Origin of the sequence: Psychrobacillus lasiicapitis (assembly GCF_006861795.1) — a bacterium.
Classification (GTDB): Bacteria; Bacillota; Bacilli; order Bacillales_A; family Planococcaceae; genus Psychrobacillus; species Psychrobacillus lasiicapitis.
The window spans coordinates 128,117-358,802 of sequence record NZ_VDGH01000001.1 but is presented as its reverse complement, the minus strand read 5'-3'; the positions used below and the strand labels follow the sequence as shown (position 1 = coordinate 358,802).

The 230,686-nt window shown below is 36.3% G+C and carries 225 protein-coding genes, 3 pseudogenes, 2 riboswitches and 3 other annotated features (1 of these 233 only partly in view); of the genes and pseudogenes, 155 read left to right on the top strand and 73 right to left on the bottom strand.

The annotated features are described in order from the left end of the window. Window positions 1–125, top strand: the final stretch of a protein-coding gene (rlmN, locus tag FG382_RS01795) for a dual-specificity RNA methyltransferase RlmN (protein WP_142537157.1). 943 nt of this gene lie to the left of the window's left edge; the window shows 125 of its 1,068 coding nt (coding positions 944–1,068); its start codon lies off the left edge, out of view; it ends in the stop codon at window positions 123–125. A 15-nt stretch (window positions 126–140) separates the two neighbouring features. Here rlmN and ytzI read toward each other — a convergent pair whose 3' ends face one another. Further along, window positions 141–293, bottom strand: coding sequence for a YtzI protein (gene ytzI, locus FG382_RS01790; RefSeq protein WP_142537156.1), 153 nt, complete (start codon window positions 291–293; stop codon window positions 141–143). 59 nt (window positions 294–352) lie between these two features. Then, window positions 353–2,128, bottom strand: coding sequence for a GGDEF domain-containing protein (locus tag FG382_RS01785; RefSeq protein ID WP_142537155.1), 1,776 nt, complete (start codon window positions 2,126–2,128; stop codon window positions 353–355). 1,208 nt (window positions 2,129–3,336) lie between these two features. Between FG382_RS01785 and FG382_RS01780 the strand changes: the two genes are divergently transcribed. From FG382_RS01780 to FG382_RS01740, 9 genes are all read left to right on the top strand, one after another. After that, entirely contained in the window at window positions 3,337–4,317 is a 981-nt protein-coding gene (locus tag FG382_RS01780; RefSeq protein ID WP_142537154.1) for an ABC transporter substrate-binding protein, read from the top strand. 18 nt (window positions 4,318–4,335) lie between these two features. Then, complete coding sequence (locus tag FG382_RS01775; RefSeq protein ID WP_142537153.1) at window positions 4,336–5,370, top strand: ABC transporter permease; 1,035 nt, start codon at window positions 4,336–4,338, stop codon at window positions 5,368–5,370. Then, window positions 5,363–6,160: an ABC transporter ATP-binding protein gene (locus FG382_RS01770; RefSeq protein WP_142537152.1), complete on the top strand. Its 798-nt coding sequence runs from the start codon at window positions 5,363–5,365 to the stop codon at window positions 6,158–6,160. The genes FG382_RS01775 and FG382_RS01770 overlap by 8 nt, the downstream gene beginning before the upstream one ends. A gap of 526 nt (window positions 6,161–6,686) precedes the next feature. Further along, window positions 6,687–7,040, top strand: coding sequence for a hypothetical protein (locus FG382_RS01765; RefSeq protein WP_142537151.1), 354 nt, complete (start codon window positions 6,687–6,689; stop codon window positions 7,038–7,040). Window positions 7,041–7,162: 122 nt separating this feature from the next. Continuing rightward, window positions 7,163–7,428, top strand: a binding site (T-box leader). A 64-nt stretch (window positions 7,429–7,492) separates the two neighbouring features. Beyond that, a complete protein-coding gene (locus FG382_RS01760) occupies window positions 7,493–8,707 on the top strand; it encodes an MFS transporter (protein WP_142537150.1) in 1,215 nt (404 codons plus the stop codon). Between the two features lie 61 nt (window positions 8,708–8,768). Then, a complete protein-coding gene (locus tag FG382_RS01755) occupies window positions 8,769–9,152 on the top strand; it encodes a VOC family protein (protein ID WP_142537149.1) in 384 nt (127 codons plus the stop codon). A 207-nt stretch (window positions 9,153–9,359) separates the two neighbouring features. Then, the gene (locus tag FG382_RS01750) at window positions 9,360–9,881 is read left to right on the top strand and encodes a DNA topology modulation protein (RefSeq protein WP_142537148.1); all 522 of its coding nucleotides are present in this window, start codon (window positions 9,360–9,362) and stop codon (window positions 9,879–9,881) included. Further along, window positions 9,878–10,309 (top strand): hypothetical protein, encoded by a 432-nt coding sequence (locus FG382_RS01745; RefSeq protein WP_142537147.1) that lies wholly within the window; start codon window positions 9,878–9,880, stop codon window positions 10,307–10,309. Before FG382_RS01750 ends, FG382_RS01745 begins: the two co-directional genes overlap by 4 nt. A gap of 99 nt (window positions 10,310–10,408) precedes the next feature. Further along, window positions 10,409–10,753, top strand: coding sequence for a hypothetical protein (locus FG382_RS01740; RefSeq protein WP_211356357.1), 345 nt, complete (start codon window positions 10,409–10,411; stop codon window positions 10,751–10,753). A gap of 75 nt (window positions 10,754–10,828) precedes the next feature. Here the strand turns inward: FG382_RS01740 and FG382_RS01735 are convergent, their stop codons facing one another. Then, window positions 10,829–11,773, bottom strand: a complete 945-nt coding sequence (locus FG382_RS01735) for a DMT family transporter (protein WP_229677321.1) — start codon at window positions 11,771–11,773, stop codon at window positions 10,829–10,831. A 124-nt stretch (window positions 11,774–11,897) separates the two neighbouring features. Between FG382_RS01735 and FG382_RS01730 the strand changes: the two genes are divergently transcribed. Next, on the top strand, window positions 11,898–12,770 hold the full coding sequence (locus FG382_RS01730) for a LysR family transcriptional regulator (RefSeq protein ID WP_142537146.1): 873 nt from the start codon (window positions 11,898–11,900) through the stop codon (window positions 12,768–12,770). A 73-nt stretch (window positions 12,771–12,843) separates the two neighbouring features. Here FG382_RS01730 and FG382_RS01725 read toward each other — a convergent pair whose 3' ends face one another. Beyond that, window positions 12,844–13,704, bottom strand: a complete 861-nt coding sequence (locus tag FG382_RS01725) for a DMT family transporter (RefSeq protein WP_142537145.1) — start codon at window positions 13,702–13,704, stop codon at window positions 12,844–12,846. 127 nt (window positions 13,705–13,831) lie between these two features. Here FG382_RS01725 and FG382_RS01720 point away from each other — a divergent pair, with 127 nt between their 5' ends. From FG382_RS01720 to FG382_RS01675, 11 genes are all read left to right on the top strand, one after another. Next, window positions 13,832–14,701 (top strand): LysR family transcriptional regulator, encoded by an 870-nt coding sequence (locus tag FG382_RS01720; RefSeq protein WP_142537144.1) that lies wholly within the window; start codon window positions 13,832–13,834, stop codon window positions 14,699–14,701. 115 nt (window positions 14,702–14,816) lie between these two features. Then, window positions 14,817–15,245 (top strand): flavoprotein, encoded by a 429-nt coding sequence (locus FG382_RS01715; RefSeq protein ID WP_142537143.1) that lies wholly within the window; start codon window positions 14,817–14,819, stop codon window positions 15,243–15,245. Window positions 15,246–15,307: 62 nt separating this feature from the next. Then, window positions 15,308–15,652, top strand: a complete 345-nt coding sequence (locus FG382_RS01710) for a VOC family protein (protein WP_142537142.1) — start codon at window positions 15,308–15,310, stop codon at window positions 15,650–15,652. A gap of 312 nt (window positions 15,653–15,964) precedes the next feature. Next, window positions 15,965–16,957, top strand: coding sequence for a zinc-dependent alcohol dehydrogenase family protein (locus FG382_RS01705; protein WP_229677322.1), 993 nt, complete (start codon window positions 15,965–15,967; stop codon window positions 16,955–16,957). Between the two features lie 140 nt (window positions 16,958–17,097). Further along, on the top strand, window positions 17,098–17,550 hold the full coding sequence (locus FG382_RS01700) for a MarR family winged helix-turn-helix transcriptional regulator (RefSeq protein ID WP_142537141.1): 453 nt from the start codon (window positions 17,098–17,100) through the stop codon (window positions 17,548–17,550). A gap of 25 nt (window positions 17,551–17,575) precedes the next feature. Beyond that, window positions 17,576–18,094: a spermidine/spermine N(1)-acetyltransferase gene (gene paiA, locus FG382_RS01695; RefSeq protein ID WP_142537140.1), complete on the top strand. Its 519-nt coding sequence runs from the start codon at window positions 17,576–17,578 to the stop codon at window positions 18,092–18,094. Between the two features lie 56 nt (window positions 18,095–18,150). Next, window positions 18,151–18,318 (top strand): hypothetical protein, encoded by a 168-nt coding sequence (locus FG382_RS22880; protein WP_211356356.1) that lies wholly within the window; start codon window positions 18,151–18,153, stop codon window positions 18,316–18,318. Between the two features lie 269 nt (window positions 18,319–18,587). Then, entirely contained in the window at window positions 18,588–18,905 is a 318-nt protein-coding gene (locus FG382_RS01690) for a PadR family transcriptional regulator (RefSeq protein ID WP_142537139.1), read from the top strand. Then, window positions 18,892–19,458 carry a DUF2812 domain-containing protein gene (locus tag FG382_RS01685; RefSeq protein WP_142537138.1) on the top strand — a complete coding sequence of 189 codons (567 nt, stop codon included), beginning with the start codon at window positions 18,892–18,894 and terminating at the stop codon, window positions 19,456–19,458. Before FG382_RS01690 ends, FG382_RS01685 begins: the two co-directional genes overlap by 14 nt. A gap of 22 nt (window positions 19,459–19,480) precedes the next feature. Continuing rightward, window positions 19,481–20,749 carry an erythromycin esterase family protein gene (locus tag FG382_RS01680; protein ID WP_142537137.1) on the top strand — a complete coding sequence of 423 codons (1,269 nt, stop codon included), beginning with the start codon at window positions 19,481–19,483 and terminating at the stop codon, window positions 20,747–20,749. Window positions 20,750–20,778: 29 nt separating this feature from the next. Then, window positions 20,779–21,387 (top strand): DUF2441 domain-containing protein, encoded by a 609-nt coding sequence (locus FG382_RS01675; protein WP_142537136.1) that lies wholly within the window; start codon window positions 20,779–20,781, stop codon window positions 21,385–21,387. 55 nt (window positions 21,388–21,442) lie between these two features. On the opposite strand, the gene FG382_RS01670 is transcribed toward FG382_RS01675, so the two are convergent. Then, window positions 21,443–22,930, bottom strand: coding sequence for a catalase (locus FG382_RS01670; protein WP_142537135.1), 1,488 nt, complete (start codon window positions 22,928–22,930; stop codon window positions 21,443–21,445). 164 nt (window positions 22,931–23,094) lie between these two features. Next, window positions 23,095–24,357 carry a threonine ammonia-lyase IlvA gene (gene ilvA, locus FG382_RS01665; RefSeq protein ID WP_142537134.1) on the bottom strand — a complete coding sequence of 421 codons (1,263 nt, stop codon included), beginning with the start codon at window positions 24,355–24,357 and terminating at the stop codon, window positions 23,095–23,097. A 234-nt stretch (window positions 24,358–24,591) separates the two neighbouring features. Here ilvA and FG382_RS01660 point away from each other — a divergent pair, with 234 nt between their 5' ends. Next, window positions 24,592–25,512: a DMT family transporter gene (locus FG382_RS01660; RefSeq protein ID WP_142537133.1), complete on the top strand. Its 921-nt coding sequence runs from the start codon at window positions 24,592–24,594 to the stop codon at window positions 25,510–25,512. Beyond that, window positions 25,509–26,258: an IclR family transcriptional regulator gene (locus tag FG382_RS01655; RefSeq protein WP_142537132.1), complete on the top strand. Its 750-nt coding sequence runs from the start codon at window positions 25,509–25,511 to the stop codon at window positions 26,256–26,258. Before FG382_RS01660 ends, FG382_RS01655 begins: the two co-directional genes overlap by 4 nt. 38 nt (window positions 26,259–26,296) lie before the next feature. Here the strand turns inward: FG382_RS01655 and FG382_RS01650 are convergent, their stop codons facing one another. Then, entirely contained in the window at window positions 26,297–27,283 is a 987-nt protein-coding gene (locus FG382_RS01650) for a 5-oxoprolinase subunit C family protein (protein ID WP_142537131.1), read from the bottom strand. Further along, on the bottom strand, window positions 27,280–27,981 hold the full coding sequence (pxpB, locus tag FG382_RS01645; RefSeq protein ID WP_188713313.1) for a 5-oxoprolinase subunit PxpB: 702 nt from the start codon (window positions 27,979–27,981) through the stop codon (window positions 27,280–27,282). Before pxpB ends, FG382_RS01650 begins: the two co-directional genes overlap by 4 nt. 279 nt (window positions 27,982–28,260) lie before the next feature. Here pxpB and FG382_RS01640 point away from each other — a divergent pair, with 279 nt between their 5' ends. From FG382_RS01640 to FG382_RS01630, 3 genes are read left to right on the top strand one after another with little or no spacing between them, the layout of a single operon-like run. Beyond that, window positions 28,261–29,022: a LamB/YcsF family protein gene (locus tag FG382_RS01640; RefSeq protein ID WP_142537129.1), complete on the top strand. Its 762-nt coding sequence runs from the start codon at window positions 28,261–28,263 to the stop codon at window positions 29,020–29,022. A gap of 13 nt (window positions 29,023–29,035) precedes the next feature. Next, window positions 29,036–30,256, top strand: coding sequence for an NRAMP family divalent metal transporter (locus FG382_RS01635; RefSeq protein ID WP_142537128.1), 1,221 nt, complete (start codon window positions 29,036–29,038; stop codon window positions 30,254–30,256). Window positions 30,257–30,275: 19 nt separating this feature from the next. Continuing rightward, a complete protein-coding gene (locus FG382_RS01630) occupies window positions 30,276–31,067 on the top strand; it encodes a putative hydro-lyase (RefSeq protein ID WP_142537398.1) in 792 nt (263 codons plus the stop codon). Window positions 31,068–31,386: 319 nt separating this feature from the next. Here the strand turns inward: FG382_RS01630 and gltC are convergent, their stop codons facing one another. Beyond that, complete coding sequence (gene gltC / locus FG382_RS01625) at window positions 31,387–32,289, bottom strand: glutamate biosynthesis transcriptional regulator GltC (protein ID WP_142537127.1); 903 nt, start codon at window positions 32,287–32,289, stop codon at window positions 31,387–31,389. A 120-nt stretch (window positions 32,290–32,409) separates the two neighbouring features. Between gltC and gltB the strand changes: the two genes are divergently transcribed. From gltB to hisF, 4 genes and pseudogenes are all read left to right on the top strand, one after another. After that, entirely contained in the window at window positions 32,410–36,945 is a 4,536-nt protein-coding gene (gene gltB, locus FG382_RS01620; protein WP_142537126.1) for a glutamate synthase large subunit, read from the top strand. A 17-nt stretch (window positions 36,946–36,962) separates the two neighbouring features. Next, window positions 36,963–38,444 carry a glutamate synthase small subunit gene (gltD, locus tag FG382_RS01615; protein ID WP_142537125.1) on the top strand — a complete coding sequence of 494 codons (1,482 nt, stop codon included), beginning with the start codon at window positions 36,963–36,965 and terminating at the stop codon, window positions 38,442–38,444. A gap of 95 nt (window positions 38,445–38,539) precedes the next feature. Next, window positions 38,540–39,136: pseudogene (hisH, locus tag FG382_RS23140) on the top strand (imidazole glycerol phosphate synthase subunit HisH). A 14-nt stretch (window positions 39,137–39,150) separates the two neighbouring features. After that, window positions 39,151–39,927 (top strand): imidazole glycerol phosphate synthase subunit HisF, encoded by a 777-nt coding sequence (gene hisF, locus FG382_RS01605; RefSeq protein ID WP_142537124.1) that lies wholly within the window; start codon window positions 39,151–39,153, stop codon window positions 39,925–39,927. 86 nt (window positions 39,928–40,013) lie between these two features. Here hisF and FG382_RS01600 read toward each other — a convergent pair whose 3' ends face one another. From FG382_RS01600 to FG382_RS01545, 12 genes are all read right to left on the bottom strand, one after another. Next, complete coding sequence (locus tag FG382_RS01600; RefSeq protein WP_142537123.1) at window positions 40,014–40,160, bottom strand: YjcZ family sporulation protein; 147 nt, start codon at window positions 40,158–40,160, stop codon at window positions 40,014–40,016. A gap of 137 nt (window positions 40,161–40,297) precedes the next feature. After that, window positions 40,298–40,924 carry a sporulation-specific diadenylate cyclase CdaS gene (cdaS, locus tag FG382_RS01595; RefSeq protein WP_142537122.1) on the bottom strand — a complete coding sequence of 209 codons (627 nt, stop codon included), beginning with the start codon at window positions 40,922–40,924 and terminating at the stop codon, window positions 40,298–40,300. Between the two features lie 70 nt (window positions 40,925–40,994). After that, window positions 40,995–41,654 carry an HAD family hydrolase gene (locus tag FG382_RS01590; protein ID WP_142537121.1) on the bottom strand — a complete coding sequence of 220 codons (660 nt, stop codon included), beginning with the start codon at window positions 41,652–41,654 and terminating at the stop codon, window positions 40,995–40,997. Between the two features lie 108 nt (window positions 41,655–41,762). Further along, window positions 41,763–42,398, bottom strand: coding sequence for a spore coat protein (locus tag FG382_RS01585; RefSeq protein ID WP_142537120.1), 636 nt, complete (start codon window positions 42,396–42,398; stop codon window positions 41,763–41,765). A gap of 94 nt (window positions 42,399–42,492) precedes the next feature. Further along, the gene (locus FG382_RS01580; RefSeq protein WP_142537119.1) at window positions 42,493–42,939 is read right to left on the bottom strand and encodes a branched-chain amino acid aminotransferase; all 447 of its coding nucleotides are present in this window, start codon (window positions 42,937–42,939) and stop codon (window positions 42,493–42,495) included. Next, the gene (locus FG382_RS01575) at window positions 42,936–43,502 is read right to left on the bottom strand and encodes an SLOG family protein (protein ID WP_142537118.1); all 567 of its coding nucleotides are present in this window, start codon (window positions 43,500–43,502) and stop codon (window positions 42,936–42,938) included. The genes FG382_RS01580 and FG382_RS01575 overlap by 4 nt, the downstream gene beginning before the upstream one ends. An 878-nt stretch (window positions 43,503–44,380) precedes the next feature. After that, window positions 44,381–45,571: a CaiB/BaiF CoA transferase family protein gene (locus FG382_RS01570; protein WP_142537117.1), complete on the bottom strand. Its 1,191-nt coding sequence runs from the start codon at window positions 45,569–45,571 to the stop codon at window positions 44,381–44,383. Between the two features lie 64 nt (window positions 45,572–45,635). Then, window positions 45,636–46,769, bottom strand: a complete 1,134-nt coding sequence (locus tag FG382_RS01565; protein WP_142537116.1) for an alpha-hydroxy acid oxidase — start codon at window positions 46,767–46,769, stop codon at window positions 45,636–45,638. Window positions 46,770–46,781: 12 nt separating this feature from the next. After that, window positions 46,782–47,558: an enoyl-CoA hydratase/isomerase family protein gene (locus FG382_RS01560; RefSeq protein ID WP_142537115.1), complete on the bottom strand. Its 777-nt coding sequence runs from the start codon at window positions 47,556–47,558 to the stop codon at window positions 46,782–46,784. Window positions 47,559–47,572: 14 nt separating this feature from the next. Next, window positions 47,573–48,244 (bottom strand): methionine ABC transporter permease, encoded by a 672-nt coding sequence (locus FG382_RS01555; RefSeq protein WP_142537114.1) that lies wholly within the window; start codon window positions 48,242–48,244, stop codon window positions 47,573–47,575. After that, complete coding sequence (locus FG382_RS01550; RefSeq protein ID WP_142537113.1) at window positions 48,241–49,260, bottom strand: methionine ABC transporter ATP-binding protein; 1,020 nt, start codon at window positions 49,258–49,260, stop codon at window positions 48,241–48,243. Before FG382_RS01550 ends, FG382_RS01555 begins: the two co-directional genes overlap by 4 nt. Window positions 49,261–49,317: 57 nt before the next feature. Then, a complete protein-coding gene (locus tag FG382_RS01545) occupies window positions 49,318–50,139 on the bottom strand; it encodes a MetQ/NlpA family ABC transporter substrate-binding protein (protein ID WP_142537112.1) in 822 nt (273 codons plus the stop codon). A 96-nt stretch (window positions 50,140–50,235) separates the two neighbouring features. Then, window positions 50,236–50,350: riboswitch (SAM riboswitch) on the bottom strand. Window positions 50,351–50,499: 149 nt separating this feature from the next. Between FG382_RS01545 and FG382_RS01540 the strand changes: the two genes are divergently transcribed. Continuing rightward, on the top strand, window positions 50,500–51,006 hold the full coding sequence (locus FG382_RS01540; RefSeq protein ID WP_142537111.1) for a PPC domain-containing DNA-binding protein: 507 nt from the start codon (window positions 50,500–50,502) through the stop codon (window positions 51,004–51,006). 519 nt (window positions 51,007–51,525) lie between these two features. Here the strand turns inward: FG382_RS01540 and FG382_RS01535 are convergent. Next, window positions 51,526–52,689, bottom strand: a complete 1,164-nt coding sequence (locus FG382_RS01535) for a pyridoxal phosphate-dependent aminotransferase (protein ID WP_142537110.1) — start codon at window positions 52,687–52,689, stop codon at window positions 51,526–51,528. An 85-nt stretch (window positions 52,690–52,774) separates the two neighbouring features. Here FG382_RS01535 and FG382_RS01530 point away from each other — a divergent pair, with 85 nt between their 5' ends. Then, a complete protein-coding gene (locus FG382_RS01530; protein ID WP_142537109.1) occupies window positions 52,775–53,554 on the top strand; it encodes a carbon-nitrogen family hydrolase in 780 nt (259 codons plus the stop codon). A gap of 187 nt (window positions 53,555–53,741) precedes the next feature. Further along, entirely contained in the window at window positions 53,742–54,227 is a 486-nt protein-coding gene (locus tag FG382_RS01525; RefSeq protein WP_142537108.1) for a PaaI family thioesterase, read from the top strand. A gap of 93 nt (window positions 54,228–54,320) precedes the next feature. Here FG382_RS01525 and FG382_RS01520 read toward each other — a convergent pair whose 3' ends face one another. Next, the gene (locus FG382_RS01520) at window positions 54,321–54,998 is read right to left on the bottom strand and encodes a YczE/YyaS/YitT family protein (RefSeq protein WP_142537107.1); all 678 of its coding nucleotides are present in this window, start codon (window positions 54,996–54,998) and stop codon (window positions 54,321–54,323) included. 114 nt (window positions 54,999–55,112) lie between these two features. On the opposite strand from FG382_RS01520, the gene FG382_RS01515 reads away from it, so the two are divergent. Together FG382_RS01515 and FG382_RS01510 are read left to right on the top strand one after the other, a co-directional pair. Continuing rightward, complete coding sequence (locus FG382_RS01515) at window positions 55,113–55,985, top strand: LysR family transcriptional regulator (RefSeq protein ID WP_142537106.1); 873 nt, start codon at window positions 55,113–55,115, stop codon at window positions 55,983–55,985. A gap of 147 nt (window positions 55,986–56,132) precedes the next feature. Next, entirely contained in the window at window positions 56,133–56,714 is a 582-nt protein-coding gene (locus tag FG382_RS01510; RefSeq protein ID WP_142537105.1) for a YitT family protein, read from the top strand. A gap of 56 nt (window positions 56,715–56,770) precedes the next feature. Here the strand turns inward: FG382_RS01510 and FG382_RS01505 are convergent, their stop codons facing one another. Then, window positions 56,771–58,048 (bottom strand): MFS transporter, encoded by a 1,278-nt coding sequence (locus FG382_RS01505; protein WP_142537104.1) that lies wholly within the window; start codon window positions 58,046–58,048, stop codon window positions 56,771–56,773. A gap of 192 nt (window positions 58,049–58,240) precedes the next feature. Here FG382_RS01505 and FG382_RS01500 point away from each other — a divergent pair, with 192 nt between their 5' ends. Together FG382_RS01500 and FG382_RS01495 are read left to right on the top strand one after the other, a co-directional pair. After that, window positions 58,241–59,770, top strand: a complete 1,530-nt coding sequence (locus FG382_RS01500; protein WP_142537103.1) for a Ppx/GppA phosphatase family protein — start codon at window positions 58,241–58,243, stop codon at window positions 59,768–59,770. Between the two features lie 18 nt (window positions 59,771–59,788). Then, a complete protein-coding gene (locus FG382_RS01495; protein ID WP_142537102.1) occupies window positions 59,789–61,897 on the top strand; it encodes an RNA degradosome polyphosphate kinase in 2,109 nt (702 codons plus the stop codon). 220 nt (window positions 61,898–62,117) lie between these two features. On the opposite strand, the gene FG382_RS01490 is transcribed toward FG382_RS01495, so the two are convergent. Beyond that, window positions 62,118–62,396 (bottom strand): hypothetical protein, encoded by a 279-nt coding sequence (locus tag FG382_RS01490; RefSeq protein WP_229677323.1) that lies wholly within the window; start codon window positions 62,394–62,396, stop codon window positions 62,118–62,120. Continuing rightward, window positions 62,396–63,280, bottom strand: coding sequence for a TetR/AcrR family transcriptional regulator (locus FG382_RS01485; RefSeq protein WP_142537100.1), 885 nt, complete (start codon window positions 63,278–63,280; stop codon window positions 62,396–62,398). The genes FG382_RS01490 and FG382_RS01485 overlap by 1 nt, the downstream gene beginning before the upstream one ends. A gap of 177 nt (window positions 63,281–63,457) precedes the next feature. On the opposite strand from FG382_RS01485, the gene FG382_RS01480 reads away from it, so the two are divergent. Next, the gene (locus FG382_RS01480; RefSeq protein ID WP_373287582.1) at window positions 63,458–64,927 is read left to right on the top strand and encodes a DHA2 family efflux MFS transporter permease subunit; all 1,470 of its coding nucleotides are present in this window, start codon (window positions 63,458–63,460) and stop codon (window positions 64,925–64,927) included. Window positions 64,928–65,098: 171 nt separating this feature from the next. Here FG382_RS01480 and pepF read toward each other — a convergent pair whose 3' ends face one another. Beyond that, complete coding sequence (gene pepF / locus FG382_RS01475; RefSeq protein ID WP_142537098.1) at window positions 65,099–66,907, bottom strand: oligoendopeptidase F; 1,809 nt, start codon at window positions 66,905–66,907, stop codon at window positions 65,099–65,101. Window positions 66,908–67,509: 602 nt separating this feature from the next. Here pepF and FG382_RS01470 point away from each other — a divergent pair. The 11 genes from FG382_RS01470 (at window position 67,510) to FG382_RS01420 (ending at window position 79,204) form a co-directional block, all read left to right on the top strand. Continuing rightward, window positions 67,510–68,712: an ABC transporter substrate-binding protein gene (locus FG382_RS01470; protein WP_142537097.1), complete on the top strand. Its 1,203-nt coding sequence runs from the start codon at window positions 67,510–67,512 to the stop codon at window positions 68,710–68,712. Between the two features lie 84 nt (window positions 68,713–68,796). Next, complete coding sequence (locus tag FG382_RS01465) at window positions 68,797–69,672, top strand: branched-chain amino acid ABC transporter permease (protein WP_142537096.1); 876 nt, start codon at window positions 68,797–68,799, stop codon at window positions 69,670–69,672. 13 nt (window positions 69,673–69,685) lie between these two features. Beyond that, window positions 69,686–70,636 carry a branched-chain amino acid ABC transporter permease gene (locus FG382_RS01460; RefSeq protein WP_142537095.1) on the top strand — a complete coding sequence of 317 codons (951 nt, stop codon included), beginning with the start codon at window positions 69,686–69,688 and terminating at the stop codon, window positions 70,634–70,636. Then, window positions 70,626–71,414 (top strand): ABC transporter ATP-binding protein, encoded by a 789-nt coding sequence (locus FG382_RS01455; RefSeq protein WP_142537094.1) that lies wholly within the window; start codon window positions 70,626–70,628, stop codon window positions 71,412–71,414. The genes FG382_RS01460 and FG382_RS01455 overlap by 11 nt, the downstream gene beginning before the upstream one ends. Further along, complete coding sequence (locus FG382_RS01450) at window positions 71,407–72,114, top strand: ABC transporter ATP-binding protein (protein WP_142537397.1); 708 nt, start codon at window positions 71,407–71,409, stop codon at window positions 72,112–72,114. Before FG382_RS01455 ends, FG382_RS01450 begins: the two co-directional genes overlap by 8 nt. 615 nt (window positions 72,115–72,729) lie before the next feature. Further along, window positions 72,730–73,908 carry an ABC transporter substrate-binding protein gene (locus tag FG382_RS01445; protein WP_142537093.1) on the top strand — a complete coding sequence of 393 codons (1,179 nt, stop codon included), beginning with the start codon at window positions 72,730–72,732 and terminating at the stop codon, window positions 73,906–73,908. 84 nt (window positions 73,909–73,992) lie between these two features. Continuing rightward, window positions 73,993–74,868, top strand: a complete 876-nt coding sequence (locus tag FG382_RS01440) for a branched-chain amino acid ABC transporter permease (protein ID WP_142537092.1) — start codon at window positions 73,993–73,995, stop codon at window positions 74,866–74,868. A 13-nt stretch (window positions 74,869–74,881) separates the two neighbouring features. Beyond that, complete coding sequence (locus tag FG382_RS01435; RefSeq protein WP_142537091.1) at window positions 74,882–75,832, top strand: branched-chain amino acid ABC transporter permease; 951 nt, start codon at window positions 74,882–74,884, stop codon at window positions 75,830–75,832. Continuing rightward, complete coding sequence (locus tag FG382_RS01430; protein ID WP_142537090.1) at window positions 75,822–76,610, top strand: ABC transporter ATP-binding protein; 789 nt, start codon at window positions 75,822–75,824, stop codon at window positions 76,608–76,610. The genes FG382_RS01435 and FG382_RS01430 overlap by 11 nt, the downstream gene beginning before the upstream one ends. Next, on the top strand, window positions 76,603–77,310 hold the full coding sequence (locus FG382_RS01425; RefSeq protein WP_142537396.1) for an ABC transporter ATP-binding protein: 708 nt from the start codon (window positions 76,603–76,605) through the stop codon (window positions 77,308–77,310). The genes FG382_RS01430 and FG382_RS01425 overlap by 8 nt, the downstream gene beginning before the upstream one ends. A gap of 349 nt (window positions 77,311–77,659) precedes the next feature. Continuing rightward, window positions 77,660–79,204, top strand: a complete 1,545-nt coding sequence (locus FG382_RS01420; RefSeq protein WP_170206423.1) for a sensor domain-containing diguanylate cyclase — start codon at window positions 77,660–77,662, stop codon at window positions 79,202–79,204. Window positions 79,205–79,246: 42 nt separating this feature from the next. On the opposite strand, the gene FG382_RS01415 is transcribed toward FG382_RS01420, so the two are convergent. Continuing rightward, a complete protein-coding gene (locus tag FG382_RS01415) occupies window positions 79,247–79,615 on the bottom strand; it encodes a hypothetical protein (protein ID WP_142537088.1) in 369 nt (122 codons plus the stop codon). 88 nt (window positions 79,616–79,703) lie between these two features. Between FG382_RS01415 and FG382_RS01410 the strand changes: the two genes are divergently transcribed. Continuing rightward, window positions 79,704–80,150, top strand: coding sequence for an OsmC family protein (locus tag FG382_RS01410; protein WP_142537087.1), 447 nt, complete (start codon window positions 79,704–79,706; stop codon window positions 80,148–80,150). 42 nt (window positions 80,151–80,192) lie between these two features. On the opposite strand, the gene trhA is transcribed toward FG382_RS01410, so the two are convergent. Then, entirely contained in the window at window positions 80,193–80,840 is a 648-nt protein-coding gene (gene trhA, locus FG382_RS01405; RefSeq protein ID WP_142537086.1) for a PAQR family membrane homeostasis protein TrhA, read from the bottom strand. A 134-nt stretch (window positions 80,841–80,974) separates the two neighbouring features. Between trhA and FG382_RS01400 the strand changes: the two genes are divergently transcribed. The 6 genes from FG382_RS01400 (at window position 80,975) to FG382_RS01375 (ending at window position 85,351) form a co-directional block, all read left to right on the top strand. Continuing rightward, window positions 80,975–81,544, top strand: coding sequence for a DUF1836 domain-containing protein (locus tag FG382_RS01400; RefSeq protein ID WP_142537085.1), 570 nt, complete (start codon window positions 80,975–80,977; stop codon window positions 81,542–81,544). Then, window positions 81,541–83,052 carry an amidohydrolase gene (locus FG382_RS01395; RefSeq protein WP_142537084.1) on the top strand — a complete coding sequence of 504 codons (1,512 nt, stop codon included), beginning with the start codon at window positions 81,541–81,543 and terminating at the stop codon, window positions 83,050–83,052. The genes FG382_RS01400 and FG382_RS01395 overlap by 4 nt, the downstream gene beginning before the upstream one ends. A 63-nt stretch (window positions 83,053–83,115) precedes the next feature. Continuing rightward, window positions 83,116–83,424 carry a DUF4870 domain-containing protein gene (locus tag FG382_RS01390; protein ID WP_142537083.1) on the top strand — a complete coding sequence of 103 codons (309 nt, stop codon included), beginning with the start codon at window positions 83,116–83,118 and terminating at the stop codon, window positions 83,422–83,424. A gap of 27 nt (window positions 83,425–83,451) precedes the next feature. Continuing rightward, complete coding sequence (coaW, locus tag FG382_RS01385; protein ID WP_142537082.1) at window positions 83,452–84,273, top strand: type II pantothenate kinase; 822 nt, start codon at window positions 83,452–83,454, stop codon at window positions 84,271–84,273. A 165-nt stretch (window positions 84,274–84,438) separates the two neighbouring features. Further along, window positions 84,439–84,639: a cold-shock protein gene (locus FG382_RS01380; protein WP_142537081.1), complete on the top strand. Its 201-nt coding sequence runs from the start codon at window positions 84,439–84,441 to the stop codon at window positions 84,637–84,639. Between the two features lie 247 nt (window positions 84,640–84,886). Then, window positions 84,887–85,351, top strand: coding sequence for an SRPBCC family protein (locus FG382_RS01375; protein ID WP_142537080.1), 465 nt, complete (start codon window positions 84,887–84,889; stop codon window positions 85,349–85,351). Here FG382_RS01375 and FG382_RS01370 read toward each other — a convergent pair. Beyond that, window positions 85,348–85,746 (bottom strand): reverse transcriptase-like protein, encoded by a 399-nt coding sequence (locus FG382_RS01370; protein WP_142537079.1) that lies wholly within the window; start codon window positions 85,744–85,746, stop codon window positions 85,348–85,350. The genes FG382_RS01375 and FG382_RS01370 overlap by 4 nt on opposite strands. 109 nt (window positions 85,747–85,855) lie before the next feature. On the opposite strand from FG382_RS01370, the gene FG382_RS01365 reads away from it, so the two are divergent. Further along, the gene (locus FG382_RS01365; protein ID WP_142537078.1) at window positions 85,856–86,032 is read left to right on the top strand and encodes a zinc-finger domain-containing protein; all 177 of its coding nucleotides are present in this window, start codon (window positions 85,856–85,858) and stop codon (window positions 86,030–86,032) included. Between the two features lie 37 nt (window positions 86,033–86,069). On the opposite strand, the gene FG382_RS01360 is transcribed toward FG382_RS01365, so the two are convergent. Continuing rightward, the gene (locus FG382_RS01360) at window positions 86,070–86,273 is read right to left on the bottom strand and encodes a cold-shock protein (RefSeq protein ID WP_142537077.1); all 204 of its coding nucleotides are present in this window, start codon (window positions 86,271–86,273) and stop codon (window positions 86,070–86,072) included. 149 nt (window positions 86,274–86,422) lie between these two features. On the opposite strand from FG382_RS01360, the gene FG382_RS01355 reads away from it, so the two are divergent. From FG382_RS01355 to FG382_RS01340, 4 genes are all read left to right on the top strand, one after another. Further along, window positions 86,423–88,102 (top strand): formate--tetrahydrofolate ligase, encoded by a 1,680-nt coding sequence (locus tag FG382_RS01355; RefSeq protein WP_142537076.1) that lies wholly within the window; start codon window positions 86,423–86,425, stop codon window positions 88,100–88,102. Window positions 88,103–88,187: 85 nt separating this feature from the next. Then, entirely contained in the window at window positions 88,188–88,823 is a 636-nt protein-coding gene (locus FG382_RS01350; protein ID WP_142537075.1) for an HD domain-containing protein, read from the top strand. After that, entirely contained in the window at window positions 88,820–90,700 is a 1,881-nt protein-coding gene (locus FG382_RS01345; RefSeq protein ID WP_142537074.1) for an ABC-F family ATP-binding cassette domain-containing protein, read from the top strand. The genes FG382_RS01350 and FG382_RS01345 overlap by 4 nt, the downstream gene beginning before the upstream one ends. A 24-nt stretch (window positions 90,701–90,724) precedes the next feature. After that, on the top strand, window positions 90,725–91,837 hold the full coding sequence (locus tag FG382_RS01340) for a conserved virulence factor C family protein (RefSeq protein WP_142537073.1): 1,113 nt from the start codon (window positions 90,725–90,727) through the stop codon (window positions 91,835–91,837). Between the two features lie 502 nt (window positions 91,838–92,339). On the opposite strand, the gene FG382_RS01335 is transcribed toward FG382_RS01340, so the two are convergent. Next, window positions 92,340–93,227 (bottom strand): LysR family transcriptional regulator, encoded by an 888-nt coding sequence (locus FG382_RS01335; protein ID WP_142537072.1) that lies wholly within the window; start codon window positions 93,225–93,227, stop codon window positions 92,340–92,342. Window positions 93,228–93,355: 128 nt separating this feature from the next. Between FG382_RS01335 and FG382_RS01330 the strand changes: the two genes are divergently transcribed. The 4 genes from FG382_RS01330 to FG382_RS22510 all read left to right on the top strand — a co-directional run bounded on the left by FG382_RS01330 (window position 93,356) and on the right by FG382_RS22510 (window position 95,354). Further along, entirely contained in the window at window positions 93,356–94,120 is a 765-nt protein-coding gene (locus FG382_RS01330) for an alpha/beta hydrolase (RefSeq protein WP_142537071.1), read from the top strand. A gap of 192 nt (window positions 94,121–94,312) precedes the next feature. Then, window positions 94,313–94,564, top strand: coding sequence for a hypothetical protein (locus FG382_RS01325; RefSeq protein WP_142537070.1), 252 nt, complete (start codon window positions 94,313–94,315; stop codon window positions 94,562–94,564). Window positions 94,565–94,670: 106 nt separating this feature from the next. Further along, window positions 94,671–95,096, top strand: a complete 426-nt coding sequence (locus FG382_RS01320) for a hypothetical protein (protein WP_142537069.1) — start codon at window positions 94,671–94,673, stop codon at window positions 95,094–95,096. A gap of 117 nt (window positions 95,097–95,213) precedes the next feature. Continuing rightward, window positions 95,214–95,354 (top strand): hypothetical protein, encoded by a 141-nt coding sequence (locus tag FG382_RS22510; protein WP_170206422.1) that lies wholly within the window; start codon window positions 95,214–95,216, stop codon window positions 95,352–95,354. Window positions 95,355–95,483: 129 nt separating this feature from the next. Here the strand turns inward: FG382_RS22510 and FG382_RS01315 are convergent, their stop codons facing one another. From FG382_RS01315 to ku, 4 genes are all read right to left on the bottom strand, one after another. Further along, window positions 95,484–95,606 carry a YjcZ family sporulation protein gene (locus FG382_RS01315; protein ID WP_142537068.1) on the bottom strand — a complete coding sequence of 41 codons (123 nt, stop codon included), beginning with the start codon at window positions 95,604–95,606 and terminating at the stop codon, window positions 95,484–95,486. A 323-nt stretch (window positions 95,607–95,929) separates the two neighbouring features. After that, window positions 95,930–96,109 (bottom strand): hypothetical protein, encoded by a 180-nt coding sequence (locus FG382_RS01310; RefSeq protein ID WP_142537067.1) that lies wholly within the window; start codon window positions 96,107–96,109, stop codon window positions 95,930–95,932. A 902-nt stretch (window positions 96,110–97,011) separates the two neighbouring features. Beyond that, window positions 97,012–97,524, bottom strand: a complete 513-nt coding sequence (locus FG382_RS01305) for a DUF3231 family protein (RefSeq protein WP_142537066.1) — start codon at window positions 97,522–97,524, stop codon at window positions 97,012–97,014. 289 nt (window positions 97,525–97,813) lie between these two features. After that, complete coding sequence (gene ku, locus FG382_RS01300; protein ID WP_142537065.1) at window positions 97,814–98,638, bottom strand: non-homologous end joining protein Ku; 825 nt, start codon at window positions 98,636–98,638, stop codon at window positions 97,814–97,816. 111 nt (window positions 98,639–98,749) lie between these two features. On the opposite strand from ku, the gene FG382_RS01295 reads away from it, so the two are divergent. Continuing rightward, window positions 98,750–100,579, top strand: a complete 1,830-nt coding sequence (locus FG382_RS01295) for a DNA ligase D (protein WP_142537064.1) — start codon at window positions 98,750–98,752, stop codon at window positions 100,577–100,579. 94 nt (window positions 100,580–100,673) lie between these two features. Here FG382_RS01295 and FG382_RS01290 read toward each other — a convergent pair whose 3' ends face one another. Further along, a complete protein-coding gene (locus tag FG382_RS01290; protein WP_142537063.1) occupies window positions 100,674–102,170 on the bottom strand; it encodes a flavin monoamine oxidase family protein in 1,497 nt (498 codons plus the stop codon). A 420-nt stretch (window positions 102,171–102,590) separates the two neighbouring features. On the opposite strand from FG382_RS01290, the pseudogene FG382_RS01285 reads away from it, so the two are divergent. The 13 genes and pseudogenes from FG382_RS01285 to FG382_RS01225 all read left to right on the top strand — a co-directional run. Then, window positions 102,591–103,257 (top strand): annotated as a pseudogene (locus FG382_RS01285) (class I SAM-dependent methyltransferase); the annotation flags it as partial. A gap of 339 nt (window positions 103,258–103,596) precedes the next feature. Further along, complete coding sequence (locus tag FG382_RS01280; RefSeq protein ID WP_142537395.1) at window positions 103,597–104,034, top strand: BrxA/BrxB family bacilliredoxin; 438 nt, start codon at window positions 103,597–103,599, stop codon at window positions 104,032–104,034. Continuing rightward, window positions 104,031–104,810, top strand: a complete 780-nt coding sequence (locus tag FG382_RS01275) for a class I SAM-dependent methyltransferase (RefSeq protein ID WP_142537062.1) — start codon at window positions 104,031–104,033, stop codon at window positions 104,808–104,810. The genes FG382_RS01280 and FG382_RS01275 overlap by 4 nt, the downstream gene beginning before the upstream one ends. 256 nt (window positions 104,811–105,066) lie before the next feature. After that, window positions 105,067–105,651, top strand: a complete 585-nt coding sequence (locus FG382_RS01270; protein ID WP_142537061.1) for a YpjP family protein — start codon at window positions 105,067–105,069, stop codon at window positions 105,649–105,651. Window positions 105,652–106,068: 417 nt separating this feature from the next. After that, complete coding sequence (locus FG382_RS01265; protein ID WP_142537060.1) at window positions 106,069–106,308, top strand: hypothetical protein; 240 nt, start codon at window positions 106,069–106,071, stop codon at window positions 106,306–106,308. Window positions 106,309–106,440: 132 nt separating this feature from the next. Continuing rightward, complete coding sequence (locus tag FG382_RS01260) at window positions 106,441–107,385, top strand: thymidylate synthase (RefSeq protein WP_142537059.1); 945 nt, start codon at window positions 106,441–106,443, stop codon at window positions 107,383–107,385. Between the two features lie 26 nt (window positions 107,386–107,411). Next, window positions 107,412–107,900: a dihydrofolate reductase gene (locus FG382_RS01255; RefSeq protein WP_142537058.1), complete on the top strand. Its 489-nt coding sequence runs from the start codon at window positions 107,412–107,414 to the stop codon at window positions 107,898–107,900. A gap of 148 nt (window positions 107,901–108,048) precedes the next feature. Beyond that, complete coding sequence (locus tag FG382_RS01250; protein ID WP_142537057.1) at window positions 108,049–108,888, top strand: DegV family protein; 840 nt, start codon at window positions 108,049–108,051, stop codon at window positions 108,886–108,888. Between the two features lie 57 nt (window positions 108,889–108,945). Next, window positions 108,946–109,752 (top strand): GDSL-type esterase/lipase family protein, encoded by an 807-nt coding sequence (locus FG382_RS01245; RefSeq protein ID WP_142537056.1) that lies wholly within the window; start codon window positions 108,946–108,948, stop codon window positions 109,750–109,752. A 12-nt stretch (window positions 109,753–109,764) separates the two neighbouring features. Then, complete coding sequence (locus FG382_RS01240) at window positions 109,765–110,337, top strand: YpmS family protein (RefSeq protein WP_142537055.1); 573 nt, start codon at window positions 109,765–109,767, stop codon at window positions 110,335–110,337. 11 nt (window positions 110,338–110,348) lie between these two features. Continuing rightward, the gene (gene msrA / locus FG382_RS01235; RefSeq protein WP_142537054.1) at window positions 110,349–110,873 is read left to right on the top strand and encodes a peptide-methionine (S)-S-oxide reductase MsrA; all 525 of its coding nucleotides are present in this window, start codon (window positions 110,349–110,351) and stop codon (window positions 110,871–110,873) included. Beyond that, window positions 110,870–111,280 (top strand): peptide-methionine (R)-S-oxide reductase MsrB, encoded by a 411-nt coding sequence (gene msrB, locus FG382_RS01230; protein WP_142537053.1) that lies wholly within the window; start codon window positions 110,870–110,872, stop codon window positions 111,278–111,280. The genes msrA (FG382_RS01235) and msrB overlap by 4 nt, the downstream gene beginning before the upstream one ends. 1,000 nt (window positions 111,281–112,280) lie before the next feature. Continuing rightward, window positions 112,281–112,859 carry an AAA family ATPase gene (locus FG382_RS01225; RefSeq protein ID WP_142537052.1) on the top strand — a complete coding sequence of 193 codons (579 nt, stop codon included), beginning with the start codon at window positions 112,281–112,283 and terminating at the stop codon, window positions 112,857–112,859. Window positions 112,860–112,932: 73 nt separating this feature from the next. On the opposite strand, the gene FG382_RS01220 is transcribed toward FG382_RS01225, so the two are convergent. Further along, entirely contained in the window at window positions 112,933–114,792 is a 1,860-nt protein-coding gene (locus FG382_RS01220) for a methyl-accepting chemotaxis protein (protein ID WP_229677324.1), read from the bottom strand. 121 nt (window positions 114,793–114,913) lie between these two features. Between FG382_RS01220 and FG382_RS01215 the strand changes: the two genes are divergently transcribed. The 7 genes from FG382_RS01215 (at window position 114,914) to FG382_RS01185 (ending at window position 120,899) form a co-directional block, all read left to right on the top strand. After that, the gene (locus FG382_RS01215; RefSeq protein ID WP_142537051.1) at window positions 114,914–115,135 is read left to right on the top strand and encodes a YozE family protein; all 222 of its coding nucleotides are present in this window, start codon (window positions 114,914–114,916) and stop codon (window positions 115,133–115,135) included. Between the two features lie 72 nt (window positions 115,136–115,207). Further along, on the top strand, window positions 115,208–115,912 hold the full coding sequence (gene deoD / locus FG382_RS01210; protein ID WP_142537050.1) for a purine-nucleoside phosphorylase: 705 nt from the start codon (window positions 115,208–115,210) through the stop codon (window positions 115,910–115,912). 64 nt (window positions 115,913–115,976) lie between these two features. Further along, window positions 115,977–117,476 carry a lmo1851 family serine protease gene (locus FG382_RS01205; RefSeq protein ID WP_142537049.1) on the top strand — a complete coding sequence of 500 codons (1,500 nt, stop codon included), beginning with the start codon at window positions 115,977–115,979 and terminating at the stop codon, window positions 117,474–117,476. Between the two features lie 54 nt (window positions 117,477–117,530). Continuing rightward, on the top strand, window positions 117,531–118,436 hold the full coding sequence (locus tag FG382_RS01200; protein WP_142537048.1) for a CobW family GTP-binding protein: 906 nt from the start codon (window positions 117,531–117,533) through the stop codon (window positions 118,434–118,436). Continuing rightward, a complete protein-coding gene (locus tag FG382_RS01195) occupies window positions 118,429–118,689 on the top strand; it encodes a hypothetical protein (protein WP_142537047.1) in 261 nt (86 codons plus the stop codon). Before FG382_RS01200 ends, FG382_RS01195 begins: the two co-directional genes overlap by 8 nt. A gap of 159 nt (window positions 118,690–118,848) precedes the next feature. Further along, window positions 118,849–119,751: a CAP domain-containing protein gene (locus FG382_RS01190; protein WP_229677326.1), complete on the top strand. Its 903-nt coding sequence runs from the start codon at window positions 118,849–118,851 to the stop codon at window positions 119,749–119,751. A 341-nt stretch (window positions 119,752–120,092) separates the two neighbouring features. Further along, window positions 120,093–120,899, top strand: coding sequence for a CAP domain-containing protein (locus tag FG382_RS01185; RefSeq protein ID WP_142537046.1), 807 nt, complete (start codon window positions 120,093–120,095; stop codon window positions 120,897–120,899). A 182-nt stretch (window positions 120,900–121,081) separates the two neighbouring features. Here the strand turns inward: FG382_RS01185 and FG382_RS01180 are convergent, their stop codons facing one another. Further along, window positions 121,082–122,437: an MATE family efflux transporter gene (locus tag FG382_RS01180; protein ID WP_142537045.1), complete on the bottom strand. Its 1,356-nt coding sequence runs from the start codon at window positions 122,435–122,437 to the stop codon at window positions 121,082–121,084. 45 nt (window positions 122,438–122,482) lie between these two features. Between FG382_RS01180 and FG382_RS01175 the strand changes: the two genes are divergently transcribed. Together FG382_RS01175 and FG382_RS01170 are read left to right on the top strand one after the other, a co-directional pair. Continuing rightward, on the top strand, window positions 122,483–123,559 hold the full coding sequence (locus tag FG382_RS01175) for an undecaprenyldiphospho-muramoylpentapeptide beta-N-acetylglucosaminyltransferase (protein ID WP_142537044.1): 1,077 nt from the start codon (window positions 122,483–122,485) through the stop codon (window positions 123,557–123,559). 927 nt (window positions 123,560–124,486) lie between these two features. After that, window positions 124,487–124,630, top strand: coding sequence for a YfhE family protein (locus tag FG382_RS01170; protein WP_142537043.1), 144 nt, complete (start codon window positions 124,487–124,489; stop codon window positions 124,628–124,630). A 231-nt stretch (window positions 124,631–124,861) separates the two neighbouring features. Here the strand turns inward: FG382_RS01170 and FG382_RS01165 are convergent, their stop codons facing one another. After that, entirely contained in the window at window positions 124,862–125,407 is a 546-nt protein-coding gene (locus FG382_RS01165) for a GNAT family N-acetyltransferase (protein WP_142537042.1), read from the bottom strand. A 348-nt stretch (window positions 125,408–125,755) separates the two neighbouring features. Here FG382_RS01165 and FG382_RS01160 point away from each other — a divergent pair, with 348 nt between their 5' ends. The 8 genes from FG382_RS01160 to FG382_RS01125 all read left to right on the top strand — a co-directional run bounded on the left by FG382_RS01160 (window position 125,756) and on the right by FG382_RS01125 (window position 137,296). Next, window positions 125,756–127,417, top strand: a complete 1,662-nt coding sequence (locus tag FG382_RS01160; RefSeq protein WP_142537041.1) for a sensor domain-containing protein — start codon at window positions 125,756–125,758, stop codon at window positions 127,415–127,417. A gap of 33 nt (window positions 127,418–127,450) precedes the next feature. After that, window positions 127,451–128,125 (top strand): response regulator transcription factor, encoded by a 675-nt coding sequence (locus tag FG382_RS01155; RefSeq protein ID WP_142537040.1) that lies wholly within the window; start codon window positions 127,451–127,453, stop codon window positions 128,123–128,125. Then, entirely contained in the window at window positions 128,122–129,498 is a 1,377-nt protein-coding gene (locus FG382_RS01150; protein WP_142537039.1) for a sensor histidine kinase, read from the top strand. The genes FG382_RS01155 and FG382_RS01150 overlap by 4 nt, the downstream gene beginning before the upstream one ends. Before the next feature lie 574 nt (window positions 129,499–130,072). Next, window positions 130,073–132,874 carry a 2-oxoglutarate dehydrogenase E1 component gene (locus FG382_RS01145; RefSeq protein ID WP_142537038.1) on the top strand — a complete coding sequence of 934 codons (2,802 nt, stop codon included), beginning with the start codon at window positions 130,073–130,075 and terminating at the stop codon, window positions 132,872–132,874. Between the two features lie 33 nt (window positions 132,875–132,907). Continuing rightward, complete coding sequence (gene odhB, locus FG382_RS01140; RefSeq protein WP_142537037.1) at window positions 132,908–134,131, top strand: 2-oxoglutarate dehydrogenase complex dihydrolipoyllysine-residue succinyltransferase; 1,224 nt, start codon at window positions 132,908–132,910, stop codon at window positions 134,129–134,131. 107 nt (window positions 134,132–134,238) lie between these two features. After that, the gene (locus FG382_RS01135) at window positions 134,239–134,436 is read left to right on the top strand and encodes a DUF6501 family protein (RefSeq protein ID WP_142537036.1); all 198 of its coding nucleotides are present in this window, start codon (window positions 134,239–134,241) and stop codon (window positions 134,434–134,436) included. A 103-nt stretch (window positions 134,437–134,539) separates the two neighbouring features. Beyond that, window positions 134,540–135,403, top strand: coding sequence for an ATP-binding protein (locus FG382_RS01130; RefSeq protein WP_142537035.1), 864 nt, complete (start codon window positions 134,540–134,542; stop codon window positions 135,401–135,403). 9 nt (window positions 135,404–135,412) lie between these two features. Further along, window positions 135,413–137,296, top strand: a complete 1,884-nt coding sequence (locus tag FG382_RS01125) for a vWA domain-containing protein (protein ID WP_142537034.1) — start codon at window positions 135,413–135,415, stop codon at window positions 137,294–137,296. 14 nt (window positions 137,297–137,310) lie between these two features. On the opposite strand, the gene FG382_RS01120 is transcribed toward FG382_RS01125, so the two are convergent. The 3 genes from FG382_RS01120 to FG382_RS01110 all read right to left on the bottom strand — a co-directional run bounded on the left by FG382_RS01120 (window position 137,311) and on the right by FG382_RS01110 (window position 139,507). After that, window positions 137,311–138,504, bottom strand: coding sequence for a toxic anion resistance protein (locus FG382_RS01120; protein WP_142537033.1), 1,194 nt, complete (start codon window positions 138,502–138,504; stop codon window positions 137,311–137,313). Further along, window positions 138,479–139,153, bottom strand: coding sequence for a 5-bromo-4-chloroindolyl phosphate hydrolysis family protein (locus tag FG382_RS01115; RefSeq protein ID WP_142537032.1), 675 nt, complete (start codon window positions 139,151–139,153; stop codon window positions 138,479–138,481). Before FG382_RS01115 ends, FG382_RS01120 begins: the two co-directional genes overlap by 26 nt. Before the next feature lie 72 nt (window positions 139,154–139,225). Next, a complete protein-coding gene (locus FG382_RS01110; RefSeq protein ID WP_142537031.1) occupies window positions 139,226–139,507 on the bottom strand; it encodes an acylphosphatase in 282 nt (93 codons plus the stop codon). Window positions 139,508–139,664: 157 nt separating this feature from the next. On the opposite strand from FG382_RS01110, the gene FG382_RS01105 reads away from it, so the two are divergent. Both FG382_RS01105 and FG382_RS01100 read left to right on the top strand, forming a co-directional pair. Then, the gene (locus FG382_RS01105; protein ID WP_142537030.1) at window positions 139,665–139,943 is read left to right on the top strand and encodes a DUF1033 family protein; all 279 of its coding nucleotides are present in this window, start codon (window positions 139,665–139,667) and stop codon (window positions 139,941–139,943) included. A 193-nt stretch (window positions 139,944–140,136) separates the two neighbouring features. After that, window positions 140,137–140,337 (top strand): cold-shock protein, encoded by a 201-nt coding sequence (locus tag FG382_RS01100; protein WP_090561394.1) that lies wholly within the window; start codon window positions 140,137–140,139, stop codon window positions 140,335–140,337. 91 nt (window positions 140,338–140,428) lie between these two features. Here FG382_RS01100 and FG382_RS01095 read toward each other — a convergent pair whose 3' ends face one another. Next, window positions 140,429–141,067, bottom strand: coding sequence for a hypothetical protein (locus FG382_RS01095; RefSeq protein WP_142537029.1), 639 nt, complete (start codon window positions 141,065–141,067; stop codon window positions 140,429–140,431). Between the two features lie 104 nt (window positions 141,068–141,171). Between FG382_RS01095 and FG382_RS01090 the strand changes: the two genes are divergently transcribed. After that, window positions 141,172–141,654 carry a YkvA family protein gene (locus FG382_RS01090; RefSeq protein ID WP_142537028.1) on the top strand — a complete coding sequence of 161 codons (483 nt, stop codon included), beginning with the start codon at window positions 141,172–141,174 and terminating at the stop codon, window positions 141,652–141,654. Window positions 141,655–142,000: 346 nt separating this feature from the next. On the opposite strand, the gene FG382_RS01085 is transcribed toward FG382_RS01090, so the two are convergent. Continuing rightward, complete coding sequence (locus FG382_RS01085; RefSeq protein ID WP_142537027.1) at window positions 142,001–143,605, bottom strand: ABC-F family ATP-binding cassette domain-containing protein; 1,605 nt, start codon at window positions 143,603–143,605, stop codon at window positions 142,001–142,003. A gap of 85 nt (window positions 143,606–143,690) precedes the next feature. Further along, window positions 143,691–144,206 (bottom strand): peptide-methionine (S)-S-oxide reductase MsrA, encoded by a 516-nt coding sequence (gene msrA, locus FG382_RS01080; RefSeq protein WP_142537392.1) that lies wholly within the window; start codon window positions 144,204–144,206, stop codon window positions 143,691–143,693. A gap of 121 nt (window positions 144,207–144,327) precedes the next feature. On the opposite strand from msrA (FG382_RS01080), the gene FG382_RS01075 reads away from it, so the two are divergent. The 8 genes from FG382_RS01075 to metA all read left to right on the top strand — a co-directional run bounded on the left by FG382_RS01075 (window position 144,328) and on the right by metA (window position 153,154). Beyond that, the gene (locus tag FG382_RS01075) at window positions 144,328–145,269 is read left to right on the top strand and encodes an LCP family protein (protein WP_142537026.1); all 942 of its coding nucleotides are present in this window, start codon (window positions 144,328–144,330) and stop codon (window positions 145,267–145,269) included. A 73-nt stretch (window positions 145,270–145,342) separates the two neighbouring features. Next, entirely contained in the window at window positions 145,343–146,539 is a 1,197-nt protein-coding gene (locus FG382_RS01070) for an AI-2E family transporter (protein ID WP_142537025.1), read from the top strand. Between the two features lie 5 nt (window positions 146,540–146,544). Further along, window positions 146,545–146,940, top strand: a complete 396-nt coding sequence (locus tag FG382_RS01065) for a sporulation protein (RefSeq protein WP_142537024.1) — start codon at window positions 146,545–146,547, stop codon at window positions 146,938–146,940. Between the two features lie 167 nt (window positions 146,941–147,107). Further along, window positions 147,108–147,335, top strand: coding sequence for a hypothetical protein (locus FG382_RS01060; protein WP_142537023.1), 228 nt, complete (start codon window positions 147,108–147,110; stop codon window positions 147,333–147,335). Window positions 147,336–147,402: 67 nt separating this feature from the next. Continuing rightward, a complete protein-coding gene (locus tag FG382_RS23475; RefSeq protein ID WP_308421238.1) occupies window positions 147,403–147,534 on the top strand; it encodes an RAxF-45 family protein in 132 nt (43 codons plus the stop codon). 119 nt (window positions 147,535–147,653) lie between these two features. Further along, the gene (gene abc-f, locus FG382_RS01055; RefSeq protein ID WP_142537022.1) at window positions 147,654–149,525 is read left to right on the top strand and encodes a ribosomal protection-like ABC-F family protein; all 1,872 of its coding nucleotides are present in this window, start codon (window positions 147,654–147,656) and stop codon (window positions 149,523–149,525) included. Window positions 149,526–149,785: 260 nt separating this feature from the next. Beyond that, entirely contained in the window at window positions 149,786–151,792 is a 2,007-nt protein-coding gene (locus FG382_RS01050) for a methyl-accepting chemotaxis protein (protein WP_142537021.1), read from the top strand. 263 nt (window positions 151,793–152,055) lie between these two features. After that, a riboswitch (SAM riboswitch) is annotated at window positions 152,056–152,164 on the top strand. Between the two features lie 81 nt (window positions 152,165–152,245). Further along, window positions 152,246–153,154, top strand: coding sequence for a homoserine O-acetyltransferase MetA (metA, locus tag FG382_RS01045; protein WP_142537020.1), 909 nt, complete (start codon window positions 152,246–152,248; stop codon window positions 153,152–153,154). A gap of 30 nt (window positions 153,155–153,184) precedes the next feature. On the opposite strand, the gene FG382_RS01040 is transcribed toward metA, so the two are convergent. Further along, a complete protein-coding gene (locus tag FG382_RS01040; RefSeq protein WP_142537391.1) occupies window positions 153,185–154,117 on the bottom strand; it encodes an aldo/keto reductase in 933 nt (310 codons plus the stop codon). Window positions 154,118–154,367: 250 nt separating this feature from the next. Here FG382_RS01040 and FG382_RS01035 point away from each other — a divergent pair, with 250 nt between their 5' ends. The 3 genes from FG382_RS01035 (at window position 154,368) to FG382_RS01025 (ending at window position 156,398) form a co-directional block, all read left to right on the top strand. Beyond that, entirely contained in the window at window positions 154,368–154,958 is a 591-nt protein-coding gene (locus FG382_RS01035; protein ID WP_142537019.1) for a histidine phosphatase family protein, read from the top strand. A gap of 64 nt (window positions 154,959–155,022) precedes the next feature. Continuing rightward, the gene (locus FG382_RS01030) at window positions 155,023–155,634 is read left to right on the top strand and encodes a DUF4652 domain-containing protein (RefSeq protein WP_142537018.1); all 612 of its coding nucleotides are present in this window, start codon (window positions 155,023–155,025) and stop codon (window positions 155,632–155,634) included. An 80-nt stretch (window positions 155,635–155,714) separates the two neighbouring features. Then, window positions 155,715–156,398 (top strand): hypothetical protein, encoded by a 684-nt coding sequence (locus FG382_RS01025; RefSeq protein ID WP_142537017.1) that lies wholly within the window; start codon window positions 155,715–155,717, stop codon window positions 156,396–156,398. Between the two features lie 20 nt (window positions 156,399–156,418). Here FG382_RS01025 and FG382_RS01020 read toward each other — a convergent pair whose 3' ends face one another. Continuing rightward, window positions 156,419–156,787, bottom strand: coding sequence for a PepSY domain-containing protein (locus FG382_RS01020; protein WP_244950514.1), 369 nt, complete (start codon window positions 156,785–156,787; stop codon window positions 156,419–156,421). A gap of 81 nt (window positions 156,788–156,868) precedes the next feature. Then, window positions 156,869–157,828, bottom strand: coding sequence for a PLP-dependent cysteine synthase family protein (locus FG382_RS01015; protein ID WP_188713306.1), 960 nt, complete (start codon window positions 157,826–157,828; stop codon window positions 156,869–156,871). A gap of 119 nt (window positions 157,829–157,947) precedes the next feature. On the opposite strand from FG382_RS01015, the gene FG382_RS01010 reads away from it, so the two are divergent. Both FG382_RS01010 and FG382_RS01005 read left to right on the top strand, forming a co-directional pair. Continuing rightward, window positions 157,948–158,502, top strand: a complete 555-nt coding sequence (locus tag FG382_RS01010) for a helix-turn-helix domain-containing protein (protein ID WP_142537016.1) — start codon at window positions 157,948–157,950, stop codon at window positions 158,500–158,502. 122 nt (window positions 158,503–158,624) lie between these two features. Further along, window positions 158,625–159,284 carry an HAD family hydrolase gene (locus FG382_RS01005; protein WP_170206436.1) on the top strand — a complete coding sequence of 220 codons (660 nt, stop codon included), beginning with the start codon at window positions 158,625–158,627 and terminating at the stop codon, window positions 159,282–159,284. 265 nt (window positions 159,285–159,549) lie between these two features. Here FG382_RS01005 and FG382_RS01000 read toward each other — a convergent pair whose 3' ends face one another. The 3 genes from FG382_RS01000 to FG382_RS00990 are packed head-to-tail and all read right to left on the bottom strand — an operon-like array spanning window position 159,550 to window position 160,453. Further along, window positions 159,550–159,774 (bottom strand): hypothetical protein, encoded by a 225-nt coding sequence (locus FG382_RS01000; protein ID WP_142537014.1) that lies wholly within the window; start codon window positions 159,772–159,774, stop codon window positions 159,550–159,552. Continuing rightward, the gene (locus FG382_RS00995) at window positions 159,775–159,948 is read right to left on the bottom strand and encodes a YvrJ family protein (RefSeq protein ID WP_142537013.1); all 174 of its coding nucleotides are present in this window, start codon (window positions 159,946–159,948) and stop codon (window positions 159,775–159,777) included. It lies immediately after the preceding gene. Next, the gene (locus FG382_RS00990; RefSeq protein ID WP_142537012.1) at window positions 159,941–160,453 is read right to left on the bottom strand and encodes a sigma-70 family RNA polymerase sigma factor; all 513 of its coding nucleotides are present in this window, start codon (window positions 160,451–160,453) and stop codon (window positions 159,941–159,943) included. The genes FG382_RS00995 and FG382_RS00990 overlap by 8 nt, the downstream gene beginning before the upstream one ends. Before the next feature lie 504 nt (window positions 160,454–160,957). Here FG382_RS00990 and FG382_RS00985 point away from each other — a divergent pair. The 5 genes and pseudogenes from FG382_RS00985 to FG382_RS00965 all read left to right on the top strand — a co-directional run bounded on the left by FG382_RS00985 (window position 160,958) and on the right by FG382_RS00965 (window position 167,965). Further along, a complete protein-coding gene (locus tag FG382_RS00985; RefSeq protein WP_229677349.1) occupies window positions 160,958–162,265 on the top strand; it encodes a helix-turn-helix domain-containing protein in 1,308 nt (435 codons plus the stop codon). A gap of 755 nt (window positions 162,266–163,020) precedes the next feature. Next, window positions 163,021–163,563: an NADPH-dependent FMN reductase gene (locus FG382_RS00975; protein ID WP_142537010.1), complete on the top strand. Its 543-nt coding sequence runs from the start codon at window positions 163,021–163,023 to the stop codon at window positions 163,561–163,563. 259 nt (window positions 163,564–163,822) lie between these two features. Then, window positions 163,823–164,008 (top strand): annotated as a pseudogene (locus FG382_RS23410) (ArsR/SmtB family transcription factor); the annotation flags it as partial. Window positions 164,009–164,146: 138 nt separating this feature from the next. Then, window positions 164,147–164,563, top strand: a complete 417-nt coding sequence (locus FG382_RS23130; protein WP_229677350.1) for an SRPBCC family protein — start codon at window positions 164,147–164,149, stop codon at window positions 164,561–164,563. A gap of 231 nt (window positions 164,564–164,794) precedes the next feature. Then, window positions 164,795–167,965, top strand: a complete 3,171-nt coding sequence (locus FG382_RS00965) for an ATP-binding cassette domain-containing protein (RefSeq protein WP_142537008.1) — start codon at window positions 164,795–164,797, stop codon at window positions 167,963–167,965. 27 nt (window positions 167,966–167,992) lie between these two features. Here the strand turns inward: FG382_RS00965 and FG382_RS00960 are convergent, their stop codons facing one another. Further along, on the bottom strand, window positions 167,993–168,658 hold the full coding sequence (locus FG382_RS00960; RefSeq protein WP_142537007.1) for a VC0807 family protein: 666 nt from the start codon (window positions 168,656–168,658) through the stop codon (window positions 167,993–167,995). A 1-nt stretch (window position 168,659) separates the two neighbouring features. After that, window positions 168,660–169,412, bottom strand: coding sequence for a MerR family transcriptional regulator (locus tag FG382_RS00955; protein WP_170206421.1), 753 nt, complete (start codon window positions 169,410–169,412; stop codon window positions 168,660–168,662). Window positions 169,413–169,545: 133 nt separating this feature from the next. Between FG382_RS00955 and FG382_RS00950 the strand changes: the two genes are divergently transcribed. After that, on the top strand, window positions 169,546–170,100 hold the full coding sequence (locus FG382_RS00950; protein WP_142537005.1) for a GNAT family N-acetyltransferase: 555 nt from the start codon (window positions 169,546–169,548) through the stop codon (window positions 170,098–170,100). A gap of 61 nt (window positions 170,101–170,161) precedes the next feature. After that, window positions 170,162–170,406 (top strand) — a binding site (T-box leader). A gap of 265 nt (window positions 170,407–170,671) precedes the next feature. Next, on the top strand, window positions 170,672–173,752 hold the full coding sequence (gene ileS / locus FG382_RS00945; protein WP_142537004.1) for an isoleucine--tRNA ligase: 3,081 nt from the start codon (window positions 170,672–170,674) through the stop codon (window positions 173,750–173,752). Between the two features lie 104 nt (window positions 173,753–173,856). On the opposite strand, the gene FG382_RS00940 is transcribed toward ileS, so the two are convergent. Next, window positions 173,857–174,561 carry a metallophosphoesterase family protein gene (locus FG382_RS00940; RefSeq protein ID WP_142537003.1) on the bottom strand — a complete coding sequence of 235 codons (705 nt, stop codon included), beginning with the start codon at window positions 174,559–174,561 and terminating at the stop codon, window positions 173,857–173,859. A 312-nt stretch (window positions 174,562–174,873) separates the two neighbouring features. Further along, window positions 174,874–175,091: a binding site (T-box leader), on the top strand. An 87-nt stretch (window positions 175,092–175,178) separates the two neighbouring features. Between FG382_RS00940 and trpD the strand changes: the two genes are divergently transcribed. The 7 genes from trpD (at window position 175,179) to FG382_RS00905 (ending at window position 181,368) form a co-directional block, all read left to right on the top strand. Continuing rightward, window positions 175,179–176,207, top strand: a complete 1,029-nt coding sequence (gene trpD, locus FG382_RS00935; protein ID WP_142537002.1) for an anthranilate phosphoribosyltransferase — start codon at window positions 175,179–175,181, stop codon at window positions 176,205–176,207. Next, window positions 176,207–176,998: an indole-3-glycerol phosphate synthase TrpC gene (gene trpC, locus FG382_RS00930; RefSeq protein ID WP_142537001.1), complete on the top strand. Its 792-nt coding sequence runs from the start codon at window positions 176,207–176,209 to the stop codon at window positions 176,996–176,998. The genes trpD and trpC overlap by 1 nt, the downstream gene beginning before the upstream one ends. Beyond that, complete coding sequence (locus tag FG382_RS00925; RefSeq protein WP_142537000.1) at window positions 176,995–177,597, top strand: phosphoribosylanthranilate isomerase; 603 nt, start codon at window positions 176,995–176,997, stop codon at window positions 177,595–177,597. The genes trpC and FG382_RS00925 overlap by 4 nt, the downstream gene beginning before the upstream one ends. A gap of 4 nt (window positions 177,598–177,601) precedes the next feature. Then, on the top strand, window positions 177,602–178,795 hold the full coding sequence (gene trpB, locus FG382_RS00920) for a tryptophan synthase subunit beta (RefSeq protein WP_142536999.1): 1,194 nt from the start codon (window positions 177,602–177,604) through the stop codon (window positions 178,793–178,795). Next, window positions 178,788–179,567: a tryptophan synthase subunit alpha gene (trpA, locus tag FG382_RS00915; protein WP_142536998.1), complete on the top strand. Its 780-nt coding sequence runs from the start codon at window positions 178,788–178,790 to the stop codon at window positions 179,565–179,567. The genes trpB and trpA overlap by 8 nt, the downstream gene beginning before the upstream one ends. Window positions 179,568–179,758: 191 nt before the next feature. Beyond that, the gene (locus tag FG382_RS00910) at window positions 179,759–180,733 is read left to right on the top strand and encodes an NAD(P)H-dependent flavin oxidoreductase (RefSeq protein ID WP_142536997.1); all 975 of its coding nucleotides are present in this window, start codon (window positions 179,759–179,761) and stop codon (window positions 180,731–180,733) included. Window positions 180,734–180,882: 149 nt separating this feature from the next. Next, complete coding sequence (locus FG382_RS00905; RefSeq protein ID WP_142536996.1) at window positions 180,883–181,368, top strand: tetratricopeptide repeat protein; 486 nt, start codon at window positions 180,883–180,885, stop codon at window positions 181,366–181,368. A gap of 40 nt (window positions 181,369–181,408) precedes the next feature. Here the strand turns inward: FG382_RS00905 and FG382_RS00900 are convergent, their stop codons facing one another. Further along, entirely contained in the window at window positions 181,409–181,702 is a 294-nt protein-coding gene (locus tag FG382_RS00900; protein WP_142536995.1) for a DUF2277 domain-containing protein, read from the bottom strand. 244 nt (window positions 181,703–181,946) lie between these two features. Between FG382_RS00900 and FG382_RS00895 the strand changes: the two genes are divergently transcribed. Next, window positions 181,947–182,699, top strand: coding sequence for a GNAT family N-acetyltransferase (locus FG382_RS00895; RefSeq protein ID WP_170206420.1), 753 nt, complete (start codon window positions 181,947–181,949; stop codon window positions 182,697–182,699). A gap of 5 nt (window positions 182,700–182,704) precedes the next feature. On the opposite strand, the gene FG382_RS00890 is transcribed toward FG382_RS00895, so the two are convergent. Continuing rightward, complete coding sequence (locus FG382_RS00890; protein ID WP_229677328.1) at window positions 182,705–182,920, bottom strand: hypothetical protein; 216 nt, start codon at window positions 182,918–182,920, stop codon at window positions 182,705–182,707. A 396-nt stretch (window positions 182,921–183,316) separates the two neighbouring features. Between FG382_RS00890 and FG382_RS00885 the strand changes: the two genes are divergently transcribed. The 12 genes from FG382_RS00885 to FG382_RS00830 all read left to right on the top strand — a co-directional run bounded on the left by FG382_RS00885 (window position 183,317) and on the right by FG382_RS00830 (window position 195,168). Then, on the top strand, window positions 183,317–183,691 hold the full coding sequence (locus FG382_RS00885; RefSeq protein ID WP_142536993.1) for a cytochrome-c oxidase: 375 nt from the start codon (window positions 183,317–183,319) through the stop codon (window positions 183,689–183,691). Between the two features lie 157 nt (window positions 183,692–183,848). Then, window positions 183,849–184,733 (top strand): aminoglycoside phosphotransferase family protein, encoded by an 885-nt coding sequence (locus FG382_RS00880; RefSeq protein WP_170206419.1) that lies wholly within the window; start codon window positions 183,849–183,851, stop codon window positions 184,731–184,733. 70 nt (window positions 184,734–184,803) lie between these two features. Further along, window positions 184,804–185,373: a helix-turn-helix domain-containing protein gene (locus tag FG382_RS00875; RefSeq protein WP_142536991.1), complete on the top strand. Its 570-nt coding sequence runs from the start codon at window positions 184,804–184,806 to the stop codon at window positions 185,371–185,373. Window positions 185,374–185,647: 274 nt separating this feature from the next. Continuing rightward, on the top strand, window positions 185,648–186,889 hold the full coding sequence (locus FG382_RS00870; protein ID WP_142536990.1) for a CynX/NimT family MFS transporter: 1,242 nt from the start codon (window positions 185,648–185,650) through the stop codon (window positions 186,887–186,889). A gap of 112 nt (window positions 186,890–187,001) precedes the next feature. Next, window positions 187,002–187,580 carry a lysophospholipid acyltransferase family protein gene (locus FG382_RS00865; RefSeq protein WP_142536989.1) on the top strand — a complete coding sequence of 193 codons (579 nt, stop codon included), beginning with the start codon at window positions 187,002–187,004 and terminating at the stop codon, window positions 187,578–187,580. Window positions 187,581–187,898: 318 nt separating this feature from the next. After that, window positions 187,899–188,693, top strand: a complete 795-nt coding sequence (locus FG382_RS00860; protein ID WP_142536988.1) for a DUF4097 family beta strand repeat-containing protein — start codon at window positions 187,899–187,901, stop codon at window positions 188,691–188,693. A 159-nt stretch (window positions 188,694–188,852) separates the two neighbouring features. Beyond that, complete coding sequence (locus FG382_RS00855) at window positions 188,853–189,659, top strand: YitT family protein (RefSeq protein ID WP_142536987.1); 807 nt, start codon at window positions 188,853–188,855, stop codon at window positions 189,657–189,659. Window positions 189,660–189,809: 150 nt separating this feature from the next. Next, window positions 189,810–191,417 (top strand): spore germination protein, encoded by a 1,608-nt coding sequence (locus FG382_RS00850; protein ID WP_142536986.1) that lies wholly within the window; start codon window positions 189,810–189,812, stop codon window positions 191,415–191,417. Window positions 191,418–191,435: 18 nt separating this feature from the next. Further along, entirely contained in the window at window positions 191,436–192,623 is a 1,188-nt protein-coding gene (locus FG382_RS00845) for a Ger(x)C family spore germination protein (protein WP_142536985.1), read from the top strand. A 6-nt stretch (window positions 192,624–192,629) separates the two neighbouring features. Beyond that, window positions 192,630–192,854: a hypothetical protein gene (locus tag FG382_RS00840; protein WP_142536984.1), complete on the top strand. Its 225-nt coding sequence runs from the start codon at window positions 192,630–192,632 to the stop codon at window positions 192,852–192,854. 38 nt (window positions 192,855–192,892) lie between these two features. Further along, window positions 192,893–194,002 carry a GerAB/ArcD/ProY family transporter gene (locus FG382_RS00835; protein ID WP_142536983.1) on the top strand — a complete coding sequence of 370 codons (1,110 nt, stop codon included), beginning with the start codon at window positions 192,893–192,895 and terminating at the stop codon, window positions 194,000–194,002. Window positions 194,003–194,052: 50 nt separating this feature from the next. After that, on the top strand, window positions 194,053–195,168 hold the full coding sequence (locus FG382_RS00830) for a GerAB/ArcD/ProY family transporter (protein WP_142536982.1): 1,116 nt from the start codon (window positions 194,053–194,055) through the stop codon (window positions 195,166–195,168). 60 nt (window positions 195,169–195,228) lie between these two features. On the opposite strand, the gene FG382_RS00825 is transcribed toward FG382_RS00830, so the two are convergent. After that, window positions 195,229–195,648, bottom strand: a complete 420-nt coding sequence (locus tag FG382_RS00825; protein WP_142536981.1) for a universal stress protein — start codon at window positions 195,646–195,648, stop codon at window positions 195,229–195,231. Window positions 195,649–195,669: 21 nt separating this feature from the next. Then, window positions 195,670–197,127, bottom strand: coding sequence for a SulP family inorganic anion transporter (locus tag FG382_RS00820; RefSeq protein ID WP_142536980.1), 1,458 nt, complete (start codon window positions 197,125–197,127; stop codon window positions 195,670–195,672). Window positions 197,128–197,376: 249 nt separating this feature from the next. Here FG382_RS00820 and FG382_RS00815 point away from each other — a divergent pair, with 249 nt between their 5' ends. The 6 genes from FG382_RS00815 (at window position 197,377) to FG382_RS22865 (ending at window position 204,898) form a co-directional block, all read left to right on the top strand. Next, window positions 197,377–198,297, top strand: a complete 921-nt coding sequence (locus tag FG382_RS00815) for an aminoglycoside phosphotransferase family protein (protein ID WP_142536979.1) — start codon at window positions 197,377–197,379, stop codon at window positions 198,295–198,297. A 31-nt stretch (window positions 198,298–198,328) separates the two neighbouring features. Next, entirely contained in the window at window positions 198,329–199,693 is a 1,365-nt protein-coding gene (locus tag FG382_RS00810; RefSeq protein WP_142536978.1) for a sigma-54 interaction domain-containing protein, read from the top strand. Between the two features lie 177 nt (window positions 199,694–199,870). Next, window positions 199,871–201,190, top strand: a complete 1,320-nt coding sequence (gene brnQ, locus FG382_RS00805) for a branched-chain amino acid transport system II carrier protein (protein ID WP_142536977.1) — start codon at window positions 199,871–199,873, stop codon at window positions 201,188–201,190. Window positions 201,191–201,222: 32 nt separating this feature from the next. Next, window positions 201,223–202,824 (top strand): amidohydrolase, encoded by a 1,602-nt coding sequence (locus tag FG382_RS00800; protein WP_229677329.1) that lies wholly within the window; start codon window positions 201,223–201,225, stop codon window positions 202,822–202,824. 598 nt (window positions 202,825–203,422) lie between these two features. Further along, window positions 203,423–204,367: a tyrosine-type recombinase/integrase gene (locus tag FG382_RS00795; RefSeq protein WP_142536976.1), complete on the top strand. Its 945-nt coding sequence runs from the start codon at window positions 203,423–203,425 to the stop codon at window positions 204,365–204,367. Window positions 204,368–204,712: 345 nt separating this feature from the next. Then, the gene (locus FG382_RS22865) at window positions 204,713–204,898 is read left to right on the top strand and encodes a hypothetical protein (RefSeq protein ID WP_211356353.1); all 186 of its coding nucleotides are present in this window, start codon (window positions 204,713–204,715) and stop codon (window positions 204,896–204,898) included. Window positions 204,899–204,912: 14 nt separating this feature from the next. Here the strand turns inward: FG382_RS22865 and FG382_RS00790 are convergent, their stop codons facing one another. After that, window positions 204,913–205,104 carry a hypothetical protein gene (locus FG382_RS00790; protein ID WP_142536975.1) on the bottom strand — a complete coding sequence of 64 codons (192 nt, stop codon included), beginning with the start codon at window positions 205,102–205,104 and terminating at the stop codon, window positions 204,913–204,915. A gap of 56 nt (window positions 205,105–205,160) precedes the next feature. Continuing rightward, window positions 205,161–206,039 carry a hypothetical protein gene (locus FG382_RS00785; protein ID WP_211356352.1) on the bottom strand — a complete coding sequence of 293 codons (879 nt, stop codon included), beginning with the start codon at window positions 206,037–206,039 and terminating at the stop codon, window positions 205,161–205,163. A 255-nt stretch (window positions 206,040–206,294) separates the two neighbouring features. Between FG382_RS00785 and FG382_RS00780 the strand changes: the two genes are divergently transcribed. Next, complete coding sequence (locus FG382_RS00780; RefSeq protein ID WP_142536973.1) at window positions 206,295–206,843, top strand: GNAT family N-acetyltransferase; 549 nt, start codon at window positions 206,295–206,297, stop codon at window positions 206,841–206,843. Between the two features lie 66 nt (window positions 206,844–206,909). Here FG382_RS00780 and FG382_RS00775 read toward each other — a convergent pair whose 3' ends face one another. Next, complete coding sequence (locus FG382_RS00775) at window positions 206,910–207,728, bottom strand: GNAT family N-acetyltransferase (RefSeq protein WP_142536972.1); 819 nt, start codon at window positions 207,726–207,728, stop codon at window positions 206,910–206,912. Between the two features lie 273 nt (window positions 207,729–208,001). Between FG382_RS00775 and FG382_RS00770 the strand changes: the two genes are divergently transcribed. Continuing rightward, window positions 208,002–208,961, top strand: a complete 960-nt coding sequence (locus FG382_RS00770) for a nucleoside hydrolase (RefSeq protein ID WP_142536971.1) — start codon at window positions 208,002–208,004, stop codon at window positions 208,959–208,961. Between the two features lie 5 nt (window positions 208,962–208,966). Here the strand turns inward: FG382_RS00770 and FG382_RS00765 are convergent, their stop codons facing one another. Genes FG382_RS00765 through FG382_RS00755 form a run of 3 tightly spaced genes read right to left on the bottom strand, consistent with a single transcriptional unit; the run spans window position 208,967 to window position 212,745 of the window. Continuing rightward, a complete protein-coding gene (locus FG382_RS00765; RefSeq protein WP_142536970.1) occupies window positions 208,967–210,091 on the bottom strand; it encodes a Ger(x)C family spore germination protein in 1,125 nt (374 codons plus the stop codon). After that, a complete protein-coding gene (locus FG382_RS00760; RefSeq protein WP_142536969.1) occupies window positions 210,078–211,199 on the bottom strand; it encodes a GerAB/ArcD/ProY family transporter in 1,122 nt (373 codons plus the stop codon). Before FG382_RS00760 ends, FG382_RS00765 begins: the two co-directional genes overlap by 14 nt. Before the next feature lie 16 nt (window positions 211,200–211,215). Next, complete coding sequence (locus FG382_RS00755) at window positions 211,216–212,745, bottom strand: spore germination protein (RefSeq protein ID WP_142536968.1); 1,530 nt, start codon at window positions 212,743–212,745, stop codon at window positions 211,216–211,218. 236 nt (window positions 212,746–212,981) lie between these two features. Here FG382_RS00755 and FG382_RS00750 point away from each other — a divergent pair, with 236 nt between their 5' ends. Next, window positions 212,982–214,283, top strand: coding sequence for a CitMHS family transporter (locus tag FG382_RS00750; RefSeq protein ID WP_142536967.1), 1,302 nt, complete (start codon window positions 212,982–212,984; stop codon window positions 214,281–214,283). Window positions 214,284–214,909: 626 nt separating this feature from the next. Here the strand turns inward: FG382_RS00750 and FG382_RS00745 are convergent. Continuing rightward, window positions 214,910–215,167: a (4Fe-4S)-binding protein gene (locus tag FG382_RS00745; protein ID WP_142536966.1), complete on the bottom strand. Its 258-nt coding sequence runs from the start codon at window positions 215,165–215,167 to the stop codon at window positions 214,910–214,912. A 6-nt stretch (window positions 215,168–215,173) separates the two neighbouring features. Then, entirely contained in the window at window positions 215,174–216,871 is a 1,698-nt protein-coding gene (locus FG382_RS00740; RefSeq protein WP_142537385.1) for a ribonuclease J, read from the bottom strand. Window positions 216,872–217,094: 223 nt separating this feature from the next. On the opposite strand from FG382_RS00740, the gene FG382_RS00735 reads away from it, so the two are divergent. The 6 genes from FG382_RS00735 (at window position 217,095) to FG382_RS00710 (ending at window position 223,295) form a co-directional block, all read left to right on the top strand. Then, window positions 217,095–218,483 carry an amino acid permease gene (locus tag FG382_RS00735; RefSeq protein ID WP_142536965.1) on the top strand — a complete coding sequence of 463 codons (1,389 nt, stop codon included), beginning with the start codon at window positions 217,095–217,097 and terminating at the stop codon, window positions 218,481–218,483. Window positions 218,484–218,883: 400 nt separating this feature from the next. Continuing rightward, on the top strand, window positions 218,884–219,723 hold the full coding sequence (locus FG382_RS00730; RefSeq protein WP_142536964.1) for an ion transporter: 840 nt from the start codon (window positions 218,884–218,886) through the stop codon (window positions 219,721–219,723). 1,781 nt (window positions 219,724–221,504) lie between these two features. Continuing rightward, a complete protein-coding gene (locus FG382_RS00725) occupies window positions 221,505–221,972 on the top strand; it encodes a spore coat protein (RefSeq protein WP_142536963.1) in 468 nt (155 codons plus the stop codon). A 32-nt stretch (window positions 221,973–222,004) separates the two neighbouring features. Then, window positions 222,005–222,436 carry a spore coat protein gene (locus FG382_RS00720; protein ID WP_142536962.1) on the top strand — a complete coding sequence of 144 codons (432 nt, stop codon included), beginning with the start codon at window positions 222,005–222,007 and terminating at the stop codon, window positions 222,434–222,436. A 165-nt stretch (window positions 222,437–222,601) separates the two neighbouring features. Beyond that, window positions 222,602–222,820 (top strand): spore coat protein, encoded by a 219-nt coding sequence (locus tag FG382_RS00715; protein WP_142536961.1) that lies wholly within the window; start codon window positions 222,602–222,604, stop codon window positions 222,818–222,820. A 247-nt stretch (window positions 222,821–223,067) separates the two neighbouring features. After that, window positions 223,068–223,295 carry a hypothetical protein gene (locus FG382_RS00710; protein WP_142536960.1) on the top strand — a complete coding sequence of 76 codons (228 nt, stop codon included), beginning with the start codon at window positions 223,068–223,070 and terminating at the stop codon, window positions 223,293–223,295. On the opposite strand, the gene FG382_RS00705 is transcribed toward FG382_RS00710, so the two are convergent. The 6 genes from FG382_RS00705 to FG382_RS00680 form a co-directional block, all read right to left on the bottom strand. Beyond that, a complete protein-coding gene (locus FG382_RS00705) occupies window positions 223,275–224,381 on the bottom strand; it encodes a copper resistance D family protein (RefSeq protein WP_142536959.1) in 1,107 nt (368 codons plus the stop codon). The two genes, FG382_RS00710 and FG382_RS00705, sit on opposite strands and share 21 nt — an antisense overlap. Beyond that, a complete protein-coding gene (locus FG382_RS00700; protein ID WP_142536958.1) occupies window positions 224,378–224,941 on the bottom strand; it encodes a copper resistance CopC family protein in 564 nt (187 codons plus the stop codon). The genes FG382_RS00705 and FG382_RS00700 overlap by 4 nt, the downstream gene beginning before the upstream one ends. A 176-nt stretch (window positions 224,942–225,117) precedes the next feature. Then, window positions 225,118–225,615, bottom strand: a complete 498-nt coding sequence (locus tag FG382_RS00695; RefSeq protein ID WP_142536957.1) for a BclA C-terminal domain-containing protein — start codon at window positions 225,613–225,615, stop codon at window positions 225,118–225,120. Between the two features lie 245 nt (window positions 225,616–225,860). After that, window positions 225,861–226,484 (bottom strand): exosporium glycoprotein BclB-related protein, encoded by a 624-nt coding sequence (locus FG382_RS00690; RefSeq protein WP_142536956.1) that lies wholly within the window; start codon window positions 226,482–226,484, stop codon window positions 225,861–225,863. A gap of 287 nt (window positions 226,485–226,771) precedes the next feature. Continuing rightward, a complete protein-coding gene (gene parC / locus FG382_RS00685) occupies window positions 226,772–229,204 on the bottom strand; it encodes a DNA topoisomerase IV subunit A (RefSeq protein ID WP_142536955.1) in 2,433 nt (810 codons plus the stop codon). Beyond that, window positions 229,201–230,686 (bottom strand): DNA gyrase/topoisomerase IV subunit B (locus FG382_RS00680; protein ID WP_244950513.1); only part of this gene is annotated, 1,486 nt, incomplete at its 5' end. The genes parC and FG382_RS00680, both read right to left, overlap by 4 nt.

The window sequence follows — 230,686 nt, the reverse complement described above, 5'->3', positions numbered from 1 at the left end:
TTTTCCAAACGCTGAAAAATCACGGGATTAACTGTGGAGTTCGCATGGAACAAGGAACGGATATCGATGCAGCATGTGGTCAGTTACGTAGTAAACAAATCAAAAAAGAAAAAGTGAAGAACTAAAAAAACGCATTCGCCTTATGGGCGATGCGTTTTTTCTGTAGTTTCGTTCTGTTTAGCTGGACGTTCATCAATTGTATGCTTATATGCATAGCCTTTGTTAACAGTATAGATGCTAAGCGCAAGTATAATGATAAACGTAAGTGCCCCAATGATAAAAACGGTTGTCATACAATTCCCTCCGTACAAACTATGTATACAACTATCATAGCATGTTCAAAAGCTAAATGTTAACCTTTCATGGTAACAAAGGCATTCGGTTCCTGCAATAGATAGTTACTGCCAGGGATTTGTTTGCATTGTTTCTTGATTTGACTAGCAAGCTCGGAAAGTTCGTAAATAGATTGAGTATTTCTATTCGACACTCCAGAGATAGAAATAGTGAGAAGGGGAAATGATTCCTCAATTCCGTGTCTATTTTTGGATACGATATGTCCTTTTAGTAAATCCTGTGCATGATAAAATTTTTCCACAGATTTGTCGAATTTCTGAATAATTTTCTCGCAAAGCTGTTTACTTTTGGAAGTAGCAGTTATTAATAAGAAGTCATCCCCACCAATATGACCCACAAATCCATCCGAAGGGCAGCTATTCTGAATAATTTCTGCTAAATGCATAATTACTTTATCTCCTTTTTCAAATCCATACACATCATTATAAGGTTTAAAATTATCTATATCGACGTATAAAACAGTCATCGGAGAATCTGCGTCTATACAGCCTTGTAGCTGCTGCTCGATCATCAGATTACCCGGCAACTCAGAAAGTGGGTTCAAATGCTTGGCGTAGTCTATTTCTAGCTGCATACTTTTTTCGAGCAGATCTTTTACTGTCACGACACCAAAATACTGATCATCTTTTGTTACAGTTATGAAGTCATACAAATGAAGCGGATCCCTGTTCATTGCTATTTTTGCCACTACGTCGATTGGAGTTTCTGCATCTACTTTCATATAGTTACGGCTCATAATTGCAGCGACTGGTTTTTTGTTGTATAAACTATATCCATATGGACCGCTAAACTTTAAGTGCAGTTTATTTCTAGTAATAACGCCGATCAATTTATTGCCATCTTGAATACAAAATCCAGGGAGTGAATCGTTAGCTTCCATTAGATTGCTTACTTTGGAAATAGGCATTTGACTAGGAATGGTCTTTAACGGAGTCGCTATTTGTTCGATAGAAGTATCCGTTAATCGATTTCTGCTAACGCGATTCTTTCTGGAAACTTCCGCTTTAATAATCGTTTTGACTTCCTCACGAACTGGATATAATTGTGTCGTTGGTTTTTGTATAAAATAACCTTGTCCAAAATGCACACCGATATCGATTAATGTACGAAGCTCGTCCTTTGTTTCTATTCCTTCAGCGATAATGTTTATTTGAGAGTAATTTGCAAATTCACTTAAAGAACTCACTAGCAATTGTTTCGTTCGGTCCCGGTCAATATCTCGAATAAGTTTCATGTCCAGTTTCATATAATGCGGGCGCACATCCGTAATAACATTTAACCCCGAATAACCCGCTCCTACATCATCTACTGCAATTTGATAATATTGGTTTTTATAATGATCGATTGTACTGATAAAATCTTTTAAGTTGTTAATCGCTTCTCTTTCCGTAATTTCAAATACAATGCTATCGGTGTCCATGTGAAATTTAGATAAATACTCTTTAGTGAAGCCTTGCTTGAATTTAGAGTCGTTCATAATATTAGGATTAACGTTTAAAAACAATTTTCCTTCCGCTTTTAAATCATGCGCGCATTTCAAAGCATTGGCTCTACATAAGTTTTCAAGCTCCCAAAGTTGTCCATTTTTTAATGCATAATCAAACAACATTTCGGGATTATGTAATACTGTATTTGCAGGACCTCTTGATAAGGCTTCGTAACCATATATTTGTCCACTATGCAGTGAAATAATTGGTTGAAATACTGTTTGGATTGCTCGCTCTTTTAATATATAAGAAAATAATTCTCCGTAGTCATGATCTTCAATTGCCATTTTACTAATTCCCCCTAAAATGAACAGACACTGTTCAATCTATATTATAGTTTCGAAATATCTAGCTAGTGTAAAGGGCATGTAAATAATCAGTAACAGCAAAGTGTTCAAATGCGCTTTCTCATTACTTGGTTTAGGCTATTTAGTAATAACCAAACCAAGAGATCAAAAGAAGAGGTGATGCTAGCTTATTGTTATTCAATCCAATCTGAGTAATTGTTGTTAAACAAGTATGACGTAGTTTAGGGAAACTGCGACGTAAGGCTTTAATAGGTGTCCACCGTGATTTTCACTCCAGCCGGACGCTTTCCGTGGGGTGAGCGATGAGCCATCCCCGCCGCTTAGGCGTACGTTGGGATATCTCATTAGCCCATGTGGAACAAAGGCTAAGAACGCCACATCGTGTGGCAACGCCTTCGAAACCAACATCCTGTTGGCCTCCACAGGAGTCGCCGTCTGAAGCGAAAATCAATAGATATTTCTTACTTATTCAGTATCGACTTGTTAAAAACAAAATCATAAAGAGTTTTTGGACTGTATAAATCCAATAAATGGCTAAGGGCGACCAAACAGCTATCGAAAGCAACCAAACGACGGTGGAGAGCAACCAGTAGAAGTCTGAAAGCAACCAAATTATGCCTGAAAGCAACCATTTTTTCATAACATAAGTTTACTTGGAATGAGATGTCGACTTGTAGTGTTTAGAGGATAGTTTGGCGCGTTACATCATTTATCAGCATTTAATAGTTGGAAAATTCCTGAAGAAGTTTGATTTGTTAAACAGAGACGCAAATTAGATAGCGTTATTCTTAATGGATTGTAGCGGAAGGTGGCGACTCCGACGGGATTAAGCGGAACAGGTGAGACCCCGCAGGAGCGTTAGCGACGAGGAGGCTCACCGCCCGCCCCGCGGAAAGCGTCCACCTGCAGCGAAAATTCTAGCGGTCACTTAATAAAACATTCTACCGCACAATTCCCCTAAAATGTATTGCTCTTGTAGTCAGTGTCATAAATCTAAAGAGGCTTCTTTGTTCATAGGAAACAGATGAAATATAGCTGTATGCCTTACTCTTTATTAATTGGAAAATATTAAAAAATTCATAATGTTATTGACTATCAATCAATTGCAGTGTAACATATCCTTAAATCCATACTTTAACGAGTTGAATCGCTGATGTGGACTATTGATAGAGGGGGTAATAATAGAGATGAAGAAAATAGCATTTATTTTATTGGCGGCTATTTTATTTTTAGCGGCATGCGGGGAAGAGAGTGGGCAAAGCCCAGAAGCGAATGCGAAGGAAGGAACGAAAACATTTAAAATCGGTGTCACACAAATTGTCGAACACCCATCGTTAAATGCAGCATATGACGGTTTTCAAAAAGCTTTAGAAGATGCTGGCTTAGATGTTGAGTATGATGTTCAAAACGCACAAAATGATAATAGCCAAAATACAACTATAGCAAACAACTTAGTAAGCGAAGGAGTAGATCTTATTTTTGCAAACTCCACACCAAGTGCTCAAGCGGTTGCGAGTGTGACAAAAGATATTCCAATCGTTTTTACATCTGTAACAGATGCAGTTAGCGCAGAATTAGTGCAGTCAATGGAACAGCCAGGAGGAAACGTTACTGGAACTGTTGATACACAGCCAGATGCAATTCCAAGTACTATCAACTTCTTAAAAGATGAGCTAGGTGCAAAAAATGTAGGTATGGTGTTTAACGCAGGAGAACAAAACTCACGAGCACAAGTAGATGCAGTAAAAGAGCAAATGAGTGCAGTTGGATTAAATGTAGTAGAAGCGTCTGTATCTACTTCAGCTGAAGTAAAACAGGCTACTGAATCGTTAATTGGAAAAGTAGATTCTTTGTATATTATTACGGATAACACAGTTGTTTCTGCACTTGAATCCGTTATCTCTGTTGCAAATGACAATAAGCTTCCTATGATGGTAGGCGAATTTGACTCCGTTAAACGTGGAGGATTAGGGGCTTACGGTTTTGAATACTTTGATATCGGTTATGAAGCAGGAGAAATGGCGGTAAAGATTTTAAATGGGGAAAGTACACCAGCTGATTTACCAGTTCAATATCCACAAAATTTACGATTTGTTCTGAACAAAGACACTGTAGATGCCCTTGGATTGGAAGTAAAAGATGAGTGGAAAGCAGAATTTGCTGAATAGATAGGAGTTTGATTCTTTATGTTTACAGCTGTTTTTGGATCTGTAGAGCAAGGAATCATCTATGCAATCATGGCACTCGGGGTGTATCTAACATTCCGAGTGTTAGATTTTCCTGATTTAACCGTAGATGGAAGTTTCGTTACGGGTGCAGGAACAGCAGCGATGATGATTGTGTTAGGATATCATCCGGTCATTGCAACAATTGTTGCAATAATAGCTGGTTTTATAGCTGGATGTATTACTGGATTGTTACATACGAAAGGGAAGATTAATCCTTTATTGTCTGGGATTTTAATGATGATTGCTTTATATTCGATTAACTTGCGGATCATGGGGTTCACGGTGGAGAATTCCGTTGGTCGGCCGAATATACCTTTATTGAATTCAGAAACATTGTTTAGCCAATTCAACAATTGGTGGGGAAGTTTAGGGGTTAATGAAGCAATTAATAATGCTTTGAGCGGAATTGGCGTGAAGTCATTACCGCAGACTTGGGGAACAATTATCATCGTATTTATTTTAGTTGTACTGATTAAATTGATTTTCGATTGGTTCTTAAAAACAGAAGTAGGTCTAGCCATTCGTGCAACCGGCGACAACAAAAAGATGATTCGCAGTTTTTCAGCGAATACAGATAATCTAGTTATCGTTGGACTTGGGATTTCCAATGCGCTTGTCGCATTTTCTGGTGCATTACTCGCACAGTATTCGAAGTTTGCGGATATCGGAATGGGTATTGGAATGATTGTTATTGGTTTAGCGTCTGTTATTATTGGCGAAGCGATATTTGGCACAAAATCAATCGTACGTACAACACTTGCTGTAATTGCAGGTGCGATTATTTATCGAATCATACTTGCGTTCGCACTTCGTATCGATTTACTGGATACAGGAGATATGAAACTAATTACGGCTTTAATTGTAATTATTGCTTTAGTTCTACCAAACTACTTTGATAAACGTCGAGAGAAAAGTAGAAAAGCAAAACGACATGCCGAAAGAAGGGCTAGTTCCACTATTGTAACAGAGCAGGAGGGGAAAAACCTTGCTTAAATTACAAGCGATAAACAAAGTGTTTAATGAAGCGACTGCGGATGAAAAGATTGCATTAGACCATATAAATCTTAACCTAAAAGAAGGGGATTTTGTCACAGTTATTGGTAGTAATGGTGCAGGAAAATCCACGATGTTAAACATGATTTCAGGAGCACTTACTCCAGATTTTGGGGAAATAATAATTGATAACAAAGATGTAACAAGACTGCCAGAATATAAACGCTCTCAGCTAATAGGGCGAGTATTTCAAGATCCAATGGCAGGCACCGCTCCAACAATGACGATTGAAGAAAATTTAGCAATTGCTTTTTCTAGAAATAAAAAACGGAGCTTAAAAAGTGGTGTAGACAAACAGCGAAAAGAGTTTTTTCTGCAATCGCTCGAGACGCTGCATTTAAATCTAGAAAATCGATTAAATGCAAAAGTAGGGCTATTATCGGGTGGGGAAAGACAAGCACTTTCGCTATTGATGGCTACATTCACAAAGCCATCCATTTTATTACTAGATGAACATACTGCAGCACTAGATCCATCCAGAGCAGACTTGATCTCCAAACTAACGAAGCAGCTTGTAGAAAAAGATCAATTAACGACGCTTATGGTGACACATAATATGCAGCAGGCATTAGATCTTGGAAATCGATTGATCATGATGGATAAAGGGCAAATCATATTAGAAGTTGGGGAAGAAGAAAAGAAAGATTTAACCATCGCAAAACTCATGGATGAATTCCAACGGATTCGCGGTGAAAAATTAACGAGTGACCGGACCTTATTGTCTGTCTAAACAAAGAGCTGTTCATACTTACAGGAGTCTTTTCACTAGCTTTTAGCATCTAATATAAAACGGCTACTAAATTGCAGATGATTTAGTAGCCGTTTTTTTATACTTTGGTAAAATCCTTATACTTTCCATGCTTGCTGATTTGTAAAAAATTCGGGTCCTATTTGAGACGAGGAAATTCGAAAACTAGTAAATTTTTTGGTTGTTGGAGAAACCTTTGTTATATTCTGATACGGAATCTTACTGTTAATGGTTCGCCTTTAATCAATAGATTATCATCTTTACAAGAAAATGTTTATTAACATTGGAATATATTGTATAGCATAAATAATACACATGATAACAAACACAGAGAAGAATACCGTGATTGGGTTTGGAAGCTTGTTATTGAAAATTATGAATAAAATACCAATCAATATAAGAATCAAGACAAATAAAAATGTTGACATATTATAGCCTCCTTCTTTTCCTACATTAAACTTAACATGGAAAGGAAAATAGTTATAGACAGTATAATGAAATAAACGGAGTGAATATTATTAACATAGGAATAATTTTAATAATCACAGTTAGTTTACTAATGGCCGGTTGCTCAAGGGTAGAATATTTTGACACCAAAATTGAGAGAGTGGAAGATAATTATATTGAAGTTGACTGTTCCGATGAAGTGAAAAACACAGGCGATGAAGATATAGGCTACGTTTGTTTTGTCCAAATTACAAATAAAACAATATTTCGTAACGAAACTGGAGAGCAATTAAGTGCTCAAGATTATACTAGAAATTCAAATATAAGAGTTATTTTAGATAATCCGCAATATATTCAAAAAAGTAAAGAAAGCAGAGAAATTGTAGCTAAAGAAATTATTTTGATTAAACAATGACTAGGAATCAATGATAATTATTTCCTTTACAACAGACTCTCAAAATCTTATTTTAAACATTATTATTTGTCGTTCTCTATTGCGTTTTAGTTCAAAATAATATAGGATATACAAAATCTATATAAAAAGCGATGAAAAGAAGAGTAAACATACGTACTATCTACAGAGACCTCTGCTAGCTGAAAAAGAGGGGTAGGAAATGTGTTGAAACAAGGCTTGGAGCTGTGCAGTGGATTTGTTTGCTTGGAACAATGATGATGCAACGTATTCTCACGTTAACGAGATAGAGTATCGCTAGTGGATTTATTCACCAAGCCGTACTTGATAAGACTTCCGCAGCAATGTAGAAGTGAACTGGGGTGGCACCGCGATATGACTCGCCCCCAAGATGAAAATCTTGGGGGTGAGTTTTTTTATTTTTGTTTTACTAAAAATAAAATGGAGTGGTGCATATGTCTAATTGGAAGTATCCTTTAATGCTACTTGGAGGAATAGGAATTTCAAATGTGGGAGCTTGGGTTTACCTAATCGCACTAAACTTAATTATATTAAATAAAACAGGGTCCCCCCTTGCAATTGCTTTATTGTATATACTTGGCCCCATTGCAACGATATGTTCCAATATTTGGGCCGGAAGTTTAATTGATCGGGTAAATACACGGCGATTTATGATGGCATTGGACGTTTTCCGAGCACTATGTATTGCGTTCATTCCCTTTTTACCTTCCCTTTTCTATGTGTATATACTAGCGTTTATCATTAATATGGGAAGTGCTATTTTTCAGCCGACATCGATGGTTTATATGACTAAATTAATACCTGAAAAAGACCGGCAGCGCTTTAATGCTTTACGTGGTTTTATCAACTCTTGTGGATCACTAATAGGCCCTGCCATTGCAGGAATTTTATTTTGGATGGGGACTCCTTATACAGCCATCCATGTGAATACAGGGGCTTTAGTTTTTTCAGCATTTATTATTAGGATGCTACCGGATGTCGATTCAAGACTTGAAGAGATAGAGGGACAAAGATTTAATTGGGATATAATAAAAAAAGACTTTCAAGTTGTTTTACATTTCAGTAAGGACCATGTCTATATCACGAAAATCTATATATTATTTTGCGGTGCTACTATATGCATGACTGCAATCGATTCTCTCGAGGCAGCATTTGCTAAAGGTGTACTTTCCATATCCGATACTAATTATGGGTTTTTATTAAGTGTTTTTGGAGCAGGGATTATAATAGGATCCATCATTAATTCCATCTTCACTAATCGGCTGGCAGTCAATCTTTTAATAGGTTATGGTACCATTTTTACCGCAATTGGGTATATAATGCTTTACAGTTCGAATGGCTTTTTTAGTGCTGCTCCTGGTGTGTTTTTAATTGGGTTTGCGGTAACCTTTGCAAATACAGGGTATTTAACTTTCTATCAAAATCATGTTCCTGTGAAAATAATGGGAAGGTTTGAAAGTATCTTCAGTGTTATGGAAGCAGGGTTTATTATTGTGTTAACGGTTTTGATAGGCTTAGCAGCTGAATTAACCTCCATTCGGCTCGTAGGATTGATAGGATCATTTGGCTTCTTCTTAGTAGGGTTAGTGGCATGGAAAGCCGTGGCAAGTGAAGGTCAGAAGAATTATTTTAATAGAGGTATGTTATAGTTAAAAGATTGTTAGCACTGTAATAATACGCGTCAGAAATAACAAGGGAGGCAACAACAGTATGAACATTATAGTTACGAGTATATTTGTACAAGATCAAGACAAGGCACTGGAGTTTTATACCGAAAAGCTAGGATTTGTAAAAAAACATGACATTCCTATGGGTAAATTTAGATGGATTGCACTTGTTTCACCCAATAATCCGGAAGGTACCGAGCTTTTACTCGAACCGAATGACCATCCAGCTGCCAAAGAGTATCAGGAGAAAATATTTGACGATGGTATACCAGCAACCATGTTTGGTGTAGAAGATATTCATAAGGAATATAAACGACTGTTGGAAAACGGTGTAAAGTTTACGATGGAGCCGACGAAAGCGGGAGATGTCACTATAGCTGTTTTAGATGATACTACTGGTAACCTTATTCAGATAATGCAGAAGTAACTTAGCAGTTTTATTAAGAATTTATCAAAAAACAAACTATTTTAGGTCAACCTCATCTTATTTATAAGATGGGGTATTTTTAAGTTCTAAAACTTCTGAAACCAACCGTTTTATTAAACGTATATATATTTTAAATGTTTAGATTTAGATGGTTATACAAATTTCTAACCTTCTAATTATAAAAAGTACATAAAGAGGTTGCAGACTATGAAAAAGATTGCATTAATAGGTTCGGGAGGGTCAGGAAAGTCTACCCTGGCACGTAGGTTAGGGCGAAAGTTGAATATAAATGTTTATCACCTAGATGCATTGTTATGGAAGCCAAATTGGACACCATCATCTAAAGAGGAGCAAATAAAAATTCAAAACATGTTGGTAATCAAAGAAGAGTGGATTATTGACGGAAATTATAATGGTACGATGGATATAAGACTCAATGCCGCAGATACCGTTGTCTTTGTAGATATTAATAGAGTAATATGCGTATATAGAGTTTTGAAGCGGATGATTCAATATCGTGGAAAAACGAGACCAGATATGGCGGAGGGTGTCAATGAAAGGCTGGATTTTAATTTCTTAAAATGGGTTTGGGATTATCCAAAAACAAAGAAACCTAATGTATTAATGAAGCTTGAACAACTGCCTAATGATAAAAAAGTCATTATTTTAAAGTCTCCAAGAGAGGTACGACTTTTCTTAGATAAAGTTCAGAAGGGATATAATAAATGACACATGAAATAGTTAAACGAATTTTAATTGCTGTTATTTCGACAGTATTATTTTCTATTTCGCTTGCAATATTTGTGTACACACCCGCTTCTAATAGAGAACTAGATTCTTCCTATAATTCTCTGTTGGGACTTTTTACTATCTATGCTTTATTTTCGGGTCCAGTCCTCGTAATTGCTGGTGTTATTTGGTCATTTATCTTTGATAAAATAAGTGTGAAATATCTAACAAGAAGTAAAAGATATTTTACAAAATTTATTTTATATATAATAGCAGGTCTAGTTAGTACAGTGATTTTTTTATTTATTATTTCAAAAGGAAAAATTATATCAAATACAGAAACATTTAGTTTTTTATTATTGGGAATAATTGCTTCACTTCTTTATTATCATTTGCTAATCATTTGGCAGTTTTTGTTTAAAAAATGAAGTGATTATCATTGAAATGTTAATACTGAAAAATCTCTATAAATTACAGAAAGGCAATTTAGTAAGCATAATTGAATTTCGGCAAGGAGTGTATATATTTTGAATAGGATTTTAGAAGACGAACATTACTATAATAATAGATATGAAGTTGTTTACGATTTTATACAGTTTGAAAGAGTCTATATGGTGGATGAATACCAATTTAATGATAAAACGTATGAGGCTTTAGGGAAAGTGTATGAAATGTTGCCTTCTTACACAGGCAACCAAACCACGCTTCCTAGTTGGTTCGGTGATGAGGAAAAAGGAGATAAATACTTTATCACTGTTTCTTTTGAACCGTCTGGACTGCAGTTTTGGGGTAAATTACCTACAACGGATTTTTTACAATGGGAAAGTAAATTCCATGATCTCATAAAGGATTTTCCTTTTAAATATCAGTAAAGTACTTTAGTTGAACAAGGAAAGAGAGGTGATAATACAGCTCTCTTTTGGATCAACTAAAACAACCCGTACAAGCTAGGCTTTAGAGCCTTTCGCAGCTTTGTGAAATCTTTTTCTCATAAAAGGCTTCTTGAAATTCATTTCTGCAACTACGACGCCTATAAAAATGAGAATTGCCCCTATATAACCTTTAGCTGGAAGTGTTTCTCCAACGAAAATGAAAGCGAAACCTGCTGCAAAAACCGGTTCTAATGAAAATATAAGCCCTGTGTGCGTAGGTGTTGTATGTTTTTGTGCTACAGCTTGGCCGATAAACCCAATTGCACTGCATAGGATACTTAAAGCCATAATGGAAACCCATGATTCAGTTGTGCCAGGAAGATGTGGCTCTTCAAATACCAATGAAAATAGTAGTCCCCATGCCCCAGCAACCCCTAGTTGTATAATCCCGAGGGTGATCGAGTCCACGTTTTTCGTCAACTTATCCGTAACAATGATCTGTGTTGCATAAAATACTGCACCTAAGATAATTAAGTAGTCTCCTGAATTAATCATTAATCCATTATTTAATGTTAAAAGGGCAATCCCTATTATTGCGATACCAACGCCAAAAACAACTTTTTTCTCAGGTTTTATTTTGAAAAATATTGCTAATAACAAAGGGACAAATACTACAGAGAGGCTAAATAAAAATCCCGCATTTGAAATAGACGTAAATTTTAATCCAATAGTGACAGCAGAAATTACTAAAAACAAGATGGTTCCTAATATTAATCCATAAAAAAACGTTTTAAATTCAATCCGAATTAGACGCTTGTTAAATACTGCCCCGGCTAAAATAAAGGCTATGCCAAAACGTAAAGCTATTAAGTTAAACTCTTGTAGAGAATCGAGGCCCATCTTCATAAACAAGTAGGATGAACCCCATAACATTGTTACCATTAACATCATGAAGTCTGCTTTTAATTGAGTGTTTAATCCTCTTCCATTTATCATCCCGAATAATTTATTCCCATCCATTTTTAGCACACCTTCCTTCTCTAAAATTGATTATTGATAAGTATAAATGTAAACTGTAGATTAATAAAATGAATGTTTTTAAGCTTTTAGATGAAATAATTTAATGTAAATGGAGGGGTTAAACTTGTCTCTTGCTAAGTTTGAGATATTTAGTACGGTTGTAGAATTAGGGAGCCTCACAAAGGCCGGCGAGACACTTGGTTTAACGCAATCCGCAGTAAGTCACGCTATTGCAAGCTTGGAATCAGAATGTGGATTTACGATACTTAATCGGGGTCGTTCGGGTACCCAACTAACGAGTAATGGTGAACGGATCTTAAAGTACATACGTGAAATACTTAAGTGGAATGAAGAAATGGTTCAAGAAATAGCGAATATTAAAGGTTTGGAAGTCGGCACAGTACGGATTGGAACCATTTCGAGTGTGTCCATTCACTGGTTGCCTGAAATCATGAAAACGTTTAATGAACATCATCCTTCTATCGAAATTAAACTTATGGAAGGGGATTATGATGATGTCGAGCAATGGATTTCAACAGGTTCGGTTGATTTTGGCTTTGTGTCACTTCCGACCTTGCAACAATTTGAAGTGATGCCATTAAAAAAAGATAGAATGCTCTGTATCCTTTCAGAAGACCATCTCCTCGCTGAACAAGAGGAAATCAGTTTTGCAATGATCAAAGAGGAGTCTCTCATTAAATCGAAAAAGGGCAGTGACAACGATTTGATCCGAATACTAAAAGAAAACAATGTCACACCGCATATTAAATTTGAACTTTCAGATGACCAAGCTATAATTTCGATGGTGGAAAAGGGGATGGGGATCAGTATTCTTCCTGAAATGGTTTTACATCGAGTTCCAAACAATGTACGAATGCTTGCGTTGGAGGGAGAAAATTATCGTACACTTGGGATTGCGACTACTTCTTTTAAATCCCTTGCTCCAGCTACAAAAAAGTTCATTGATTTTCTAAAATCATGGCTAAGTGCTAACTGAAATTACAAGCTTCAATGTAAAAATGCCTAATTCCTCTTGGATCAGGAATTAGGCTTTAATTTTGTCCTATAATTTAAGTGAGTTTTGTTTTGAATGTAGTATTTGCTATAAGAACGCCAGCTATAATAAGCGTAGCCCCAAAATAACCTTGTAGACCCATAATTTCATGAAGGAAGATGTATGCAAGTATAGCTGAAAAAATAGGTTCAAGCGAGAAGAGAAACCCTGCACTTTCAGCGGTCGTGTACTTTTGTGCGATGGACTGTATGACAAAGCCAAAAGCAGAACAAAGAAGTGCTAGGCCAAGTATGGATAACCAATGAACAGTGCTTTTGGGCAAGACAGGAGTTTCGAACAAAAAAGTTCCGATCGTCGCAAAAAGGGTTGCGAACCCCAATTGAAATATCCCTAGCAGTAAGGCATCTACTTCACGCACAAAGCGGTTTGTCACAATTATATGTATTGCATATAGGAAGGCAGCTACTAAACATAGAAATGCACCAGTTGCGATATTGAAATCCTCCCGAACTAGTAGAAATACTAAACCGGTAGTTACAATAACAACACCCCATACAATTTTTTTACTAGGCAGCCTCCGTGTAATGAAAATTTGTAAAATGGGAACGAGAATTACTGTTGTACTCGTCAGAAATCCCGCAGTAGAAGCAGTCGTATTTTTCATGCCATACATGAGTGCAAAGAAAATGCTAAAGAGCAGTGCGCCAACTAATGCACTGTATTTCAACGTTTTAGCATTGACCAGGACAATTTTACGGAAGAATATCGCAATCATCACGATAAATGCAATGCCAAATCGTAAAGCGACAATGGTTAGTGGAGGGATATCATCTACAAGAACTTTCATAAAAATATATGATGCTCCCCAAGTCGCTGAAACCAACGCTAACAACCAGTTTGCTTGTCGTTGTGTCATTATTAGCATTCCTCGTTTCTTCAATTTCTTTAAATCTAACCTATATCGTATCATCCATATTTGCATTAATAAAACGAATAATTATAATAGAACTATTAGAAACTCTAATGTAAGGGGGGCGATTTGAATGAATTCATATTATGCTTTTATTAAAGCTATTGAAACAGGCAGTTTTACGAAAGCTGCTGAAGAGCTAGGTTATACTCAATCTGCCATTAGCCAAATGGTCCATTCATTGGAGCAAGAACTCTCCACAACGCTTATTTTACGCTCACGTACAGGTATTACATTGACACCTGATGGCGAGGAATTTTTTCCATATATTAAGAACGTTTATAACTCACATAGAAAATTGGCAGAAAAGCACCAGGAGATGGTGGGGTTACATAGAGGTCTTATACGAATCGGAACTTTTTCTAGTGTGTCATGTCATTGGCTACCTGTATTGATGAAGGATTTTAAGAAAAAGTATCCTGCAGTTCAATTTGAATTACATCAGGGTGAATACACAGATATCTCGAATTGGATCAAAGAGGGATCCGTAGATTTTGGCTTTGTGAATCCGAACTCTGTATCCAATTTGACTACCATTGCCTTGGAGGAAGATGATCTGCTTGCTGTGTTGTCGGCAAATCATCCTCTCGCTACAGCAGAAAAGGTTACATTAAAAGAATTAACGGAAGGGCCTTATATTCTTTTAGATGAAGGAGAGATTAATGAGCCATTAACTATTTTTAAACAAAATAACTTAGAACCGAATATACAATACCGCGTACATGATGATTATACGATTATGTCCATGATTGAGCAGGGGCTTGGCATATCAATTCTACCAAAGCTTGTGCTAAGTAGATGTCCGTATAATATTGTCATGAAAGAAATCTCGCCATCTGTCATTCGTACAATTAGCCTTGCATACCAGGATAAAAAGGTATTGCCAATAGCAAGTAAGTATTTTATTGACTTTATCATTGAGAGATATGAAAAAAAGCCATGACTTACCACTGTGATGAATAGCGCATATTAATAGTTTTTTGAACTTGCGTAATTTAATAAAGGAATTAGTCTTTTTATGTAGAATGGTAACTATAAACACATTTAAGGAGTTTTTTATGCAAAATTCATTTTCAAGTTTTTTAGATAATTATTTAGAAATATGGAGAAATTCTTCTTTAGCGGACTTGAAAAATATCTTATCAAAAGATTATAAAGCAAGAGAAATAACAGGTGAAGAGATAGTTGACTTTGGTTATGAAGAGTCAATAAAAGGATGGGAGCAAGGTTTTAAATTTGCTAAAGAAAATAATGCCGAGTGGAACATTAATGTAATTTCAATGCTTCCTTTAAGAGAAGGTGAAACCATGGTTATTATATCAGCTACTTTAGTTAATCAAGGTAAAAGTTTAGAGACAGCCAATTTGTTCTTTCAGACGTTCCAAAAAAATAGTAAGAACGAATGGAAGTTAGTTAGAAGCTATATAGAAGCTGGAATTCCTTATGTAAATATCAATGACTTGATATTCAACCAATGCAGCAGTTAAGTAAAAAAGTAAATTCCCATACTGATCAAGAACAAGTAGTATAAATGAAAGTAGTGACATAAATGATTGAAAGAATTGACACCGTATGTATAAAGGTAATGAATGTTGAAGAATCAAGTAAGTGGTATCAAAATATTATGGGGTTTAAAGAGACATATAAAGGTGAGGGTTATCGAATTTTGAGTATTGGAAACAGTGCGGTACCTTTCACGATTGAAGAAGCTGATGTAATGTCTACTAATAATGGAACATATCCTATATTTTTTTCAAAGGATATAAATGAAACATATAGAAAACTAAAAGACCTAGGCGTCAATATTAGTGAATTACATAATGATGGTGTAAACAACTTTTTTGATGTTTATGATCTAGACAACAATAAACTTCAAATTTGTTATTGGAAATAAAATAAAATCCGTAAAGGAGAATGACCGTCTTACTACGTAGGATATTAGGCAAGATATTTTTGAAACAATAACAAGTAAATTTGGTTTAATATTCTAGATTTTTCTTCAATTGACTTAGGCTATATGAATTTAAAGCGGAAAATAAAAACAGAACAAGGCCATTTCTTTGTGAAACAATATAATAAAACTCGTTATCCAATACAAATGATAGGGAGTAGAAAGAATCATAGAAGTAATAAATGGTTTCTTTTTACCTAGAAGTTAAGTTGAAGATAAATATTTAAATAAATTTAATGGAGGAGAAGTAAAGTTTTGGATGCAAAATGTATTAAGTTTCATGAATTTGGTAGACCTAAAGACGTCTTAAAAGTTGAAAATAAAATCATTGAATCACCAATGGAACAAGAAGTACTAGTTCGAATGTTAACAAGGCCTATAAATCCTTCTGACTTGATACCGATTAGAGGAGCATATGCTCATCGAATTACTCTACCGAATATCCCGGGATATGAAGGTGTGGGTATTGTAGAAGATATAGGACCATTAGTCTCTCGTCATCTAATTGGTAAACGTGTTTTGCCATTGCGTGGAGAAGGCACATGGCAGGAACATGTTAAAACATCTTCAGAATTTGCAGTTCCTATACCTGACTCTATTGATGATATTACCGCAGCACAGATGTATATTAATCCAATTACAGCAATGGTAGTTTGTAATGAAGAATTAAAGTTAAAACCAGCTGATGTTTTGTTGGTTAACGCTTGTGGATCTTCTATTGGTCGTATTTTTGCTCAATTATCAAAGATTTTAGGGTTTCGATTGATTGCTGTTACAAGAAATGATAAGCATACTGCGGAATTACTTAATCTAGGTGCTTCTTTTGTGATTGATACCTCTAAAAGTCCGCTATATGAAACGGTTATGGATTTGACAAATGGCAAAGGTGCATATGCTGCTATTGATTCAATTGGAGGTTCATCGGGCACCGACTTAGCTTTTTGTGTGCAACCAAATGGTCATTTTCTAACTATTGGTCTTCTATCAGGAGTACAAGTGAACTGGGGGGATATTGTAAAAAGAGCAAAGGTGAATGCTAATATATTTCATTTACGAAATTGGAATAAAAATGTCTGCGCAAATAAATGGCAAGAAACCTTTAACTATTTGATAAGACTACTAGAAGACAAAAGAATGCATTTGATGTCCCTTGATTCTCAATACGATCTAGACAATATTAAACAAGCGGTGGATGCTGTTGAATCTTCTAAAATATCTAGAGGGAAAGTCTTTTTAACATCCTATTGAAGAAGTAGAGGGGGCTCAGGTGATTCTTTAGAAATAGAATTGTATGCAATCATTTTTGTTGCAAATACAACAAAAATAGGGTAAATTTAATCCATAATAAATGTTGTATTTACAACAAAAAGCAAAGTAAGGAGTTTATTATGAAGGATATTCTTCGTGAAATTGGTATGATAGCAAGGGCATTGGATTCGGTAAGCAATATAGAATTTAAAGAATATGAGCTTACAAAAGGACAATATTTATATCTTGTGCGAATATGTGAATCTCCAGGAATCATTCAAGAAAAGTTAGCTGAGATGATAAAGGTAGATAGAACAACAGCAGCTCGATCGATAAAAAAACTAGAATTGAATGGTTTTATTGAAAAAAGAGAAGATCAACATAACAAAAAAATTAAAAAACTCTTTCCAACAGAAAAAGGGAAAAATGTTTACCCTTTTATAAAAAGTGAAAACGATTATTCGAATACCATTGCTTTAGAGGGATTTTCCGAGAGTGAAGCAGGAATTATTTTCAATCTCCTTCAAAGGGTGAGAAGAAATATAGAAAAAGACTGGGAATTTGTTAAAAAGGGAAATAAGAGAAACTATTGAATATATAAAGGGGCACTCGAGTTATATGACGATACATATTAAAAAATGTACAATTAAAGATTCTAGCAAATTACAAGAAGTTAGTTATGAAACATTTAATGAAACGTTTAAGCATCAGAATTCACCAGAAAATATGAACACCTATTTGCAAAAAGCATTTAATCTAAGTCGATTAGAAAAAGAATTATCTAATACTTCTTCCCAATTCTTCTTTGTTTATTTCAATAATGAAATCGCAGGATATTTAAAGGTCAATATGAATGATGCTCAGTCAGAAAAAATGGGTGACGATTCAATTGAAATCGAGAGGATTTATATAAAGAACAAATTTCAAAAACACGGGCTTGGTAAAAACCTGTTCAATAAAGCGTTGGAAATTGCGCAGGAAAGTACCAAAAAGAAGATCTGGCTAGGTGTATGGGAGAAAAATGACAATGCCATTGCTTTTTATAAAAAAATGGGCTTTGTTCAAACTGGAACCCATTCTTTTTTTATGGGGGATGAAGAACAAATTGACTTTATCATGACCAAAATGCTGTTATAACTTTTTAGAAATAGAATCGGCTGAAAGAAGCTTAAAATCAGAAGTAAGGTGAGAATATGAAGCCTATTTTACTATTTATTTTACTGGTGTATTGCCTTGGATTTATCATGGCAGGCCTTTATATGCGGAACAAGAAAAACAGAAAAGCAGCTGGTAACACATATATAATAACTGGATTACTAGGATTTATTGTAGGAATGATTTATCACTTTTTCTTCACTTAAAATTTTGTGACGCTGACCTTTTAATTAAAAACCTATCTGTCACACTTTTCAAAATGGGTTTCATTTTGAATTTAATTAAATAAGAATACCCAAAAAGTCGTTTTCCCTTACATAAGAGAAGCGGCTTTTTAGATTGTTCTTCCTTATTATTAAACTTTTTACGTATAGTTCTTTTACGAATTATGAAAATATTGTTGACTATTCAGTTGAACTGTATTATCTTTTTATTAAGTTGAACTATATAGTCGAACTGAATAGAGGGTGAGAAGATGAAACATAAATTATTGCCGTTGTCTGAAACGATGCATTATATTTTGCTGGCCTTGCGTGAGCCGCTTCATGGCTATGCCGTCATGCAGAAGATTGAGGAGATAAGTAACGGTACTGTTATTTTAGCAGCTGGCACATTATACGGGGCGATTGAAAACTTGAATAAGCATGGTTGGATTGAACCTGTCGGAGAGTCAGGTCGGAGAAAAGTTTATATGATAACTGAGGAAGGAAGTGCCATTTTAAAAATGGAACAAAACAGGTTATTGCATATTTTATCCTTGTACAAAGGAAGTGAATCAAATGAAGAAGCTTAAGATGTTTTTTGATATTGAAAAAGAAGAGCAATGGCTGAACGAGCAATTACAAAAGGGCTATCGTTGTACAAATATTAGTGGATTAGGTATATACACTTTTGAAAAAACCGACAAGAGATATGTGTTGCGACTGGATTATCAAGATTATTTATCAAAGCAAAAGTTTAAAGATTATAGAGGGATATACGAAGACTTCGGTTGGAGTTATATAAATGGCCCTTGGCTTGGTGGAATTCGTTATTGGCAAAAAGAAGAGGATAACCAAAATGAAATCTTCTCAGATCGAGAGTCAACGAGTAATTATTATAAAAGATGGATGGGTTATTCAGCTAGTTTAGCTATAGTGTTCTTGTTTTTTTCTTATACGCTTTACAAGGATTCAGGATTATATTTAGCGGAAGGTCTTTGGAACATGGGAGGTTCCTTATTTTGGAAAGCGTTTTTATTTGAAACTCCATTTGCTCTTTTGAGGTCACTTCCCGCTCTTATGGTTGTTTTCTTTGGTAGCAGTTTCTATAAAGCTTATCGAAAGTATTCCATGTTAAAAGAATAATAATAAACAAGGGGATTTGAAGATGTATTTTTCTAAAAAGAAAACTTTATTATTGGCTATTATTTGTCTCATGATTGTTTTATCGGCGTGCAGTAATAACGATAAAGTGTTTGATGAAGCCGAAAAATATATTTCATCTGTAAAAGAAATTAATATTCCAGATGATGTAACAATAATCGGCTTAGGAGAGGCAACACATGGGAATGTAGAACTACAAGAATTGAAAAAAGATGTATTTGAAACATTAATCAAAAATGAACATGTGCGTGTGTTTGTAATAGAAGGGGACTTTGGTGGCGGACAGGAAATTAATCAATACATTTTAGAGGGAAATGGTTCTGCAGAAGAAGCCGTGAACGCACTTGATTATAGCATTTATAAAACGGCGCAAATGATTGATCTTGTTCAATGGATGCATGATTATAACGCTATGGCTAGTAGCGATGAAAAACTATATTTTTATGGAAATGATATGCAGCGATATGATTACAGTAAAAAAGGTCTGCTTGATTATTATAAAGTTGTTAATGAGGATGAGGAACAAAACTATGCAGTTCAACTCGAATCTGCTTCCAATGATATGATGAGAACATTATCAACGAAGCAACTGAAAGAAATTGATGAAGTACTAGATCATATCATTTTAGATCTGCAATCAAATAAAGTTGCATATATCGAACATTCATCGCCGGATATGTTTGCCTTTGCTTTCCAATACGCCCAACTAATGAAACAAAGAACAGAGCTATTTTTAAATGAGGGGGATTACCAACAACTACGTGATCAGTTCTTAGCAGACAATTTGCAATGGATTGTTGAAATGGAAGCGGCTCGTGGTCATGAGAAGGTATTCTTCTCCGGACATAATGGGCATATCGAAAAAACGTCGGCTTCATTAGCTGGTTATAAATCGATGGGAAATTATTTAGATGAGTTATATGGGGCCAAGTATTTTGCAATCGGTACTGACTTAATGAATAGTAATTTTCAAGCCTTAAACCGCGGATCAGATAAACGAAAGAATTATAAGATAAAGAATCATAATGATTTGGTTGATGCATTTCGTGAAGTAGAGCCAAATATTTTTTACGTCGATTTTGAAAAAGCAAGTGAGTCAAAGGAATTGTTAGACATTATAAAAAGTAAACAAAAAATGGTGAACGTGGGGGACGATTTTCGTTCTTGGCAAAAGCTATTAAAAATGTTTTATACGATTGAAATGGTACCCAATAAGGCCTATGATGGCGTTATTATTTTAAAAGAAACAACATCAACAGAGGTAAGTGAGTGAACCAAGCGAAGACAGATAGGGGAATGGTCATGAAAGAGAATGAGTTGTATGTTTATCATCTTGTAACGAGGAAGAAAATGAGGCTAGGTCAAATAATTAGCTTTGATAAAAAACAAAAAAATACTCTATATCAATTCTTTTTTGAGAGAGAACAAATAAATGCTAAAGGAGAAGATTTTTTTCAGATTTTACAAGAGAATTATTCAAATGCTGGCTTAGCCCTGAATAAAGAAAATGCGGATGTAACAATTAACTATGCAAATCAAACAATAAGAGCGATAAGAGAAGTAATTGTTGAAATGGTCAGGCTTCAAGAATATCCACAATATCCTTCAAGACTGTCATGTTTATATGCGACAAAAACCTATGAAGATGTAATGAAATGGAAGGAATTATTTGAGAGTTATAATCGGAAGGTTTTGCAGATTGTTAAACTTCAAGTTAATGGTAATTCTTTTGAGGGAGACGGAAACCTTTTGCCAAAAGAGGATGGGGTTCCCTTTTCTCAAAAAATCGAACAAGCTAGAGAATACTGGCAAGGAAATGTAGAAAACGAGCTTTCTGAATTGTTAATTGATGGGAAAATAGAAGTAGTGGAAATTATGGATGATTTCACTACACCGGAAAAGTCAGTTTAGCAAGAAGGAAAATAATAAAAAGCACCGCAAATTGCGGTGCTTTTGTTACTTTATATTAGTCAGCGAAAGCTAAAGCAGCTTCTACTTCGCCCCATGGAATATCCAATGCCTCTGCTACACCTTTACCATAAGCAGGATCTGCTTTATAGCAATGAGTAATGTGACGCAACTGAATGTGTTTGTCAACACCTGCCATGTTTCTTCCCGTGTTATCAAATAATAATTGTTGTTGCTCAGGGCTCATTAATCTAAATAATTTACCTGGTTGCTCGAAATAGTTGTCATCATCTTCACGGAAGTCGTAAATATCCGCTGGACCATCAAGTGCTAGCGCAGGATCTTTGAATTCCGGTTGTGATTTCCATTGACCATAAGTGTTTGGCTCGTAATGAAGTGTTGCACCTAGGTTGCCATCCGTACGCATAGCTCCATCTCTATGGAAAGAGTGAACAGGGCATCTTGGTTGGTTAACTGGAATTTGGTGGTGGTTAACACCTAAACGGTAACGCTGTGCATCTCCATAAGAGAATAGACGGCCTTGTAACATTCTGTCTGGAGAGAAGCTAATACCAGGTACTACGTTTGCAGGTGTAAATGCTGCTTGTTCTACTTCTGCAAAGTAGTTTTCTGGGTTGCGATTTAGTTCCATTTCTCCAACTTCGATTAATGGATAATCTCCTTTGTACCAAACTTTTGTTAAATCGAATGGATTGTCAGGATGATTTCTTGCTTGTTCTTCTGTCATTACTTGAATGTACATTTTCCATTTAGGGAAGTTGCCTTGGTCGATATTTTCTAAAAGATCACGTTGGTGACTTTCACGGTCTTTACCAACTAGTTCTTCCGCTTCTTGGTCTGTTAAATTCTCAATTGGCTGTTGAGAACGCATGTGGAATTTCACCCAAACACGTTCATTGTCCGCGTTAATCATACTGAATGTATGGCTACCAAAACCGTGCATATTACGGTAAGTTGCTGGAATTCCGCGGTCACTCATAACAATTGTTACTTGGTGAAGTGCTTCCGGAAGGGAAGTCCAGAAATCCCAGTTATTATTTGCACTGCGCATATTCGTTCTTGGATCGCGTTTAACAGCATGGTTTAAATCCGGGAAGTTAAGAGGATCACGGAAGAAGAATACTGGTGTGTTGTTTCCAACTAAATCCCAGTTTCCTTGTTCTGTATAGAAACGCATAGAGAATCCGCGAATATCACGTTCTGCGTCAGCTGCTCCACGTTCACCAGCTACAGTTGAGAAACGCACGAACATGTCTGTTTCTTTTCCAACCTCTGAGAAGATTGCTGCTTTCGTATATTTTGTAATATCATTTGTTACGGTAAATTTACCGTATGCAGCAGATCCTTTTGCGTGCATACGACGTTCTGGAATTACTTCTCTATCAAAGTGAGCTAGTTTTTCTAATAACCAAACGTCTTGAAGTAAAAGTGGACCTCTTCTACCAGCAGACATGGAGTTTTGGTTGTCTACTACAGGAGCACCTGCAGCAGTCGTTAATTTGTTGTTTTTTGTATTTTCCGGCATTAATAATTCCTCCTAGATTAGAATCTTTATAATTCAATAATGATTATATCAAACTGGTGGAAATATTGCTAGAAATCAAACGTGACATTTTAATAGTTTTTATTTACTATTAATTTTGATCTATCTGACTAGATAGCTGATTCGTTAATATAACAAACTTAACGTTAAATTAGTAGGTCAAATAATGTACTGTCCTTATTTACTTCTTTGTACGAAAATCCATTCTCAGTTAATCGAGAAATAAGACCATTATAATCTTCTTTATGTTTTAATTCGATTCCTACTAGAGCTGGACCGCTTTCTTTGTTGTTTTTCTTCGTATATTCAAATGTTGTGATATCATCCTCTGGTCCAAGCACTTTATCTAAAAATTGGCGGAGTGCTCCTGCTCTTTGTGGGAAATTCACGATAAAGTAGTAGAGTAGTCCTTCATACATAAGCGATTTTTCTTTTATTTCTTGCATTCTACCAATATCGTTATTACCACCACTTATGACACATACAACTGATTTTCCTTTGATTTCTTCTTTATAAAAGTCGAGCGCGGCAATCGGTAGTGCACCGGCTGGTTCTGCGATAATGGCATGTTTATTGTACAAATCCAAAATAGTTGTACAAACTTTTCCTTCAGGTACGAGCACGATATCATCTACATATTTTTTACATGTTTCGTAAGTTAAACTTCCAGCGCATTGCACAGCAGCACCGTCTACAAATTTATCGATTGTCTCTAGAACAACTGGCCCCTCATTTCCAAAAGCAGCTTTCATACTTCCAGCTCCGGCCGGTTCTACACCGATTATTTTCGTAAAAGGCGAGAGGTTCTTTATATAAGTAGAAACTCCGGCTATTAGTCCGCCACCGCCAATACTGCCAAATACATAATCCATTGGCTCTTCGATATCATTCATGATTTCTACTGCGACGGTACCTTGACCTGCGATGATATCTAAGTCATCGAATGGATGGATGAAAATTCTGTTTTCTGTCTCTGCAAAAGCAGTTGCGCTCGCTGCGGAATCATCAAATGTATCACCTGCAAGGGTAATCTTCACATACTCGCGACCAAACATTTTCACTTGGTCAATTTTTTGTTTGGGTGTTGTTAACGGCATGAATATATTAGCCGAAATTCTCAATTGGGCGCATGCATAAGCTACGCCTTGTGCGTGATTTCCAGCGCTAGCACAAACGACTCCTTTTTCCCTTGCTTCTTGTTCTATTGTTTTAACTTTGTAATAAGCGCCTCTTAGTTTAAAAGAACGAACATGTTGTAAATCCTCTCTTTTAATGTAAATGGTCGCTCCGTATTTTTCTGATAAGTAATCATTTTTTTGCAAAGGGGTGTGTACAACCACATCCTTTAAAAATTGATGTGCAATAAGTACATTTTCTACGTGAATGGTTTTTGTGTTTGTTACTTGCATAATATTGATGCCAACCTCCAATTTAATTTAAACATTTATTCATTTTAACACACTAAATCGTGAAAATTCTAGATTTGTGGGATAATTCTTAATAATATATCGATAGTGTCATAATAGTTACTTGAAAACGGTATTCAGCATGTATAAAGCATGAAAAATTCTAGTAGGCTCTTTTATTTTTTGGGTGTATAGTGGAGTAATAGAGTGGGTACAAAGGGGAAAGGAAGTTGCTGCTTGAAAAAAATTTGGAACAATTCGACTGTGTTGCTTTTATTTCTAGTTTTTTTATGGGGTGCCAGTTGGCCGATTTATAAATTTACATTACCGTCAACTCCACCTTTATTGTTTGCGGGAATGCGAGCTGTGATCGGTGGGGCTTTACTAGGAATTATTTTGTTGAAACGATTAGATAGGATTAATTGGCGTGAAAATAGGCGTTTGTATTGTATTACGGCTTTATTTAATACAATCTTGTTTTTCGGTATACAAACGGTTGGGCTAAATTATTTACCTGGTGGATTGTTTTCTATTCTTGTTTATTTTCAACCGGTGCTTTTAGGATTGTTTGCTTGGATCTGGTTAGGGGAACAGATGAATGCAGTTAAAATAATCGGACTACTCATTGGTTTTCTAGGAATTGTCGTTGTAAGTCTGGATGGATTAACTTTTCATGTATCTGTAATAGGTGTTGCTTTAGGCTTGGTAACTGCGGTATGTTGGGCTTTCGGCGTAATTTATGTAAAAAAAGTAAACCATCGATTAGATGCTTATTGGATGGTTTCATTACAATCGATTATTGGTGGGGCATTTTTATTAGGGACCGGCACTGTTTTTGAAAGTTGGTCGGATATTATTTGGAATGGTAGATACTTATTTGGAGTCAGTTTTGGCGCTGTTTTTGGCATTCCAATAGCCTATATTATTTATTACAAGCTGATTAATGAAGGGGAGGCAAGTAAAGTTGGTGCTTTTACTTTCCTTGTTCCAATTATCGCTGTATTTTTAGGAGTTGTATTTTTGGGCGAACCAATTACTTATTTGCTTCTGATTGGATTAGTAATGGTGGGATTAAGTATTTTAATCGTTAATTATCGAGGGAACAAGGAGCTTCTTAGCTTTAGAAAAACAAATAACAAAATAAAGGAGAGCATATGAAAAATAAAACGGTTGTCCGTTCAATGGATATTTTAAACTTGTTTATGGAGCATGCTGCGTTGTCATTTCAAGACATCATTGAACTATCGAGTATTCCCAAAACATCGGTTTATCGAATGCTCTTAACTTTAGAAGAAATGGGTTTTATAGAGAAAGGAGATGATTCAAAATATCGTTTAGGACTACTATTTCTTACTTACGGAAATCTGGTTTCTTCGAGATTGGATCTTCGTCAAATTGCCTATCCTATTATGCAAGCATTACATAAAGAGTTAAAAGAAGCGATTAATCTAATCGTTAAACAAGGCGATGAAGCGATTTATATTGAAAAGGTTGATGTTTTTCAAAAAGTACGTTTGTATACTGCGATCGGTAGAAGAAGTCCGTTATATGCTGGGGCTTGCTCGAGAGTGATATTATCATTTTTGCAGGAGGAGGAAATAGAAAGTTATTTAGAAAATATCCAATTAGAACCTTTCGCAATAGGTACAATTATTAACAAAGAACAATTGATAGAGAGTATCCAAAGTGCAAGAACTAGTGGCTATACTATTAGTCATTCAGAGTTAGAAAATCATACATCAGCAATCGCAGCACCTATTTTCAATTATAAAGGGGAAGTTATTGCTGGAATTAGTATTGCTGGAATTGAAGCGAATTACCAGAATGAAAACGAAGCGATTTTCTCTCAAAAAATAATGGCAGCTGCAAATGAAATATCCGAAAAACTAGGATATGTTAGATAAGAAAAAGTCCTCTAAAATGATTGGAGGACTTTTTTTGTTTAATGAAATAATTTATATTGTATAGCCGTTTTTACGTTATTTATGAACTGTTCATTTTGTAATAAAGCAGTTTCAGCTTCTTTCAATGTAACCTCCTTAAATCGAATGGTCATTCCTGGCTGGAGTTGTGCCAAACTTGGTAAATCTGCAGTAATTACTTGTCCAAATTTAGGATAGCCTCCAGTAGTTTGTCTGTCTGCCATTAGGATAATAGGTTGACCACTAGGTGGGATTTGAATTGTACCAAATGTCACACCTTCTGATAATAGTTCGAATTTCTCCGAAAGTGAGAGAGGAGGACCTTCTATTCGATATCCCATGCGATCCGACTGAACTGTTAACGTATAAGGTTGTTGGAAAAATGTTTGCCGGCTTTCTTTGTCAAATCGGTCAAACTCTGTGCCTTTTAGTACACGAATGATCGGTTCTTGTCTAAAGTTTATTAGTTCATTGAAATTAACGGACCAAGGGACATTTTTATCATCTAATTGTTTGAGCAGTGCTTCACTAAGCGTGCTTTTGACACCGATGTTTAGTTTATCTCCTTTTTGCAGAGCTCTGCCTTCGAATCCACCAATATTCGCTCGGATATATGTACTTTTACTTCCCATCATTTGCGGGATATCTATGCCACCTGCGAAAGCGATATAGGCTCTACTTCCTTTAATGGCCGAATGGAACTTTAAGATAGCATTTTTCTTTACGAGCACAGGACGCCACAAAGGGACAATTTTTCCATCAATCGTCGCAAGAAAATCGCCTCCGGTAATGGCGATTAACGTATCTTCTTCCAATTGAAGCGTTGTTCCGTATATTGTAATCTCGAGCGCAGCCTCGTTCTCTTTATTGCCAACTAAAATATTGGAAAGGCGTAAAGAATAACTGTCCATTGCACCACTAACAATAACTCCGTACTTCTGAGAACCATATCTTCCGATGTCTTGAACTGTTGTTAGCAGTCCTGGATGCAATACTTTTATACTCATTGTTTCATCTCCTTATACTCTAAGTATTCACTAGGAGAAATCGGAACAAATTTAATCTTATCTCCTGGTTGGAGTAAAGTAGGGGGAGAGATTTTAGGTAAAAACAAATCTAGTGGCGTTCTTCCAATAATTTGCCATCCACCAGGAGTTTCCAGAGGATAAATTCCAGTCTGTTTACCAGCAATGCCTACAGATCCAGGCGGTATGAATAACCTAGGTGTTTCTTTTCGAGGTGTTGCAATGCGAGTATCCATTCCACCCATAAAAGGAAACCCAGGAGCAAAACCTAGCATATATACCAAACATTCTCCTTCAGCATGAATTTGAATAACTTCTTGTGGAGTCAGATTGTGATACTGGGCAACATCTTCTAGATCAGGTCCCAACTCTCCCCCATAACATACCGGTATGGACACAATTCTTGGACTTTCCTTTTTATTGATCTTCACTTGCTTCACTATATGGTTTATATGGTTACATACTTTTACAAAAGCAGTTGATGTCCCTATTTGGGATGTATGCACAATGTATGGATCGTAATAGACAGTTATATTATTGTAAGCAGGCACCAGTTCAATGAATCCTTCAAATGGTTGATTGGTTAATAGTCCTGAAAGATTCTTCACTTTTTCGTGAATAGTTGGATCCATACCTTCCCCAAGCTGTACGATTAGTGCGGAATCACCCAATGGTTTCATGGTGGCTTTTATCTGTTGGTTGGGCACAAAAACAGCTCCTTTAGTTTCGAAATATGGTACTTGAGTTCCTAAAAATGAATTATATTAATAATTATAATTCTCTAAAAACAAATTACAAGTTAAATAATATCTTAACGTTATATAGAGCTAAATCAAAATAGTATCTATTCAGAAAAATCTAACTGTGCTAAAATTGTTTTATGTTTCAAAACGTAAGTTCCGTATTTCGGAACAAAAGTATTTTCGCAGTACAATTATTTACTTCAGGAGGGGATAAGAATGTTTCGAGTAGATTTAAATTGTGATCTTGGGGAAAGTTTTGGGAGATATAAACTAGGAGAACAAAAGGAAATATTGAAATATGTAACTTCCGCTAATATTGCATGTGGATTTCATGCGGGAGATCCGAGTGTTATGCGGGAAACCGTCAAGTTAGCAATTGAAAATGGGGTAAAGATAGGTGCTCATCCTGGATTGCCCGATTTAAATGGATTTGGTAGAAGAGAAATGAATATAACTCCTCAAGAAGCCTATGACCTCGTTGTTTATCAAATTGGCGCTTTAAATGGGTTTTTAGCTACTGTTGGAGAGCGGATGCAACATGTGAAGCCTCATGGAGCTTTGTATAATATGGCTTCAAAAGACTCGGAGCTCGCCAAAGCAATAGCTCAAGCTGTATATGATGTTTCTCCTAAATTAGTATTATTCGGTTTAGCAGGTAGTAAACTAACGGATGCTGGAGAGAAAATTGGCTTACATACAGCCCATGAAGTATTCGCAGACCGTACTTATCAGTCAGATGGATCACTAACTTCTCGTCAACAAACGGATGCACTTATAACGGACAAGGATCATTCCGTTGCACAAGTAGTTAAAATGGTCACTGAAGGAAAAGTAATTTCTCAACAACATACAGAAGTATTGATAAACGCTGATACAGTTTGTATTCATGGGGATGGGGAACACGCTGTATCTTTTGCTAAATATATTAAAGAAACTTTGGAGAGTAACAGTATTGTAGTTTCCGCAGTGTTCGATTAAGGGGAGAATTGGTATGGGAAAGCAAAAAATAGAGACAACTAATACTAATAAGAAAGTCGGGAAAAGCGTCTTACTGGGTGCAGCATTCTTAATGGCCACATCATCTATAGGACCAGGATTTTTAACCCAAACAACGGTCTTCACTCAGCAGCTTGCAGCTAGTTTTGGATTCGTTATATTAATTTCTTTATTGCTCGATATTTTTGCACAAGTGAATGTGTGGAGGATCATCGCGGTTTCAGGTTTACGTGGACAGGAAATCGCAAACAAAGTAATACCTGGACTCGGGGTACTTTTAGCAATTCTCATCGTCATGGGTGGACTAGCATTCAATATTGGAAATGTAGCCGGAGCAGGACTAGGTTTAAATGCAATGCTTGGTTTGGATCCGATTAAAGGGGCTATAATCAGTGCGGCATTTGCAATCTTTATATTTGTTGTAAAAGAAGCAGGAAAAGCGATGGATAAAGTTGCTCAATTTGCCGGTTTTGTAATGATCATATTAATGGTATATGTGGCTTTCATTACATCACCTCCGGTTGGTGAAGCAGTTATCAATACATTTGCTCCAGCTGAAATAAGTATATTCGCTATAGTGACACTTGTTGGTGGTACAGTTGGAGGATATATTACTTTTGCAGGGGGGCACCGCCTATTAGATGCTGGTGTTAAAGGTGTGGAATCGTTGCCACAGGTGACAAAAAGTTCTGTAACTGGAATTGCTGTGACAGGCGTCATGCGAATTGCTCTATTTTTAGCGGTACTTGGTGTTGTGAGTCAAGGATTGGCAATTGATCCGGCAAATCCACCGGCATCCGTCTTTCAACTCGCAGCGGGTGAGATTGGTTTTAGGATGTTTGGAGTTATTATGTGGGCTGCTGCCATCACATCTGTGGTAGGAGCGGCTTATACATCTGTCTCATTTATTCGTTCATTCCATCCAATGATTGAAAAATACCATAACTGGATAATTATATTATTCATTTTAGTATCGACCATAACATTTGCTTTAGTTGGACGACCGGTCAATATTCTCCTTCTTGTTGGTGCGCTAAATGCACTAATTTTACCGTTAGCGCTTGGAACCATGTTGGTAGCTGCCCACAAGAAAAATATAGTAGGCGATTATAAGCATCCACTTTGGTTAACGATCACAGGGGGATTAGTAGTCGTTATAATGGGAGTGTTAGGTATTATCACGTTAATTGAACAAATTCCATTGCTATTTAAATAAAGAGGAGTGTGTGATGAAGATGTTAAATTTTGAAACTATGTCGCCAAATGACTTGCGCGCCAAAATTCGTGCTCGAGAAATCACTGGTCCTACTGCAGGAATGGCAAAAGGTTATACACAAGCGAATTTAGCTATCTTAAAGAAAGAGCATGCATTTGACTTTTTATTATTTTGTCAGAGAAATCCAAAATCCTGCCCTTTAGTGGATGTAACAGAGATAGGATCATATACGCCAAGTTTAATTGGAAATGAAGCAGATATTCGAACGGATATTCCTAAATACCGCATTTATAAAGACGGTGTTTTTACGGATGAGGTTACGGATATTAAAGGATACTGGGAAGAGGATATGGTCGCATTTTTGATCGGCTGTAGTTTCACATTCGAAACACCTTTACTTGAAGCTGGTATTCCAATCAGGCATATCGAAGAAGAATGTAATGTGCCGATGTATAAAACAAATATTGCGTGTGAAAAAGCAGGAGTTTTTGAAGGGCCTATGGTAGTAAGTATGCGTCCGATGTCTCATAAGGATGCAATTCGCGCCGTTCAAATCACTTCTCGATTCCCTGGTGTGCATGGGGCACCGATTCATATTGGAGACCCGGCACAGATTGGAATTTCGGATATTGAAAAACCAGATTTTGGAGATGCCGTAACGATAAAAGAAGGAGAAATCCCTGTATTCTGGGCTTGTGGAGTTACACCACAAGCGGTTGCAATGCAAAGTAAACCTTCGATTATGATTACGCATGCACCCGGTTGTATGTTCATCAGTGATTTAAAAGATGAAAAATTAAGTGTTCTATAATAGATTTTTTCCTAACAACTAATAAAAGACAGGGAATCGTGAAACACACGATTTCCTGTCTTTTTCAAAAGATAAGAAAGTATATACTTTTTACTCAGTGTCGATCTAGCTCCAGCGCTTTGCACCTCGGGGTCAAATGTGAAAAAGCTGCTCCTGCGCAAGCTCGTCGCAAACAAAATCGCTTGTGGTGGCTGGGGAACTGCCTCCTTGACCCGCACGATGCGGGTCATGTCTGCTTTGCCACAGGATGTGGCGCACTTTGCAGACTTACCACATCCCCAATTGCCTGTCGGAGCAGACATAGGCGCTTGCGCTTTTCTTATTGGTACTGTCCGAGTACAGCAAAAAAACGCACAACGAATTGATGAAACACTTTTTCAGAAGGAGACAACTCTCTGGTGGAGGGGCTAATGATGCCTACTGTTCTCCTAATAATCGGCGATTCAATGGGTAGCTTCACTGTAAAACGTGGGGTTGCATTATAGAAAGAACTTTCTGGTAGAAGGCTTACCCCCATACCGGCTGCAACTAATCCTTTTATAGCATCCATATCTTCCCCTTCGGAAGAGGTGTTAGGAGTGAACCCTACGGAATTACAAGCATCTAGTGCAATCTTACGTAATATATATCCTTCTGGAAATAAAATAAAATCATCCTCCAGCAAATCCTTTAAATGAATTTTCTCTCGTTTTGCCAATCGATGAGAAGTGGGCAACAGTGCCGAAAAATTTTCGGTGAATAAGATGGATGTGTTGATCGAATGATCCTTAGGCGGAAGAGGTCCTAGGAATGCCAGATTCAGCTCTCGATTTTTCACAGCGTCTATTAAATAATGATAAGACCCTTGTCTCAAATGAAAGGCGACATGCGGGTATTCTTTTTTAAATGCGGAAATAACAGTCGGCAAAAAATGGCCTGCTAAACTAGTAGGAAAGCCTATTTTAATCGTCCCTTTATCCGGATCCAAATATTCATCGATTTGCTTTTTTGCATAATCGATTGCCTGTAATGCGGAAATGCAATGCTCTAAAAAAATCTTCCCTATTGGTGTCAGTTTCACATTTCTCCCAACACGTTCAAATAATTCGACGCCAAGCTCGTCTTCTAAATTGGCGATTTGCCTACTAACTGCTGACTGAGCTACATGCAAATGAATGGCCGCATCCGAAATATGTTCCCGTTCGGCTACTTCGATAAAGTACCTCAACTGGCGTATTTCCATCGTTTCCTCCTAATCTATCTAAAATGTAGATGATTTATATCCAAATTATATATTGTTTGTATTAGTTTGAAAACATACAATATTCCTAAGTTAGTTTTTCTAGAAGATGGAGGGATTCACATGACATTTCATCAAATACCAAAAGCACAAGGCATGTACGATCCTGCGTTTGAACATGACGCATGTGGGATAGGTTTATATGCACATATAAAAGGTAAGCAAACACATGACATTGTCAAAAAAGGATTAGAAATGTTATGCAGACTAGATCACCGTGCAGGGCGAGGCAGCGATGGTCAAACTGGGGATGGTGCTGGTTTAATGGTACAAATTCCAGATGTCTATTTTCGTGTTGTTTGTAACAAATGGAATTTGCCGGAAAGCGGGGCATACGGCGTAGGAATGCTATTTTTTACAAATAACACGGAAGAACGCCAAGCGATTGAGCAAAAAATAAATGAGACAATCGTGGCAGAGGGGCAAGAGCTTATCGGCTGGCGAACGGTGCCTATAAACGCAGAATGCTTAAGTGAAAAAGCAAAAGAGACGGCACCAGTCGTTCGTCAAGTATTTATCAAAGCAGTAAATACAGCTGACTCACTTGCATTTGAACGGAAATTATACGTCATCAGAAAACAAGTGGAGCACTGGGCGCATCTACAAGAAAAGAAATTTTATTGCGCGAGTCTTTCTAGTCAAACAATTGTTTATAAAGGATTACTCACTCCCGAAGAAGTGGATCTTTTTTACGTAGATTTGCAAGATGAATTATTTATGTCTGCATTTTCGTTAGTACATTCTCGTTACAGTACCAATACGTTTCCTAGCTGGGAAAGAGCTCATCCAAACCGATATATCGTCCACAACGGGGAAATCAATACGTTACGGGGAAACATTAACTGGATGAAAGCACGAGAACAACAATTTGTATCGAAAGCATTTGGAGAAGATCTTCCAAAATTATTACCGATTATTGATACAAACGGAAGTGACTCTTCTATGCTTGATAACGCGTTTGAATTTTTTGTACTTGCGGGTAGAACACCTGCCCATACAGCGATGATGTTAATACCTGAGCCTTGGACAGAAAACCCACATATTAGTGAGGAGAAAAAAGCTTTCTATGCCTATCACAGCAGCTTAATGGAGCCTTGGGATGGACCGACAGCCATTTCATTTACAGATGGTAAGCAAATTGGAGCTATATTAGATCGAAATGGATTACGTCCGGCTCGCTATTATGTGACAAAAGATGATTATATTATTTTTTCTTCTGAAGTAGGCGTAGTAGATGTAGAGGAAGACAATATTTTGATCAAAGAACGTTTAAGTCCAGGAAAGATGTTACTTGTCGATTTGGAGCAAGGACGTATTATTTCAGACGAAGAAATTAAATCCGATATGGCAAATGCACTACCGTATGGTAAGTGGTTAAACGAAAATTTAGTATCGATTTCACCTGAAAATGAAAAAACCGAGCAAATAGAGGATCTCTTATTCAAACAAAAAGTATTTGGTTACACATATGAGGATATTCAAAAATATATCGTTCCGCTCGCTCTAGACGGGAAAGACCCAATTGGCTCAATGGGTAGTGATACACCACTTGCCGTGTTATCGGATCGACCGCAATCGCTATTTAATTATTTTAAACAACTGTTTGCACAAGTTACGAATCCTCCAATCGATTCAATCAGAGAGCATATTGTCACCTCGACGATGACACTGCTTGGAGCAGAAGGAGATTTACTGCAACCAGCAGAACAAAATAGTAAACGAATCTTTTTGGATACACCAATTTTAACCAATTGCCAACTTAAACAACTAAGAGGCATGAAGTCAAAACATTTTCAAAGTGCCACTATCTATCTTGATATGTCAGAAGACTTAGAAAATAATTTGAATACTATTACTAATATTGCGGATGAATATATAGCACAGGGAATAAGCTTGCTTATCCTATCTGACCGACAGTCAGATGTAAATCATACAACCATTCCCGTTTTACTCGCAGCAAGCAGTCTACACCAGCATTTACTACGTACAGGGAATCGAACGAAAGTAAGTATTATCGTGGAGTCTGGAGAGGCAAGAGAGGTACATCAATTCGCTACGCTAATCGGTTACGGCGTAGATGCGATCAACCCATATCTTGCTTTTGCAACGATCGCAGAAGCAATCGAAAATGGGCATATTACGATAAGCTACACAGAAGCCGTAGCAAAATATAGTAAAGGCATAGCTGATGGTGTCGTCAAAGTAATGTCGAAAATGGGAATATCCACTGTTCAAAGTTACCGTGGTGCACAAGTTTTTGAAGCGGTAGGCATTAGTAAAGAAGTGATCGATCGCTATTTCACAGGAACTGCTTCTCAAATAGGTGGAATCAATCTAGAAACAATTGCTGAAGAAGCAATTAAACGATATCAAGCAGCACACGAATCGAAGGAGGCTTCTTTAGAATCGGGTAGTGATTTTCAGTGGAGAAGCACAGGAGAACATCATGCATTCAATCCGAAAACGATTCATACGCTCCAGTGGGCCACTCGCAGAGGGGATTATGGATTATACCGACAATATGCTGAAATGGCGAACGAAGAACGGATCGGATTTTTACGTAATTTATTGACATTCAAAAAAGATGCTACACGTATCCCGTTAGATCAAGTGGAGTCAGTAGATTCGATTGTTAAACGATTTAAAACAGGAGCGATGTCATTTGGTTCACTAAGCAAAGAAGCCCATGAAACACTAGCAATTGCCATGAACCGAATTGGTGGGAAAAGTAATAGTGGGGAAGGTGGAGAGCATCCAAGCCGCTATGAACTAGATCTAAACGGAGATAATCGTCGCAGTGCTATCAAACAAATTGCATCTGGTCGATTCGGTGTAAAAAGCCATTATTTAGTGCAAGCAGATGAGCTGCAGATCAAAATGGCGCAAGGCGCAAAACCGGGAGAAGGAGGCCAGTTACCTGGCAATAAAGTCTATCCATGGGTAGCGGATGTTCGTGGTTCAACAACTGGAGTTGGATTAATATCTCCACCTCCACATCATGATATTTATTCGATTGAGGATATGGCGCAATTAATTCATGACTTAAAAAATGCAAATAGAGCTGCACGGATTAGTGTAAAATTAGTTGCTAAATCAGGTGTTGGAACAATCGCAGCAGGTGTCGCTAAAGGTGCGGCAGATGTCATTGTTATTAGTGGATATGACGGAGGAACGGGTGCTTCCCCTAAAACAAGTATTAAACATACGGGGCTGCCATGGGAACTCGGTCTTGCCGAAGCCCACCAAACGTTAATGTTAAACGGACTTCGTGATCGAGTCAGACTCGAAACGGATGGAAAATTGATGACTGGTAAAGACGTTGTAATGGCTGCTCTACTTGGTGCAGAGGAATATGGTTTTGCCACTGCTCCACTTATCGTCTTAGGGTGTGTCATGATGCGGGCTTGTCATTTAGATACTTGCCCGGTTGGTATTGCTACGCAAAATCCAGAGCTCCGTGATAAATTCACTGGAAGTGCAGATTACGTGGTTAACTTTATGAAATTTGTAGCAGAAGAAGTACGAGAATATATGGCGTTACTTGGTTTTAGAACAGTAGAAGAAATGGTAGGACGTACGGATGTGCTAGAAGTAAGCGATCGTGCAAAAAATCATTGGAAAGCGAAACAGCTGAATTTATCGGCCCTTCTTTATCAACCGGAAGGAACTCGAACGTTTAAAACAGTTCAAAATCATAAAATAGAACAAACTTTTGACTTAACACAATTGTTACCAAAAGTAGAGCATGCAATCTTAAGCGAATCGAAAGTGGACTTAAATTATCCAATCGCAAACACAGATCGTGTAGTAGGAACGATCATTGGAAGCGAAATTTCTAAATTATATGGAGCTAGAGGGTTAGCGGAGGATTCGATCACCCTTCGATTTACAGGGGCAGCTGGGCAAAGTTTCGGTGCATTTGTTCCAAAAGGGATGTCGATGTATGTAACAGGGGATGTTAATGATTATTTTGGAAAAGGTTTATCTGGAGGAAAACTAATAGTTTCAGCGCCGCTAAAAGGTACTGCAGAAGAAAATGTGATTGCTGGAAACGTTACGCTTTACGGTGCGACAAGTGGAACTGCATTTATAAATGGTCGTGCAGGGGAGCGCTTTGCAGTTCGTAATAGTGGAGTAGATGTTGTTGTAGAAGGAATTGGGGATCACGGATGTGAATATATGACGGGAGGTCGTGCTGTCATACTAGGGGATGTTGGAAAGAATTTCGGCGCAGGAATGTCAGGCGGGATTGCGTATGTACTTGTAGATGATGACTTGGACGGATTTAAACAAAAATGCAACATGGAAATGATCGGATTGGAACGAATAGTACTGTCAGAAGAACGGCATGAAATTCGCCAATTAATAATGGATCATTACTATTACACAAAGAGCACGAAAGCGATGAACATACTGGATCAGTGGGATGTATTTGTTCAAAAGTTCGTAAAAGTAGTACCGAATGATTACAAATTGATGCTTACTAAAATTGCCGATTTAAAACGCAATGGTTTGACAGATGATGCAGCGGCAATGCAGGCATTTTTAGCTACTTCTGCAAAGCAAGAAAAGAAGCAAACTGTACTTGCGAAAAAATAAGAGAGGGGGAATAACAAATGGGTAAGCCTACTGGATTTATGGACTATGAACGAGCAAAAGGAAAGGAAGTAGCCCCTCTCAAACGTATTAAAAATTGGAGGGAGTATGCTTCCAAGTTAACGGACGAAGCACTCCAAACACAGGGTGCAAGATGTATGGATTGCGGGACTCCTTTTTGTCATATGGGGATTGAAATTCGAGGGGCAACGGCTGGCTGTCCAATCAATAACTTAATCCCTGAGTGGAATGATTTAGTATATAAAGGGAAATGGCAAGAAGCACTTGAAAGGCTTTCCATGACGAATAATTTTCCGGAATTTACCGGCAGGGTTTGTCCAGCTCCTTGTGAAGGATCTTGTACATTGGCTATTTCGGATCCTGCGGTTTCTATCAAAAATATTGAACGGACGATTATTGATAAAGGATTTGAAAATGGGTGGGTCGTACCAAGAATTCCTTCTATGCGAACTGGTAAAAAAATTGCTATTGTAGGCTCGGGACCTGCTGGACTTGCAAGTGCCGATGAGCTGAACCAGGCGGGACATTCTGTCACTATATTCGAACGTGCGGATCGCGCTGGGGGTCTACTTACTTACGGTATACCTAATATGAAGCTCGAAAAAGATGTGGTGGAACGTCGCATTCAGTTATTGAAGCAAGAAGGTATCGATTTTGTATTAAATACAGAAATCGGTAAGGATATTCCTGCAGAACAATTAAAAGAACAATTTGACGCCATTATTTTATGTATCGGTGCACAAAAACAAAGGGAGCTTCATCTGGAAGGCAGCACATCAAACGGCGTACATCTGGCAATGGACTACCTAACTTCCACAACCAAAAGCTTGCTAGATTCAAACTTTAAAGACGGACTATTTATCGATACAAAAGGCAAGGACGTCATTGTGATCGGCGGAGGGGACACAGGCGCAGACTGTGTCGCAACTGCCATTCGACAAAATTGTAAATCGGTTGTCCAGTTCGGTAAGCATCCACAGTTACCAGCTACAAGAGGAGAAGATAACCTGTGGCCAACCGATCCAACTATTTATAAATTGGAATATGCTTATGAAGAAGCGGAAGCAAAATACGGCAAAGATCCACGTGAGTATTTAATTCAAACAACGAAAATGGTGTCGGATGAGAAAGGGAATCTGAAAGAGCTCCATACAATTCAAATGGAGAAAATACTTGGAGAGGATGGCTATCATTTTTTTCGAGAAGTTCCTGGTTCTGAAAAAATTTGGCCTGCACAATTTGTATTTGTCGCTATAGGCTTCGAAGGTCCTGAGCTAACGTTAGCCAACCAATTTGGGGTTAACATTGTAAATAAAAAAATTGCTGCTTCTAATAAGGATTACGCGACAAATGTGGAAGGAATATTTACTGCCGGAGATGCAAGGAAAGGGCAAAGCCTCATTGTTTGGGCTATAAAAGAAGGGCAAGATGTGGCCAAAAAAGTGGATGCATATGTGAGTAAAAAACCAGTCATTTTATAAATGACTGGTTTAGTCTATTAGCAGACTAAAGTTTTTCTGTTTTTTTCGTTTGATTGATGGCATAATAGAAGAATACTACTAATGGAGGCAAAACAATGATTGGTATAATCGATTATGGAGCAGGGAATTTACATAGTGTTTTAAAAGCAATCGACCGTCTAGATTATCAAACGAAGCTTATTACAAAACCGGATGATCACGATGAAGCAATCACAAAACTTATTTTACCTGGCGTTGGAAATGCAAAAGTTGCGATGAGCGTATTAAATGAATCAGGCTTGACTAGCTATATGAAAGAGGCAGTTGCACAAGGGATTCCTCTTTTAGGCATTTGTTTAGGGATGCAACTTCTTTTAGAAACAAGTGAAGAGGGAGATGTGGAATGTTAACTGATCAAAGGAAGCGTTCCAGTATTTAAAGAAATGGTCGAAAAGGTACCTCATATGGGATGGAACCAAGTGAAGGATGTACAGAATCATTTCTTATTTCAACACATTCCACAGAATACTGACTTCTATTTTGTACATTCTTTTTATGCAAATCCTACCGAACAAAAGGATGTGCTAGGCGTTACTAATTATGGTTTAGATTTTGCAAGTGTAATTGGGAATGAACAAGTAATGGGCGTTCAATTCCATCCAGAAAAAAGCGGGAAATATGGCATTCAATTATTAGACAACTACTGTAAATGAGGAGTTAAACATATATGCTTAGAAAAAGAATTGTTCCAGCAATCGATGTATTGAATGATAAGGCAGTAAAGTATGTACAGTTCCGTAATCCAACAATAATTGGAGATCCAGCTGAGCTAGGAAAAAAGTATTCAGAAGATGGAGCAGACGAATTAATATATCTGGATACAACCGCTTCCCTTAAAAACCAAGAGCTTAAGCTGGAGTGGATTCAAAAAGTCGCTGAGCAAGTATATATCCCTTTTTCTGTAATAGGGGGTGTGCGCACTTTAGATGACTTTAAGCGTTTACTTCGTGCTGGTGCAGATAAAGTTGGGGTAAACTCTGCAGCCGTTTTGAGACCTGAACTTCTACGTGAAGCTGCCGACATTTATGGAAAACAATGTGTTGTTTTAGGATTAGATGCTATGCCTATCTATAATGAAGAGGAAGAAATTATTAGATGGGAAGTATATACACATTCCGGTCATGAAAAAACAGGAATGGATGTTGTAGAGTGGGCGCAGCAAGCAACAGATCTTGGTGCTGGAGAAATCATTTGTACAAGCATCCATAAAGATGGTATGAAAAACGGCTATGACATCGAGTTGATTAAATTACTTTCTGAAAAAGTAAATGTTCCAATCATCGCTTCTGGAGGTGCGGGCAAAATTGAGCATATCGAGGAAGTTTTCACAGAAGGTCATGCGGATGCAGCACTTGTAGCTTCAATGATCCATTACGGTGATTATACGATTTCAGAAATTAAAGCCTATTTACAAGAAAAGCATATAAATGTACGAATGCAATAAAGCATAATAAAAGAAAACAGCACAAAGGGCAGATGTTTTAAATCTGCTCTTTGTGCGTATTTCACATGAATGTACAGTTGTGCTTTTTATGAAATAAAAGTTGCCCCTACGATAATTAGAAGAATAAATAACACGACGATCAATACAAAACTTGAACCATAGCCGCCACCATAGCCGCCACCTTCATAACCACCGCTATAGCCGCCGTAGCCACCACCATATCCAAAGCCCATATACTTTCACCTCCTACGTAAGGATAAAGGAATATAGAAATTCATCCCTCTTCTTATGTTATGTTAAAAGTAAAAATGGTTTTGGACTTCTGCGTCAATAATTTCGAAAACGATTGAACTTAATAGCATTACAGAAGTTAAAGGATAGCAGAGCTTGTTGTAATAATCGGATGGAGCTCTCCGTTTAGGGTAAAGGAAACCTTTCCTGTCTCTTCGGAAACAACGAGTACAAGCGCATCAGACCTTTCCGATAAGCCAATTGCTGCACGGTGACGTGTGCCTAGCTTTTTTTCACCAACAAATATGCCCGACAAGGGAAGTACATTTGCAGCAGAAAGAATTTCATTACTACGAATTAATACAGCACCATCATGGAGAGGATTTCCTGGGTAAAAGATGGATTCTAATAAAGAATGCGTTAACTTTGCGCCAATAGGAGTACCAGGACGAATAATCGTATCGACAGCATCCTCTCGCTCAATCACGATTAATGCACCATGCCTTTGGTTGGAAAGATGTTGAAGGGCAGTAGAGATATCTAAATAGCGATCAGTAAACGGAGACAGATAGCAGTTTAAATAGAAGGAAGCCGCCATCGCTTCTGCTTTTTCGAAATGTTCTTTAATAGTTGCTAATTTACTTAATAGACAGAAATTATCTTCCGCTAATGTTTGTAATCCTATATCAACTTCAAGTGAAACTTCTTTAAGCTCTTTGATCAATCGTTCTTTCAGTGGAGAAAAATCGCAATTACCGTTTCTCATGCATCTTTACCTCGTTTATGATAGTTGGTAGTATAAGTTTACCCCTATGTATTAGCTTCATTCCTAAACTTTAGATAATCTCCCAGCCACGCTCTTTCGCTACGTTCAGAAGTTTTTCTTCCGGTTTTACTGCAATAGGATTCCCTACAAGCTCTAGTACTGGCAGGTCCGAAAAGCTGTCTCCGTATGCGTAACTATTTTCCCAATCAATTGGCTGTCCTTCTAATGCTTGTAATATATGCTCCGTTTTACGTGTGCCATTTACATGGTCAATAAACGTTTTTGTATCCACTTTACTATCTTTATAGAAAATTTCTGTGCCTATAATTTGGTTGAAAGAAATTCCAGCTGTCACCTGATGCAAAAACTGCGTATAGGCTCCAGAAACAAGCAATATATGTATATTTTCAGCTTGATGCTTTTCGAGTCTTGCTAAAACCGTTTGATTGAAATCTTTTTGAACGGCTGTCGTTAGCTCATCAAAATACGTGACCATTTCTTTTTCTGCTATCCCATCAAAAGCTTCTATATATAATTGCATCGAACGGGCTTTCATTTTGGCATCTGGATAGAGCCTTATTTTATTCGCAATATAAGGGGGGACGATGGATCTGTAAAAGCGTTTATATTTTGTTTGATAAAGGGGGTGTTCTTTTAAATGATTCATCAACAGCTTGAATGTTTCTTCTGCATATAGTGTTCCGTCAAAGTCAAAAATTGCAACTCGCATTCCATTCACCTTTTCTTTGTATGTAGTTGCTATCTATTATAGCGTAAATGGAAAGAAAACAATGGATAATAAAAACTCATCCCTACTGCAAATAGGGATGAGTCTCTATTATTGTACTTGGTTGTTCATCGATTGATGACCAGGTGCGTAAGAATTAAGTATATCTTGCATATCTTGCTGCGTTAACTGCGGAACTTGGTAGTAATGATGCTTGTTTTGATAAATGGCAAGCTCATATGCCATTTCAATACAGTTAGGAATAGAATCTGCAAGCACACGTCTTACAACAGGATTCGTTGTTTCTAATGCTGCTGCAGTTTTAGCTGTCGCAGAAGCTTTTGCAGCACCAAGTAAATACCCGGAAATCATTTCGTCTGTAATTTCATTTGGTCCTTGTATCGGCTTTTTCGGCTGAGACGGCTTCATCCCATAAATGAAATCATTGCCACCTTGCATTTTATAGCTAGAAGTAGGGTGGGAAGGATCTTTACCTGTTTTGAAACATTCAACCGTAATATTATATTCATCCAAGGCAAATGCATATTGACGATTTAAAATATTAAGTAGTTCTTGGTCTTGCACATGTGGACGAAGTATTGTTTTCAAATTCAAGCCGGAAAGAGCTGTCGATAATACTTCATGCACATCGAACAATTCATGACCGCCATGATTCATTTGTGGTGGTACATTTCCAGTTTGCATATTTTGATGTGTTTGACCTTGACCAAATGAGTTTTGATTCATTCAGATATTTCCTCCTTGTAGAAAATGTGATGGGACATCCTCTATAGTTTGGTCAAATGAATGGCTGATATACAAAATCACTTGGATAAATATATTAAAGTTCGAGTGCTTCCACTAATGATGTGATGAAGGACTGAATAAATTGATACGCTTCTTCTATCGTAAAGTTTTCGCTGAATTGATTGATGTAATTTAATGGCAGATTAATTTCCCATAAGCCTTCATCTCCTGAGAACATCATGCTATAGTTCATTTTTTCTTTGTTATAATGTTTGTCTAAGTATGTCGCTATTTTGGATGCCAATTTCTTTTGTACAGCTAGTCCAAACATTGCTGTGTATACTTCAAATACTTCGTCGTATTCTAAGACAAGACCATCTACTTTTAAAGCATTTAAGTTTTCTGTTTGTAAATAAGCGTATTCGTTTTTCTTTTCCTTGAAATGGGAAAGGGGAGTTGCTAAGAATTCCATCGAATCCTTAGATACTAGTTCTTCTGTTTCTTTATCATATCTTTCACATACTACCTGTTGATTGCTCATATAAAATCATTCCTCGTTTCTTCTGCTATTTCTTCCGCAATCGTTTGAAGGTCATAAGCATCTATCGTAAAAAGTGTATAATTTTCCTTCTCCATGTATGCTTCCGCTAATTTTTTTATAAATTTTGGAGATCCTTCATTTTCTTCATCGTAAACAATAAGTATACCATCTGAATTACGAAGTAAAAATTTATTTTTTTCGATGAATTGCCAAGGTGCTTCATACGGTCTTTTCGTTAAACTTGTTTCATAATCGGCTTGAAATAATAAGCTTCTATATTTTTCTTGTTTCAGCTCATTCCAATTCTTTTCTTGCTCTAAAAAAGGGGTGATGATGGCGTACTTTAAGGATGGAAATTCCTCTTTTAATTCGAGCACGACTTCGGCCGTCCAAGTTTCGACACCTTGCTGTCCACTTAGTATTACCCATTCCAATCCCTCATCCATAAGAGTGATCAATTTGTTTTTTATCGCTTGCTTAATAACTGGAATACCTGGGTGCGAATCATTAAAGATTCCTAATTCATGTGCTTTATAACCCGTTACAACTAAACGCTTTACCATTTATATTACCTTCTTTTAATGATATCTCCATTTAATCTTACCACTTTATGGTCCCTTTATAAAACTTCTGCTCATAACAAAAGCGCTAGCGCCTATCGTCTGCCCAATTAAGCTTATGAGAACGATAAAATAGAATAACGCACATAATAGCGTCGTAAAGAGATACGGCAAAGGCACTTGATTTCCGCTCCAGGCGGACGCTTACCGCGGGGCGGAAGGTGAGCCTCCTCGTCGCACGCTCCTGCGGGGTCTCACCTGTCCCGCTGATCCCGCAGGTGTCGCCGCCTTACGCTTCAATCAATAGAACTTGCTAACTAATCCATAATTAAATGCAAAAAAGCTATTTAATTTATTTACAACTGTCCAGCAGTTTTTTATTTAGAATCATTTTATGTACAGTATAAATTATAGGAAAGGTTGCTATAAACCATTCAAGCAATGGCAGTTCCCAATAATGGATAACAATCGCTAGATAGTATATCTTATTCCACTAATGAAAGGTTTTCACCCATAGAAAATGCAGCATAGTACTAAATTTAGTGTCTTATTATGGAGTAAATATAAACTATATTGGATTGTAGCGAAGGGATGGCGACTCCGGCGGGAACAGTACGAGCTGAAAGCCCCGCAGGAACGAAAGCTCCGAGGAGATGGAAGCCGTGCCCGCGGAAAGCGTCCGCCCTGTAGCGGAAATCCCAGCGAATACTTCCTACAACTGACTACCACACAGTTTCCCTATAACACGATTAAAATAAAAACATGCCGTTCCTTATGCTACTTGAAAAAGCTATCCACCTATCTAAATCTTCTACAGTTTCTTAACCAATTAAAAAACGTTTACTCAATTCGAGTAAACGTTTTTAATTTAGTCACACTATCTAGGAAAGGACATGCTTCTTTTGGAAAGCATCAATTTCTTCGATCGAATAACCAAGCTCTGTTAACACTTCTTTATTGTGCTGACCAAGAAGGGGAGCGGGGCTTTTAAATTGACCTGGCGTCTCTGAGAATTTAGCAGGGAAGCCAAGTGTCTTCATCGCACCAGCAACAGGGTGCTCATATTCTAAAATCATTTCTCGTGAAAGAATATGCTCATCTGCAAGTGTTTGATCGTACGAGTAAATTGGTCCAGAAGGGATACCATTTTTGTCTAACAGATCCAGCCAGTAGGAGGAATCATGATCTTTCAATACATTCTCCAACTCAACTTCCAATTCATCTACATGCTGTGCTCGTATACTATTCGTTAAAAATCGTTTATCCTTGATCCATTCAGGTTTATTAATCACAGACAAGCAAAATTTTTCCCATAGTTTTTGATTTGCTGCACCTATAAGGATGAAACCATCTTTTGTTTTATAGCCCTGATATGGAGCAGATACACGATGTGCTGTACCATTCCTACGAGGGACTTCGCCTTTACCGAAATAGGCAGCCGCTTCCCACACTGTCCAAGCTAGACCCGAATCGACTAGTGAAACATCGATATATTGTCCGTTCCCAGTTTTTAGACGGTGAATATAGGCCGCTAAAATGGATTGAATAGCCGTTTGGGCAGCTGCGATATCATGAATGGCAATCCCAACTTTAACAGGTTTTCCAGTACGTTCACCGGTCATATCGATTAGACCAGACAAACCTTGCGCCATAATGTCAAATCCGCCTTTATTCTTGTATGGACCTGTTTGACCATAACCTGAAATGGAACAATAGATCAGCCCTGGATTGATCGATTTCAGCGTATCATAATCGATGCCAAGTTTTTTCGTAACGCCTGGACGATAGTTTTCTATAAAAACATCAGCTTCTTCTATTAACTTATATAAAACTTGCAAACCTTCATCTGTTTTTAAATTCAGGCAAACCCCGCGTTTGTTGCGGTTTACCATCATATACATATAACTTTCTTCCTTTATATATGGACCCATCGTACGAGTGTCATCCCCAAGTGGGAATTTCTCTACTTTAACAACGTCCGCTCCCATATCTCCCAGAACCATCGTGCAATAGGGACCGGCTAATACTTGAGATAAGTCGACCACTTTCATACCTTTCAATGCCTGTTCCATCTAAACTTACCACCTTTAATAAAGTGAAACTTCATCTTACTGCCCGTTAATGCGGGATAAACCCTCAGCTTTTAACTACTTTCAACTTGTGAAGATCATTGACATGACTTACACCACTTAAAGAAATGGAGACTTTAGTTTCTTGCAGGAAGCTTTCTAATACCCGTTCTACGCCTGCTTGACCACCAGCAGCTAATCCCCACACAAAAGGGCGACCGATACATACAGCAGTAGCGCCAAGTGCAAGAGCTTTCAATGCATCCGCGCCACGTCGGATACCACTATCAAATAACACCGGAATTCTACCATCGACTGCTTCCACTATTTCAGGAAGGGCATCAATGCTTGCGACTACACCATCTAACTGGCGTCCCCCGTGATTTGATACGATAATGCCATCGATTCCTTTTTCAATTGCAAGCTTTGCATCTTCTGGATGCAGAATGCCTTTAATCAGTATCGGTAAAGAAGTTTGTTCTTTCAGTTCGGCAATAGCGTCCCAATTTAATGAAGGATGATATAGATAATCTACGATCCCATTAATAATAGAATCCTCCGTTTTATCGGGAAGGGAAGCCATAAACACAGGATCTGTTATAAAATTCCCTTTTGCGATTCCTTTTTTCAGCGGAGAGAATTGGTTGCGCACGTCTTCTTCACGCCAACCGAGCATCACAGTATCAACTGTTACGACAATCGCTTTGTACCCAGCTTTTTCAGCTCTTTTTACGATATTATAGGAGATTTCTTTATTTTTGGACCAATACAATTGAAACCATTTGGTGCTTCCTTCTGTCGCTGCAGCAACTTCTTCTATTGAATAGCTAGAAACTGTGCTTTGGATATAAGGGAAGTTATACTTCGCCGCTGCTTTTGCTACTGCTATTTCTCCGTCTTCATGTGCGATTTTGTTCATTCCAACTGGAGCGACAAAAAGAGGGTGAGGGTATATTTGCCCGAACAATGTAATCTCAGTATTTAAGGAAGATACATCGTTTAGAAATCTAGGAACAATAGAATATTTAGCGAATGATTCCGTATTTTTTCGAAGTGTTTCTTCACCGCCAGCTGAAGAGCGTATGTAACCAAAAGGACCGACTTCTAATTTCTCTTTAGCCGCTTGTTCCAATTCTGCAAAATTTATTGGATATTTTTCATTGGAACTAATATTTTTAAGCAATAAATCTAAGTTTGACATGCGTACCACTCCTTATGAAAAATTAGGTTTTCTTTTTTCTAAAAACGCAGCAATGCCTTCTTTATAATCCTCTGAACTAAATGAATCCAAAATAAGTTGCTCAATTTCCTTTGTTTCTGCATTTTCTCCATCAATAATCGATTGGATAACTTGTTTAATGCCGTTGTTTGCAACAGAGGATTTACGAATAATTTGTCCCGCAAATTCTAAACACTTTTCTTCAATTTCATCCATTTCATAAACATAATCGATTAAGCCGATTTCTTTTCCTTCTTCGGCCCGAATCAATTTAGCCGTGTATAATAATTCCTTTGCTTTTGAAGGTCCGACTAAGTTCACCAAACGTTTGGTGCTCGTCAAATTATAAATAATGCCGATGTTAGCGGCCGTAATGCCAAGCTTACTGCCAGCTGTTGCAAATCTAAAATCACAGGAGTTAGCAAGCTCTAAGCCACCACCGATTGCCAAAGTTTTAATAAGGGCAATCGTAGGCTTTGTAAAACGATACAGTTTTTCAATCGATTCGAGCGTCGCATCATTATAATCTTTTGCTTTCCTGGCAGAAAAGCGATTTTCTAGAAACTCCGAAATGTCTGCACCTGCTGAGAAAGCTGTTTCGTCAACACCTTTTAAGATCAGTACTTTAACTTGGGAATCCATTTGCAATTCCTCTAATATTGTTCCTAACTGTTTAAACATAGCAAGGGAAAATGAATTTTTCTTCTCTGCACGATTAAAAATTAGAGTAGCAATAGCGCCATTCTTTTCTACATATAAATTGTTCGACATGTAAGAACCTCCAACTAATCTTTTTTCAGTTTTGCAGCAAGTCTATTCCCAATAGATTGAATGCTTTGAACAAGAATGATTAATATGAAGACAGTTGCATACATAACATCGACTTCATAACGCAAATGTCCGAAACGATAAGCTAAATCTCCAAGACCTCCAGCACCGACCATACCAGCCATTGCGGTTGCTCCTATTAAACTAACAGTAGAAATGGTTAAACCTAAAATAATAGAAGGGCGTGCTTCGCGTAATAATACATGCCATATTATCGATCTAGTTTTAATACCCATCGCTGTATAAGCTTCAATTACACCATTTTCCACTTCGAGTAGCGCAGACTCCATTAAACGTGCAATATACGGCGCAGTATAAATAACGAGAGGGACGATTACGCCTTTTACCCCAATAGTCGTACCAACGATAATTTTCGTAAACGGTAGAATAAAAAATAGTAAAATGATAAATGGAATTGAACGAAGTATATTGATCAATAGGTTGCTTGTTTGATATAAAAACTTATTTGCCAAAGCTTGTCCTGGTCTAGTTAATACGATTAAAATTCCTAGCGGTATTCCGATAAGTACGGAGAAAAACAAAGAAATTCCAACCATTTGAAATGTTTCAATGACCGATTTTCCGATGATCGGAAGCCATTGGTTGATAAATGTGTCTAGTCTGCTCATGATTGTCCCTCCAAGTTCTCAACACCCACGCCGCTTTCTTCTAAAAACTGTAATGCAGCGTTTACTTGGTCTTTTTCTCCTATTAAATGAATGACAATGTTTCCAACAATGCCATTTTTCAATTCGATAATATTGGCAGTTAGTATATTTGGTTTAACATTAAATCTTTGACTTACTTCTGCCAGTAATGGCTGCCCAGTGCTTTCACCAACGAATGTTAACCGAGTTACCGCTCCCGTCACATGTAACTGCGAAATTAAAGTAGGGGATAGATTGCGCTGACTAATCGTACTTAAAAACTTTTTCGTGGTCGGATGCGTAGGTTTTGTAAATAATTGAATTGCATTATTTTGTTCTACGACATGGCCATTTTCCATTACATATACATGATCACAAATTTTTTGGATGACGTTCATTTCATGGGTGATAAGCAAAATTGTTATTCCTAGATCTTTATTTATTTTTAATAGAAGATCTAAAATAGAGTCGGTTGTTTCCGGGTCCAGTGCGCTAGTTGCTTCATCACTTAATAGAATTTCTGGCTCTTGGGCAAGTGCTCTTGCAATAGCGACACGTTGCTTTTGACCACCAGATAACTGATTTGGATAACTTTTTTGTTTATCTGATAATCCAACAATCTCTAAATATTTTTCTGCTCTATTTTGAACTTCTGCTTTGTTATAACCAAGAAGTTTAAGAGGTATCGCAATATTATCATAAACTGTAGCTGTTTTTAGTAGGTTGAATCCTTGGAAGATCATGCCTATTTTATTGCGAGCTTCACGTAATTTGGGAAGGGGGAGGGAAGTGGTTTCTACTCCATTAATATAAACCTTGCCTTCTGTTGGTCTTTCAAGTAAATTCACACAGCGAATGAGTGTACTTTTACCAGCACCACTATATCCAATAACGCCATGAATTTCTCCTTTTTTTACATGGATATTAACATTGTTTACTGCCTTTACTTTGCCGTTTTTACTATTGAATTCTTTTGAAATATTTTCTAAAACAATCATTCTATGTCTTCCTTTCTAAAGAAAACGTTACCGAAGACGGTAACGTTCTCAAATTCTTTACTCATCCCAGCTAGGTAATACAGATCCTTGAAATTCTTCTTCGATGAATTGTTTTACTTCTTCTGATTGATAAGCCTTCACAAATTTTTGAATCGTTGGGTCTTCTTTATTTTCTGCACGAACAACAATGTAGTTTACATAAGGTGAGTTCGATGACTCTAGTAAAATAGAATCTTCTTTTGGATTAATACCAGCAGAAAGGGCAAAGTTTGTGTTGATCGCTGCAGCGTCTACTTCACTCAATTGTTTTGGAATTTGAGCAGCTTCTAACTCAATAAATTTTAAGTTTTTTGGATTTTCCTCAATGTCATAAATAGAAGCAGTTTCTCTTTTATCTTCTTTAATTTTGATAAGTCCATTTTCTTCTAAGATAAACAATGCACGTGCTCCATTGGTTGGATCATTCGGTAAGCCGAAAGTTGCGCCATCTGGAAGTTCATCCATTGACTTGTATTTATTAGAATACACGCCCATTGGGTTTAGTATCGTTTTTCCAACTGGTACCAGGTCTGTGCCATGATCTTCATTGAATGTGTTTAAGAATGGTTCGTGTTGGTAGCTGTTTGCATCTAAGTCACCTTCAGCTAAAGCTGTGTTTGGAAGGATGTAATCAGAGAATGGTTTGATCACGATTTCTAGCCCATCTTTGGCTGCTACCTCTTTAGCCACTTCTACGATTTGTTCATGCGGTCCAGCAGTAACACCTATAACTAGCTTGTTTTCGTCTAACGCTTTATCTTCACTATTAGAGTCATTGCTACATGCAGCAAGTGCTCCAGTTAATAGCACGCTTGATACTAGTAATCCAAATTTTTTCATTCTTGCTTCCTCCTAATAATTATTAGGAATGTTGAATAAATATAAAAGCCTCTCTTTCAAAAGAAAGAGAGGCACATAAAAATACATATTTGTCCTCTCTTATCTTCCAAAACACATTTGTTTTGCAGGATTTAGCACCTTTCAACATAACTAGTATGTAGATGGTTGCCGAGCTTCATCGGGCCAGTCCCTCAGCTACTCTTGATAAGAGATGTAAGCTATTTAATTTTTCATCAGTTCCATGAGAATTAATTTACTATATCAATTTACTAAAGTCAACTTATTTTTTCTAATTGAAATATTCTGTTCAAATAGTTTAAAGTAATTATCAATAAATAAATATACAAGGATGATGAAAAAATGTCAGCAGTTAGAGTAAATTATGCAACTGGTCAACTCGGCAAAACAATTGGTGCGAGATTAGTATATGGAACGGATCTGCTAGAAGGAATCGAACAATTATGTGCGGAAAATAAGATAGAATATGCAACGATTATCAGCTGTTTTGGTAGCTTTCAAAAAAGTGGGTTTGTGTATTTGGTACCGAATGAAGCCTCGATAATTGGCGTTGGATATAATGACCTTGTAGTAAAGGAAGGACCAATCGAATTTTTGCAAGGGACGGGAGTGATTTGTAAGAGAGAAGGAGAATACGAGACTCATTTTCACGGGACGATGTGTGACCAAAAAGGGAATATTTTTGGAGGCCATTTTATCAAGGGGGAAAACCCAGTTATAACAGTGGATCTTGTTCTTGCAGAAGTGACGGGGATGGAATTTCAACGAAAGTTTGATACAGAAACAGGGGCCAATCAATTTTATCCAGTAGAAAAAGATGCGATGGAACCAAAAAGAATAGAGAAGTGAGCAAATGGGGTGATTCCAAGATGATTTTTTGGAGGAACCCTTTTTACTTTTGATTGAAAAGTCGCTAAAAAAGAAATCTTATTTAGTTATATGATGACTTGAATCCAGTTAATGGCAAAGGGCAACGAACCAATCGCTGAAAGCACTCAGTTCTAGTCTAAAAGCAACCAAATTAGCTTGAGAACTAATTTGCCTTTGAAAGCAACTAATTCCAGAACAGTTAGTTTACTAGAAGTAGAGACGTCGATGATTGTTACTCCCATTCTAGAACGTTGCGCAAACGGTCAATAATGTTGCGCGTTTGAAAGGAAACGTTGCGCAAATGGTCTAAAATGTTACGTATATGAACTCGAACGTTGCGCATGCAAAGTAACACCTGAGAACGTGCGAAACTCCTCTCTGAAACTAATTACAAAAGCGCTAAATCGCCAGCATCTAATCCAAGCTCCCATTTGGTATAGTCTCCTAACTAACAAATAGGCTGTCTCAAAAGTAATACCTTCGAGACAGCCTCATTTTTTAAAATAACTCTAGTTTAGCAATACGTTCCACAGCTTCTACTAATCTTTCTTCATCGATTAACAAGCCCACGCGTACATAACCTTCGCCAAATGTGCCGAACCCATTACCAGCAGCAACAGCTACATCTGCTTTAGCAAGTAACAAATCTGCGAACTCTTCACTCGTATACCCATTTGCAACAGGTAACCATGCAAAGAAAGATCCTTTCGGTGCTTTTATATCCCAGCCAATTTTTAAACATGCTTCCACTAATGCATTTCTTCTACCTTCATACAATGAAACCAACTCATCTACACATTGCTGGCTCTCATTAAGTGCTGTTGCAGCCGCAGATTGAACTGCAGGGAAGAGGCTAACGAATAAATGATCTTGAATGATATTGATCGCTTCAATCATTTTAGCGTTTCCTACTGCAAATCCAACTCGCCAACCGGCCATATTGTATGTTTTGGACAGTGTGTACATTTCCACTCCGACTTCTTTGGCACCCTCTACTTGCATGAAGCTTAAAGGTTTTTTACCGTCGAATCCTACAGCACCATATGCGAAATCATGAACGATCGCAATATCCGACTCTTTTGCCAGTTTCACTGTCTCTTCAAAAAACTCTTTAGTTGCTATAGCACCTGTTGGGTTATTCGGGTAGTTTAAATACATCAGTTTAGCCTCTTGTTTTTGTTCTTCTGTTAATTGGCTGTAATCTGGCAAATAATCATTTTCCTCAAGTAAGGGCATCGTATCAAAACGAACATTTGCAAGTCCCGCACCTGATAAATAATCTGGATATCCTGGGTCTGGAAGAAGCATTAACTCTTGCTCATTCATTATTGCGAGTGGTAATTCTACTAATCCTATTTTTGTGCCGAACATAATGGCTACTTCTGTATTCGGATCAATATCGACATTGTATTCACGTTTATAAAAGTCAGCAGCAGCTTGTTTAAAATCATTTGTACCTCTAAAAGGGGAATATCGATGAGATCCAGGATTAGCAGCCGCATCTTGTAATGCTTTTACAATATGTTCAGGCGTTGGTTGATCCGGATTTCCTTGTCCGAGATTGATGACATCTCTTCCTTCTGCTACAGCGATTGTTACCTTTTGAACAAGTGTAGCAAAAAATTGTGGGGGTAGATTTTTTAATCGATTTGAAAAGTCCATGTACATAACCTCTTTTTTTTAATAGTTGCATATATTAGACAAATCTTATAATCTTTTTAGTATTATGTCTATAGGTGGTGTCGAGATGAAAGTTGCTTGTGTTCAATTAGATATTGTTTTTGGTGATCCAAAAGAAAATTTTCTCAAGGTAGAGGAAAAGATTAGAGAAGCCGCATCTTTAGGGGCAAACACAGTGGTATTACCTGAAATGTGGAATACGGGTTATGATCTAACTCGTCTAGAAGAAATCGCTGATGTGAACGGCGAAGAAACGAAAAAATTATTATCTCAACTCTCAAAAGAATTAAATATACATATTGTTGGAGGTTCTGTTTCGATCAAAAAAGGGGACAAATTTTATAACACTATGTATGTGACGAATGCTTTGGGTGAAGTAGTAGGGGAATATGACAAAGCTCATTTGATTAAATTAATGGATGAACATCTATACCTAGAAGCGGGTAGTGAGAAGAATGTATTTACGCTTGATGGAGTCAAAATGGGTGGAATCATTTGTTATGATTTGCGTTTTCCTGAATGGACAAGAGCGCATTCGTTAAACGGTGCTAAGGTGATGTTTATACCAGCGCAATGGCCGGCTAAACGAATCGATCATTGGAAAATACTTTTGCAAGCAAGGGCAATCGAAAACCAAAGCTTTATCATAGCGGTGAATCGTGTGGGAAGCGATCCTCATAATGAATTTGGTGGAAATTCCATGGTCATAAGTCCTTGGGGGGAAATTATATGGAATGGTGCAAATGAGGAGTGCGTTGAAATCCTCGATCTAAATCTAGAAGAAATTGAAGAAATACGTGCGCGCATTCCAGTCTTTTCGGATAGAAGAGAAGAACTATATAGATAAATGAAACTGTAGACAATCTCTGAAAAGAGTGTCTACAGTTTTTGTGGTGAGTTAGAGATGAATTTAGTAAATTTTTGTTATTATATGAACCTTAAAAAAATAAATTTTTATCCAAGTTAATCTATCTTCTTTTTGTAATTTTCAAATATATTAAAGTATAGTAGTATGGAATCATAAAGGGGGACTTATGATGAGAAATGAAGTTCATGCAATTCAAGATGATTACCCGGAGGATTTCGCTTGGTGTTTTGGTTGTGGGAGATTAAATGAGGAAGGGCATCATTTCCGAACAGCTTGGAACGGAAATCATACGGAAACAATTTATGATCCAAACGAAAAGCATACCGCGATTCCTGGCTTTGTATACGGCGGATTAATCGCTTCGCTGATCGATTGTCATGGGACGGGTTCTGCTTCACTTGCGTTACATCGTAAAAATGGCTTTGAACCTGGAAGCGGGGAGGCACCACCAAGATTTGTCACAGGTTCTTTGCATGTAGATTTCCTAAAGCCAACTCCACAAAATGTTACATTGAAAGCAGTGGGAACGATTGAGGAAATTCATCCGAAGAAATGGAAAGTTACAACAGAAGTTTTTGCTGGAGATACGCTATGTGCTAAAGGGGAAGTAGTAGCGGTCGTTATGCCGGCAACTTTTGCACTACAAAAGTAATTACGAAATTGATTGATCAATTGATAACTGAAGTTTACCTAAAAAGTGTTAAGCGGTTTGACTTAGTCATACCTCTTAATACTTTTTTGATATTTACATATTTATTTCTTCTTCATTATTTTTAGCAATCCATTGAACCAAGTATTTTTGGAAGTGGGTCATTAACCACCCTACAATTTTACCAATAAAATATGCAGCAACTAGTGTGCCTACACCAATGGATCCTAATGAGTGTATGAATATAATACATACTAAACCTGCTACACAAACGTTTAACAAATCACTAGAAATCTTCGCCTTACTGAATTTCATATTAAATTTTTCACTTATTTCATACGTTAACGCATCATACGGCATTAACGGAAATTTAGCATTGAAATATCCGAGTAAACCTATTGAAACAACAAATAAACTGATCATTAAAAAGACACAACGCATTAAAATTGATTCAGGTGTAGGTAGCAATTGCACGAGAAATAAAGTTGTATCCATAAAGAATCCAAATAAAAATGTAATAATTAATTGTACAATAGATTCTTTCAAATCGAATCGTTTACTCAAAACTACTTGGATAATAATAAATAAAACATTTGCAACTATTGTCATCATCCCGACCGATAAACCGAAAGATAGTGAAAATGCATATGCTAATGAAGAGACTGGTGATACACCCAAATCTGCTTGGATGGAGAAGCAGACACCAAGGGATAGAAAAAACAGGCCAATTACGTATAAACTAAGTCTTTTGATGGTTATATTTATATGATTCATCCTATTCTCCTCTCTAGAATTCATCTATTTTTCATAGTAGCACGTAATTTGTCATACGAAAAATATATATTTGGTATACTCATCATATGAAAAAACATATAACGGAGTGGGAAAATGGATATTCGTCAATTACATTATTATAGGGAAATCGTCAAACAAGGGAGCATTTCTAAAGCAGCAGAAATACTGCATATTGCACAGCCCCCATTAAGTCAGCTTTTAAAAAAGTTGGAAACAGAGCTAGGTACAACTTTAATCCATCGCTATCGTCAAAAATGGGAGTTATCCGAAACAGGGCAGTTGTTATATCAGTATGCCGAACAATTATTAAACCAAACAGAAGAAGTTAAAAGGCGTATACATGAATTAGAAGAAGGTACTGCTGGAATAGTACGAATTGGAGTTTCGTCAGCATGTTCTAATATGTTGACTGATTATATTGCAGAATTTAGATCAGAGTTTTCGCAAGTCAAAATCAACATTTTCTCCGGGGATTCGGAAGGACTATTAAAGAAGTTAACACAAAAAGAAATTGATATTGCTTTACTAATAAGACCAAATGACACGGAGCAATATGTGAAAAAATCCTTGAATAAACAGCCCGCCATTCTCATGGTTCCTAATAGTTGGACAGCCTCTCTCTCCGCTCAACCTACTTTAAAAGAAATTGCCCATCTACCGTTTATCATGCTAGGTGCAATGGAAGGACACTCTTTTCATGAAAATATAAAAAAAGCCTTTGATGAATTTGGGTTGAAACCAAATATTATTGTAGAATGTAGAGATCTTCCAATGGTCGTTGCGCTTGTGAATCGAGGACTTGGCATTTCCATTATTCCGAGAATGCACTACGAGTCATTTTTCTCCGAACACTTTAGAATATACGAGCTACAACAATTTGATTTTAGTGTGGAACCAGTTTTGATGAAATTAAAAGAAGAACCTATTTCAAAAGCATCAGCACAGTTTTGGGAGATGGTGAAATAACTCCTAACTATATGAAGAAGTAGCAATCTCCAAAACTTAACCCACGATTTATTTTTTATATGCAATGAACTTTTTCAAACGCCTTATATTTTCCTGTGTATTTTTGTGTGTCAAAACATATACATGAAATAGTGGAAGGTGGGGAAAATGTTTTTCATATACAAATCGCTCGTTATTATCATAGGAAGTATCTTGATAGCAATAGGTATTAACCTCTTTTTAGTTCCTTTTCATTTATTGGACGGTGGAGGAATTGGATTAGGTTTGATCATCCATTATTTACTGGATATGAAGGTTGGTCTCGCCATTTTATGTATAAGTACACCTATATTTCTTTTGGCATGGATATATTTTCGCGCGTTTTTTTACAATGGGATACATGGACTGTTAATTTCGTCTGTAATCATTGATTTTTTATATCCATTACATATCGTTGGTGAGAAATTTATTACTTCTGAAATAGTTGGTGCGCTAAGCGGCGGAATATTGATCGGGCTTGGAGTAGGCAGTATGCTCCGGTCTAAAATTACAGTTGGCGGAACTGATTTGCTTGCGCAAATGATGGCGAAGCGGTTGCATCTTAATCCTGGTTTGTGTATTTTGTCTATTGACATAATAGTCGTTTCGGCAGGTAGTCTATTAGTTGAATCAGTTTCTTTGTTATATTCTTGTATTACTGTACTTTCTGTAGGAATCACTACTTCATTTATCGTAAAAAAACATTATTAAAAAGTAGTAAAAAAAGAGGTAAGTAGAAATATTCTACTACCTCTCTTTTTTATCGATTAAGTTGCACTCACTTCATCTACACTAGGACTAGTCTTTGGCTCTGGTACTCTTGATAAAATGATGAGTCCAATAATAAACAAGATGACTAAACTAAATACACCATAGTTCGATTTCCCTGTTACTTGTGCAGTGAAAGCAACTAATAACGGTCCCATGATCGAAGCGAACTTACCGAAAATATTATAAAAGCCGAAAAACTCATTGGAATTTTCTTTCGGTACCAGTTTTCCGAAATAGGATCGACTAAGTGCCTGGATTCCACCTTGAGAAGTGGCAACTAACATGGCTAAAATCCAAAAATCCACAACGGTTTCTAAGAAGAATGCATACGTACAAACAATAATATAGACAACAATTCCTACATATAGCATTTTCTTTTCAGAAAACTTTCCTGCAAGCCACCCATATAAGAGAGCAAACGGGGCTGCGACAACCTGCGTTGCAAAAAGAATGATTAATAAACTCGTAGCACTAAGACCTAAATCTGTGCCATACGCGGTAGACATATTAATAACGGTACCAACTCCATCAATATAAAAAAAGTATGCTAGTAAAAATAAGAACAATGCTTTATATTGACGAATTTCTTTAAAAGTTTTACCTAAGCGTTTAAAACTTTGGATAACAGGCTTTCCTTCTCGTTCGATAAAATGAATCTGTTTGACGTTTTTGTAGAGTGGAATAGAAAATACAACCCACCAAATTGCTGTAATGAGAAATGCGATTCGGCTAGCATTAGTAGTAGATAACGCAATAATTCCCTGTTGAGATAACACGATGATGATTATACTTACTAAAAAGGGTATAGTACTTCCAATATAACCAAGACTGAACCCACGGGCCGATACTTTATGCATTCGTTCGTTTGTCGTCACGTCGACGATAAAACCATCATAAAACACATTTGCACCAGTTGCGCCAAGTGCAGCTAACGTATAGAAAATGAGTAATAGTAACCAATTATCAAACGGTACAAATGCAAGCATTGCTGTGAATGTCACACCGAGTATAAAGAAAAACGTAAAAAACTTCTTTTTCATGCCACGATAATCAGCGATTGTACCTAAAATAGGTCCAAGCATAGCTAATATAAAAGTGAATATAGCAATCGTATACCCTAAGTAAGCAGTAGAATCAGCAGCATCTACCCCCGCTGCTGTTGCTGAAGATTTATAAAATATTGGGAACACTGCGGTAGTAATAATGATTGAATATGCTGATGAACCCCAGTCGTAAAGTGACCAACTGTTCTCCTCTTTGGTGAACTTTTTCATCTTTCTGTTAATCCTCCTATCATCGATTTCTTTTATTGTACATGATACGAAAGGATCAAGGGAAAAAATCATAAAATATTACGTTAATTTAACAAACTATGAATAGTATAAAGCTTCAAATAAATTTACAAAACATTTACAAGTATATCGGGCAGGAGTGTTTTAAAATAAATAATAGAGGAGCAAAAGTTGATGGACACAATGACAAATCGAAGAGCAATAATTGATATAGGATCGAACTCAATTCGACTCGTAGTATATAGTTACGACTCATTACAAGGATTAGTAGAGCATCATAATATTAAAACGGTTGCAAGGCTCAGTATGTATATCGATTCAAAAGGTAATTTACATGAAGACGGTGTTCAATTATTGTTAGAAACATTAGCGAAATTCAAGGAGATACTGGAAGATATACAAGTTAAGCATGTTTTTGCAGCTGCAACTGCAGCGATTCGGCAAGCAGAAAATAGGGAAGAGATTTTAGTATACATAGAAGACAAATTAGGTTTTTCCCTATCCATTTTAACAACTGAACAAGAAGCGTATTTTGGCTATTTAGCAGTTATTCACTCAACAAATATACCAACAGCTGTAACCATTGATATGGGTGGGGGAAGTACGGAAATCACGTTCTTTAAGAACAAAGAGCTAGTCCATATGCATAGCTTACCATTCGGTACAGTGTCATTAAAAAGAAGATTTATGGAAAATGCAGAAATGACACAAGAAGAAAGAATCCTATTAAGTAACTATGTAATGGACCAGCTTCAACCGCTTACATGGCTACATAATTTACAAGTTCCGATTATCGCAATCGGAGGAAGTGCACGTAACATTGCGCAAGTGGATCAGCAGCGAAAAGATTTTCCTTTGAATGGTATTCATCAATATGAATTACAAGCAATAGACTTAGAAGACATTAGCTCACAATTTGCCGATTGCTCATTAGACGAACTAAAAAAAATAGATGGACTATCGAGTGACCGAGCAGATATTATTGTTCCCGCATTGGAAACTTTCCGATTGTTTATGGATACGGTAAAGGCACCCTCTTTTATCTATAGCAAACGAGGATTAAGGGAAGGCATTATTCTGTCCGAATTAGCAGAGAAATTTCCATTAGAGTTTCAAGTGAATGAAGTGGCGCAAGATGCCATTCGTCATATTTTGGGGAAATTCCATGTGAATGAAGAAAGTACATTGCACTTATATGATATTTTTACAACAATTTATGAGCAATTTATTGATTGGAATTATATAGAGTCGTTAGAAAATGAGCAATTATTGCGTTATGCATACATATTATTTTATATAGGTGAGCATATAGATCAAGATGCTGCAAGTCAGCATACTTTCTATTTATTAACTAACTTAAACGTAGATGGAATTTCCAATGAAGAAAGATTAATAATAGCGCTCCTCGCATCTTATAAAAATAAGGATACGTTTAAACAGTATGTATCTACTTACAAAAAGATTATTCCAGCAAACGAGGCTAAAAAACTACGGGATATTGGAGCTTTAATTCGTTTTACCAAAGGCATGGATGTGCTAGGGCGTTCCAATATTAAACAAGTTACATTGACGCAATCTTCAGATGAAATAGTTCTGACCTTTTCTGTTGTTGGTAATTATCTGTTAGAGAAATACCAGGCCGAAAAATTAAAAAAACATGTGGAGAAAATAGTAAATAATCAAGTCATATTAGTGTTTAACTGAAATGGAGGATAATATATTGTGAACGATAAAATAGTAGATGATCATCCATTTAACGATTATGCAAATTATAATAATAGGGAAATTAGTTGGTTAGCATTCAATGAACGGGTCTTACAAGAAGCCGAAGATGATACAAATCCACTGTTAGAACGTTTAAAGTTTTTAGCTATTTTCAGCTCAAATTTAGATGAATTTTTTATGGTGCGTGTGGCAGGGCTTCAAGACCAAGTGAGAGCTGGCTTTAACAAACCGGAAAACAAAGCAGGGCTTACCCCAAAAGAACAATTGGCCCAAATATCAGCGATTACTAAGAATCTTGTAGATAGGCAGATGGCTATCTATACAGAGTTAGTAGAAAATCAGCTACCACAGCATGGCATTTCCTTATGGAAGTATTCTCAGTTATCGATAGAACAAGTGAAAGAATTACAAGTCATTTTTGATGAAGAAATATTTCCGATACTAACTCCAGTCGCAGTAGATGCTTACCGACCTTTTCCAATATTATTAAGCAAAACAATGAATATATTGGTGATGGTAGAAGACGGAAGTGGAAGAGGCAAGCACCATGAACAAAGTAAAATTGCGATTGTACAAGTCCCTTCTGTATTAAGAAGATTTATCCAAGTAAAAACGAAGGATGGTACCTTTGCCGCAGTATTATTAGAAGATGTCATTATTGCGAATATAGCTAAGCTTTTTTATGGATACGAAGTAAAGCATGCCAATCCTTTTCGAATTACTCGAAATGCAGATTTAACAATTCATGAAGAAGGGGCACGAGATTTACTAATTGAAATAGAAAAAGAGCTTAAAAAAAGGAAGTGGGGAGCAGTAAGTAGGCTTGAAGTAAAAACGAGCGAAATCCAGCAAAAGGTACTTAACTATTTATTGGAGCAGCTAGAAATACATCGAGATGATGTATACAAAATACATGGACCGCTTGATCTTACTTTTTTATTTTCTTTTATCCCATTTTTTGAAGGGAACTATAACGAGCTCTTCTATGAACCTTTTATTCCACAGCCACCAAAGGATTTAGCAGGGGATGAAGATGTTTTTACGAAAGCATTAAAACAGGATCTGTTTTTTCATCATCCATATGAATCTTTTCAACCTATTATCGATTTCATAGATAAAGCAGCAGATGATCCAAAGGTATTAGCGATTAAACAAACATTGTACAGAGTGAGTGGTAATTCACCGATTATTTTGGCATTAAAAAGAGCTGCTGAAAATGGAAAACAGGTGACCGTGCTTGTTGAACTGAAAGCGCGATTCGATGAAGAAAACAACGTTCATTGGGCTCGTGAACTAGAAAAAGCTGGTTGTCTCGTTATTTATGGCATGCATAATCTGAAAACACATTCGAAGATTACTTTAGTTATTAGAAGTCAAAACAATCGTATTGAACAATTTGTTCATTTAGGAACTGGAAATTATAATGATAAAACGGCACGAATATATACAGATATGGGGATTATTACGACCAATAAGAAAATTGGGTCTGATGCAACACAGTTTTTTAACTATTTAAGCGGTTATACAAATAAACCAGGATACAATAAGCTGGTAGTATCTCCATATGATATTCGTGACAAGTTTTTATATTTGATAGATGAAGAAATAGAATATCATCGAGCTTATACCAATGGACATATTAAGCTTAAAATGAACTCACTGACGGATAAGGATTTAATCGTTAAGTTGTATGAAGCTTCAGCTGCTGGAGTAAAAATCGATTTGATTGTACGTGGTATATGTTGTTTACGCCCTGGAATCGCTGGAGTAAGTGAAAACATAACGGTTACGAGTATCGTAGGAAGATTTTTGGAGCATTCTAGAATATATTGGTTTCATAGAAATGGATCGAGTAGATTATATTTATCTTCTGCAGATATGATGACCCGCAATATGGTCAAGCGAGTGGAGATTTTGTTTCCTGTGCTGGCGCCAGCTATTAAAAAGCGAGTAATGGAAATTTTAGATATCGAACTACAGGATAATGTAAAAGCGCGGGTACAAGATTTACATGGGATTTATCATTATAAAGAAATAGATGGAAAGAGGATGAATAGTCAACGGATTTTTCTAGAGAAAGCATCTAGCCATATCCAGCATGTATAACTGTTTAATGCATAGGAATGCGATAAAGTCGCATTCCTATGCATTTTTTTGTCTTATGAAAACTTTTACTTGGTTAGTAAAAATAAATCATTTAGAAATGAAAGTGCAACAAAAGACCTAAGTCGAGTAGAATACCGAACTTAGATCATAGAAGCTGCTTAATGTAGTTTGGCGAGTTCATCCGTTTCTTTTGAATTTCCACCGTCCAATGTGAAAGAAACTAGTGCTTTTTAAGTTTGGACGCTTCTTCTGAAACAACGAAAGCAAGATCTTCATTGCCGAAAAGTTGGAGCACATTTAAAAGTGTTTCTGTATCTATTTTTATTGTATCTTGTTCCAATTCTTCAATCGCTTTCTCAAGAAGTAAATTCTTTTCCTGCTGGGGGTATGCTTGTGCATACAACGTTGATGCATCTAATTGATGGTTTGCACACCAGCTAGCAAACAACTGTATCATCACATTTTCATCCTCTTGATATTGGGAAATCACTTTGTCCATTATGCTTGACCTACTTTCCATCCATCTATAAGTGTCCATAGTTTATAAATAATAACTGTAGATTTGGTTTCAAGCTGACTTCCTTTAAAGCTTTCAGTCAAAGCAGGAATAATATTTTCTAGCAAAAAAATTCTTGGTGTTTCTGTAGACAATTCTTCCATTACAAATTTAACCGCTTGTATGATATTTGGTGAAAAAGATTCTTTTTCTTCCAAATAAAAGTTTTCTAGTAGTTCGATTACATGATCCTTTGTTACAGATGATGTTACAGTACTTAGTTTGATAAAGGAGCTACTAAGCATGAAATCGTTTGTATTTGCCATATCATTAATAATCGTTTTAATTCGTCTTAGGGTAAAATGAATTATTTGATCAAAGGATATATTAGCGGATTGTTTGATCCATGGGTGCTGCAATTGTTGAATCATACCAAGTGCAAGTACTGCGCAATCTACCGATACTTTTTTTGTGTGCTCACCGAAGACGTCAACTAATCGACTGGAAAGCCAGCTAATTTCTTCAAGGTAATTTAGTTTAATCAAGTCACGTAAATCTACATCTTGTGAGTTAATAATAGATGCAAAAAGAGGAATTAAATTATGCTGTTGAAAAACAATGAAGCGAATTGACATCTGTTTCGATAATACATTTATATCGGAACTATTTTGCTGTGCGTGAACTTCTCTTCTTTTTATCATCGTTTCATGTCTTGCATTTTCAAGAATGGCAATAATACATTCATTTTTAGAGGAAAAATAATTATAAAAAGTACCTTTAGAAATATTAGCTTCTTCTATAATATCGTTTACAGTAGTGGACCGAAAACCTTTTTCAATAAACAGTTTTTGAGCCGCTACTAATACATTTTGTTTTTTAGTGTTCATAAAATAATCACCTTTAGACTAGTAGTATAATTCCTATAATAACTGTTAAATCAACGTTTATCAAACTATTTTAGTTGATTAAAATATTTTATTTGCTTTTTTTGGACGATGAGTATAAAATATTCAAGTGTTATAAGACAGAAACGAAGCTTTAAAGAAATAGGAGGAATGAAAGTAATGGAAGAAACGCAACAAAAACCCCCATATGCAATGATTGCAATCCTCTTTGTAGGAGCATTCATTGCGTTTTTGAATAATACACTATTAAATGTAGCTTTACCAACGATAATGATCGAATTTGATGTAAAACCAGTTGTTGTACAATGGTTAACAACAGGCTATATGTTAATTAACGGTATTTTAATACCAGCCAGTGCCTTTTTTGTACAAAGATTTTCCAATCGAAAATTATTTATCACGGCGATGGTACTTTTCACAGTTGGTACATTACTAGCGGCTCTAGCTCCGGTGTTTGGAGTATTGATCGCAGCACGAATGATTCAAGCGGCAGGTTCAGCAATGATGATGCCACTTCTTATGAATGTTATGTTGTCTGCATTCCCAATTGAACGACGCGGAGCTGCGATGGGTATGTTTGGGCTAGTTATGATTTTAGCTCCGGCAATTGGACCTTCTTTATCAGGTTTTATATTAGAACATGCCGAGTGGCGAGCACTATTTGAAGTAATATTACCGTTCGCGGTAATTGTTTTATTGTTTGCTATTTTTAAACTTCGCAACATTACACCTAATAGTAAAGTGAAATTAGATGTATTTTCCCTTATTTTATCAAGTATAGGATTTGGATCATTATTATACGGTTTCAGTACTGCAGGGGATAAAGGTTGGGGAGCCCCAATCGTTTATGGAACAATCATCATCGGATTTATCGCACTTGTTCTTTTTGTATGGAGACAGTTAACACTAGAAGAACCAATGTTGGATGTTAGAATTTATAAATATCCAATGTTTACTTTGTCATCGATTATTTCGATTGTGGTATCGGCAGCGATGTTTTCTGGAATGATTTTAACTCCGCTTTATGTACAAACAATTCGTGGAATTTCACCGTTCCATTCAGGTTTATTGATGCTACCTGGAGCACTTGCGATGGCAGTTATGTCACCCATCACAGGGAAGATTTTTGATAAATATGGTGCTAGAATATTAGCAATCACTGGCCTAACGATTACGGCGGTTGCTACACATTTCATGAGTGAATTTACGCAAGATACTAGTTACTATTACATCATGGGAATTTATACACTTCGTATGTTTGGTATGTCGATGGTTATGATGCCTATTATGACTAATGGCTTAAATCAATTACCAATGAAGATGAATCCACATGGTACTGCGATGAATAATACATTGCAACAAGTATCCGGAGCAATTGGATCTGCGATTTTCTTAACGATTATGAATGCACGTATGGAGACTTCTGCGGAGAGACTTGCTGGTGAGGCGGCAGCAGCAGGTAATATGCCAACAACTCAAGAAGGACTTGCTCAGTTTAAAATAGATTTAGGTATGAAAGCGATGTTAGAAGGTATTAACCACACATTCTTTATCGCAACGCTCGTTACTTTAGTTGCATTAGTATTGTCTTTATTTGTGAAGAGAGTAAAAGTAGGGAAAGCAAGCTAAACCGGAGACGGTTTAGCTTTTTTTCTTGAGGAAATGAAGTTTAGTTGGAAAATACAGCTTGTTAGTTGGAATTTTGGAGCATTTAGTTGGAATTTTTCATTGTTTAGTTGGAAAACATAAAAAGGAGCCTGAAGTGGTCATTCACTTCAGGCTCCTTTTTTACTTTTAGTCTTACTGTTCGATTTCTTCTGTAAGACTGATTAACTCGTCGATAAGAGAACCGATATAAGCAATCGTATCGCGCAATGGCTCTTCTGTTGTGATATCTACGCCAGCCATTTTCGCAAGCTCTACAGGTGATTTAGTACCGCCTGCTTTTAATACACTTGTCCACTCATCTACAGCTACTTGTCCTTCGTTTAATATACGTTTTGCGACTTGTGTAGAAATTGTTAAACCAGCGCTATACGTATAAGGATACAGTCCCATATAGTAATGCGGTTGGCGCATCCACGTAAGTTCAGCACCGTCCGATATTTCTACTGCATCCCCCCAGAATTCTTCCAATACACTTCGTTTATAGTCATTCAATATTTGAGCGTTAACATTCAATCCTTGATCAACACGTTCATATACTTTGCGTTGATAAGCTGCCTCCAATAAATGCGTCACGAAATTATGGTAGTAAGTGCGCGCCACAATAGAAGCAATCACCCAGCGTTTAAATTTCGGATCATCGGAGCTTTTTAGTAAATGATTTGCTACAAGCATCTCATTCATTGTGGAAGGAGCTTCTATAAAATATAAAGAAGGTCTTGCATCGAAAATTGATTGTTCTTTATTTGCATGATAAAAATGACCGGCATGTCCGAGCTCGTGAGCAAGTACAAATACTTCATTCATTCTAGAAGACCATGAGATAAGGATATATGGATGGTTACCATATGGGCTAGAACAAAATGCGCCTGTTGACTTGCCAGTATTTTGTGCAAAATCAATCCAACGCTCTTTATAGGCGCGATCCACCATCTCCAAATATTCTTCGCCCATAATAGCCAATGCATCATCGATATACTTTTTCGACTCTTCTATCGAAATAGTAGGCTCATAGTTAGGATCCAGGGAAATTTTTAAATCTGCAAAAGTCATTTTTTCTAAGCCATGTACTTCTTGAAGCAATTTTGCATATTTGCGCATATGGGGTGCGAGTTCATTCATAATCAGGTCAATTTGACGATTGTAAAGAGTGCGATCTACTTCTTGGTTGAAAAGTAAGTAATCAAAAACGGTATTATATCCACGAATATCAGCGGTTGTTTTTTCCATTTGTACATGCATGTCATAGGTTATAGCTGTCGTATGTTGATATTCTTTTAACTTCGAAGAAAAAGACTCGAATGCAGCTCTTCTTAGAGCAGGATCTGGTTCGGCTTCCCAATCATTCTCAAAAGACACATAGCTTAATGGATAAGATTTTCCGTCTACTTCAAAATTGTCGAAAGAGATATCCTGCATTTTGGTCGTATTATATAATTTGTATGGCGCATTAAAGGAAGCAGAGTATGCTGCAAGCGTTTTCTCGACTTCGGGATGCAATTGGTATTTTTTCTTCTTTAATAACTTGTCTAGATAAAGTTGGAAGTTAGGTGCAAGCTTCGTCGCTTCTACCATGATTTCATCTGGTAACTCTACTAATTCACTCGTTACAAAAGAAAGTTCGCTACTAATCTTAGCGGAAAGGGAGCTAAATTTATTGGCTCTCATTTGTGCAGTCGTGTTTGTTTGATCTGTGCTAAGGGAGAGACTAGCGTATGTCCCTGCAGGAACAATTTTTTCATATATAGCGGAATAATCGGTTAATGCTTCTGCTACTAAAGAAGGACTATTTATGGAACCTTTGTATTTTTCTGAAAATATCTGAACATCTTTCTCAATTTCTTCTAAAAAATTTGTAAAGTCTTCTTCACTTGCAAATAAATCAGCTAAATTCCACGTTTCTTCCACTTTCACATCTTCACGATTAGGTAACTTTTGTACCATTTTTATCTCTCCTTTTTATTCCGGTTTAACAGACTGTAATAACCTCCATATAGCTTTTACATTAGTGAAAAAATGAAAATTAAATGAGGCTAAATATCTAGTAAACTCTCAATTGGTTCGGACCAACAGGTTGTTGGTCACTGAGGTATTGCTGCATGAAGGTGGTATTGAACCTTCCATTTATTGCGGATGTCGAACTAATTACTAGTATACAGGACAAAAAGTGAAAAGTAAAAATAATCATATATTTCTTTTATTAGAAAAAAGTAACAAATATATTAGTCATATTGATAAAAAAAGTCATATATTTTAAAGATAAATAGGATGATTTTTGGATAATATTTTAGAATAAAAATGCTAGAGAAATGCTTATTTCTAAAGCTTTTCTATGATTTTTATATTATTATATTAATAGAATATCTGAAATTTCCGAAGAAAAAGAAAAATATGTATAGACTGGATATAAACTTTGTTTTACAATGAAGTTGTTCACAACAATAACTTGATCAATTCTGAATAGTTTCTTACCAAAAAAAGAGAATGGTAAGTAGTATGACTTATATATTCAGAATTATCAAACTAAAACAAGGGGGTTTTATTTTATGAAGAAATCGAAATTTGCTTCATTATTTCTTGCTTCTTCTTTGCTAGTGGGGATGCTAGCGGGATGTGGAGCAGGGGAAGAAGGTAGTAGTTCAAAAGGTGGGGAAAGTAGTAGTGCTAATGGAGGGGAAACCATTAAAATAGGAGCCAATCTTGAGCTTTCTGGAGCAGTAGCTTCCTATGGTACATCTGAAGCGGATGCTATCGATCTAGCTGTAGAGGAAATCAATGCTGATGGTGGTATTGATGGAAAAAAAATCGAACTTATTAAAGTTGATAATAAATCGGACGCTGCGGAAGCAACTAGTGCTGCGATTAAGTTAACGAGTCAAGATAAAGTAGTCGCGATTATAGGAGCTGCTACAAGCGGTGCCTCAGTTGCTCAAGTACAAATTGCAACTGATACTAAAACACCTATGATTTCTCCTTCCGGTACAAGTACAACTGTAACTGTTGGAGATGATGGAAAAGTAAATCCATTTACATTCCGTACAGCATTTATCGACCCTTTCCAAGGTACAGTAGCTGCAAACTTTGCTTCTAATGAATTAAAAGTGAAAACAGCAGCAGTATATGCGGATAATGCTAGTGATTATGCGAAAGGTCTTGCGGCTTCTTTCATTAAAGATTTTGAAGCAGCTGGAGGTACTATTGTTGCGGAAGAGTCTTATGTTGCAAAAGATACGGATTTCCGTTCTACATTAACGCGCATCAAATCTTCTAATCCTGAATTTGTATTTATTCCTGGATATTATGAAGAAGTAGGATTGATTGTTAAACAAGCTCGTGAATTAGGTATTAATGTTCCATTGATGGGAGCAGATGGTTGGGATTCTCCAACAATCGTTGACTTGGCAGGAGCAGATGCATTAAATAATACGTTTATTATTACTGCCTATTCAGCGGATGATCCAGATGGAAAAGCGAAAGCATTTGCGGAGAGCTTTAATAAGAAATATGGAAAAGAGCCTAACTCATTCAACGCACTTGGCTACGATTCGGTTTATTTGTTAAAAGATGCAATTGAACGCGCTGGTTCTACAGATGGCACGAAGATTAAAGAAGCGATCGAAGCTACTGATCAACTAGAACTAGTAACAGGATTATATTCTGTTGATGAGAATCACCATCCGATAAAATCAGCTGTAATTATTGAATTTGTAGATGGAAAACAAGTATTTAACACAAAAGTTAATCCTTAAGATAAGCCTATTTATAGAGGGGGGATTATATCCCTCCTCTTTTTATTCTAAGTTGAAATCTAGAAATTTTAGGAGTGAAACTTTATGGAATGGTTACAGCAATTGATTAACGGTATTTCACTCGGCAGTATATATGCATTAATTGCCCTTGGCTACACGATGGTTTATGGAATTATTAAATTAATCAACTTTGCACATGGTGATGTGTTCATGGTTGGTTCCTTCATTGGATTCTATTCGATTACTGTCTTTGGGTTAGGTTTTTTCCCGGCGCTTATTTTATCGATGGCAGCCTGTGCATTATTTGGTGTAATTATTGAACGTATTGCGTATAAACGCTTACGAAATGCAACAAGAATTGCAGCACTTATTACGGCAATCGGTGTTTCATTATTGATTGAATATGGTGTGATTTATATTAGAGGGGCTCAACCAGAAGCATATCCTAATATTTTCTCCAATAAATCTTTTGAATTCTTAGGGGCACAAATTAGCATTCAATCTGTTCTTATTCTGTCGGTTTCTGTTGTACTGATGATCTTGCTACAGTTCATTGTACACAAAACGAAAACAGGAAAAGCGATGCGAGCTGTTTCACATGATGTTGAAGCTGCGAAGCTTATGGGGATTAATGTAGATAATACGATTTCTGCAACATTTGCTATTGGTTCTGCTTTAGCAGGTGCTGCTGGTGTAATTTTTGGAGTGTATTACACAAAGATTGATCCTTTGATGGGTGTTATTCCAGGATTGAAAGCATTCGTTGCCGCGGTTCTTGGAGGAATTGGGATAATTCCTGGAGCAATGGTTGGCGGTCTGGTACTTGGAGTTGTAGAAACGATTGTTAGTGCATTAGGCTTTTCTTTATGGAGAGATGCGGCGGCATTCATTATTTTAATATTAATTTTGATCTTTAGACCATCTGGAATCTTTGGAAAAAATACACGAGAGAAAGTGTAGGTGGTACATAATTATGAAAAAGTCAAAACAGTTTTGGCCATTTATTATAGTAGCAGTATTAGTATACGCAGTTGTGCAGATCTTGATTTCAACTGAAATCATCAATCAATTTTATTCTAATACGCTTATATTAATTGCCATCAACATAATTTTAGCGGTAAGCCTACATTTGGTAATCGGTATAACTGGACAATTTTCCATAGGTCATGCTGGATTTTTAGCTGTAGGTGCCTACCTTTCAGCTATTGTCACTATGAAATTACATCTCCCATTTGTAGTTGCTATTATTGTAGGGGGTATTGTAGCTGCTCTAGCGGGATTAATAGTTGGTATTCCAAGTTTAAGACTCAAAGGAGATTACTTGGCAATTGCAACACTTGGATTTGCAGAGATCATTCGAATTGTGTTCTTAAATATTGATGCAGTTGGTGGCGCTGCTGGGATGCAAGTTTCCCACTTGACTACTTGGACGTATGCGTTTGTTTGTCTCGTTATTACCCTTGTAGTTATCGTCAATTTTACCAACTCGAGACATGGTTTAGCGGCAATCTCTGTTCGAGAAAATGAAATCGCATCGGATGCGATGGGGATAAATACTACTTATTATAAAGTAATTGCATTTGCAATCGGATCTTTCTTTGCTGGTGTAGCGGGTGCTTTATTTTCCCATAACTTTTATATTATCCAACCGAGTCAATTCGGCTTTTTAAAGTCTTTTGATATTCTTATATTCGTTGTTCTAGGTGGTCTTGGTAGTCTATCAGGTGCTGTACTGTCAGCTATATTATTAACGGTAGTTTCTACCTATCTGCAAGGATATCCTGAAACCCGAATGATTATTTATAGTCTTGTGTTAATTTTAGTAATGTTGTATCGACCTAAGGGGCTGATGGGTACGATGGAAATTACAGATTATTTCAAGCTATGGAGAACGCCAAAAGGAGGCGGTCAACATGGAAAATAAGCCTTTATTAGAAGTGAAAAACACGGGTATTCAGTTTGGTGGTTTAAAAGCCGTTCAAAATTTAAATATGGTGTTAAATCAGGGAGAATTAGTTGGTCTGATTGGTCCGAATGGTGCCGGGAAAACAACCAGCTTTAACTTGTTAACGGGAGTTTATGAACCAACAGAGGGAGATATCATTTTTAAAGGTGAACGAGTAAACGGTTTACCTCCTTTTAAGGTTACTAGAAAAGGGATTAGCCGAACGTTTCAAAATATTCGTCTCTTTAATGAACTTTCAGTACTAGATAACGTAAAAGTAGCCTATCACTCACTTGCTAAGCATAATATACTCAGCTCCGTATTACGCTTGCCATCCCATTTTAAAGGGGAGCAAGAAATGGAAGAGAAATCTATTGAGTTTTTGAAAATTTTCAGTTTAGATAAGTACAAAGATGAGTTGGCAAAAAATCTACCGTACGGACAGCAACGGAGATTAGAGATAGCTCGTGCTTTGGCGGCTGGACCAAAACTTCTTTTATTGGATGAACCAGCAGCTGGTATGAATCCGCAAGAAACGAAAGATTTAATGGATTTAATCGCATTTATTCGAAACAAATTTGATTTGACCATTTTACTAATCGAACACGATATGAATTTAGTCATGGGTGTCTGTGAACGAATTTATGTACTTGACCATGGTCAGCTTCTTGCGGAAGGATCACCAGAAGAGATCCGTAACCATCCTAAGGTTATTGAGGCTTATTTAGGGGAGGAAGTTCACGATGTCAATGCTTAAAGTAGAAAATATAGATGTATTTTACGGGAACATTCAGGCCCTTAAAGGAGTTTCGATTGATGTAAATGAAGGAGAAATTGTAACACTAATCGGTGCAAATGGTGCTGGGAAAAGTACTTTATTGAAAACGCTATCAGGATTGTTAAAACCGAAAAAAGGAAAAATAGAATTTCTGCAAAAATCCATTGCTGGAAAACAAGCACAATCTATTGTGAAATCAGGTATATCCCATGTTCCAGAAGGACGCCGTGTATTTGCTAATCTTACAGTAGAGGAAAACCTAGAATTGGGGGCATTTTTACGTAAGGATAAGACTGGGATTCATAGCGATATGCAAAAAGTGTATGAGATTTTCCCGAGACTACTAGAACGGAAGAAACAGCATTCTGGTACACTTTCCGGTGGGGAGCAACAAATGCTCGCAATGGGTCGTGCTATTATGGCGAAGCCCAAATTAGTTTTACTAGATGAACCATCCATGGGGTTAGCTCCTTTAATGGTTAAAACAATCTTCCAAGTAATTGAAGATATTAATCGAGATGGCACAACTGTTTTATTAGTCGAACAAAACGCAAATATGGCGCTTTCTGTAGCAAGTCGTGGCTATGTAATCGAAACTGGTAGAGTTGTTCTGTCGGGTCCCGCAAAAGATTTACAAGCAAGTGAAGAAGTACGTCAAGCATATTTAGGCGGCCATTAAAAGAAATTGAAACAGGTATAGAAAAAGACTCTTTTTCTATACCTGTTTTTTTATTCGCTTTTTTTGGGAATGTTTTAATCAGTAGTTTGTACAGATCTTGCTGGAAAGTGGAATATATTTTTCTGCTTTCAGATACATATTCCCCTATTTAATTCATTTAAATCCAATTTCATTAGTAACGTATTATTCTTTTTTTATTGCGGGTGTCGAACTAATTTTAGGTATAAATAATGAAATGAAAAATAATTTCTCGACCTGTTTAATTTCTATAATTTAACAGTTATAGCGGACTTATTGATAAAAATGTCCTTTTAAGTCTTTGTTTAAAAATAAATTATTAACTAAAATTTTTGGTAATATATAGAATATACTATATTGAAAACCTAATATCTATAAGGGTTTATAAATACTTATAAAATATTATTCTAATGTAATTTCTGAAATTTTAGAACTGGGAGAAAAATTGTTGTAGACTGAATAAATACTTTGTTTTACAATGAGATTGTTCATACGAATAAATTGATAGATTCTGAGCGTTTACTTATTAAAAAATAAAAGTTAAGAAGTATGACTTATAAATTCAGAATTATCTAACAAAACAGGAGGTTAAATAAAATGAAGAAATCAAAGTTTGCTTCATTATTTCTTGCTTCTTCTCTACTAGTTGGAATACTAGCAGGATGTGGAGCGGGAGAAGAAGGTAGTAGTTCTAAGGGAGGAGACGAAATTAAAATTGGTGTCAACCTTGAACTATCTGGTCCAGTAGCATCATATGGATCATCTCAAAACGACGGGTTTAATTTAGCAGTAGAAGAAATCAATGCCGCTGGTGGTATTGATGGGAAACAAATTAAATTAGTAACGGTAGACAATAAGTCGGATGCTGCTGAATCAACAAGTGCCGCGATCAAATTAACAAGTCAGGATAAAGTAGCTGCGATTATTGGACCTGCAACAAGCGGTAACTCTGTAGCGCAAGTACAGATTGCTAATGACAGCAAAACTCCAATGATTACACCATCAGGAACTAGTCCAACTGTAACGGTTGCGGATAATGGTTCTGTTAATGAATATGCATTCCGTACATCATTCATTGATCCATTCCAAGGAACTGTAGCTGCAAACTTTGCTACGAATGAATTGAAAGTAAAAACTGCAGCAGTATATTCGGACAACGCGAGTGACTATGCAAAAGGTCTTGCTGCTTCCTTTATTAAAGACTTTGAAGCTGCTGGCGGTACAATCGTACAAAAAGAATCTTATGTAGCAAAAGATACAGATTTCAGATCTACGTTAACTCGTATTAAAGGAGCAAATCCAGAATTTATCTTTATTCCTGGTTATTATGAAGAAGTTGGATTGATCGTTAAACAAGCTCGTGAACTAGGAATTACAGTTCCTTTAATGGGTGCTGATGGATGGGATTCACCAACTATCGTTGATTTAGCCGGAGCAGAGGCATTAAACAACACATTTGTTATTAATCACTATTCTGCAGAAGATCCAGATGGAAAAGCAAAAGAATTTGCAGATAAGTTTAATGACAAATACGGAAAATCACCGAACTCATTTAATGCACTTGGATATGACACAGTTTACTTATTGAAAGATGCAATTGAGCGTGCAGGTTCTACAGATGGAACAAAAATTAAGGATGCTTTAAAAGCTACAGATAATCTAGATCTAGTAACAGGTTTATACTCGGTGGATGAAAACCATCATCCAGTTAAATCGGCTACAATCTTAGAATTCGTAGATGGAAAACAAGTATTTAATACAAAAGTTAATCCTTAAGATAAAGCCGTAAAATGGGAGGGATTGATATCCCTCCTTTTCTGTATTTAAAAAGAAAATAAATGCATAAGGGAGTGAAACTTCATGGAATGGATACAACAATTGATTAACGGTATTTCACTCGGAAGTATATACGCGTTAATCGCCCTCGGTTACACGATGGTGTATGGCATTATTAAATTAATCAACTTTGCACATGGTGACGTGTTTATGGTAGGCTCGTTTATCGGTTTTTACTCGATTACTGTTTTTGGACTAGGATTTTTCCCTGCGCTAATCATTTCTATGGTAGCTTGTGCCTTATTTGGAGTAATTATCGAACGTATTGCATATAAACGTTTACGTAGTGCTACACGGATTGCAGCTCTTATAACAGCGATTGGTGTATCTTTATTAATAGAATACGGCGTAATTTATATACGTGGAGCTCAACCAGAAGCATATCCAAATATTTTCTCCAACAAAACATTTAGTATTTTAGGAGCTCAAATCAGTATACAATCTGTATTAATTCTTTCTGTTTCTGTCGTTCTTATGATCTTGCTACAATTTATCGTACATAAAACGAAAACAGGAAAAGCGATGCGTGCTGTATCACATGATGTTGAAGCTGCGAAGCTTATGGGGATTAATGTAGATAATACGATTTCTGCAACATTTGCTATTGGTTCTGCTTTAGCAGGTGCTGCTGGTGTAATTTTTGGAGTGTATTACACAAAGATTGATCCTTTGATGGGTGTTATTCCAGGATTGAAAGCATTTGTTGCCGCGGTTCTTGGAGGAATTGGGATAATTCCTGGAGCAATGGTTGGCGGTCTGGTACTTGGAGTTGTAGAAACGATTGTTAGTGCTCTAGGCTTCTCTTTATGGAGAGACGCCGCGGCATTTATTATCCTTATCTTGATTCTGATTTTCAGACCTTCTGGCATCTTTGGCAAAAATACACGGGAGAAAGTGTAGGTGGTGAATAGAGATGAAAAAGTCTAAACAGTTTTGGCCATTTATCTTATTAGCTGTATTGGTGTATGTAGTCATCCAAGTCCTAATTTCAACTGAGATGATGAATCAATTTTATTCTAATACGCTCATACTTATCGCCATTAACATTATTTTAGCAGTTAGCCTACATTTGGTTATTGGGATTACAGGTCAATTTTCTATTGGTCATGCTGGATTTTTAGCTGTAGGTGCATACGTATCCGCAATCATAACGATGAAATTACAATTACCATTTGCCGTAGCGATAATTGTAGGTGGGGTTGTTGCAGCATTAGCTGGACTAATTGTAGGAATTCCAAGTTTAAGATTAAAAGGGGATTACTTGGCAATTGCAACACTTGGATTTGCAGAGATCATTCGAATTGTGTTCTTAAATATTGATGCTGTAGGCGGCGCTGCTGGGATGCAAGTTTCTCACTTAACTACTTGGACATATGCGTTTGTTTGTCTCGTTATTACCCTTGTAGTTATCGTCAATTTTACCAACTCGAGACATGGTTTAGCGGCTATCTCCGTAAGGGAAAATGAAATCGCTTCGGATGCGATGGGGATAAATACTACGTATTATAAAGTCATCGCATTTGCCATCGGTTCATTCTTTGCAGGAGTGGCAGGTGCCTTATTTTCCCATAACTTTTATATTATCCAACCAAGTCAATTCGGCTTTTTAAAGTCTTTTGATATTCTTATATTCGTTGTTCTAGGTGGTCTTGGAAGTCTATCTGGTGCTGTTCTTTCAGCAATTCTTTTGACGATAGTCTCTACCTATCTTCAAGGATATCCTGAAACTCGAATGATTATCTATAGTCTTGTATTAATTATCGTAATGTTATATAGACCTAAGGGATTAATGGGTACAATGGAAATTACAGATTACTTCAAACTTTGGAGAACGCCAAAAGGAGGCGGTCAACATGAAAAATAAGCCTTTACTAGAAGTAAAAAATACCGGTATTCAGTTTGGTGGTTTAAAGGCTGTCCAAAACTTAAACATGGTATTAAATCAGGGAGAATTAGTTGGTCTGATTGGTCCAAATGGTGCTGGGAAAACGACTAGTTTTAACTTGTTAACTGGAGTTTATGTTCCTACTGAAGGAGATATTCTTTTTAATGGTGAACGGATTAATGGGTTACCTCCTTTCAAGGTAACTAGAAAAGGGGTTAGCCGAACATTCCAAAATATCCGCCTTTTTAATGAACTTTCTGTTTTAGATAACGTAAAAGTTGCGTATCACTCCATTGCTAAGCATTCTATTATAAGTTCTATTTTAAGACTACCTTCCCATTTTTCTGGTGAAAAAGAAATGGAAGAAAAATCGATAGAATTCCTGAAGATTTTTAGTTTAGACAAGTATAAGGATGAGCTAGCAAAGAATTTACCGTATGGACAGCAAAGAAGATTAGAAATCGCTCGTGCATTAGCAGCCAATCCAAAACTTCTTTTATTAGATGAACCGGCAGCTGGGATGAACCCGCAAGAAACAAAAGATTTAATGGACTTAATCGCGTTTATTCGTAATAAGTTTGATTTGACCATTTTACTAATCGAACACGATATGAATTTAGTCATGGGTGTTTGTGAACGAATTTATGTACTCGACCATGGCCAGCTTCTTGCGGAAGGATCACCTGAAGTGATTCGAAACCATCCTAAGGTTATTGAGGCTTATTTAGGGGAGGAAGTTCACGATGTCAATGCTTAAAGTAGAAAATATAGATGTGTTTTATGGGAACATTCAAGCGCTTAAAGATGTATCAATTGAAGTAAATGAAGGAGAAATTGTAACTTTAATTGGTGCAAACGGTGCTGGGAAAAGTACATTGTTGAAAACTTTGTCGGGACTACTAAAACCGAAAAAAGGAAAAATAGAATTTCTTAATAAATCTATCTCGGGTAAACAAGCGCAAACGATTGTAAAGTCAGGAATTTCACATGTTCCAGAAGGACGTCGTGTATTCGCCAATCTTACAGTAGAAGAAAACTTAGAATTAGGTGCGTTTTTACGAAAGGATAAAGCGGGAATCCATAGTGATATGCAAAAAGTGTATGAGATTTTCCCAAGACTATTAGAACGTAAAAAACAACTTTCAGGTACACTTTCCGGTGGAGAGCAACAAATGCTCGCAATGGGTCGTGCTATTATGGCGAAGCCCAAACTAGTTTTACTAGATGAACCATCCATGGGGTTAGCTCCTTTAATGGTTAAAACAATCTTCCAAGTAATTGAAGATATTAATCGAGATGGCACAACCGTTTTATTGGTCGAACAAAACGCAAATATGGCGCTTTCTGTAGCAAGTCGTGGCTATGTAATCGAAACTGGTAGAGTTGTTCTGTCGGGGCCCGCAAAAGATTTACAAGCAAGTGAAGAAGTACGTCAAGCATATTTAGGTGGCCATTAGTCAACGAAACTTTCACTAAGTTCTAGTAACTTGGTGAAAGTTTTTTTATGGTTTAGGAGATTATAAGCTCTATGGCTTGTCTAATAGTATAGGGGAACTGCGCGGTAGTGAGTTGAATAAAGTGTCCGCTGGGATTACCGCTATAGGGTGGACGCTTTCCGCGGGCACGGCTTCAATCTCCTCGGAGCTCCCGCTCCTGCGGGGCTTTCAGCTCGTACTGTTCCCGCCGGAGTCGCCACCCCTTCGCTACAATCCAATAATTTTTTAATTGTAAAAGTATTAATTGTGAAGGGAAACGGTAGTTCAAATGCTATAATGATTTGGAATGCTTTTTGAAGGGGAAAATAAAATGAACAAAACACTTAAATTTTGGATACTTACACTGACTACTTTTACAATGATAGCCATTTTAAGTAGTTCCCTTTTTTCTAGTTATCTAGTAACGAAAAAAAGTTTGATTGAAAAATCATTAGAGCAAAATGAAATGTATGCACTGAAACTAGGGAAATTGTCTCAAGAAGTTTTTAAAGCAATGGAAGCGAATCTTGAAGCGAGAAAACCTGATGTAATTGGACATATCGATAACCCTGAAGAATTAACTAAAATTTTAAACCAATTATTAATAAGCGGTAAAAACTTTAATTCACTTTCTGTAATTGGAAGTGATAGTATCGCGATAGCAACCTCTCCGAACGTAGGTATTGCGGGTGAGAAAATAGACTCCCCGGGAGTGGAAGAAGCTCTGCGTAAAAAAGAAAAAATTATTACAAAGCCGTATAAAGCTGTAACAGGGCGGCTATTAATACTTGTGTCCACACCATTATTTGATGATTCGGGTACATACCTGGGGATGTTAAATGGTTCGATTTATTTGCAAGAAGATAATTTCATTCAAAGCATTTTAGCGGAACATTTTAGTCAAGATGGTTCCTATGTTTTCGTAGTTGATGAAGAGGGAACATTAATCTATCATCCTAACATAGTAAGAATTGGAGAAAGCGTTCGGGAGAATAAGGTGGTTCAAAGTTTATTGAACAGAAAAAATGGAGCACTAGAAATATATAATACACTAGGTGAACATGTATTGGCTGGCTATTCATATATACCTGAAAGTAAGTGGGGCGTTGTTTCACAAACTCCTTATAAGAGTAGTCTAGAGCCTATAAATGGAATTATTACAAAAATGTTTTTTTACTCATTACCATTTGTTATTCTATTTTTCTTGTTAGCCTATTTATTGTCAGAAAAACTTGCTTCACCTTTGAAAAACTTGGCGCTATCAACGATGAATTCGCGCTTTGAAGGTGTACCGGGGGTGAGTGGGAAGGTTTCTACATGGTATTTCGAAGCAAAACAACTGACTGAAACAATTGCTAATTACCGAAAGCTACAAGAGGAAGAGGTTGCGAACTTTAAGCATCAGTCATTAACAGATCCACTTACTGGTTTGAAAAACAGAAGATATTCAGCGTTATACTTTGCTGACTTATTGGAACAACACACCTCTTTTTCTATTATTAGTATTGATATCGATCATTTTAAATGCGTGAATGATGAATATGGCCATCAAACAGGGGATGAGACGTTACAATTTTTGGCGAACAAGATGATGTCTGTTGTTTCAGAAAAGGATGTTTGTGTCCGACTTGGTGGAGAAGAGTTTGTGATTATATCACCTAACGGCACTTTGGACGACACGTATAATCTAGCAGAAAAACTACGTAAGGAAATAGAAGCTAGCATCCTTTCGCAAAATAGAAAGATAACGATATCTGCAGGTGTTGGAGAGTATAAAGCAAATAGAGAGAGCGTGAATGAACTCTTTAATCGAGTTGATGAGGCATTGTATGTAGCAAAATCTGAAGGAAGAAATAGAATCATTATTTCTCCTTAAAAAAGAAGTTTTTCTCGCTAATATGGCGGAAAAACTTCTTTTTTACTTGTTCTTTTTTATTATATACAAAATACCTTCTACCATCAGTCCTATAACTAAACCAAAGGAAGTAAAGATAAATAGTGAAAGAATACCAACAAGATCACCAAATTCTTCTGTTCCAGCAAGAAATGAACGAAACAACTCAAAGAATCCAATGACAAGACCTATCGTGAAAATATAAAACCCTTTATGTAATTTATACATTAACAAGGCAGCTGCTATTACCCCGACAGCAACTGAAAATGCAGCAAAAGCGACGAAGTTCATAATAACTAAATCTTGACCTAGTATGTATCTTACACCTAAAATAAGTAAAAACATCGATGAAACAATCATAATACCAGCAATCTTATTGTGACTTTTTAGCAAGAGGGATCCCTTCTTTCTCTTTTCTAATCATACTGGAAATCGATTGTTTTTCCAACTACTGAATAAATACAAGAAAGGAATGATAGAATTGGCTGAACATTATTTCCATCTAAAAGCAAATTGGCCAGGCAACAGAAATGATGTCGGAGAAATTCAGGCAGAACATTTACATACAAAAGTGTCGATACCAGTAGAAATGGATGGACCCGGAATTGGAACAAATCCAGACGAAATGTTATTAGGAGCAGCTGCTACTTGTTATATTATTACGCTTGCGGCAATGCTGGAACGTAGTAAAATTGTTAAGCATGCACTAGATATGGAGTCAACTGCAGTCGTAGATGTCTCCAATGGCGTATTTACATATAAAAAAATTATTCATCGTCCAGTGATAGTTATTGAGCATGAAAAGGACCTGGCATTGACTGAGAAACTAGCAAAAAAAGCAGAAACTTCTTGCATGATTAGTCGTGCAATACAAGGAAATGTAGAAATAAAACTAGAGCCAACTATTACCGTTTATACAAAAAAATAATCAAAAACGCCCTTTTCTTGTGTGCAAAAGGGCGTTTTTATGTTAAATCACGTAGACAAATACGCAGATAAAGTGACTAATTGTCCCAAGTAAGATGAAAATATGAAAAATTTCATGGAATCCTAACTTTTTAATAAAAGGGATATTAGGCTTGATACCGTAAATAACCCCACCGATCGTATAAAAAATTCCACCTAGTATTAGAAAAAAGAGACCTTGTGTCCCGAGTACTCCCGCGAGTGGAGAAGCCAAAATAACAATAATCCATCCCATTCCAATATATAAAGCGGTAGAAATCCATCTTGGACAGTTGAACCATATCATCTTAAACAATATCCCACTAACCGCCATTATGGAGATAATACTGAATAACGTATAACCAGTAGTACCTTTTAAAGCGATTAAACAAAACGGGGCATAGGTCCCTGCTATCAATAAATAGATCATTGAATGATCCAATCGTCGTAACTGATGAATTACATGATCCTTAGCGATAACCATATGATAGGTGGCCGACGAAGCGTACAATAATATCATGCTCACTCCAAATAGAACAAGTGCGGTAATTGTTAAACCTGATGCTTCTAGTGCAATACCTTTCATAATCATGGCGATTAAAGCAAAAACACCAAGTATTGCCCCAAAAAGATGTGATAATCCGTTAAATGGTTCTCTTATATACTTCTCCATTAGAATACCCCCATGACATTATGTAGTTTCAATAACTACTTAATATAATATACTCATATCAATAAATAGTCAATGTTTACTGAAAACTATTTTTGAGATACGATAATAACAAGCTAGTATCGGAGGAATTTAACATGAACAAATCAGATGAACTCATCAATAGACTTGGACTTGAAGCTACTATTCATGCGGAAGAAATACCAGATATCGATCTTTATATGGATCAGGTTATTCAATTGTTTGATTCTAAATTTGGTCCAACTTTACGAAACGATGAGGAAAAGGTATTAACCAAAACGATGATCAATAACTATGCAAAAGGAAAATTATTTATCCCAATAAAAAACAAAAAATATTCCAAGCAGCACCTTATGTTAATAAGTTTAATCTATCAATTGAAGGGTGCCCTATCTATTAATGATATAAAGACCACAATGGATCCAATCAATGAAAAAATAATGAGTGAAAACTTCAATTTAGAGGATTTTTATTCGTATTCAGTCGCCTTGCAGCAAAGCAATGCGCAAAGTTTTTTAGAAGAAATAAAAGCTCATGAAAAGGAAATTGATCAATTTGATATGGATGAGGAATTGAAACACTTATTGTTTATCAATTCTCTTGCCAATATGAGCAATGCATATAGAAAAGCAGCAGAACTATTAGTGGATGACTTAATCACGAATAAAAAGGAGCCTAAAAAATGAAAACACTTTGGACAGATGGTCTTATTTTTACGATGGATGCAGAAGGGGAAACAGTAGAAGCGGTATTGGTGGAAAATGGGAAGATTATTCAAACAGGACAGAAAGATCAATTAGTACAACTAGCAGATCAAGTAAATTCATTACAGGGGGCTACTATGTACCCCGGTTTTGTGGATAGCCATATTCATTTAATTGGTCATGGAGAAAAACTAGCGTATTTAGATTTATCCACGTTTACTTCTATACAAACAATCGTGTCTGCAGTAACCGAACATGTGAAAAAAGGAGATTGGTATGTAGCGGAAGGTTGGAATGATAACAAATTAGTAGAAGGTCGTCCTATCACTTGCAACGATTTAGATGAAATGAAAGAAACTCCTGTCGTCTTAAAAAGAATCTGTAGACACGTGCTAGTTGCAAATTCGAAAGCGATGGAGTTAGCAGGAGTTACAAAGGACACACCGAACCCTATTGGCGGTATTATCGGAAAAGATGAGCACGGCAATTTAAACGGACTATTCTATGATGAAGCTCAACAATTAATTACTTCTCATATTCCTGCTGTTACTATAGAGTACTTAGAAGAAGTCATTAAAGCAAGTGTCGCCGACTTACAGTCAAAAGGACTAACAGGGGTACACACAGAGGATATGGCCTATTATGGTCCATACACTGTCCCACTTGAAGCGTATCGTCGTACAATAGAATCCAGTTTTCGAACGCATTTGCTTCGCCACCACGAAGTGTTTGAGCAAATGCAAGGAGAAGAACCAACAGAATTTATAGAATTTGGTGCGATGAAAATATTTATCGATGGGTCACTTGGAGGACATACAGCATTACTATCAGAAGATTATTCAGATTCTCCCGGGGTTAAAGGAGTTGCTGTCCACAATCAGGAAAAATTAGAGAATCTCGTAAAGCTAGCAAGAAAACATGATGAGAATATTGCAGTACATGTCATTGGTGATAAAGCTGTAGAAATAATATTAGATCTAATCGAAAAGTATCCTGTGCCAGTCGGTAAAAAAGACAGACTTATTCATGTAAATGTACTTACAGAAGAGTTAGTGAACAGAATGGCTAACTTACCAGTAGTCTTAGATATTCAACCAATGTTTGTGCCATCCGATTTCCCATGGGTCGTAGATCGTTTAGGAGAAGAACGTTTAACTTGGGCATATGCTTGGAAAACGTTAGTGGAAAAGGGCTTTGATTGCTCAGGAGGCTCCGACTCACCGATCGAGCTTGCTGATCCGTTACTTGGGATGGATGCAGCCACTAATAATATTTACTTACCACATCAAGAACTGACCGCTTTTGAAGCGATTTCGTTATTTACCTCTGGAAGTGCAAAGGCAATTGGTATGGAGCATATCCGTGGGAAAATTATGGGTGGCTATGATGCTGATTTTACAATTGTAGATCAAGCGTTAACAAAGCAGACATTTGCTACGTCCCAAGTGTTGCAAACAATTGTGAACGGTGAAATTGTTTTTAAAAGATAAAAATGAAACTTTTTGTCGCTTTCTGTCGTAAATAAGAAAAAGAAGAAAGGAGTTCGATTTTGCATGCAAAATACTGGTTTAAAAATTCTTCTACATGCGAGTACTTGGTTTGCTCCATTTCTAGTCCCGTTCATTTTGTACTTGGTTGTAGATGATGACGAGGTTAAAAAGCTTTCTATACAAGCGGTGCTATTTCAGCTTGTGATGTACTTTTTAATCACTGTCTCTGTATTCCTAATTATTTTTTTAATAGGTATCCCGATGCTCATTATTTTTGGTATAATGGCATTTGTTGTTCCAATAATCGGAATAATTAAAGCTATTAATGGAGATAAGTTTAACTATCCGATTGTAGGATCTTGGATTAAATGAGTCTCTCAATATAAAAGGGGAATTAGTATGGCTACTAGAATAGGTATTGATGCAGGTGGAACGTTAACGAAAATAGCTTATTGGGATGAAAAAAAAGAAATGTCCTTTCAGAGTTTTCCTTCATCCGACTTTAAAGCAGTAAAGGAATGGCTTGAGACAAACCACTCGTTAGCTTCTATCTGCCTCACTGGTGGTCGCGCGGCACAGCTAAAAGAATATCTTACTTCGATTAATGAAATCCCTTACATAGTGGAATTTGATGCTACGATGAATGGAGTTATGCATCAACTAAAAGAGGAAGTTATAAATAGTGAAGCCGCAATTATTGCGAATATAGGTACAGGTACCTCTATACATATTATGCAAGGAGAAACACATAGTCGCATCGGAGGAACCGGCATAGGAGGAGGAACCCTTCTAGGCTTAGGCTCCGCTTTAACAGGAATTCAAAATTACAAAGATATAATCGAACAATCGAAAATGGGAAATAGATCTTCTGTAGATATTTTAGTGAGTGACATATATCAAAACAATAAACTGCCTCTTAAAGGTTCTTTAACCGCAAGTAATTTTGGCGGGGTAGCTTTAAAGACACACGATACAAGAAACAGCACGGACATGTTAGCTGGAGTGCAGGGGATTATAGGAGAAGTAGTTGCTACACTATGTATTCAAGCAGCAGACGCACACCAAGTAGAAGATATTATTTATATTGGTTCCACATTAGAAGGAAATGAATTACTCCAAAAAATAATTGAATCTTATACCATCTTAAAAGAGAAAAAACCGATATTTCTGGAAAAACACGGCTATAGCGGAGCGATTGGTGCATTATTGGAAAATAATTAAAAAGAATTATGTATATCTGTTGCATTATTGGAAAGAGCGTGCTATATTTAAAGAGGATTATTTTTGTTCGGTTAGTTAGTAGGTGGCAACACTTTTACTTAACAGTGTTGAGCAAGGATAGTAACAAAATGTGTGCGTCAAATTGCACACGAGGAGGAAACAAACATGGAACAAGGTAAAGTAAAATGGTTTAACTCAGAAAAAGGATTCGGATTCATCGAGCGCGAAGGCGGAGACGACGTATTCGTACACTTCTCAGCTATCCAAAGCGAAGGTTTCAAATCTCTTGACGAAGGTCAAGAAGTAACTTTTGAAATCGAGCAAGGCCAACGTGGTCTTCAAACTACTAACGTAGTAAAAGCTTAATTTTAAACCTAAACTTTAACAGACTCTCTTCGGGGAGTCTGTTTTTTTATTTATAGAAAATTTCACTACTATGACAAGTGGGTAACCTTTTTAAAGTATATGATATGACAATGTATAAGGATAACGCTTACCAAGTAGATCATATCCTTCTAAAGCTTTTGCGAGCAGAATCCTAAAAGGTGTATATGATCGGCTTTTTTTCATGCTATAATTTAACAATACTATTTAAGTTTTAGGAGCAGAATAAATGAAAAAGTGGAAAAAAGAAGTTGAACTAAACGTTCCGATTGAATTTGCTTGGTCCTTTTTTTATGGCGATGTGGAAAAAAAGAAAATGATTTTTCCAAAAGTAGTAGAAGAGGCAATTTTAGAAAGTACGGAGCAAGTAGTGGGATCTGTTATTCATCAAACGTATCAAAACGGTTCGTTGACGGAACAATATGAAATAACCATTCAGAAGTTTGTGGACGAATTGGATAATAAAATGATTCAGGAAAGCTTTGTATTGAACGATCGTTTTCGGATGACTATTGACTATGAATTACAAAGAGTAGATAATAAAACGACGAAGTTTATCTACACATCACTAAATAAACCAAAAAATCCACTGCTCAGTCTCTTTCAGTTATTTGGAAGTGATGAAGTGATTGTGAACTTTATGAACCGCACAAAAGACACCATTGAAAATGCATACAAAACAACTGCCGATTAACTTTTCGGCAGTTGTTTTAATACGGCTTGTCTAGCTAGCGCGTGAGCAGCTTTGTTTTGGTCATCAGGAATCCATTTAATGAAAAATAAATCGAAGGTATCGCTAATTGCTAAAATTTTTTCTAATATAGCTGCAAACTCTGCATTTTTAGTATAGCGCTTTTCAACAGCAGCTAATACGATTTGAGAATCTGTTCGAACAGAGACGATCATAGGAGACAATTTTTGTGCTTCTTCTAACCCTCTGAGTAGCGCGATAAATTCGGTTGTATGATTCGAGTATTGCCCGATGAACTCGCTAAATTTTAAATGATGTCCTTCCCCTTTTATGAAAATGCCGATTCCACTTGGGCCTGGATTTCCAGTAGTTGAGCCATCGATATAAACTTCTAACATGTCAATCCCCTTTAAATATTGTTTTTTGTAGTCTGAATTACTTATAGCATACTTGCAAAAAAAAGAAACATAATAGTACAATTACGAAGGTAGCGAGGAGCGTAAACCAATGAAAAATACCCAAATTATAAATGAAATTGACCTTATTATGCAAAAGTATTGTGATGGTTGCTTTGTGCGTACGCAGCTTAGAAAGGATAAAGGAAAGTCCATCGCACACCAATTTTGCATTCATAGCTGTACGGTCGGAGAAGAGATCAAGCAAAAGGGAGAAAAACTTCAGTAAAAAAACCCACGACTATTTGTCGCGGGAAGAACCGTTTCTAACTATTTTTAATAACGTTTGCAGCTTGAGGTCCTCGATTTCCTTCCACAATTTCGAACGTAACGTCTTGTCCTTCTTCGAGTGCCCGAAATCCATCGCCTTGAATACCTGTAAAATGGACAAATACATCTTCTCCATCATTATACTCGATAAATCCATAGCCTTTTTCATTATTAAACCATTTCACTTTCCCTTGTTGCATAAACGTTCCTCCCTCGGTCCATTAAAAATTCTGATAATGGATAAATATACTATATAGTAAATGACAACTATCGTCAATAATATGTCGAATTTTAACTGTTTTGTCCCACTAATTCGACGTATAATAAAAGAAAAAAGGTTGGGATACAGATGAATATTAAAGTAGATCCGCTATCCGATTTGAGTATAGCCAAAAATGCCAAAATGCAACCAATTCGCCAAATTTCGGATAAAATAGGAATTCCAGAAGAAGCCTTAGAGCAATACGGTAACTATAAGGCTAAAATTGATCCCACAAAAATAGCAACCAAAACAAAATTAGGTAAAGTTGTACTTGTAACTGCGATAAGCCCGACAGCAGCAGGAGAAGGAAAATCTACTGTAACCGTTGGATTAGCTGATGCCATGAAGAAAATCGGTAAGTCTGTTGTAGTAGCCCTTCGTGAACCATCTTTAGGACCAGTAATGGGTGTAAAAGGCGGTGCAACTGGCGGCGGCTACGCACAAGTTTTACCTATGGAAGAAATAAACCTACATTTCAATGGTGATTTGCACGCGATTACGACGGCAAATAATGCCTTAGCAGCAATGATTGATAACCATATCCACCAAGGAAATGAATTGCAAATCGATCCAAGAAGAATTATTTGGAAACGAGTGCTTGATATGAATGATCGTGCGCTTCGCCATATTACGATTGGTCTAGGTGGACCCGCGCAAGGAATTCCTCGCGAGGATGGGTTTGATATTACGGTTGCATCTGAAATCATGGCGATTCTTTGTTTGGCTAAGGATTTAGGAGATTTAAAGGAACGATTAGCGCAAATCGTTATCGGTTATACATATGCAAAAGAACCAATTACTGTGCGTGTTTTAGGAGTAGAAGGTGCACTTACTTTATTATTAAAGGAAGCAGTTAAACCAAACTTAGTGCAAACAATTGAAGGGACGCCTGCGATTATACATGGCGGTCCATTTGCGAATATTGCACATGGATGTAACTCAATTATCGCTACAAAAACAGCGATGAACCTAGCGGATGTCGTTGTGACTGAAGCAGGATTTGGCGCAGATTTAGGCGCAGAAAAATTTATGCATATTAAATCACGACAAGGGAACATAGCACCTGACGCAGTTGTTATCGTTGCAACAATTCGAGCGCTTAAAATGCAAGGTGGAACACCGAAAGAATTGCTAAAGGAAGAGGATGTAAATGCACTACTGGAAGGAACAAAGAACTTAGAAAAGCATATAGAGACGATTCGAGCATTTGGTATTGAGCCTGTCGTTGCTTTGAATAAATTTTCTGCTGATACAGCAGCTGAAACAAAAGCATTATTAGCATGGTGTGAAGAAAGAAATATCTCCATTGCTTTAACCGAAGTTTGGGAAAGAGGAGGAGCAGGTGGAGTCGAACTTGCAAAATTAGTTTTAAGAGAACTAGAAAAGCCCAAAAGTTTTGCACCTTTGTATAGTCTTTCAGATACGATTGAACAAAAAGTACGAACAATTGTACAACAGGTGTATGGTGGGAAAGATGTTGTTTTTACAGATGCTGCTAAAAAACAAATCGATCAAATAACTGCATACGGCTGGGACGCTCTTCCAATTTGCATGGCGAAAACACAGTACTCACTGTCCGATCAACCAAAATTATTAGGACGCCCAACCGACTTTACTATTACTGTTCGAGAAGTTATTCCGAAGCTCGGTGCTGGATTTCTTGTTTGTCTAACCGGAGATATTATGACAATGCCAGGATTACCTAAAAAGCCAGCTGCTTTGAAAATGGACGTTTCGGAAGATGGACAAGCGGTAGGATTATTCTAACAAATTAAAAGACTGCACATTAGCAGTCTTTTTTTGTTTTATTCGTTATAATGTAAAAGAGAAGAACTCTTAAGGAGAATAAACAATGAATCCAATACATAAGTGCGAACAATTGGTGAAAGAAGTTTACAAGCATTTTGATGCGAGTCATGACTTTCAACATATAGAACGAGTACGCAAAAACGCGTTTGAAATAGCGGCATCTGAACCTACTGCTGATTTGGAAATAATCGAGTTAGCGGTACTATTACATGATGTTAGTGATCCAAAATATGCTACAGTGGAAGAAAAACAGGAAGAAGATAGAATTATAAAGCAACTTTCTTTACCGACGGAAAGAGTAATTCAACTTAAAACGTTGATAAAATCCATTTCTTTTAATGGAGGAAACGAAACAGCCGCGGATTCGATAGAAGCTCAAATCGTTCGAGATGCGGACCGTTTAGATGCAATCGGAGCAGTAGGAATTGCACGTACATTTGCATATGGCGGAGCAAAAGGTAGAAAGTTATACGATTCGGATGAAACGCCTAGAGATAATATGTCTATAGAAGAATATCGTTCAAAAGAAACAGCATCTGTTACGCATTTTTATGAAAAACTCTTAAAGCTTGCTGATGGAATGCTAACGGAAAAAGGAAAAGAACTTGCAAAAGAAAGACATGCATTCATGGAATTATTTTTGCAAAACTTAAGAAAAGAAACAGGGGAACAAATATGAGTCATTTAATCATTTCAAACTTAACAAAAACAGTCGGAGAAAAAACGCTGTTTGAAAATATTAGCTTTACGATAAACCATCATAATAGAGCTGGTTTGATAGGCATCAACGGTACTGGTAAGTCTACATTCCTATCAATAATTGCTGGCCAACTAGAAGCGGATTCCATCAATCGTGATCATCCAAACAAATATCGAATTGCGTATTTAGAGCAACAGCCAGTATTTGATAAAGATGAAACTGTCTTGCAAACCGTATTTAGTGGAGATTCTCCTATTCTTAAAATTAACCGAGAATATGAAGAAGCCTTACTTGCCTTAATGGAAGAACCTAATTCCACTGAACGTCAAAATAAATTAATGGATCTCCAGCAAAAAATGGATGATCTCCAAGCATGGGACGTCAATGCACTTGCAAAAACGGCGCTGACAAAATTAGGAATTACTCAATATGAGGAGTCCATTTTGCATTTATCTGGTGGACAACAAAAAAGAGTAGCACTTGCTAAAGTTTTAATAGAGCCAGCAGATTTACTTCTTCTAGACGAGCCTACGAACCATTTGGACAAAGAATCCACCGATTGGTTACAAGAAATGCTTCAACGAGTAGAAGGTTCTATTATTTTTGTTACACATGATCGCTATTTTTTAGATGCAGTAGCAACACATATATACGAATTGGCGGATAAAACACTTTACACACATACTGGAAATTATGCGGATTATTTAGAATCGAAAGCATTACGAGAAGAAATGAATGCTGCATCGCAACAAAAACTACAAAATCTATATCGCAATGAACTGAAATGGATTCGAAGAGGTGCAAAAGCAAGATCGACCAAACAAAAGGCTAGAAAAGATCGGTTTGAAGAAATAGATTCAAAAATTGATCGTAATAATTCTACTCAAAATTTAGATTTAGAAATTGCGACAACTAGACTTGGTAAACAAGTATTGGAAGGCGTAAATATTTCTAAAAAATTTGACTCTAAGATAATTGTAGAAGATTTTTCATTTTTACTACAAGCTGGGGATCGTATTGGAATTGTTGGACCTAATGGTGTGGGGAAGAGTACTTTACTTAAAATGCTAGCAAGAGAAATTCCGATGGATTCTGGGGAAATAATTGTAGGCTCCACCGTTAAACTTATGCACTTTTCTCAGCAGCTACCAAAGCTAGATGAACAGACAAGAATGATAGAATATGTACGAGAATCTTCGAATTTAATCGAGACGGGCTCTGGAGAAAAATTTTCGGCAGCGCAAATGCTAGAACGATTTTTATTCCCTTTAAATACGCATGGCACACAGATTGGTAAACTTTCTGGTGGAGAGAAAAAAAGATTAGTGTTGTTGAAAATGCTGATGGAACAGCCGAATGTTCTGTTTATGGATGAGCCGACCAATGACTTAGACATTCAAACATTATCTGTTTTGGAAGACTTTATGGAGACTTTCCCGGGAGTCATTGTGACGATTTCCCATGACCGATTTTTCCTAGATCGTATCGCGAAAAAGCTTTGGATATTAAATGGCGATGGTTCTGTCAATGAGTGGTTAGGCGTTTATTCCGATTATTTGGAAGTTGCCAAAGCAACTCCAATCGAAATAGTGGAAGAAAAAAAAGAAGAGCCTCCTGTCAAAGTGGTAAAAGAGAAAAAGAAAATGTCCTATAAAGAGCAGCGAGAGTGGGACACTATTGGCGAAGAAATAGAAAAAACGGAGCAGCTGATTGCAGAATTAGAAGAAAAGATAGTAAATACAGGCTCTGATTTTATGTTACTGCAGGAATTAACGGATAAATTAGAACAAGCCAACAGCACATATGAACAATTAATAGAGAGATGGTCTTATTTAGAAGATATCGCTTCTTCCTAATCATATTTATTGGAGGTATAAATGATGAAAATAGTTACAATTGAACCAACACCAAGTCCGAATACGATGAAGGTAGTTATCGATCAGGAGCTACCATTCGGTAAAAGCCATAATTATAAAAAAGACAATATCCAGGATGCGCCAAAAGAAATCAAAGACCTATTTGCAATTGAAGGTGTAAAAGGAGTCTATCATGTAGCAGACTTCCTAGCGATTGAGCGTATTGCTAAATTTAGCTGGGAATCTATTTTAGCTTCTGTAGAAAATGTGTTCGGAGCTGACAATCAAGAACAAACGAGTGAACAGCCACTGGATCATTACGGAGAGGTTTATGTACATGTACAACAATATAAAGGGATTCCACTTCAGGTTAAAGTGTTTGATAGCGAATCTGAATCCCGTTTTGGCTTATCCGACCGTTTTACCAAAGCTTTAGATGAAGCGATGGAGGGTGACAAAGAAAACTATATTATGCTTCGTAAATGGGTAGACTATGGCGTTCGATACGGCGATCAAAAAGAAATTGGAGAACAACTAGTAAAAGAATTAGAAGCGACTTTCCCGGAAAGCAAACTGCAGCAGCTAATCGAAGAAAAAGATAAAAATGAGGAAGAAAAGGCGGCAGTACGCGTTCCTTTTACGTTAGAACAATTTGAAGTAAGTGATTGGGAAAAACGATTTCAATTACTGAATAATTTGATCAACCCTGAATTAGAAGATCTGCCAATCTTAGCAAAAGCAGTGGAGGACGAACAAGTATCCATTCGTCGTCTAGCGACTGTATACCTTGGACTAATAGAAAATGAAGCAGTCATTCCTTATTTAGAAATAGCATTAAAGGATAAAAGTGGTGCTGTACGACGAACAGCTGGAGACGCAATGAGTGATTTAGGCTTTGAACAATTTGCAGATGCGATGAAGGTTGCCTTATTCGATAAAAACAAACTCGTTCGTTGGAGAGCAGCTATGTACTTCTATGAAGTAGGTGAAACAGATGCACTTCCTGCCTTGAAAGAAGCGATGGAGGATAAAGAATATGAAGTGAAGCTTCAAATTCGTATGGCAATCGCGCGTATTGAAGACGGAGAAGAAGCAAAAGGATCTGTTTGGAAGCAAATGAGTGAAGCACGAAAATAATAAGCTTCAAGTGGTTTTTCCTCTTCGTGCAAGTATTTCCACTCATGGTTAATACATGTTCTATATGCAACATTTAAGCATGGAACTTTCAAAAATCCATGTTATTCTAGAGACGTAAGAAAACAGGCCTGGTAACCTGTTAGAAGATCTCCCTTCGAATTTCTTACACAATCGCTAAATATATAAGCCTCACGTTGAAGAGTGAGGCTTTTTTTGTTGGTTAGAAAACTTTAGAAGATTTAGAGGTGTGAATACGTTTATTCAAGTTGTGAGAATCCGATAACTCTCATGCGCTATCTCCTATAACAGGAAGCATCTAGCTACATAATTATCCAGTTAATGGATAAGGGCAACCAATCAGTTACTGAAGGCAAACAATTCTGTCTGTAAAGCAACCAAACTACTAATAAGAGCAACCAATTTGCTGTTGAAAGCAACCATCCTTTAAAATAGCAAGTTTACTTGGAGTGAGAAGCCAATCACTTGACTCGATAATGTTATATTACTTCTTCTCTTTGAAAAAATAGTCGAAAATGAATTGTTGAAAATTAGTCGCGGCAGGCGATAAATAGCGATTCTCCACCCGAGCCATACCAATTACCCGTTCACATACCATGTCCTCAATTCGTAGTTTAGCAATTTTCCGCGGATTTATTTCCTCCCCATCTGGTAATATCGAAAAACCGAGACCTGCGGATACAAAACCTGCAACAGTAGCTACTTCGTCCCCTTCAAATGCAATATTCGGCAATAAGTTCGTATTAGAAAATATACTATCCGTTGTTTTACGTAGTGCATATCCTTTTTTCATGGAAATAAAAGACTCGTGAATTAGTTCATTTATTGAAATGCTTTTTCGATTTGCGAGAGGATGATGGATGGGAACAATAACAAATAACTCATCACGCCATAATTCTATCCAGTCAATTGGCTTTTCATAGTCAATAGATGCAACTAAGCAAAGATCCAATTCCCCTGATTTAAGCTGTTTTAATAAAGTGTGCGTATGGTTTTGTTTAAATTGAAATGTTATATGGGGATATTTGTAATGAAATGCACGAATAATATTTGGAACTGTACTCGTTCCAAGCGTATGTAAAAAGCCAAGGGTTATTTCTCCTTGCTCTGGATCAATTAACTGCTGAATATCATTTAATCCATCGCTCATTTCACTCATAATTCTGTTAACCCTTTCTAAAAACATTGTTCCATATCGATTTAGAATAATGGAGCGACCTTGACGATCAAAAAGAGGAACCCCAATTTCTTCTTCTAAACTTGCAATGGAGCGGCTTAATGCCGGTTGTGATATGGACAATAGTTCAGCGGCCCGTGTCATATGTTGAACATTTGCGAGCGTTTGAAAATATTCTAGTCGTTGCCATTCCATTCGAAACATCTCCTCATTCAATTGATACCTTTTGTGCATCTTATTTATAAAAATAATAAATTATACTTTATGGATAGTCAATGATAGGATAAGAATCAATAAGCTATCACACTAAAGGGGATATTAAAATGAAACTAGTCGCGCCTAAATCTTTTACATTTGTAGGGGGAAATCGAGCTGTCCTTTTACTGCATGGATTCACGGGAAGTACGAAAGATGTAAAACGATTAGGGGAGTATTTACACAAGAGAGGATTCACTTGTCATGCGCCGATGTACCGTGGACATGGCGAAGCACCTGAGGCATTATTACAAACAACGCCTGCACAGTGGTGGCAAGATGTTCTAGATGGATACAATTATTTAAAAAATCAAGGTTATAAAGAAATAGCAGTAGCAGGTATTTCTTTAGGGGGCGTTTTTTCGTTGAAAATAGCAGAAGAATTTCCTGTCAAAGCTATCGTCTCTATGTGTGCTCCGATTAAACGCAGCAATACAGATGGTTTGTTTGACCGTCTATACAATTATGCTAAAGTGTATAAATCCTTTGAAGGAAAATCTAGAGAAGTCATTATTCAAGAACTGGAAGCGTTAAAGGATAGTCCTTTGGATTCTTTAAGTGAAGTACAATCTTTCATCGAAGACGCTTGTACGGATTTACCAGCGATTTCTTCTCCGACTCTTGTTTTACAAGGCGCTTTAGATGGGGTTATTTATAAAGAAAGTGCATCATTTATCTTAGAACAAGTCGAAACGGATACGAAAGAAATTATTTGGTATGAAGAATCTGGGCATATTATTACAACAGGAAAAGAAAAAGATAAAGTATGCGAAGACGTCTATGCATTTTTAAACCAACTAGACTGGACAGAAGATGTTCGTGCTGTTGTGTAAACAATGCAGCTTATTAACCATTATGGAAGCCTATCATATATTAGAAACATCATTCCTTATATTTGAATGATGTTTTTTTCTTTCTATTTGATTTAATTTTCAAACTACTTTTTACGTTAAATGCGTTTAAATAATGAGTAATAAGTAAATAATAAGAAGGATAAGGGATGCTATGATGAACGGAGGAGTAATATGAGTGAGGAAATAATCGAAAAAAAAGCGAATATAAAAAATGAAATACATATCACCTACTACTTTTCCATTTTGTTCACCATATTAGGAACGCTCTCCGTTCTTTTATTATTGTTTTATAAGATGGACACTCTCAGTTTGTTTACTGTATTACTTTCTATATCTGCTGGTGGACTTCCTCTTGGAGTCATTGGAGCGTTTGTCGATTATAAAATATCTGAATACAAACTAAAAAGTAGTAAAACTATATAAAGGCGAATAATACGGAAATGACTAAAAGCATCTTGGAAGGTGCTTTTTCTATGTGTACAATAACTATAGTCCATCCTATAATAATTCAGTCGAAGGAGGAAAAAGGTTGAAGTTATTGAAAGTACTTTTTGGTTTCATTGTCATAATTGGAATTATTGGCATTGCCGCATACTATTTTGTACCTAAACTAATCGCAGATCAAGTAATGGAAAAAGTAACGGTTGAACTTGAAGATAGTGGTCAATTGGAAAATATAAAACAAGAAATAAAGAATGACCCACAATTACAGGCATTTATAGAAGAAGGCAAAAATGTAGATAGTAGTCAGCTACCATTCCAAACAAAAGAAGAAGCTACGAGGGTATTGCTTAAAAAATTTAATATAAGCGAATTGCAAGAGATCCAAGCAAAAGCCAAAAACGGGATGAACGCAGAAGAAAAGCAAGCACTTTATAATCAGTTTGAAAGTAAATTAACAGACGAAGAGATGCTTGCGCTAAAGGCTTTAGCTTATAAGGAATTGTTTAAGTAATGCTTGTCCTATCTCCATTACTTCTTAGCCGGAGTTGATAAATAAATATTTCATAAATATTTTGAAAGAAACAGGGCAAAGTAATAGGAACAAATACGGAGTGGAGGGATTAATAGGATGAAGCATAAAAGATATATTTTTGCTCTATTGACGGGTTTTTTATCGGTTGGTTTGTTGTTCGGCTGCGATGGTGTGGATGAAGATGAGCCAGATCCAAGCGAAGAACCTTCAGAGCAGCAAGAAGATAACAGTCAATAAGAAAAGATATATAATTATATGAACATCGTTCCAATAAGAACGGTGTTTTTATTTATGCTAAAAAACGAAAGACAGGTTAAAAACCTGTCTTAGATTATAATGAAAATTTTAGTGCAAAGCCCATTGTAATTAGTAATAACCGTTACCTAAGAAACTTGCACCAATAATAATCAAAAGAATAAATAGAACCACTAGTAAAGCGAATCCTGCACCATTTCCATAACCGCCGCCGCCGTTAACCGCTTCTCCCATTCCGAACACCCCCTATATTTGGGACAATACCTTTTATAACAACTCTAAAGGTAATCCGATTCATTTTTAGTTTTAAGTAGATCGTTTAAAACAACTGGAGACACAGCTAAAAGTGGTGTGACGTGCTCTTCAGTTATAAAGTAGCTTATTCATCGTTTGAAAAAGCACCGGGGCAGATGCCCCTGAGAAATGGATGAAATCCATTCGATAGGGATGCGAGTTCAAAGAAATAATATATGAAATGAAGTTATATCATAATAATACGTATTTCAATTATTAAGTGTCGTTTGAAGAACAAAAAAACGCAAAAAAATAGACCCTTTTCAAGGTCTTCTAATTATTGTTTCGTAATTGACATATTCTTTAATGATTAACAACTCAATAACATCTTGCACTGAATATGAATAAGAGGCATGTGCAGGGACTAGTTCATTGAATTGTTGTACTATTTCGTTAAGGGTTTCGGCATAAAAATCATTTATGGTTAACTCTAATTTTGTCATCTTTTTCTCCTTCTTTTTTCTAAGCATTAACTTATTATAATTTTTTTATTCAATTAACTATATGACATTTTGAGTGAGGTATATCCCAAATTTCGTCTGCTAAAGTGATAAAAATGGTGAATTCATATTAAAAGGGCAACTAACGTTAGCTTGCCCAAATAATTTTTATCCCGCATTACGGACAGTAAGAGTCCCAATTCAAGATTTAAGAAAGCAAAAAGATAAGTGGGAGATCATCTGCCCGTAAAAGCCCGATGAAATGATCCCAGACTAAGTACGCAACATCGTGTTGCAACGTCTGTGTGACCCACATCGTGTGGGACACAACTAACAAACAGTGGGGGATGAAGATAACCCCCACTGTTTGAAGTTTCACCTTATCCCGCATTAACGGGCAGTAAGACTCCCATTTCAAGATTTAAGAAAGCAAAAAGATAAGTGGGAGATCAACTGCCCGTAAAAGCCCGATGAAATGATCCCAGACTAAGTACGCAACATCGTGTTGCAACGTCTGTGTGACCCACATCGTGTGGGACACAACAAACAAACAGTGGGGGATGAAGATAACCCCCACTGTTTGAAGTTTCACCTTATCCCGCATTAACGGACAGTAAGACTCCCAATTCAAGATTTAAGAAAGCAAAAAGATAAGTGGGAGATCAACTGCCCGTAAAAGCCCGATTGGATGATCGCATACTAAGTACGCAACATCGTGTTGCTCCTGCGCAAAGCTCGTCGCAAAATAAAAGAGCGTTTGCCACGTCTGTGAGCCCCACATCGTGTGGGCCTCAACTAACAATCAGTGGGGGATGACGGGGACTAAAAGCGCGACGTTCATATCGCAACGTCCGCACTAGCACGTCCTGTGCGTCGGAAACCCCGACTGATTGAAGAGTTTCACTTTATTCTTTTTCTGGAGAGCTGTAGTGTAGTGGTGGAGGGACAAGCCATCCTTTATCCTTGTTTAAGCGCAATAATTTGGCACCTATTTGTGCTCTGCTCATATGAAACTGACTGTACATCAATGCAATATCTTCTCTAATAGACATACCCATAGCTTTGCTACATGCAACTAAACCGGCAGCGCTATCCATTGAAAGTGCAGCACTGATCTCAGGATCGTTAAATCGTGCTCCTGGAGGAATGTCCTCTATTCTTGCTTCTGGACGTTCAGGAGGCGCGGGTGGTAGTCCAATACCATTAATTTTAACAATAGTTTCAATTTGTTTATTTTCGTCTTTCATACATTGGATCGATTCTTCCAGAATCTTTTCTAAATCTTTATCGCCTGTATGATTAGCAAAGGTCTGATATGCAGCGATTAAACCATTATTTGTAGCTAAATTTGTCCATAAAGTAAACACTTCACCATAGTGTAAAGGTTCGTCTTTTGGATTCCCGCTTAGAATTCCCATTATTGCACTCCTTGTCATGATAATAAATTTATTCGATCAAAATTATTATGTGTGAAAAGCTGATATATATCCTTACACGGTTTGAAAATGGTAAGCAAAGCACTGTTCGGGGGAATGTTCTTTAAGTTCTTTAAGTAATGTTATTTACGATTATGAGTATAAATTCCGCATTAGAGGGAAATTTTATGTGTGTGAGATCCCTTCGCAGAATCTCATGAATTATAGCCCCACTGTTGAAGAAGTGGGGCTTTTTCATGTACATATAAAAATAAGGTGGTCGCTTTTTTAATTAGGATGTTTTTGCAACTTTTTTCTTTCTTGTAGCAGGTTTTTTCTTTTTACCTGTCTTATCAAGTGAAGCTTGAAGGGCCGACATCAGGTCAGTTACATTATCAGGGAGGGGTTGTTTATCACTTACGGAGACCGTATTGTTACCAGCTTTTTTCTCCTCAATTAGCTCCATCAACGCTGTACGATATTCGTCGGTATATTTTTCAGGTGTAAATGCAGTAGTCAATTGATCAACTAGTAAAAGAGCTGTATCGAGTTCTTTTTGAACAACTGTCTCCTCACTTGGAATGTTTGGAACATCTGCAGTACTTCTAACTTCATCTGGAAAATGGATTGTCTCCATTACAAGCGTATCTTTATAAACTCGTACAACCGCTAATTGTTCTTTTGATCGTATTATTATTTTGGCAACACCTATTTTGCCAGATTGCTCTAATGTTTTTCTTAAAAGGGAGTAGGCTTTTCCACCTGTTGTGTCCGGTGACAAAAAATATGAACGTTCGAAATATATAGGGTCTATCTCCTCAAGTTTAACAAAATCTATTATCTCAACGGCTTTATCTTCGTTTTCTTTCTTTAACGCTTCTAATTCCTCGTCATCGAGTACGACAAACTTATTTTTTGCATATTCATATGCTTTTACAATGTCCTCTTCTTTGACTTCTTTTTCGCATCCTTCACATACTTTTTTATAACTAATAGGTGTATGACACTCTTTATGAAGCTGTCGTAATTTAATATCTTTATTTTCTGTTGCTGAGTGCAGTTTAATGGGGATATTTACTAATCCAAAGCTAATGCTACCTTTCCAAACTGTATGCAATATTTTCACCTTCTCATTCTTTTTGTTCTTATTATGTAATTATTTATGTGTTCTATGTATTACTCTAAAGAATTCATCAAATGCTAAACAAAAAAGAAAGTAGGTTGTAATTTGAAACCCATGCTTTTAACGGCAACCGAAGATATACCAAAAGGTAGTGAGTGGCTATATGAAACAAAATATGATGGCTATCGCTGTATGTTAGAGTGGGAGGAAAAGACCCCCATTTTGAAAAGTAGAAATGGAAGATTGCTAAATCACTTATTTCCGGAAATCATTGATTATTGCCTTGGAATTTATAATCGTGTTCAAGCATTCTTACCATTAAAGCTAGATGGTGAACTTGTTTACTTAATTAATAATTTTCAAAGTGATTTTTCGATTGTGCAAGCAAGAGGGAGAATGAGAAGCTCAGATTCTATTGTAGAACATGCGAATGCTTTTCCTTGTCATTACGTTGCGTTCGATATCTTATTATATAAAAGTGAAGTACAAACGAATCGGCATTTAACAACGCGAAAACAAATACTTGCTAAACTTTTTAAATCATTAAAGCTTACAAGTCATGTCAATTATGAAGATACGAACAGAATTCAGGCGATAAATTTTTCAGAGAACAGCGAATTATTATGGAATAAAATTAAAATAAATAATGGAGAAGGAATTATTGCAAAGAAAAAGACGAGTAAATGGATAGGGGATACGCGTTCGCTTAGTTGGTTAAAAATAAAAAATTGGAGATACGTGGACGTTATCCTTACTAAATACAATAAAAGCAATAGCTATTTCAATGGGGCCATTTATAAAAATAATGTCCTTGTCGAAATTGTTTCTTTTAGTCATGGTCTGAAAGAAGAGGAATTTAAAACGCTGGTAGCATTCTTTGAAGAAAATGGTACGAAGGAAAAAGGAGAAGTATGGTCGATCGATCCATCGATTTGTGTCAATATTGCTTGTATTGACTTCCAAGGGGACAAGTTAAGAGAGCCAAGATTTAATGGATTTAAATGGATGATGACTGTTAAAGAGTGCAACTGGGAAAGCATGCGTCGTCAGCTCAATCCACTTCCTGAACTAGTAGCGTTCACCCATCCGGACAAACCGATTTGGCCTAATATTGACTATACGAAAGATGATTATCTTTATTATTTACAAAAGATATCTACTTATATGCTTCCTTTTTTAAAAGATAGATTACTGACAGTTATTCGTTATCCGCATGGTGTAACCGGCAAAGTGGAAAAGTTTTTTCAAAAACACGCTCCTGACTATACACCGAGCTTTATTCAGACAAAGCTTGTTGAAGATATAAATTATATATTGTGCAATGATATTGAATCATTGCTCTGGCTAGGAAATCAACTGGCATTAGAGTTCCATATTCCATTCCAAACCATTCAAACGAATAAACCAACCGAAATTGTATTTGATCTAGATCCGCCTTCTGTTAATGAGTTTTCTTTGGCTGTTGAAGCCGCCTTACGAATGAAAGCTATATTTGACCAATTTCAGTTGACGGCGTATATAAAAACATCCGGCGGAAAAGGTATGCAAGTGTATATACCATTACCTGCTGATACTTTTTCCTATGAAGATACCGGGATATTCACTAAATTTGTTTGCAACTTCTTAGTGGAACAGTATCCGAAATGGTTTACAATGGAGCGTCTTAAAAAGAATCGTGGAACTAAACTATATTTGGATTATATACAGCATAAAGAAGGGAAGACAATTATCGCTCCATATTCGCCAAGAGGTAATGAACTAGGGCTTATTGCAACTCCTCTAAATTGGGAGGAAGTTAATGATTCACTAAACCCTTCTTCGTTTATTATTCCTGCAGTGCTAGAGCGTATACAAAAACAAGCAGATCCCTTCCGTAATTTCCGACAGGATATTAATGTAAAAAAGTTTAAGGATGTACTTAAGCGACTGAAATAACCGTAAAGATTGGAGAAATCTACTTAATAATAAATAGTCTTGACGTTGCTCTTCATAAGAATCGGACAACAGCGTTAGGACTATTTAAATCCATTTAAATCTTCCTATCTTGAAAAAAAGTCCTCTGTAAGTCATTAACTTCAGCTGCAACCCGTATACCTGATTCAATCGCACCTTGAATCCAACCGTGAACGGATGAAGCATGTTCACCAGCAAAGTGAACGCGTCCTTCGGGAGAAGCGATATAGGGAGATAGCTCTGTGACTTGTTCCGGCTTAAACATCGTAAAAGCACCACCGGAATACGGATTTCGAACCCAACTATAGCCCGTGCCTGTTATAAACTCACGATACACCTGTTCACCATGAATAGTGGCCAAATTTTTCAATGCATATTCCAATCGATTTTCAGTACTCAAGCTATCCCAAGATAATGCATCATCTTCCCATGTATAACTAGCCAAAATGACACCTGGTCCCGATGTACCGATTCCTTGGCTCGGATATTGAGTGTATGTAATAGGCAAATCAGAGGCTGTGCTACCGCCAAACATACCTTCTCTTTCCCAAAACCTACTTTTAAACTGGATACCGGTCTTTGTGGATCCGGCATAGTGAAGCTCGCGAATCGCTTTCCATTTGTTGTTGGAAAAAGAATCCCGTGGTTCAACCTCGACAAATTGAAAAACGGAAAAGGGAATCGTCACGATGGCTAGATCACCGGTGATTTGAAAGGGTCTTAGAATTTTTGTGTGGATAGAGTCAATCGTGACCTGGTTGTTATGCTGCAATATCTTCGTCACTTTTAGTCCAAACATAATGTTATCCTTTAATTGTGGAAGAAATGCTTTAGGGAGTTGGTCGTTTCCACCAGTAATCTCATAAAACTGAATATCAGGGGTAAATAAAATCATCAGTTCACGCAATAACTCTAAAAAAGAAAGCTCCATTAATCCTCCCAGTGAAAGAACTACTTTAATCATTTCGATGGCACCCGGAGATAAAGTTATTCCAAAAGGATTATATCTCAAATAGGCGTCCATTGAGTATCTATCAAATTGTTTTATGACCAAAGGCCAATTTCTCTGCGGGTTTTGATTGATAAAATCAGTGAGCGGTTTTATTACTAATGTAAGTAATTCCGTAGCCGTTTTACCTCTTTCTTGTGGAGCTACGGGGAAACCAAGAATATCAGGGTTCTGTTTATAATACTTCAATCGAGTCTTAATTCCTCTAGCATAAATGATATCGTTAGGAGTACTATTAATAAACCGATTAACCGGTAATTGAAATTTTTTTAAGTATTCCATCGTTAAATAATGAGTATGAGGAACACGCATTGCACCTGCTTCAAGATATAATCCATTAATAAAATCAGATTTTAACGTGTAGATACGGCCGCCAACTCTTTCGGCTGCCTCAAGGATTGTAACATTGTGTCCAGCCTCTTTTAAAAGAGAGGCAGCGACAAGTCCTGCCATTCCTGCGCCGATAATGATAATCTTTTTGGGGTTTTGAGTTCTGTTAAGTCCATTTCTGATGAAGGAAATCATTTGATCGGATGGTAACTGAGGGAATACGTAATTTGCCATACTTTGTCTCCTTTGCAATGACTCCGCACATCCGGTGGATGATTGTAATAAACCTTCCTTTAAGAATGCTTACTTTCATCCTATTCAACTAATACATGACCATAATACATTAAAGTAGAAAAAATGGAGATAAAATTCAATATTCCTATTACTTAAAAGTAAATAGCAATTCATTCTCTTAACAGTGCTGTCCCTTAACAACACTTCAAACAGAGACCTTTAAAATGGGCTTATAAACAATCCCAAAGCGCGTTTGAGGATTGATTCTACATTTCAAAAGAAGTTGCAACAGAGAGCATGTAAAAGAAATTTGTAGGTACTTTGGAATAAAGTTTATAGAAAAAGAGGTGACAGGAGTGTCGAATCTACCTACATTAAATGCCGTACAAGAAAAAAATCTTAGAAAGCTATGAATTGGGTAAAGGACTTGAAGCTGCAGGAGAGTGGCACGTATTAAAAGAACTTTTACCCGAACTTCAAAATAAAAGTGTACTTGATTTAGGATGAGGTTTCGGTTGGCATTGCCGTTATGCTAGTTGAACAGCAAGCAAGGTCTGTTATTGGAGTAGATATATCTGAAAAAATGCTTGGACAAGCCCGTGAAATGACTGATGACCCTTTAATTTCATACATTAAAATGCCAATTGAGGACATTGATTTTTCAGACTCTCAATTTGATGTTGTGATCAGTTCTTTGGCTATTCGTTATATTAAGTCCTTTGAAACACTCTGCAAAAAGGTCTATGATTGTTTAAAACCTGGAGGTTCTTTTCTATTTTCGGTCGATCATCCAATTTTCACCTCGCGAAACGAACAAGATTGGTATTTTGATGATTAAGGAAATCGTCTGCATTGGGCACTTGATAATTACCAAATGGAAGGATTACGTGAAACATCATTCCTAACTGAAAATGTTATAAAATATCATCGTACATTTTCAACTTATATCAATGACTTTATCATTGCTGGATTTAATATAAGAACAGTCAAGGAACCAATACCTTCTAAGGAAATGTTAAAAAGTATTCCTGAAATGAAAGATGAACTCCGTAGACCTATGTTCTTAATAATTTCAGCACAAAAGTAAATGTTTTTATTAAGTTTCTACGTGATGTAGAGGTGTTTTTCTTATTTTATAGGAAGGAATATAAAGAAATAATCTTTTTATAAAAGCTATAAGTGATAAACTCAATAATTAAACAACTATCCAGTTGAAGTGGAAGGTAGTTTTGTGCTATTAATTCATAGATTTGTAAAACATGTTTTACAACATCACTATAGGATTTACAAAGAAATTACTAAAATCACAAAAAAGTCACAAAAATACTGAAACAAGCCGAAAATATACGAAAACAGTATAATAGCAAATGTAATAGAAGTCCTGTTATAATAGGATTTGTGAATATAAATGAAAGCAGGCGATATCATGAATGCGTACGATGAATATATGCAAGGTATAGTAAAACCAATGAGAAGTGAATTAACAAACGCAGGATTTAAAGAATTAGTAACTCCCGAAGAAGTACAAGAGCATATGGCAAACGCAGCAGGAGTTTCCTTGATCGTTATAAACTCAGTATGTGGTTGTGCAGCAGGGCTTGCTAGACCGGCAGTAATTTCAGCAGTAGAAGAATTAGAAGTGAAACCGGATAACTTAGTTACTGTATTTGCAGGACAGGATCAAGAAGCTACTGCAACGATGAGAGGTTATTTTGAAGAAGTTCCTCCAAGTTCACCGTCTATCGCAATTTGGAAAGATGACCAATTGGCTTATTTCATTCCTCGTGAACAAATTGAAAGCAATTCAATGGAAACGATTAAAGATCATCTTTCTGGTGTCCTTACACAAATCGTTTCGTCATGAAGACAATTTTAACTACTGCTGGTCGTACGAATGAGCAATTTATCCAAAAGGCGAAAGAAATTGCTAGTGAACTAGCTTTGTCTTATGTTCGCCGACAAAAGAAGTCTATGCAAAAGTTGCAAGAAGAACAGCAAGCGAATGTATTAGTCGTAAGTAAGGAGAGATTAGAACTGTATATATACGGTTCTACTACTCCTTTTTTCTTTCATCCAAATTCCGCAGCATTTCGGATGAAGCGAATATTGAATGGAGAAAAAGATTTGTTGTTAGAAGCGTTAGATTTACAACAAGGAGATCGCTTTTTGGATACAACTGCGGGGTTATGCTCGGATAGTATAATCGCTTCGTATGCAGTTGGTGAAGAAGGGCTAGTCGTTGCTTGTGAAAAAGATGCGATGATTGCTTATGTAGTGGAAAATGGGCTAAAAGTATACGAAACTGAAAGTATGGAATTGCAGGAAAGTATGAGACGTATCCATATTGTTCATCAAGATGCAGTAGACTATTTAAAACGGCTGGATGCTAATTCCTATGATGTAGTTTACATGGACCCGATGTTTGAAGAGGTTATTAAAGAGTCGTCCAATTTCCAAACACTAAGAGCAGCCGGAGTTCATGAATCTTTGTCTGATGAATGGATAGAGGAAGCAAAACGTGTTGCGAAGAGACGAGTAGTTCTAAAAGCTCATTTTCGTTCTCCATTATTTGAAAAATATCAGTTCGAACAGTTAACGAGATTAACTTCTAAGTTTCATTATGGCATAATCGATATATAAAAAAGCTGTCAGTTATGACAGCTTTTTTTAGTCCGTAAAGTTAAGAGAAGTTAAATATCCTAATAAAAATAAAAATCCGATACCAATAATTAAATCTGCATTCATAGTGACTTTCCTCCTTACTTTAAAAAAGCTACTGTATGTCTACATATTTTATTGTACAATGAATACATAGAAGAAGAAACCTTTTGTTCTTAAAATCGTTATTAATACAAATATGCTTTAGAAATTTGGTCAAAATTGAAGGTGATAACTGATGAAAAAGTGGTTACAAAAGACGATTATTATTACCGTCGCTTTCTTAACATTTGGTCTTATATCTCCTAACCATCTTATATGGGAGCAACTGTTAGACAACAAAAATCCAACGAAATCTATTGCTTCAGATGCGAATACGAGTGAATTTGATCAAGTATCGTTTATTGATTCCCTTGATTCACCAAATTTAAGTGAAACGATTTCATTAGCAGCTAGAGAACAGGCATACATAAAGTTTGGCAATCGAATTGGACCAGTTATACAAGATGAATTTGACGATGTCATTTTCCCAAGAATGCAAGAAGTAATAGATACAACTATCGCAAAAGTAGAAGGCGAAAAAGCTGCAAAGCTATCTATTACTGAACAGCCTTCAGGAGAATACCATGAAAAAATCTTTCATATTTACAATGAAGAAACCAGAAAAGATTTCATCCGTTTCCACGTAAGAACCGACAAAAAACCGCAGGACGGATATTACTTCAACTTTCATTATCACCTAGCGGAAGATAATTATTCGAAACATTATGCATTAGGCGAGATTTTCTGGTCGAAAAATACTCCACCTAAATGGTTATCCTGAAATACCACCCACGCTCATTTTATAAATGAGTGTTTTTTATTGGTTAGGAAACTAACTATATAAGATTTAAATTTAAATAGGTAAATATTTTTTTCAAGTAGTGTAAGGAACGATATTTTTGCATCAATGCCTCTAGAAAATGGAAAAGGGCAACCAACTCGTCATTGAAAGCAATCCAATCTATATGAAGAGCAACTAAAATTAGCATAAAAGCAACCAATTCTTAAAATAAAAGCTTACTTAGAGTAAGCCAAACCCAAAGCTCTACTCAAATAAATGGTTAGACTAGATTAATCATAATTAGGTAGAAATAATAAAGTACTAACATCGATAACTTTGGAATAATATAGGTAGTAAGCGAAAATAGAGAATTATTTCTTCAGGTGTTGTATATTGTTTTTAGAGGAGGGGTTATTCGTGAACGCAGAAATAAATAAACTTTCTGATATTTTGTTACAAAGCCTATATGATTATCATTTTGCTAATAATGGGGGAAGTTATACCATACCTAAAACAATGGTAAATACTGATCCAAATAGTAAACAAGCCATTGAATACCTTATCGAAAAGGAATATGCCAAAGATAGCGGACAAGGGTCAAATAACCTAGTTTTAGCAATTACAGAGCAAGGTATGGACTATCTTAAAAACAAATAAGATATTAACAAAGGAACGTCCACTAGGCGTTCTTTTTGTTTTTGGAGGAGCAGAAAGAACGAAACGCTCTTTTTTCAAGAGCATTTTTTGTTATACTAAAGGGAAGTATATAAAAGAAAATGAGGTACATAAATGGAACAATACTTAACGTTATGTAAACACATCATGGAAAACGGTACTGAAAAAGGAGATCGAACTGGAACTGGTACAAAGAGCGTCTTCGGTTATCAAATGCGATTTGATCTAGCCGCAGGATTTCCGCTACTTACGACGAAAAAGACTGCTTTTCGCTTAGTTGTTAGTGAATTATTATGGTTTATAAAAGGGGATACGAACGTAAAAACCTTGATTGAAGCAAATAATCATATTTGGGATGAATGGGCGTTTGAGAAATGGGTGGAAAGTGATAGCTACACGGGGCCGGATATGACGAATTTTGGGGTGCGTGCGGCAAAGGATCCAGATTTTAAAGCTATTGTGGACGAGCAAATGAAGATATTTTGTACTAAAATAGTAGAAGATGAACAATTTGCGGAGAAGTTTGGCGATCTAGGGCCAGTCTATGGCAGACAATGGAGATCATGGCCAGCTAAAAATGGAGAAACGATCGATCAATTGCAAACAGTAATTGAACAGATCAAAGTAAATCCGGATTCAAGAAGACATATTATCACTGCTTGGAACCCAGCAGAAGTAGAGGAGATGGCTTTACCTCCGTGTCATGCGTTTATGCAGTTTTATGTAGCGAATGGAAAATTGTCATGCCAATTGTATCAACGAAGTGCGGATGTTTTTTTAGGTGTTCCTTTTAATATTGCTTCTTATGCTCTACTAACGCACCTTATCGCTAAAGAATGTGGTTTAGAAGTAGGAGAATTTGTACATACACTTGGAGATGCCCATTTATATGCGAATCATATGGAGCAAGTGGAAACTCAGTTAGCAAGAACACCGAGATCGTTACCGCGACTTTCTTTATCGGATGAGAAAGAGTCGATTTATGATTATGAAATAGAAGATATTAAAATTGAAGGGTACGACCCGCATCCACGTATAAAAGCACCAATAGCAGTTTAACTTGAATGAACAAAGGGGAGATTAAGATGATTTCATTAATCGTAGCGCATGATCCTAATCGAGTAATTGGTTTTAATAATGAAATGCCTTGGCATATTCCGGGAGATCTTGCTTATTTTAAAGAAAAAACGATGGGTAAAGCAATCGTCATGGGAAGAAAAACGTTCGAATCGATTGGTCGCGTTTTACCAGGACGAAAAAATATAATTATTACGAGAAACCCTTCCTACAAAGCGGAAGGAGCAGAAGTAGTAACTAATTTGCCAGATGCCGTAGAATTAGCAAAATCCTATCATGAAGAAGTGATGATTATTGGTGGGGAACAAATTTTCCGAGCAATTTTGCCAAAAGCGGATCGCTTATATGTGACGTTTATAGAGCAATCATTTGAAGGGGACACATTTTTCCCGCCGTATGGTGAGGAGTGGGTCCTAGTTGACACATCGGAAAAAATGGAAACAGCCGAAGGGATTCATTATGTGTATTTGGTGTATGAAAAAAAGGAAAACCAATAATTAATCGTTGGGATATTTGAACAATTTCCATCAAATTGTTCAAATATCCTTCTTTTATTCATATAGTGAAGTATATCGCTACTAAATAAGTTTACAAGGGCCAGTACTTCTTCTTATAATAATACGTATAGAGGAAGGAAGAGATAGCGTGCCTAAAGTACATATCGTAACAGATTCAACAGCTGACTTAACAAACGAGCTGATCAAACAATATAATATTCACATTGTGCCACTTTCCATTCATATAGACGGAGACTCATATATAGATGGTGTTACGATTCATCCAGAAGAGTTTTTAGAAAAAATGGCTACTTCCAATGAATTACCTAAATCATCCCAGCCTCCAGTGGGTGTTTTTAAAGAGCTATATGATGAGCTGGGTGCCAATGGAGATCGAATTATTTCCATTCATATGACTGGAGCTATGAGCGGAACGGTGAAGTCTGCCCAAGCCGCAGCTGAAATGACTGCATCTGATGTTACGGTAATGGATTCCCAATTTATTTCGTTTGCATTAGGTTTTCAAGTGGAGGAAGCAGCTAAGATGGCGGCAGATGATCATTCAGTTGAAGATATTATAAAAAAATTGGAAGAAGCTCGTGTCAAAACAAAATTATTTGTTGTGGTTGATACGTTAGAAAATTTGGTTAAAGGTGGTCGCATCGGGAAAGGAAAAGCAATGCTAGGATCTTTACTTTCCATTAAACCGATTGCGAGTTTAACAGACGGTGAATATACACCTGTAGCGAAAGTACGGAGCCATAAACAAGTGGTCAATTATTTGTTTAATGAATTTGTAAAAGACACAAAAGGGAAAATTGTAAAGGCGGTAGGCATCTCCCATGCAAATGGATTTTCGATGGCTATTCCATTAAAGAACCTAATTGAGGAATCTGGTTTTAAGCAGATTCAAATGTCTTTTACCTCACCTGTAATTAGTACACATACAGGTCCTGGTGCTATTGGATTTATGTATATGACAGAATAGTGATCAGGCAGGGAAAAGAAGATTCCCTGCCTTTAATCATAAATAAAGGGGTTTAGAATGAAATATCTTGTTAGTTTTTTATGTATACTTATGCTAGCTGCTTGTACATCAAGTGAGTTAAAGGAAGTAAGCTTCTCCGAAAGGGAAGTGGTGCTGTTTGAGGAATATGTGATTCCTTTTTCTTTTTTTCCCAGAACGATTGAGCTAGTAGGACTAGGTGATTCACTTACGCAAGGCGTGGGAGACGAATTACAAGGAGCAGGCTATATTGGTCGACTGCAAAAAGAAATTTCACAGTATAAAGGAATAGAAGAGGTTGTTTTAACCAATACTGCGAAAAGAGGACGTCGTAGTGATCAATTATTAAAAATGCTAAAAGCCGGAGAAATCGATCATCAGCTTCGAAAAGCGAATATTATTACGCTAACTATCGGTGGTAATGATATGATGAAAGTAGTGAAGAAGGATTTATTTAATCTTCGTGTAGAAGCTTTTGATAAAGAACTTGTGAAGTTTGAAAAAAATTACGATCAAATATTAGAGGAAATTCGAGAGATTAATAGTAGCGCCCCAATTATTCTTCTTGGTCTTTACAATCCTATTACTGCTGTAACGGATGAAAAAAGTGAGTTGGATGAGATATTAGCAGATTGGAATAATAGCATTGAATCGATGGCCGAGAGTGATGTAAATGCTTGTTTTGTACCAATCGATCAACTTTTTGTGACGAATGCTAATTTAGTGTATCATACGGACTTTTTTCATCCCAATAGTAGAGGATATGAACTCATTGAAGAAGCTTTAGTCAATTCTTTAGGAGAATGTGGTTTAATTGATGAGCGAAATAGGGAAATGTTGTTTTGAGGAGTTGTTTAAATGAATAAATGGAAGATCGCATTCTTTTTGTTGCTGCTTGTTATTTTAGGAAGTATAGGAACTTTTCTATATTGGGTAACATCTCCAGCGGAAACAATGCCAATAGAAGAGCCAAAAGCTGCCCCAGGGGGAAATGTTTTAACGGTTCATGCAACAAAAGAAGATTTTGAAGGAATCGCTAATACTTATTTAAAAAAAGCTATGAAAGGCAAGCCACTACCTATACAACTAACGGTCGATGATCAAATAGTGTTATCTTCTGAGTTAACCATCTTCTCACTCAATTTTCCTATTAAAATGTATTTTGAGCCGCACGTGGAAGAGGGGGGGAATATTAGATTAGAGCAAACTTCCCTTGAAGTAGGTCAAGCGAAACTGCAGCCAGAAGCTGTGTTAAAATTGATGCGCGATTCAATTGACCTGCCCGAATGGATTGTAGTCATGCCTACAGAAAAGGAAGTACATATTCAGCTAGCGAATATTCCGATGTCCTCTGGTGTTCACGTGCGAGCAAAAGAGTTGAATTTAGAGGAAGATATAATAACATTAGAAATAGTCATACCATCGAAATGAGGTGCTAAACAATGGAAAAAGCTACTTTTGCAGGAGGCTGTTTTTGGTGTATGGTCAAGCCCTTTGACTCTTATGAGGGCATAGAAAAAGTGGAATCAGGCTATACAGGCGGTCACGTGGAGAATCCAACCTATGAACAAGTGTGCTCGAATGCAACAGGACATTATGAAGCAGTTCAAATTACATTCGATCCAGAAAAGTTTTCTTATGATCAGTTATTAGAAATCTTTTGGATGAATATCGATCCGACAGACGACAACGGTCAATTTTTTGATCGCGGTTCTTCCTATCAAACAGCAGTTTTCTATCACTCAGAGGAACAACGAGAAAAAGCGGAAAACACGAAGGCTGCACTAAATGCATCCGGTAAATTCACAGTGCCAATTGCCACGAAAATATTGCCAGCTTCCACATTTTATGCAGCAGAAGACTACCATCAAGACTATTATAAGAAAAATCCAGCACACTATAATCGATACTTTGTCGGTTCTGGAAGAGCAGCGTTTGTAGAGAAAATGCGGGAGGTATTCAAATGAAAGAAAAACTAACAGATATGCAATATTACGTAACACAACAAAATGGAACAGAGCCTCCATTTCAAAATGAGTATGACAAGCATTTTGAAGAAGGAATCTATGTAGATATTGTATCAGGTAAACCATTATTCCATTCAAAAGATAAATACGATGCAGGCTGCGGTTGGCCAAGCTTTACTAGACCGATTGAAGAGCAGGAAGTAGTCGAAAAGTTCGATGACAGTCACGGAATGAGACGAGTAGAGGTAAGAAGTAAAACAGCCAATTCTCATTTAGGACATGTTTTCCCAGATGGACCAAAAGAAGAGACCGGACTTCGTTACTGTATAAACTCTGCTTCGATGCGTTTCGTTCCTAAAGACAAATTAGTTGAAGAAGGTTATGAAGAATACTTGAAGTTATTTTAAAGAAACATGAGGTATTTCTCAAATATTTGCTAAGAAAGTACAAAAGAGCATTGCTTTTTTGTACTTTTTTGTTGGTTTGGAAACTATAGAAGACTTAGACATGTGGATAACTTTTTCCCAAGTAGCATAAGGAGTGGCATGTTTTAATTTTATCGTGATTGATAGTTATCAGCCTCTCACTTGAAGTAAATTTGTTATTTTAAGAAATGCTTGCTCTTATGCTCATTTAATTGCTTTACGAATAGAATTAGTTGCTTTTAATGAGTGATTATTGTCTTTGATCATTAATTGAATGATAGTGTTGCGAAATACTTCATATTATATGGAAACTGCTTGGTAGTGAGTTGAATGAAGTGGACGCTTGGATTTCCGCTACAGGGTGGACGCTTTCCGCGGGCACGGCTTCCATCTCCTCGGAGCTTTCGCTCCTGCGGGGCTTTCAGCTCGTACTGTTCCCGCCGGAGTCGCCACCCCTTCGCTACAATCCAATATAGTTTACTATTTACTCCATAATAAGACACTAAATTTAGTACTATGCTGCATTTTCTATGGGTGAAAACCTTTGATTAGTGGAATAAGATATACTATCTAGCGATTGTTATCCATTATTGGGAACTGCCATTGCTTGAATGGTTTATAGCAACCTTTCCTATAATTTATACTGTACATAAAATGATTCTAAGTAAAAAACTGCTGGACAGTTGTAAATAAATTAAATAGCTTTTTTGCATTTAATTATGATTAGTCAGCAAGTTCTATTGATTGAAGCGCAAGGCGGCGACACCTGCGGGAACAGCGGGACAGGTGAGACCCCGCGGTAAGCGTCCGCTTGGAGCGGAAATCAATTACCTTTGCCGTATCTCTTTACAACGCAGTTTCCCTATTATGTGAGTTATACCATTTGTCTTTCCCATGGGCTAAATTGGATCGGAGGCAGGAGCTTTAGCGCTTTTGTGCTAGGAAAATCAAAAAGAATTATTGAAAGAGGGGAGTTGCATAGATGAATAGGTTAGTTATATTAACAGTAGGCAAAACACATAGTGGTAAAACTACATTTGCTAAGGCATTAGAAAATGAGCTGATGAACTCACTGGTAATCGATCAAGATAATCACGCTGAATTTCTTCACACTTATTATGAAAAATTATTACCTGAAAATGGACCTAACGAGATCAAACATTCTATTACGCAAACTATTGTTGATTATGCGATTAACGAGACCGGTTGTCATCTCATTTTGAGTAATTCCAATCGCAATCAAAAAGGTAGACTGCAATTACTTGAACACTTTCATGCCAAAAAGTTTACTAGCATTATCGTAAATTTTAATATCTCTAATGAAATACTTAAAGAACGAGTTAAAAATAGCCAGCGTGGCACATCGGTATTAAGAACTGCGTTAACCTTTGAGGAAGTCCTCCGTCGGCAGCAAAGTGAGGATGTCATGGCCCCAATGGAAGGGGAAGCAGATCATTTGTTAACGATCAACCATGAAAATGAAGTGCAGTTGATAATCCAACAAATTATACATATTGCTAATAGTCGATTAATTAACAATAAAAACAAGAGCCTTCTTTAATGTTAGAAGGCTCTTTCATATATTCTTGATACTTTCCGAGAGAAAGAAGAACTCAAGGGAGTATCTCTTTTACTTATAACTTAAACTCATTAACAACTTTTCTTAACTCATCAGCTTGATGCGAAAGTTCAATAGCAGATGCATTGATTTCTTCCATTGCAGCGGAGCCTTGTTCTGCTGCTGCAGCCGAAGTTTCTGTATTAGATGCTGTATTTTCAGCAATTTGTGTAACCTCTACAAAAGAGGCTGCAACCTCCTGGCTAAAGTTAAGCGTGTCTCCAATTTGGTTCACCATTTTATCGATAATCGCAATCGTATCATTTGTCTGTTTCATAATTTGTTCTAAAGAAGCGTTTGTTTCATTTGCCACTTCCACGCCTTTAATGACATTCTCTACTCCTTCATGATTTTGCTTAACAATCGATATCACTTCGTTTTGAATAGATGTGACAATTCCAGTAACTTCTTTCGCAGCGTTTCGAGATTGTTCTGCTAGTTTTCGTACTTCATCTGCTACTACGGCAAATCCTCTACCATGTTCTCCTGCTCGAGCAGCCTCGATCGCGGCATTTAATGCGAGTAGATTTGTTTGTTCGGCAATTGCAGTGATTGTTTTAATGATGGACGTAATTTCGTACGATTTAGTCCCAAGCGCCTCTACTGTTTGAGAGGTATTGGCCATTGTTTCTTCAATATTCATCATTACTTGAGAAGAGTGCTGAACAGATTTGCTACCTTTTTGTGCAGCTTCAATCATTTGATCTGTCGCTTCTTTTACGGATTGGGCATCACTGTTCAAGTATCTTGTTGCTTCCTCTAAAGAATTCATTTTTTGAATAGCAACAGTCATACTGCGCATCGTGTGTTCACTACCTCTAGCAATTTCATTTGTCGTGTCCGCGATAGATTGAATCGTTACAGCTGTTTCATCAGATGAAGCCATTAACTCTTGTCCACTTGCGGACACGTTCTCTGTCAGCATACTAACTCGTTTGACTAAATCTGCAATGGAACCAATTAAAGTATTGGTGCTTTCTGCAATTTCTGAAAATTCATCTTTCGTACGAATCTTCACCCGTCTCGTTAAATCTCCACCAGCTTGTGCTATTTCTAATATGGAACGATTAATTGAGTATGTGCTTCTTTTAATTGAATAGAAAAGATAAATTCCAAATGATAAGGTTAGAAGAACGGAAAACACAGTTAAAGCAATAAATAAATAAAGTGCGTTATTATTTTCTTTCTTTAATAGAGCGATTTGTTCCGCATTATTTTTAGCTAGTAATTCGTTCATCGCGGCAATATGTACATCTACATAACTCATAGCCGTTTTACCATTACCGGCGTTAATAATTTTTTGCGCTGCTTCCATACCTTGTGAATCTCTTAGTTCAATTACTCTTTCCGAATATTGTAGATAAGTCATGAAAAATTGGTCGATAGATTGTATTTTTTGCAGTTCCTCCGGTCGGTTTTTGTAGGTTTGATGCAATTCTTTTAAGTGTGTAACAATCGCATCTTTATTTTGTCTGTAAGTTGTCTTATAATTTGTTTTACCTGTGATGACATAACTTTGCTCTGCATTTGCAAGCTGTGCTATTTCTGTTGCGATTTTATTGACCATCATTTGTTCTTTCATATCTACATTTGTAAAAACTTCAAACGCTTTTTGTGAGGAAGACATTTTAGTAGAAGTTAAAACTAACATGGAAACTAAAATAATGATTAATACTGAAAATATTAATAAGACCCGTCCACGGATGGACTGAAAGATATTTGAATTAGTTTTTGTGGTAGGTCTTTTAGTATTCCTTTTACCTTTCCTAAAGAGGGACAAAGCATTATCTTTGTTTGTTATTTGATCGTTCTTTTTCCTTCTTTTTAGTTTAAGCCATTGTATCGATACTTTCTTTTGTTTAACACCATTTGCCAATGAAACCAACCCCTTCTTGATGTGTTACATAGTCATACTTTTTAGTTTACTTGTTTTATGATATATTATCTACATTTTTATGAATATTCTATGTCCTTAGGGCTAAAGGAGGAAGATTTATTTGAACAAGTCTTTTTATTTATTTGCATTAAAATATCGTGGGGGTCATAAGGAGGATAAAAAATCTCGTTTCGCAGAAAGTATGTTCCAGCAACATGATTTTCCAAAAGCAGAAACATCTTTTCAAGCTCTATCAGAGTACATTGAAGAATTAGCTCACCCAGATCTAACGGCAAGCATGTTCGATGAGCTTTGGGAGTATTATATAGAAGGAAACAAGTAGCTTGTTCGTTGCAATTCTGCTAAAAAAACGGTATTATTAAGCCGATGCATATATAGAAATGAGGTTATTTAAATGAGTATTCATATTAGTGCAAAAAAAGGTGAGATTGCGGATACAATTTTACTACCAGGAGATCCGCTTCGTGCGAAATATATCGCGGAAACATTTTTTGAGGATGTAGTTCAGTATAACGAGGTTCGTAATATGTTTGGATATACTGGTACATATAAAGGAAAACGAATTTCAGTTCAAGGTACTGGAATGGGAGTTCCTTCTATTTCTATTTATGTTCATGAGTTGATGAATGACTATGATGTCCAAAAACTAATCCGTGTAGGCACATGTGGTGCAATTCAAAAAGACGTGAAAGTACGTGATGTAATTCTTGCGCAAAGTGCTTCAACAGATTCTACTTTGAACAAAGTATTGTTAAATGACGTAAGCTACGCTCCAACTGCAGACTTTGATTTGTTATATAAAGCATATAATGCTGGTAAAGAAGCAGGGTTAAACTTAAAAGTTGGTAATGTATTTACTGCGGACCTATTTTATAACGAAAACGCACAAAATGAAAAATGGGCGGACTATGGAGTTCTTGCAGTAGAGATGGAAAGCGCAGCTCTTTATACATTAGCAGCTAAATTTGGACGCAAAGCCCTTTCTGTTTTAACGGTTAGCGATCATATTATTACTGGTGAAGCAACTTCTTCTGAAGAGCGTCAAACAACATTCAACGACATGATCCTTGTGGCATTAGAGGCAGCAATCCAGGATTAATAGAAAAAGTGAGAATAGACTGTCAATCATGGCAGTCTTTTTTTAAAAAGATAATCAGTTTTTTATGAAAAGGGTGAAAAATTTGGATGAACAACAGCAAAACAACGAAGAACCAAAACGTATAGAAGAACCAAAACCATCGAGCTACATTAAGATGAAACCATTTGTTTTTCTGTTAACCATTTTATCCCTAGTTATCGTAACAGTTGCACTTACCATGCTTTACTTGACTTGGGGGAAAGAACAAGTGGTGGATCGTATAATACCACCTTCAGAACGCTCGGAGTTCTCTAAGTTATATATGGCTTATGACAAACTAGAAGCAGAATACTATAAGGATATAGATGAAGAAGCAATTATTAACGGTGCAATAAACGGAATGATTGATGCTCTAGAGGATCCTTATTCCGATTATATGAATGAAAATGAAGCTTCCCAGTTTAATGAAAGTATTTCTTCTAGCTTTCAAGGAATTGGAGCTGAAATACAAGAGCGTGATGGGATTATTACGGTAGTTTCTCCGATTAAAAATTCTCCTGCTGAAAAAGCAGGTGTTTTACCGAATGATAAGATTATGGCAGTAGATGGGAAAGATATTCAAGGATATAGTGCCTCTGAAGCTGTTTTATTAATTCGAGGGAATAAAGGAACAGAAGTAACACTATCCATTAAACGTGGGGAAAATGCCACGATGGATGTCAAAATTGTGCGGGATGAAATTCCTATTGAGACAGTTTACGCAGAAATGATAGATGATCAAGTTGCACATATTATTATTTCAAGCTTTTCTACCAATACGTATGATGAGCTGCTTACTGCCATTGATGAAATGAAAAAAGAAGGTATGAAAGCGTTAGTACTAGACGTTAGACAAAACCCAGGTGGGCGTCTAGACACTGCAATCGATATTTCCAACCTGTTTGTGGAAGATGGGAAACCAATTCTTCAAATTGAGGACAAAGGAGATAAGATGGTTACGCCAGCCACTCCGGGCATGCGAGTAGACGTTCCAGTAAGTGTTATTATCGATGAGGGAAGTGCTTCAGCATCGGAAATTTTAGCAGGTGCACTTAGTGAATCAGCGAATGTTCCTTTAGTAGGCTTAACCTCATTTGGTAAAGGTACAGTTCAAACTGTAAATGATTTACCAGATGGATCGAATATTAAAATTACTACTGCAAAATGGTTGACTCCTAAAGGTAATTGGATTCATGATAAAGGAATTGTGCCAGATTATGAGGTGCAATATCCAAGCTATGCCATGTTATCGCCTATCGATCCGTCTACTACACTAGAAGAAGACCAGTCTTCCGAAGCTGTTCAAAACGCGAAAGAAATGCTTCAAGCTATTGGCTATAAAGTAGGAAAAATAGATGGTAATTTTGATGCCGAAATGACAGCAGCAGTGAAAAAGTTTCAAGCAGACAACAAACTTGAAGTCACTGGTAAACTGGTTGGCGATTCAACTTATGTTTTAATGGATAAAATTCGTGAAAAAATCGTCAAGGACGATCCACAATTGCTAAAAGCAAAAGAAGTAGTTACAGAGCTATTAAACAAGTAAAAAAAGCTGGCCATTTTGGCCAGCTTTTTCAACACGTATAAAGGAGCAAAAAAGATGAAAGATGTATATTTATTAAGTGGTTTTCTAGGAAGCGGGAAAACTTCCCTTCTATCTCACTTAATCGAGCAATTTAAAACAGAAGGTCTAAAACCTGCTGTCATCATGAACGAACTAGGAAAGCTTGCTTTTGACAGCAGAGCTGTTGATGATGGGATTCCACTAAAAGAAATGTTAGAGGGATGTATTTGCTGTACAGGCTCTGAGAAGATGGAAGCACAGCTCCAAATGCTTCTAGAAGGTGAAGAGTTTGATGTGTTATTAATTGAAACAACCGGTGCTGCACATCCTGTTGAAGCGATGGATGCAGTTCTTTCCCCTTTGTTTGCAAGTAGACTTAACATGAAAGGGATTATTACGGTTGCAGACTGCAAAAGATGGTTAGACCGAGACAAAATGACCCCGCAAACAAGAATGCTCTTTTTCGAGCAAATAAAACACGCACATTTAATAGTAGCAAACAAAATAGATTTACTTACCGACGCAGAAATTTTAAACGTTACGATGCAAATACAAGCGTTAAATGATGAAGCACCTATCATACAAACTTCCAATAGTAAAATTCCTATAAAGCTGTTAAAAAACATGGAAGCAACCTTACATGAAAAAGAGGTTCAAGAAGCCGCGATTGGAAAACAACTCTCTCTTTCTTCTCGCTTGCATAAATTTGAAGAACCAGTAGATCAAGAAGCGTTTGAAGATTGGGTTCGAAAGCTTCCAGATACTATTTATCGGATGAAAGGATATGTTCCATTAAAGGGACATAAAAATCCATTTCTATTCCAATATGCTTATGGTATGGTACAGTGGCTTCCGGAATATATGAAAATGTCCCCTGAAATCGTAATTATAGGAGATCAAGTGGACAAATTAGAGATAATCGGGGATGTACCAAATGATTGAAGCATTCCGTACCTTATATAAGGATCGTAAATTTACTACTGAAATTCAATCCGAAGAACAAATACGTGAAGTGATAAAAGCGGAACTGTTAGATGAATTTACACATCCAAGAGCAAGGCTATCACCAGAAAAAAAGTTGAAGCATGCTTTGGACAGAATACGCATAAGCACGTTGTCAGAGGAAGAGAAGAACTTGTTAGAGGATGTCTATAAAGAAGAATATATAAATCTGTCAACAGAAGATAGAACGTAATATTTAAGTATTGTGGTTAAGTTATCCAATTTACGCATTTAAAACAGTCGTTTCTAATAACATTTTCTTTAAAAATGGTCTTACTGGAATATTTTATTCCATTTTTTCTACTAATTTTGTGTTTACAATAGGGGAGCACAAAAGAAGGAGGAAATGAAATTGAATAAAAAACATTCTATCATGGTTGGATTGCTTGCAGGCGGCTTATTACTTTCAACGAATACAGCTGATGCAGCAATGATAACTGGAAATTCAAAAACTACTTCCGAGGCAAATACATCCATTACGTATCAATGGCAGTCTCCGATTAACGTTATGTATAATTACAATTTAAATAACTTAGATATTCAAAATCTGGTCAATGAGCAACTAAACAATCTAGAGCCGGCTATTAAGAAGGAACTACTAGAGGCTCAGAAATCACTCAACACTAAAACAGTCCAAGAGGATAAAAAAACAGTCGCAAAAGAAAAAGCGCCAGTAGTTGAAAAACCCGCTGAAAAAGAAAAAACGCCAGTAGTTGAAAAACCAGCAGAAAAAGAGAAAGCACCTGTGGTTGAAAAGCCTGTTGAAAAAGAAACAACACCAGTAGCAGAAAAACCAGCTACTCCAGTAACTCCAACTACACCTGTAACAACACCAGAAGTGAAAGAACCAGTAAAAGAAAATACGGAAGCTGGACAAGTATCTTCTGTAATTCAACAAGTAGTAGATTTAACCAATCAAGAACGTGCAAAAGCTGGGTTGAAAGCATTGCAAATTGATACAAAGCTTACACAATCAGCTCAAGCAAAATCACAAGATATGAAAGATAAAAACTATTTTTCTCATACTAGTCCAACATACGGTTCACCATTTGATCAAATGAAATCTTTTGGTATTATGTATAATTCAGCAGCAGAAAATATTGCGATGGGTCAACGCAGTGCAGCCGAAGTTGTAAAAGCATGGATGGAATCACCAGGTCATAAAGCAAATATTATGAATCCATCTTATACACATATCGGAGTAGGATTATCAGATAGTGGTTACTACTGGACTCAACAATTCATCGGAAAATAATTTATTCGAAAACCTACTAAGTAGATAACTTGGTAGGTTTTTTTATGATTTTAAATCTACTGTTTGTCGATAATTTCTTCTAACAAATTTATTGCTAAATGATCATTAAGCCGTCTATCAGACTAGTTAGAGGAAACGATAATAGGGAGTTATATAAATCTGTCAACAGAGGATAAATCGTAATATTTGAGTATTGTGGTTATGTTATCCAATTAACTAACTAAAATCATTATATATATGAGCATTTCCTTTTAAATTGGTTTTACTGGAATATTTTATCCTAATTTTTCTACTAATTTTATGTTTAAAATAAAGAGGCACAAAAGAAGGAGGAAATGGAAATGAAGAAAAAGCATTCAATTATCGTTGGATTACTTGCAGGGGGATTGTTACTATCAACTAATAATGCAGAAGCAGCAATGACAACTGGAAATTCACAATCTACTTCAGAGGCAAATACATACGTTACGTATCAATGGCAGTCTCAGTATAATTACAATTTAAATAACGTCGAAATTCAGAATATTATAAATAAAGAATTAAAATCGCTTAATATTAAAGTGATAAATGGAGCTAAGCAACCAACTGTTATCAAGAAAGCAACAGTAGTTAAAAAACCAGTTGTGAAGAAGCCAGTTGTTACTGAAAAAGCACCAACAGTTAAGAAACCAGTAACACCTGTAAAACCACCGGTAGCAGAAAAACCAGCAACACCAACAACACCACCAGTAGTTAAAGAACCAGCTAAAGAAAACAATGCTTCAGTGCAAGTACCAGCTGCAATTCAACAAGTAGTAGACTTAACCAATCAAGAACGCGCTAAAGCGGGGTTAAAAGCATTACAAATTGATACAAAGCTAGCACAATCAGCTCAAGCTAAATCACAAGATATGAAAAACAAAAACTATTTTTCTCATACGAGTCCAACATATGGCTCTCCATTTGAACAAATGAAATCTTTTGGTGTTACGTATAAATCTGCAGGAGAAAATATCGCAAGAGGTCAACGTAGTGCAGCAGAAGTTGTGAAATCATGGATGGCATCACCAGGTCACAAAGCGAATATTTTAAATCCTTCGTACACACATATCGGAGTAGGCTTATCGGATAGTGGATACTACTGGACACAACAATTCATCGGAAAATAAATAACAAAACTACCAAGCTATTATAACTTGGTAGTTTTTTAATGCTCTAGGAAATCGTAAAACGCTAGATTAATGGACTTTTAAAACAAAATTATAAACAATTTTTTTTACTGTCTAAACCCAATAAATAACTAAGAGTAACCAACCGATCATCGGAAAATAATAAATTTAAAACGACGCATTTAAGCGTCGTTTTTTGCTACTCTTCTTTGTAAGTAAATAAGTCTTGAAACAAGGGTAATGGCTCCAACGGTAAGTCCTACTATCAATCCGATCCAGTAGCCAAAACGTTCAAAGGAGGTATAAGTCGCTAAATAATATCCGGTAGGCAGTCCGATAATCCAGTAAGAGATAATGGCCATGATAAACGTGACCGTTACATCTTTATATCCACGCAGTGCACCTTGTACGGGTGCTTGAATCGCATCTGATAATTGGAAAAGCGCTGCAAACAAGAAAAATTGGACGGTTAATGAGATTACATATTGATCATCGGTATATAGAGCTGCGATCGGTTCTCGGAATATTAATAGAATAGAAGATGAGATAAAACTGAAAAATACCGCTGTACCTACACTTAACCAACTATAGGTTTTCGCATCTTTGTATCGTTTTGCTCCTACTTCATGGCCTACTAAGATTGTTGCTCCCATAGCTATACTAAGGGGAATCATATAAAGTAGGGAAGTAAAATTCATGGCTATTTGATGCGCAGAAATGACCTCGGTCGAATACTTACTCATCAGAATGGTTACAGCTGAGAAGATAGTAGTTTCCGCGAATAGCGCCAAACCAATAGGTACACCAATTTTAGTTAGTGTGCCCATTTTTGCAAACGATGGTTTACGCCAAAATTTAAAGATCATTAACTCGGCGAAAGGTTTATTTTTATAAACAATGATGATTGCAATTATAAGGACAAGCCAATAAGTTACCGCGGAACCAAGACCTGCACCAACTCCCCCGAGTGCAGGGAAGCCAAACTTGCCATAAATAAAAACATAGTTTAGACCGATGTTAATCGGTGCAGATAATAAGGTGATAAACATGGAAACTCTCGTCTTCCCTAATGCATCGATAAAGGAACGAAGGACACTATATAAAAATAAGGGAATAAGACCAATACACATCATATATAAATATTTCTTCGCGACTAAGCGTACACTATCTTCAAGGGGTATTAAATTCAATACAGGATCGATCAAAAATAATATCCCAAGAAAAACGATAAATGCTAGAAATATAGCAATATAAAAACCTTGTTGTACAAAGGTTCGTACATCTTCTATCTTTTTTGCACCGATAAATTGTGCTACAATGGGCGTAATTCCTATTAATATACCAGTTAACCCGGTATAGACAGGAACCCAAATGGAGGATCCAATAGAAACACCTGCTAGATGATCAATACTATATTTACTTGTCATTAAAATATCAAAAAAGGTCATTAAATAAAGTGCGACTTGTGTGATTAAAATAGGTACTACAATTTTAATCATGTATTTACTTTTTTCGGGTAGTGATTTCGTTTCATACATTTTGGCATACATCCTTTAAGTTTTAAAATAGTTAGGAGATTATGAATGAATAATAACACAATCGTATTAACGGGTGGGGGAACTGCTGGCCATGTTTCGTTAAATGAAGCAATTATCCCCGAGTTAATAAAAAAAGGATATAAAATCCATTATATAGGCTCATATGATGGTATCGAAAAAACAATTATTCAAGAAAATTTTCCAACTTTACCTTATCATTCGATTTCAAATGGTAAACTACGAAGATATTTCTCAGTAAAAAACTTTTCCGATCCATTTAAAGTATTATACGGTACTTTACAAGCATTGAGTATACTAAGAAAAGTAAAGCCGTCAATTGTTTTCTCAAAAGGTGGATTTGTATCTGTTCCAGTTGCTATCGCCGCAAAGCTTGCAAATATTCCAGTAGTCATTCATGAATCCGATTTAACACCAGGACTTGCAAATAAGATTGCATCTTCCTTTGCAGAACATATTTTTACAGTTTTTGAAGAAACTTTAAACTATTTGCCAAAAGAAAAAGCATCTTCAATTGGAGCTATCATTCGTCCAGATTTATTTTTTGGCAATGAAGAGGTTGCCGAAAGACTAACTGGCTTTCAAGCAGAGAAAAATACATTAATCATAATGGGAGGAAGTCAGGGCTCCGCTAAGATTAATGAAGTGATTAAAGACAATATAGAGGCTTTAACAAGCAAGTTTCAAATTATTCATCTTTGTGGTAAAGGAAACTTGGATGCAACATTAACAGGTAAGCCTAATTATATCGCATTTGAATATGTAACCGATGAATTACCTCACTTATTGAAGATTTCGGATTATGTCATAAGTCGTGCAGGATCAAATTCTATATTTGAATTTCTGGAGCTAAAAAAACCGATGTTGTTAATCCCTTTATCGATTCATGCGAGTAGAGGAGATCAAGTTTTGAATGCTAACTTTTTTGAAAATAAAGGATATGCATTAAAGCTAGAAGAAGAGCACTTAACAACGAAGAGTTTTATGGATACACTTTCCGATTTAGTAAAATATAAAGAGGAAATAATCGATAAACAATTTACGGCAGATTCTTCCAAAACACCAGATCAATTTACAGAGTTATTACTTACGTATAAAAAATAAAATGGAGCAGGAGAAGGAAATGAGGATATTTTCTTCTTCTGCTTTTTTTATGGCTAAGAAAATTACAAGCTCCATGGTTGTCGATCAGTATAGGGAAACTGTGCGGTAAATTAAATGACTCTGTTAATGTCCGCTATGATTTTCACTGCAGTCGTACGCTTTCCGCCGGGTGAGCGATGAGCCATCCCCGCCGCTTTGGCGTACGTTGGGATGGCTCATTTTGCTCCCTCATCCGGCAGGAGTCGACGCCTACAGCGAAAATCAATAGAAAATACCCAATTATTAATACCATCCCATTAAAAAAAAATTTTAACCAGTTTTTTCATTACATTTATCCAATAAATGGCTTAGGGCAACCAACCGATTACTGGGAGCAACCAGTTCTACTATGAAAGCAACTAAATCAGCACGAGAGCAATCAAATTGCCGTAGAAAGCAACTAATTCTCAAAACACCAAGTTTACTTGCTGTAAGACAACTATAATTCCGACATATTAAGTATCTTAAAGCTTGTCGAACTCGCCAGGCTACATCTTCTAGACTAGTTTGTCGTGTTCGAGGTGTGTTTTGTTGCGTCCGCAGTGAATATTGTCTCGTTCAACCATTTATTGTTAGTACGTAGTTAGCAACTTCCTTTGATTTTCGCTTCAGGCGGCGACTCCAGTGGAATCAAGTGAGCAAAATGAGACTTCACAACGTACGCGCGCAGGCGCGGCAGTGAAGGCTCATCGCTCACCCCACGGAAAGCGTCCGTCCTGCAGCGAAAATCATAGTGGACACTTTATTTCATTTCACTACCGCACGGTTTCCCTATTATGTGCGGCATACTAAAAATACATGAAATCTTTTTTAAAAATTTTTAAAAATCGAATATCCATGGAAACAAAGGAAAAACTGATAAGGATTAAAACGAAAGGAGTGTTCCGAATGAAGAATCGTAAAGAACCACATGAACAGTTCACCATGAAAAATAATGGGTTGAGCTCTATGCAAGAAGTTATCTACCAAAAAGAATTCAATCGTGCGGATAAAGCGACAACCAAGAAAAATCAAAGTCATCATAAAAAATAAACATTTTAATGAACTCCGACCTAGGCAACTTTTTCGGAGTTCATTTTTTATTTAAAAAAAGCAAAACCATGATATCTACGCTATTCAATTGCTAAAGTAGAATTAATATATAATCGAACTTTCATGATTTGATAAGTAAAAAACTCATATAAAAGCAGCATCTCCAAAAGAGAGATGCTGCTTACATATTTATTTATCTTAAATCATAAACTATCTGGCAAAAGTTATACATTACATCGCTTGTTCTTCTTCGTTGTTTTGTTGCATCATCACTAAGTGGAACAAGTCTTTTGGAATATAGTACAAATCATAAACTTCCTGTTTTTTGTTAATCTCTGCATAAATAGAAGGATGTGATTCGTTTGCTTTAATCGTATATGGAAGTTTTTCCGCAGCGCGAATGCTCTTCGGATTCGTTTTACGAATACGTAAAAATACTGTATGAATGTCTAGCTCGAAGAATAATTCCTCTAAAAATTGTTCTTTTGCTTTCTTATTGTAGCCAAGCCCTTGGAATTGAGTGCCAATCCATGTACCCAAAAATCCAGCTCCATCTTCAATATCAAACAAATTAATCGTGCCAATTGGTTGACCGTAATCACTTACAATCGTACGAGTGATTACCGTTCCAGCTTCCTCTTCTTCCATCAATTGCTTCGTTAAAAACCAATATTCATCCGCAGAATATGCTTTATGACGTACATAAGGCAATACAGTAGGATCTGACATAAGTTCATATAGAGAAGTACATTCATGCAAATCTCGTTTTTTTATCAAAAAAAGCGCCCCCTAAAGAAACCAATAAATGAGCATAGTCATCCTAGGTCCCTGAAATTTTTCATTTCGAATTGCATAAAAAATTTCGGGGTAGGAATCGAACCTACTAGGACCAGCTCAAAACTGGTGGCGCACCATTTGCCTTCCCTCGGCAAAGCGAACTTTGCCTTATAAAATTATTTGCATTAATAATATACTTTGTTTTTGCGATTTTGCATAGTGTTAAATCGTGTCAATTTTATTAAATGTTCGTAAAGAATATAAACTAAAATACTTGTATGTTGAACACTAAATACATATGATTATAGGATATAAAGTACAGAAAGTGATAGGAGTTTGTTTAAGAAAATGTCTTACCCAATACTTACGCAAAAACAATTCCATTTATTATATGATTTAGTAGACGAATATGTGTTTTTCATGCGTAAAGAAAGAAATACTTTTGTTTATGAATATATCAATAAAAAAGCAGAGGAAATCTTTAATGAAAACCCACACGGCAGACTGTTAGAGCAATGTTTTGATGACTTTCACTGTAAAACGATTCTCTACCATTACAACCGAGCGTGTATGCTTAAACAATCTGTATCTTATCAAGATCACCACTGTATAAAAGGTGCAACATTTGTAAACGAAACTTCGGCAATTCCTATTTTTGATGGAAACAATGTATATATTCTAGCAACAACAAAAGAAGTGATTAAAACAAAAGAATTGCAAGAGTCTACTTATATATTAGAGAGTTATCGTAAAGGAGTAAATGATGCAGCCCTTGTCGCAATGACGAATGAAAAAGGGATCATTGAAATGGTAAATGAATTATTTGAGACAACCTCTAAGTTTACAAAAGAAGAGCTAATTGGAAAATCATTTTGGATGATAAATTCAAACTATCATGAAGATAGTTATTTTGAGCAGATTTGGGAAACCATCCAAAAAGGAGAGATTTGGAGAGGTCAAATTCGTAATCGAACAAAATATGGTTCCTTCTATTGGGTAGATGCCACAATTATACCTATCACCAATGAAAACGGAATTATCGAGAAATATTTAACGATTCAATTTGACAACACGGAAAAGAAACAAATGATGACGGAACTACGTAATATTGAACGATCTTTTAAATTGATAACAGAGCATTCCAATGATCTAATTGCTATTACAGATGAAGATGGGTATTTGCTTTATTCATCACCAAGTCATGAAACTATTTTAAATTATGAAAAGGAAGAATTGCTTGGAACTTATTATTTGAATATAATCGCAAAGGAATCTTCTAATCTAATAGAAAATTTGAAAACGAATCTGATGCAGAACAATAATAACAAAATACGGACGGAGCTTCTGATAAAAACAAAAGATGGATCTACCATATGGACTGATACAACTATTACAACCGTACAAAGTACAGTTTATGATGAAGAGCAAAAGTGGTATGTTTTTGTATCTAGAGAGATCACGGAAAAACGTGCGTTAGAGGAACAACTGAAATTTTTGGCATTCCACGATAGTTTGACAGGTTTACCAAATAGACGTATGTTCTATGAAAAAATACCCGAAGCTATTCAATTAGCATCTAATACAAATATAGCAATACTTTTTATAGACGGTGACAATTTTAAAGAGGTTAACGATCAGTTTGGGCATGATATGGGGGATCGTTTTTTAAACCATTTTGCAGAAAAGTTAAAGCAAAGTGTTCTAGAACAGTATAAAATCTACCGCTTTGGTGGAGATGAATTTGTCATTGTAGTAGATCAAATAAATGATTATATAAATGGGAAAAGTGATATGCTTGAAACAACCATACAATCTATACAATATACATTCAAAAAGGGGTGGACGATCGACACCATTCAATTTTCACCAACTATCTCAATTGGTGTTTCCATTTTTCCGCATGACGGCTCTACTGTAAATGAGCTTTTAATAAATGCAGACCTGGCATTGTATGAGGCAAAAAAACTTGGTAAAAATAATTTTGTATATTCTAATGCCGTTCATCCATAGCATGAACGGCATTTTTGAAAGGATTTGTCTAAATTGAAGCGGCATATTTTACTTATAGAAGACGAGATAAATATCGCTAAATTTGTAGAACTAGAACTAAAACATGAAAATTTTCTTGTTACAGTTTCTCATGATGGTAGAGAAGGGGCAGAGCTAGCTTTAGCTAATGATTATGACTTGATGCTAATAGATGTCATGCTTCCTAATTTAAATGGCTTAGAAATTTGTCGAAGGATTCGGAAGAAAAAAGAAACACCTATCATATTAATAACAGCAAGAGATGCCATAATTGACCGGGTATCAGGTTTAGAAGCCGGGGCTGATGATTATGTTGTGAAGCCCTTTGCGATCGAAGAATTATTAGCTAGGATACGCGCCATTTTAAGAAGAGTGGAAAGGCCGCAAGCAGCGATCGTTGACTTGACGATTAATCATTTAACAATTGATCAAAAAGCACATCAAGTATTCTACCGAGATAAAGAAATCTTGCTGACGAAGACGGAGTATGATTTACTTGTCTATTTTATGGAGAATAATAATATCGTATTAACTCGAGACATTATATTAGAAAAAGTTTGGGGCTATGAAACAGAAGTTGAAACGAATGTCGTTGATGTGTATATACGACATTTGAGAAGAAAATTGCCCGAAGAGATCGCCTCTCTTATTGAAACGGTCCGAGGGGTTGGATATGTGATGCGCACATGAAGCACTGGACGTTACAAAAAAAATGGACATATGCTTCTGGTCTTTCGATTTTTTTAAGTTTCTTCATGATGTGCGTTATACTATTTTTCTCTCTTTATAATTGGTTACTCCTTTCAGAAGAGAAGCTTGCACAAAACACATTGCAGGAAGTAGTACACTTTTTTGAGTCTAAAGGACCCATAATTTCCATCCAAGACATCCAGCGAAATAAAACATTGCTCAATCAACTCGTTAACCAAAAACAGTCCGTTCGTATATTAAATGCAGACGGAATAGAAGTGTTGCGTATAAATGATGCAAGCCCTTTTCCAAGCTTTTCACAGACATTAACTGCTGACTTTCAAAAAGAAAAGTTAAATGGACAACTGCTGCTTTATAAGGGGGCAGAAATTGATTTTGGCTTGTTTAAAGGCTATGTAGAGATTTCTCATAGTCTAGAAAATTTTTCGCAATTAATGCGCTATATACTGATAGCAATGGTGATTTTCACCATTATTGCACTTATACTTTCCGCATTAATCGGTTATTCCTTGTCATCGATTTTATTAAGACCTTTAAAAGAACTTCGCGATGAGATGCAAGAAGCGAAACGATTAAAATTTTCAAAAGAAGTTCATTTTCAATACGCGACAAATGATGAGATTGGTGAACTATTAACGATTTATAAGCAACTGATGAATGAAGTTTCAGAAACGATCACGAGGCAAGATGAATTTATTCATAATGTGTCGCATGAGCTACGTACACCTATTCAAGTTGTAGAGGGGCATTTGTCTTTATTAAACCGTTGGGGGAAAGAAGACAGAGAGGTGTTAGATGATTCATTGCAAATTTCCTTAACTGAAGTGCAAAAGATGAAATTACTAATTGAAGAAATGCTTAAGCTTGCGAAAAGAGAGCAATCCAATGATCGAGCAAAAACAACTATCTCTACAATCGTATATGAGTTGGAGCAGAAGTATCGGATTATAGCACCAGCTGTAACGATAAAATTTATAGGAGATAAAACGGAAGCCCTTACGATCCCTGCTACTGTTTTAGAACAGATCATAGGCAATCTAATCGACAATGCCATTAAATATAATATAAATCAGCCAGAAATTATTGTGACAGTGGCATCGGATGACACGCAAACGTTGTTATCCATTATAGATAATGGGATCGGTATTCCAATTGATATACTTCCTAAAATATTTGATCGTTTTTTTGTTGTCGATGAAGCGAGAACAAAAACAAAAGGAGGCTCTGGTTTAGGGCTAAGTATCGTAAAACGGTTAGTAACCGAATATAACGGGAAGGTTGATGTGGAAAGCAAAGTAAATGAAGGTACAAAATTTAACATTATTTTCTCTAATATGCCAAAAGAGGAATAATCCAATTATCCTGCATTAACTGGCAGTAAGACTCCCACTTCAACATTTAAGGAAGCGAAAAGGTAAATAGGAGATCAACTGCCCGTAAAATCCCGATGAAATGATCCCAGACTAAGTACGCAACATACTGTTGCTCCTGCGCAAAGCTCGTCGCAAAATAAAAGAGCGTTTGCAACGTCTGTGTGACCCACATCGTGTGGGCCCAACTAGCAATCGTGGGGGATGACGGGGACTAAGAGCGCGACGTCCATGTCGCAACGTCCCCACTAGCACATCCTGTGCGTCGGAAAACCTCCAATGATTGAAGTTTCACTTTATCTCTAATTCAAATATTATTTTAATTCTTATATAATTTGAAAAAAAGCATTGTATTTTTTTTCTAGAGTAGTAAGATGGATATGGAAAAATTGTTCTTTCAAACTATACTTTCAGTCCTTTTGAAAGAGTGGTAAAATATAAATGTGTACATTTTGTGTAGTTCACAAAATTTTTACATTCCAATTTATTCTACTTAATTAATTTATGTTTTTTTTCATCAATGCCTAAAGGCACAAAATGTTGGAGGTTTTTCTAAATGTCGAACAATCAAACACCTTGGTCAGCTTTTTCTGGTCCTAACCTTGGTTATGTGATGGAGCAGTATGATTTATTTTTACAGTCTCCAGACGAAGTGGATAGCGAACTAGTTAGCTTATTTCAACAGTATGGTGCACCTAAAATCGCACCAACTACTTCCATTACTAATGTTGACACATCTGCAGTAGAGCCAAATAATTTTGAAAAAATTATTCGTGCTATAGAACTTGCCGATGCTATTAGAGCAAATGGACATTTAACAGCGGATATCTATCCATTAAATGATGGTCCAAAAGAAGATCCGAAAATTGATCCGAAAACATATGGTTTAACGGATCAAGATTTACGTGAAGTTCCCGTTTCATTTTTAATAACGAATGCTCCAAATAGTATTACAAATGGTTTACAAGCAATTGAACATTTAAAAGCAGCCTACACAAATAAAATTGCTTTTGAAATTGCACATATCGTAAACAGAGAAGAAAAATTATGGTTGCAAGAAAAGATTGAAAAAGGTGCTGTATTAGAAAATCTTTCAGCAGATGACAAAAAAGCATTACTAAAACGTTTGACGCAAATAGAAGGTTTTGAAAAATTTATCCATCGCACTTTTGTCGGTGCGAAACGTTTTTCCATTGAAGGATTAGATACTTTAGTTGTACTAATGGATGAATTAGTACGCCAATCAAACAAAACAAATACAAAACAAGTAAATATCGGTATGGCGCACCGAGGTAGATTAAATGTATTAACACATGTGTTGCAAAAACCATATGAGATGATGTTCGCGGAATTTGCCCATGTTCCAAGCGAATCATTTTTACCGAAGGATGGATCACTAGAGATGTCTGAAGGTTGGTATGGGGATGTGAAGTACCACAAGGGTGCTGCATATCGTTCGCCGTCTGGTTTAACATTAAAATTAGCATATAATCCATCTCACTTAGAGGTTGTTAGTCCGGTTGTTACGGGCCAAACTCGTGCAGCGCAAGAAAAAACAGACGAAGCAGGATATCCAGTGCAAGATAAAAATGCAGCATTCGCTATATTAGTGCACGGGGATGCAGCTTTTCCAGGTCAAGGTGTTGTAACAGAAGTATTAAACTATAGCCGTATACGTGGATTCCAAACAGGAGGATCTATTCACATTATTGCAAATAATATGATTGGATTTACTACAGAACATTATGATTCACGTTCTACACATTATTCTTCGGATCCAGCAAAAGGATATGAAGTACCTGTAATACATGTAAATGCAGATGATCCAGAGGCAGTTCTTGCTGTGGCGAAAATTGCGCATGAGTATCGTCAAAAGTTTGGAAAAGACATTGTGATTGATCTATTAGGTTACCGTCGTTATGGACATAACGAAATGGATGAACCACTTGTAACGAACCCAACTATGTATCATAAAGTTCATAAGCATCCAACAGTTCGCGAACTTTATGGACAACAACTAGTAGAAGAAAAGTTAATCGAAACAGCTGATGTGAAAACTTTAGATGAATCGATTTTCAGTGGAATGCAAGCGGCTTATGACCGGGTAAAAGAGCTTCCACCAACTACTGCCCATGATATTGTCATTCCAGAAGTAGTATTAAATGGTATGCCGGAACTACAAACAGGTGTAGAAGAAAGCAAGCTTGCAAAAATAAATGAAGAGCTTCTTACTTGGCCAGCTGAATTTACAGCATTTAAAAAACTAGCAAAAATTTTAAAACGTCGTGAAGAACCATTTAAAGGAAAAGGGAAAATTGATTGGGGTCATGCAGAGACACTTGCCTTTGCTACGATTTTGCAAGATGGAAACTCCATTCGTTTAACTGGTCAAGATGCTCAGCGTGGTACTTTCTCACATAGACACCTAGTGCTACACGATGAAAAAACAGGTGCAGAATTAACGCCAATTCATGCCATTAGCGATGCAAAAGCTTCTTTTGTTGTTCATAACAGTCCATTAACAGAAGCTGCTATTCTAGGTTATGAATTCGGATATAATTTAGAGGATCCAAACTCCTTATCTATTTGGGAAGCTCAATATGGAGATTTCGCAAATATGGCGCAAGTTATGTTCGATAACTTTATAAGTGCTGCAAGATCTAAATGGGGATTAAAGTCAGGCCTTGTTATGTTATTACCTCATGCTGCTGAAGGTCAAGGGGCAGAGCATTCAAGCGCACGTCCAGAACGTTATTTACAGCTAGCTGCTGAAAATAACTGGACGGTAGCCAATCTTTCAAGTGCGGCAAACTATTTCCATATTTTACGCAGACAAGCTAAAATGTTAAAAGAGGATGCTATTCGTCCTTTAATCATTGTGTCTCCAAAGTCGCTGTTACGTCATCCATTAGTTGGGGCAGATGTTGTCGAACTAACTACTGGTCAATTTGAAACAGTATTGGAACAACCAGGTCTTGGTAAAGACGCTAATACGGTGGAGAAAATCATCTTTGCAAGTGGTAAATTGGCAATCGATTTAGCAGATAAAGTTAAAGATGGAGAAGGATACGATCATTTACACATTGTACGTGTAGAACAGCTTTACCCATTCCCTAAAGAAAAGATCCAAGCAATTGTCGAACGCTATCCAAATGTGAAACAGCTTGCTTGGGCACAAGAAGAGCCTGAAAACATGGGTTCATGGAATTTCGCTCTTCCATATTTACTGGAAATTGCTGATGGCAAAGAGATCACATATGTAGGTCGTGTACATCGTTCCAGTCCAGCTGAAGGTGACGGAGATACGTACAAGTTAGAACAAGCAAGAATCATTGATGAAGCATTAAAAAGTTTATAAGAGAAGCTAGGATATTCAGAGGAGGAAATTCAAGTGGCAGAAATTATTGTTCCAGAATTAGCAGAATCGATTACAGAAGGTACTATTGCACAATGGTTAAAACAACCGGGTGATACTGTAGAAAAAGGTGAGTTCATCGTTGAGCTTGAAACAGATAAAGTTAATGTAGAAGTAATTTCGGAGGAAGCTGGAGTTGTTAGTGAGTTACTTGCTGCTGAAGGTGATACAGTTCAAGTAGGTCAAGTAATTGCTGTAGTTGGAGCAGGTTCAGGAGCAGCAGCAGCACCTGCACCAAAAGCTCCAGAAGCAGAGGCTACACCAGCAGCACCTCAAGCGACAACAGCTCCTGTAGTAGAAGAAACTTCTTCTGAGCAGGATCGCACAATCGCAAGCCCGGCAGCTCGTAAACTAGCTCGTGAGAAAGGTATTAACTTAAGTGAAATTTCACCAGTTGATCCAATGGGACGCGTTCGTGTTCAAGACGTTGCAGCACATGGTTCTGCACCAGCACCTAAAGCAGCGTCAGTGCAAGCCACTACTGCACCAAAAGAAGACGATGGCCGTACAACTCGCGAGAAAATGTCTCGTCGTCGTCAAACAATCGCTTCTCGTTTACTAGAAGTGAAACAAAACACAGCAATGCTTACAACTTTCAATGAAATCGATATGACAAATGTTATGGCATTACGTTCACGCAAAAAAGACCAATTCTTTGAGCAAAACGATGTGCGCCTTGGATTTATGTCATTCTTTACAAAAGCTGTAGTTGCTGCACTTAAGAAATATCCTTATGTAAATTCACAAATTGATGGAACAGATATTGTGAAAAACAATTTCTACGATATCGGAATCGCTGTATCAACAGAAGGCGGTTTAGTAGTGCCGATCGTTCGTGATGCTGATCGTAAAAACTTTGCTGAAATCGAAGGAAATATTGGAGAACTTGCTAAAAAAGCTCGTGATAACAAATTAGCGCTTTCTGATATGGCTGGCGGATCATTTACAATTACAAACGGTGGCGTATTCGGTTCACTACTTTCTACACCGATTCTTAACGGTACACAGGTTGGGATTCTAGGAATGCACACAATTCAAAAGCGTCCAATAGCTGTTGGTAATGAAGTTCAAATTCGTCCAATGATGTATGTAGCATTATCTTATGATCACCGTGTAATCGATGGAAAAGACTCAGTTGGATTCTTAAAAATGGTAAAAGAGCTTCTTGAAAACCCAGAAGATTTAATGTTAAATTCTTAATAAATAGAAAATGCAGATTCATATATATGGAGTCTGCATTTTTCTTTGGTTCATTTATTGAAATATAGGCATTTCAATCGTATACTTAAAGAAAAGGAAGTGGATTTATGATACATACAAGCTGGACTACAAAGCCAACGATCAAAACAGTGACATGTGTTTCGACCGATGCAAAAAAATTCTTAGTAAGCAATGTACTAACCGTTGGAAAAACATATGAAGTGAAAAATGAAACAGAAGAGTTTCTATTTGTTGTCGACAACACTGGAAAAGTCGGCGGTTTTTACAAAGAATATTTTCAATAAAGTGAAATCAGTGTAGGAATTTCACACTGATTGGGCAGTTAATGCGGGATAAAAAATCCGATGAACATTCATCGGATTTTTTTCATAAGGAGACCAAAATACTATGACAGAGTTAATAATGAACGAACAACAAATTCGTTTAAATAGAATACATAGTCAAGAAGATAGTCAGCTGATAGGGAAAGGTGGATATTTATCGCCGAATAATGATCTATTCAATGACGTACTCATTGCTATTTCATTGAAAAAGCCTGTCCTGTTAAAGGGACCTACCGGAGCTGGAAAAACAAAACTCGCCGAAACAGTATCTCACTATTTCCATCAACCAGTCCAAAGCATTAATTGCTCGGTTGACTTAGATGCCGAGGCACTACTAGGATTTAAAACAATTGTATTAAAAGATGGAACAAATGTTATTGAGTTTGTGGAAGGTCCTGTCATTGAAGCGATGAAAAAAGGACATATTTTATATATAGATGAGATTAATATGGCAAAAGCGGAGACACTACCAATTTTACATAGCGTATTGGATTATAGAAGAATGCTTACAAATCCTTTCACTGGAGAAGTGATTCAAGCACATCCAGACTTTTCAGTCATTGCTGCGATTAATGAAGGGTATATAGGGACAACGCCGATGAATGAAGCGCTAAAAAATCGTTTTGTATCCTTTTCTGTCCCATATATTTCAGGAGAACTACTTTCAAATCTTTGGAACGAAACTTTTCCAACAGCACCTAAGCAGTTAATAACTGTTATGTTAAATTTAGCAGAGGATTTAATGGAACAAGTAAAACAAGGACTACTTTCAGAAGAAGCCGCTTCTATTCGTAGCTTGCTCGATGCAACGGAACTTGCACAATATATGGAACCAATGAGGGCGATCACATATGCAATAGCGGAGAAATTAGAGGATGAGCAAGAGAAGAATCTTGTATTGGAATTAGCTTCTTCCTGGATAAAGTGAGGGATATAAATGACTTCTGTAAATCGTTTTATCCAATTTAATAATGAAACAATCGATGCTCGAAAACTAATGCACTATGAAAATATAGCTAAAGCATTGTCTAAAAACACGAATATCCTTGTCAATGAACGAAAGCTTATTGAATTTCAACCTGCTGACCAAACAATTTCGCTCAGTGTATTTTGGAGGCACCGTGAAGATACAATTATGCATGCGGGAAGATTATCCGATATTTATTTATTAGCAGGAGGGTTTTGGAAGCATTTCAACGTTCCAGCTTGGATGGAGTTTTTGAAGGAAAAACCAAATCATCTTTCTAAGCTATTAGACCAGCTCTTATTTTGCTTAGAAGAGTTTCGGTTAATGGAGATGATTCAGAAAGAAAGAGTAGGTACGGTTAAAATCTTCCGTTCCAGAATACAAACCTATTTAGCATTTCATAAACAACAATTACTCGTAAATAGTCAGAAGGGATTTTTCGCTGATGCATTTATTAGCTATGTTTATATTGGTTTGCATGAAGGGACTATGCACGTTAAAGGTCCAGAAAACTTTCAGTTAGCAAATACTATCATTCAGAAAGCTTATGAAAGCGTTAATACACAGGACTCTCTTGATCTCGTCTACCAGTTGTACTACTTGCTGCAAAAGTATATAAATGAAGATTCTTTACACGAATATTATGCTATTCTTTCTGCGTCCAATCTACCTAGCGTTGATTTTCATTATCATCAAGGTACGAAAGACACTCTTGTAGGAGAAGAAGGTATTAAAGAAACGATAGAAGAGATTTTCCGATCTTGGCATCGTGAAAATGAACAAGAAGATGGAGTACATCTGCAATATGAACTCGAGCATGGAAGAGATGGGGTAGCGGATCAAAATATCGCTTCACAAGAAGGGCGAGAGGGACATGAGATTACTCAAATCGGACAAGGTAGGTCATCTGGCGACAGCAGAGAAAATGTAGTTACGGAATATAAAGAAGAAAAATCAAGTGACAAGAAACAAGCAGGAAAAACGTTTGGAAAAGAACATCTGCATGTGGAATATGAAGAAAAACGAATAGATGGGACTACCACGGTCGAAAACAAACTGTTGCTTCAAGCTTATCGACAAGAGCAAGCGCCGTTTGTGAGAGCTTTCGTGCAAGAAATGAAAAAACGAATGGAACAAAAAAAGGTAGACAAACGGTTGAATCTGTCAAAAGGAAGACTATCATCTAATCTAACTACACTTTGGACAGAAGAAAGACCTAAGCCTTTTTATAAAAAGAATGCACCAAGTACTCAGTTAAATGCAGTTTTTGGCTTGCTAGTTGACGGATCTGCATCCATGCAGGACAAACTGGATGAAACAAAGAAAGCAGTTCTATTATTCCATGATGTGCTTAGACAATTAAAAATTTCGCATGAGATTGTATTGCATTACGAGGATGCATTTGAAGCTTCGGATTCAAAGCAACCAAATACATTTGAATGGATTCATAAGCTCGAAGATGGAGTGAAGGATAGTGGTTTAAATATACTCTCTATAGAGGCACATGAAGACAACCGAGATGGTTTTGCCATCAGATGGATGGGAAAAAGATTAGAGAGTCGGGTAGAAGCACATAAATTTTTGCTCGTCTTTTCAGACGGTGAACCCTCTGCATTTGGCTATGCACAAAATGGGATTATGGATACTGCAGAGGCTGTAGTAGAGCTTGAGCGCAAACATATATCGGTTCTTCATTTATTTTTAAATGATAGGGAAGCAACAGAAGAGCAGTTAGATTTGTTCCTACTAATATTCGGAAAGAAAACAGCTGCCGCCGCATCGTTAGAAAAGTTTTCGGATGAGACTTTAAGGTTACTTCGTAAAATGCTTCATCATGTTGTGAAAAATACTTAAAAAACCGTCCTTCGTTAAGAAGGTCGGTTTTTGGATTGGTCTGCAATTAATAGAAGTCGTTGTTTTAATTCCTCTTCCATGCGCCCGATTTCAATTTCAGCCGCTTTTCGTTTAACTCGACCATCTGCTTGAATACGCATTGTTTCTTCGATTGTTTGCAGTAGGTTTTCTTGCGTTTTCTTTAATGTCTCAATTTCCACAATCCCACGTTCATTTTCTTTTGCCGTTTCGATGCTATTCACTTTTAGCATTTCTGAATTTTTCAGTAGTAAATCATTAGTTGTTTTTGTTACTTGTTTTTGTGCTTCCACTGCTTTTTGCTGACGATTTAATGTTAATGCAATCGCAATTTGGTTTTTCCAAAGTGGGATAGATGTCATGATGGAAGATTGAATTTTTTCTGCTAATGTTTGATTTGTTTGTTGAATCATACGTATTTGCGGTGCGCTTTGAATCGTAATTTGGCGAGATAATTGTAAATCGTACATGCGTTTTTCTAGACGGTCGACAAATTGTGCCATATCATTGACTTCTTGATAAGCCATCTGGTCATTCGATTCTTCTGCTTTGCGTCGCAACTCAGGAATTGTGACATTCACAATCTCTTCTTTTTTTACTTCCGCAGCAGCAATATACACATTTAATGCTTGGAAATACGTTTTGTTTTGATCGTATAATTTATCTAACATATGCACGTCTTCTACAAGCCCACGTTTTGAATGTTCCAGTTGAATGCCGATTCGATCAATTTGAGTGCTTAGTTTTTGGTATTTGGTCATCATTTCTTGAACAGAACGGTTTACTCGGTTAAATAATCGTTTGATTCCTGATTTTTTTTGTGTCGTTAAATCTTCCGGATTAATGTCTGAAAGCTTGTTCATCAGGTCACCTAAAATATCACCAATAGGACCAATATCTTTTTTCTGTACATGATCTAACATTTGATGAGAGAATCGAGAAAGTTCCGTTTGTGCATTCGCACCATATGTTAGAATTGCTTCGTAATTACCTGCAGGGATTTGGTTTGCTAGTTGCTTTGCTTTCTGTTGTTCCACTTCAGACAGCCGATCAATTAGTTTTGTAGGTGCTGCTGTTGGCTCATCCGCTGTAGCTACGGCTTGTGGTTTTGCTGTATTTAACTCAAATGGGCTTGCTAATAATTCATCCATTAATAAATCATCACTAGTATTTGCTCGTTGTTCGCTCATTTTCTGATTCTCCTTCTAAATATAAAGGTTGTTCTTTTTTACGTACGGATAGTTTAGCAAAATCTAGTTCCATTTTAAGGTGTTCAATGTCGGAAGCTAGTACATCTTTTAGATCGTCCTCCATAATGGAATTCATCGATTCCAATGTTTCACGAGTATCCGCTAAAGCAATTTTTAGATCTTGGTTTTTCGTCGGCTGTGATACTAATAGTGTATATTTCGACGTTAGTTCTACAGCTGAATCTAAATGTGCGTAGAAAAATTTTTCTACTTGATAAAACTTACGTGGATTTTCTTTTACTAAAGCAATAATCCGTTTTGCTAATCTATTCATATCAAATAATTGTTTAAATGAACTAAAGGATCGTACTTTTAAATAATGACTATTCAGCGTACGGATTTTTGCTTTTGCCTCTTTGAGTTGTTGTTGTATATGAAAATACTCAGAATGAGTAAGCTGATGTTTCTTCATAATTCTGCGATGTTGTAGCTTTTTAATAGTAAAATTCGATACGAAGTACACTCCGAGCGCAAGAGCTGAGCTGATAAAGTATCCAATATCGAAAGTAATAAAGAATACAAACCAGGATACGAACATGATGGGTATATTGATAAAATGACGAATGACAGTATTCATTACTTCGGTCATTATAGGCTACCTCCTTTTATCTACAATATAATATACGAATGAAAAGGAAGAAGGTTTCATTTTCCTATAGGTTTAGACGATATCTGATTCCATTTTTGTGTACCCCTTAAGAAGATCAAATAGCTCAATTTCAAAAGCATTATCTTTAGATAAAGGGGATACACCTTTTTGAATATACGCTATAAATTCATCTAAACGATTTACATCGCCTTCTATATCGATGATGATATCTTGTTGTTCATTTTGTATACAATAACCTTTTAAACTAAGGGATTGTGCTTTTTGTTTTACTAGAAATCGAAAGCCAACTCCATCTACATCGCCATGCATATGAATATGCGCTCGCTTTTTCAACTCATCTTCTCCTTTATCATTAGAAAAAATATATTAACTATAACTTAACTGATATTGCGCATATTTTCAATTCTTTGACTTAATAAGTCATTTGAGTAGACTTTTTTTGTCGAAGCAGTACAATATGAGTTAACAATAAATGTTAGAGGCGATAAGTATGTTTGAAGTTATTTATATGAAAGCAGATTACGAACCTTGGTGGGCATTTGAAGGTTGGGAACAGCATATTGTAAAAAAAATGACCTTCGAGCAAGAAGAAGAGGCATTGCAATATTTGAATAAGATGCTGGATGAATTTCGAGCGAAGTTTCCGAAAGAACAAGTAAAAGGTGATAAATATTGGGCTTTTTGGTCAATAAAAGAGCAATGTTATTGTGAATCCTGTGAGGATGATTTGCAAATCTATCATGGAGTCATTTGGAATAGTTTAAAGTAAACGATTTAGAATTATAAAAAAACTTGTTGACTATATTTATCCAACTGTTATACTTTAGTTAACAATTTAAAGTGAGAAACAGTATTTGTAATTCACATATCCTATGTAGTGATCGATGTGATGTCGGTACTTCATGGAATATGTGAATTTTTGTTTTTCACATATTGATTAATATTTTTTTGGAGGTAATAACATGAAACAAGGTACAGTAAAATGGTTTAACGCGGAAAAAGGATTTGGATTTATCGAAGTAGAAGGAGAAAACGATGTATTCGTACACTTCTCTGCTATTCAAGGTGAAGGATTCAAATCACTTGAAGAAGGACAAAAAGTAGAATTTGAAGTAGTAGAAGGCAACCGCGGACCACAAGCTGCAAACGTAACTAAACTATAAGAATAGTTAAAAAGAAGCTCTCCATTGTGGAGAAGCTTCTTTTTTTAGGAGTTCTTTCACTTCTTAGTGTAATTCATCCACTCAACCGAATTCACTCCATGCTTTCGAAGACAGAACTGACGATGAATTGTTCATCTCCTTCTTGCATAATAAATTCTCGTTTTATTTCTCCGAAGTTTTTGGCGAAATATTTTCGCGTGATAGAACTATCCTCATTTGTTTTTTCTATAACGATAACGTGATCAAACGTTTGGGAATCTGTTTCTAGTGTCTCTGAAACGGAAGTAATTTTCCAACCGTTAAATGTTGCTCCAACTTCAAGTGGAGAAGCTAGATATACTTCGATTTCTTGCTTCGCTTGGAGTTCTGCCAGGCTATGCGTCGTAGGTTCATATGCTTCGCCATTTTCAGCTATAAGACTTATTTTATCATCTGTTATATGATAAATCCTCTGCATGACTGTGCCGCCATTATCCTCATAAGTAGTAACGAAATTTTCAAATGGATATAGGGTTGTCAAAGTATAGGACGCATATTCATTTCCTTCTCCTTTAAAATGAGCAACGGAATTATCAGGCATAAAAAAGTGAGATAAGCTTAGTGAAGATTCAGAAGGAGGGACTGCTTCTTCTGAAGGCGTTTTTGAAGTTGTTTCCGTATCTTCAGGTTTTTCAGCTCCGCAAGCAATAAGAAAAAGAGTAGGGATAAGAAAAAATAAGTGCTTGATCATTTTAGTTACCTCCTTATATTGTTTATGATTAGACGGTTTAAGTGGTTATTTGTTTCATTTTGTCGTTTTTTTGGTATAGTGAAAATAAGAGAGGAGAGATAAGAATGAATACTGAGTTAAAAAATGAGTTACCTCCTTATGAGGAGCAGCAAGATTTCTATATGAAGTTGCGTTCAAAAATTACAGATTTTGCTCAATCTAAATCAGGGAAAACGTCTAAGTTTGCACCGTATTTATTGTTTGCTCCAGACTTATTTCATTTGCTCATAAAATCGATGTTAGATAGTCGAATTGATGCAAAATATAAAGCACTTATTGGTAGTGGTATTTTATATTTTATTACTCCGCTAGATGTCTTGCCTGAAGGGTTAGTTGGACCAGGAGGATTTATCGATGATATTATTGTGGCTACATATGTGGTAAATATGTTATTAAATAAATTTTCTTCTGATGTCATTGAAGAGCATTGGGTCGGCGATGAAAAATTATTAAATGCACTAAAGAAAATCTCTGAAACAAGTGATACAGTAGCAGGTAAACTACCATCCAAATCAATATTAGGTAAATTTATTAAGAAGTCTAAATAAAGTGATACTTCAATCAGTTGAGGTTTACGACGCACAATAAGTGCTAGTGCAGACGTTGCAACACGGTTGCGTACGTAGTCTTCGATCATTTAATCGGGCTTATACGGGTAGTTGATCTCTCACTTATCTTTTCGCTGTTCTTAAATCTAAAAGTGGGAGTTCTACTGCCTGTTAATGCGGATGGAAAGTCAAAGAGAGTTGAGGATAGAGGCTTCAATTTCTAGAGTAGTATAGAAATAGTCTATATGATACTTACTTTTCTATCTGCAATTTATAACAAGCTCATATAGAAAAGCAGGGTATTCTACATCGAAATAATCGAAGTAGAATACCCTGTTTTGATTGATTATGAAATTTTTTGTGCTTCTTTCCATTCTAGGAATTCATCATATGTTAATTGTTTATCTAGAATAGATCCGTCTTCACGGATTTCAATGACACGATTTGCAATCGTTTGAATGAACTGATGGTCATGCGATGTGAAAATCATTGCGCCTTTAAATGCGATCAAACCATTATTTAGTGCTTGGATAGATTCTAAGTCTAAATGGTTGGTAGGCTCATCGAGTAAAAGTACATTTGACTCGGAAAGCATCATTTTAGAAAGCATACAGCGAACTTTTTCTCCTCCAGATAGGACGGAAGGTTTTTTCTTTACTTCCTCTCCAGAGAATAACATACGACCTAAGAATCCGCGTAAGAATGTTTCACTTTCATCATCAGGAGAATATTGACGTAACCAGTCTACTAGAGAGGTTTCGCTTCCTTCAAAATACTTTGCATTATCTAGTGGGAAGTATGCACGACTTGTTGTCACGCCCCAACGAATAGAGCCTTCTTGTGGTTCTTCTTCCTCTGCAAGAACGCGAAGCAATGCTGATTTTGCTAACTCACCTCCAAGAAGAATAATTTTATCTTCTTTGTTTAAAGTGAAGTTCATTTTAGAGAATAGTTTTTCTCCTTCAAATGTGTAACTTAAATCTTGAACTTGTAAAACATCATTCCCAATTTCACGTTTCATAGAGAAATTTACGTAAGGATATTTACGAGAAGATGGTTTGATATCATCTAACTCAATTTTGTCTAACATTTTCTTACGAGAAGTTGCTTGTTTAGATTTAGAGGCATTCGCACTAAATCTTGCGATAAAGGCTTGAAGCTCTTTAATTTTCTCTTCTTTTTTACTGTTTTGATCAGATGCCAGCTTCAATGCAAGTTGACTCGATTCATACCAGAAGTCATAGTTCCCAACATATACTTGAATTTTGCTGAAGTCTAAATCCGCAATATGCGTACATACTTTGTTCAAGAAGTGACGGTCATGGGATACGACAATTACTGTATTTTCAAAGTTAATCAAGAAATCTTCTAACCATTGAATCGCTTTAATGTCCAAATGGTTGGTAGGCTCATCGAGTAAAAGTACATCTGGTTTACCAAATAACGCTTGTGATAATAAGACTTTTACTTTTTCTGAACCTGTTAACTCAGACATTTTCTTTTGATGCATACTATCAGGAATACCAAGACCTTGTAAAAGGATTGCTGCTTCTGATTCTGCTTCCCAACCATTTAAGTCTGCAAATTCACCTTCTAGTTCTGCTGCACGCATGCCATCCTCATCAGAGAAATCTTCTTTCATATAGATAGCATTTTTTTCATTCATTACTTCGTATAAACGTTTATGTCCCATAATAACGGTTTCTAAAACTGTGTACTCTTCGTATTCGAAGTGATTCTGTTTTAGTATAGCTAAACGCTCATTTGGGTTCATGATTACGTTGCCTTCCTGGGCTTCAATCTCTCCAGATAGAATTTTAATGAATGTTGATTTACCTGCTCCATTTGCACCGATTAAACCGTAACAGTTACCCGGTGTAAACTTTATATTTACGTCTTCAAATAGTTTACGATCACCAAAACGAAGACTTACATTACTTACTGCAATCATGCTAGTACCTCCTAAAGTTCACAATGCTCTTATTATACCACGAATTAATGCTGACTTGGTATTTTAAATAATTGTTTTAAAATGCTTATTTCCAGTGTTTGTCTATAAATTCGTCTCGACCCGATTGTACTCTGTCTTCTTTATAATGATCGGGACTTTTTTTATAAAAATCTTGGTGGTAATCTTCTGCTTCAAAAAATGTTTTTGCATCTCTGATTTCTGTAACAATTGGTTTAGAAAATTTTCCGCTTGCAGCTAGTTGCTCTTTTGATTGTTCCGCAAGCTTTCGTTGTTCTTCTGTATGGACAAATATTGCCGACTTATAACTTTCTCCACGATCTTGGAACTGTCCGCCTGCATCGGTTGGGTCAATCTGTTGCCAAAAGATTTGAAGTAGCTCCTTGTACGGAAAAATGGAAGGGTCATATTGAATTTCGACCACTTCTAAATGCCCGGATGTTCCTTTTTTTACGTCCTCATATGTCGGGTTATCTATATGACCACCCATATAACCAGATGTTACTTTATGTATGCCATCCCATGAATCGAACGGTTTTACCATGCACCAAAAACAGCCGCCTGCAAAAGTTGCTTTTTCCATCATTGTCATTCCTCCCCTAATAGCATCATGTATTTTACCATGAGATGCTAAAATGTACAAAATTCCGAAACTTAAAAGAAGAAAATACGTTATTATAAGAATATAAAGGAGCGATTTCATCATGGAAGAAGAACGACAATTACGAACAGGACGTAAACGAAAAAGAAGACTGCGGGTAGGACGAGTCTTTACGTTATTTCTTGTGTTAGTGATACTGATAAGTGGATTATACGCGGTTACCCAATATTCCAGTGGATACAAATTAGCGAATAAAGAAGTGGATTTAACGATCGATTTTGAAGGGGATAAACTGCAAGCAGGGGAACGGGAAAATATCTTAGTGCTTGGGGTAGATTCAAGAGGACAAAAACAGGCACGCTCGGATACGATGATGCTTGTTTCTTGGGATAAACAAGATAACGACGTGAAGATTGTTTCGTTTATGCGCGATATATATGCAGATATACCCGGCTATCAATCGTATAAATTAAATACAGCGTATTATCTAGATGGGGTTCAGTTATTAAAAGGCACGATTCAACAAATGTTTGGTCTTCCGATTCATCATTATGCGTTAATCGATTTTAGTAGCTTTGAATCACTTGTAGATATACTTGCTCCGAATGGAATTCCAGTGGATGTGGAAAAGGATATGTCGGAGAAAATTGGGGTTTCACTTACTCAAGGGCAGCAAAACTTATCGGGTAAAGAACTGCTAGGTTATGCAAGGTTCCGTGCAGATGAAAATGGCGATTTTGGGCGAGTTGAAAGGCAACAAAAAGTGATGGAAGCATTAAAGGATGAACTACTGTCAATTGGAAACCTATCTAATACACCGAAATTTTTAGGGGCTGCTGAAGGATATATCGAAACAGATTATTCTAGAACGGATAAAGCAAAACGGATTATAGATGCGCTCATTAGTGGAAAACTTGAAATAGAAAAACTAACGATACCAGTAGAAGGAACTTACACTTTTTCTAACTATAAGCATGCTGGATCTGTTCTGGAAATCAACACAGAAAAAAATAAACAAGCAATAGAGGACTTTTTGGAAAAATAATAATGCTTAAACATTTGCCAATCTTTTCTTTCGTCCGTAAAATATACTATATAGGAAAGGGTGTTTGATAAAAGTGGAGCCTGAAAAACCTTCTTTTTTTTCCACAAGGTACATAAAATTTTTAGGAGGACGTAATACGTTCTTTACATTTATCCTAATATTATTAATCGGACTAATCATTATGGTATACGGGGAAGTATCATTCATCTTTAGTCCATTAACTATATTTCTAGGAAATGTAGTTTTACCAGTAATTCTAGCTGTCATTGCATATTATTTATTGCGACCCATTCTGAGACTAATTGAGAAGGTGAAAATCCCTAGAGTATGGGGAATATTAATTATTTTCCTAGCATTAATTGGACTAATCACCCTACTTGTATTTTTAGTTGTCCCATTTTTAAAGTCGCAGTCTACTAGGTTGGTTGAGGAATTACCGGTTTACTTGATACAACTCCTGAACTCTTTAGACAGCTTTTTAAGAACTTCTTTTGTTGCGGACTATTACCTAGAAATTGAAAAAGAAGCGATGCAAGTGTTGAAGAACGTACCTGCAGAAGTGGGAGAATTGTTTCAAAATGCAATTTCTAGTATCGCAACGGGAATCACATCTGTATTAGGAGCGGTAACAAGCTTTGTTTTATCGATTATTTTAGTTCCATTTATTCTATTTTATTTATTAAAAGATGGAGAAGAACTACCTAAGTTTGTCATAAGAGTTTTTCCTCCTCGTATGCGTGAGGATTTTCACTCTGTCTTCAGAAGTATTGATAACCAGATCAGTGCCTATATACAAGGCCAAATTCTAGTGTCCATCTGTATTGGATTTATGATATTTATTGGTTTCACAATTATTGGCATGGAATATGCATTGCTTCTTGGAGTAATTGCAATGGTTACGAGCGTCGTACCTTATTTAGGTCCAGTCATTGCAATTACGCCGGCCGTTATCATAGCGCTTGTATCATCGGATCCGCTTATGTTAGTGAAGCTTGCTATCGTGTGGACGGTTGTTCAGTTAGTGGAAGGAAAATTCATCTCCCCACAAATTATGGGTAAATCCCTTCATGTGCATCCAATCACTATTATTTTCGTATTAATTACTTCTGGAGCGTTATTTGGAGTTCCAGGTGTTATTCTAGGAATTCCAGGGTATGCAATATTAAAAGTGATTGTTGCTCATTTTTATACTTTATTCAAAAAGCGATATAATAGATATGAACCGAATTTAGAAAATCAATATGAGCATACAAATAACAAGGTGGATTGAGAGTAATGGCAAAGAAGTTTGAATCATCTATAAAAGTACAATCAATAAAAATTGATACGGTGGTAGACCATCCGTATATTGAACACGGTATCAACCTTTCCGGTACCATTTATATTGAAGGTGTACATGATGATGAATCGATAGAGAATATTAAACTAGAGGTTTTTAAAGTAAGAAACGAGCTTGTTTCCGAAATCATCTCCAAACATTCAATTGAACTAGTTGGTTCGGTTGCTTCCAAAGAAATGCAAATGATCCCATTTGAAATTATGCCGGATGAAAGATGGATACCTGATGGAGTAGAGGAAGTATCTAAATTAATTTTACGAACGACTGTTTTATTTGAAAATGGCAAAGAATTCAGTGATGAAGATGAAATTTACTTTGACATAGAAGAATAAGAAAAATGGAAACTCCAGTAATTGTACTGGGGTTTTTCTTGTTTTAAAGGGAATTATAAAATATATGATATGTGCGTCAGCTATTATTTTTCGTTTGTATCGATAGTATTTTTCTGTATAAAGCTGTTAATTTAGTGCAATCTAATGAAAAAGTAGGAGGAAAATAAATGAATAAAATAATTTCAACCGTTTTGCTTGTTTCATTGATTATGCTATCAGCTTGTGGTTCCAATCGTGATTCAAATGATCCTGCAAATCCTGAAACACAGATGGACAGCCAAGGGCAAAATCTTCCAAACACAGGAAATGAAGAGGTCAATGAGGAAAATGATCTCGGTATCCCAGACACTGGGGATGATATGAATGATCCGACTTTTGAAAAACCTAAAGAATAACCCATTGAATTATTAGAATAATGATGATAATATAAATTTAACTATATGGAACGGAGGTGAAGGAAGAATGAAAAACGCTGTGAATGCACATAGATTTATATTGGAATTTTTATCCACATCTTGTGCGATTACTCATGAAATTGCTGACAACGGGATAAGTCTGCCCATTTTTAGCAAATTGAATGAATTTCACAGCTGATAAAGTCATTCTTTCTGAACCATTTATGTTTGGAAAAGACTGCTTTTTAGCAGTCTTTTTTTCGTGGAGAAAAGATGCTTCCAGCTGGATTTAATCTAATGGAAAAGGAAGCGAATAAAATGATATGTACAATACAAGAAATAAGCAAAATGCTTGGAGGAAATATAATTTTTGAAAATCTGTCTCTTTCTATAAAGACTGGAGACAGACTTGGAATTGTTGGACGAAACGGAGCAGGAAAGACAACCTTATTCAAGTTGATTGCCCGAAAAGAAGCTGCGGACAAAGGCAGTATTCATTATAAAAAAGGAACACAGATTGGTTATTTGGCCCAAATTCCTACATTTTCTGATGAAATTACGGGTTATGATGTGCTAAATAGTGCGTTCCAGTATTTAAACGAGTTGCAAAAGAAGATGAAAGATCTTGAGGATAAGTTGTCTACTTCAAATCCAGAAGATATGGAAAAATTGCTACAAACTTACGGGGATGTGCAAGAAGAGTTTACGAACAGTGGTGGATATTTGATGGAATCAGAGCTTGATAAAGTGATTCAAGGGCTACAGTTATCCCATTTTGTTTCACAACCTTTTTCCAGTTTAAGCGGCGGAGAGCAAACAAAAATTATGCTAGGCAAGCTTTTGTTAACCAAACCGGATCTGTTGTTACTAGATGAACCTACCAATCATTTAGATTTATTTGCAGTAGAGTGGTTAGAGGAATATTTGGTCAATTATGCGGGTACTGTTGTCATTGTTTCGCATGATCGATATTTTTTGGATCAGGTTGTAACCAAAGTGGCTGATTTAGAAGAAGGAGAACTAACGCTCTATCATGGAAACTACTCTGCCTTTAGTATTGAAAAAGAAGAACGACTCACACGTGAGTTTCAAGCATATGAAGAACAGCAAAAAAAGATAAAGAAAATGAGAGAGGCTATTAAACGATTAAGACAATGGGCGAATGAAGCAGTTCCTCCAAATCCTGGTTTACATCGTCAAGCTCGAAATATGGAAAGAGCTTTAGAGCGGATGGAGAAGGTTAGAAAACCACTTATCGATCCCAAAAAGATGGATTTGACTTTTGAAGCTGCCCCTCGGAGCGGAAAAGAAGTAGTGGTAATGGAAGAGGTGTGCAAATCATTTGATGAAAAAGTATTACTTCATCTTGCTAACCTCCATGTGTACTGGAAAGACAGATTAGCAATTGTTGGACGTAACGGCACTGGAAAATCGACCATCTTAAACATACTACGCGGAGAAATAACAATAGATAAAGGGGTTGCGCGTCTTGGCAGTAACGTTCGAGTAGGCTATTTGTCGCAGCATTTCCATATAACAGATCCTAAAGCACGTCTCATTGATGTCTTTCGGAGTGAAGTAAATGTCTTTGAAGGAGATGCACGTCATATACTTGCGAAGTTTATGTTTTATGGGCCAGATGTATTTAAACGAATAGGTGATTTAAGTGGTGGAGAACGAATGCGTCTTCGCCTTGCACAGCTAATGCATCAAGATATCAATTTGTTAATGCTAGATGAACCGACGAATCATCTAGATATCGATTCCAGAGAAGTTTTAGAAGACGCTTTAGAAGATTTCCAAGGGACGATACTAGCTGTTTCACATGATCGATACTTTTTAAATAAGCTATTTCCTAGAACCGCATGGTTAGACCAAGGCCAATTATCAACCTTTGAAGGTCCATATGAATGGGCACGTGCTAAATGGGAAGAATTACAACGCAAGCAACCCAATATAGACCAAGTGGAATTAAAGGAAGCATCCAAGCCCAAGCAAACAACGATAAAAAAAGAATATCCAATTGAAGAGACAATTGCTGCATTAGAAGTGGAGATCAAATCAATTACAATGCAAATTGAGACGGAAAGTGACTGGGACCAGTATGAGCAATTGCTGGCCACTAGAATGGAACGGACTCAGCTTCTAGAGGAATTAATGGAGCAATGGATGAAAGAAATAGAAGATTAAGTCAGTCAATAGAATTCGCAACATTCTGCGGGGAAGAGCTTCTATCCCCGCATTTTATAGTTGAAAAGAAGTAGAAGAAGGTATTCACAAAAAATTAGAGAATCTCTGTTAATTACTTGTGGTATTAATCAAATAAATCTAACAATACAATACTGTTCTACAAAATTATTATCCTTTAGTAGGTATAAAGTCTATTGCCGGTTGGATAGTTAGATAGTATGTTTGATTTTACTACACTAATAGAAGAGAGAAGATGTTATATGAAAAAGTCAATAAAATGGAAAATAATTGGCACTGTAGCAGCGCTTATAGCTGTTGGCCTAATAATTTTAAATCTGATGAGTACATATACTGTCAATAAAAAGACAGAAGAGAGCTTAATAGAACAAAGTCAGGTGTTAGTTTCTGAAATGTCATTATCTATTTCTAATTACTTAAGTGCATATGAAAAAGGACTTATGCAACTATCCTCCACACGAGAGGCTATCGATTACGGGGATAAAACATCCACTCCTGATCAAGCTATAGCTTCCCAATTAAAGACAGAAATAGATGTTAAATTTAAAGAGTTTTCATCTTTGTTTGATGCAACTTCGTCTGTATATTACGCATTGCCTAATAAGCAATTAGAAATTTTTCCTGAAGTAGATCTTGGTTCGGATTTTGATCCTACTTCAAGGGATTGGTACAAATCAGCATTTACGGAAACTAACCGTGTCCATTGGTCAAAACCATATGTCGATTCCGCAACTGGTGAGTATGCAATAACTGGTTCAAAAGCTGTTCTTGCAAATGGTAAAGTCATTGGAGTAGTTGGGATGGATATTTTGTTAGCTCAGCTCACAGATACGGTGTCATCGAACGAATTAAGCTTTAATGGTTACCCTGTAATTGTTGAAAATGATGGTACAGCAATTGTACATCCAACGATGTTTGGAGAAGACCTCACGAACTATGCATATGTAACTGAAATGCTTACAAGTGGCAACGAAAATGGAATTGTCCATGACAAAGCAGAAGGGGTATCTTATATCACTGTTTACTCAACGATTCCTGGCCTTGATTGGAAGCTAGGTGTCGTATATGATGAAAAAAATATACAAAAAACAGCTTCAGACATCCGTAATATTATTATTGTTATTTCCTTTATTCTGTTGTTTGTATTATGTATTGTACTTTTCATAACGATTTCTCGTATCGTTAAACCAATCGATGAACTAAAAAAATTAATGGATTCAGTTGCTGCTGGAGATTTAACCGCCCACGCAACAGTCAATTCGAAAGATGAAATAGGTCAATTAGCCAATAACTTCAATAAAATGACTGAAAGTATGCATAATATTATCGAAGTGGTAAAACATTCTGCGACAAATGTGCAAGCTAACTCAGAGAGTTTAAGTGCGGTAGCCGAAGAAACAAACGCATCTGCAGAACAAGTTGCGATAGCGGTAACTGAAATTGCAGAGGGTGCCTCAAAATCTGCTGAAGATGCAGAAGAAGTAACAAATAGCTCTGCACACTTAAGCGAACAAATAAACTTAATCAATGCAAAATCAATTGCTATGACAGACATTGCAACGAAAGCAAACGAGATGAACACTAACGGTCAAAGTCAAATGTGTGAATTGAAATCATCCTTTCATAATTGGGAATCCAATTTAAAATCTATGTCCGACGTTGTTGGCACTTTAGAAAGCAAAGTAAAAGCAATCGGAGGCGTTATGGAAACGATTATGGAAATTTCTGCGCAAACAAATTTACTTGCATTAAATGCAAGTATCGAAGCAGCCAGAGCAGGCGAACATGGAAAAGGCTTTGCGGTTGTTGCAGAGGAAGTAAGAAAATTGGCGGAGCAATCTGCAAGAGCTACTGATGAAGTGAAAAAGACAATAACTGAACTACAGCAAGAATCTCTTTTAGTTAGCAAGCAGATGAACGAAACAAGAGAAACGTTCCGCGTACAGGGCACGGTTGTAAAAGATACACAAGTTACTTTTGAAGAAATCTCAGCTTTAATGGCGAATATGCAGACTTCCATTGATGAAGTATCAGAGGAAATTGAACAGGTTTCCAAGTATAAGGAACAAGTAGTGGAAACGATTCAAATGATGGCAGCAACTTCTCAGCAAACGGCAGCTGCTTGTGAAGAAGTAAGTGCATCGTCTGATGAACAACTTCGCGCGATTCAATCTGTAGCAGAATCTTCAGAAACGCTTACAGAATTAAGTGAGAAATTAACAGAAGCGGTAAATCGCTTTAAAGTCTAAAAAAAAATTAGCAAACCCTTTTGAATAGAGGATGTACTATTGGAAAGGGTTTGAAATACAACTTTAAGTGTGTAAGGATACCTAATGTTGTACAAAAAACAGGAAAACCCTATCACAACTGAATTGAAAAAAAACACATGAATAAAGACCTTACTAGTAGAATATCTATTTAGAAAGAACTTTTTATTATTAATTTCAAATGTTGCATAAATATTTAGCTCATGGTAGTATTTACTAGATTACATAAACCACCAAATTAAATATTCTTATCAAGAGAAGCAGAGGGATATGGCCCTGTGAAGCTTCAGCAACCTCTGACATTGTCAGAAAGGTGCTAACTCCTACAAGATTTTTGATCTTGAGAGATAAGAACTGAGAGCTATTAATATACCCTCTTTTCTTATCCATAAGAAAAGAGGTTTTTTATGTTGCATAGAAAGGATGAGGAAGAAAATGCCGATTAATGTACCAAAACAGTTGCCAGCAACAGAATTATTAAAAAAAGAGAAAATATTTGTAATGGATGAGGAGCGTGCTGTAGCCCAGGATATTCGTCCATTAAATATTATTATATTAAATTTAATGCCCGAGAAAGAAAGAACAGAATTGCAGCTTTTAAGATTATTAGGGAACACGCCTTTACAGGTGAATATAGAGTTTATGCATATGGCAACACATGAATCGAAAAATGTTAGCAAAACCCATTTAAATACGTTTTATACAACGTTTGAAGATATCAAACATCGCAAATACGATGGGATGATTATAACAGGTGCACCCATTGAGCATTTAGCATTTGAAGACGTCAATTACTGGGAAGAGATGGTCCAAATAATGGATTGGACAAAAACGAATGTGACATCTGTATTAAATATTTGCTGGGGGGCCCAAGCCGCTTTATACCATCACTATGGAATCGAAAAATACGAATTATCCAAGAAATGTTTTGGAGTGTTTGCCCATCGTTTATCCGATTTAACAGTTGACTTAGTACGGGGATTCAATGATGTTTTTAACGCACCAGTATCTCGTTTTACATCTGTTTCATATGATGACATAAAAAAACATCCGGAACTAAATTTGCTGTCTATCTCTGACGAATCTGGTGTATTTCTTGTTATTTCGAATGATGCCAAACAAATTATGGTTACCGGTCATTTAGAATATGATGCGACCACTTTGGCGGATGAATATAACCGCGATCTATCTAAAGGTATTGATATGGATATTCCTGCTAATTATTTCCCTAATGACGACCCGGCAAACGAGCCATTAAATACATGGCGTTCTCATACACATTTACTATTTTCGAACTGGTTGAATTATTACGTATACCAAGCAACACCTTTTGAATGGGAATAAAAAACACAGAGCGTTTGCTCTGTGTTTTGTTTATTTAAAAACACGATCAATTTCCGCAACCTCAGTAGGTGTTAGCTGCACTTCTAATGTTTGGATATTAGCTAAAACTTGCTCCGGTTTTTTCGCTCCAGGTATGATTACATCTATACCACTTTGTGCTAGATACCAAGCGAGCACCACATTTGAAACCTCGACATCTTTATCTTTAGCTATTTGGCGCAATTGTTCTACTTTTTCTAAGTTACGAACAAATGCTTCGCCTTGAAATTGTGGGTTTTTAGAACGACCATCTTCAAATGTGCTATTTTTATCAAACTTCCCTGTTAGTAAACCAGAAGCTAGTGGAAAATAAGGGATAAAAGAAATAGTATGCTCTCTTGTATACGGCAGAAATTCATTTTCTGCATCACGTTTTAAAAGATTGTAACCCGATTGCAGGACATCGATATACCCGTCTTGGTTACCTTCTTTTAATTGCTCCAAAGTAAAGTTCGATACACCAATGGCACGTATTTTTCCTTCTTCTTTTAAACGGTGAAGCGCCCCAATAGCTTCTGCTTTTGGCGTGTTTTCATCTGGGTAATGTATATAAAATAAATCAATATAATCTGTTTGCAGGCTACGCAAGCTATTTTCGACTGTTTCTCTCAAGAACTTAGGAGAGTTATCTATTAAGACTTGTTCATTTTCCAGTTTATGCCCGCCTTTTGAAGCTATGACAATGTCGTGACGGTTCTTGCTTTCTTTTAATACTTCTCCAATTAACTCTTCTGATCTCCCTTTACCATAGATGAAAGCTGTATCCAAAAATTCGATTCCATTATTAATTGCAACGCGAACGATTTCTTTTCCAGTTTCATCGTTTAAATTAGGAAAAAGATTATGCCCTCCCACTGCATTTGTACCAAGCCCTACTGGATTTACGAATAGACCCGTCTTACCAATCTCTACTTTAGCTACCATAATCGTCATGACAACTCCTTGTTAGAATATTCTCTATTATCTTACCAGTAATACGAACTAAAGTGATAGGAATTGACATTATATAATTCCCAAAAGTGAAGGAATTGGTCTGGGATAAATAGAAGGATAATATATCATTAATGACGAATATTCATAAGGATAACAAGAAATTAGCATAGAAGAAAAAGGTATATATCGAGAAGTAAAAGAATAACTATGAAAGAGAATAAAAAATAGGAGCCAATAGATTATGAAAATAAACTTATATTTCGTTCGCCATGCACATTCCACTTACTCTTCTGATGAGCTCAATAGGCCGTTGTCAGAGCGTGGAATGGAAGATGCTAAGCTAGCTACAAATCTCTTGAAAGAGTTGCCTATTGATCATGTCATTTCCAGTCCTTATAAAAGAGCCATTCAAACCGTAGAAGGAATCGCTGAATATATTGGAAAAGAAATAGAATTGAACGATGGTTTCCGTGAACGTTTGCTTTCCGAACATCCCGTAGCAGACTTTGATAAAGCCATTTCTCAAGTGTGGAAAGATTTTGATTTTGCATTAGAAGGGGGAGAGTCTAATTATGTTGCTCAAAAGCGTGGAGTAGAGGCAACTTTCCAAGTTTTAGATAGGTTTGAGGGTCAAAATATTGTTATCGGAACACACGGTAACATACAAGTATTAATAATGAACTATTTTGATCAGCAATATGACGTTCGTTTTTGGGAGCAGCTTGCAATGCCAGACATATATAAACTTACTTTTAACAAAGAATGTCTTGAGCAAGTTAGTAGAATGAACACAGATGAACGGAGTCTATCAATCACTGGCTATACAATATAAACTTAAACTGTATAAACTTTGAAAAAGGCGCAAACGAAGTCAAACAAGTCGGGGGTACTTATTGATGAACGGGCTAAAGCAAAAAATAAGAAATATAACGATTATTGCTTTTATTGGTTTTCTTTCTTTTAGTATTTTTTTTACGCCTACTGTTTTAGGTAAAGGTATAGAAAATATCCCAACACAATTTGACGCAAAGGTAGAAAAAAATTATGAAGCCAGCTTCCATTCGGGATGGAAAAAATCTTCAGATGGCTTACAACAAGCCACTATTGATGGTAAAGGAGAATTTGCATCTGAGGAAGGCGAAGCAGTCCTAGTCATAGAAAACTTAAAAATAAAGGAAAAGACTATTTATCAGTTAAAGGATAATGATTTAAGTCAATATACACCTAAATATATTGAATGGATTGATAAAAATCGTTTGTTTGTTATTATAGGTTACGCATACGGGACGCTAACGACCGGTGGGAAACTATTTGAACTAAATATAAAAGATAACAAGCTTACTTCAATTATTGAAAATTTAAAGGAAAACGAAGAAATAATATCTGTGAAAGTAAATAAAAATGGTACTTTCAATTATAAGAAACATGTCTATGACAGTGATAACTATGAGGAAAGCGAAAGTCATATCGAGGAAAAAAGACTTCCTCTTCCTAAATTGAAAAAATGAAAAGAGCTTGGTTCTAGCAGAACTGGAACCAAGCTCTTTAAAAATTGTATAGATAGTAGAAAGAAAGAGGGAAAGATAACATGAAATTGGCATGCTTGCACGCGCATCATTCGAATATTGATTATATAGAAAGTGCTTTAGCACATTTTAATATAGAATTAATGCATTTTGTGGATCCTGGGCTTATGAATAGAGTGACAAACGATCATAACTTTTCCCAATTGAAGGCCAGGAAGAAAGTAAAAGAACAAATTGAATGGATAGCAAGTTGTAACGTCGATGCTATCCTTATTACTTGTACAAATTATATTGCGTTATTAAACGAAGAGGATCTTTCTTGCTCCATTCCTATTATCAAAATAGACGAACCTTATTTCGAAGCAATTTGTCAAATAGAAAAACGTCAAGTAATCCTTTTTACTAATCCGGCTACAGTAGAGGGTACGATGCAACGACTGAAAGATTATGCGGAGACAAAGCAAAAAAGCTTAAATATAGAGGTTATGGTGATTGAAGGAATCTTTGAATTATTGATGCAGGGGCTAAATGAAGTGTACAACCAAATGATCTCTAGCTACATACGTAAAATTATTGATGATGGAAAAAAAGAAATCTCCGTTGCCCAATTATCTATGGTGAACGCCTCCAAGCAGCTTGAAGGCGAGATTTTGAAAACAATTATTAATCCCTTGGATACATTGAGCTCTACTATTGTTAATCTATTACATAATGAAAAAAATAATCCATTAGGAGAAAATAACTAATGGATTATTTTTTATAAAAATCATTTATTAAAAAACGCGCTACTTTCCTGGTCAATATCTACTATTACCCCTGTTTTTGCATTGACGTCCACTTGATATACTCTGCCTTCAGCGGTCGAAATAAATACCTCATACACTAATAGCCCGTTTTCCATATCTAGATCCACATGGATAACTTGCCCTGGAACTTGTCGTCTTGCAACTTGCATTGCTTGTTCAATAGTAATTCTTTGCATCTGCATAGGGTTAACCAATGAAAATAATCCTCCTCTTCTAACATGTATCATTCTAGCGTATGTAAGAGATGGAACAACGGTTACCTTTGTAATGAAAATATTCGCATACACAATTGGCAAGTTATTTATAGCTGGATAATGATAATTTAACAATTGAAACAAGAGCCTTCCTTTATAGAGACTTTATTAGAATCTCCATTATCCTGTACAACTAGAAGAGCTATATTACTTTTTTTACTCATAGAGATCTGTACTTAAATATTTGAGACCGGAGTCATTTATCGTTAAAACAATATTAGCTCCCTTTTCTCGACCTTTCAATAACTCCAATGCTGCAGCAACATTCGCTCCTGAAGAGAAGCCAGCAAATATTCCTTCTTTTTTTGCTAGTTCCCTTGCAACTTTAGTAGCTTCGTCATTCGTAATATGAATGTAATCTGTCACTAAGTTTTTATCTAATAGTGGAAGTTCCATTGAATATCCTCCGCCTTGTATTTTGTGATTCGGATTGGTTGGTTTTTTATTGGAATAATAGGGAGCGGTGTCTGGTTCCACTAAATAGCAACGAATAGTAGGATTGTGTTTTTTTAATGCTTTTGCGCATCCTGTAAAAGTTCCACCAGAACCAGCAAAATCAAGGAAAACGTCTATTTCTCCGTTTGATTGCTTCCACATTTCTTCACCGGTGAAATATTCGTGAGCGTGGATATTGCCAACATGATTAAACTGATCCGCCCGAAAAGCATTTCTCTCTTTCGTAATTTGTTGTGCTACTTCTTCCACCTTTGCCAAATCTTCGCCAGACACTTGACCTACTGATGATCCAGGTGCTTGGTCAACTAGAACTACTTCTGCCCCGAGCGCGCTCATCATTCGTGCTCGTTCTAAAGAATTTCCTTTAGACATTACAGCTACAAATTTATAACCCTTCACTCCGCATACAATCGCAAGTCCCGTTCCAGTATTGCCACTAGTTAGTTCTACAACCGTTTGACCAGGTTCAAGTATCCCCGCTTTTTCTGCCTCTTCGATTATTTGTAATCCTATCCGATCTTTTTTGCTGAATCCTGGATTCAAATATTCTAGCTTTGCAAAAATATTCCCTTCTAAACCTTCTGTAATTCTTGATAAGTGAACCATTGGAGTGTTACCGATCACTTGATGAACACCTGAGAACATTAAATTGTTTATCATGGATAATTTTCCTCTTTTCTTGTAAAATAATCATTATAAAGCACATTTGTACTTCATAACGACCATATTAAACTATAACGTCCATTTGTGCAATATAACGTATATTCGGAGGGCTAAAAATGGATCATATCAATCAAAATATTGGAAAAAATCTTAATCGGGTTAGAAAAGAAAGAAATATAAGTTTAGATAAAACTTCGGAATTAACTGGAGTAAGTAAAACGATGTTAGGACAAATTGAAAGAGGGGAATCCAATCCAACGGTCACTACACTTTGGAAAATAGCAAATGGATTACGATTATCATTCTCCTCACTCATAAGTGAAGAGAATGCAACTGTTTCTATCATAAAAAAAAATGAACTAAAACCAGTTAAAGAAAGTAATGGTCAATATCAAGTGTATCCACTAGTTCCTTTTAATGCAGATAAACAATTTGAGGTCTTTGCAATTTCACTTGCATCAGCATGTGAACATAAATCAGAAGCACATAACCTGGGTGTGAAAGAGTATATATTTGTGAATGAAGGAACATTAGAGATTGAAATTGACGGGGAGAATTACGTAGTGAATAGGGAGGATGCCATTACCTTCCAAGCAGATAGAACTCATTTTTATCGGAATAATGGAGATAGTGTAGTGAAATGTACTGTGATCATCCATTATCCTAGTTAAACGAAATTAGTATAATCTTTTACGTGATGAATTGGCAACCTGGCTAATTATCTAAATATAGTATAATAAATTAAGAATATTTGGTAAAATTTAAGCGAGTAGAAACTATTTTCGGAGGTAGGATAATGAAAGCAATCATTTTTGATTTTGACGGCACTCTAGCTAATACTTTACCTATTTGCTATTACTCCTTTCAAAGCGTATTTAAGGAATTTGATAATAGAGATCTCTCGCCAGAAGAAATACGAGCGATGTTTGGCCCCTCAGAAACTGGCATTATCAAAGAGAACTTAATTCATCTCCATAAAGAGCAAGCCATTGAACTGTATTATGAAAAGTATTTAGAAAAGCATGCACATCTAGTGAAGTTTAATAGTGAGATGGATGATTTATTGAGATTTTTGAAAGAAAACGGATTTAAGCTTGGTATTGTCACTGGCAAAGCAAGAAGAAGCTTAGAAATTTCCTTAAAAGCGCTTCAAATGGACAATTTGTTTGATGTTATCATTACAGGTGATGACGTGATAGATCCAAAACCACATCCTGAAGGAATTTTAAAGGCATTAACTCTCCTAGAACTACAAAAAGAGGATGCGATATTTGTTGGAGATAGCGAGGCAGATATAGCAGCTGGAATCTCCGCGGGTGTTTTGACAATCGGAGTACACTGGTTAGAAGATTATCAAACCGCTGAATTTATTACGCAACCCAATCAAATAATGAAAGAGATCAAACACTTTAAACAAATGATTAATGAATTTACTATTCAAAATGGTTTTTGAAATATATAACAGATAGGGCTTATGCCGTAGAATTACTGAAACAAGCTTACCAGCTTAACACTGGACGTTGAGAAAAAAAGATAGAATCGTTCATCGGATTCTACAGATTTAGAATTTCAGTAATAAATGTTAAAAACTGCACCTACATATGTTAGTTAATACTAACAACTGTGGTGCAGTTCATATACGAATGGGGGTAGCACTAAGGACAAATTTTCGTGTGAGTAACCTAGTCAGATTAATAAATATTAAATCTAAAATTTTTTCAGCACCTCGTTAGCATTCCGGAATAGTCTTGCATCTGTTCTTCTCCTATGAAGTCAAAAAAACCTGGGACTTCAAGATTGATATTATTTTTTATAATTTTAATCATACGTTCTTTTAAATCTTGTTCTAAGTCTTCTCTGTAATCATTGCTTGTTTGAAATAAAACACTTTGCATTTTGGGCTCTAGCTGTTTTAAAATTGCGAGAATGTCCGTTTCGTCCATTTATTCACCTCCTTTTCTTTTATCCATACTACTATTAACTACATTCTCAATGCTGTGGATGGCATTTTCAAGCGATTCTATTTTATTTTCAAAACGGTGTAACAAATAAATAGATACTACAATTGGAAAGCCAAAGTTGCCGATTAAAGGTACAATGTTCCCTGCATCAATCATGAGTAATCCCCTTTCTAATTTTTTTTAAAACATTTTTCCTAGTCTTAGAGACAGCTTGTTGAGTAATCCCTAAATATTGAGCAATCTCCTTATCTGTCATTTGCCTTACATAAACAAGTGACAGTATTTCTTTTTGTCTAGCTGTTAGTGTTTTAAAACAAGTAAATAATTTTTCGTTAGATATATGATCCTCAATGTCTTTCGAACAATCAATTGAATCAGAATATGATTTCTCGAAAAAAATTGGTGTTTCTAAATCATTTGTAACGATTAATTGGTATCTATGCTTATAAGTTCGTATCTTATGATCAAAATGCTTACTCTCATAATGCAAAACTTTAATAAGATAGGATAGAATTCTGTAATTTTGATAATACTTTTTAAATTTCAAGTCAATTTTTTGTTTTGCTTCTTCTGAGTTAGTAGATTGGAACTCTTCAAATAACGTTTTGTTATAAGGACATTTTAGAAATTCTTGTATTATTTTCTTTTTTTCGGAACCCATTTTGTCACTCCTTCACAAATAAGAATCTTCGTTCTGATTTGGCGTGTGAAAAATAATGTGTTGTATCCCGGGGAAGATATGTCTTGTCCTATAAAGGGGATTACATTTTGTTTTTAACAACCTTTATCTGAAAATTTTAATAATTGCATCAGGACTTTATGCTCTATGTGGTATAATGAAGATGAAGTAATATTTAGTAAAAAGTAATTGTTCTTTCCTAAATATTACTAAAAAATACCCGTTTTTAGAACAAAAATAAGTTGGGAAATATCATTTATTACTTATATTTATTTTTATTGAAATTCGTCTAGTTTCGTAAAAGAAGGAAATTTTAATAATATATAATATTTTTTGGATGGCAGACATATCTATATATTAAACTTGTTGATCACCGCACGGAACCCTTTTCTATGCTTATTGTCGTAATAGGTCGAGCGATTGTTAAAGGTTTCTTACTTTTCATAAAGAACTAATATATGTACTAAGTGCAAAGGGGTGGGAAAAATGAGTAGTATAGGTTATACCATCAAGCAAGAGAGATTAAACCAACAAATCAAACAGTCTGTATTGGCAAAAGGGATCTGTTCTACTTCCTATCTCAGTAAAATCGAGAATAATTCAACTGTTCCAAGCGAGGAAGTGATCACTTCTCTGTTGAAAAGGTTAAACCTGGAGATAGAAAAATTACCGAGCGAAGAGGAAAAGAAGTTCATAGAAGCTTTTTATGAGGAATATAAAAGAGCAGTCATGCAAAGGGATAAGAAATGGATTAGAGAAACACTGGAGAAGTACACGATTGGAAATAGTTACTTTTTGCAGCTAAAAAATTTCTATACTTACAACCTGTATATGTTTCGATTAATGTTAATATTGAACGAAAAGACAGAGGTTTTACAATCCATATTTGATGTGATAATAAAATCAGAAAATGATTTTGATGAGAAACAAAGATTTTTAGGAAATTTAAATATAGGTCTGTATTTTTACTTGAATGGCGACTATTATAAAGCGTTAAACAGATTAGAGAGCTCTGTGAAGTTTGTAAATAATGTATCCAATGAAGAATGGGAAATAGCAGATTTTCACAATGTACTCAGCTTGATTTATTTTAGATGCAATCAATTTTTTAACACCATTAATCACGCTTCAAAATCGTTAGGCTACTATAAAGACAATCTTCTATTCGAAAGAGCTATTGATAGCTATATCGTTATGGGAGTTGCTCATAAAAAAATGAGAAGATACGAGGAAGCAGAAAAAAATTATAATCTAGCCAAAAAGCTGGTGATAGACTATAAAGTTGTACATTATGAAGGGATGATCTATCAAAATATAGGCTCATTATATGCAGTCCAAGCAAATCAAGAGAAGGCAATTGAGTATTATAAGCTAAGTTTGAAAAGTAAAGAAGAAAATGATAATGCGGAAGGATATTTAATATCTATTCTTTCCATCATCAAGGAATATTCTAAGCAAAATAACCATGTGGAGGTCCTTAGTTGGTGCAAGAAAGGCTTTGAAGTCATCGAGAACTTGGAGAATAAATTCAGTATTGAAAATCGATCTTATTCTTGTCATTTAGACATTTATAGAGCATGTTACTCTTCAACAGATGACTTGGAAGTAGTATTAAAGAGAGGGATTGACTATTTTAAATTAATTCATGACGACCGGCATGTTCAAAAGTATTCCATTCTACTAGCGAATTACTACTTTAAAGAAAGTAAGTTTAAGGCAGCAAATTTATATTATCAACAAGCTATTCAAATGCTATACAAACAAAATTTTATAACGAATTGGGAGGATTTATAAAGTGAAAAAGAAAAACGTATTTATATGGTTATCTTTCGCCTTGATCTTGTCCTTGAGTTTTACAACATCCGCTATTAATCTTGCAGAAGACGAAGTTCCTAGACCTACATCTATCGATCACACTTCCTTTTTATAAAGAGAAACTTCAATCAGTGGGGGTTTTTCGACGCACAGGTCGTGTTAGTGCGGACGTCGCGACATGGACGTCGCGTTTTTAGTCCGTTCATCCCCCACTAATTGTTAGTTGAGGCCTACACGATGTAGGTCACGCAGACGTTGCAAACACTCTTTTATTTTGCGACGAGCTTTACGCAGGAGCAACACGATGTTGCGTACTTAGTCTGCGATACATTTCATCGGGCTTTTACGGGCAGTTGATCTCCCACTTATCTTTTTGCTTTTCATCAATCTTGAAGTGGGAGTCCTACTGCCCGTTAATGCGGGATAAAGTTTAATTTAATATAGGATGCCAATACTCGTCAGCTCTGAAAAGGCTGATGAGTATCTTTTTTTGTATGAAAAAATGCATGTGTTTCACTTCGAAGGGGATAACTAAATGGGAAATGAAATATGTCTATCCAAACTGATGACCATAGACAAAAGTTGCGTGAGAGACAACTTCGTTCAGTATTGAGCAAATAATTTTTGAAATGAAGGGACATAGTATAAAATGAAAATGTTGTTTATATTTTGTTGAAGTAGAGCAACTATTTTATATCAAATTTTTGTCTAATAGACATCAGGAGGAAATAATCGTGAAAGTAGTAGCAATCGTTGGTAGTATTCGAAAAGAATCATTCAATTTAAAGTTAGCACAGCATGTACAAAAGCGTTATGCAGATCAATTTGAGCTTGAAATATTAAGCTTACGTGATCTACCAATGTATGATCAAGATATCGAATTAGAGGCACCACAAGCTGTCCTTGATTTTAAAGCTAAAGTAAAAGAGGCAGATGCAGTCCTTTGGGTAACACCTGAATATAATTCATCTATTCCAGGTGTGCTCGGGAATGCTATTGACTGGTTGAGCCGTGTGGACAAAGTGATGAACGGCAAACCATCCATTATTATGGGTGCTTCTATGGGCGTTTTAGGAACAGTAAAAGCACAAATGCACTTACGCGATATTTTATTCGCAAGTGGCTTAAATTCTCCACTATTACCAATGAACGAAGTATACGTTGGCGCTGCACATGAGAAGTTTGACGCGGAAGGTAATTTGACAGACGAAGCGACAATCAAATTCTTAGATGTAGTAATAGGAAACTTCCAAGAATGGATGAAACAATACGTATAATAACCTTGCTCCCTTTTACAATAATTATTGTTAAGGGAGTTTTTTTATTGATTAAGAAAAGCAATAGAGATATAACATAGCGAGTTGAATGATGTTTCCGCCTGATTAAAGGATAAGGCAATGGAATAATGATGTAACTTGACATGTCACTATTTGGTGTCCTATACTGATTTTAAGACAACAAAAGGTGTCCTATTCGGTTATCAAGTGCTTAATCTATAACTTTACAGGTAATAATTATAAAAAGGTGGGAGGGATAATGGACGAAAAAAGTCAATCACGGGACGTTTATGAAGCTGTCGCTGATCCAACAAGACGAAAAATACTTCAAATGTTAGCAAATGTTGAAGAATTACCTCTATATGAAATAACGACTCATTTTGAAATGGGTCGTACTGCAGTTTCTAAGCATTTAGCTATTCTTAAAGACGCGAATCTAGTTATTGCTCGGAAGGTCGGAAGAGAAACAAGGTATCGACTTAATGCAGCTCCCTTAAGGGAAATTCAGGATTGGGTATCTTTTTATGAAGGCTTTTGGAAAGAAAGAATGGTTAAACTAAATCTATTATTGGAGGAACAAAACATGAAACCAGATGTATCATTAGATTTTCAATTTACAAGTTCAATTGAACAAGTGTGGAACGCCTTAACAGATTCGGATACACTTGCAAAGTGGATATGGAAAAATGACTTCAAACCTGTTGTTGGACATAAATTTCAATTCCGAGCTGAGCCAAATGAATGGTGGGATGGAATAGTAAATAGTGAAGTATTAGTAGTAGATGAGCCAAATTTGCTTTCGTATACATGGGAAAGTGCTGGTGAAAGTACTACTGTTACATGGACTTTAACAAAAAATTCGGATGGTACTACTCATCTACATTTCGATCAAGCTGGCTTCAGTGAAGAAACAAAAGCTCGTCATGGAGCAATCGAGGGAGCTAAATATAGTTGGATGCAAATGGGCGAAAAGCTCGAAAAAGTGTTAACAGAACAGTAACAATATTATATCATCCTTAATAATACCAACATTTAGATTATCTTAATCGTTATATATATAAACCATTCTTCCAAATAAGGGTTCCATTCTGCAGTAAAAATTGTGCCCTTATTAATGTATATAAGAGCGCATTTCTGAAATTGGAAAAGCGCTCTTCTTATTTCTCAGCTTTTCAATTGAAATTTTACTATTGTGGCAACACTAAACTTATCAAATAGAGGGGAGAGCACTATGAAAGTAAAACAACTCATTGCGAACAATATATATAGATTGGATGCAGAATTACCAACAGATAAATCGTTAGGAATTGCAGGTTTGTCCGGCTCTGGTAAAACAACATTTTGTCAAACCGTAGGGGAAGAATCTAAAAAGCGTCTCGTTTCCCTATTACCAAAAGCAGAATATCAATATTTATTTCCTAATATTATGGAAACTAACTTCAGCGCTATCAAGATGGAGGAAATGCCATTAGTACTATTTCTCGGAAGATCCTCTATTTCTTCCAATCCACGTTCAACCATTGGTACTCATACTGGTGCTTTTACAGAAATTCGGGAATGTCTTGCCAATAAATTCAATCTTTCTCCAGAAGTGTTCTCGTTCAATAATGAATTAGGCTGGTGTCCAAAATGTAAAGGACGCGGTTATACCAAAAACGTCGAATGCCCGACATGTGAAGGCACACGCTATAACGAAGAAGTCCTCCAATATACGATGGAGTTATTCGATGAGTTACATAATATTTCCGATATCAACAACCTAAGTATTGAATCCATTCTTTCACAAGCAGAAGTTTTAAACTTAAGCGAAGGAAAGCAAAATATTCTTCGAAACATAATTAATATGAATATCGGATATTTAACGTTAAATCGAATTATGGGGACATTGTCAGGTGGAGAATTAACACGTCTTTACTTGGCTGAATTTATGGCCACAAGTGAAAATACGGTTATTATAATTGATGAAATATCCGTGGGTCTCGACCACCAAACATTACTAAAAATTTTAGAAGAGATCACACAACTAGGCTATAAGAATCAGATTTGGCTCATTGACCATTCTGACACAGTGCTTGATTTAACAGATGAGCAATTATTCTTTGGTCCCGGTAGCGGTAAATATGGTGGCAAAATTGTAGAAGAATCACCACGTCCAAAACCAGTCCATATCAAAAGAAATACAGAAGAACCGACAGATTACTATCAATTTCATGATTTATACTGTCGTAATATTCAAATAGAGGAGATTCAAATACCGAAAAATAGACTGGTAACCTTTACAGGCGAGTCAGGATGCGGTAAATCCACCCTGGTGAATGAGTGCATAGCCAAAGACTTTCTGAATCGATATCCAAAAGATAAGCTAGTAATGGTAGGCCAAGATCGAAACCAATCGATTACAAGTCGGTCAACCGTGGCCACTTTTCTAGATATAAAAAAGAAACTCACCAAATACCAGGAGGATATGGATGATATTTTCGAGCGTTCAATTGAAGATATTATTGATGAATTGCCAAGTGAAGATATCGCCTATAAACGATTAAGCTTACTCATCAAATTAGGCCTTGGTTATTTGACTTTAAATAGAAAAACACAAACCTTATCGACTGGTGAATTTCAATGTGTACATTTAGTATCGGAGCTGTTTGCTAACTCGAGAAATCCTCATACACTTTTTATATTTGACGAGCCATCAAAAGGATTATCTCAAAATATTTTAAACCAATTCATTGATAGTGTCAGGGAAATTTTACAAGATGAATCGGTCTCTATCTTGATGATTGAGCATAATGATTATATGATGGAGAACGCTGATTTTATCGTTGATTTTGGTAAAAGACAGCTTGCACCTGTGAAGCATCTAGAAGTTGTTAGTCATGATGATTATTATGGACATCATAATCGAGCGGAGGCCACTACTCCATCACCTATTTCTTCCAAACTAAAGCAACAAACGGGTATTCATTACTTGGAAGAGCAGCCTATCGATTATTTTAAAAATGCAGAAAATATCTATAAGGGTGGTATTTTAAAAAGTTTATCCTCCATGGCTCGTTTGATTTATAGTGAATACCAATCCAATAAAATAGCGCCTGTCATTGCTATTGACCTTGAAAGACATTTATATAGCCAATATAGTTTTCTTTATGAAATTGGCGGTCTGGTCAATCATATCGTAGCATTGCATCCGACGAATAAAGATACGAAAAGCTTTGATTTCTTTACTACGGACAATCATTGCCCATCTTGCTCGGGACGTCTTGTGATTGAAATATTTGATAAAGAGCTTGTGATACAGGACAAAAATGTTCCCTTCTGGGATGGATTATTATATCCGGAAGTCATGGAAGTATTAAAATATTATCAATACTCTAAGTTAGAATTTGTATTTGAAGAATTAAAAAATGAGCTCGGTCATGATCTGACAAAAAGCTACAATGAAATGTCGGAGGATGAAAAGCATACGTTTTGGTATGGGTATTTTGAAAAGTCTTTTTATGACAAGAAAGGCAAGGCGCGTAGAACGTGGGTAGGCTTTAATACGATCCTTGGCATGTATATGGTCATTTCAAAATCCATGATTAAAGAGCAAATGAAAGATTCTAAAGAAAAAATCACCTGTCCGATTTGTCATGGCACCGTGTTAAACCATCATAAAAAACTCCCATTTGGTGACACGGATATCCGAGAGATTATTCAGCAACCACTTGATGAAGTGATAAAAACAGTAGGGAACTTACCTGAACTAGAAAAAGTGAAATCCATAGTTGGCGGAGATATGGTATTAACGGAAGACGTCTCTCTACTTCCTAGGGAAACACAAGTCGCCTTGAAAATACTGGAGCTAGAGCTAGCAAGTTTTACAGGCTATGAAATGGTTTTACAAAATGTCTTGCCATTCTGGGACTCAATCAAAGACAATATCGAATCCATCAGTAAACATAACCAAGTGACCATCTGCGATTTTCCTACCATCAATGAAACAAGAGAAACAATCATAGATCAGTATTTCACCAATGGAAAATACAAGAAACTGACCTATGTGTATGAAGCGTTTGGATATAAAAAATTAGTTACCCAAATTAATAAAATTAAAAAAAGCCAGCCCTGTCCATTTTGTAAAGGGAAGAAAGCCATCACAGAAGAAAACCTCCATGATGGCGTATTTAAATTAACGATACCCTGCGTAAGCTGTAATGCAAGCGGCATCAATGAGGAAGGACTTCAGGAAGTGGTCGAAGGCATCCCTGTCGAAACATGGCTCACTGGAAAAGTAAGTGACGTCGTTGCTGCTGACTTCTATACAAAAGCAGTCGCAGATATTCCGATCTTCTATCGTATTCGTGAATTAAATAAACGAGATATGATGTCCGTTTATCAATGCTTAGAGCAAACTAGTTAAATTTTCGTTTGGGTGCCAGGTTCTCATTTAATTCTGAATTGTTTTTGAACCTGGTACCTTTTTTATCCAGTCCCTGTCCCTTTCCTTCATTACTTGCATTGTTTTATTCCCAGCAAATAAAAACGCGATAAATATTAGAACTGAAAATACTAAACCTAATGCTTTTCTAATGATTATTAAATGCATAAACGCATCTGCACCATGATTAATAATTAGCCAGAGCATAATGGTGTTCATGACTAGCCCACGAATAACAAAAATGGCAGTAACCAACTGAAATAATTTCACATTCTCCTTTATGAAATATAGTTTTTTACTTTTATCTCGCGGATATCCTTGCAGATGCATGAATTCTACTGCAAGATATATGGCTAGCGGTTTTTTAATCAACATGGAAATAATATAAATTAAAGTAAATCCATAGCTCAGAAAGACAGAATTCCATAGCATCTGAATAGCAGATCCAGCAAGTAAATCAAGCAGGGAGCTAAACAAAAGAGAAGAAATAATGAAAACCCCAACTATATTAAATTGGCGGTCCTTCATAAAACGATAAATAGTGTAGACGATTGCTGGAATTGTAGATAATAACATCGCATAATAATCACCGATAAAACTTCTCCCATGTGTCCAAATGACATATGGTAGCCCTAAATATACAATTAACTCTACTAAGATATAATTTATTTTCATCCTATTGTCCTTTGGCATTAACCGTAAAGTAATGTACAATTGCCTTTTCTATAAAGTCTACAATAGCCGGATCAAATTGATAAAAACCAAGACCATCTTTCACTTCTTTTTGCTTATTCCAAACTTTTTCAGCTAGTTGAAAATCCCCTTTAAAGTCTTTTTCGAGTAATTCAATATATCTGCTTGCCAAATCTTGTGCTTTTGAACTTGTAATATCGATATTGAGATTCTGTCTAATATCATTTATTAAGGAAATATAGACCTGTATGGTTTCGTCATTGTCTCCAATCTTAGGTAAATCCTTAAACAATTGAACTTCCTCTTTTGAAAAATAGTTCTTCCAAATACGCTCATACACTTCCGTATTGGTAGAAGAGGGGTTCATAGGAATTCGATCGAAAACATCCTTCCAATTTGCAAGTTCCTCAAACTCACTTAGTTGAAGTAAATACCGAATAGAGCGAGATTGTTCCTCGATACGTTCTTTCTCTATTTCTAATACTTTTAATTGCATAGTAAGTGCATCTTTATGGCTTAAATGCTGATGTTCTAACATTTCTCTTATTGTTATTAGACTAAATCCTATTTCCTTCAATATCTTTATATACTGCAATTTGATGACGTCCTGTTCCTCGTAATACCGATGTCCACCTTCACTTAATTGAGAAGGAGTTAACAGTCCTATTTCATCGTAATAGCGAAGGGTCCTTACAGTGGAGTTGCTCAATTTTGCTAAATTTCCGATTGAATACAAAATTATCCCTCATTTCTTGTTCCTATCCTCATTATAAAACCTAACGTAACGTTAGAATCAAGTACTTAATTGAGTAGTATGATATTTTAGAAGTAAATAAATATTATGTTTTTTTAAAATGGGAGGGTAATACTTGGAAAAAACAAATTTATTCATAGAAACCGAAAGACTAATAATAAGGTCTTTCCAAAAAGAAGATTACTCAAACTGGTATGAGGGGTTTAACAATCGTTTACCTTCCCAATACAAATACGATGATGGATATACTGATATGTCAAATTTTACAAAAGATTGGTTTAACCAGTGGATTGAAGGATTTCACCAGGCAGCTGCCAAAGATGAAATGTATATTTTAGGAGTATTTAGAAAAGAAGATGGGGCTAATGTGGGAAAAGTAGAGCTCATCACTATTCTTAGAATGGATTATCAGTGGGCAATGTTGGGGTATTCGATCCATAATCAGTTTTGGAAAAAAGGATATGCTGTAGAAAGTGTAAAAGCAGCATCTAAAGTTTTCTTCACTGAACTAAATTTTCATCGAATTGAATTGCATATTAACATAGACAATGAACCTTCGAAAAAATTAGTCGAAAAAGCGGGATATACCCTTGAATGTAAACGAGAACAATTTTCCTTCGAAAATAATCAATGGACGGATTTTCTAATTTACTATCAAAACAAAAAATAAATCATATACTAAGTTGACAAACAATTTAGACTTGTGTTAAATTCTTCAATAATAAAACCATACAAATTCGTTGATGAGAAAAAGTAGTAGATGAAACTGTTCCAAAGAGAGCCGGTGTATGCTGAAATCCGGTGTTCCGTTCATGTATGAAAATCCTCTCTGAGAAGTCGAGCTGAAGTGTAGTAAGTGAGACCGGGTGTCTACCGTTAAAAAGAACGCGTATGATCGTACGTGGCTAAGTGCTATTGCAGAACGAAAATCTTGCATTAGAATTAGGGTGGTATCGCGGTTAAACCCGTCCCTTTTTACAGGGGCGGGTTTTTTGTATGTTTTATTTAATAAAGTGAAACTTCAAACAGTGGGGGTTTTTCGACGCATAGGATGTGCTAGTGGGGACGTCGCGACATGGACGTCGCGCTTTTAGTCCCCGTCATCCCCCACTGATTGTTAGTTGAACCAATCGGGCTTTTACGGGCAGTTGATCTCCCACTTATCTTTTCGCTTTTTTTAAAATCTTGAATTGGGAGTCTTACTGCCCGTTAATGCGGGACAAAATTAGGAGTGATACCAAATGGTGAAGGAAAATGAAAAAGAAACTGCTTTAAGGCGAGAAGAACGTGTACGACGACATTGGCAGCAAAATGAAACTTTTCAAAAATCGGTGGAAAATAGAGAGGGGAGCCCTTCTTTTGTATTTTATGAAGGCCCGCCAACTGCCAATGGCTTGCCGCACGTCGGTCATGCATTAGGACGTACAATCAAAGATGTCGTTGCAAGATATAAAACCATGACTGGACATCAAGTAGTGCGCAAAGCTGGTTGGGATACACATGGTTTACCGGTCGAGCTCGGAGTCGAAAAGCAATTAGGGATTTCCGGTAAAGGCGATATCGAAAAGTATGGAGTAGAGGCATTCATTCAAAAATGTAAAGAAAGTGTTTTTGTTTATGAAAAACAATGGAGAGAGTTTACAGAAAGTCTTGGTTATTGGGTGGATATGGATGATCCCTATTTGACGTTAAGCAATGCTTATATAGAAAGTGAATGGAATATACTCGGTACTATTCACGAAAAAGGATTGCTTCATAAAGGTCATAGAGTTTCGCCTTACTGTCCTAGCTGTCAAACTTCCCTCAGCTCGCATGAAGTGTCACAAGGTTATAAAATGGTAAAAGATTTATCGGCAACAGCTAAATTTAAAATAGAGGGTCGGGATAATGAATATTTTCTTGGATGGACGACAACACCTTGGACTTTACCAGCAAATGTAGCACTAGCAGTTCATCCTTCGTTGAAATATGTTCGAGCTAAACAAGGGCAAGACATCTTCATAGTAGCAGAAGCATTGGCTAGTTCGGTATTAAAGGAAGAACATGAAATACTTTCTGTACATCTCGGCGAAGAATTGAAAGATATTCCATATACACCATTATTTGATTTTGTAAAAGTAGAAACCGGACATAAAGTAGTGACTGCTGACTATGTGTCTGCAGAGAGTGGAACAGGGATTGTTCATATTGCGCCTGCTTATGGGGAAGATGACTATAAAGTAGTAAAAGAAAATGGATTATCTTTTGTCAACGTAGTGGATGAAAAAGGAAAGTATGCGCCGGAAGTGATCGGTTTTGGAGGTCGGTTTGTAAAGGATTGCGATGTAGATATTGTTCGTTACCTAGCTGCGAAAGGTTTACTTTTCAGCAAAGAAAAGTACGAACATAGCTACCCTCATTGCTGGCGTTGCGATTCCCCCCTTTTGTATTATGCAAATGAAAGCTGGTTTATCCAAACAACTGCCTTGAAAGAACAGTTCATCCAAAACAATGAACAAGTCACCTGGTACCCAGATCATATAAAGCACGGAAGATTCGGCAATTTTTTAGAGCAAATGGTTGATTGGAATATTAGCAGAAAACGTTATTGGGGAACTCCGCTTAATGTTTGGGAATGTGAAGCGTGTAATCATGAATATGCGCCAAAAAGTATAGAAGATTTAAAGCTGTTTTCGCTTGACCCTTTAGATGATATCGAACTGCATAAACCTTATGTCGATCAAGTGAAGCTTTGGTGTTCCAATTGTGGTGGGACAATGATTAGAACGCCTGAAGTCATCGATGTCTGGTTTGATAGTGGTTCTATGCCATTTGCTCAATACCATTTTCCATTTGAAAATAAAGAGCTATTTGAAAAACAATTTCCGGCAGATGTAGTAATAGAAGGAATTGATCAAACACGTGGATGGTTTTATAGCTTGCTTGCCGTATCCACTCTATTTACAGGAAAAGCGCCCTATAAACGAGTACTATCGACGGGACATATATTGGATGAAAATGGGCAAAAAATGTCTAAGAGTAAAGGAAATGCATTGGATCCTGTGGAGTTAATACAAAAGTATGGAGCAGATGCATTACGCTGGTCTTTATTAGTAGACAGTGCACCTTGGAATACGAAACGTTTTTCAGAACGGATCGTGCAAGAAGCGAAATCTAAACTAATCGATACTTTCGATAATGTGTTTAGTTTTTATTCCTTGTATACGAATTTAGATAATTACAGCCCTAAAGCGGAAGTTAAAATGAAGAAAAATAAGTTGGACGACTGGATATTATCACGTTTGCATAGCACGATTAAAGCGGTGAGAACTAGTTTAGATGATTATCAATTTACAAGCGCTGCAAGAGAAATTGCAAATTTGTTAGAGCAAGTAAGTAATTGGTATGTAAGACGATCAAGAGAAAGATTTTGGTCTAGTGGTATGAACCCAGAAAAGGCAGCTGCATATAAAACGCTAAACGAAGTATTAACCAAAACTAGCCAGTTGTTAGCGCCACTAACTCCTTTTGTGGCGGAAGATGTGTATAGGAATTTGACGGGTGAAAGTGTTCATTTATCCAATTTCCCTAAAGCAGATGGACAATTAATAAATGAAAAGCTAGAAAAAGAAATGGCTGCTGTCTTACAAGTAGTTGAGTTAGGAAGAAGTGTAAGAAATAGTACTTCCTTAAAGGTAAAACAACCATTAGGTGGCCTCTCTCTTATGAGTTCAAATAATGATATTAATTGGAATTTATACGAAGATATTATAAAAGATGAGTTAAATGTTAAGCAATTTGAGTTGATAGACAATGAAGGGAAGTTTGTTTCTACCAAAGTAAAACTCGATTTCAAAAAAGCCGGAGCAAAGTTTGGCAAACAGTCAAATTCCATTAATGCATGGCTTCAATCATTAAGTGAAACGCAAGTACAACGATTTACGAAAGTCGGTTTCATTGAATTCGAAAGAATTAATATAGCATTAGAAGATGTACAGATTGAAAAAATCGTGAGGGATGGATATGCTTCCGCATCAAATGGAGTGTACACCGTTACTTTAAATATTTCTTTAACCGAAGAACTTTTACAAGAAGGAATGGCTCGCGAACTAATCCGAGCAATACAAGCGTATAGGAAACAATTGAACCTTCCTATTGATTTACGTGTTGATATAACAGTAAAAGCAGATAAAGAACTTCAGACTGTATTTGAGAAATATAAGCAAATGTTGCAACAAAATTTGTTGATGCGTCATTTACTGATAAAAGAGGACATAAGTGAGGGAACAGAAATAAAAGTAGCAGGACATACGATTTTATTGCAATTATCGTCAGTACATTAAGGTAATTTTCAAATGGGATAGTAGTACAGATAAATATTATGAAAGATTCAGGAACAAAGGTAAGCAATGCAGATTGTATGCAAAGCATGCCCTTGTTTCCTTTTTTATTTCACCGAATACACTTTTTGACTAGGCAATTCTAGACAATTCAATTGACCACCGTATACAGCTCCACCATCAATACCGATGATTCGATTGTCTCCGAAATACACATTGTAATTTTCTTTTTCCTCATGAAGTAGGCTTGTTTCTGTATGCCCGAATATAACAGTCTTTTCTCCGGCATAGCTTTTATGAAATTCATCCCGAATCCACAATAAAATATGCGGATTTGTCTCGGAAAGAGATGACGTTGGGTGCACACCTGCATGGACAAAAATATAGTCGGGAGTTTCTATGTAATTTTTTAAGCCTTGTACAAATTCTAAATGTTGCTGTAATACAGCTGATTGTAATATTGGTTTACGAAAGTTTTCCGCATTTACAGTAAAGTCATTTTCGGAAAAGCCATAGCTAAATAACGTTTTATCTCCACCGCCTAGCTTTACCCAATGGTTCCAAGACTTTTCAACATCGCTCGTTAACGCTTTTACCATCATATCTTCATGATTACCCTTCAGTACCTGAGCCCCAGCTTTTTGTAAACTAATCACTTTTGCAATGACACCCTTAGCATTTGGACCACGGTCAATGTAATCACCTAATAAGATTAATTGGTCATTTTCAGGATTGTATTCTACTTGGCGAAGTAACTGTTCAAACTTTTCTAATTCTCCGTGAATATCACTTATTACAAGGGTTCTTTTCATTCAATTCTCTTCTTTCTAGTTGGGTATATAATCTATTATTTGCTATTCACAGAATAACTGCAAACTATTTGACTATTTATTTGCAGCAAACACTTGGATTGCTCGGCAAAATAAAAAAGACGAATATATAGAAATAATTGATGGAATAACATTTTAAAACCACTAACAAAATATAACAGGGAAAAATAGTTTGACAATTAAAAGTATTACTACTATCATAGACAGTAACTTAAATGTTCGGATACGGGTAGAAGATGTCGGGAGCGACATCGCCCATAGAACAGTTGAGCTGAGATTAGATGAGCATAGCGGAGAAATTATTTGAATAAGAAGAGTAGCATTTGTGCGCAATTTAGAGAGTCAGTGGTTGGTGAAAACTGATTTGTAACAGATGTGAATGGGCTTATGAGAGCTATCTTGAGAGCGAAGATTCGTTTTAGGGATAGACGTGTTTCCTACGTTACAGGAATTAAAGTGGGAGTGGTGACGCTCCAACAAGAGGTGGCAACGCGGTCAACACCGTCCTCTTCAAAGGAATTCTTTTTGAATTCTTTTGAAGAGGACTTTTTTTATTTCTAAAAATAGTGAAGTTGAGTTAAGCAGAGGAGAGAGCCGAGATGAGAAATTTTATTGAAAAAGTAGAGAAAAATGAACACTTACAATATGAAGAAATGATAGAAGCGTCCCGTTTAATGTTTGATGAAGCGACAGAGTTACAAACCATTGCTGATTTTCTAATCGCCCTATCCAAAAAAGGAGAAACAGCCAATGAAGTGGCAGCACTTGCCACTGTTATGAAGTCGTTTGCGCTCAAATTGAATGAACCAGCAGGAAACTACATGGATAACTGTGGTACCGGTGGAGATGGTTTAAAAAGCTTTAACATCAGTACGACTTCAGCTTTTGTATTAGCAGGAGCAGGAGCATCTGTTGCAAAACATGGTAATCGGAAAATTTCAAGTGCGGCAGGTAGCTCGGACGTATTAGAAGCATTAGGAATAGATACTACTATCTCTTCGGAAGCGTCGATGGATTTACTTGCACGAGAAGGGCTAACTTTTCTTTATGCACCAAGCGTTCATCCTAAGTTAAAGCGAATCGGGCAAGTAAGACAACAAATTGGGAAGCCGACTATCTTTAATTTGATCGGCCCACTAACTAATCCAATTGAACTTGCGGCTCAATATACAGGTATTAATCGACCGGACTTTACGATGGAGTATGCAACTGTTTTGCAAATGCTTGGAAGAGAACGAGCAATCATTGTTTGCGGGGCGCTAGGTATGGATGAAGCATCTTTAGCAGGAAAAAACTCTTTTGTACTAGTAGATAAAGGGGATTTAATACCTTTTACTTTAACGCCAGAAGATGTGGGGCTTAGAGCTGCTCCAGTGACAGCAATCCGGGGTGGGGATGCGTTTGAAAATGCGAAAATCATGCGATCGGTATTGCAAGGAGAACGCAGTCCATTTTTTGACACAGTGATATTTAATGCAGGGGTTGGATTATATGCAAATGCAATGGTAGGTACGATTCAAGAAGGGGTAAAACTCGCAGCGGATAGTATTTTGTCTGGCAAAGCACTTGCAAAACTAGAATCGGTGATCGACTTCAGTAATAACGCACGCAAACAGGAGGTAGTATGATGGTAACCATTTTAGACAAGATACTAGTCGAGAAAAAGAAACAAATTGAGATCTTGCTAGAAGAACAATCTTCGATGGTAGAAAGTGGAGTAGAGCGTCCTTCTTTGTTTGATCGATTATACCGAAGTGAGCATTTGCAGGTGATTTCTGAAATAAAGCGCGCATCTCCTTCTAAAGGGTTAATAGCAGAAGGTGTAAATCCTGAGTCACAAGCAAAAGCTTATTATGAGGCAGGGGCCGCTTGTATTTCTGTTTTGACGGATACTCCCTTTTTCAAAGGATCCTTTAAAGATTTAGCAGATGTGGCGCGAACAGTATCAATTCCTTTATTATGCAAAGATTTTATTATCCATCCTGTGCAAATTGATCATGCAAAAAATGCTGGAGCTTCTGTCATTCTTTTAATTGTGGCAGCACTGAATAAAATGAAGCTTACGGAGCTTTATGAATATGCAACTAATCTAGGCCTAGAAGTACTCGTCGAAGTGCATGATGCAGAGGAATTAAATCGTGCCCTACAGCTAGGTGCAAAAATAATCGGTGTAAATAATCGAGACTTACGAACTTTTGACGTCGATTTAAAGCGGACAGAAGAAATTGCATCGGTTTTCCCGTTCCATGAAGAGCGAGTACTCATAAGCGAAAGTGGTATTTGGAAGACAGAGGACGCAGAACGTGTTGCAAAAGCAGGTGCTCGCGCAGTGCTTGTTGGTGAGTCGCTGATGCGTAGTGGCGATGTTGAAAGTGCACTTCGGTCCCTACAAGTGGAGCTAGGGGGCATTCTGAAATGACGAAAGTGAAAATTTGTGGATTAATGGAAAAGGAACATGTCAAAGTTGCTGTTGAAGCAGGGACAGATGCAATTGGCTTTGTTTTTGCTCCTAGTAAGCGGCAAATCTCGTTGGAAAAGGCTCAGGAATTAGCAAAAGACATTCCTTCTACTGTATTGAAAGTTGGTGTTTTTGTAAATCCGACAAAAGAAGAACTAGAAAAGGCTTATCATGAAGTACCTTTAGATCTTATTCAATTTCATGGCAATGAAAGTTCAGATTTTGTTCAATCAGCTAATTATCCTTCTATTAAAGCTTTATCAATTCGAACTGAAGAAGATGTCGAACGTGCAAAGCAATATGAAACGGACTTCTTTCTATTTGATGCACCGCAAGCTGGAAGTGGGATCACATTTGATTGGCAGCTAATGCTAGGACATGAAGTTCCACAAGAAAAAGTGATATTAGCTGGTGGGCTAAATGTAGAAAATGTAGCGGAGGCTATACAACGAGTAAAGCCATATATGGTGGACGTATCCAGCGGAGTAGAAAAACATGGTAGAAAAGATGAGCAATTGATTCGTTCGTTTATTCAAGCGGCAAAAGATGAGGAGAGATGAGCTAATGGTACAAACAACATCGAGTAGATATGGACGATTCGGGGGACAATTCGTTCCTGAAACATTAATGACGGCATTGATAGAATTAGAAACAGCTTATGAGGATGCTAGAATAGATCCCGCTTTTATAGAAGAAGTAAATTATTACTTAAAGGATTATGTTGGGCGTGAAACCCCACTTTATTTTGCGGAACGATTAACTCGCCAAGTTGGTGGAGCAAAAATCTATTTAAAGCGAGAAGATTTAAACCATACGGGAGCACATAAGATTAATAACACGATCGGGCAGGCTTTGCTTGCAAAACGGATGGGGAAAAAGAAAATAGTAGCAGAAACTGGCGCAGGTCAGCATGGGGTGGCTACTGCAACTGTTTGCGCCTTATTTGATATGGAATGTGTCGTGTTTATGGGGAAAGAAGATGTTCGTAGACAAGAGCTAAACGTATTCCGAATGGAGCTTCTAGGTGCAAAAGTCGTGTCAGTCGATCAAGGTTCTGGAACACTAAAGGATGCTGTCAATGAAGCACTCCGCTACTGGGTGTCAAATGTAGAAGACACGCATTATATACTTGGTTCTGCGCTTGGACCACATCCATTTCCGAAAATTGTGCGGGATTTCCAACGTGTTATTGGGGTGGAAACAAGAAAACAAGTAATAGAAAAAGAAGGACGTTTACCAGATGCGGTTGTAGCATGTGTTGGTGGCGGTAGTAACTCAATCGGTATGTTCCATCCTTTTATTGAAGATGAAAAAGTTGCATTATATGGAGTGGAAGCAGCTGGAAGTGGAATTGAAACTGGAAAGCATGCTGCAGCAATTGCTGGTGGAAAAGAAGGCGTACTGCACGGGGCGTATATGTATGTGTTACAAGATGACGATGGATTGATCCAAGAAGCACATTCGATTTCTGCTGGACTTGATTATCCCGCTGTTGGGCCGGAGCATTCTTATTTGCATGATATAGGTCGAGCAACATTTACTTCTGTAACTGACAATGAGGCGCTTGAAGGACTACAATTGCTTGCAAAAACAGAAGGAATTATACCAGCTTTAGAAAGCGCACATGCTATTCACTATGCGGCAGGCTTGGCTAAAACAATGCAGGAAGACGAAATTGTTGTTATTTGTTTATCAGGCCGTGGGGATAAAGATGTACATACTGTTCGCGAGGCGCTTGGAGGTGCTCAAAATGACTAAAACAACATTAACAAAAGCAATACAAAAACGTGTAAATGAAGGAGAGAAAGCGTTTATACCCTATATCATGGGAGGAGACGGTTCGTTAACAGAGCAAATTTTATTCCTACAAGAAGCAGGGGCTACCGCAATCGAGGTTGGTATCCCGTTTTCTGATCCAGTGGCAGATGGTCCAACGATTCAACGAGCTGGGGAACGGGCACTTGAGAAAGGTGCCACATTGCGAACTATTTTAGAGGAGCTAAAAGGAATTCGAAATGAAGTTAAGATCCCGCTAGTTATTATGACGTATATCAACCCTATTTTAAGTTATGGCATTGATGCATTTGCACAAGCTTGTGCGAAAAGTGGCGTTTATGGTTTGATCGTACCAGACGTACCATTGGAAGAAAACGAAATGCTAAAAGATGCATTCCAAGAAACTGACGTATCGCTTGTTCCGCTTGTTTCGCTAACTAGCCCACCGGACCGTATAGAAAAGATTGTTGCTGCTGGAGAAGGTTTTATTTATGCAGTCACTGTTAATGGGATTACAGGAGTTCGAGATGGATTTGATGACTATTTAGAAAAGCATTTGAATCAATTGAAAAGAATAAGTTCAGTTTCAGTACTTGCTGGGTTCGGAATTTCGACTCCGGAACAAGTAAAATCACTTGGAGCTTTGGTAGATGGAGTTATTGTTGGAAGCGCGATTGTGGAGGCGTTTCATCAGAAAGAGTTGGAGAAAATCCGCGAATTAGTTGCTGCATCTAAGAAGAAAGTATTGAACTAAAGAAATGGTCCTTTGATATAAAGTCAAAGGGCCTTTTTGTTGTTTTAGTGCGTCCTGTCCTTCCTAAATTACTGGTATGCAAGTAGTCCTAAGTATGTTATATTCCTATTAATCTGAAAATTAAAACCGAAGATGATAGAATATTTATGAAACAATTAAATAACTGTGTTTATTGAATGGAGGAACAACAAATGTCAAAAATGCCGTCAGTACTTCAGAACCTACGTCTCCCTGTAATCGGAGCACCACTATTTATTATTAGTAACCCAAAGCTAGTAATCGAACAGTGTAAGGCAGGGATTGTTGGATCAATGCCAGCACTTAATGCGAGACCCGCTTCCTTACTAGATGAATGGTTGGCAGAAATTACAGAGGAATTAGCAGCTTATAACGCGAAAAATCCTGATCGTCCAGCAGCACCGTTCGCAATCAATCAAATTGTTCACAAGTCGAATGACCGCTTAGAACATGATATGGAATTATGTGTGAAGTATAAGGTTCCCATCATTATTTCATCGTTAGGCGCTCGTGAAGAGATATTCGCAGCTGCGCATAGCTATGGAGGAATTGCTCTGCACGACGTGATTAATAACACGTTCGCGCACAAGGCAATCGATAAAGGAGCAGACGGCATAATTGCAGTTGCTGCAGGAGCTGGCGGTCATGCTGGAGTGAAGAGTCCTTTTGCTTTAGTGCAAGAAATACGACAGTGGTTCGATGGTCCGCTTGCTTTATCGGGTTCGATTGCTTCAGGCAGTTCTATCCTCGCAGCTCAGGCAATGGGAGCTGATTTCGCCTATATCGGCTCGCCGTTCATTGCAACGGAAGAGGCACGTGCATCCGAACAATATAAGCAAGCAATAGTTGAAGCAACCTCTGATGATATTGTGTATAGCAGTCTTTTCACCGGAGTACATGGGAATTATCTAAAGTCTTCTATTAAAGCAGCTGGATTAGACCCTGACAATCTTCCGGAGAGTGATCCATCTAAGATGAATTTTGGTGAAACGTCCGCAAAAGCTTGGAAAGATATTTGGGGGAGCGGCCAAGGTGTTGGCTCTATCCATGAAATTACTAGTGCAGCAAAATTCGTAGACAAACTGGATAAGGAATATTTAGAGGCAAGAGATAGACTGATTAGCCTTAATGCTGTTGGGAAGATTTGAATAGGATAATATATTAGCATTATCAACATGAATAGCTGCACATAGATTACACTTGTGTGGCTATATTTGCATGTGTGCAAGGCTTAAAAGAAAAGTATCATTCTACGTAATTAATCAGGAAAAATGTAAGTGAAAAGAGGAGGATTAGGATGACCGATGGATTAGCTCATGCAATAGATTTAAGAAACGAAGGGAATTTTCAAGAATCTAATGCGTTACTTTTACGAATGGTAGAAAAATGGCCAAATGATGCAGTCATTAACTACCAATGTGCGTGGAGTTTTGATGTATTAGGAAAAGAAAACGAGGCAATAACTTACTATGAAAACGCCATTGCGTTAGGTTTACCTGAATCTGATTTACAAGAGGCGCTACTAGGATTAGGAAGTACATATAGAGCATTAGGTGAATATGAAAAATCTAGAGATGTTTTATTAAAAGGAATCAACCTTTTTCCCACCAATCATTCAATCCAGGTATTCTACGCAATGACGCTATATAATTTAAACGAACATCATCATGCTATGGAATTATTATTAAAATGCCTGTTAGATACAACTAGCGATAAGGATATTTTAAATTACCAAAAAGCAATTCGTTTTTATTCCGATAAATTGAATAACGTCTGGGAATAAATAAAAAGAGAGCTAGACCCGATTGGGCAGCTCTTCCATATTACTCAATAGATGATGAAACTTCTCCAGTTCCAAATCTTTTTGCATTTCTTAGTCGAGCTTGTTCTGCTTCCATCTCTCGATCGCGTGGTTCTGCGCTAGTCTTTAGGGTGTCTAGCAAATTTTTAGTTATTATAGACACTTCCTCCACAGCTTTATGAAAACTTTCTTCATTGACTTTTGAAGGCTTATTAAATCCTGAAACCTTACGAACGAATTGAAGGGAAGCTGCATAAATCTCATCATCTGTTGCAACTGGCTCAAAATTAAAAAGTGTTTTAATATTGCGGCACATATGGTCCTCCTTTAATTATTGTGATTTATCTTGATTGTAACATAATGTTTCCTCCCTCTATTGTTTTTAATACCAACAACATTAAAGAGAAATGTTCATGAAATGAGGTTTGTAAAGGATGAATATTAGATTAAATCCCCTTAATGACATTGAAATGCTCTCCCTTTTTTTAGAAGAAATGAATACAGTTCAGGAAAGCCATATCGGTTATTGTGGGGACACGAAGGAGGAGATTGCTCATACGTTGTATCATGAATTTTCTGATGCAGATATCTCCCAATCTTTTGTAGTTGCTTATGACGAAGAAAATCTGATTGGTGCATTAGGATTTGATGTAGATAAGGAAAGCAAAAGTGCAGAAGTATGGGGACCTTTTATTAAAAATAAAGGAGATTATCAACTTGCTGATAGTTTGTGGGAAAAAGCAAATGCATTATTAACTAGCGAAGTAAATGAATTTTCATTTTTCATAAATATAAAAAATGAGTTCGTTCAACAGTTTGCGATACATAAAAATGCTATAAATAAGGGAAATCATTTATTGCTGAAAGCTTTCCACAACGATTTAGAGGAAGTTGATTTGGCACAGATAGAATCCTATGATTTAGCATATAGAGATTCATTTATGAGCCTTCATAAGAAAAATTTTCCAAATACATATTTTAAGGCATCGGAAATACTTGATCGATTAAGTAATCATAATCATTTGTTAGTAATAAATGAAAAAGAAGGAAGGATTAAGGGATACGTTTATGTCGAAGCGAATCCCGAGCATAAAGAAGGATCGATTGAATACATTACTGTAGCAGCTGACTATCAAAAACAAGGGATTGGTACATTACTGATCCGAGCCGCTTTGTCCTATCTTTTTTCTATCAATGAAATCGAAGAAATTTCTCTGAGTGTTGCAAAAGAGAAGGATAAAGCCAAGCGCTTATATAAAGCTGCAGGATTTAAGAAAGTGCATGAGCTAATTCATTATCAATTAAAGGAATAAAGCATTTATAGTTTTTTACGTGTTTTTTCTTCGTATCCCGTTTCGTGTTTTGTATCTTGAATACTTTTTACTTGTTTGATATCTGTTTTCGTGCCGGTCATCAAGTCATCAAAAGGTGTGTATCGATTGGATGGAATTCGTTTCGTTTTAAACATCTTAAAGCATACAAATAAGAATAAAAAAAAATAGATGACAGCAAAAACTATACTCATATAACTCATATTTAGCCCTCCTTTTATCCCGCATTAACGGGCAGTAAGACTCCCACTACAAGATTGAAGAAAAGCACAAAGATAAGTGCAACTGCCCGTAAAAGCCCGATTGGTTTAACTAACAATCAGTGGGGGATGACGGGGACTAAAAGCGCGACGTCCATGTCGCAACGTCCCCACTAGCACGTCCTGTGCGTCGGAAAACCCCCACTGATTGAAGTTTCACTTTATATACATTCTATGCAAGAGAGTGATTTACCTTTAATATAATAATCTGTAACTACAAGGGATAAATATATTCAGAGCGGACAACCCCATTATTTTACAGACCTAGCATACTCCTTTTTCATTGTAAATAGAATATATAGAACTAATTATCCTATTATGAGAAAGGGGAAAGTAGGCATGGCTATCCGCTTTATCAAGATTTCGGTTGTTTATTTTGTGATTGGGGTTCTGTTAGGTCTGTACATGTCGATGGCGCATGATTATGCGTTGAAAGGTGTGCATGTACATGTCAATTTGATTGGATGGGCATCTTTCGCATTTGCAGGTTTTGTTTATTATTTATTTCCAAGTACCAGTAGCAACGTATATGCCAAGCTTCACTTTTGGACTGCCAATATCGGATTTCCATTAATGATGATTGCACTTACCGTCCTTATTTTAAACGGAGCAGCAATAGCAACTGTATTTACTGCAATCGGTGGAGTGCTTGTTGTCTTTAGTGTGATAATACTCGCTATCAATGTACTCGCGAACGTACGATCAGCTCGTTAAAAAATAGCATTAGAGGTCGATCTGTTGTTTCTACAAATAACGGATCGGCTTTTTTATTTGGTAAAAATACATTGTGAAAAATCTGAAAATAATGTAAAGTAAGATTCTTGTTAGTAAATATTCTACTAATTCTAAGTCAATGAATAGGGGGAGACTAATGGAAAAGCCAAATATACCTTTCTTAAATAAGTGCACTATTTTTCAGTTTATAGAGGAAGGGTTTTCAGATGATGAGAAATGGTGCGTTGACCATACCTATTTACTTCGCATTTCTGGGCATGGAAATGTACAAAAATTAAAAAAGCAAGCTGAAATTATTAATGAAGTGCATGCATTGGATAGCCATATACCTTTTGTACATGAAGTAGGAGTAGTGGATGAAAAAGCATATATGATTCTAGATTACATAAGTGGAGACAATGGAGAAATTGCACTGCCGTTAAAAAACGAAACAGAACAATATAATATTGGAAGTCAGGTAGGCAAAACACTCAAGCGTCTGCACAGCGTTCACGCACCAGCTAGTCACCAAACCTGGGAAGAAACATGGCGGAACCGAGTAGAAAGACTAGCAACTCCATTTACCGAGATAGTTAAAGAAAATAGTCATTATGAATGTGTAATACCTTTTATTGAACACAATTTGCATTTGTTAAAAAATCGACCTAACTGTGTTCAGCATTATGATTTTCATCCAGGGAATATATTAGTAGAAGAAGACCGTTTTACTGGTTTAATAGATATGCAAAAAATTACATATGCAGATCCAATTAATGAGTTTTACAAAATGGAATACTTTAATGTTCCTATTAGTAGGACCTATTCCAAAGGGGTATTAGACGGTTATCATGACCATCAACCAATTCCTCTTTCTTTTTGGCAACTGCATCGTTTATATGCAGCGATTCATATCATTTCTGCTGAAGTATGGGGCCATGAAGTTGCAGTGAAACAAAGAGATAAATTTCAAAAGTACACTCGTTTTACATTGGATCAGTTTGGAGATTTTAAGTTACTTATTCCTAAATGGTATAATAAATGAACTTCAAAGCTTTTAAGTATTAAAACTAGACGATTCGTAATAATTAAGTTTGTAATATCATAAGGGAGGAATGAAAGTGGAGACAGATGATCCAAAACAAGTTGTATTACAAGTTGGGAATGCTCTAAAAAAACTCCGTAAAGATAAGCGATTGAGCCTTGAAGATTTATCGGAATTAACTGGCGTGAGCAAATTAACCCTTGGAAATATCGAACGTGGGGAAACAAATCCAACACTTGGAATGTTGTGGAAAATTTCAAGAGGATTGTCGATACCCCTTATGGCATTGTTTGCAAGAGAAAGCAATGTTAATGTATCCAGGGCAGGTCAAGGGTTGAGAATCGCAGGGGATTCGAAAGCTTGGATTATGGAGCCTATCTTTCAAAATGCTAGTAATGAAATTGAGATGTGTCGTGCTTACATACAACCAAACAGCACCTATCATCCAGAAAAACATCACCAGAATACGACTGAAATTGTTACAGTGATGTCGGGAAAGATTACAATTAGCGTGAATGAGGATTCCTATGAATTGAATGAGTATGATTCTATTAGTTTTCGTGCAGATAGTATACATTCCTATACAAACCATTCTAATGATATAGTCGTTCTACATATTGTGTTGAAGTATGGGGTTTAGCTTCGTATCTCCCACTAAATACAAGAAATAACCCTTAATCATCCTTATGAGTGATGATTAAGGGTTATTTTGTTTTCACTATTATTCTGTTAAAAAATCGAATCATAATAATTTCCATAAAATAATAAATTATTATATACAATATTTATAAAATAGTATATTATAATATGCGTTAATGATGGAAAACAATTCTTCAGTATAAGAAGAAACTTCAACACAAGTATATGCTATTCAATGAATGCGTTGATGAGTTGAAATTGAAGGAGGAAGCAATATGGGTTTACACAATCAATTTAGTCAAGATCAAGATAAAAAGTCTCTTTCTATAATTAGGAAACAATCAGCCCCAGGGCTAATTATTATAGGAATTATATTTATTGCAGCTAATCTACGTGCACCTTTAACTTCGGTAGGTCCTTTAGTAGGTCTTATTAGGGATAATATGCATTTATCGAATACAGTAGCAGGAATGATTACCACATTGCCATTACTCGCTTTTGCATTTTTTTCGCCTTTTGTACCTAAATTAGGGCGTAAATTTGGGGTTGAACGAATCATTCTGATTTCTGTCATCTTCCTTACAATTGGTATTATTATTCGTTCTTTATCAGGGACGGCTACCTTATATATTGGAACCGCTATACTCGGATTCGCCATTTCTATTTGTAATGTACTACTACCAAGCCTGATTAAACGAGAATTTCCGAAACGAATGGGGATGATGACAGGTGTTTACTCTATTTCTATGAACTTATGTGGGGCAATCGCTTCTGGTATTAGTGTTCCAATTGCGCTTACGTTAGGATACGGTTGGCAGGGAGCATTAGGGATTTGGGGGATTTTAAGCTTCATATCTATGTTGTTTTGGTTACCGCAAATGAAGCATCGCCATGTTCAAACATCACCAGCTCACACTCAAACTGCTAACAAGAATGTGAATTTATGGGGCTCGACACTAGCTTGGCAAGTAACATTGTTTATGGGTCTACAATCTCTGATATTTTATGTACTGATCGCATGGTTGCCTGAAATTCTAAAGGAACAAGGGATAAGTTCGGATCAATCTGGCTGGCTACTTTCGACTTTGCAGTTAGCTCTACTTCCGTTTACCTTTATTATTCCGGTTATCGCTGGGCGTATGTCGAGTCAACGAACATTAGTTGTCTTGATGACAATTTTACTGTTAAGTGGCACACTTGGATTACTTTATGGAAGTATGAGTTTGATTGTTTTATGGATAATTTTTTTAGGAATTGGTGGAGGATTTGCTTTTGGATTAGCCATGATGTTTTTCGGCTTGCGTACTAAGAACTCACATGAAGCTGCAGAATTGTCTGGAATGGCGCAATCGGTCGGTTACTTTCTTGCTGCTATTGGTCCAACGCTGTTCGGTTTTCTACATGATGTTACGAATAGCTGGACTACTCCACTTTTGTTATTGGTTGGTGCGTCTGTATTGCTCTTTTTCTTTGGCTTTGGGGCTGCAAAAGATCGATATGTAGGTTCTGGTGAATAAGTTGAAGTAAATGACTAGCCTATACCAGGCCAATCGATAGTCTGGTATTTTTATTTCTAGCACAGTATAATTAGCACTAGATACTAAAACTAGCTAATAAAAGGTGAGGTCTATGTATAATTTTACATTATCGGTTGCAAAACTGGTTGTACGTTTATTTGGAAAAGTAGAAAGGCAAAATGAACATTTATTGCCGAAAGATGTAGGGTATATCGTCACTTGTACGCATAGAGGATGGTTGGAAATTGTCATATTAGGAATGTGTGTACCAAAGCCGATTCATTTTATGGCAAAGAAAGAACTTTTTGAAAATAAACTGGTTGGGCGGTTTCTACGAAGCATAAATGCTTTTCCTGTCGACAGGGAAAACCCATCTCCTAGCAGTATAAAGCGGCCAGTAAAGCTTTTGAAATCTGGAGAAGTAGTTGGCATATTCCCAAGTGGCACTAGAGCGTCAGAAGGAGCACCTTTAAAAAGAGGTGCTGTAACAATTGGTAACTTATCGAAAGCACCAATCATTCCTGCATTATATGTTGGTCCCCGAACATTAAAGGAATTGCGGAAGATGAAGAAAGCTACAATCATTTTTGGAGAACCCATATACATAAAAACAACCAGCAAAGAGGAGCTAGCTACATATACCGAGCTCTTAAATGAGAAAACTAATTTACTAGAAACACAAATTGGATAATGAAATAAAGAAAGGTAAATGATTCTTTAACGTAGTCGAAAACCTTTGCAACGTTAATCGTTCTAAAATTTTCATGGAACCAGTAACAAAAATGGCCCTTCCTTGAGTTAAGGCTCATCGGGATGGGTCACTGTCCTCACAGCAATTAACGTTCTTAAAGGGTACCTCTGTTATTTTGACTGAAAAATGCTCTTACTTCTTTTTCAGTAGTAATACGTCTCAAGACTTAGAGAAAGTCACTGCTCCAGACCATTTGAATATTTACCATCCACTATATAATAAGATGTATTAAGGAAATATTAAATAGGAGCTGACAAAATGAGTTTAAAAAAGATTGCAATTATTGGTATATTTGTGTTATTAGCTGGAGCAGCTATAAATATTATCTTAAACGTCACAGATACTTTCGTAAAAAAATCAGATGAAATTGTCATAGAAGATACTGATTTTTCAAAGATTGAAGTTTTAGCAGATAATGCAGCTGTGGAATTTTTACCATCAAAAGAAAATAAAACGATTGTATCGTTTGCAGGTAAGATGAAGAAAAAATTGAACTATCGTTTAAGTGCGGATGTTAATGGTGATACATTAAATGTTGAGCTAAAAGAAAAAGGCTGGCATTTTATCCAATTTGGTTTTTCTTCTTTAAACAATAAAATCTCTATACAAGTGCCTGAAAAAGAATATAAAGAAATTAAAACCGAGGTCGATAATGGACAAATAATCATAAAAAACATGCAAGTGACTGTAGTGAATCTTGAATCAGATAACGGCAGAATAGATCTTGCAGATATTGTTAGCGAAAATGTAAGGGTTCAAACTGATAATGGGAAAATTGCCCTTAACAATGTTGAAGGCTCTATCCATGCTGAAACAGACAATGGTCAAATATCATTAATCACAAACAACCTGGACCGAGAAATAACGTTAGAAACGAATAACGGACTAATTAGCATTCAGGCTAGTCAGGAGCCGACGAATGCAACGATTTTTGCTAAAACAGACAATGGAAGAATAAGCATTTTTGATAAATCAGCAGAGAAAACGACGTTTGGCAAGGGAGAAAATAAAATCAATTTAACAACGGATAACGGCATGATCACAGTAAAATAAAAACATAGATCATTTAAGAACAACAATAATTGACTTGCATGATTTTCTTTGTTAAATTTATTGTTATATCACTTAGAAGAGAATATTCTTGTATTTACAAGTAAGACTCGTCCTAATTGGGCGAGTTTTTTTCATCTGGTTGGAGGGGAACATCATAGAATGAAAAATTTAATAGTCGTTGTGGGCTCCCTGATTATTGCATTTGCCTTTAATTTATTTTTAGTGCCTCATGAAATACTAAGTAGTGGGGTTAGTGGGATAGCCATTTTACTTGGGTTAATCACTCCATTTGATACCGGGTTACTGAACTTCATCCTTAATCTACCATTACTTGTATTAGGTTATTTCAAGCTGGGGAAAAAAATCACGTTGAATACACTCGTTTGTGTAATTTCCTTATCTATTTTTTTATATTTCCTACCCGCCCAATCCATTACTGATAATGTATTACTATCTTCCATATTCGGTGGTATAATAGGCGGAATTGGAATTGGAGTAATTTTAAAATATTCAGGTACTTCAGGCGGAATGGATATTATTGCAATGATTATTTCAAGAAAAAGCAATATTCGTGTCGGTTTACTTTTAACTGGTATGAATGGGCTCATCGTACTTATCTCAGGTGCAGTATTTAACTGGGAAATCGCATTGTATACATTGTTATCTATTTACTTGACCGGTAAAATGGTAGATACAATTTATACGAATCACGAAAAGCTGACGATGCAAATCGTTACAACTTCTGGAGAAGAAATACGGAAAGAATTACTTAGCTCGATTTACCGTGGGGTGACGATTACGGATGGTTATGGTGGGTTTACTTTAGAAAAAAAGCAGATTTTAATGATGGTTGTTACCCGTTATGAAACAATGCAGATTAAACAAATCGTTCGTAAGCATGATGAAAAAGCATTTATTAATATTTTTGAGACAGTTGAAGTCGTGGGTGAATTTGCTAAAAATTAGATATTATGATTGCTTCGCACAATCAAGCCGATGTTCCTATATGAAGGAATATCGGCTTTTTTAAATTCTCGATGAAAGGGATATTTTCACATGAATTTGGACAAACTTTATCAGTGGATATAAAACTTTTTAGAGTAAGCGAGGGATACTATGGGATTTTTTTATGAGAAGAAAAATGATCAGTTAAAACCCACTACCCCTTCGAAGAGTCAAACGAAGGAACCTATTGAAAAACAAATTTTAAAAACGAACCTTCAAGATAATTTAAAAACCATAAAGGATACACTAGGTGAAAGTACTGATATTGTAATTCGTGAGATTTTAATAGGAAATAAAGGGACCGTTAAAGCAGGAATAATCTATACTGACGGTTTAAGTGATGCGCCTTCTTTACAAAACTTCATAATGGAAACATTAATGCTAGATATTAAAGATACAGAGGTAGAGAGCGAAATTACTCCTAATCCTGAACTAATGAATACGTTAAAAGATTTTGCCATGACTGTAGGTGAAATAAAAAATGTAACACTTTTTGAAGATTTATTTACTGCCCTTTTATCAGGGGATGTAGTTCTTTTGTTAGATGGCTTTTCGGAAGGGTTTATGATTGGTAATAAGCGTTGGGCTGAACGTGGAGTTACAGAAAGCACAACCCAAACTGTAATAAGAGGTCCAAGGGAAGCATTTTCAGAAAATATACGTATAAATACCGCTCTGATACGACGAAAAATAAAAGATCCGAATCTTTGGATGGAAAGCCGAATGATTGGAAAGCTAACGAAAACGAATATTGCGGTAATGTATATTAAAGGCATTGCAAATGACGATATAGTAGAAGAACTTCGCATGCGTTTAGATCGCATTGACATTGATGGCATTCTAGAAAGTGGGAATATTGAGGAATTGATTCAAGATGCGCGAATCTCTACTTTTCCAACTGTTTATAATACAGAGCGTCCTGATGTAGTCGCTTCAGCCCTATTAGAAGGCCGAATTGCCATAATAGTCGATGGTACACCGTTTGTGTTAACCCTTCCTGCATTATTTGTTCAGTTCTTTCAATCTTCAGAGGATTATTATCAGCGCGCCGAGTTTACTAGCCTTGTTCGATTCTTACGGTTTTTTTCGTTTGCGATTGCATTACTTGCCCCCGCTTTATTTATTGCTGCCACTACTTTTCATCACGAAATGATACCGACAGCACTCCTTATAAACTTGGCCGCCCAACGAGAGGGTGTCCCATTTCCTGCTTTTATAGAGGCGCTTATAATGGAAATCACCTTCGAAATTTTGCGTGAAGCTGGTTTAAGAATGCCAAGAGCTATCGGTTCAGCGATGTCAATTGTAGGGGCTTTTGTAATAGGTACTGCAGCGGTAGAAGCAGGTTTGATTTCAGCAGCGATGGTAATTGTCGTCTCTATAACAGCTATTGCTAGTTTTGTTTCTCCAACTTATGATATGGCGTTTACTGCCAGAATTTTACGATTTATATTTATGGGACTTGCAGCTTCATTTGGTTTATTTGGAATCACAGTTGGTTTAATTGCGCTTATTTTACATTTGTGCAGTATACGTTCGTTTGGCGTTCCTTATATGTATCCAATAGCTCCTTTTAATCTGACCGATCAGAAGGATACTTTTGTTCGTCTTCCTAAATGGAAAATGTTTACTCGCCCCCGTTTAATTAGTCAACAAAATATTAATAGTCAGCAACCTCCAGATGTTGCAAAGCCAGAGCCAGAAAAGAAAAATGAGTGATAGTAGGGTGATTGGTTAATGAAAAGAGGCATCTTTATATTACTGATTCTTAGCATCATTCTTACGGGTTGTTGGAATCGGAGAGAATTAAACGAGCTAGCCATTACTCTAGCTTTAGGTATTGATAAATCAGAAGACGAATACCTAATTTCCGCACAAGTCGTTGTGCCAGGAGAAGTCTCCTTGACGGGGGGGAAAGTGGGTTCACCAGTAACCCTTGTTCAAGCTAGAGGAGGAACTGTATATGAAGCCATTCGAAAAATGACTAAAAGCTCACCGAGAAAAATATATCCAGGACATCTTCGAATGCTTGTATTGGGTGAATCTGTAGCCGAAGAGGGGATTGGAGACCCCTTAGATTTAATATCTAGAGATTGGGAATTTCGCTCGGATTTCTATGTTGTGGTAGCAAAGGAAGATACAGCAGAACATATTTTGAACATTCAAACACCACTAGAAAACATACCAGCCAACAAAATGTTTAACACACTTAAAGTGTCTGAAGAAAACTGGTCAGCTACCTCAGGGGTAACAATAGATGAGCTAATAGTGGATCTAAGAAGTGAGGGAAAAGAAGCCGTGTTAACAGGTATCCTAGCAACAGGAAAGCAAGAAGGTGGATCAAGTAAACAATCTTTGGAAACAATTTTGTCTAATATTAATATTCAATATGATGATTTGGCGGTGTTTAAAGATGATAAACTAGTGGGTTGGTTAACAGAAAATGAAAGCCGTGCCTATAACGGAATTATAAATGAAGTTAAAAGTACTGTAGCTGCTATATCTTGCCCTAATGAGGGAAAAGCAAATATAGAAGTTCTTGATTTCAAATCAAAACTTAAAGGCAATGTCAAAAATGGAAATCCGGAAGTGGATATCAATGTGAAGATAGTGGGAAATATAGGGGCGATTGAATGTCCAATTGATATTAGTAAACCCGAATCAATTGAAGCGTTGGAGAAAATCTACGAAAAAGAAGTGGAAGAGACAATTAACAACTCTATTACAAGCGTACAAGAAAAATATGAGGCAGACATTTTTGGATTTGGAGATGCTATTTACCGATCAAATCCAAAAGAATGGGAATCATTGAAAAATCAGTGGAATCAGCATTTTACAGAATTGCCAGTGACCATTAAAGTAGACGTCAAGCTTCGGAAAACTGGTACAGTAAATAATTCCATTACTGAACCGAGAAAGGAATAACCAAACATGCTAAAAAGCATAGGAATACTAATAATAGCTGCCATCATCGTATATATTGAAGTTCCATCTCTCTTGAAAAAAAAGTATAAAAAAGAGCTAATTGTATTTTCAATTATTCTTACGATTGGCGTTGGAATGAGTATTGCACATAGTTTTGGTAAATCTATTCCAAATCCAATAGATTTTTTAACGTTCATTTTTAAGCCACTACATGATGCGATAACTCGTTAGGTAAATTAGAACAAAGAGGTAGGTGGAGAGAACATACGATGCAAAAAGTTAAAATAAATTCTTATCAATTTTTAGTTTTAGTTATCTTATTTTCGATTGGTACGAGCATCTTAGTCGGACCATCAGCTTTAGCCGCAAAATCGAAGCAAGACGCTTGGATAGCAGCATTAATAAGTACAGGAATCGGACTATTAATCGTATGGCTTTTCACAAAAATAGGTCTTTGGTTTCCTACCCTTACCTTTGTTCAGATGAATGAAACTCTTTTTGGAAAATGGATAGGTAAATTCTTTTCTTGCTTATTTGTATTCCTAAATCTACTATTTACTGCTATTTTATTGTATTATTCTGGTTCATTTCTTACTACGCATTTAATACCAAATACACCAATGGCAGCGACTAATATTCTTATGGCTTTAATATTAGTAATGGCGGTCCGTCTTGGACTTGAGACATTCGCTCGTTCTGCAGAAATTTTTATTGTTATATTTTTCTCCCTATTTATATTATTAGTCATTTTTATCTCTTCTGAAATCAAATTTGAGAATATTGAGCCAATATTTGAGAGAAATATAAAAGATATCGCTCAATCTTCCCTATTAATGCTCGTCGTGACTTCTGTCAATGCTGTTAGTTTATTAATGATTTTCCCGGCTTTAATTAACCAACCTAAACAAGCAAAAAAATCCTTTTTTATTGGAAACTTAATAGGTGGACTAGTTGTCAGCATCATCACCATTTTGTGCATTTTCGTCTTAGGATCCGATGCAACTGCTAGACAAATATATCCAAGCTATGGATTGGCCAAAAAGATAAACGTTGGGAATTTTGTGAATCGAGTAGAGGCTTTAATGGCAGCTCTCTGGATTATTGGTCTTTATATTAAAATGGTTCTTTATTTCTATGCAACGGCTTTAGGCATAGCGCAAATTTGCAACTTGAAAGAATATCGTTCGTTAACCTACCCGTTAGGGATTATTGTCGTTGTTCTATCGCTCACACTTTTTTCTAATGTGATGGAACAAGAACAATTTGATACCACTATAGCTATATATATTTCATTGTTGATCGGACTACTTTTACCCCTTTTGATGGTATTCGTATATGCAATACGAAAAAAACAATTTAAAAAAGATGGTGGTTCTTAAAAACTTATTATTTCGGGTAAGTCAGAGCGAAAGGAGAGATGGAACAGTAAATGTTGCCAAACGTAAAAATAAACTCGTACCAATTTCTAGTATTAGTCATCTTATTTACGATTGGTACGAGTATCTTAATTGTTCCATCTGCTTTAGCTTCCGACTCTAAGCAGGACGCATGGATTGCCGCAATATTTGGAACGGGAATCGGACTTTTGATTGTATGGTTTTTCACAAAAATAAGTCTTTTTTTTCCAAACCTTACTTTTGTTCAGATGAATGAGACTCTTTTTGGAAAATGGTTAGGTAAATCCTTTTCTTTCTTGTTTGTATGCATGACCCTTTTATATACTGCTATTCTTTTGTATAATTCTGGGACATTTCTTACCACTCATCAAATGTCGAATACACCTATAGCAGCCACTAATATACTTATGGCGGGTATTTTGGTAATGGGAGTTCGACTTGGACTTGAGACAATCGCTCGTTCTGCAGAAATTTTTATTGGTGTTTTCTTCCTCCTTTTTATTATATTAGTGATTTTTATTGTACCTCAAATTCAATTTGAAAACCTTCAGCCCGTATGGGAGGTAAACATTAAAAGTTTAGCCCGTTCATCGTTACTATTAATTGTTGTTTCTTCAGTAAATGCAGTAAGTTTATTAATGATTTTCCCGGCCTTTATAAACAAACCTAAATCCGCGCAGAAATATTTTTTAATTGGAAATTTAATAGCAGGAATAGTTATTATAATAATCACGCTTTTGTGTATCCTCGTGTTGGGAGCTGATTTAACAGCAAGACAGATGTTTCCAAGCTATGGATTGGCTAAAAAGATAAATATCGGAAATTATATTAACCGAGTAGAAGCCCTAATGGGGACGCTTTGGATTATTAGTCTCTATTTTAAAATGGTCCTTTATTTTTATGCATCCGTTTATGGGTTGGCACAAATTTTCAACTTGAGAGATTATCGGGCTTTAACTTATCCGTTAGGGATGATAGTGGTGATCCTTTCGCTAATTGTTTATCCTAACGTAGTGGATCAACAGAAATTTGAGACGACTATAGGACTATATTTTTCCTTAACGATTGGATTCCTTTTGCCCCTTTTGATGGTAATTGTATATGCTATACGAAAAAAACAATTGAAAAAAGTTACGAAAGCATCGTAACTAAATATTTATTGATTAAAAAACCCTGCCTTTTAATATAGGCAGGGTACATTTTTATACTTATTTAACTATTAATACAGGACAGTTGACTCTTTTGCCTACTTTATGACTCACACTTCCAAGTACCATTTCTTGCAATCCATTTAAGCCTCTCGAACCGATAACGACTAATTCAAAAGCATGTTCATTTGCGTACTTAATAATAGTTGGGCCAGGTTCACCTCGTAAAATGTTAGTTGTGTATGGAATATTTTTCACTTGTAACAGTTCTTGTACAGGGAATAATCTTTGACGACGTGAAAAATCGAGTTCTTCTCTTCCTTGCGTGTGCAATATCTCATTCTTTGACTTGGAGAAGTCCACTACATATACTACATCTACTGTACATTCAGCATTCATAGAAGCTATTTTTATAACTTCCTCGGCTGCTCGAAGTGAGTTTTCCGAACCATCAACTGCTAACAAAATTTTTTCATACATTTTGAGCACCTCCATAAATAGTTAATCGGAAATCACAAACGATTTATTGTGAATAGTAAGTTTTTCAACTAACTTTTCACTAGAAGAGTCTAGTCCTTTAATGGTTACATTGTTTTTGTTCTCATTATATTTATTAACAACTTTATCTATAGCACCGACAGCAGAATCATCCCAAACATGCGATTGTCTAAAGTCGATAATAACATTTGTGCTTTCTATGGAGTAGTTAAATGCATCGACAAAATCCTCTACAGAAGCGAAAAATAATTGACCTTCAATCTTAAAGTGGGCGTGATCATTCATATAGTTTTCCGTCACTTTAATTTTCGCTATCTTTGCTACAAAAAAGATTGCACTTAAGATAACTCCTGCTATAACCCCTTTGGATAAATCATGTGTTGCTACAACGATTATGACAGTTGCAAGCATCACAATTGCATCCGTGCGAGGAGCTTTACGTAAGTAAGTAAAAGAAGACCAGTCGAAAGTACCGATACAAACCATTATCATAATACCTACAAGAACTGGCATTGGAATTTGTACTACTAAATCTCCTAAAACAAGGATTAAAAACATTAAAAACAAACCTGCAACAAACGTAGACAGTCTTCCACGCCCGCCTGACTTCACATTTATGACGGATTGACCAATCATTGCACATCCAGCCATTCCTCCAAAGAAACCAGTAACGATATTGGCAATACCTTGTCCCTTTGCTTCTTTATTCTTATTACTATCAGTTCCTGTCATATCATCCACGATTGACGCAGTTAGTAAGGATTCTAATAAACCGACAATCGCTAGGGCAATGGAGTACGGGAATACAATAGCAAGTGTTTCAAAATTGAAAGGGATATTCGGAATAAAAAATTCAGGCAAGGATTTCGTAATTCCTCCAAGATCACCAACCACTTTCATATCTATTCCAGCATACAAAGTAACCGCTGTAAGAACAACAATCGCAATAAGCGGGGCAGGTATAGATTGTACAAATCTAGGAAGCACGTATACGATGACTAATGTAATCCCTACAAAAACATATGTCACAGTGGACTCTCCTAGAATATGTGGAACTTGAGCTAAGAAAACTAGGATGGCCAATGCGTTGACAAAACCAATCATCACAGCTCGAGGAATAAACTTCATGAGCTTTGCTATTTTAAAAACACCAAATAGGATTTGAATAACACCTGTTAAAACAGTCGCTGCTAGTAAATAATCATGTCCATACTCTTTTACAAGTGGGACCATCAATAGAGCCATTGCACCTGTAGCTGCAGAAATCATAGCAGGTCTTCCTCCAACGAATGCAATCGTAACTGCTATTAGGAACGAAGCGTATAATCCAACCATCGGATCAACACCAGCAATAATAGAGAAAGCAATTGCTTCTGGGATGAGTGCTAACGCTACTACAGCTCCAGATAAGATGTCCGCTCTCACATTGGAAAACCATTCTTTCTTTATTTTTTCTAACACTAAATTGTTCACCTCATCTATCTTTCCATTTCATTTGTTTTTATTCATCGTATCAGTTTAACATTGTTCTAAACAAAACAAAATAAAATATTTTTTGAGGGTAAGGACTGTATTGAAATGAGAAAACTTAAGAGACTTAGAATATAAATATATTGATAGGAGTTAAAACGTGTACGATAATGAAATAATATAAAGAGCATATTTAAGGGAGATTTTATTTATTGAAGAATGTAGAGGTGTGTCTATAAGATGATGAAATATCCAAATGAGTTTGTACAGAAAGTAACTGGTGCTTTTGGAAATGTAGGAAAAGAATGGCTAAGTGAATTGGACTCGATTGTTCAAACGTATCTGGAAAAATGGAATCTTCAATCCGTAGGTCCAGTAGAAAACTTATCGTATAATTATGTGCTAAAAGTAAAAGGTGAATATGGAAACCGAGCAATTTTGAAGCTTGGTGTGCCAAATTATGATTTTAAAAATGAAATTCGTACACTTCAGACGTATGATGGTGAAGGCTGTGTTCAACTTTTAAAAACGGATTCGACAGATGGTGTAATGCTTCTAGAACATTTACTGCCTGGTACTATGCTTGCAGGAGTTGAAGAAAGACTTGCTATTAAGCATTTTGTAAAGGTTTGGACTGACATACGGAGAAAGGTTGAAAAAAACGCAAATCATCCAACGGTTGAGGATTGGATGCAGGCTTTCGACCGTTACTTAGAAGTTTATCCAAGAAACGAAGGACTTATTTCTACGGAAAAAATTCAACTCGCCAAAAATTATGCTTACGAAATTACCAATTCTTCCGAAGGAATCGAGCTTTTACATGGCGATTTGCATCACGAGAATATATTATTCTCGGATGAATATGGATGGATAGCTATTGATCCGAAGGGAGTAATTGGAGATCCTTATTTTGATTTTGTTTCATTTTTAACAAATCAGTTAATAGATACATTCAATCCAAAACAATTATTAAAGCAGAGAGTTAGCTTACTTAGCGAAGAAATGCAATTAGATAATGATCGACTCCTAAAAGCAGCTGTCGCCATGTCCATGTTATACGCTTGTTGGGGCTTAGAAGACAATGATCCGAATTGGGAAAATTCATTTAGATGTGCAAAGTGGTTTGAAGAGTTAAGAGGTCTTGATAAATTAGATAGTTGAGGGTTTAGCAATTGAAAGGATGGACAAATAAATGAGTTTTGCAGAACTAAATCATTTATCTGATTATGACAATGTGTTAGTAGTAGATGCAAATGGCATTACAATCTTTTATGATTTAGCTGATTTGCATATATTAAAGCATCTAGGTCTCAAACCCGAAGAGTTTTTAAGAAAAAGTGTGACATCCTTTTATAAAAACTTATCGATAGAAGATAGTACTTTAATGACAGTATTAAGAACTGGTAAACCGTTATGGAATGCAAAGCAAGAACTAACATCCAATAATGGCTTCACATATACTTCAAGAAGCTCTACTTTTCCTATTCATAATGGAACTTCCATAGTAGGAGCTATTGAATTTTCAAAGCACTACTACCAGAAAGAAGATATACAATTACTTGATCAATTTGCAAGTCATAAAATGTATAGAAAAAATAATACCATTTATACAATTGACAATTTAATTTCACAGAGTAGTGTGATGGAAGAAATAAAGAATAAAGTACGCAAGGTCTCTATTACCGATTCGACTATCCTAATAAATGGCCAAACAGGAACCGGAAAAGAAATTATTGCACAGTCCATTCATAATTTAAGTAGTAGATATACTCAACCATTTATCTCGATAAATTGTGGTGAAATACCTCCCACTTTCATAGAACATATACTGTTTGGAACGGAGACAGATCCATTAACCTCCACACCTGATATACTCGGTATCTTAGAGCAAGCAAACGGAGGAACAATCTTTCTAGATGAAATTAGTGCTTTAGATATTAAGCTCCAAGCAAAATTATTAAAAGTAATTGAGGACAAACTAATCCGACGTGTAGGTGGAAAACAGGATATTCACTTGAATATACGTGTAATTGCAGCTACCAACGAAAATCCTGAAAAATTAATGAGAGAAAAACTATTACGAGAAGATTTGTACTACCGATTAAGTGTCTTTCAATTAGATTTGCCACCATTATCTGACCGGAAGGAGGATATTACTGCACTTATTCATTATTTTATCGAATTTTATAATCGTCATATGCAAATCAAAATTGAAAAATTGGATGATCAAGTATTACTGGCTTTTCAACAATATAATTGGCCGGGTAATGTAAGAGAACTTAAGAATGCAATAGAAACCGCGTATAATAATGCTAGCTCAAAAGAGATACACTTATATGATATTCCAGCAAAAATAAGAAACTACTCCAGTGTATTGGAGAAAATAACTATTTCCGAAGATAACTTTAACTTAAAGGATAAAGTGGAGGAATATGAAAAAAACCTTATTGTGATAGAGCTAAGTAAGACTGGAGGAAAACTTGCAGAAACCGCCAGAAGATTAGGAATATCAAAACAATTATTAAAATATAAAATGGAAAAATACGAATTGAGGTAAAAATATTTTTACCAAAGGGGGTGAAAAATTTACCTCCTTTTTTTATTGGACATTATTGATTAAGATAAAATCAACTATTAGAAAATTAAAACATTGACTTCTACAATTAGATGCTTAAAAAGTCAATTATTTTGTAAGGGTTTTCAATGGGGATAGAAAGAGAAGAGGGGAAATGGAATGAAAAAATCTATTCAACATAGCATGATAGTGGGATCCGCATTATTTGCGATATTTTTTGGTGCTGGTAATTTAATATTCCCAGCGTCTATTGGAAATGTTTCTGGCACTGAATGGGTGTTCGCATTAATAGGGTTTTGTATCACAGGCATTGTTTTACCACTTTTAGCAGTCGTTGCCATTTTAAATGCAGGAGGAAAATTTGAAGATTTAACAAGACCGATTAGTCCATGGTTTTATAAAGTGTTTAATTTATTATTAATGGTTGGTATTGGAATGTTCGTGACTATTCCACGTATGTCTGCAACAACGCATGAGTTAGGGGTTCACCAGCTGTTTCCAAAGGTTCCCTCTCTAGTCACGATTATTGTGTTTTTTGCCATTTGTTTTTATTTTGCTATGGATAAATCTAATGTTATAGATAAAATAGGTAAAATTCTCACACCTGTGTTAGTTATAGCACTTTTGCTTATTGTGGGAAAAGGTATTTTTGATCCAATCGGTGTACCAGTTGTTACAGAAATAAATAATGCTTTCTCCAATGCTTTTATAAGTGCTTATCAAACTGGAGATGTCGTAACTGGAATTTTTTGCGCACCTATCTTTATAGCTGCAATAACTGCTTTTGGTTATAAAGGAAGGCAAGCCCGTTCGATGGCTATAACAGGAACGCTTATCGCTGGTTTAGGATTATTAGTTATATATGGGGGATTATTATTTCTTGGAGCTTCAGGTAGTGGTTTTTTCCAAGGTGGTATTGAAGACACTGCTTTAGTATCAAACTTAATAGAATTATCTCTTGGGAATTTTGGTTCTATTGCTCTAGCAGCAGCAATTGCATTAGCGTGTTTAACTTCCGCTATCGGAGTAATTACGGTAATCGCTGATTTCTTGAATGACTTAACGAAAAACAAACTAAGCTATCGTATATGGGTTGCTGTTGTATGTATTGTTGGTATGGGAATAGGTTCTGCTGGCGTTGGAGCTATCACTTATGCAATGCCAATCTTTACAGCATTATATCCAGTTGCAATTGTATTAGTGATTTTAGGAACTTTCCGTCATTTCGTTCCAAATCCAGGATCTTACCAAGGAGCTATTTTATTAACGTTTATCGTAAGTCTATTTGAAACGATAGCCTCATTAGGATTAACGATTCCTTTTTTGACTGACATTATTGCAAAATTACCTTTAAGTTCAGATGGTTTTAGTTGGTTAGTACCAGCAATTGTCGGATTTATTGTTGGTAGTATTCTTTATATAATTATTGGTCCAAAAAATAACCCTGCAGATACTCTTCATTCTGTAGAGGTTGAATAATCTAAACTAGAAATATAAAGGAGACTTACATCATGGAAATGAAAAAACTAATGTTTATTAACGGTAAAATTTTTACGTCCAATATGGAAAAAAAATATGCGAATGCGATGATTATTCAAAATGGTAATATTGAATGGATAGGTAACCAAGAGGAAATTCAAAACTTTGAAGAAGTGGTAATTGACTTAAAGGGGCGCCGAGTGTTACCGGGAATTATTGATGCACATATGCATCCCCTATTACTTGCTAATTTTTCTAAACAAATTGCATGTACTCCTCCGTTAGTTTATTCCGTAGAGGACATGATCCGTGAATTTAGGACAATGATTGAGGAAGATTGGATTGAAGGTTGGGGTTATGACGAAGGTAAGCTTAAAGAGGGACGGGCGCCAAACCGACAGGATTTAGATAAAGTTTCTATAGACAAGCCAATTGTCGTTACCCGTACATGTGGACATATCATTTCTGTGAATAGTAAAGCACTTTCAATAGCTGGTATTAGTAAAGATACACCTGACCCTGCTGGGGGAAAAATCGACCGAGATAAGAATGGCGAACCAACTGGCATATTACGAGAAAGTGCTAGATTATTAGTGTTAAATAAAATGCCACAGCTTTCCATGGAAGAGAATGCTTCTCGACTTGCTGAGCTGACACAATCTTTATATGCACACGGTATTACAGCAATCACAGACCTTATGGCTAGCCATAAACCGATGGATTATGTAGATATATATACACTAGCAAGAGATAAAGGTTTAACTCAAAATGTTGTTTTATATTATATGTGGCATGATTTAAAAATGAATCCTATTTTAAATGACGAAAACACGGATCGGAAAAATCCTATTCATATTGGTGGAGTGAAACTATTTGCAGATGGAAGTGTATCAGGAAGAACAGCGTGGGTCAATCCACCTTTTCTTGGTGAAGAAGATAACTACGGTATTTCAACTACTTCAGAAAATGAACTGTTAGAAGCGGCTGAGCATGCCAAAAAACATGGTGTGCAATTGGTGGTCCATGCAATGGGCGAACAGGCGATTGATTTAATCGTGAACACATTTTATGGAAAAGAAGCTTGGCTTCAAGATGGTCCGTCCATTCGTATCGAACACGCCGCTATGCCTACAATGCAGGCTATAGATCGTGCGGCAGAAATGGGTATCGCTTTTGTTCCGCAACCTATTTTTTTATATGCAGAAATTGAAAGTTATCTGAAAAATTTAGGTTCTGATCGAACCAAAACAACCTATCCAATTAAATCAATGTTAAATTCGGGTATTCCAGTAGCGTTTTCCTCTGATGCTCCAGCCACTGCATGGGCAGATCCAGTAAATCCTTTTGTTGGTATCAAATCTGCTGTAACTCGTGTTGCTTATGATGGTACGAATACAGGTGATACCGAAAAAATTGATGTCGAAACTGCAATTGAACTCTATACAAGAGGTGCTCAATACATTACTCGCCTCCCAAATGTTGGTCAGTTAAAAGAAGGTTATCGTGCAGACTTTATTGTGTTAAACAAAGATATATTAGAAGTATCTCCCGATGAAATTGATAAAATATCTGTCGAAGCAACCTTTTTGAAAGGAGAATTAGTGTATCTCAAAGAAGGAGTTCCTTCTATTTAAAATATGCACCGATAATCTAAAATTGCAGATGAGGAGCTAACAAGTTGGGGGCTGCCAAGTTTTTTAATGCAGGTGTGGAATGATTGATACAAAAAGAATCAAATAATTTAATGGATATACCATATAATTCAAAAAGTAATGTTTGAATTTAATTGCAAAAAGACCGTTAGATGCACTGTTCGGTCTTTTTGTGTATTCAATATTTTATAGATATTTCAATTAAGTGAAGTGGCACTATAAAAATAGCTATTACTCAGTAAGTACGAAAGGACCGTAGCTCAAATGAACGAAGTTCCTATCCGCGAGTTCTAATGAATTGAATACAATGCCTTCATTTTTAAAGTAGCTATAAATCGTTCTTCATTTACTTTCAACACGTTAATTTTTAAAGCCGTTTACCTACAATTACACACAAATAAAAAGATAAACGCCTCTAAGAGCGAATTTGAAGCATCCCTAATTTATTCCATTTATTATTAAAAAGATTGATGGGTAGGGAATTTTTTTATGAAAATCTACTTAAATTCCAATAAGGTTCCCAAATTCATATTTGGGAACCTTATTTTGTGATAAACTAGGAGAGGAAGAGGTGGAATAAATGCCGAAAATAGTAAAAGACTTTTTAGTATATTTAACAACTATAAAAGGAAAATCGATGCGAACACGAAAAGAATACGAATATGATATCGTTTTGTTTCTGCGCTTTTTAAAAGCGCTAGAAAATGATATTGATCCTGCCAAAATGGAAGACATAGATCTAAAAGATATATCGATCGACTTTATCCGCGAAATTTCTTTAGAAGACATATACTTATTTTTGGAATTCTGTGAAGTGAAACGAGGAAACAGTGCGGCAACGAGAGCACGAAAAGCAGCAACCATAAAATCATTCTTCAAATATTTAAAAGGGAAAAGAAGATTAATAGAAGAGAATGTAGCAGATGAATTGGAAACACCAAAAATCGGGAAGAAAAAACCGATTTATATGAACCAAGAAGATGCGGAAATTTTTATCAAAGGCATTAAAAGAAATAATCATTACTATCGTAATTACGCGATGATTATGTTCTTTTTAAACTTAGGACTCCGTGTATCGGAGTTATGTAGTTTAAACTTAAATTCGATTCAGGATAGAATATTGCATGTAATAGGGAAGGGAGACAAGGAACGAACAGTCTTCTTAAACAATGTTTGCATTCAATCGCTTGAAGTTTATATGTTAAAGGAACGCAAGTACATACAAGGGGCAAATACAAACGAAGCCTTATTCTTATCTCAAAAAGGGACAAGGTTAACTCGTCAAACAGTCGCCAAGATTGTAAAACAAATAAATGCGGATTCTGGTTTGAACAAAGAGAAACTAACTCCACATAAGCTCAGACATACTTCAGCTACGATAATGTACAAAAATGGAGCTGATATCCGTAGTTTGCAGCATATACTTGGTCATACCAGTGTTTCCACGACCCAAATTTATACACATGTGGAGGATAAAGAAATACAACAGGTAATTGAAAATAATCCTTTTAATCAATTAGGTTAATATAATTATATTATGTAAAGTAATTAATAAATAAATGGTGCGACTACAGTGTCTGTTATGGTCGATGCTTGAGCTGAAGTGAAAGCTCGATTCATCGGCCCACACACTTAGACGTCATTTCATTGGTCTGCGAGTTGGGATGACATATAAGTAAAGGGCACAATTTTTCTTTTTTCTTATTGAGATTCCGTAAAGTTGTTAATCCACCATCCACGTTTCACTACAGAGAACTCAAAATTTACAATGTAAAAGCTTTTCTCGACGATTTGAATAACATTTAGAAAGAAGGGAATATACTACAATATACGCATACGGAAAAGTTAATGGAAAAGGAGGCGTCGTACCTTGAAGATATCGGAAATTTACAAAAGGTATTTAAAAGGAGAAAAATTTAAAAGCATAAGTGAATTAAATCTGCGAAGTTTGCCAATAAAACATGCAGCTGATTTAGTTGGATCCTCCCCGATTATGCAAGAAATAGCCAAAAAACATTCGAAAAGTTTAAGACATAATAAAAAACACCCGCTTTAAAGAGCGGGTTATCATCAATTACTTTTTTGAAAGTTCGTCATTCGTCTTACTAATGGTTCTGACTTACTTAATTGGATTGGCTTAACGATATCACCAGTTATATTTTTCACATTTTTAGATTTTTGTTTTGCGCTAAATCGGCTCAAATTCCTTGCTGCACGTTCTTTAACTTCATCGGTATTAATTGGAGTTTTGACATTTACCATATATATCACTCCTTTTCTCTATAGTACATTATTTTTTTGCAATAGGTCAAGAGAAGTTATTCTACGTTCGTACTCTCATTAGTGTTTGTCAAGGCAACCATATATTCGATATTTTCGAGATTTTTACTTATAGTTTTATGAAGCAGTTCAAATAAATACTTGTCTAAAATGTCAAACGAATAGGAATAACTTTCAATTACAGTAATATATTCAGTGTGATTATAAGGAAAATAGAATATAAGATAGCTTTTCTTTAATAAATTATCTTCATCGATTTTATTACAAACCGCCGCTTCGCCAGATTCTTTGGATTCCTCTACTAGATCATGCAATTTTTCAGGTGCTGTACTATTATATATTTTATACGTAAATATACCATTTATAGGATGATTTTTGTATCCAAGTTGTGTTTCAGCTAGGAAATATTCTAATACTTCTTTAAAGTCTATTGTAGATTGAGACAAAAAATCAAACGTTCTTCCAGATGCATCATCCCCAGTGAAATATGCCATAAGCCGTGCTTTAGTTCCGCTTATTTCAACAGTTTCTATTGCCGCAAGTTCAATATTATCTACCTCAAATTCAAGATTTAAAAACTTAAATCGTTTTAATCGTTTAAAAGCAACAGGTATCGTTAGAAATAAAAGCAACCAAATGAAAAGTAAGAAGAGTCCGCGAAAAATGATTTGATTGAAATTCGATTCCACAAAAGGTTGAACAATAATTGAAAATGCTGTTTGTTTCTCTGGTTGATTGCTGACATTTATATCTGCTTCGGGTGTATGAATAGACTGATTGTTATTGCTAGTATTTTCAGTTTGTAGAAAAAAAGCTTTCGGATTATCTTTCAATGTAGTGAAACCTATTAGGATCGATGCTATGATCATCCACGCTAAAATAAGAGTGATTCCTGCTGTATAAAAGTACGGAATCAAAAAATTTAGCCATTGAAAGAACGTTCTTTTTTCTGTGTTTGTATTCATAAGTTGTTTTTCTCACCCCATTTTCTTTATAAATTTAGTGTATAGATATTTCTTCCATCTATCAATACAGAAATACATTTGTGAACACTCTAATCGACGAAGAAATACATAATATTATTATGTAAACTAAATTATTGTTTTTAGTTTCTGAATGTTTGATATAATAAGGAAGTGATAGCAGATTAATCTATTTTAGGGGGGCTTACTTTGTTTACATACGATATTGACGAGAAAACAAAACTAAAAATGCTCGATTTACGGGATGCTGAACATTTGTTCGATTTAACAATTGGCTCAAAAGATAGCTTGAGAGAATGGCTACCATTCATCGATTTCACCAAGACCGTTGCAGATACACAAAACTTTATCCAGTCAACGATGAAACAATTTAGTGAAAATAATGGAGTGCAGGCAGGAATTTGGTATGATGGAAAGCTTGCTGGTGTTCTTGGATTTCATCACATTAACTGGAGTAATAAATCAACTAGTATTGGTTACTGGCTTGGAGATGATTATGTTGGTTCAGGTTTAATGACCAAATCGGTTAAAGCCTTTGTCGATTACGCACTAAACGACTTGAAATTAAACAGAGTAGAAATTCGTGCTGCTGTCGAAAACAAAAAAAGTAGAGCAATCCCTGAAAGACTAGGTTTCACAGAAGAAGGGTGTATTCGTCAATCAGAGTGGTTGTATGATCATTATGTTGACCATGTAGTTTATGGAATGTTGAAGAAGGATTGGGAGGAAGAAATGTAAATCTATTCAATCAAAAAAACCCTGCTAGTTAATTTAAACAATTAATAGCAGGGTAGAAATTATTATTCAATTATAACTATAGTAATCTTGGGCATGTATGACGACAAAACCAACCGATTCATACAGCTTAAGTGCATTTGCATTAGTTGTTTCAACCTCAAGATGTACAGAGTGACCTGATGTCGATTGTTCTTTCACTACTTTTTGTATTACTTTCCGGCCAATACCATTTCCTTGATGGGTAGGTAGAATGGAAAAACCATAGATCCATGCTTCTCCATTTTCTTTTTTCACTCGAATTTTTCCGACCGTTTCTTCATTCACATCAATCATGTACATAGCATTGTCACTATCTCCATTGATTCTGCTTTCCATTGCATGTGCGTCTTCTTTCGTTAAACCAAATGCTTCCACATCCAATCGAACGCGCATTTCTAAATCCTTTTCATTTGCTTGTCGCAAAGAAAAGCCACTTACTTCATCCAAAAGTTTTTCTTTCCACTTCATTTGATGCTCTGTGAGTACATAATTTGCACCAATTGTTTTTAAGAACAGTTTTGCTTCTGTAGAACTTGTTGGCGCATTTAATAAGATTTTATTAAATTGAGGTTGCTTAGCAATCGTCATTGCTTGTTGAAATAGTCTTGCGAAATTTCCCTTTCGCCGTTCTATAGGCTTTACCATACCACATACTTCTATAGTAGACCCGAACGGATATAACCCCAAAAAGGCTACTAACTCATCATTTTCATATTGAAAGAAGTCCAATTGAGTGGAAGTACGATTTCTAAGCATTTCCCAATTTAACTTCAGTTGGATGTTATCATGCTTTTCACATTCTTGTTGAAGTTGGTCAATATCTTCTAATTGTTTTTTCGTTAACATAAATTACTCCTTTATCTAATGTATGGAGGATTGTTTCATTCCTTTATATTTTACATTAGCAAAGCTGTAAAGCAAGAGTCTTCGGATAATTTAATCATCTTAAAATAGAAATGCTAAGATAAAGGGGAGTTATATAATTATATTATGTTAACTCATTTAATGATTTTTCTTTAAGTAGCAAATGAAGGACATGTTAGTAACCAGAATAAAGACAAACTACAACCGCATAGTATATTAAAATAAAATTGAAAAATAGAAAGTTGAGGGATCTCCTTGGGAAAGAAGGTATTATTATTTGGAGATATAGGCATTGATGACACAGTCGCTCTCATTTACGCAAGCTTAAATAAAGAGGTAGAGATTGTAGGAATAGTAGCCGATTATGGGAATGTATCAAGAGAGGATGCAGTTTCTAATATTCACTACTTAACAAAAGTATTTGACTATCCTAATTTTATCCCTATTATACATGGGGCGGATGTGCCCTTAACGGGGGAGCAGCCAGCTTTTTATCCAGAGATTCATGGAGAACATGGATTAGGACCTATTATTCCCAACGACGATCAAGAATTTGAACTTGAAAATTTTTTTGAAATAGTGAAAGTCATAGAAAATTACAAGAATGATTTAGTAATTGTCAATATTGGTCGACTTACTTCTTTAGCAACAATGTTTATTCTCTACAGGGAATTGATGAATAATATTGAGGAGTATTATATTATGGGTGGAGCTTTTGGTGTACCAGGAAATGTAACAACCGTTGCGGAAGCAAATTTTTATGGGGATCCGATTGCTGTGAATATTGTGCTAACTTACGCCAATAATGTCACGATTATTCCGTTAAATGCAACACAAAAGGCGATTGTTACACCTGGCATGGTAGATTATATCGACCAATTTGGGAAAACTAAAATCCTTAAATCATTGATGGAATATTATACTCGCTTTTATCAGGAACGTGATCCTTCTTTACAAGGCGCACCTGTCCATGATGTTGTAACATTAATGGCGGTAATACACCCTGAAATGTTCACCTTTAAATCATATCCCATCAGTATCGTACTTGACCTTGGAAGTCCTGCGAGAGGGCAAAGCATTGTGGAGAATCATCATTCCAATACGCAAAAATCGAACAAAAATAAAACACATCGAATTGCTTTTGATTTAAATTATAATGTATTCTTTCAACATTTTTTATCGGTCATGATTGGTCAACATCTTAATGGTGAGTAATTTGCTTACTCAAAAACGCCATCTCTAAGTATTTCAAACTTAACCTTTACATTTATCTTCATATTTTTATACATTTCATGCCATTTCTCTTTCGTCAACTCAGAGTTTCTCACCGAGCTTCTATATGTATCGCCAAAGCCAAAGATATCCGATTGAACGCTTTGGGATTGAGCAACAATCCTTGTTAGCTCTTTTGATAAATTTTTACTTACCGCACTTTCAAGTCCTTCGATTACTTTTGGATCTCCTGTGTTTATGTTAGGATGTACTTCTAATAGTCTTGCTTTAATTTTTAACTGTACGTCAAACTCGGGGGTAGCCGGATCCACTAACTTCAATGTTCTTTTTGAGCGAATTGCATCAAACGCTACTGGCATTTCGGTAATCGTGTCTTTCATCAAAGCGGGAGGGATATCCTCTTTTGGTAAGATAGTTTCAAATATGCCTGCCTTAAAACTATCTCTCATGATTTTCAGATAAAAGCTATCTTCCACTGGAAGTGCGCTTACCATTTTACCACCATTGAATAAGGCAACACCTGTCAATTCGACGAATTCTTCCTCTCGTTTTATAATAGGCATCGCAATATCTTTGCCCTTCATATAGTAATCGTGTGCAATTTCATGCAAGGTAGAAGAAATCATGTGTTCATTTTTTATATTTTGTTCCATTAATCTATAGATATGTTGACCAATATCATCTATATTTTTATATTCATGTTGAAGTAATTCGGAAGTGTCTCCTTCGACAACTGCCAAATACAGCCCATTACTAACAGACGGATTTTCGAGGAGGGAGTCTATGTAAAAGTGAAGGTCACCTTTTGCCACTTCTTCGCCAAACAAAACGACTCGCATTTGACCGATCGTAATTTTTTTGGATAATCTTCGATTGGCTTTCAATCTATTTCCTTTACTTGTTTCGTTTTCCGTTGTAATCACTTCAACATTACTTTGAAATTCAGGGTTTATTTCTCTAACAACCGCAGTTGTTGAAATTCTTTCTTCTGTCCCGACATCATAGCCTACTAAAGTGGTTAATCCTACCCGATCCAATATATTTGTTTCTGTACACCCGACTAAAATGCTGACTAGAAAAAGAAGAACAAAATAGATCCTAAACTTTTTCATCACTTTGCTCCTTCTTTGATGTAAATTTCTTTTTCAGCATCACTATGAACAATAAAATTATAGGATAGACAAAGATTATATAAAAAGCTATATTTCCAAATTGGGTATTAATCATATTTATTTGGGTCCTACTTTGTATAAACATTGTCGCTATAAATACAACGAGGGAAAAAATCCAAACAAATTTTGTTCCACTAATCTTAATAACTCTTTGTGCACCGCGATAAGCAGCCCATAAATAAAGACATAGGTTCGGTAGGATGATCAACATCCAAAAACAAATTGCCACAAATTCAAATCGTTCCATAAAAGGAAAACTAATAAAGCTGAATAAAGTCAATGTTGCCCAGATCGTTTTCTCTAACTTTCCTTCACTATAATATGTGAGAGAGACGAGCATTACAATGAGATAAATGACTGTTGTGAATAACAAGCTAAAATGTACATTCTTTTTTACATTTTCTTTATCTTTTACAAAAGGATATATAATTTGAATTATTTCAAATCCTATAATCGTGAAGGCCATCGATTTTGCGCCTTTTAAAATAGCACTTATATCCTCTTCTAACATTGGGTACAGAGCCTCTGTATATGCATATTTTAAAGGAAACAATAGCATTGGGATAATCCATAAAGCGAGCATAATACTAAAAAAAGAAACGCCAACAATTACCCGAAGTCCTCCTGAAAATGCATATATAATAATTATTATTAAAGTCGCAGAAAGAAACCACGTAGCTAATCCGGGAAAAATCCATGTCTGAATAACTTCAATATAATTTCGCAAGACAGAGAAAAATGCGATACCACAATACAATATATAAATAACATTAAAGAAATTTCCAATCCATTTTCCGTAAACTTCTTGATGGATTCCATAAAGATCGTTGGTCCCGTATATTTCTAATGTTTTGATCATACATAAAGCGACGATATGAGTGGCCAGACCTGCAATAAGAACAGAAATCCAGGCATCTTTTTCTGCATCTTGATAGACAACACGCTGAAATCCATGAATACCAACCCCGATTTGAGCGCTATGCACTACAAAAAAAACTAAAGAAGCATTAATCATATCTTTCGGGCTAAATTGTATAGAACTTTTCATTTATTCCACCTTCAGTTCAGCTTTTTTCCGGTTTTACAGGTTCAGGATCGAATTTCTCTTGATCAGCCGGTCTTGTGAGGGACGCTCTTTTCGCTACAAATGGCAAGGGAAATTTGATAATGCTATCCCGCATATCTTTCAGCCTTGGTGGATAATAAGGAGACAAATAGGGTGCTCCCAAGCTTGATTGACGTAAAAGATGGATGAGTATAAAACAAAAGGCAAGCATTATTCCATAAAATCCCCAAAATCCAGCGATTAAAATGATAGGGAAACGTATGAGCCGGATGACATTCCCCATCGTATAACTTGGTGTTGTAAAGGAAGCTAGTGCACTTAAAGCAACAAAAATAAGTAAAATATTACTCGTAATTCCTGCTTGTACGGCTGCTGTCCCAATAACTATACCCCCTACTATACCAATTGTTTGACCAATCTTTGTAGGTAATCTTGCCCCAGCTTCTCTCAGCAATTCAATGATCAACTCAAGAAGTAATGCTTCAAATACAGGCGGGAAAGGGACTAACGCCCTCGATTCACTCAATGGAACTAAGAGGGCCTGGGGTATTACTTCATAATGAAATGTAAGCGCGCCTACATAGATAGGTGTTAGAAAAACAGAGAGAAAAATTGCAGTAAATCTTAGTAAGCGAGCAAATGTGGCTACTTGCCATCGTAAATTTTGATCTTCTCTACTCTCAAAGAATTCAACAAACGCTATAGGACAAACTATTGCAAGGGAGCTGCCCTCGACTATGATCCCCAATTTACCATTTAAAAGACCATCACAAAATCTGTCTGGTCTTTCTGTTAAAAGCATTTGAGGAAAAGGCGAAAGCGTGTTGTCATCAATCATTTCAAGAAGTACGGCGCTATCTAGTAAAGAGTCCACATCCACATCTTGTATCCTTTGGCGAAGTGTATTAACCATTTGATCAGAAGCAATGCCGTTCATATATAGAAGAGAAAGGGAAGTATGTGTACGCTTTCCAACCTTCAATTCTTCATTACACAGATTGGGACTTATAATATAGCGACGAATCAAAGATATATTAGTGGAAAGACTTTCATTGAACCCGACCTGCGCACCAATTACTTGTGATTCATTCTCAGGTGTTGATAAACTCCGAGATTCTCGTTTAGGTATAGGTGCCAACACCACTTGTGAATAACCATTCACATATATAAGAACACTTCCATTTAAAAGTGAAGCTATTGTTTCCTCTAGCTGACTAGATATATTCACCTCTGGAATCGAAAGAATAGGCCAAATGGCTTCTGGCGTTTCAAAAAAATTATTTTGTAGATTCGTTATAATATGCTCGTTTAAAGTCTGATCATTTACTAAATTATTTATGTAAATAAGGGTTAGATTCGGTGGAATAGATTTAATGACTAGATCAGCTGGATTATTGGTAGTATCTTTTATTAATTGAGTAAAGTCATTTTCAGAAGGAGCAATCAATTCTACTTTTTCTTTGACGGCATTCATTTCTTTATATGGTTGCTGTTGCTGTTTTTTTTTGAAAGGTAGTTTAAATTTCATGTGGAATAGTAGCTCCTCTCATTCGTTGCTTAGTTTATAGAATAGACTTTTAAGTGAATATCTATACTTATTTATGTAATTTCCCCTGTAGCTAAATAATATAAGATGTACCAACATATTGTTGACAATTTTCTAAAAAATTAAACTTGACTTAATTGTGTATACTTTATAAAATATATTGCATATACATAGAAAATTCGTGATTCGACGCACGTACTAGAGGGGAATTAGTGTTTATGTTGGCTTTGTTAGGTTTTTTGATGATTGTTACTTTTTTGGTTTTAGTAATTACTAAGCGACTCTCTGTAGTAGTAGCTTTTATTGGGGTAGCTATTGTGTTTGCGCTGATTGCAGGATTTGGTCCTGAGATGGGCGAGATGATGATGGCAGGTATCCTCAAAGTTACTCCTACTGCAGTCATGATTGTTTTTGCTATCTTGTATTTTGGGTTAATGATTGACGTCGGCTTATTTGATCCAATGATTAATCGAATTTTAGCGCTTGTAAAAGGGGATCCATTGAAGGTAGTTTTGGCTACTGCGGTTATTACTATACTGGTAGGTTTAGATGGAGATGGTTCTTCCACGTTTATGGTATCTGTTACTGCCATGCTTCCTTTATACATACGACTTGGGATGAGTCGATTAGTGCTAGCCTGCGTAGTAGCATTGGCAGCAGGGGTTATGAATATCATTCCTTGGGGTGGACCGCTCGTTCGAGCAGCAGCGAGTCTTCAAGTGGAAGTTGCCGATCTATTTATCCCGTTAATCCCCGTGATGATTGCTGGGTTACTGTGGACGTTATTTTCTGCTTATTTGTTAGGGAAGAAGGAAAGGGCAAGACTTGGAGTAATTGTGTTAGAAGAGCCAGCTTCTTCTATAGCAGAATTAGCAGCAACTACTGTTGAACAAAAAGGCGTTTCTAAAATTTATTGGTTTAATCTTTTCTTAACGATCGTATTAATGGCTTTACTTGTAATGGATATATTGCCAATCGCTATCTTATTTGCCACAGCATTTGCCATTGCGTTAGTAGTTAACTTCCCGGATGCACAAAAACAACAAGATCAGATTTTACGCCATGCAAACAACTTTGTCATGATTAGTACAATGGTTTTTGCAGCAGGAATTTTTACAGGCATTTTCAGTGGAACTGGCATGATGGACGCGATGGCCGCAACGCTTGTTTCGGTAATCCCCGAGTCGCTTGGAAGCCATATGCCTGTTATTGTTGCACTAACTAGTATTCCAATGGGCCTTGTATTTTCTCCAGACGCTTACTACTTTGGTATTCTTCCTATCCTAAGTGAAACAGCAGCTGGTTTTGGAATTGATCCAGTAGAAATCGGACGAGCTGCATTATTAGGGCATTCAACTGCCGGATTCCCGCTGTCACCATTAGTGCCAGCTACTTTTATCCTAATCGGGTTAGTTGGGGTTAACTTTGGTGAACATCAAAAATTCTTGTTTAAATGGGCTTTTGGTACTTGCGTTGTCATGACGATTGCAGCAGTGTTGACTGGTGCGATTACATTATAAATAGTAAAACGCTACTGCAAAAAAAACAGTAGCTTTTTTTTCGGACAGGAAACTAAAGAAGAATAGTGCACTATACTATAAGGGTTCTGCGCCTTTGCAAGTTGAATGAGATACCAGCTATGAATTTCGCTTGCTTATTCTACTACCTATAAGCAATAAATGGTTGAGAGCATTAGATTGTTCAATGAAAGCAATCGAATCTACTTGGAATGCAACTAAATGGGGGAGAGAGCATGCACCTCATAAAATAACAAGTATTACTTGTATGAAACCAAGATGACTTATTGTGCATTAGTTATTAACATTGCGCAAATCGAAACTAACGTTGCACGTATGAAGGACAATGTTGCTAGTACAGACTGAAACGTTGCGCTTTTTACTAAGCAACATAGCTATAAAAGAAATTATCTCGCAACCATATTATCCATTTAATGGCTAAAAGCAATCAACCAGTCATAGAAATCAACCAATTGTATTAGTTAAGCAACTAAATCAGCATAAGGGCAACCAAATTACTTGGGAAAGCAACCAGTTTCTCAAAATAACAAGCTCACCTGGGAAGAGAAGGCGATAACTACTCCACAGTATCCCTTTATCGTTCCTCTCAACCAAGTTGGCTGGCATTCTTAAACGAAGAATGAGTCATTTTTTTCAACATATAACAACGCTTCGCTAGGACAGGTTGCGATTACTCTTTTTACGTCTTCCCTAAGGGCGGCATCAGGCAGTATCCAAGGCTTTCTATTCATGTTGAAGGTAGAGGGTAAATATTTTAGACAATTGGCAGCATGTGTGCATTTACCTGTATGGAAATAGACATCTACTTCATGACCGGTATATTTCTTATAACCTCTCTGCAGTAAATCTTTTGTATCTTCCTCCATGAGATATCACACTTCGATCATAATCGGAAGGATCATTGGCTTCCGCTTTGTGCGAGAATAGAGGAGCTGCTCCACTGATTTTTTGATGCTTTGTTTTAGTACACGTTGATTTCTATTTTTATCTTTCATTTTATGAATAGTGGCTTGCACGGTTTCGTTCACTTCGTTTATAAGCTCGCCAGACTCTGGTCCATATATAAAACCTCTGGAAATTGTATCAGGACCAGAAATAATTTTTCCGGCTGATTTACTTATCGTCGTAACAATGACCAGCATGCCGTCTTCTGAAAGTACCTTGCGATCTCGTAAAATGATTTCTCCCACATCACCAATACCGATTCCATCAACGAAAACATTTCCGGCGTCTACGCTTCTTGTTTGGATGGCCTCATTGTTCTCAATATCTACGACGTCTCCATTACTTACAATGAAAATATTTTCCGAATGGACTCCAACAGATTCCGCTAAAAGTTTGTGCTGATGAAGCATACGGTATTCGCCGTGAATAGGGACAAAATACTTTGGTTTCATTAACGTAAGCATCAGTTTCAACTCTTCCTGGCAAGCGTGTCCTGAGACATGTAGCCCAGTAACACTTCCGGAACCATAAATTACTCTAGCTCCCAGCTGAAATAAATTATCTACTATTCGAGAAATACTCCGTTCATTCCCCGGAATGGGACCTGCTGCTAGAATAACCGTGTCTTCCGGAAGAACCTCTACTTGCCTAAAGTTTGAGCTTGATAAGCGTGATAATGCCGCCATCGGTTCTCCCTGACTCCCTGTACATAGAATAACCACTTTTTCTGGGTCCATCGAGTTCACTTCATTTGCTTCTATGATCATACCCTCAGGTACTTTCAAGTATCCTCGATCGATTGCAACGGCCACTACATTGACCATACTACGACCAAGTAAAGCAATTTTGCGATTTGTCTTAATCGATGCATCGACAATCTGTTGAATTCGATGCACATTGGAAGCGAATGTAGAGATAAAGACTTTCCTAGGTGCATGACGAAAAGCTTCTTCTATATGATCTCCAACGAGTCGTTCCGAAGGAGTAGAACCTGGTCTTTCCGCATTCGTACTTTCGGATAGGAGCAGCAGAACTCCGTTTTCCCCTAGTGCGGCCATTTTGTGAATGTCAGGACCGTGTCTGTCAACTGGTGTCCAATCGAACTTAAAATCTCCCGTGTGTACGATTGTACCTTGCGAAGTATGGAATGCTATACCTAGACAGTCCGGAATACTGTGACTAGTTTTAAAAAAAGTTGTTCTAATCGTTCCAAACTGTAGTTCCGACTCACTATCAATTAGAAATAGCTTCGTTGATCTTAATAGGCCATGCTCCTTTAACTTAATCTCAATAAGTCCTAACGTTAAATTTGTAGCATAAATGGGGATATTCAGCTGCTTTAAGAAGTAGGGAATGCCTCCCGTATGATCTTCATGTCCATGTGTCACAATTAGCGCCCTAAGTTTCTCTTGGTTTTCTTGTAAGTACGAAATATCCTGGATGATCAGATCAATCCCTAATAGACTTTCATCAGGAAACTTAGAGCCACAGTCGATTACGACAATGTCGTCATTCGATTGTAGCACGTACATATTTTTACCGATTTCGTTTACGCCTCCAAGCGCAAAAATCGATATTTTTTGACTTGTTGTATTCAATATATTTTTCCTCCACTTCAAATTCATATTCAAAGTATTGCCTTTTCTACATCATTTATAAGTAATTTTGAAAGGAATTTTATTAAAAATAGGAGAAGCTAGTTATTTGAACTGTTATATATTTTCGAAACTATGAGATTTTTGTTATTGTCGAATATACTCGAATTATGCTAGACTGATATTTATACAAAAATTCTCAAATATCCGATAAGTGTAAAAGGATGGAAACAGAGAGGGAGAGGAATGCTTTATGCAAGAACAGCAGCTAGCGAGAGGCTTAAAAAATAGACATGTACAGCTAATTGCCATTGGAGGGGCAATTGGAACAGGCTTATTTCTGGGAGCAGGTAAATCTATTCACCTCGCAGGACCATCCATATTATTTGCGTATATGATAACAGGAATCATTTGTTTTTTGATCATGCGTGCACTAGGTGAACTACTTTTATCAAATTTGAACTATCATTCTTTTGTAGATTTTGTACAAGATTATATGGGGAATATGGCAGCATTCATCACAGGATGGACGTATTGGTTCTGCTGGATCTCAATTGCGATGGCAGACTTAACGGCAGTTGGTCTATACACGCAATACTGGCTTCCTGAGGTACCGCAATGGATGCCAGGTTTAATCGCACTTGTGATATTGCTAATCATGAACCTAGCAACTGTAAAGCTTTTTGGCGAAATGGAATTTTGGTTTGCCCTAATAAAAGTTATTGCGATCTTAGCTTTGATTGTTATCGGTATTTTCATGATTATTAAAGGATTTTCAACTGATGCCGGTGCATCCAGCTTTACAAATATTTGGAGCAATGGAGGCATGTTCCCAAACGGGATAAATGGATTTATACTCTCCTTCCAAATGGTTGTTTTTGCCTTTGTTGGAATTGAACTTGTTGGACTGACAGCGGGAGAGACGGAAAATCCTGAAAAAGTCATTCCAAAAGCCATCAATAATATCCCGATTCGAATTTTAATATTTTACATCGGTGCACTAATAGTTATTATGAGTATTTATCCATGGAATGCGATCAATCCAATGGAAAGTCCATTTGTACAAGTTTTTGTGGCAGTAGGCATTGCTGCAGCGGCTGGTATAGTCAATTTTGTCGTATTAACATCTGCTGCTTCTGCATGTAACAGTGCCATTTTTAGTACAAGCCGCATGCTATTTTCATTAGCTAAAGATAAAAATGCGCCTGTACCATTTACAAAATTGACTACTCGTCAAGTACCGTCCAATGCATTGTTCTTTTCAACAATCGTTATACTAATCGCTGTTGTATTGAACTATATAATGCCAGAAGGAGTGTTTACTCTAATCACTAGTATTTCTACCGTATGTTTCATCTTTATATGGGGCATTACAGTCATTTGTCATTTAAAATATCGTAAAACAAGAACTGATCTTGCTAAAGTAAATAAGTTCAAGATGCCACTTTATCCATTTGCAAATTACTTGATCCTTGGTTTCTTAGCTTTTGTTCTTGTCATTTTAGCGCTTGCAGCAGATACACGTGTTGCGTTGTTTGTAACGCCTGTATGGTTTATTTTACTAATTGTGATTTATATGGTGAAGAAAACTAAGCTAAAAGAAGGGGCTATTGTGGAAGCAGCATCCGTTGAAAATCATTAAGAATAACTTGCTAATCTAGTTGGAAAATCCTTTGTCTTTCGAGACAAGGGATTTCTTTTTCTATTATTTGAACAAATGATCTTTCAGACCAAGTCTGGATAGATTTAAAGGTGAAGAAAATAAACGATTTGGTAGGTGATTATATGAATCCTATAAAAATTATAAACCAATTGTTGTTGCTTCAATTGGACATTCTTTAAAACTGGACATTGATACCTTTCAACATTAGCTTTCGCAGCTCAATGGAAATAAAGAAAATAAGGTTAAGGAATACAATAGCAATCCACTGGTTAAACTAAATCAAAAATAAATATATATTTTATAGTGATAATTCACTTTAAAATGGGGTAAATGATAGATAAAGTGCCCCTTGGTACTTTAATACTTGGAGAGTGATCGGATGAAGATGAAGGGATTTAGTATTGTTTACGAGTTTTTTATCTTTCTATTAATCTTGTTATATTTAACAATAACAATCGCAGGATATACTGGCAGTGAAATCCTAGAAGCTAAACAAATCAAATGGATAGATTATAGCCTCATCTTCTATTTTTTTATAGAATACATAGTTAGATTATCAATTGCCTCTGATAAAGGGAAGTTTGTCAAAGAAAATATATTTGATCTTATAGCAATCATCCCCTTAGATGCTTTTTTTAAAGTCGCAAGATTAATGCGTTTAGTTCGTTTGTTCCGAATTATGAAGGTTTCTAAAACGTTACAAGGTATTTTCAAGTCTGGTGGTTTAAACTATGTATTTGCTTTCACGCTTGTCGTATTAACTTGGGGCGCTGCAAGCAATTATATATTAGAGAAGGGGCATAACCAGAATATAAATAGCTTTTTAGATTCTCTTTGGTGGGCAGTTGTAACTGTTTCAACTGTAGGATATGGTGATATTTCTCCCGTAACAATGGGGGGTAGAATCATAGCAGGAATTCTTATGCTAGTTGGCATTGGATTAATCGGTTCTATCACAGGGAGTATGGCTATGTATTTTTCAAACCTAGAGCGTACGGTAGAGAAGGACAGTAAAGCAATAGAAGAGGATGAAGACGATTTTGTCCCATATATTACTCGACGGTTGGCGAAAATCGATATGTTGGATGAAGAGGAAATAGAACACCTTATTGACTCTATAAGAATTCGCCACAAGAAAAAAGGAACTATTCGAGATGATCAGATGACCAAAACAAATGATACGATGGGAGGAAGCTCAAATGGTATGTCAAAAATGTAAAGGAACAGGTAAGATTAAAATATTCCTTCCCGTACCGATGGAAATAAAATGTCCAGTTTGTAAGGGAAGAGGAACAGTGTAACACGCTTTGTAAAAGGATTTCTATTCAGTATATCGACTAGTGACTGTAAGAACTGTTTGATTAAAATACGAAATGATTCGAACTTCAGTCTCACTAGAAAGCACTGGCATGGACGATCTATTCAAAATACGCTTCAACATTGAATTGAGGGTTAAGCAAGTTCGCCTGAAGCTTCCTATATTCCTCTCATAAATGAAGAAAAAATACAGGCGGGTCACGTAATATTTCTTCACAAACGAATTGGTTGGCATTAAATGCAACAATTGAAGCGGATTGGGGGGAAGAGTAAGGGAGAGGTAACCCATTCGCAATTTAATAAGTCATTAAAAACTTTCGAAGTGCTTGCTTGAGTAATACTTTTGTAGATGATGAAACAATTTGAATTAATAGGAATAAACAACTGAGAATATTTTTGTTCTCAGTTTATTTCGATTTCTGGAACATTTGTTCGCAAAATGGGATTTGGGTATAAATGAAGACGGATTTTGCAAAGCTATCTGAAATCGTATATAAAATGCAGACCATGAAAACTTTCATATATCAAAAGAGTTTTATGTCTTAACAAGCGCAAAATCCATATTCAGTTGAAGATTCTAATAATCAAGTACGATGCAGAAAATAAATAACAGAAAAATAATCCTCTGTATAAACTACTTAATTGGGCGTGCGTTAGAGTTATTGTTTATAGAGAAAGCAAAAACACTTTTAGTAGAAGTGAATAGCCAAAAGATCGTGTAGAATTCAGTTCATCTTATGATAAAGAGCTTGTGTAGCAAGCTAAACAATTTGCCAAAAGTAAAAGAGTACCTATGAATGAGATAATTGAAAACAGCATTCAACATTTTTATTTAAACATATGAAAGAAGAGACTTCGAAAATGTAACCTTTTATTATTTTTTATTTTTAGTTTACATAATATATATTATACAAAGTTGTGTTTCAATGTAAAAGTATACTTGAAACAGTGAGATATTTGAAAGATTTATTAAATTTGCAAATCCTGTTTGATATTAAACTTTGCTATAAAAAATGCTTTTTCTTTAAAATTCTTATTTTGTTCAAGTAATTATTCTATCCATCTTACTTAGCAGATTTAAATTGTTTAACAAAGCGAACCTAATTTGAGCTTATACTAATACACATTACTCCTTTGACTTTTCTCACAAATTTATCCTGCCTATTTCATTCCTCTCACAAATCGATCTCTCTGCAATCGTATACGCTATTTGCTTAGTTACCTTATTTAAACATTCACTTGACCTAATACCTTTAATTGGAATATGTTATTATCCAACTTCTTTATGCTTCAAGTGCAGCATATCTTCCCCATCTAAAGCATTTTTCTCGTTTTTTCTTTGATTTTCAACAAATTCACTACACAATTTCTATATGACTAAGTTTAGGAATATGCAATTAAAAACATATGTGTAAAGGCCGGTACTTCTCTACATAAGCCTCCAAAAGAGCAATCTCTGTGAATAGCCTTCTATGGTACCAAAAATGAACAATACCTAAACTACACAAAGTCGCTATTTATCCAGATTGCAATATTCCCAATAAAGACGTAAATGTTATCTTTTAGTTTTTTGATAGTTAAATGTACTATATCAATATTTAACTTGTTCATATGTTACAGAAGCAAGGTTTTAAATTAATCCCTTTTTCAACCCTGCCAATAAATAGGAAAGGAGATTATACAATGAGTCAGCGTAAATACTGCGAACAATCTGAAAATTATTATCCAATGGGGATGGAACACCAAACTAAGCATTGGAATGATGATTTCTCTAATGATGCAACGGTTCTACAAGACATCGACCAGCTCTCTTCAGTTCATCAAGAATCAGATGAATTAATATGGATTAGAAATTCCTGCAACATCAGCGTTCAGACCACAGATACACAAGCAGCGGTTTCTCTTCAAGTTGGCTTACAACTTGCTATTGCTTTAGTTGTAAGTATTGCAATTGGCGATAGTGACCGTAGCCATGCTGTTGCACAAGACATCTTCCAACAATTTAATGACGAACAAACTAATAAACAAGTAATCTATATTGATAACTCGAAAGACGTTAATATCGTAACTACGGATACAGATTTATCAGTCAATATTCAAGTACTTCTAGAAGTTTTGGTTGCATTAATAATTAAATTAGATGTTCTTTAAGTTAAAACGAAAAAACGAAATGAGGTGAAATAATGAGTAAAAGCAAATGGAGAGCATTAGATCATTGCGATGACAAAGGAAAAAACAACGATGCAGATGTTCAACAAAATGGAGAACAAATTGTGACCACTAAACAGCAATCTAAGGAATGGATCATCGTAAGGGATTCTGAAGGTGTTGATATTCAAACAACGGATACTCAAGCAGCATTGTCATTGCAACTAGGTATTCAAGCAGCAATTGCGGCAGTTATTAGCCTAACTATTGGAGATACAGCTCAAGGTAGAGCGGTAACTCAAGATATGAAGCAATTTGTAAAAACGAAACAACAAAACGTTCAAAAAACGATAGTTGAGGGATCAAGAAATATATCAGTTACTACAACTGACACCGATGTGGCAGTGAACATCCAAGCAATGCTTCAAATTCTTGTTACATTAGTAGCTAAGTTAGACATTCTCTAATATATTTTGCAACACAAAATAAACTCCCTCTGTCGTGTCGGGCTTATTTTGTGTTGCTTTATTTTTATTTCAGTATAACTTTTATGTGTTTGAAATAGTATTCCTCTTCTCCTCTTTCATGATAACTGCATATATTAAAAATGATAATAAAAAGGAGTGATGAGTATGAGCGAACTACCTAAAAAAACAAATGCTATTCCTAACAAGGTCATTGATTTATTAGTAAGTGATACCCTCCGTAAAAATGGCATAAATCTTGATGATGCAAAAGGAAAACTATCCCCGGACCAAAAACAGATGCTTAAAGAACTAGTAGAAGAACTAACGACACAGGTCAATGAATTTGTCGATAAAACGACCTCACCAAAAAAAGGTAACAAATAAGTTATATAAAGAACGCCTTTGACAGAGGCGTTTTTTATGTAGAATTCCTTAGTCTAAAGCTAAACAATTGAGATCTTCTCTTCGATTGCTTTAATAATTAAGATTTTCTACAGTGAATCTGCCTCTCTGAGCACCTGGTAGGCAATAAGATTAAGGGTCTAATTTTCAATATGATAATACTTGTTTATTGCTCTAAAATAATATACTCTATGACTTGAAACAATTAATTAAACGAGGAGTGATTTACATGGCAAAATCAGCTGCCAAACGAAAAAGAACACATTTACTTCGTAATACAGGAAAAGACGTGACAAAATTACGCAATGAGATCGACTTTAGTACCCACGTTCGAATGACGAAAACAAAAAAGGACAAATTACAGCATAATGAAAACAAATATAAAAAGCATTTCCAACAAGGTCAATATCCCGATGGAAATGCTTTTTATATTTGTTTATACAATTTGCACGCTTAAAAGTAACGCTAAATATGCCGAGATGACAACTAAAATGCTCATCGCGAAAGAAAATACTGGCGGCATTTTTTTGAAAAAAGATAATATACTTACCGTAAAGAAGCCAATAGATACAACTGCTAGCAATATACCATCGAATTTAGGCATTAATTGGACGTTTAGACTAGGTTGAATGGTTCCATCGTAAAATAATCCAAACAAAGGAGAAATCCCCTCAGAACTCAATATATCTGCTAAATTACTAGGTGGCGATTGCTGACTCATCGCTCCGGTCGCTACAAAAATAAGTAAAATGATAAAGAATTCAACTTTTGTCCATGGTCTTGGATCAAAACTTTCTTCTTTCTCCAATTTTCTTTTCATCACCATTCCATTAATGAATGCATACCCGATTAACGGAATAATGAGCAAATGTTTGATAAGCAAGCTTTGACCGTAAGAGAGCATCCAGGAATCTGGATAAGCGCTCCATTCCATCGATAGATTCATAAGAGAAAGTCCTGTAATCACAACAATAGCAAAACAATACAAGGCCATGATATGAAACCATTTCAAAAAATTAACCCAATTTTCCTTATTACGTGAAAACCAACTAACGTTTAATAAAATGCCGACCCAAACAACAACGGATGCAAAGTGCATGAAATGGGTGATAAAACCTTTCACTGGAGAAACCGAGCTTGCATGGCCAGCCATCCCAAGAACTGCTATTAAGACAAAAATAATTATAATTCCAATAATAGGATATATATTAGCTGTTTTCTTATCAAAGAAGAAAATATATAAGCCTAAAATAATCGAAATGATAGCTAAAAATAGCCATGACTTCCCTACCTCAAACGTAAAGATAATAGATTTTAGCGTTTGCCACAGACCATAATCTTCATATAAAAAAGTGACTAGACTTAACAGTGGAGCAAAAGAAAAAATAACGACACCTGCAATAGCAGTAAGCTTGATTTTCTGTGAGACTACTATTTTCGGTTTTAAATCAGCTGGAAATAACGAAAAAATATAACTCCCCATTAACAAGGCGAAGCATGTATATACAAGTGCTTCGCTAATTGTTGTTAGAAGAAAAATCATTTACTTTTTCTCCGAGTCATAAAGAAGATTGCTGCAGCTAGTACAATGACAATCCCTATAATAAGTCCAGTATTGCTACCCTTATCTTCTTCCGATTCAGCTGAAGCAGTTTCTTCTGCAGCTGGTTCTTCTTCCGTTACTTCTGTTTCTGTAACCGCTGTTTCTTCTGCAGTTTCTGTTGCTGTTTCATCAACAGTTTCTTCTGTAATTGGTGCATTTAATACGAAGTCAACTTCCCCTTCGATTGGATGACCATCAATTCCAACGATTTTCCAAACGATTTTGTATGCTCCATTTTCTAGATTTCCTTCTACATTACCTGTCATTACGTTATCATTTACAGTTAAGTTTGTAATATCAATGGATTCATTCGAAGCATTTATTAATTCAAATGAGCTTGTTTCTTCAATCTTCGTCATGTAAGTTAAAGTAATTTCATCCAAGCTTTGCGTTACCGTAGTCCCTTGAGCTGGATCCGAACTCTCTAAACCTGTGTGTGCAAAAGCCTGTGTACTGAATATAAATAAACAAGCAATTGTCATTAAAATAATTTTTTTCATGTTTTTCCTCCAAAATATATATTTGCTTTCCTCCTATATACTTATACCATATAGTTATGAAGAAAGAATGAAATGCGCATTTTTTTAAAAATTCGGTATAATAATAACGGCAAAATAAAAAAAGTGCTGCATCCTATAATAATTAGGACACCGCACTTTTTCTTGTTAGATCTCAATTACAGCATTGGTACAGAATTATTCAAAGCACCAAGTCTGTGAATGGATAACGATGCATTGAGAACACCTTGGCCATCATCAGTTCCTATAAGAGTATCAGCAGTATTACCAACATTTCTTAATAGTAGTGTTGAGTTAGCTGGAACGCTTATTATTGCAGAACCAGTCAACGTCTGATTGGTACCTGCTGGACTTGTAGCACCATAACGAGTAGCTGAGTTAGGAACTTCTACACCATTAAGAATTAATGCATACGCCGACATCTGAGGCCCTTCGACAGCGATAGTATATTCTACTAAATAGTCTCCTGCTCTAGGAATCAAAATAGCTGCAGTACCTGGAGTATGGCTGATATTCACTAATGGTCCATTACCACCAAAGATTACATCACCACCAGAAGCAACTGTTTGGACAGGAAAGTTAAAAACATATCCATAAGCTGGTCTATTGGTATTCACAATTCGGGGGCTAAGGTTATTACTTCCACAGTTACACATATTATCACCTCCTTTCTTCTGCTATTCTATTCATAGAGTTGAAAGGTCGACGGGGTTTTGAACTATATCTTTAGAGATTAATATAACTAATTCATAATTTATTGAATAGACTCATTTATAAACTTACTCAGAGATTAATTGTGCGAGAACCTTCCCCTTGCTTTTAATTAGCATTAATAAAGCCCCTTTCATTATTTAAATGAAAGGGGCTTGGGATAAAAAGTGTTCTGTCTACTTCTGCTTAATTAGTCAATAGTTATACCTGCACTAGCGAAACCAGCAACAGTAACCGCAGCGGTTAATCCAGTTGCAGTTGCTGAGAACACCATAAGCAAACGATCACCTGGTGCTACCGGAACAGAGAAGCCAGATGCTGAACCAGAGCTTAATACACCGGCTGCTAAAGGAGCTGTTAGAGATGGAGCTAATACTACGGTTGCTGCTGTAGGGCTGAATACATTAGATCCAGCTGGTGCACGGTATACTTGCGCACGAATTGTCGCAGTTCCAGTAAGAATAGTACCAGCTACAAGTGTATTAAAGTTTGCAGAAATTGCTGTTACGTTACCTACCCGTGGAACCGTAAACGATTCGGACGCAGTAAGACCAGTCACGTCTATTAAGCCTCCAACTAGGGTTACACCTGGAATGGCAGTACCAAATCCAACACTAGTAACAGTACCAACTAATCCACCTATGGTAGTAACTAATAAAGCTGGTGTTGTGATACCAGAAGAGAACGGTATAACCGAAGAACGAGCACTCGCAGGTGGAATAATGCAATCCGCATCAACAGCTACAAAAGGTCCAAGATTTGTACAACGACCGAAGTTACATCCACAGTTGCATTGTGAATTATTACAACACATATTATCACCTCCTTTCTCTGCTATTCTATTCATAGAAAACAGGGTGAACGGGGTTTTTAACTATAACTCTAGGGAAGTTTTTAAAATATTTTTATTTAGAGTCATAAGACTTTCTTGTTAATTATTTAAATATTCTGTAAAAATAATTAAGCTTACTCAACTTTTACTTGCCTCAAACCTATATTTAGATCTTCTAAGAGGCTTTCCAAATAAAAAAAAAAGCATTTCACAAAAGGTATACTACCTAATGGAAATGCTTTTTACTTAGATTTATATGTTAAGTTCTTTTATTCTTTTTCCTCAATCGGTTGCTTCCATACGCGAACGATCTGGCCGTCTTTTCCTGTGTCAACGACAAGCGATCCATTGGAATAACGATCTACTGTACGCAGGGTGTTCAGTTTAACAATTTCTTGAATTCCTTTTTCTGTTTCTAAAATGAGTTCCTCTTTTTTATTTGTTAAAAGCACTGCAAATACTTTGTGTGGATTTGATTTTAGCTCTCGAAGGGTGACGATGCCTCGTTTAGCACGTGCGCCTGATTCGATTTCTTTCAATGCCATTTTCTTTACTGCCCCGCGATGTGTAACTAATGTTATATCATCCTGGCTATCTAAAGGTATGACATTTACACTCACCACATAGTCGTCTTCTTTTAAGCTTATACCTTTCACTCCGCCTGTTTTCACTCCGGTAATAGGTACTTCATCTAAAGAGAATCTTACAGAGTAACTTAAGTGCGTCGTTAATAGCACGTCATCAGAAGGAGCGACCAGCTGTGCTAGGATCATCTCATCATTTGCCTTTAGATTAATCGTTTTAATCGGTCGAGCATATCGTTGTACAACATAATCCGATAATAAGGATCGCTTAATTTGTCCATCTTTCGTGGCAGTTAATACACATAAATCTTGTTCAAATGAATCAATGCCAATTGCATTAATGATTGTTTCATTTGTATCTAACGGAACAATGCTAGAAATATGCTGACCTAAGTCTTTCCAGCGTATATCAGGTAACTCATGTATTGGCTGATAGATATAATTCCCTTTTGACGTAAAGAGAAGTAAATGATGCTGTGTATTGATCGAATCTTGATATAGCAAATAATCCGATTCTTTAATGGCAAAATCCTGTCCGTTAGATGCGGTAAATGATCTCACACTTGTACGCTTAATATAACCATCTTTTGTTACCGTGACAATTACTTCTTCACTTGGAATAAGCACATCAAGCGTCACTTTGATCTCTTCAATTTCCTCTTCGATTGTCGATTTACGTGGCTCTGCGAATTTCTTTCTTACTACTAACAATTCTTTTTTAATCACCTTCATTAGAACTGATTCTTTCGCAAGAATATTTTCTAATTCTTTTACTAGTGCATTAAGTGATTCTTCTTCTTTTTGTAGCTCCGTAATATCCGTATTGGTTAATCGATATAGTTGTAAGGAGACAATTGCTTCTGCTTGAGGCTCAGAGAATTCAAATGCTGCTATTAAGTTATTTTTGGCATCTCGCTTATCTTTAGATGCTCGAATTGTTCGGATGACCTCATCTAAAATAGATAAAGCTTTCATGAGACCAGCTACAATATGTAGACGATCTTTCGCTTTATGTAGATCAAATGCGGTACGGCGAGTAACTACTTCTTTTTGATGATCGATGTATGAATCTAATAATAAAGGCAATGTCATCATCGTTGGTCTACGATTGTGGATCGCAATCATGTTGAAGTTATAGGTTACTTGTAAGTCTGTATTTTTGAATAAAAACTGTAAAATACCATATGCATCTACTTCTTTTTTCATCTCTATAACGATTCGTAAACCACTACGGTCCGATTCATCTCGAACGTCTGCAATGCCATCTAAGCGCTTGTCATGACGCTGTTCATCAATTTTTTTGACCAAATTAGCTTTATTCACTTCAAACGGAATCTCCGTAATAACGATCTGTTCTTTGCCGCCTTTGATCGTTTCTATTTCTGTTCTAGAACGTACGACAATTTTACCTTTACCTGTTTCATATGCTTTTTTGATTCCATCTACGCCTTGAATAATTCCTCCAGTTGGGAAATCAGGACCTTTTATCACTGTCATAAGCTCTTCTATTGTTGCTGCTGGGTTTTCTATACGCATTAATACCGCGTCTAGCGCCTCGTGTAATGCATGTGGAGGTATATCTGTAGCATAACCGGCAGAAATCCCAGTAGAGCCGTTAACGAGCAAATTTGGAAAGCCTGCAGGTAACACGACTGGTTCTGTATCCGAATCATCAAAGTTTGAAATAAATTCTACCGTATTTTTATTGATATCATTTAATAACTCTTGTGAAATAGCAGAAAGTCGCGCTTCCGTATAACGCATAGCCGCTGGTGGGTCACCGTCCACAGAACCGTTGTTTCCTTGCATTTCTATAAGCATATGGCGAAGTTTCCAGTCTTGGCTCATACGTACCATTGCCTCATAAACAGAACTATCTCCATGTGGATGATAGTTCCCGATTACATTTCCGACTGTTTTAGCAGATTTACGGAAAGGCTTATCATTCGTATTGCCTTCATGCAACATGGCATATAGTATACGACGCTGTACAGGTTTTAAGCCGTCTCTTGCATCTGGAAGTGCACGGTCTTGAATGATGTATTTACTATAACGTCCAAACCGGTCGCCGATTACTTCTTCTAGTGGTAAATCTTGATAACGTTCGGTTTGTGTCATACTACTTCATCCTCCGTGTGTATTCTTTCGTTTTCTAAAATATTGGAATCATCTTCTAAACTAAAGTTAACGTTAGATTCGATCCATTTACGACGTGGCTCTACTTTATCGCCCATTAATGTCGTTACATGTCTTTCAGCTCTTGCACCGTCCTCAATTGTTACTCGTATCAGCGTGCGAGTTTCTGGATTCATCGTTGTATCCCATAGTTGGTCCGCATTCATCTCTCCAAGCCCTTTATAACGCTGTAGCATAAATCCTTTACCAACCTTTTTCGTAGCTGCATCCAGTTCTTTTTCTGTCCATGCATATTCGAACACTTCTTTTTTGCCTATTCCTTTAAATACTTTATAGAGTGGTGGTAATGCGATATAAATTTTGCCGTGCTCGATCAACGGTTTCATATAGCGATAGAAGAAGGTTAATAAAAGGACTTGAATATGAGCACCATCTGTATCAGCATCAGTCATAATGACGATTTTATCATAAGCAATATCAGCAATTTGGAAATCTGCTCCAACACCACCGCCAATTGCATGGATAATGGTTGAAATCTCTTCATTTTTCATGATATCCGCAAGTTTCGCTTTTTCCGTATTAATAACTTTCCCTCGTAAAGGCAAAATTGCTTGGAACGTACGATCACGACCTTGTTTTGCAGATCCTCCAGCTGAATCTCCTTCGACAAGGTACAGTTCATTTTTAGCTGCATTTCGCGACTGAGCGGGCGTTAACTTACCTGAGAGAAGCGTATCGGAACGTTTCCGTTTTTTCCCGTTTCGTGCATCTTCTCGCGCTTTACGAGCAGCTTCTCTTGCTTGTTGTGCTCGAATTGCTTTTCTTATCAAAGAAGCGGTTAACTCTGCATTTTCTTCTAGAATATATTGCAGTTTTTCCGAAATAACCCCGTCTACTGCACTCCTTGCTTCACCAGTTCCAAGCTTTCCTTTTGTTTGGCCTTCAAATTGCAAAATGTTTTCAGGAATCCGAACGGATACAATAGCAGATATACCTTCACGAATATCCGAGCCATCTAAGTTTTTGTCTTTTTCTTTTAGCAAACTCGTTTTCCGAGCATATTCATTAAAAACTCTTGTTAAAGCAGCTTTTGCTCCTGTTTCATGGGTACCGCCGTCTCTTGTTCGCACATTGTTAACAAAAGATAATATTGTTTCTGAGTATCCATCATTAAATTGAAATGCAAACTCTACTTCAATTTCATCCTGCGCGCCTTCCATATAGAACACTGGATGAAGCACATCTTTTTCTTCATTCAAATAAGAAACGAAAGCTTGAATTCCCGTTTCATAGTAAAAAATATCATGAGCGCCTGTACGTTCATCCTCTAGCTCGATTTTAAGTCCTTTCAGTAGAAAAGCAGATTCTCTCAATCTTTCGCATAGTGTTTCGTAATTATATTTCACCGTAGAGAAGATTGTATTATCCGGTAAAAAATGCACAGATGTTCCGGTTTCTTTAGTC

What these genes read in the sequence shown, in the direction of transcription:
- ytzI (WP_142537156.1), bottom strand. Translation starts at nt 293, where the DNA reads ATGACAACCGTTTTTATCATTGGGGCACTTACGTTTATCATTATACTT.
- FG382_RS01785 (WP_142537155.1), bottom strand. Translation starts at nt 2,128, where the DNA reads ATGGCAATTGAAGATCATGACTACGGAGAATTATTTTCTTATATATTA.
- FG382_RS01780 (WP_142537154.1), top strand. Translation starts at nt 3,337, where the DNA reads ATGAAGAAAATAGCATTTATTTTATTGGCGGCTATTTTATTTTTAGCG.
- FG382_RS01775 (WP_142537153.1), top strand. Translation starts at nt 4,336, where the DNA reads ATGTTTACAGCTGTTTTTGGATCTGTAGAGCAAGGAATCATCTATGCA.
- FG382_RS01760 (WP_142537150.1), top strand. Translation starts at nt 7,493, where the DNA reads ATGTCTAATTGGAAGTATCCTTTAATGCTACTTGGAGGAATAGGAATT.
- FG382_RS01755 (WP_142537149.1), top strand. Translation starts at nt 8,769, where the DNA reads ATGAACATTATAGTTACGAGTATATTTGTACAAGATCAAGACAAGGCA.
- FG382_RS01750 (WP_142537148.1), top strand. Translation starts at nt 9,360, where the DNA reads ATGAAAAAGATTGCATTAATAGGTTCGGGAGGGTCAGGAAAGTCTACC.
- FG382_RS01745 (WP_142537147.1), top strand. Translation starts at nt 9,878, where the DNA reads ATGACACATGAAATAGTTAAACGAATTTTAATTGCTGTTATTTCGACA.
- FG382_RS01735 (WP_229677321.1), bottom strand. Translation starts at nt 11,773, where the DNA reads ATGGATGGGAATAAATTATTCGGGATGATAAATGGAAGAGGATTAAAC.
- FG382_RS01725 (WP_142537145.1), bottom strand. Translation starts at nt 13,704, where the DNA reads ATGACACAACGACAAGCAAACTGGTTGTTAGCGTTGGTTTCAGCGACT.
- FG382_RS01720 (WP_142537144.1), top strand. Translation starts at nt 13,832, where the DNA reads ATGAATTCATATTATGCTTTTATTAAAGCTATTGAAACAGGCAGTTTT.
- FG382_RS01715 (WP_142537143.1), top strand. Translation starts at nt 14,817, where the DNA reads ATGCAAAATTCATTTTCAAGTTTTTTAGATAATTATTTAGAAATATGG.
- FG382_RS01710 (WP_142537142.1), top strand. Translation starts at nt 15,308, where the DNA reads ATGATTGAAAGAATTGACACCGTATGTATAAAGGTAATGAATGTTGAA.
- FG382_RS01700 (WP_142537141.1), top strand. Translation starts at nt 17,098, where the DNA reads ATGAAGGATATTCTTCGTGAAATTGGTATGATAGCAAGGGCATTGGAT.
- paiA (WP_142537140.1), top strand. Translation starts at nt 17,576, where the DNA reads ATGACGATACATATTAAAAAATGTACAATTAAAGATTCTAGCAAATTA.
- FG382_RS22880 (WP_211356356.1), top strand. Translation starts at nt 18,151, where the DNA reads ATGAAGCCTATTTTACTATTTATTTTACTGGTGTATTGCCTTGGATTT.
- FG382_RS01690 (WP_142537139.1), top strand. Translation starts at nt 18,588, where the DNA reads ATGAAACATAAATTATTGCCGTTGTCTGAAACGATGCATTATATTTTG.
- FG382_RS01685 (WP_142537138.1), top strand. Translation starts at nt 18,892, where the DNA reads ATGAAGAAGCTTAAGATGTTTTTTGATATTGAAAAAGAAGAGCAATGG.
- FG382_RS01680 (WP_142537137.1), top strand. Translation starts at nt 19,481, where the DNA reads ATGTATTTTTCTAAAAAGAAAACTTTATTATTGGCTATTATTTGTCTC.
- FG382_RS01675 (WP_142537136.1), top strand. Translation starts at nt 20,779, where the DNA reads ATGAAAGAGAATGAGTTGTATGTTTATCATCTTGTAACGAGGAAGAAA.
- FG382_RS01670 (WP_142537135.1), bottom strand. Translation starts at nt 22,930, where the DNA reads ATGCCGGAAAATACAAAAAACAACAAATTAACGACTGCTGCAGGTGCT.
- ilvA (WP_142537134.1), bottom strand. Translation starts at nt 24,357, where the DNA reads ATGCAAGTAACAAACACAAAAACCATTCACGTAGAAAATGTACTTATT.
- FG382_RS01655 (WP_142537132.1), top strand. Translation starts at nt 25,509, where the DNA reads ATGAAAAATAAAACGGTTGTCCGTTCAATGGATATTTTAAACTTGTTT.
- FG382_RS01650 (WP_142537131.1), bottom strand. Translation starts at nt 27,283, where the DNA reads ATGAGTATAAAAGTATTGCATCCAGGACTGCTAACAACAGTTCAAGAC.
- pxpB (WP_188713313.1), bottom strand. Translation starts at nt 27,981, where the DNA reads ATGAAACCATTGGGTGATTCCGCACTAATCGTACAGCTTGGGGAAGGT.
- FG382_RS01640 (WP_142537129.1), top strand. Translation starts at nt 28,261, where the DNA reads ATGTTTCGAGTAGATTTAAATTGTGATCTTGGGGAAAGTTTTGGGAGA.
- FG382_RS01635 (WP_142537128.1), top strand. Translation starts at nt 29,036, where the DNA reads ATGGGAAAGCAAAAAATAGAGACAACTAATACTAATAAGAAAGTCGGG.
- FG382_RS01630 (WP_142537398.1), top strand. Translation starts at nt 30,276, where the DNA reads ATGTTAAATTTTGAAACTATGTCGCCAAATGACTTGCGCGCCAAAATT.
- gltC (WP_142537127.1), bottom strand. Translation starts at nt 32,289, where the DNA reads ATGGAAATACGCCAGTTGAGGTACTTTATCGAAGTAGCCGAACGGGAA.
- gltB (WP_142537126.1), top strand. Translation starts at nt 32,410, where the DNA reads ATGACATTTCATCAAATACCAAAAGCACAAGGCATGTACGATCCTGCG.
- gltD (WP_142537125.1), top strand. Translation starts at nt 36,963, where the DNA reads ATGGGTAAGCCTACTGGATTTATGGACTATGAACGAGCAAAAGGAAAG.
- hisF (WP_142537124.1), top strand. Translation starts at nt 39,151, where the DNA reads ATGCTTAGAAAAAGAATTGTTCCAGCAATCGATGTATTGAATGATAAG.
- FG382_RS01600 (WP_142537123.1), bottom strand. Translation starts at nt 40,160, where the DNA reads ATGGGCTTTGGATATGGTGGTGGCTACGGCGGCTATAGCGGTGGTTAT.
- cdaS (WP_142537122.1), bottom strand. Translation starts at nt 40,924, where the DNA reads ATGAGAAACGGTAATTGCGATTTTTCTCCACTGAAAGAACGATTGATC.
- FG382_RS01590 (WP_142537121.1), bottom strand. Translation starts at nt 41,654, where the DNA reads ATGCGAGTTGCAATTTTTGACTTTGACGGAACACTATATGCAGAAGAA.
- FG382_RS01585 (WP_142537120.1), bottom strand. Translation starts at nt 42,398, where the DNA reads ATGAATCAAAACTCATTTGGTCAAGGTCAAACACATCAAAATATGCAA.
- FG382_RS01580 (WP_142537119.1), bottom strand. Translation starts at nt 42,939, where the DNA reads ATGAGCAATCAACAGGTAGTATGTGAAAGATATGATAAAGAAACAGAA.
- FG382_RS01575 (WP_142537118.1), bottom strand. Translation starts at nt 43,502, where the DNA reads ATGGTAAAGCGTTTAGTTGTAACGGGTTATAAAGCACATGAATTAGGA.
- FG382_RS01570 (WP_142537117.1), bottom strand. Translation starts at nt 45,571, where the DNA reads ATGGAACAGGCATTGAAAGGTATGAAAGTGGTCGACTTATCTCAAGTA.
- FG382_RS01565 (WP_142537116.1), bottom strand. Translation starts at nt 46,769, where the DNA reads ATGTCAAACTTAGATTTATTGCTTAAAAATATTAGTTCCAATGAAAAA.
- FG382_RS01560 (WP_142537115.1), bottom strand. Translation starts at nt 47,558, where the DNA reads ATGTCGAACAATTTATATGTAGAAAAGAATGGCGCTATTGCTACTCTA.
- FG382_RS01555 (WP_142537114.1), bottom strand. Translation starts at nt 48,244, where the DNA reads ATGAGCAGACTAGACACATTTATCAACCAATGGCTTCCGATCATCGGA.
- FG382_RS01550 (WP_142537113.1), bottom strand. Translation starts at nt 49,260, where the DNA reads ATGATTGTTTTAGAAAATATTTCAAAAGAATTCAATAGTAAAAACGGC.
- FG382_RS01545 (WP_142537112.1), bottom strand. Translation starts at nt 50,139, where the DNA reads ATGAAAAAATTTGGATTACTAGTATCAAGCGTGCTATTAACTGGAGCA.
- FG382_RS01540 (WP_142537111.1), top strand. Translation starts at nt 50,500, where the DNA reads ATGTCAGCAGTTAGAGTAAATTATGCAACTGGTCAACTCGGCAAAACA.
- FG382_RS01535 (WP_142537110.1), bottom strand. Translation starts at nt 52,689, where the DNA reads ATGGACTTTTCAAATCGATTAAAAAATCTACCCCCACAATTTTTTGCT.
- FG382_RS01530 (WP_142537109.1), top strand. Translation starts at nt 52,775, where the DNA reads ATGAAAGTTGCTTGTGTTCAATTAGATATTGTTTTTGGTGATCCAAAA.
- FG382_RS01525 (WP_142537108.1), top strand. Translation starts at nt 53,742, where the DNA reads ATGATGAGAAATGAAGTTCATGCAATTCAAGATGATTACCCGGAGGAT.
- FG382_RS01520 (WP_142537107.1), bottom strand. Translation starts at nt 54,998, where the DNA reads ATGAATCATATAAATATAACCATCAAAAGACTTAGTTTATACGTAATT.
- FG382_RS01515 (WP_142537106.1), top strand. Translation starts at nt 55,113, where the DNA reads ATGGATATTCGTCAATTACATTATTATAGGGAAATCGTCAAACAAGGG.
- FG382_RS01510 (WP_142537105.1), top strand. Translation starts at nt 56,133, where the DNA reads ATGTTTTTCATATACAAATCGCTCGTTATTATCATAGGAAGTATCTTG.
- FG382_RS01505 (WP_142537104.1), bottom strand. Translation starts at nt 58,048, where the DNA reads ATGAAAAAGTTCACCAAAGAGGAGAACAGTTGGTCACTTTACGACTGG.
- FG382_RS01500 (WP_142537103.1), top strand. Translation starts at nt 58,241, where the DNA reads ATGGACACAATGACAAATCGAAGAGCAATAATTGATATAGGATCGAAC.
- FG382_RS01490 (WP_229677323.1), bottom strand. Translation starts at nt 62,396, where the DNA reads ATGGACAAAGTGATTTCCCAATATCAAGAGGATGAAAATGTGATGATA.
- FG382_RS01485 (WP_142537100.1), bottom strand. Translation starts at nt 63,280, where the DNA reads ATGAACACTAAAAAACAAAATGTATTAGTAGCGGCTCAAAAACTGTTT.
- FG382_RS01480 (WP_373287582.1), top strand. Translation starts at nt 63,458, where the DNA reads ATGGAAGAAACGCAACAAAAACCCCCATATGCAATGATTGCAATCCTC.
- pepF (WP_142537098.1), bottom strand. Translation starts at nt 66,907, where the DNA reads ATGGTACAAAAGTTACCTAATCGTGAAGATGTGAAAGTGGAAGAAACG.
- FG382_RS01470 (WP_142537097.1), top strand. Translation starts at nt 67,510, where the DNA reads ATGAAGAAATCGAAATTTGCTTCATTATTTCTTGCTTCTTCTTTGCTA.
- FG382_RS01465 (WP_142537096.1), top strand. Translation starts at nt 68,797, where the DNA reads ATGGAATGGTTACAGCAATTGATTAACGGTATTTCACTCGGCAGTATA.
- FG382_RS01460 (WP_142537095.1), top strand. Translation starts at nt 69,686, where the DNA reads ATGAAAAAGTCAAAACAGTTTTGGCCATTTATTATAGTAGCAGTATTA.
- FG382_RS01455 (WP_142537094.1), top strand. Translation starts at nt 70,626, where the DNA reads ATGGAAAATAAGCCTTTATTAGAAGTGAAAAACACGGGTATTCAGTTT.
- FG382_RS01450 (WP_142537397.1), top strand. Translation starts at nt 71,407, where the DNA reads ATGCTTAAAGTAGAAAATATAGATGTATTTTACGGGAACATTCAGGCC.
- FG382_RS01445 (WP_142537093.1), top strand. Translation starts at nt 72,730, where the DNA reads ATGAAGAAATCAAAGTTTGCTTCATTATTTCTTGCTTCTTCTCTACTA.
- FG382_RS01440 (WP_142537092.1), top strand. Translation starts at nt 73,993, where the DNA reads ATGGAATGGATACAACAATTGATTAACGGTATTTCACTCGGAAGTATA.
- FG382_RS01435 (WP_142537091.1), top strand. Translation starts at nt 74,882, where the DNA reads ATGAAAAAGTCTAAACAGTTTTGGCCATTTATCTTATTAGCTGTATTG.
- FG382_RS01430 (WP_142537090.1), top strand. Translation starts at nt 75,822, where the DNA reads ATGAAAAATAAGCCTTTACTAGAAGTAAAAAATACCGGTATTCAGTTT.
- FG382_RS01425 (WP_142537396.1), top strand. Translation starts at nt 76,603, where the DNA reads ATGCTTAAAGTAGAAAATATAGATGTGTTTTATGGGAACATTCAAGCG.
- FG382_RS01420 (WP_170206423.1), top strand. Translation starts at nt 77,660, where the DNA reads ATGAACAAAACACTTAAATTTTGGATACTTACACTGACTACTTTTACA.
- trhA (WP_142537086.1), bottom strand. Translation starts at nt 80,840, where the DNA reads ATGGAGAAGTATATAAGAGAACCATTTAACGGATTATCACATCTTTTT.
- FG382_RS01400 (WP_142537085.1), top strand. Translation starts at nt 80,975, where the DNA reads ATGAACAAATCAGATGAACTCATCAATAGACTTGGACTTGAAGCTACT.
- FG382_RS01395 (WP_142537084.1), top strand. Translation starts at nt 81,541, where the DNA reads ATGAAAACACTTTGGACAGATGGTCTTATTTTTACGATGGATGCAGAA.
- FG382_RS01390 (WP_142537083.1), top strand. Translation starts at nt 83,116, where the DNA reads ATGCAAAATACTGGTTTAAAAATTCTTCTACATGCGAGTACTTGGTTT.
- coaW (WP_142537082.1), top strand. Translation starts at nt 83,452, where the DNA reads ATGGCTACTAGAATAGGTATTGATGCAGGTGGAACGTTAACGAAAATA.
- FG382_RS01380 (WP_142537081.1), top strand. Translation starts at nt 84,439, where the DNA reads ATGGAACAAGGTAAAGTAAAATGGTTTAACTCAGAAAAAGGATTCGGA.
- FG382_RS01375 (WP_142537080.1), top strand. Translation starts at nt 84,887, where the DNA reads ATGAAAAAGTGGAAAAAAGAAGTTGAACTAAACGTTCCGATTGAATTT.
- FG382_RS01370 (WP_142537079.1), bottom strand. Translation starts at nt 85,746, where the DNA reads ATGTTAGAAGTTTATATCGATGGCTCAACTACTGGAAATCCAGGCCCA.
- FG382_RS01365 (WP_142537078.1), top strand. Translation starts at nt 85,856, where the DNA reads ATGAAAAATACCCAAATTATAAATGAAATTGACCTTATTATGCAAAAG.
- FG382_RS01360 (WP_142537077.1), bottom strand. Translation starts at nt 86,273, where the DNA reads ATGCAACAAGGGAAAGTGAAATGGTTTAATAATGAAAAAGGCTATGGA.
- FG382_RS01355 (WP_142537076.1), top strand. Translation starts at nt 86,423, where the DNA reads ATGAATATTAAAGTAGATCCGCTATCCGATTTGAGTATAGCCAAAAAT.
- FG382_RS01350 (WP_142537075.1), top strand. Translation starts at nt 88,188, where the DNA reads ATGAATCCAATACATAAGTGCGAACAATTGGTGAAAGAAGTTTACAAG.
- FG382_RS01345 (WP_142537074.1), top strand. Translation starts at nt 88,820, where the DNA reads ATGAGTCATTTAATCATTTCAAACTTAACAAAAACAGTCGGAGAAAAA.
- FG382_RS01340 (WP_142537073.1), top strand. Translation starts at nt 90,725, where the DNA reads ATGAAAATAGTTACAATTGAACCAACACCAAGTCCGAATACGATGAAG.
- FG382_RS01335 (WP_142537072.1), bottom strand. Translation starts at nt 93,227, where the DNA reads ATGGAATGGCAACGACTAGAATATTTTCAAACGCTCGCAAATGTTCAA.
- FG382_RS01330 (WP_142537071.1), top strand. Translation starts at nt 93,356, where the DNA reads ATGAAACTAGTCGCGCCTAAATCTTTTACATTTGTAGGGGGAAATCGA.
- FG382_RS01325 (WP_142537070.1), top strand. Translation starts at nt 94,313, where the DNA reads ATGAGTGAGGAAATAATCGAAAAAAAAGCGAATATAAAAAATGAAATA.
- FG382_RS22510 (WP_170206422.1), top strand. Translation starts at nt 95,214, where the DNA reads ATGAAGCATAAAAGATATATTTTTGCTCTATTGACGGGTTTTTTATCG.
- FG382_RS01315 (WP_142537068.1), bottom strand. Translation starts at nt 95,606, where the DNA reads ATGGGAGAAGCGGTTAACGGCGGCGGCGGTTATGGAAATGGTGCAGGA.
- FG382_RS01310 (WP_142537067.1), bottom strand. Translation starts at nt 96,109, where the DNA reads ATGACAAAATTAGAGTTAACCATAAATGATTTTTATGCCGAAACCCTT.
- FG382_RS01305 (WP_142537066.1), bottom strand. Translation starts at nt 97,524, where the DNA reads ATGGGAATTCTAAGCGGGAATCCAAAAGACGAACCTTTACACTATGGT.
- FG382_RS01290 (WP_142537063.1), bottom strand. Translation starts at nt 102,170, where the DNA reads ATGGCAAATTACGTATTCCCTCAGTTACCATCCGATCAAATGATTTCC.
- FG382_RS01280 (WP_142537395.1), top strand. Translation starts at nt 103,597, where the DNA reads ATGAATGCGTACGATGAATATATGCAAGGTATAGTAAAACCAATGAGA.
- FG382_RS01275 (WP_142537062.1), top strand. Translation starts at nt 104,031, where the DNA reads ATGAAGACAATTTTAACTACTGCTGGTCGTACGAATGAGCAATTTATC.
- FG382_RS01270 (WP_142537061.1), top strand. Translation starts at nt 105,067, where the DNA reads ATGAAAAAGTGGTTACAAAAGACGATTATTATTACCGTCGCTTTCTTA.
- FG382_RS01260 (WP_142537059.1), top strand. Translation starts at nt 106,441, where the DNA reads ATGGAACAATACTTAACGTTATGTAAACACATCATGGAAAACGGTACT.
- FG382_RS01255 (WP_142537058.1), top strand. Translation starts at nt 107,412, where the DNA reads ATGATTTCATTAATCGTAGCGCATGATCCTAATCGAGTAATTGGTTTT.
- FG382_RS01245 (WP_142537056.1), top strand. Translation starts at nt 108,946, where the DNA reads ATGAAATATCTTGTTAGTTTTTTATGTATACTTATGCTAGCTGCTTGT.
- FG382_RS01240 (WP_142537055.1), top strand. Translation starts at nt 109,765, where the DNA reads ATGAATAAATGGAAGATCGCATTCTTTTTGTTGCTGCTTGTTATTTTA.
- msrA (WP_142537054.1), top strand. Translation starts at nt 110,349, where the DNA reads ATGGAAAAAGCTACTTTTGCAGGAGGCTGTTTTTGGTGTATGGTCAAG.
- msrB (WP_142537053.1), top strand. Translation starts at nt 110,870, where the DNA reads ATGAAAGAAAAACTAACAGATATGCAATATTACGTAACACAACAAAAT.
- FG382_RS01225 (WP_142537052.1), top strand. Translation starts at nt 112,281, where the DNA reads ATGAATAGGTTAGTTATATTAACAGTAGGCAAAACACATAGTGGTAAA.
- deoD (WP_142537050.1), top strand. Translation starts at nt 115,208, where the DNA reads ATGAGTATTCATATTAGTGCAAAAAAAGGTGAGATTGCGGATACAATT.
- FG382_RS01205 (WP_142537049.1), top strand. Translation starts at nt 115,977, where the DNA reads ATGAAAAGGGTGAAAAATTTGGATGAACAACAGCAAAACAACGAAGAA.
- FG382_RS01200 (WP_142537048.1), top strand. Translation starts at nt 117,531, where the DNA reads ATGAAAGATGTATATTTATTAAGTGGTTTTCTAGGAAGCGGGAAAACT.
- FG382_RS01195 (WP_142537047.1), top strand. Translation starts at nt 118,429, where the DNA reads ATGATTGAAGCATTCCGTACCTTATATAAGGATCGTAAATTTACTACT.
- FG382_RS01185 (WP_142537046.1), top strand. Translation starts at nt 120,093, where the DNA reads ATGAAGAAAAAGCATTCAATTATCGTTGGATTACTTGCAGGGGGATTG.
- FG382_RS01180 (WP_142537045.1), bottom strand. Translation starts at nt 122,437, where the DNA reads ATGTATGAAACGAAATCACTACCCGAAAAAAGTAAATACATGATTAAA.
- FG382_RS01175 (WP_142537044.1), top strand. Translation starts at nt 122,483, where the DNA reads ATGAATAATAACACAATCGTATTAACGGGTGGGGGAACTGCTGGCCAT.
- FG382_RS01170 (WP_142537043.1), top strand. Translation starts at nt 124,487, where the DNA reads ATGAAGAATCGTAAAGAACCACATGAACAGTTCACCATGAAAAATAAT.
- FG382_RS01160 (WP_142537041.1), top strand. Translation starts at nt 125,756, where the DNA reads ATGTCTTACCCAATACTTACGCAAAAACAATTCCATTTATTATATGAT.
- FG382_RS01150 (WP_142537039.1), top strand. Translation starts at nt 128,122, where the DNA reads ATGAAGCACTGGACGTTACAAAAAAAATGGACATATGCTTCTGGTCTT.
- FG382_RS01145 (WP_142537038.1), top strand. Translation starts at nt 130,073, where the DNA reads ATGTCGAACAATCAAACACCTTGGTCAGCTTTTTCTGGTCCTAACCTT.
- FG382_RS01135 (WP_142537036.1), top strand. Translation starts at nt 134,239, where the DNA reads ATGATACATACAAGCTGGACTACAAAGCCAACGATCAAAACAGTGACA.
- FG382_RS01130 (WP_142537035.1), top strand. Translation starts at nt 134,540, where the DNA reads ATGACAGAGTTAATAATGAACGAACAACAAATTCGTTTAAATAGAATA.
- FG382_RS01125 (WP_142537034.1), top strand. Translation starts at nt 135,413, where the DNA reads ATGACTTCTGTAAATCGTTTTATCCAATTTAATAATGAAACAATCGAT.
- FG382_RS01120 (WP_142537033.1), bottom strand. Translation starts at nt 138,504, where the DNA reads ATGAGCGAACAACGAGCAAATACTAGTGATGATTTATTAATGGATGAA.
- FG382_RS01115 (WP_142537032.1), bottom strand. Translation starts at nt 139,153, where the DNA reads ATGACCGAAGTAATGAATACTGTCATTCGTCATTTTATCAATATACCC.
- FG382_RS01105 (WP_142537030.1), top strand. Translation starts at nt 139,665, where the DNA reads ATGTTTGAAGTTATTTATATGAAAGCAGATTACGAACCTTGGTGGGCA.
- FG382_RS01100 (WP_090561394.1), top strand. Translation starts at nt 140,137, where the DNA reads ATGAAACAAGGTACAGTAAAATGGTTTAACGCGGAAAAAGGATTTGGA.
- FG382_RS01095 (WP_142537029.1), bottom strand. Translation starts at nt 141,067, where the DNA reads ATGATCAAGCACTTATTTTTTCTTATCCCTACTCTTTTTCTTATTGCT.
- FG382_RS01090 (WP_142537028.1), top strand. Translation starts at nt 141,172, where the DNA reads ATGAATACTGAGTTAAAAAATGAGTTACCTCCTTATGAGGAGCAGCAA.
- FG382_RS01085 (WP_142537027.1), bottom strand. Translation starts at nt 143,605, where the DNA reads ATGATTGCAGTAAGTAATGTAAGTCTTCGTTTTGGTGATCGTAAACTA.
- msrA (WP_142537392.1), bottom strand. Translation starts at nt 144,206, where the DNA reads ATGGAAAAAGCAACTTTTGCAGGCGGCTGTTTTTGGTGCATGGTAAAA.
- FG382_RS01075 (WP_142537026.1), top strand. Translation starts at nt 144,328, where the DNA reads ATGGAAGAAGAACGACAATTACGAACAGGACGTAAACGAAAAAGAAGA.
- FG382_RS01065 (WP_142537024.1), top strand. Translation starts at nt 146,545, where the DNA reads ATGGCAAAGAAGTTTGAATCATCTATAAAAGTACAATCAATAAAAATT.
- FG382_RS01060 (WP_142537023.1), top strand. Translation starts at nt 147,108, where the DNA reads ATGAATAAAATAATTTCAACCGTTTTGCTTGTTTCATTGATTATGCTA.
- FG382_RS23475 (WP_308421238.1), top strand. Translation starts at nt 147,403, where the DNA reads ATGAAAAACGCTGTGAATGCACATAGATTTATATTGGAATTTTTATCC.
- abc-f (WP_142537022.1), top strand. Translation starts at nt 147,654, where the DNA reads ATGATATGTACAATACAAGAAATAAGCAAAATGCTTGGAGGAAATATA.
- FG382_RS01050 (WP_142537021.1), top strand. Translation starts at nt 149,786, where the DNA reads ATGAAAAAGTCAATAAAATGGAAAATAATTGGCACTGTAGCAGCGCTT.
- metA (WP_142537020.1), top strand. Translation starts at nt 152,246, where the DNA reads ATGCCGATTAATGTACCAAAACAGTTGCCAGCAACAGAATTATTAAAA.
- FG382_RS01040 (WP_142537391.1), bottom strand. Translation starts at nt 154,117, where the DNA reads ATGGTAGCTAAAGTAGAGATTGGTAAGACGGGTCTATTCGTAAATCCA.
- FG382_RS01035 (WP_142537019.1), top strand. Translation starts at nt 154,368, where the DNA reads ATGAAAATAAACTTATATTTCGTTCGCCATGCACATTCCACTTACTCT.
- FG382_RS01030 (WP_142537018.1), top strand. Translation starts at nt 155,023, where the DNA reads ATGAACGGGCTAAAGCAAAAAATAAGAAATATAACGATTATTGCTTTT.
- FG382_RS01025 (WP_142537017.1), top strand. Translation starts at nt 155,715, where the DNA reads ATGAAATTGGCATGCTTGCACGCGCATCATTCGAATATTGATTATATA.
- FG382_RS01015 (WP_188713306.1), bottom strand. Translation starts at nt 157,828, where the DNA reads ATGATAAACAATTTAATGTTCTCAGGTGTTCATCAAGTGATCGGTAAC.
- FG382_RS01010 (WP_142537016.1), top strand. Translation starts at nt 157,948, where the DNA reads ATGGATCATATCAATCAAAATATTGGAAAAAATCTTAATCGGGTTAGA.
- FG382_RS01000 (WP_142537014.1), bottom strand. Translation starts at nt 159,774, where the DNA reads ATGGACGAAACGGACATTCTCGCAATTTTAAAACAGCTAGAGCCCAAA.
- FG382_RS00995 (WP_142537013.1), bottom strand. Translation starts at nt 159,948, where the DNA reads ATGATTGATGCAGGGAACATTGTACCTTTAATCGGCAACTTTGGCTTT.
- FG382_RS00990 (WP_142537012.1), bottom strand. Translation starts at nt 160,453, where the DNA reads ATGGGTTCCGAAAAAAAGAAAATAATACAAGAATTTCTAAAATGTCCT.
- FG382_RS00985 (WP_229677349.1), top strand. Translation starts at nt 160,958, where the DNA reads ATGAGTAGTATAGGTTATACCATCAAGCAAGAGAGATTAAACCAACAA.
- FG382_RS23130 (WP_229677350.1), top strand. Translation starts at nt 164,147, where the DNA reads ATGAAACCAGATGTATCATTAGATTTTCAATTTACAAGTTCAATTGAA.
- FG382_RS00965 (WP_142537008.1), top strand. Translation starts at nt 164,795, where the DNA reads ATGAAAGTAAAACAACTCATTGCGAACAATATATATAGATTGGATGCA.
- FG382_RS00960 (WP_142537007.1), bottom strand. Translation starts at nt 168,658, where the DNA reads ATGAAAATAAATTATATCTTAGTAGAGTTAATTGTATATTTAGGGCTA.
- ileS (WP_142537004.1), top strand. Translation starts at nt 170,672, where the DNA reads ATGGTGAAGGAAAATGAAAAAGAAACTGCTTTAAGGCGAGAAGAACGT.
- FG382_RS00940 (WP_142537003.1), bottom strand. Translation starts at nt 174,561, where the DNA reads ATGAAAAGAACCCTTGTAATAAGTGATATTCACGGAGAATTAGAAAAG.
- trpD (WP_142537002.1), top strand. Translation starts at nt 175,179, where the DNA reads ATGAGAAATTTTATTGAAAAAGTAGAGAAAAATGAACACTTACAATAT.
- trpC (WP_142537001.1), top strand. Translation starts at nt 176,207, where the DNA reads ATGGTAACCATTTTAGACAAGATACTAGTCGAGAAAAAGAAACAAATT.
- FG382_RS00925 (WP_142537000.1), top strand. Translation starts at nt 176,995, where the DNA reads ATGACGAAAGTGAAAATTTGTGGATTAATGGAAAAGGAACATGTCAAA.
- trpB (WP_142536999.1), top strand. Translation starts at nt 177,602, where the DNA reads ATGGTACAAACAACATCGAGTAGATATGGACGATTCGGGGGACAATTC.
- trpA (WP_142536998.1), top strand. Translation starts at nt 178,788, where the DNA reads ATGACTAAAACAACATTAACAAAAGCAATACAAAAACGTGTAAATGAA.
- FG382_RS00910 (WP_142536997.1), top strand. Translation starts at nt 179,759, where the DNA reads ATGTCAAAAATGCCGTCAGTACTTCAGAACCTACGTCTCCCTGTAATC.
- FG382_RS00905 (WP_142536996.1), top strand. Translation starts at nt 180,883, where the DNA reads ATGACCGATGGATTAGCTCATGCAATAGATTTAAGAAACGAAGGGAAT.
- FG382_RS00900 (WP_142536995.1), bottom strand. Translation starts at nt 181,702, where the DNA reads ATGTGCCGCAATATTAAAACACTTTTTAATTTTGAGCCAGTTGCAACA.
- FG382_RS00890 (WP_229677328.1), bottom strand. Translation starts at nt 182,920, where the DNA reads ATGAGTTATATGAGTATAGTTTTTGCTGTCATCTATTTTTTTTTATTC.
- FG382_RS00885 (WP_142536993.1), top strand. Translation starts at nt 183,317, where the DNA reads ATGGCTATCCGCTTTATCAAGATTTCGGTTGTTTATTTTGTGATTGGG.
- FG382_RS00880 (WP_170206419.1), top strand. Translation starts at nt 183,849, where the DNA reads ATGGAAAAGCCAAATATACCTTTCTTAAATAAGTGCACTATTTTTCAG.
- FG382_RS00875 (WP_142536991.1), top strand. Translation starts at nt 184,804, where the DNA reads ATGAAAGTGGAGACAGATGATCCAAAACAAGTTGTATTACAAGTTGGG.
- FG382_RS00870 (WP_142536990.1), top strand. Translation starts at nt 185,648, where the DNA reads ATGGGTTTACACAATCAATTTAGTCAAGATCAAGATAAAAAGTCTCTT.
- FG382_RS00865 (WP_142536989.1), top strand. Translation starts at nt 187,002, where the DNA reads ATGTATAATTTTACATTATCGGTTGCAAAACTGGTTGTACGTTTATTT.
- FG382_RS00860 (WP_142536988.1), top strand. Translation starts at nt 187,899, where the DNA reads ATGAGTTTAAAAAAGATTGCAATTATTGGTATATTTGTGTTATTAGCT.
- FG382_RS00855 (WP_142536987.1), top strand. Translation starts at nt 188,853, where the DNA reads ATGAAAAATTTAATAGTCGTTGTGGGCTCCCTGATTATTGCATTTGCC.
- FG382_RS00850 (WP_142536986.1), top strand. Translation starts at nt 189,810, where the DNA reads ATGGGATTTTTTTATGAGAAGAAAAATGATCAGTTAAAACCCACTACC.
- FG382_RS00845 (WP_142536985.1), top strand. Translation starts at nt 191,436, where the DNA reads ATGAAAAGAGGCATCTTTATATTACTGATTCTTAGCATCATTCTTACG.
- FG382_RS00840 (WP_142536984.1), top strand. Translation starts at nt 192,630, where the DNA reads ATGCTAAAAAGCATAGGAATACTAATAATAGCTGCCATCATCGTATAT.
- FG382_RS00835 (WP_142536983.1), top strand. Translation starts at nt 192,893, where the DNA reads ATGCAAAAAGTTAAAATAAATTCTTATCAATTTTTAGTTTTAGTTATC.
- FG382_RS00830 (WP_142536982.1), top strand. Translation starts at nt 194,053, where the DNA reads ATGTTGCCAAACGTAAAAATAAACTCGTACCAATTTCTAGTATTAGTC.
- FG382_RS00825 (WP_142536981.1), bottom strand. Translation starts at nt 195,648, where the DNA reads ATGTATGAAAAAATTTTGTTAGCAGTTGATGGTTCGGAAAACTCACTT.
- FG382_RS00815 (WP_142536979.1), top strand. Translation starts at nt 197,377, where the DNA reads ATGATGAAATATCCAAATGAGTTTGTACAGAAAGTAACTGGTGCTTTT.
- FG382_RS00810 (WP_142536978.1), top strand. Translation starts at nt 198,329, where the DNA reads ATGAGTTTTGCAGAACTAAATCATTTATCTGATTATGACAATGTGTTA.
- brnQ (WP_142536977.1), top strand. Translation starts at nt 199,871, where the DNA reads ATGAAAAAATCTATTCAACATAGCATGATAGTGGGATCCGCATTATTT.
- FG382_RS00800 (WP_229677329.1), top strand. Translation starts at nt 201,223, where the DNA reads ATGGAAATGAAAAAACTAATGTTTATTAACGGTAAAATTTTTACGTCC.
- FG382_RS00795 (WP_142536976.1), top strand. Translation starts at nt 203,423, where the DNA reads ATGCCGAAAATAGTAAAAGACTTTTTAGTATATTTAACAACTATAAAA.
- FG382_RS00790 (WP_142536975.1), bottom strand. Translation starts at nt 205,104, where the DNA reads ATGGTAAATGTCAAAACTCCAATTAATACCGATGAAGTTAAAGAACGT.
- FG382_RS00775 (WP_142536972.1), bottom strand. Translation starts at nt 207,728, where the DNA reads ATGTTAACGAAAAAACAATTAGAAGATATTGACCAACTTCAACAAGAA.
- FG382_RS00765 (WP_142536970.1), bottom strand. Translation starts at nt 210,091, where the DNA reads ATGAAAAAGTTTAGGATCTATTTTGTTCTTCTTTTTCTAGTCAGCATT.
- FG382_RS00760 (WP_142536969.1), bottom strand. Translation starts at nt 211,199, where the DNA reads ATGAAAAGTTCTATACAATTTAGCCCGAAAGATATGATTAATGCTTCT.
- FG382_RS00755 (WP_142536968.1), bottom strand. Translation starts at nt 212,745, where the DNA reads ATGAAATTTAAACTACCTTTCAAAAAAAAACAGCAACAGCAACCATAT.
- FG382_RS00750 (WP_142536967.1), top strand. Translation starts at nt 212,982, where the DNA reads ATGTTGGCTTTGTTAGGTTTTTTGATGATTGTTACTTTTTTGGTTTTA.
- FG382_RS00745 (WP_142536966.1), bottom strand. Translation starts at nt 215,167, where the DNA reads ATGGAGGAAGATACAAAAGATTTACTGCAGAGAGGTTATAAGAAATAT.
- FG382_RS00740 (WP_142537385.1), bottom strand. Translation starts at nt 216,871, where the DNA reads ATGAATTTGAAGTGGAGGAAAAATATATTGAATACAACAAGTCAAAAA.
- FG382_RS00735 (WP_142536965.1), top strand. Translation starts at nt 217,095, where the DNA reads ATGCAAGAACAGCAGCTAGCGAGAGGCTTAAAAAATAGACATGTACAG.
- FG382_RS00730 (WP_142536964.1), top strand. Translation starts at nt 218,884, where the DNA reads ATGAAGATGAAGGGATTTAGTATTGTTTACGAGTTTTTTATCTTTCTA.
- FG382_RS00725 (WP_142536963.1), top strand. Translation starts at nt 221,505, where the DNA reads ATGAGTCAGCGTAAATACTGCGAACAATCTGAAAATTATTATCCAATG.
- FG382_RS00720 (WP_142536962.1), top strand. Translation starts at nt 222,005, where the DNA reads ATGAGTAAAAGCAAATGGAGAGCATTAGATCATTGCGATGACAAAGGA.
- FG382_RS00715 (WP_142536961.1), top strand. Translation starts at nt 222,602, where the DNA reads ATGAGCGAACTACCTAAAAAAACAAATGCTATTCCTAACAAGGTCATT.
- FG382_RS00710 (WP_142536960.1), top strand. Translation starts at nt 223,068, where the DNA reads ATGGCAAAATCAGCTGCCAAACGAAAAAGAACACATTTACTTCGTAAT.
- FG382_RS00705 (WP_142536959.1), bottom strand. Translation starts at nt 224,381, where the DNA reads ATGATTTTTCTTCTAACAACAATTAGCGAAGCACTTGTATATACATGC.
- FG382_RS00700 (WP_142536958.1), bottom strand. Translation starts at nt 224,941, where the DNA reads ATGAAAAAAATTATTTTAATGACAATTGCTTGTTTATTTATATTCAGT.
- FG382_RS00695 (WP_142536957.1), bottom strand. Translation starts at nt 225,615, where the DNA reads ATGTGTAACTGTGGAAGTAATAACCTTAGCCCCCGAATTGTGAATACC.
- FG382_RS00690 (WP_142536956.1), bottom strand. Translation starts at nt 226,484, where the DNA reads ATGTGTTGTAATAATTCACAATGCAACTGTGGATGTAACTTCGGTCGT.
- parC (WP_142536955.1), bottom strand. Translation starts at nt 229,204, where the DNA reads ATGACACAAACCGAACGTTATCAAGATTTACCACTAGAAGAAGTAATC.